Source organism: uncultured Chitinophaga sp., assembly GCF_902168175.1.
In the GTDB taxonomy this organism is placed as follows: Bacteria; Bacteroidota; Bacteroidia; order Chitinophagales; family Chitinophagaceae; genus Chitinophaga.
Window position 1 is genome coordinate 1 of the sequence record NZ_CABHOU010000042.1, and the last position, 172,414, is coordinate 172,414.

The window sequence follows — 172,414 nt, forward strand, 5'->3', positions numbered from 1 at the left end:
TAAACAATAACGCTTGAACAGGGAAATTATCGAAAGAGCAGATCAATTGCTGGAACTGGTACGGACCAAAAAAGCCGCAGCTGGTGATTATGACGAACTGCTGCAACTTATGGACGCGCATACAGAGTCCTGGTTCACCGCGTATATACAAAGTTATTTCAGCACAAATAGTGTGAATGTGCCGCAACAGTCGCCTTCGTCGCATAGTTCGGCCTGGCAGGCCATGTTGCGCGATGTGATGGATACAGATAAAACCGTTTCTGTAGAAACAAAAAAACGTTCTATACGTCCGATGCGTACCTGGTATTTCGCGGCAGCCGCCGTAGCAGTACTGGTGGCGGTAGGGTTAATGGTCTGGAATCGGGATGGCAATGAAATGGCTGTGCCCCCTGCCGGGCAGCTGGCAGGTGTTAATATAGAACCGGGCAAAGATGGCGCGGTACTGACGTTAGAAGATGGCAGTACAGTAGTGCTGGATAGTTTGGGTAACGGACTGGTATCGTCGCAGTCAGGCGCGCGGGTGATGTTGCAAAACGGGCAGCTGGCTTACGAAGCATCCTCTCACGAAAGCGGTAAGGTAGCCTGGAATAACATTGCTACGCCAAAGGCCCGCCAATTCAGGCTTACGCTGGAGGATGGCACCAGGGTATGGCTGAACGCCGCGTCCAGCTTACGTTACCCTACCACCTTTAAAGGACCGGAAAGAAAAGTACAGCTCACCGGCGAGGCTTATTTCGAAGTGGCTAAGACCGCAAAACAGCCTTTCCGCGTAGTGATCGGAGATTCTGCTACCGTGGAAGTATTGGGTACCAGCTTCAATATCAATGCTTATGCAGATGAGCCGGTAGTGCGCACCACGCTGCTGGATGGCAGTGTACGGGTAACTAAAAGAGAGGAATTTCTACAGTTACAGCCTGGTCAGCAGGCAGTCATGCAGCAGCATATTACGATCGAGCGATCTGTAAATATACAGGGCGCAGTATCCTGGAAAGATGGGAAGTTCAATTTCGAGGGTGCTTCGCTGGAAGAGTTTATGAGGCAATTATCCCGTTGGTACGATATAGAAGTAGAATACAAAGGGCGTACGCCAAAAATGAGGATCAGGGGTAAAGCCGATCGCGACCTGCCATTGCAGGAGCTGCTGGGTGGCCTGGGCGACCTCGGCGTACGTTACCAGTTTGATGGCAGGAGACTAATTATTCAATGATAACAATGCCAACTTTAAAATCAAGCAAAATCTCAGACATGAAAAAGAAGTAACGTGAAGAGCGGCCATAAAAAAAGCCGGAGGTACTTGGAACTACCGCCGGCCAGGTTAGGCTGATCTCGAACAAATGCATCTCGCGAAAGAATTATCTGTTTATCATTTCAACCAAACTGTTGCAAAAGTATGAAATTAATCACTTTTTGTAACGGAGGGGCATTTATTGTCAAGCCCTTCCCGATATCAACCAAATCTGGGATCGCAGCCATCTTCAAGTGTGATCCGGCAATTAAAAGGAAAGTTCTAATGCAGGTTAAACTAATTGCCATCCTGTTAACTGGTTTTATGTGCCATGTGTCTGCAAAAACACATTCACAAACCGTTACCATTTCCGGCACCAATTTAAAATTGGAGAATGTGCTGGCTGCCATAGAAAAGCAGACCGGCTATACTGCGCTTTACAATGAAGCTGATCTGAAAAATGCAGGAACATTCAACCTTTCTGTGAGAGATTTGCCTTTAAAGTCGTTACTGGATTATGTGTTTACGGAGCAGCCGCTGGATTACACCATCAGGCGGACAACGATCTTTATCCGTAATAAACCGGTGATGCCTGGTAAAAAAGAGGAAGAGGCAGCTGCATTGCCACCTGTAAAGGGGCGCGTAACGGATTCTACCGGCAGGGTGCTGGCAGGTGTGAGTATTACCGTAACCAGGGGTAACTCGCCGATCGGGGTAGCACTTACAGACGCCAAAGGCGAATTCTCCATTGCCGTGGAAATGCAGAAAGGCGACCGGTTATTCTTTTCGTCTGTAGGTTTCGAAAGCCAGATGCTGACACTGGATAACCTGAACGCTACGGTAAACGTAACGTTGCGGCAGGCGGTAAAGGCACTCACGGCCTACGAGGTAACCGTTAATACCGGCTACCAGCGCATCCGTCCGGAGCAAAGCACCGGCGCGGTTTCGCAGATCGGTACTAAGGAATATGAATCCAGGATCAGCACTAATTTCCTCGACGGCCTGGTGAACAGGTTACCAGGTTTGATGATCAACAATAATGTAAACTTTACCAGCGATGGAAATAGTCGCCCATTGTTCAATATCCGTGGTATCTCCACTATGTCGGCGAATGAAAGTCCGCTGATCGTAATTGATGGTTATCCTACAGAGCTGACGCTGAACATGCTGGACCCGAATGAGATAGAGTCTGTAACGATCCTGAAAGATGCAGCTGCAGCTACCGTGTATGGCGTAAGAGCCTCTAACGGTGTTATTGTGATTGTAAGGAAACAGGCTGCTGCTGGTAGACCAAAGTTTACTTTCAGGTCTACGGTAGGTGTTACACCCAAAGAGAATTACAACCGTTACAGGTGGGAAGATAATGCATCGTCAGTGGTGGCGGGTTACCAGAAAAACCTGTATTCGCAAAGCATTAACGCCGGTACCTGGAACCAGTTAGGTACGGGTGTAAGCAATGGCGGCACGGTGTCGCGTTCGCCCGTATATCTGATACTGGCGCAACAGGCAGCTAACATGATCACTGCAGAACAGGCATCCACTGCATTGGCAAATCTTGAAAGCTACGATAACCTGGATGATTACAGCAGGTTATTCGAACGTCCTGAAATAGCGCATAGCTACAACTTTAATGTTTCGGGGGGTAATGCTAATGCGTTGTACTACATTACGGCTAACTATACAGGCAATCGTTTGGCAAAAATAAAGAACGATAACAGCCGGTTCCTGCTTTCTGCCCGGTCTACTTTAAAATTCACGCAACGCCTTTCCCTGGAATTGACTACGGACTACCAGGAATGGTTCGCGAAGTCGGCTCCCACACCAGTTGCTGCTACGTATAGCCCGTTCGAGCGTTTCCAGGATGTAAACGGCAAGCCTAATGCCGTTACCTATTCAGGAAGTTTAACACCCACTTACAACGATGTGCTGGTGTCGCAGGGGCTTTATAATTTGCTTTATTACCCTTTGATAGAGGCGAACGAAGTGAGCGATAAAACGCATACGGTTAACAATCGTATCACTGCTAATTTTGTTTACGGACTTGGCGGTGGCTTTGATTTGCAATTCGGTGGTATCTATGAAACTTCCCGTTCTGACATAGACCACCTGGCATCCGAATTGTCTTTTGATGCAAGGAGATACGTGAATGCTTACGTGGCGAGAAATACAGACGGCAGCCTGAAGTACAATGTTCCGAGAGGCGGCTATCTAAGGCAGCGTGATGCCAATACTTCTGGTTATACTGTGCGTGCGCAGTTAAATTATAATAAGAAGATCGGTGTACATTCCTTCAATGGTATAGTGGGAGCGGAAGTGCGCAACCTGATCCAGGAAAGCAATATGTCTTCCTACTTCGGTTATAACGATGGCACACTGTTGCACCAGCCGATCGATTTTGCCGGTATTAACAACGGTACTGTCAGGGGTACATTTAACATGGGTGCCTCGTTGCAGAACATGTATACCAGTTTCTTTGATCAGCAATATGTAGAAGACCGCTTCCTATCGGCCTACGCCAATATGGTGTACGCTTACAAAAATACATACTCCCTGACAGGAAGTATCCGTATAGACCAGTCGAACCTTTTCGGTACCAACCCGAAATACAAGTATAAACCGCTTTGGTCTGGTGGCGCCGCATGGAACATCCATAACGAGGCATTTATGCAGGATGTGGTGTGGATCAGGCAGATGAAACTGCGCGCAGCTTACGGCTTCAATGGTAACGTAGCTAAAATGTCGCTTCCGCAGGTGATTGCACAGGCATATATCAATCCTTATACAAATCCAGCCAGCGCTTCACTCAGGAAAATATCTTACGCCAACAGCAGCCTGCGTTGGGAGCAAACCAGCAACTTCAACGTAGGTGTGGATTATAGCTTTTTCAGAAATGTGTCGGGTAGCGTGGACTACTACCGTAAGAACAGTACCGACCTGTTAGGCAACTCGCTGATCGATCCTACGATTGGCGCCAGTCCTTCCCTGATTAACAAGGCAAACATCCGCAACAATGGGGTAGAGGTAGCACTTCGCGCCGACTGGATCGCTAAACCAAATTTTAACTGGAATACCGGCCTTGTATTGGCCCGCAACACCAGCAAGGTGATGGAAGTGTACCAGAGGGGCGATTTTAATCCACAAACATTAAACGCGCTTGGCTTCGTGAAAGGATATCCCGTAGGTGCATTGTTTGCCTATCGCTGGGCGGGACTTGATACCGCCGGTTATCCGCTGGTATCGGATGGCAAGGGAACGAACTATCGTAGCAACATTAATACGACAGGTAACGCCATGACCAAACTGATGGCCAGCGATACTTCCGGGTTTACGCATTATATGGGTTCTTCTATTCCTACTATCAATGCGGGTTTAAGCAACCGTGTGGATTTTGGGAAGTTTTACGTGTTCTGCATGATCAATTACTATGGTGGATTTAAAGTTCGCGTACCAAGGGCCAATCCGTCGCTGGCAAGGCCGCTGGAAGGCGCCGGTACTTACTGGAAAACGAAGGGGGATGAACTGACTACTGAGGTGCAGGGGCTTGCCGCTTACAATAGTGCGAACTCTAATAACGCTTACAATTATGCGGATAAATACGTGGTAAATGGTGATTACATCACACTGGGCGACCTTACGGTTTCTTACAGTTTAGATGACATCCCTGCTATCAAACGCGCGGGTTTCAGTCATTTCGAAGTGAAATGCCAGGCCTCTAATATTTACACGGTGGGCTTCAATAAGTATAACTACAGCATGGCTACCGGTGGCTTTCAGAAATCGTATGTAACGCCTACATACACGATTGCCTTATTCACCAACTTCTAAATTGTAACAACGTGAAACTGTATCAATATAAAATAATTACGCTCCTGCTTTGTTGCCTGGTTTTTACCGGGTGCGACAAATACCTGGATATTACGCCGAAGGGCAAAAGATTGCTGTCTACCGTAGCGGATTACGACCAGTGGTTAAATGATGAAACACTCATTTACGGGGCAGGAACGGGACAGGGCGTTACCAATTATTTAGGTGATAACATCGACATAGTAGGTATTACGAATCCGCCCACCACTGCCGCCGAATTGGTGTATACCTGGGCCCCGCAGTTTTCTACAGACGTTAACGCGGTACCTTACTTCTGGGGCGAGCATTACGGTAAGATCAACCTGTACAACACCGTGTTGCTCGGCATCGACGATGCCACCGGCGGCACCGGCAGCCAGAAAAGAAGCCTGAAAGCCGAAGCTTTACTGGGCCGGGCGTTGGAGTACTTTTACCTCGTAAACTTGTACGGCAAACAATACGATTCAGCCACAGTGGCCCAGGATCTTGCAGTACCTTTTGTTACCTCCAATGATGTTTCGCAGTCTGTGCCAAACAGAAGTACGATCGCGGTGATGTATAAACATATGATCGATGATCTGAATGCTGCCATCCCCGACCTGCCGGATGATAACAGCGCTAACCGTTTCCGCGCCTCGAAAGCAGGTGCATACAGCGTACTGTCAAGAGTATATTTCTACGCACGTAATTATACAGATGCCAGGAGATATGCCGAAATGGCCCTGGGTGCTACCAAAGCGGTGATGTTCGACCTTAACGGCACACTGCCTTTAACCGATATGTTAAGTGTTCGTTCAGACGCTATTTACGCCAGGATGATATTAGGCAACTTTAATGTAACGCTGGATTACATGCGCACTTTTGCCACCAACGACCAGCGTGTAAGAAAAATGTTCTACAATGTGGACGGGTATACTTTTGTCACAAGGGGAGCAACTTTATTTATCCCTAATTACCTCACCCCGGTGCTGACTTATGTAAACACGGGTACCTCCGTACAGGAAATGAAACTGATCATCGCCGAATGTGCTGCCCGCAGCAATGACCTTACGCTGGCACTGCAGCACCTAGATGAGGTACGTAAAAACCGTTTTACAACAGCCACTTATGTACCTTTTCAGTCGGGCGACCAGGAAACGGTATTACAGGAAGTGCTGAAGGAAAGATACCACGAGCTGGGCTTCAACTCCCTCCGCTGGTTCGATATGCGCCGCCTGGATAAAGAGAACAGGATGCCTGCGGTAAACAGGTATAATGCACAGGGTGCTGTGGTAGCTACATTGCCGCCGCATAGCGACCGGTACACCCTGCAGATTCCTTTGCAGGCGATCTCCTTTAATCCGGGTATGGAACAGAATCCTTAAACAACAAAAAGTAAAATCATGCGTAGAATATATATAGCCATCATTTTGCCGCTCCTCGTATTAGTGGCGGCATGCAGCAAAGATGATAGCCCGGCGATGCTTCCGGAAGGCAGCGTGGCTTTCAGTCAGGCTGCCGGCCAGGATACGATCGTAATGCCGCTTTCTATCCTGAAAGACTCAGCGATCGTACTTGGTTTAAAAGCGGTGTTAACCGAAACCGCTTCAGGGGGTAAACACTGGGTAAAGTTTGCAGTAGATACCAACAAAATAGCCGATTATCGTGCGCGGTTTGGTAGTGCCCTGTTACTTCCCACCACCAGTTATCTCTTTTTTAAGGCAGATGCGCAAATTGCAGAAGATACTTCTCTTTCTGAAGAAGGGCAGCTCAATATCGGGCAGCAAACGAAGCTGATCGAGTATAGTACCTACGTATTGCCGGTAGTCATTCAATCGGTAGATGGTAATGTAGACGGGATAGCCACGAACCGCGTATTGTACTTCGTGTTTAAAACCGGTAAACCCGCCGTGATCAATAAATTGGGCTGGACGATTGCCGCTTTCTCTTCTCAGAACGGTACATTCGCGCCTACTACACTGCTGGATGATAATAACTTAACAACTTATTGGGCCAGTAATATCCAGCAAACGATGCCTCAGTGGGTGAATATCAGCTTTAACAAGGAGCTTACTTTCACTGCGTTGAATTATTATTTGCCTACTGCCTTACGGTACCCTACCCTGGGAGGTTATCCAACATCGATACAGATTGAAACCAGCATGGATGGCACTACCTGGACCAGCAAAGGTGTCTTTGCCGGCAATGTGGTAAACAATATGCAAACGATCCAGTTGGGCGAAACTAAGGCCAGGTACCTGCGTTTTACCGCACTGGCCTGTGTGAAGTATAACAATGCCTACGATGCCGTGTTTATCAGCGGCATTGGACTGGTTCCTTAATTATTAAATAAAAAACAACCATAGATGAAAACGAAATTGATTCTTGCACTGGCCTGCAGCCTGCCTTTAGGCGCAATGGCACAGAAAGACTTTACACTTCGGGGTAAGGTAGGTAAAAAGAGCGCGCCCGCCATGATGTATCTTAGTTACAGCAAGGGCAGCGAAAAAGTATCCGACTCAGTATTATTGAAGAACGGAAGTTTCTCTTTTACCGGTAAACTGGATAACCCGGTAATGGCTACACTTGTCCTTAAACACGATACGGCTAAGATCAAAAAATACGCCGACATCGATCATTTGATGTTCTATATAGAGAACTCGGCCATCACCGTTACTTCACCAGACTCTGTTCACCGCGCCACGGTGAAAGGCTCTCTTACCAATGATGAAAGTAAGCTATTGGCTAACTTGAGGAAGCCTTATAAGAAAAGTGCCGATTCACTCACGAAGGTATATTACGGCCTAACGGCCGAACAGCGTAAGGATTCTTCATGGTTGGTACCTGCGGGGAAGGTCATGCGCGAAACGCAGAGGGGCTACGACAGCGTTTCAAGGGCATTCATCGCTTCTCATCCCAATTCTCACATCGCGCTTAATGCTTTTAACGAGATAGAGCTGGCCTACAACTTCAATGCGGATACAGCTTCAGCCAGGTTTATGAAGTTGTCGCCTGCCCTGAGGGCCACTGCTACCGGTAAAAGCGTGGCCGAAAGGATAGAAACGGGTAAAAAAGCCAGCATAGGCAAAATGGCCATGGATTTTTCGGAGAAAGATACCACCGGCGCCATCGTTAAACTATCGGACTACCGCGGCCGATACGTATTGGTAGATTTCTGGGCGTCGTGGTGCAGTCCCTGCCGTGCAGAAAACCCTAACCTGCTGGTAGCGTACAATAAGTATAAAGATAAAAACTTCACCATCCTGGGTGTTTCGCTGGATGATGAAAAAGCGAGAAGAGCCTGGCTGGGTGCCGTGCAGCAGGATGGTTTGCCCTGGACGCAGGTTTCTGAGCTGAAGGGCTTTAGTGCCGCATCGGCTAAGTTGTATGATGTAAAGGCTATTCCTACTAACTACCTGATCGATCCCAGTGGTAAGATCATTGGTAAGAATTTGCGTGGAGAGGAATTACATGCGGAGCTGGCAAAGTTGCTCAAATAGTATTGCATCTATATCATCGTATAGAAAAGGGCGCCTCGTGATGAAGCGCCCTTTTCTAATCACCTATCCTACCATCCCTTTTTTACCCTGAACTTACCCTCTATCTTCGCCTGTTGCATCAGCGCATCGCCATAACCGGCAGGGTCCATTAAAAAAGTGCCTTCAATAAATCCATCTTTTTCTCCCATAGTGGTAATGGTAACACCACCACCACTTACGTACATACCGGTTTCGGTTACATAATAGGGCACATAATTGTTTCCGTCATCAATCAGGTAATGTGCATGCGTGCCCTCGGCAGCGCCGATAGCCTTGTAAGCGTGTGTGCCAATACCGCCCATCCAACGGATAAGGATCGAGCTGCCCACTTCGTCGCTGTCGAGATCGGCGATAGCATAGTAACCTTCCCTGAACTTTACCGCGGGGCCGGCCACGCGTTTTTGCCAGGCGCCGCCATCTACGCGGATCTGTATTTCGCCTTTAATGGGGCCGTTTTCTTCTCTCGGTTTTGAATCGCTCTCTTTTGAGCAGGACAATAAGAATACAGCCAGCAAAGATGCCAGCAGCAAATTGGGGTTAAGTTTCATTTTAATCTTTTTAGGTGTTAACTGTTTCTGTAAATAATGTGCGCAAGTTAGGCACGGCTATCAGTGCTGCAATGGCTGATGTGGTTGAACCGGGATAAATAGCGTATCAATTGAAAAGTGACCTGGATCACATTATAACCCGCCCATTTCAAATGTGATCTGCATCACGCAACCACCTCGCGATTACTTGCGAATTTTGAGTTATCAAAAACAAACAACATGAAAAATCAAACATTCCAAATCGTAAGTACCCAGAGCAATATTGACTGGGTTGGTAAAAAAGTAACCGGCGCACATAATGGCACCATCAACATTAAAGAAGGCGAAATTATTTTAAATGACGGGCAGATAACCGGCGGTAAATTTATTATCGACGTAGCCTCCATCAGCATCCTGGATGTTACCGATCCGGCTACGAATGCGCAGTTCGCAGGTCACCTCGCCTCCGACGATTTTTTTTCTACAGAAAAGTATCCGGAAGCAACGCTGGAAATCACGGCAGTATCGGGTAACCATATTACGGGCGACCTTACGATTAAAGGGATCACCCATCCGGTTGCATTTGATGCGATTGCGCAGGTAAGTGGCGATTTATTGACGGCCGCAGGCAAAGTGTTGGTAGACCGTACTAAATACGGTATAAAATTCCGCTCGGGCAATTTCTTCAAAGATTTGGGCGATACCCTTATCTACAATGATTTTGAACTAAACGTTACTATCACCGCCAAAGCCGCATAACGGGCTTTGGCACAAAACGAAAGCTATGCCTTACGTTAAAATAGAAGTCACCCGCGAAGGGGTTACCAGGGAGCAAAAACAGGCACTGATCAAAGGTGTTACCGATGTGATCACCGATGTGCTGAACAAAGATCCGCATCTAACCCATGTGGTAATCCAGGAAATAGAATTGGATGACTGGGGATATGCAGGCGAACAGGTGTCGGTGTTGAGGGAAAAAGGTATTACGGCAGATAAAAAATAAGAACATGAAAAAGCAAACGATCATCGTAACCGGCGCCTCATCGGGCATCGGTAAAGAAGTAGCCCGCCACTTCCTGGCACTGGGTGATAATGTAGTGATCAACTCCGCTACTGCCGGAAAGCTGGAATTAGTGTACCGGGAACTGGGGGCAGGCGATAACCTGGCCATGGTGGCCGGGGATGTAAGTCAGAAAAGTACGGGCGAACGGCTACTGGCAGTAGCGCTGGAGAAATTCGGGTCGGCCGATGTGCTGGTGAACAATGCCGGTATCTACGAAACAAAACCTTTCCTGGAAGTGGACGAGGCCTACCTCGACCGCTTCCTGAAAACAAACCTGAAGGGTACGTTTTTCACTACACAGGCAATTCTTCCGCAAATGCTCAAACAGCAGCAGGGAGTAGTGATCAATATCGGTACACCACTGGTACACCATGCGCTGGGCGGCGCACCTTCATCTGCCCCCATCGCCTCTAAGGGCGCTATACATGCCCTCACCCTGCAACTGGCCGCCGAATTCGGGAAATATAACATCCGGGTTAATACCGTAGCGCCAGGGATAATACGTACGCCCATGCATGGCGAAGAGGCCGATCAGAGCGCGGGTTTACACCTGCTTAATCGTGTGGGAGAAGTAGCGGATGTGGCAGAGATGGTATACACCATTGCTAAAAGTAATTTCATCAGCGGCGCGATCATCGGCGTAGACGGTGGTATGGGCGCGGGGCATCATCTGAATTAGGATGAGAAGGATAGGGCTTTTCATTTTATCATTAACGGCTTTGCTTACAGCGAAAGCACAAAACAGATTAACCATGAACACGCATAACCAGGATTCATCAGCCATTACCCGGGTGTTGGAGCACGGCTATTTCAGGGGTATTTATGAAGGTGATATCAGCGTATTGGGCGCTGCATTCCATCCCGATGCACTGTTGTTCGGCGACATAAAAGGGAAGCCTTATGCCAAAACGCTGGAACAGTACCTCGATGGCGTGGCAAACCGCCAAAGCCCCAGGGATTCGGGGAGATCTTTTAAAGGAACGATCATATCTGTTGATGTGATTAATTCGATAGCAGTGGCCAAAGTGAACCTGAAGATGTACGAATTCAATTATTATGATTTACTGTCGTTCCATAACATCGACGGGCGCTGGGTGATCGTTAACAAGATGCTCACAGACGTGGAGGAGTAGGACAAGTGATGCTGCTGCGTTATTGCCGGAAATCTTTAACTTTAAGGAAACTCCGGAAATACAGCTCATATGGGATCAACAGCCAAAGAGGTTTTAAAAGCACATATCGCCAAAACGGTTACACTTACCGATGAACAGTTTGATTATGTATTTTCCTTTTTCAAACCGCAAAGCTTTAAGAAAGGGCAGGCGATTATTTCAGAGGGGGATGCGGTAACAACGGAGTACTTCGTATTATCCGGCTGTTTAAAATCGTTCTTTATCAACGATGACCTGAAGATGTTTATCCTGCAGTTTGCGATGCCTACCTGGTGGGTGTCTGACTACAGCGCCTTGTACAACCAGACAAAAGCGACCGTGAACGTGGATTGTATTACCGATGCGGAAGTGCTGTTGCTGAGTAATGCCGACCGGGAGAAGCTGTGTAGTGAATTGCACGCGGTAGAACATTTTTTCCGCTGGCGTACGAACCGGGGATATGTAGCGGCGCAGAAACGGCTGTTATCTTTTATGAATAATGATGTGAAACACCGCTACGAAGAACTGCTGAACCAGTACCCGGAATTGTATAACATGGTGCCCAAAAAGCTAATAGCCGCTTACCTGGGTGTATCCCGCGAAACACTGAGCAGGTTGTAAAATGTGAGGCATATCACACAGTGAACCGGTTTTTCCTTCCGACCTTTAATCTATAAATCAAAAAAATTAAATACTATGTGGCACCGTACAAGCGTATCGGAAATGCTGGGTATTGATTATCCTGTTATGCAGGGCCCCTTCGGAGGCAACCTGTCTTCTGTTCAGCTGGTGTCTGCGGTATCTGACGCAGGCGGAGTGGGTGGTTATGGGGCGTATACACTGGAACCGCAGGAGATCATAAATATAGACAATCAGATCAAAGCGGCTACCAATAAGCCGTATAATATTAACCTGTGGGTGTCGGATACGGATACACCTGATGGTACTGTGTCTGACGAGCAGTTCAGGCGGGCAGGCGCTTTGTTTAAACCTTATTTTGATGAACTGGGTATAGCATTGCCACAGAAGCCCGGCCCGTTTACATCCCGTTTCGAAAACCAGGTAGAAGCACTGCTGCACCAGCGGCCACCGGTATTCAGTTTTGTATTTGGTATTCCTTCGGCCGATATACTGGAACAGTTCCGTAAACTGGGCACTGCTACGGTGGGTGCTGCTACTACACTGGATGAAGCGATTGCGCTGGAAGCGGCGGGTGTAGATATGATCGTTGCTTCTGGTTTTGAGGCGGGTGGGCACAGGCCATCTTTCCTGAAGAAAGAAGAATCGTCGTTAACCGGTACGTTCGTTTTACTGCAATTGATCAAAGAAAAGGTAAAACTGCCGGTGATTGCAGCAGGTGGCATTGCGAACGCTAAAGGTGTTGCGGCTGCGCTGGCACTGGGCGCTGATGGAGTGCAAATAGGCACGGCTTTCCTGGCTACAGAGGAATCGAATGCTACAGCTATTCACCGTCAAATGTTATTCTCCGATGCCGCCAGGCATACCACTTTGTCGAGGGCGTTTACCGGAAGGCTCGGACGAGTACTGGCCAATCGCCTTACGGACGACCTGTTAACCCAGGAGCGGGAATTCCTGCCATTTCCGCTACAATCGCAGTTCATGTCACATTTAAGGAAAGGAGTGCTGGAACAGGAGAAATGGGATATGACGCAGTTTTGGAGCGGGCAGATAGCACCGGTGTTGAAACATAAAAAGGCGACAGAACTGATGAAAGATATCGTGGATGGAACAACGTCGTATTTCGATCGTTTAAGAAAGTAGAGAGGTGTGTTTTAGGGACAGGCACGCTCGCAGGAGCAGGCCTTCCGGTTATATTCGTCGGTGCATTATCTGGGTATAAGACGATATGGAGATAACGTATTAAATCGGTAAGTTGATGCGGCACAGCCAGAGGGGAGGAGCCCTGCTTAAAAAGGCGGTGGGCTGACCGGGTGCAGCGCTTCGGGGAACTTCGCGCGCTGAACGGGATGTCAGTCGGTAGCACGCAACATTGGGGTGTTGGCATTACTTTCAATAAATACCTTACGGTATTCCCTGGGCGATATTCCCTGGTGAATTTTAAATTGCCTGTTAAAGTAGGAAACGTTATCAAAACCACAGGCGTAACAGATGTCGGTAATGTTACTTTCCTTTCCTATTAGTAGTTTCCTGGCATGACTGATCCTTATCTCATTTACAAACTGTGAGAATGTTTTGTGGGTGCTTCTTTTAAAGTAACGGCAAAACGCTGCTTCACTCATGCAGGCCAGGGAAGCCGCCGATCGGATGTCTACATCCTGATGATAATTTTCAAATACATAGTTGAAAATGGAAGCCAGTTTTTCAGCATCACTTTCCCTGTACCGTGTTTTCCTGATGTCGCCGGTCAGTAATAAAGTGCCCTCCTTACTACGCAGGCACAGTTCTTCCAGTATCTGTAGCAATAGTATGAAGTTCTTCATTTGCTGGTTCGGCTGGAACTGGAAGAACGGGGTGCTGAGGGCTGACCCGGCATTGCTGAATTTCAGGCCATATACTGATTGTTGCAGCAGTTCCTTCACTTTTCTCAGCTCCAGGGTCTCAAAGAAATCCTTCCCCATGAAATCTGCGGTGAATTGTACCACGATAGCATGTGCTACTTCTCCCTGGCTGGTGGACAGGTTGTCGCTGGAAAAACAATGCACCAGCCCCGGCCCGAACATGAAAATCTCACCTTCGTTATAATTCATCACCTTGTTGCCCACGTACACCTGGCCCGAACTTTTTACGATCAGGATCACTTCATACCCGTGGTGGAAATGGAAGGTGTTCGTAAACTGTGGCTGACAGTATTCCTTGATGGCAAAACTGGCATCCTCGGACGTCGATATATGTCGGTAAGAAACTTTCATTTGACCGTTTTTTGGTACAATACTTATTTTTAAGGGCTGAAAAAAAGCATTACGGTAAATATAGTATCGAAAACTGGCAAATGAAGTACTTTTATTTAAACGTAAGTCTGAATAAGTTTGTTAAACTAAACCACCTCTTATATAATACGTTATGGAACTCGCGATACACAATTGGATGCGTGCTGAAACTATAGCAACAACGATACGAAGAGTTGCAGCGATCGGGTATACCAGGCTCGAAGTGGCCGGAAGTCCGGAACAGTACAACACAAAAGACGTAAGAAAACTGATGAAGGAGCATGGCCTCACCTGCTGGGGTGCTGTAACCCTGATGCTCGGTGATCGTAACCTGGTATCCAGGAACGAAGCGCAACGCGCGGCTTCTGTGGAGTATGTGAAGGATGTAGTGAAGATGGTGAAGGAGCTGGATGGTCATATGGTGTCTGTAGTGCCAGGCACGGTTGGAAAGGTAGCGCCCGACGGAAGGCCGGATGAAGAATGGGAGTGGGCGGTTAATTCCATGAAGGAAATATATGAATATAGTGAGGCGGCAGGTGTAGTACTGGGTATAGAGCCCATCAACAGGTTTGAGACCTATTTCATTAATCGCGCAGAGCAGGCCTTGGCCCTGGCCGCGGAAGTGGGCCCAAACTGCGGCGTATGCCTGGATACCTTTCACATGAATATCGAAGAAGCGGATATGTTTGAAGCCATAAGAAAGGCAAAGGGGAAACTGGTAGGTTTTCATGTAGCCGATAATAACCGGATGGCACCGGGAATGGGGCACCTCAACTGGCAAAGGATCGTAGACACGCTGCGGGAAGTAAATTATAACAACGTACTTTCTGTGGAGTTCTGTCCGCCGCTGGACCGTACACCCGCCAATCCTTACCCGGGTTCCATTGACGAAATGCCCGAAAACCTTACACCGGAGCAGGAGAAATTCCTGGTAGATCACGGCAGTTCTTCCGTTACAGACGCGTTTTATACAATGCTCACCAAAGAGTCATATAACACCTTATCAAAACTTATCTAAAGCGTGAAAATAACTAACGTAGAAGCATTTTGGTTACGTTGCCCAATTCCGGAGGGAAAACAACATACGTCAGACTATGGGCTGCTCACCAATTTTGATATGACCCTTGTCGTAATAACAACGGATACAGGATTGCAGGGTTTTGGAGAGGCCAAAGCAGCAGTAGGTTCATCCGGCGTGTGTGCTTCCATTGTAAATTGTATCGAAAATGAGCTGAAGCCCATACTGCTGGGTAAGTCTTTTAAAGACATCACCCGCCTCTGGGAAGAAATGTATAACGGTACACGCGGTCACTACGCATTATCCAGGGGAAGGAAGTTTCCGGTCCTTGGCAGGCGGGGACTTACCGTGTCGGCAATGAGTGGTATTGATACTGCGTTATGGGACTTGAAAGGCAAGCTGTTGAACGTTCCCGTACTGGAATTGCTCGGAGGCGCCTGCAGGGATAAAATGCCGGCTTATGCAAGCGGAGGATGGGCAGATGTGCACAATATCGGCGAACAATTGAACGGATATGTAAGTAAGGGATTTCAGGGCGTGAAAATGCGGGTAGGGGTGATGGATGATACCGTGCAGAAAAGTATAGACAGGGTGAAGGCTGCAAGGGCTGCACTTGGGCCGGATATCAAATTGATGGTAGATGCGCATGGAACTTTCAGCGTACCGGAGGCGAAGCAATTTTGCAGAGGTGTGGAAGACTGTAATATATATTGGTTTGAAGAGCCGATTAGTCCGGACAATAGGAAAGGAACGGCGGAGGTAAGGGCTTCTACCCACATACCAATTGCTGCAGGCGAAAGTGAATTTACCTGTTTCGACATCCATGATCTTTTACAAATAAGGGCTATAGATGTTATACAGCCGGATGCTGCCATTATTGGCGGTATTTCAGAAGCCATGCGCGCGGGTCACCTGGCCAGCGTACACCAGGTAGAGCTGGCGCCACACTGCTGGGGCTCTGCCTTCTCTTTCATGGCGGGGCTCACGGTAGCCTTTGCCTCACCTGCTGCAACGATCATAGAGTTTTCTCTTGGAGGAAACCCCATGATGTACGACCTGGTAAACGAACAGATTGTTGTTACAGATGGCGAGATTGCCGCTCCCTCGGCTCCTGGATTAGGCGTAACCCCCAACTGGGATTTTGTAAAACAGTTTAAGCAGCCGGTTTAAATCATTACTTATGGCAAAAGCACTTAAAATTAATCACGTTACACTCATTGTAGACAATCTTGAGAAAGCTGGTGAGTTCTACGGGCAGGAACTCGGCCTGGAACCGCTTCCCGCGTTCCGGTTCGATTATCCTGTGATGTTTTTCAAATTTAACGATGAGCAGCAATTGCATATTTCGGAATGGGACGACCGTACTTCCTTTCGCGGGCATATCTGCGTACAGGTAGACGATTTCAGCAGCATCTTTTTTCGCATGAAAGAATTGAATGCTATTGATGTAAGTCCCTGGGGAAAGGTGAGGAAACTGCCCGATGGCGCCATGCAGATGTTTGTTCGTGATCCTGCCGGTAACCTGGTGGAAATTTCTTCTGTACCCGGCGCTGAAGTGGATGCCAGGATATTCACGGATGAACTTTACGAAGAAGGCTTGTATGTTTCAAACAGGAACGACTTCAGAGGATATAAATCGGATGATGCTACTTTATATCATAATAAACCATGATAAAAAACGTATTGCTACTTGAAACCATTGCACCAGAAGCATTAGCCGTATTGCAGGAAAGTGTGAATGTGTTCACAGGGTATGATGAAGCCAGCTTAAAGGAGGTTTTGAAGCAGGTGGAAGTACACGCTGTTATTACGAGGGGAAAAATGCAGATAGACAGGGCGTTGATGGAAGCCTGCCCTCATTTGCAGGTGGCTGCCAGGTGTGGTGTTGGACTGGATAATGTAGATGTGGCCGAAGCAACGGCCCGAAAGGTGCTGGTGATCAATGCCCCGGGCAGCAATGCCGCCACCATTGCAGAACATACACTTGCCCTGATGCTGATGTTAATGCGCGACTTGTATACATCGGCAGAACGGGTGAAGCAGAACGATTGGAACTGGCGGAATCAATATGCAGGCGATGAGCTGAATGGCAAAACCCTGGGCATACTGGGAATGGGAAACATTGGGAAACGTGTAGCCCGGCTGGCAGAGGCCTTTGATATGAAGGTGAAATATTGGAGCAGGTCGGCACAGGAGTGTTCTATGGAGGAAGTACTAAGCCAATCAGATATAGTAAGCCTGCACCTTCCATTAAATAAAGAAACAGATCAGATAATAGGAGTACAGCAACTGGCATATATGAAACCGGGTGCATTTCTGATCAATACGGCAAGAGGGGCGTTGATAGACCATGCAGCACTGCTGGAAGCTTTGAACACGCATGCCATAGCAGGTTTTGCTGCAGATGTACTGCCGGATGAACCACCCGTTCAAAACCTTTCGCTTGCGCAGCATCCGCGTACCATCATTACACCACATGCCGCCAGCCTTACGGCATCCACCTACCGGCGTATGTGCCTGCTTACGGTGAACAATGTGGTGGCAGTGCTTACTGGTCGCGAACCGGACTTAAACAGCGTTTATAATCGTAACTCAATTGTATGATAATTACTTTCCCTGTTAAGATGAAATTTTTCTGTATTGGTTTATTATTATCGCTAAGTACAGGTTTGTTGGGGGCACCATCTCCACCAAAGGCTAAAAAGCCCCTGGTTGTTTTTGTGTGCGGAGATCATGAATACAGTGGTGAAGAAACCCTCCCCATTATTGCGGCGGAGCTGGAAAGGCACTACGGTATGAGAACGATCGTACTGAAAGCCTCACCGGACCATAACAGCGAAGAGAATATACCCGGGCTGGAAGCATTAAAGGATGCCGATCTGGCCGTTTTCTTTTTGCGTTGGCGCAGGCTTCCGCCTGAACAACTGGCGCATATTGAAACTTACCTTAAAAGTGGAAAGCCGGTGATGGGTTTCCGCACCACCACACATGCATTCAATTTTCCCAAAGGGCATCCCAGCGAAAAATGGAACGCCTTCGGAGAGTTTGCCTTAAATGCACCTCCGGGCTGGGGTGGAAAAGCCAAACATACGCATTATGGGCACAATAGTAGTACCGACGTAAGTATCGTATCCAAAGAGGCCGGTAATCCTATCCTCACCGGTGTGGCAAAAGATTTTCATGTACGGTCATGGCTGTATCATGTTGTACCGGACTATCCCGTGAAAGGCTCCGTTCCGTTACTCACCGGTAAAGCCGTGAACCCGGAAGGAACAGCCGTCGAAAACCCCGTTGCCTGGACAGGCAAAAACGCTTTTGGCGGAAAGGTATTTATGACTACGATGGGCCACCCGGAAGACTTCAGGGTAGAAGCTTTTCAGCGGCTCGTCATAAATGCCGTTCATGATGAACTGGGCCTGAAAGTGCCAAAGAAATGGAAGGGTAAAATGGATATCCAGGTGCCTTATCGTGTTGCCAAATAAATACGCAGAGAGATCATGAAACTAACTAAGGTCAGCATGCTGTTGCTCATTGCAATTATACCTGCAATGATGATGATCAACGCTTTTAAATTTAAAGGTACGCCGCTTGATATGGCGAAGGGAACGCGTATTGCGCTCATTGGCAATAACCTCGGATCGAGGATGATCAACTATGATAATTTTGAAACAGAACTACAACTTCGTTATCCGACGTATGAACTGTTCATCCGTAATATGTGTGATGGGGGAGAAACGCCCGGTTTTCGCCCGCATGCAAGCAGGAATTCTCCCTGGGCCTTCCCGGGTGCGGAAAAATTCCAGGTGGAGCGGGCCAACCTGGTAAAACGAAAAGATGCCGGTGGTACACTCGAAATGGATGATCCCGGTGAAGGTTTCTTTGAAACACCTGATCAATGGCTCACCCGGTTAAAAACAGATGTGATCATATCCTTCTTTGGATTTAATGAATCATTTGCCGGGAAGGCGGGCCTCGCCAACTACAAAGCAGAACTCGACGCTTTCATTAAATGGACGCTGAAACAGAAATATAACGGAACCTCGGCGCCGAAGCTTGTAATTGTTTCTCCCATTGCTTTTGAGGACCTTACCGGTAAAAGCAGGTATGATCTGCCAGATGGCCGTAAGGAAAATGAAAATCTTCAACTCTATACCGAAGCCATGAGGGAGGTAGCTGCGCAGCATAAAGTGCTGTTTGTAGATGTATTCACCCCTTCACTGAAATGGTATAAGGAAGCTACAGGTCCATTGACCATCGATGGTTCTCAACTGAATGAGGAAGGATATAAAAAGGTCGGGGTATTGCTGGCAGACCAGATCTTTGGAGAAAGGTCTTCCGCGGTAGAAAGTAACAGGAAGCTTGTGCACGATGCCGTCATGGAAAAGAACTGGATGTGGCTGAACGATTTTAAAATTCCTAACGGGGTGCATGTATATGGCCGCAGGTATAAACCTTATGGGCCAGATAATTTTCCCGCCGAAATAAAGAAGATCCGCGAAATGACGGCTGTCAGAGACACTGCTGTTTGGCTTGCGGCGGCTAAAGGAGAGAAAATGGATATCGAAGCGGCTGATAAAAATACAAGTGTTTTGCCGGAGGTTAAAACAAACTATACGCCCAGTAATAAAAACGGTAACCTTAAATACCTGTACGGGCAGGATGCTGTAAACAGTTTAAAAGTGCCGCCGGGCTTCAAAGTCGAACTATTTGCCTCAGAAACGGAATTTAGCTTCCTCGCCAAACCCGTGCAGTTATCATTCGACAACAAAGGTCGGCTGTGGGTAGCGGTCATGCCAACCTATCCGCAATATAAAGTGGGCGACGCAAAACCTGACGATAAGATCATCATTCTTGAAGATACCAACAACGATGGCAAGGCGGATAAACAAACCGTTTTCGCAGACGGGCTCCATTTACCGCTCGGTTTCGAGATCGCAGCAGAAGGTGTATACGTAGCACAGGGAACTAATTTTATCCTGTTAACAGATACTGATGGTGATGATAAGGCCGATAAGAAAGAGATCTTGTTAAGTGGTTTTGATGACCATGATTCACATCATAGCAGCCATGCTTTCACAACAGATCCTTCCGGAGCCATTTATTCGGGGGAAGGCGTGTTCCTCCGTACCAATGTAGAAACATCTTACGGGCCGGTTTATGCGACTAATGGTGGTTTTTACAGGTATACACCGCAGCGCAGGAAACTGGAACGTACGGCGCAAATGTCTGTTCCAAATCCATGGGGCATTATGTTCGATGACTGGGGACAGCCTTTCTATGCGGAAACATCCAGTCCGGACGTTCGTTGGATGCTGCCCGGAACCATATTACCGAGGTATGGGCAGGCTACGCATAAATCAAAACAACTGATAGAAGAGAAACACCTGGTACGTCCAACATCAGGTATTGAAATAATATCAAGCCGCCATTTTCCGGATGATATCCAGGGGGACTTCCTGATCAATAATACCATTGGCTTCCTGGGAACGAAAGAACATACGCTGGAGGATGACGGAACAGGGTACAAAAGCCGTTTTCGTACCGACCTGCTGGTGAGTGATGACCCTAATTTTCGCCCGGTGGACCTGGAGTTTGCACCCGATGGTTCATTATTTGTGATCGACTGGCATAACATCCTCATCGGGCACATGCAGCATAATGCACGCGACCCACTACGCGATCATTCGCACGGCCGGATTTACCGTATTACGTATCCTTCAAGACCATTGGTAAAACCAGCAAAAATAGCGGAGGCCAGCATCGAAGAACTCCTGGATAATCTCAAATTACCGGAATACAGAACCCGTTACAGGACTCGCCGGGAACTAAGGGGCCGTGATGTTGATCAGGTACTGGCCAAGCTCACCACCTGGGTGGCAAAACTGGATACCAGTGACGCGCGATATGAACATCATTTACTGGAAGGTCTTTGGGTAAGCTGGGGAATGAATAAAGTGGATCAGCGGCTTTTAAAACAGGTGCTGAAAGCGAAAGATTATCGTGCAAGAGCTGCAGCAGTACAGGTGGTACGTTATTCAGAACACCAGTTGCCAGACCAGGCTAATTTACTCATGGAGGCCGCCAGGGATAAAAATAGCCGTGTAAGACTGATGGCCATCGTTGCTGCTTCATGGATCGGTAAGGAAAAAGGGCTTCCTGTTTTAGCGGCTGCCAATAAATTGCCGCTCGATAGCTGGATGGTGCATGCATACGAAACCGCTGTAGCCCATTTAAACGGGAGAAATGTAGGAGAAGAAAAGGAGAAAAAGGAGAAAACAGAACTCAAAGGCGCATCACTCGCATTATTTAACCAGGGGAAAATTATCTATAATAAAGAAGGATACTGTAAAACCTGCCATCAGCCGGATGGTAAAGGATTGACGGCCTCCGGATTTCCACCCCTCGCAGTCAATAACTGGGTAAATGGAAGTGACGAAAGACTGATTAAGCTGGTATTGAAAGGTGTAATGGGACCTATAGAGGTAAATGGCAAAAAGTATCCCGGCCAGGTCCCTATGACGCCTTTCGGCGGATTACTAAAAGATGATGAAGTAGCGGCAGTATTAACGTATGTCCGCAACTCATTTGGAAACAAGGGTGGTGTTATTTTTCCGGAGAAAGTGAAAGCGATAAGAAAGGCTACCCAGGGTAAAAAGGATTTTTATACGACAGAGCAATTATTGAAAGAGCATCCAATGGAAAGGACGACGCGATAATGGAACAGGCTTACTGTTTTCTTCAAAGGCTCTCATCAACTTTCAATTGTTTAATGATCAGCATTTCACGTAAATCGATTAATAAAAGAGGCTGCAACCGTATAGTTGCAGCCTCTTTCGCCTATAAATGCCATCGAACGGGTACTTATTCTTTTCTCAGGCTCCTGACAGGGTTGGCCAGTGCGGCTTTGATAGCCTGGTAACTTACGGTCAGAATGGCGATGGTTACAGACAGTATGCAGGCTACTGCAAATACCCACCACTGAATACTTACGCGGTACTCATAGTACTGGAGCCAGTTGTGCATGATCCACCACGAAAACGGTGCGGCGATACAGAAGGAAACGAGTACAAGTTTCACAAAATCTTTAGATAACAGGGTGGTAATACTGGTGATGGATGCGCCCAGTACTTTACGTATCCCTATCTCCCTTACCCTGTTTTCGGCCATATAGGTAGCCAGGCCAAACAGGCCCAGGCAGGAAATGAAAATGGTGAGCTGTGCGAATAAGGCCGCGAGTGTGCCCTGCAACTGCTCGTTCTCGAACTTCTTCGCGTAAGCCTGGTCTACAAACTCATATTCAAACGGATAATCGGGATTGTGTTTCCTGAAAATCGCTTCTGCTTTTTCCAGGTTTTGAGCGGTTGAGTTATTACCGTTCAGTTTTACCTGCATTACCTGGAAGGTCATAAAAGTACTTTTGCCACCGCAAATCAGTATGGGTCTTGTAGGTTCGTAGGGGCTGGTAAGAATGAAATCTTTCACCACGCCCACGATATGCCACTTCAGGCCGAGATCTTCTACTACCTGTCCTATAGGGTTTTTAAACTTCATCAGCTTCAGCGATGATTCATTAATGATCAGCGCACTTGAGTCAGTAGGGTATTTCTTCAGGTCGAAATCGCGGCCTTGTACAAACTGGAGTCCTGCTGTAGTGCCGAGTCCTTCATCGGCCATGTAGCGGTCGAACGAAGTTTTGTCGTCCGGGTTTTTGCCTTCCCAGTTTTGTCCCCAGCCATTACTCCACCTTTCAGTAAGCGGCGAATTGGTTTTGGTAATGGATTTGGCTACTCCGGCTTCGAGTAGTTCGGCTTTAATCAGCTCGTAATTTTTGGGGATATCGCCGGTCAGGAAGTGATATACGAGGTTGTCTTTATTATAACCTGTTTCGCGCTGCCGGGCATAATCGATCTGCTGCCTGATAATGATGGTACAAACGATCAATATGATAGCGGAGGTGAACTGTAATACGACTAAAGCTTTACGCGGCGTTAGTAACGCATCTGCCTTTTTAAAAGTACCTTTTAATACCTTAACGGGTTGAAAGGACGAAAGGAAGAACGCAGGATAACTGCCGGCCAGCAAACCTGTAAACAGGATGAAGCCAATAAACGCGAACCAGGTATAAATATTGGTAAAGTCGAGGAACAATTGTTTGTTGGTAAGCTGGTTGTAAGCAGGCAGGCATAATATCACTATAACTATAGCAACTATACCGGCAAGCAGGGCTATCAACACCGACTCGGCTATGAATTGAAGAATCAGCGCACTTTTAGGGGCGCCCACTACTTTTCGTATACCCACTTCCTTCGCCCGTTTCTCACTGCGTGCAGTACTCAGGTTCATGAAATTGATACAGGCGATGAGCAGTATTAAACCGGCAATGATGCCGAATATCTTTACGAACGAACTGCGTCCTGCATTATCTTCCGCACCATTGGTAAAGCTTGAATACAGGCGCCAGCGCTCGAGTGGGTAGATGAACAGTTCCCATTTCATGTTTTTGGCCTCATCGCTGTAAGCCTGTTTTAATCCTTTTATTTTGGAGGCAACAGCCGCTAAACTTGTATGGGGGCGTAGCAGTACATACGTGGGAGTGCTATTGTCTGACCAGCCCCAGTCTTGTCGCTGACTAAGTCCGGTAACAGCCCATGGCAGCAGGTATTCGAATTGGAACCTTGTATTGTCGGGCAAATCTTTTACAATCCCGGTTACAATGAAATCATCCCTGTCGCCGATCTTGATCGTTTTGCCCAGTGCTTCTTCATCACCAAACATGCTTTTGGCCGATTTTTCGGTGAGCACTACCGAACGCATTTCCTTCAATGCGGTAGCCGGGTCGCCTTTCAGCATCGGGAAAGTAAATATATCGAGGAAGCCTGTATCTACTATCAGGCCCGACTTCATCAGTTTTTTATCGCCGGATGAAAATAGTTGCTGGTTATCGTATTTTATTCTTGCCACACGTTCTACTTCCGGCAGATCTTTTTCTAAAGCAGGGCCGGTGAGGGCTGATACAGAGTTCCAGGACTGTATTTTGCCTTCCATTGGAACCTTGTTCCATACTTCATAGATACGGTCTTTGTTTACATGAAACTCGTCGTAACTCCTTTCGCTTTGTATCCATAGCAGAATGAGTATCGCGGCAGCCATGCCTATGGCGAGACCTGTTATATTGATAGCCGAAAACCCTTTATTACGAAGGAGGTTACGGAAGGCAGTTTTAAAGAAGTTCCTGATCATATAGCAAATGGGCACTAGTTACTCACAACGGGCCCCAAGATAATGCCGTATAATTAGCGTGTTGATTTGCAATGGTTTATTCGTTGGGTTTTGTTCGTTTTCGGCACAAAACCTGTCCGCTTTTGAACAGTGGCTGCTTTTGCAGCACCGGCAAAGCTTTTAACCCACCCCGAATCAGAAAGCGTTTTGTGAATATTAACTCATTGTGTACGTAAATTAACCCGATCCCGATAAGTTTGAATTTTGGACGCGCCTGTTAGGATAATATAACCGGGATAACTATATTCGTTCGTCTACGGGAACTATTGCACCACTTTGTAATGTATTATTTTTTGGGGTTTAGCCAATGAAGCTAATTCTTGAGGATCTTTCGGATCAGGAACTTTTGGATTTGATGAAGCTGGATAATCAGCCGGCGTTCGTTTGTATTTATAAACGATACTGGTCTGAATTATACCGTTGCGCATTCAAAATTTTCCCGAACCAGGAAACCTGCGAGGAACTGATTCACGATGTATTCCTTTATTTATGGGATAAAGGCCGCAATGTACAGATCAACTCCCTGAAAGATTACCTCTACATCGCCGTAAAGAACCGCGCCCTGAACAGGATACGCGCCGAAAATAACCTGCTGCGAATGCTGAATGCCCGTGCCGGTGTTGCGGAGTCGGTGATGCCTGCCGAGGAACGCCTGCACTGTATGGAGATTAATCGGATTTACGATGAGGCCCTCGCCGAACTGCCTGAACGCTGCCGGACAATCATGATCATGAGCCGTAAAGATCATCTCTCTAATAAGGAAATAGCCCTTAAACTGGACATTACCCCCAAAACGGTGGAGAACCAGATCACGATAGCCTTACGCCATATACGTACGCGGCTGGGCGAATACCTGGTGACCCTGCTTTGTTTTTGTTTGTTGATTTAACTGGTTGTTAATTAATCTCTTAATTCCTCCCGGAAATTATTTTTATAGAAAACTGCCCATCTTTTGGGGGATAGGGTTTTTTGCGGTGTCTTTATTATTAAAGCAACGGAATGAACTTTTCCTTTTTCTCAAAATTCAGGAACAAACATGCGGACGAAGAGGCCCTTCGCGGTATATCGGAAGCGGTAGATCAATTCCAGTCGGCGCCACCCGCCTGGGATACATCAAAAATGGGAGAGGAACAGCAGGTGGAGGAAAGAATACTTGGCCGATTGATGCTAAGTGTAAACGAAAGACCGAAACAGCACCGCCTGCATGTACGCAAGATCGCTACCTGGTCGGCCGCAGCGGCAGTGCTGACGTTTTGTGTGGTGGCCGCTTTGTATAAAGACACCTGGCGTACAGGAGGCGCATCTCCATTAATAGTAGCCGAAGCCAAAGCTGCCCATCATGAAAAACTGACACTGCCTGATGGTTCTACGGTTGTGCTGAACGCCGGCAGCCGTTTATCTTATCCAAAGAAATTCGGTAACCAGCGCGAAGTAACGCTGCTGGAAGGTGAGGCTTACTTCGATGTGAAACAGGATGCGAAGAAGCCATTCATCGTAAAAGCAGATAAGATCAGTACTACCGTATTAGGCACCAGCTTCAATATCCGCGCTTATCATTTTATCCCGGATGTAACTGTAACGGTTTCTGGCGGTAAGGTGTCTGTTAATAATGCCTATATCTTAACGCCCGACCAGCAGGTTAGTTACGCAAAATCTACCGGTGTAATACAGCAAAAGGCGGTTAAAGCCGCAGAAGTACTGGGCTGGATGGATGGCAAACTGTTGTTTACCAACGAAACCTTCCGGCAGGTAGCGGGTTTGCTGGAGAATAAATACAATGTGGACATCATTATCGACGATGAAACGATTTCCAGTTACCACTTCACCGGCGCATTCGAAGCTTCGGAAACATTAAACGATGTACTGGACGCACTTACACTTACGAAAGGACTACAGTATTCTATAAAAGATACCACTATTCATATTTCTCAAACTAAAAAATAAGATCAGTTTTTTATCAACCGGATTATCAGAATTTAATCAAACAGCATTGCAGTAGATCAGCCAACTTTTAACGAACAGTATTTATCAACCGAAAATCAAACTCCCGGAACTATGACGTTCAACTACTACCTAAGCTAAAAGCGGGGAAGTATAACTTCCCGGCATGTAACAGATTCAGTGCATAATGCCAACTGACCGCTATGTTTTATCAACCTTTTTAAACGATTTAAAAACACTTCCGAATATGGAAAATTATGCTCGCAGCTTACTGCTTGTCCCTAACAGTCAGAGCATCATTCAACGAACGTTGATCTGTTTTTTTCTCTCGCTATCGATCCTTTTACCATTTAGCACCAGCGCCCAAAGTCTGGATGGGGTTAAACTAAGCGTTAATTTCAATAACACGCCATTGAAACAGGCGCTGAAAGAAATTGAAAGTACGGGTAAACTGAAGTTCGTATTCAATGATGAATCGGTAACGCCTTATAAGGTAACGCTGAAAGCGCAGAATGAACCGCTGAAACAGGTGCTTGCCAACCTGCTTAAAAACACGAAACTCGATTTCCAGCTGCGCGATAACAAGTGTATTATCATGGAGCGTAAAAGAGTTAGTTCGGTAAAGATGGGCATGACCCCCGCCACACCAACGCAGGTGCCTGCCACGGCGCTCTCATCACGCAGGATAAGGGGTAAAGTACTGTCCTCTGAAAATAACACGCCGCTGGCCAACGCTACCATCACTGTTCGTGAAATGGGGACCACCAACAGTATGTCTGACGAACGAGGCGAATTCGTACTCGAACTGCCTCCCCAGGGCCGTATGCTGGTGGTAACGCACGTGGGTTATGCTACCAAAGAAGTACACGTAGGTCCTTCGCAGGAATATATAGTGAGCATGGAAGTATCGCAGGAAAAACTGAATGAGGTAGTGGTGATGGGACCGTTTAACCGTAAGGCGGAAAGCTTTACCGGTTCGTCGGCCACCTTTACACAGGAGCAGTTACGTTCAATGGGCAACCAGAATATCATTCAGAGCCTGAAAATATTAGATCCCTCCTTTGTACAGATCGAAAACAATATTGCAGGGTCGGATCCCAACACGCTGCCTAATTTGCAAATACGCGGCGGTAGCAGCTTACCGGGTTTGCAGGGTGAATACGCCAGCTCGGCCAACATGCCGCTTTTTATACTGGACGGTTTTGAAACTACATTGGAAAGGATTTACGACCTGGACATGAACCGCGTGGCCTCTGTTACTTTGCTGAAAGATGCTACTGCCAAAGCCATTTATGGTTCCAAGGCGGCAAACGGGGTTGTGGTAGTGGAAACTAAACGTCCACAGGCAGGTAAACTGCGTGTGAGTTATACGGGCGATCTTAAATTGACGGTGCCTGATTTAACCAGTTATCATTTAACCAACGCTACCGAAAAACTGCAGGCGGAAGTGAACGCCGGCCGTTACAACGCATCTTACTACCATTCTGCACAGGCACTGGCCGAACAGTATAATTTAATATATGGCGAGGTAGCACGGGGTGTTAATACCGATTGGCTTGCGCAGCCTATTCAAACGGGGGTAGGACAAAAGCATACGATATCGCTGGAAGGGGGCGATGAGTTTTTTCGTTACGGCGCCGACCTTACCTACAATGATATCAAAGGCGCCATGAAGGAGTCGGACCGTAAAACCACTTCGGCCAATATCTTTCTTTCGTACCGTGTAAAAAAACTGCTGTTCCGCAATAACCTTACCGTAGGTTTTAACCGCAGCGACGATTCGCCTTACGGCTCCTTTGCACAGTACTCCCGCCTTAACCCTTACTGGACGCCTTATGACGACAATGGCAACCTGAAGCGGTTACTGGGTACGTTTAGCACAGGCAGCGGCACGCCCATGAATTACTTCAACCCGATGTACGATGCCTCTATCGGTACCAAGAACTTTTCCCGTTACGTCGATATCACTAACAACTTCCAGGCAGAATGGACGCTGGCCAGTTCGCTGAAACTCATCGGCCGTTTCGCGTACAACCTGCATCAGTCCTCCCGCGAAGACTTTTACCCTGCCAACAGCACGCGGTACATCAACTATCCCGACTCCATGTTTTTCATGCGCGGCGATTACACGATTACCGATGGCAGGGATGTATCCCTACGCTCTGACCTTACCCTTAACTACTCCAGGCAATTTGGTAAACACCTGTTTTTCCTGAACGTAGGCTGGAATATAGCCGATGCAGCCAGCGAAACACACGGTTTGCAGGCGCAGGGTTTCCTGAACGACCGGGTAGATAATATCAGCTTTGCCAAACAATACCTCGATAATGGCCGTCCGTTGGGCAGCGATGCTAAAACCAGGGAAACGGGTGTACTGTCTGCCTTAAACTACTCGTACGACGATCGTTTCCTGGCCGACTTAACCTATCGCCGCCAGGGCTCCAGCATATTCGGGGCCGATAATAAATGGGGCAGCTTCTGGTCGGCCGGTGCGGGCTGGAATTTGCACAACGAAAACTTCCTCAGGAACGTAAGCTGGATCGACCAGTTGAAACTGCGCTCTTCCACGGGGTATACGGGTAGCCAGAACTTCAATCCCTACCAGGCCATGTCTACCTACACCTACTACACCGACACGTATTACGATAACGTAGTAGGCGCAAAACTGATGGCCCTGGCCAATAACGAACTGAAATGGCAGGAAACACAGGACTATAATGTGGGTATCGACCTGAAAGCGTTTAACCGGCTGGGTTTACGTTTCGATTATTATATCAGTAACACAGATAACCTTTTAACGGATTTGCCTTTGCCGGGTTCTACGGGCTTTAGTACCATTAAAGAAAACCTGGGCGGTGTACAGAATAAGGGCATAGATGCGACTGTGAGTTACAAAGTATTCGCGAGTCCACGCAACGGTGCATTCTTAAACCTGTTCGTAAGTTTTGCCGGTTATAAAAACCGGCTGGTACGCATTTCCGACGCGCTTAAATCACTGAACGATCAGCGTGAGGCGGCCAGGGCAGCTTCCGGGTCCACTGCGCCATTTATCAGGTATAAAGAAGGGGAGTCTACGACTGCCATATATGCTGTGCAGTCGCTCGGTATCGATCCTTCCACCGGGCGCGAGATTTATTTAAAAGCGAACGGTGAAAGAACATTCGTATGGAATGCAGACGACCAGGTGCGCCTCGGCGACTCTAATCCTAAACTGAACGGCAGCTTTGGTTTTAACTCTCAGTATAAAGGCTGGGGGCTCAACTGCGCATTTACTTACAGAGTAGGCGGGCAGTATTATAATCAAACACTGGTAGACAGGGTAGAGAATGTGGACATCCAGTATAACGTGGACACCCGCGTGTTTACCGGCTCCTGGAAACAACCGGGTGATGTTACTTTCTTCAAAGCCATTACTGCATTACCTAATAAAACCTTCCCGACTTCAAGGTTTGTACAGGACCTGAACGAGCTCGTGATGTCGTCGCTGAACGCCACGTACGATTTTAAAGATGCGGCATTCCTGAAAAGAAGCACACTGCAAAGGCTGCGGGTAACCTTGTTTACCAACGACCTGTTTGTGTTATCGTCCGTAAAAGCCGAACGCGGACTTAGTTATCCGTTTGCGCGTACGCTTTCTCTTTCAGTTCAGGCCACCTTTTAAACTTGTAAACATGAAAATCAGAATATTAATACTGCTCTTATCCACATCCTTCGTATCCTGCAATAAATGGTTGGATGTAAAGCCCGATTCGCAGGTGAAGGATACCGAACTGTTTTCATCCGAAACAGGTTTTAAAGAAGCCCTGTCCGGCGTGTACTCCGCCCTTACTTACGAACCACTGTATGGCAGGGAATTAACTTTTGGGTTGATGGGTGCGCTGGGCTGTGAATGGGATTACCAGAATAACTCCTACGCGGCCGACAAAGCCTACGCCTACAAAACCAGCTCTGTTTCGCTCGACAGGATCGATGCGATCTGGGAGGGGTTGTATAACGCTGTGGCAAACGACAATAAGATCATCGAAAACATAGATGCGAAGAAAGCTATTTTCGGTGGCGAAAACTTTAATGTGATTAAAGGAGAAGCCCTGGCGCTTCGTGCATTTATTCACTTCGACCTGCTGCGCACCTTCGGCGCCAGTTATGCCGAGGATCCGAATAAAATGACGATCCCTTACGTAACGGCCAGTTCCAAACAGATCTTCCCGCAACTCACCGTTACACAGGTAATTGATAAAGTGCTGGTAGACCTCCTCGCCGCCGAGGAACTGCTGAAGGCCGACCCGATACTGACCGGCAAAACCATCACCATTGCCGACGATAACGGTTACCTGATGAACAGGCAGGTACATCTGAACTACTACGCCGTTAAAGGCCTGCTGGCAAGGGTGTATTTGTATAAGTCCGACCTGGTGAACGCTTTGGCCAATGCACAGGTAGTAATGGACGCCACGAAGTTTACCTGGATCAGCCCGGCCGCTTTGAGCAACCGGGCGATCGCCGATCTGACGTTCAGCTCTGAGCATTTGTTTGCGTTGAATAACATCCGCCTGAACGCCATTTCCAACAATGCTTTTTCATCAACGGGCAGCAGTGTTTTTTATATCTCCAAAGCCAGTCTGCAGGATTACTACAACAGTGCGGCAGAAGATTACCGCTACCTGCACTGGTTTAAAGTAAACGATGCCGGTGATTACTATTTGAACATGTATACCCAGCTTACGGATAGTCAATGGCCCATTGCTTACCGGAATAAAATGCCACTCATCAAACTGGCCGAGATCTATTTCATTGCTGCCGAGTGTTTGCAGAAAACAGATTACGCAACAGCGGTGGACTATATCAATAAAGTAAGGGTGGCCAGAGGACTCATCTCATCCCCCATAAACGCAGCCGATTTCGAGACCATACTGGCGCAGGAATACAGGAAGGAGTTAGTAGGCGAGGGACAGCTTTTCTTTTATCACAAAAGGAAAAACAATGCGGCTATCCCGAAGGCTACCGGTCTTAACCTGGTACAGTTAAAAGGCTACAAGCTCCCCATTCCGGTGGCTGAATACGAAAACGGTGTTAACCGGGTTGATAATCAATAAACGCTGACACACATGAAAAGGAATATATATTTTCTGACGATCGTTGCCGCTGCGCTGCTATCGTCCTGTAACAAATCGCCGGAGCTGCTGTACGCAGAAGATACAGACGCGATCAACATATGGCTGGGTACCTCTTTAGCCGCCAAACCCGATAGTATGGAATACAATTTCGCTTTTAAACCGGCAGTGCCCGTCGATTCGGTGATATTTACAGGCATGCTGCTGGGCAAACCTGCCGCTAACGACCGCAGTTTCTTTTTGAAAGCAGTTGGAGGGGATACGAACAGGGTGAAGAAGGGCATTCATTACGAACTGGGCGACTACCAGATCAAAGCGAATGGCTACACGGCCAAATTCCCTATCTATATAAAAAGAACTGATGATTTTAAGACCGGTCCCGCACGTATCGTGTTCAGTATTACGGAAGAGGGCGACCTTAAAAAAGGACTGGTAGAGTCATCCCGCATCACCCTTATTTTTAATGATGTATTTGCGAAGCCGGCCCACTGGGACGTGGATCCGTATCCTTATACAAAACTGTCGACCTACTTCGGTGTGTACAGTAATACGAAGTTCCAGTTTATTACCACCACTATCGGCCAGCCGCCGATATTCAGGGTGTTAAGCGCAGGTACACCAGTGGCCGGGGAAGTAGACTTTACAACGGTTACTTATTACAAGAACAGCTGTATCAAACGTTTGGCCACTTACAACGCCGCCAATCCGGGTAACCCGCTGAGAGATGAAAACAATAATCTTATCACTATTCCCTAACAGATCATGAGAATAACTTATTATATCGTTTTTTGCTTTACCGCGCTTGCCATGTTCGGCGGCTGTGCGAAAGACAAGGGCAATTATGATTACATCGCGCTCGATAGTGTGTCTATCGACGTAACGGGACTGGCCACCTCTTATTCTATGCTGCGTTTTGATACGCTTACATTGAACCCGGTGGTAAAGTATAAAGGAGAAACCGTGAACCCCGCCGCTCCACAATTCAGTGAGCTTTCGTTCGCATGGGAAATGTATCCCAGCTCCATCAACCCATCTATCCAGGAAAAGTATACGCTCGATAGCAGTATCGCGCTCAAGACTATCATGGATAAAAAGGAAGCGGTATGGGTAGTGCTGTTTACGGTAACCAATACTAAAACAGGCGTTAAGTCTTTTTCCAAGTTTACCGTAGCCCTTACGCCTTCGCTGGCAGAAGGCTGGATGGTGTTGTATGAAAGAGATGGGAATACAGATGTAGGCCTCATCGTCAACAATGAGATCACGAAAACGAATACTGTGCAGGAACGTGTGCTGTTGGATATCTATTCCGCATCTAACGGTGAGCCGCTGCAGGGCGCGCCAGGTTCTCTCAGTTACTCGCTGGTAAATTTTCCTTCTTCTTACAAGATTTATATCCAGAGCGAAGGTGATGTGGTGTCGGTAAACCCTTCTACGTTTCAGCGTATCGATAATTTTGAATCGATCTTCTGGACAAAACCAGCCGTGGAAGCACCGCAACTGGTAAAGATCACCGAGCAGCGAAAGGAGTTCATGCTGAATAACAATAAACTGCATGTGATCGATTATACCATTATCGGCACGGGCAGACGTGCATTTGAAGATGCGCTGGCCGGCACTTACGGTCAGCTGGCACCATGGATATCTACCACCACCGGCGCCGCTTTCGACGCCATCGTGTACGATCAGACGAATAAAAGGTTTATGAAAGTAGCAACACGTGGTGCGGAAGTAGTACAGTTTACCACCACGCAAAGTCCTACAGCGGCTTACGATGTAAAGAATGTAGGCCTCACCTTCCTGGCGGCCGACCTTGGCTGGAACTTTTGGGAACATATAGTGATGAAGGACGACGCCGGCAAATATTACCTGCTTACTGCCGACTTCAGAACGGGCGAAATAGCCACCATCGGTAAAGGAAAGTACGACATGACCGCCTGCCCGGAAATAGCCGATATGAACTCGGTAACAGCTGGTTTCTATGGCGAAGTGTTCTACTATAGCTCACCGAAAAACCTTTACCAGTTTAAATACACACCCGGCACTACCGATAAATTGTGGACAGCGCCCGGTAATGAAAAGATCACCAACATTTCCTTACAGAAGTATTATAATACACAGGCCGCGCGAGGCCGTTGGTACGATCCGAAAAACATCTGTAAGATACTGTACATCTCTACTTACGACGAAGCTACTAAAATGGGTAATGTATACCAGATGGAAGTAAACCAGTCGAGCGGCGCTATCATTGCCGGTACAGAGAAAAAGTACACAGGTTTCGGAAAAGTGAAGGCCATGGCCTGGAAAGCTTTTGTGATCCTGTAACCCAATAAACTAACATCATAACATACAAAATGAAACCAGCATTATTTACAGTTTTAGCAGTGTGCGCGGGGATATTATCGTCGTCGGCACAGGAAACCTTCCGTATTACGGGCAGCCTGAAAAACCAGGGCAATGAAAAGATTATCCTTACCTATTTTGATGGTACCAAAAATATCACCAATGCAGTAGATGCGGTGGATGGTAAATTTACGCTTACTGGCACTGCACCTGCACAACCCGTAATGGCAAAACTGAATACGGGCATCGACAGGAATACTTATCTGGGCGAAAGGGCCAACTCTATGGCCATTCCTGCCATGCCACTGGATGTTGTGATCAGCAAAGATTGCAAGCTTACTATTTCAGGCGTTGCGGAAGATATTAACCTGGCTACAGTACAGGGGGATGCTTATAATGAAAGCTTCAATGACCTGCGTAAAGCAGAAGGCAAGAACTTAAAGGAGAAGGCGGAATTGCAAAAGAACCTGATGCAGTTAAGGAAGATGGGCGTTACCGACGGCCTGGATGATGTAGGTAAAAAAATGTTGGCCAATTATAAAGAACTGAATGCTATTCACAAGCAATTCATCAAAGATCATCCTGGGGGATATTCTTCTGTATGGTTGTTGGCACGTACCGCTAAAGAGTATGAACTGGCAGAGTTAAAAGCTGCTTACGAGGGACTGGATGCCAGTCTCCGGAACAATGAACTGGGTAAAAACGTAGCAGCAAGAATTGAGATCGTGGCAGCTACGGCGAAGTCGGGCCCGGCGCCTGATTTTTCGAAACCTTCACCTGATGGCTCTTACCTTACGCTGTCGCAGTTCAAAGGTAAGTATGTACTGATCGATTTCTGGGGCAGCTGGTGTGCGCCGTGCAGGCAGGCTAATCCTCATTTAAAAGAACTGTACGCCATGTACAAGGATAAAGGTTTTGAAATACTCGGTGTTGCCAGCGAAAAAACAGCCGATGCAGCATCTGCACAGGTGGTTTGGAAAGGCGCTATTGAAAAGGATGGACTCACCTGGCCGCAGGTGCTGAACAACGAGCAGAATATGAAAACGGATGTAGTGAAGCTTTACGGTGTAGATGCTTATCCTACTAAATTGCTGATCGACCGGAACGGTAATATCATCGCCAGGTGGCAGGGTAGCGAAAGCAGGGAACTCGACGAGAAACTGAAATCAATCTTCAAATAAGTACAGACATGACGAAGAATGTGTTTAAAATAGGTGCAGCGGTATGGCTGGCTTCCTGCACGCTTCCAGTAATGGCGCAGGTGAAAAAGACGGTGCTGGTTACCGGTAAAGTGCATATACAAAACCCGGAGGTGCTGAAAAAGTACAACATGGTTTGGCTGAAGAAGGGTGCAGGTGCCAATGCAAAAACGGTGGATTCGGTAGCGGTAAAAGCAGATGGTACGTTCAGTTTTAAACTGCCGGTCGCCAAACCTGGCATTTACCAGTTGGATATCCTCAAATGGCAAACGGCCGCCTTCTGGTCGGACCAGGACATAGAAGTACTGGCCCGCGGGTACGATACGGCGAAGTATCAGCGTAAGAACTCGGGCTTCGTACAGGTGAAAAGCAAATCGGCCGGTACGCAGCTGATTAATATGGCGATGTACAATCGTTACTTAGATGAAATACTGCTGGGTGACTTACTGGACGAAGGTTTCGCTGCCCAGAAACGCCGCAGTACGGATTCGGTCTGGTACGTTTACTACCGCCAGCAAATGTTGTATCGTAAGGTAGAAGACCAGGCGGTGGCCCGTGAAAAGATGCTGATACAAAGCTCGGGCGGTAACCCGGCATCGGTATACCTGCTGGCGACCATGAGCAAAAGAGACCCGAAATTTATATTGGCGGAGCTGGATAACCTGCTGGCTGTAAACCCGGCTTTCGAAGAAGCCATCAGTGTGAAGAAAGACCTGACGCGCCAGATGGATAAGGAAAGGATGTTGGCGAAAGGCAGTGTAGCGCCCGAAATAGCCTATGCCAGCCCGGACGGCAAAATTACCAGCCTTGCATCGTTTAAAGGTAAATACGTGATCGTAGACTTCTGGGCCAGCTGGTGCGGGCCTTGCCGTAAATCTATTCCTAAACTGAAGGAGCTTTATTCCATGTACCAGGCAAAAGGGTTTGAAATACTGAGTATTTCTGTGGATAAGGATAACGAGGCCTGGAGAAGAGCCATGTCGGAAGAGCAGATGCCCTGGTCGCAGGTGATTACGCCTAATTACAATAAAACCATGTCCGATTTCATGATACAAGGTATTCCTACTATGTTTTTACTGGATAGGGAAGGACGTATCGTGGAGAAATTTACAGGCTACAGCTCTAGGCTGGATGAGTTGCTGAAAGAGAAGATGGGGGCTTAGAAGTTCCTGGCCAATTAATAACGGGAGGCTGCGTCTTACGATGCAGCCTCTTTCTTATGATACGATATTCTCTTTCTGAAGGGCTGATGCCGCTTTCATTACAATTGGATAAAAAAGTATGTATTTTAAGCCGGACTGCCATAACAGTCCGGCCTTTTACATCACTATTGATTAAGCGGGAAGTTGAACATCCACTGTACGCCGTATTTGTCGGTGCAACTGCCGTAAAAAGCGCCCCAGAACATCACGTCCAGCGGCATTGTAACCTTACCGCCTTCGGATAAAGCATCAAACAGGCGTTGTGTTTCTTCTTTTGTATCGGGCTCCAGGCTCAGGTGGGTGTTGTTACCGATGTTCACTTTAAAACCCATCGATTCCGGCGCATCGGTGCCCATTAATACGTGGCCGCCAACAATGGGAAGCTCTATGTGCATGATCAGGTTTTTATCCTGCTCGGCCAGTGGTGGCATGCCGTCTTGCGGGGGGATGTCGCCGAAACGGGCAATGTCGCAGGAATATTCGGTGCCGAAAACTGATTTGTAGAACCCGAAAACTTCTTCGGTACTGCGGGCGAAATTGAGGTATGTGTTTGTCCTTGCCATAACGTATATTTTTTTGGTTTGTTTGTCTGAAACAAAGGTAGGGGCTTTGTCGTGGCCACCTGATGGTGCATTGCGTCATATTAAGGGGTTACATACGACATGTTAATATCTGCATACTCCAACCATCTTCCCCTAAAATTCTTTTGAAATGTGCTTCACAGCCGTTAAGTTTGTCTTGTACGAAGAAATGAACAAAAAAAAGACCAGTAATGACTACTAACAGGAGAACATTTTTGACACAGGCAGGCCTCATTGGAGCAGGTCTGGTACTCGCACCAGGATTACTTTCCGCAAAGAGCGCTAAAAAAGCAGGCCTTCAGTTATACAGTTTGCGCGATGAATTACCCAAAGACGTTAAAGGCGTAATTGCCAAAGTAGCAGCAGCAGGATATAAAGAGGTAGAAACTTACGGCTATTCGAAAGATGGCGGTTTCTGGGGACTGAGCCCTGTGGAGTTCAAAGCCCTGCTGGACAAGCACGGTTTAACCAGCCCAAGCGGTCACTATAACATGGACGCGCTGATCAAAGAAGGTAACTTCGACGAGGTAGACCATGCAATTGAAGCAGCGAAGATCCTGAAACAGGAATATGTAACCTGCCCGTATATTGGCGGCGACGACCGTAAATCGGCAGCAGATCTTAAAAATATCGTGGAAAAAGTGAAGCTGGGCGCACAACGTGTAAAACAGGCAGGTTTGAAGATGGCCTACCATAACCACGACTTCGAATTCGAGACCATCGAAGGAGTGAGGCTATACGACCTGCTGCTGGATGGTACCAAACCGGGTGAACTCTGGTTCGAACTTGATCTGTATTGGGTAGTACGTGCCAAAGAATCGGCACCGGCATTGTTTAAAAGAGGGCCTGGCCGCTTTAAACTGGTGCATGTGAAAGATATGGACAAACAGGACCCGGGCATCAATACCGAAGTAGGTTCCGGCAGCATCGACTTTAAAGCCATTTTCGCCGCCGCTAAAAAGGGTGGTGTAAATCACTTCATCGTAGAGCAGGAAAACTTTTCTATCGATCCTTATAAAAGCATCACACAAAGCAGCACTTACCTGCGTACCGTGTTGTTTAAATAAGTTGAGATGGATGAACATAAAAAAGCCAGGCTGCATCGTATAGCCTGGCTTTTTCTATTGAATGGCTGGATCAACCTGGATTAATAACACGCCTCATATACCTGATCGATATCACCTGCGTAATGCCCTTGTCTGGATACAAAGCCTGGTACTTAGCCGTTTCGTCCAGCATGAATTTAATGCGGTAGTAGTTGAGTGGTTCTACTGTTTGCAGTACCGTTTTACCATTAAACAGCAGTGTAAGTACCATCCCTGCATAAGTGTACGTGCCTTCACCAGTTTCGGTCGCAGTTTGCGTACGTTCCTGGTACCGCATTCTCGTATCATCAGTAAATTCTATCCGGTAAACAGGTTTTATGGCTGCGATGGCCTCCGCCTTCAGCGTAGCGCTGAACGCAGCATCGCTGGTGGCTACAATGGCATCCGCCGGTGTGTCGTTTAACGTATAGGCCCAAATGGTGGCACCAAGGCCAAGTCCCTCGAACGGCAGGCTGATGGTAGCGCCGGCGGCATCGGTAATAGTGATGGTGGTCCTGCCATTTTTCAAAGCCTTTAACGTAAGCTTATCGTTTTCCAGGTTCACTTCTGCAATGCCTGGTGTGGAGGCGGTAGCGGTAAAAGGTGCCGATCTGCCGGTAATCGTGATCGTGGAGTCCTGGCCAGGCCATACAGCTGCGCCTTTGGCACTTAATTTAATGGGAGGCGTTTCGTTGTCCTTGCTACAGGACGCGAGTAACACTACGCACAGTAGTGGTAATAGGTAGAAGGTCCGCATGGGTTAAATCCGTTTAAGTTTCCGTTATCGTAAGTTGAGGTACAAATATATGTTTCAGGCTTAAGTTGTTTTAGTCCTTTTTTAGGTAGATAAGAATAAGCGAAGCGCAGCTATTTCGTATATTCGGCTAAATAACCGTCATCCATATATGAAACAGTTCATCCTCTCCATTTCCTTTCTACTGGCCTGTTATGCAGGATTTTCGCAGTCGGTGCAGGTGCAGTTCATTACCAGTAAAGGCAACTTCACCGTTATGCTGTACGACCAAATACCCAAACACCGCGACATGTTCCTCGAACAGGTTAAAAAAGGGACTTATAACGATGCACTGTTCAACCGCGTTATTAAAGACTTTGTGAGTCAGGCCGGGGAGCTGGACGATAGCATCCTGAACCGCGAGAAACGGCATCCTGAGCTGGGCGCCAAACGTTTCCCTGCAGAATTCGCACCCAATGCCTTCCATAAAAAGGGCGCTTTAGGGGCAGGCCGTGACGATAACCCGGAAAAGGCGTCTTACTTTAACCAGATTTACCTGGTAGCAGGCAAAAAACATACAGACGCCAGTCTTGACGCCGCTGAAAAGCGGACCGGCAAAACTATACCGCCAGCGCGCAGGATCGTTTACAAGACCATTGGCGGCACGCCGCACCTCGACGGGGATTATACCATTTTTGGAGAGATAGTGCAGGGAATGGACGTGGCAGACGCCATTAACACCGTGCCCACCGATAAAAACGATGTGCCGGTTACGCCCGTTGTATTTAGTGTAAAAGTAATTACCCGCCCTTAACAGCTACCCGGCAGCGGAATATCATTCACTGCTACCAGTGTATCCAGTCTTATCACCAGCCCGTTATTCATCTTCATATATTCCACCTTGTTGGTAGCATATACATCTTCGATTTTAGCCGTTACTTCCGTCAGTTGTTCCTGTTCGTTGCGGTACACGATTTTGCACTCGGTACGTAAAGTAGCCCAGGCTTCCAGGCGGTCGTAATAATCGCAGTCGATGGGTTGGTACGGTTTGTTTTCAGGTGTGTTCATGTGTCAAAAGTAGGAGATTGCTCAGTATCTCCGTGATCCGGAAAGGAATAAAACAAGTAAAACCGCGATATGTACAAGCCAGGATGCTTTAATTGTAAATAATACTACTTTAGCAGTATCATAAGATGAGTACTAGCAGTGTGGATATAAAAATTGCAAATTATGCCTTTGAACCTGATGAGGCTACTGGCAATCCCATGTTCCGCATTAATCGTAACGATGGCGTAACTAACTACAAAAAGGCCGATTTCCTGGTACCGCATCGTAAAGAATACTACTTTTTCGCTTTTGTAAGAGAGGGGAGCAGCCGCCATTGGATAGATATGAAACAATACGTGCTGAAGCCGGATACTTTTTACTTCACCGTGCCGCACCAGGTGCATCTGAAAGAAGAAACCAGGCCGTTAACAGGAATGTCCATGAGTTTTTCAGAGGACTTCCTTTCCCTCGATGCCACGCTAAAAAGCCTGCCGTTGATCCGTAACCCACATAATGGTCACGAGTTGCAACTGACGGCTGCCGATGTAGCTTTTGTAGATGATGTGCTGAATAAGATATACGACGAATGTCATGGTAAAGCCAACTGGCAGCAGGGTATGTTGCTGGCGCTGGTGAAAGTATTGCTTATTTACCTGAGCCGCCTTTACAACGGTCAGTTCAGCGAACCGGCGTTGTTTAAAAACAGGGCGTTGCTGGATAAATACCTACAGTATATCGAAACTTCTTATACAGAATTACACGAAGTAGCCGGGTATGCAGAACTGATGAACGTATCGCCCGGCCATTTGGGCGACCTTGTGAAAGAGCAAAGCGGCAAACCCGCTATCACACATATTCACGATCGCCTTGCGCTGGAAGCCCGCCGCCTGTTGTTTCATACCGATAAACCCGTGAAGGAAATAGCGTACGAGCTGGGTTTCGAAGACGTATCCTACTTCATTCGCTTCTTTAAACGCCTTGCAGGCGATACTCCCGCGAAGTTCCGCGACGATATCCGGAAAATGTACCATTGATTCCATTCAGAGTGCCGTTGTTTCAATACCGCTGCAAATACCTTTGTGCGGTAATTGATAAACATATGAAAACAGTACTCATCACAGGCGCCAATAAAAGTATTGGCTATGAAACAGCGAAAGTTTTATTAAAACAGGGCTACTTTGTGTACATCGGCAGCAGAGATGCGGGTAAGGGCGAAGAGGCGGTGTTGCAGTTAAAGGCCGAAGGGTTAACCGAAGCCAAAGCGATACAACTAAACGTAACAGATCCCGAATCGGTAGCAGCGGCTGCACGGCAGGTGGACCAACTGGATATCCTTATTAACAATGCCGGTATCAGCGGCGCATTTCCGCAGCCCGCCGCCACTGTAGATGTAGGCGTGCTGCGCGAGGTGTTCGATACCAATTTTTTCGGGACCATCCAGGTAACGCAAGCCTTCCTTCCCCTCCTTAAACAATCGTCGGCCCCGGTGATTGTGAATGTAACCTCGGGGCTCGGTTCGCTCACCTTACACAGCGACCCTTCATGGCGGTTTTACCCGTATAAGAGCGCGGGTTATGGGCCTTCTAAATCGGCATTGAACGCTTATACAATTTCACTTGCGTACGAGTTACGGGAGGCTGGTTTTAAAGTGAATGCAGTGGACCCTGGTTTTACCTCCACCGATTTTAACCATCACACCGGTACAGGTACCGTTGAAAGTGCGGCGTTGTTTGTTGCTAAATACGCCACGCTTCAGGCGGATGGACCATCAGGTAAGTTTTTCAGTAATGATTATGAAGACATGGGGAATGAAAGCCCCTGGTAAGTAAGAAAAGGCCTGAAGCGAAAACTTCAGGCCTTTTTGATCATATGAATTAATGCCCCCGGTGTTAGAGATCGCGAGGGTGTTGCCTGTAGCGGTATAAGTGCCGTTTCATCCCCCTGAAAGTGCGTGTGTAATTAAACAGAAAGGACGTAAAAGTCAGGCAACCGCATCCACAGAAATATTACGCTGTTAAAAATAAAAAGCCCCGCATTACTGCGAGGCTTCTGTCAACTTAGTTATTTGCCTGTTTCTTTCTGGCGTTGTTTCCCTGCCACTGGCGATTGTTGTCGCGGTGTTTTTTCCTCGCCGCTACCTGCTGTGCGGATGTTTGGCGGAGCTGTACACCAGGTGTTGGCCGGGGAGCCATAGGTATACCGCTTGGTAAAAACGGGTGTTGTTCAACTACGGGTATCTGCTGGGCTATTACTTTCGTAATATCCTTTACATAAGCCCTTTCTTCATCGTCGCAAAACGATAAAGCAACACCACTGGCGCCTGCGCGACCGGTACGGCCAATACGGTGTACGTATGTTTCAGGAACGTTGGGTATTTCGTAGTTAATTACATGCGAAAGGTTATCCACGTCAATGCCACGGGCAGCAATATCGGTAGCCACCAGCACACGGATGTTGCCTTCTTTAAAATCGGAGAGGGCACGCTGGCGTGAGTTCTGTGATTTGTCGCCATGGATGGCGTTGGCAGATATCTGTGCTCTGTTCAGTTCTTTCGCTACGCGGTCGGCCCCGTGTTTGGTGCGGGTAAATACCAGCGCGCTGGCAATGGATGCATCGCTTAATACATGCACCAGTAAAGAACGTTTGGCGTTTTTATCAACATAATACAAACGCTGCTCTACCTTTTGTGCGGTAGAAGAAACCGGTGTAACGGCTACTTTTTCCGGGTTGGTAAGGATAGAGTTGGCAAGATGTGCGATTTCGCCAGGCATAGTAGCCGAGAAGAAAAGCGTTTGCCTTTTTTCAGGCAGTTTGATAATTACCCGCTTCACGTCATGAATAAAACCCATGTCGAGCATACGATCGGCCTCGTCCAGCACAAACTGCTGAATAAAGCTAAGGTTGATGTGGCCCTGCTGCCAGAGGTCCAGCAAACGGCCGGGCGTAGCGATCAGGATCTCGGGGTTTTGGCGTAAAGCCTGTATTTGCGAGTGCGCGGATACACCACCGAAAATAACCACGTGTTTAATGCCTGTATGGGCACCGTAATCGCGGAAGTTTTCAGCGATCTGTATAGCCAGTTCGCGGGTTGGGGTAAGAATAAGCGTTTTAATGCGGCGGTTGGGGCCCTGTTCCTTACTGTTGTGCAGCAACTGGAGAATAGGGATAGCAAATGCAGCGGTTTTACCCGTGCCTGTTTGCGAGCATGCAAGCAGGTCTTTTTTACCCAATACTATCGGAATGGCCTGGGCCTGGATAGGTGTAGGATTGGCGTAGCCCTGTGTTACAAGCGCACGCAAGATTGGCTCTATTAGGCCTAATTGTTCAAATGACAAAATGTTAAAGATTTAGTTTAAAACGATGCTAACAATCCAAAGCTTATAAAAAGAGAAGGTTGCTAGATTGTATATCCACACATCATTTTAAGTGAAACTTCTATCCGGCAAGCGGAGAAGGGATATAGAATAATGATGCAAAGGTAGGGTATTCTATTGAAATACGAACATCCGGCCTGTTTTCATTGCGCCTTCCCCCAATTCTCCCTATATTACCCGGTAATTAAAAGGACCTATATGCAGAGCAACATTGTAAAATTCCGCTTCCTCAGCCAGCCCTCCGACGTCAACTTCGGCGGTAAAGTACATGGTGGTGCGGTAATGAAATGGATCGATCAGGCCGGATATACCTGCGCCGTAAACTGGAGCAGCCAGTATTGCGTAACCGTGTACGTTGGCGGTATCCGGTTCATTAACCCGATATTGATCGGGGAAATAGTGGAGGTGCAGGCCAGGATCATTTATACCGGTCGTAGCAGCATGCATATTGCAGTAGACATACAGGCCATCGACCCAAAAACAAAAGTGGAAACTAAAACCACGCATTGCGTAATTGTTTTTGCAGCGGTAGACGATAACAATAAAACAGTGCAGGTGCCGGAGTGGGTACCTGTTACCGACGAGGACAAAAAGATGCAGCAGTACGCCATCCGCCTGTCGGAATTACGAAAAGAAATTAATGAGGCCACCCTTGCACAATTAGAAAAAGGAAAAGACTAAAAAACAGACTTTATAATAGGAAAAGGCGCGCCCGGACAAAAAAATCTTGTTTCCGGGCCGCCTTTTTCTCATTTTATACGTATATGCTTATACGGCGGCTTCCGGTTTGCATTGCTTATTTGAGTAGTCGCCGGAAAATGCCTTGGGTAGCTATTTGTAGCATTATCGTATTTATTTCATTTTATACAAATTACTATTTGGATTTTCTCCCAAGATGATGTAGTTTTAATATAACGCCATTTTAAAATGTTTATGAGAGAGTTTATCACGTTATGATTTCCTAAAAACTAAACAACTTAATATTTGCTTTCCCATTAAAAGATGTTTAATACCAAAATCTGATCGTAAAGAGCATGCTTTGCTATGGGTTGTCCTTTGTAATCCCTGAGTAACCTAACTACTCGCGCCATTCTTCAACGTATTTTTTAAATCAAGGCTTTCACGCCTCTTGCCGCCTTTGCTAAAGGGGGGAGGTGATTTTTTACCACGTTAATGACATAATCATGAAAACATCCAAACTAAATCGAAGACGGTGACGCCGTCCGCGCTTGTAAAAAAGTACATGTTATGTTAAGAATGTATTATCTGCAGTGCTCCAACAATTCATTACTGCATAAAAAGTACACATCAGGATAATAATGTACCAGGTGCCATTTTCACAAACAAAAAATCCGCAGAAAAAGTACATGTATGCACCCATGCAGCATGTACCGCATTGTTGAAATCTTAATTCTGCAATAATGAAAAAACGAACAAAATTTGCTTTGCCCGAAGCAATACGGGCTTCCTTTGCCTTCACCCTGGCATTCCTCATCATGTTTTCCGCACAGGCAGCGCCAGCTGTGCTTTTCCAGGAAAGCGTAATTAAAGGACGTATCATTAATGAGTCTGACCAAACACCGGTACCAGGCGTGGCCTTACAAATAAAAGGCACTACCCGGGGCACGGTAACTAACGCCAACGGCGATTTCCAGTTTAATGCAAAACCCGGTGATGTAATTGTTGTTAGCTCAATCGGTTTTACACAGAAGGAGTTTACAGTAGAAGCTGGTAAAAGTACTTATGACCAGTCGCTCGCTACTTCTAACAGCACATTAAATGAAGTAGTAGTAACCGGTTATTCATCTCAAAAAGTAAAAGACCTTACCGGCGCCGTAGCGGTGGTGAATGTAAACCAGATGAAGCAACAACCTGCCGCCAGCCCCGTAGAGGCATTGCAGGGTAAAGCTACCGGCGTACAGGTAATCAGCGATGGCGCTCCCGGTGCTACCCCCCAGATAAGAATAAGGGGCTTTAGTACTATTAATAATAACGATCCGCTGTATGTGGTAGATGGTGTGCCGTACGAAGGTAAACTGAGCTGGCTGAGTTCATCGGATATAGAAAGTCTGCAGGTGTTGAAAGATGCCTCTTCTGCTTCTATATATGGTGCGCGTGCGAACAACGGCGTAGTGATCATCACTACTAAAAAAGGGATTAAAGGTCCGCCCCGGGTTACGCTGGATGCCTACTACGGTGTGCAGGTGCCACAACGCAACCGCTTCCCCGAGTTTATGAACCCTACACAGTACGCCAACTACCTGTTCCAGGGTTTCAGTAATGCAGGTGTTACACCCGGTACTTCTGAAACTACCGGTAGTAACTATGGTACAGGTACCACGCCTACTTTACCCGACTACCTGGTAGCAGGTAAAGCAACGGGCCAAAACGTTACGGCTGCCGATGCTGATCCTTCCAAATACCTTTACAGCCGCGACGCGGGTACTTTCTACCAGATTACCCGGGCAAATAAAGAAGGTACGGACTGGTTCCGCGAAATTACCCAGAACGCGCCTATTCAGAACTATAACCTGAGCGTGAACGGTGGTGGCGAAAATGCTAATTACGCTATTTCCGGCGGTTATATGGGGCAGGAAGGTATCGTGAAACACACTGGTTACGAACGTTACAATGTACGCTCCAATACTACCTTTAATATCTTTGACGGTAAGTTCCGCTTCGGAGAAAATATGCAGTACAGCTACGAAGAGTTTTACGGTGTGGGTGTAAACCCTAACGTATCGGGCGAGTACCAGGGCGAGGGTAGTGCATTAGGTTTTGCCTATCGTATTCCTACCATCATTCCTGTATACGACATCAATGGAAACTTTGCAGGCAGCCGCGGCGATAAACTGGGTAATGCTCAAAACCCGCTGTCATTGCTGTACCGCGCAAAGGACAACGTGCAGAAACGTAACTTCTTTTTCGGAAACGTTTTCGCCGAAGTGGACCTCGTTCCAGGCCTCACCGCCAAAACCAGCTTTGGTGTGCGTTATGAAAACTATAGCGGCCTGTCCATCGGGTATCCCAACCTCGAGTTTTCTGAAGGCAGCAATGCCAACAGTCTGAGCGAAAACTCCGGTTATAATAAGGACTGGACGTGGACCAATACGCTTACTTACAAACTGACCAAAGCCAAACACGTATTAACCGTGCTGGCCGGTACAGAAGCGTATAATTACCGCGGCCGTTCACTTACCGGTGGCAGAAATGAGTTTTTCCTGCTCGGTAATCTCGACTACTATTATCTTTCACGGGGCTCGGCCAATATCAGCAACACCAGTACTGGTGGCATTAACTCGCTGTTCTCTGTTTTCGGTCGTGCGGATTATACGTTTAACGACAAATACCTTTTCAGCGCTACCGTACGCCGCGATGGTTCGTCTAACTTCGGACCTAACAACAAGTACGGTACATTCCCCGCAGGTAGTGTTGCCTGGCGTTTGTCTGAAGAACCCTTTATGGCCGATGCAGACTGGCTTACCGACATGAAACTGAGGGTGGGTTATGGTATTACCGGTAACCAGCGTATACCTGGCTTCCAATACCTGCAGCGTTTCGAAAGTGCGCTTAACAACTCTGCTTACCCTATTGCCGGTGGCAACAGCGTGGTAACAGGTGTTTGGCAAAATGCGTACGCTAACCCCGAAGTGAAGTGGGAAGAACTGAAGTCGCTGAACGTAGGTCTTGACTTCACCATATTCGACGGTGTATTCGATGGTGCCATTGACTGGTACACCCGTAAAACATCAGACATGCTGTACCCTGTTCCACTGCCATCACAGGCAAGCGGCGAAGGCTCTGCACCATTCGTGAACATTGGTGATATGAAGAACAGCGGTCTCGAAATCGGTTTAACTTACCATTACGGTTCCGACAGCAAACGTGACTTTGGCCTGGACGCGGGCGTTAACTTTTCGCGCAACGTGAACGAAGTGGTAAACCTGGCGCCTTCTGTATCACAGCAGGTGTATGGTAACTTCAGAAGTCTATCCACTACTATTCTTAAACCCGGCGAACCATTTGGTGCATTCTACGGGTACCAGGTAACCGGTATTTACCAGAACGCAGGCGAAGTAACCACTGGCCCGTCTTACGCCGGCGCCAGGGTAGGTGGTTTAAAATACCAGGACATATCTGGTCCGGGTGGCAAACCAGATGGTATTATCGATCCTAACGATCGTACCGTAATTGGCAGTCCGCATCCCGATTTCCTGTATTCCTTAAGCCTGAACATGCGCTACCGCAACTTCGATATCGCTATGTTCTTCAACGGTTCGCAGGGTAACGATCTGTACGAAGCTACCCGGTACTTCACCGACTTCAGTACCTTCGACGGTACCGCCAGCACCCGTATGCTTGACGCCTGGAGCCCGACCAATACCGGCAGCAAAACACCTTCTCCGTTCAGGGGCGCTTCCGACTTCGAATACGCTTCTTCCAGCTATTATGTGCAGGACGGCAGCTATTTCAGGATGAAGAACCTGCAGATAGGCTATACGTTGCCTACCGAAAAAATACTCAAAGGCAGGGTGCGTAACTTCAGGATTTACGGCAGTGCTACTAACCTGTTCACCATTACCAACTACACCGGGTTAGATCCGGAAGTAAGCCAGACCAACAGTACGTTCTCCGCACTGGGTGTCGATTTCGGTATTTATCCGGTGGGCAGGCAATATATCTTAGGCATTTCCGCAGGTTTCTAACTCAAAAGCATCAAATCATGAAAACGACAAAGCATCTTATATACATCACACTGGCATTTGTTCTTTCTGCCTGTAGCGGCGACTTCCTTGACCGTGTGCCGCAGGGCGAACTGGTGACCAGCCAGCTGCAAACACCTGCAGGCGTTGAAGGTTTGCTCATTAGTGCCTATGGTCTTATGAACGGCAACATCAGCGGTACCTGGGGTAACTACGCCTCCGCACCCAGCCAGTGGCTGATTGGCGAAGTAGCGGCCGACAATGCGCACAAAGGCAGTAACAACGGCGACCAGCCCAATATGAACCAGATAGAGTTGTACCAGGTAACCAGTACCAACGATAACCTTGAAGTAATGTGGAACCGTTATTACGAAGGTATTGCCCGTTGCAATAACGTACTGCGCATGGTGGCCTTGGTACAGGCAGGCAGTGGCGATAAACTCACAGATGCCCGTGCCCTGGAAGTACAGGCCGAAGCCCGCATGCTCCGCGCCCACTACTACTTTTTCCTGCGCAGGGTGTTCGTAAACATTCCTTATGTAGACGAAAGCATGACTACCGCCCAGGCAGCCATGGTGAAAAATGATACAGACGTATTTCCAAAAATTGAGGACGATCTCAAATTTGCGATTGCGAACCTCGGTCCCACTAAACCTAAAGGTGAAGTGGGTCGTGTAGATCAACTGGCTGCACAGGCATACCTCGGTAAAGTGTACCTCTACCAGAACAAACCTGCCGAAGCGTTACCATTGTTCACAACAGTGATCAACGCTAAACCAGTGATCACTACATTGCCGTTTACCGACAACTTTGATGTAACAAAAGAAAACGGTCCCGAATCTATTTTCGCCGCGCAGAACGCCATTAACCCCGATGGTAGTGGAGATAATGCGAACGTAGGCGATATGCTCGGTGGTTTTTACGGTAATGCGCCGGTTAACTGCTGCGGTTTCTTTCAGCCTACTTTCGACCTGGTAAATGCATTTAAGGTAGATGCAAACGGTTTACCTTTCCTTGATAATTCGTACCGTACCAATCCCATTAAATCCGACTTCGGTTTAAGTGGCGATGCGAAAACCAATTATAAGGTAGATAAAACAATCACCGTAGATCCACGTATGGATTATACTGTAGGCAGGAGAGGCGTTCCGTACCGCGACTGGGGCCTGATGGAAGGTGATGCGTGGATACGTGATCCAGCATATGCCGGCCCGTTCGTAGGTTTGAAACACATGATAGAACAAGGCCAGTTTGCCGGGCAGGCGGTGAAAGGCGCACTGCAGATTACCGGTCTTAATATCAATATTATCCGCCTGGCCGACGTATACCTGATGGCGGCTGAATGTAATGTGCCGGGCAATTTACCAGAAGCCATGCGGCTGGTAAACCTGGTGCGTGCACGTGCAGCGTTGCTGCCTGGTAAACAGGTAGATGGCGGGTTGGCAGCAATTTACAAAGTAGGCCAGTATACAACTTTCCCCACAGCGGATTATGCGCGTAACGCTATCCAATTTGAGCGAAGATTAGAGTTGGCGCTGGAAGGCCATCGCTTCTACGATCTTGTTCGCTGGGGTGTTGCCAAAACAGTACTGGAAAGTTATTCAACATTTGAAGGCAATCTGTTATCTTCCTATAAAGGATTGGTGTTTGATGCAAAAGATGCATACTTCCCCATTCCGCAACAGCAGATTGACCGTAGTCAGGGAGCACTATCGCAGAATAACTAGAGTGGTGTAGTTGATTATGGGGTATTGATGGAGAAAGCCCATCAGTACCCCATTGTGTTATGCTAAAGTTAAAATGGTATGGCGTTTGCAATTAGCTGTGTAAACAAAGCAGCTTTTTATGAAAAGGATCATCATTTTATTAACAGTAGTATTGGCATCGGGCAGGCTGTTTGCCCAGGAAGCAACGGAGATCACCAAAAAGAATTCATGGTTGAAAGTTGGTATTAGTGCGGGAGTTCCCGTAGGCGAAATAGCGCCTGTAAGCGGCTTTATGTTGGGCGGCGAAATAAAAGGGCAGCTGATGACCACACCACATTGGGGCATAGGCCTTACTTCCGGATATAATCACTTTTTCCCGAAAGATGGCTTCGATCACTTCGGTACGGTTCCATTGGGTGCATTTGCGCGGTATTACCCCAAAAGCAGTGGCTTCTTCGTAGGCACAGATGTGGGTTACAGCCTGGTAACAGGCCCTGTTCCCAACGATGGCGGTTTTTATGTTAAACCACAGCTGGGTTATCATAACTATGACTGGAATTTCTTCGCCTTTTACAATGGCGTATTCAGGAATGGCGATAACGGCGGCAACATTCAGGCAGTGGGTATAGGTACTACTTACAATATCCGGTTTAAGTAACTGGTTAAAAAGTGAAGTTGAAATAAAGGCGATGTGTGTAATGCACATCGCCTTTATTATCTATACAAATCTCTTCTTCCCTTTCAGATACATGCGATACCCTTGTTTTTTCACCGATATGATGCGTTGCAGGTTTTCACTGTCGCCCCGGCGTAAATTATATGCGCGTAATAAACCGTTGGTATCTATAATACCTATTGCCTGCTGTCGATCTGTTCTTTCTACCACCGGTAAAGCTGTTACACCATAACGGTGCATTAGTGCGGCGGCGAAACTTACTTTACTGTCGGGGTAAATATACACGCGTGTGGCGGGTAGTATTGAGGAAATAGTGGTATGATCTGCTGCCTGCAATATCATATCGGCAGTAATGGCATAGGGCGCCGGAGTATTTACCAGTATGGCTTTTGATGTGTGTAGCTGTGCTTTTACAGCTGCTATGGTGGCCGATGTATTGGCGGTTACAGGTGTTTTGTCCATCACCTCCTGTACTGGTATATGTTGCAGCACATCCGGCTCATACGCTTCAGGTGTAGTTACACCACGCCTGCGTATTTTCTCGGTCATAATACTGCCCTTCATCATAAAGAAGGAGATGAAATAACTGGTGGTACACGCGGCCAGTAGTGGTAATAATCCGTGGGGCTGCATGGTAGTTTCGAGGGCAAATACGATGGAGGTTAACAGGGCCCGCGCGGCTCCGGCAAACATAGCGGCCATGCCAATAAGTGTACAGGTTGGCAGGTTGATGGGAACAGCCGGCGCAAAGTGTTGTATCAGCATACCCAGCCCCAGACCTGTAGCGCCACCAATGGTAAGCAGCGGCGCTAACGTACCGCCCGACGTACCGCTGCCGAGTGATACAGACCAGGAGATGAATTTTAAGAAACATAATCCTAATACCAATTGCACCGGTAATGAGCCGGTGAGTAATTCGCTGATGTTGTTATAACCCACCCCTAACGTGTAGGGCGCAAAATATCCCACCACTCCGATAGCAATGGCCCCGATAGCCGGCCACCACATCCAGTGGATGGGCAGCTTTTCGAACATATCTTCAATAAAGTAGATGCTTTTGGAAATAATGGCGGCAATAATGCCAATCACTATCCCCATAATGCTGTACACCATCAGCGCTTCGCCGCCCGGGGCGGGTATGGCCGGCATGGCAAACACGGCCTCGCCACCAAACAGTAATAAGTGCATGGCAGCGCCGGTAGCGCAAGCCAGTGAAACGGGGATGAGTGTACGGGGCGAAAACTCGAACAGCAACAGTTCAATAGCAAGTAGTACGGCGGCTACTGGTGTGCCGAATATAGCGGCCATACCGGCGGTAGCCCCTGCTGTAAGCATGATCTTACGTTCTACGGGCGTTATCCGCATAATCTGGCCTGTAAAAGAGCCAAATGCGCCCCCGGTTGATATAATTGGCCCCTCCGCCCCGAAAGGGCCGCCTGTGCCTATAGAAATAGCAGCGGAAAGAGGTTTGAGTAAAGTGATGATGGGTTTGATCCGGCTTTCATTGGTCAGCACCTGCTCCATCGCCTCGGGAATACCATGGCCACGTATGGCTGCCGAACCAAGCCTGGCCATCACCCCTATGATCAGCGCGCCTATAATTGGGACCAGGATCACTAACAAACCCAGCTGGTTGCCGGCAGGACCCCGCTCTTCCAGCGAAAACTGCCCGTAAAACGACAGGTTGGTAATTAAATTGATCAACAGCACCAGGCCTTTGGCAATGATGCCGATAATCACTGCGTTGATCACCACCTGGATACTCAGCAGTAATACCCTCACCGAAACCGCGCGCTGCCCGTCCTCCATTTTTATATCTGCTTCCGTGTCCAAAGATGGCGCAACGGGTATTTTTACTTCCATTTTTAGTAATTTTACATGCAAAAATATTGCAAAGGCAATGTTTTGACAACTTTATTTGGTTTTACGGATTCAAAAACATTGCTCAAATCATATTATGGCGCATATCAACTGTTTTCTTTGTACGCATACTTTCCCCGAATGGTATCATGCTGTGGAGGCAAATGCCCAACTGCTCAGGTTCGCTAAAGGCGAGGTTATTTTCCGCCAGGGTGAGCAGATCAGGGGTTTTTATTTCCTGCATTCGGGCAGTGTGAAGGTGCATAAACACTGGGTAGACGACCGTGAACTGATCATCAAATTTGCCGGGGAAGGGGAGTTGCTGGGGCACAGGGCCATAGGGCAGGACCAGCTTTACCCTGTTTCGGCTACGGCAGTGGAACCGGTAACGGCCTGTTTTATCACCCCCGCATTTTTCCGTACCACGTTGATGGCTAACCATGAATTTGCCTACCAGGTGATCCTGTTCTTCGCTAATGAACTGCAAAAAGCGGAAGAGGGTATGAGGAAATTGGTGCAGATGGATGTAAAGAGCCGCATCGCTGAAAACTTACTGAAATTGCAAAGCTTCTTCGGCCGCGATGACGAGGGTTTTATCCGCAGCACGCTTACCCGGCAGGACATCGCCTCTTACGCAGGTACTACTTATGAAACGTTGTTTAAAACAATTAATGAATGGGAACAGGAGGGGTGGATCACCACCTCCGGTAAAAAGATCGCCATTATTCATCCAACCTCTCTTGAAGGCGTAATCCGCTAAAACATACGCCAATCTTTAAAATCTGTTAACAATCAGAATCGAATAATCCATCAAAATCGATGAATTAGTCATTGTAGCCCCATGTAAGGAAAAGTACTTTTGAGATAATCTCAGGTTTGAAGGAAATCCCCTGTAACGGAGGAAAATTATTACTACGAACAACCAAAAACTGCTATGGATCGTCCCGCTACTTATTGGGCAAGACGCCTGTTTCACCAGGCCGGCCGGCATCGCCTATTATTACTATTATTTCTTGTTCTTTCTTCTTTTGCCCATGCACAACAGGGGGCGAAGATTAAGATTACAGGTATTGTGAAAGATACTACGGGCACGGGTATTCCCGGTGTAAGTGTATTTCTCGCCAGCAACCGGAGCGTCGGAACGGCTACCGATGTGGAAGGTAAATTTGCATTGGAAGTAACCGACGGTGCAAAGGTTATGCTTAGTTCTATCGGTTTTGCTGAACAGAGTTTTATTGCAAGTGCCGATAACAGGCAGGTAATTATTATGATGCGCCCTAACGATGGGCAAATTTCGGAAGTAGTAATTACAGCTTTCGGTAAAAAGGAACGCCGCGAAGCGGTGGTGGGTTCTGTAACGTCTATTAGTCCGGGCAAATTGAAAATTCCTGCCAGTAACCTTACAAATGCACTGGCAGGGCAGATTGCAGGCGTTGTAGCTTATCAGCGCAGCGGTCAGCCGGGGCTGGATAATTCTACGTTCTTTATCAGGGGGGTAACCACTTTCGGTTATAAACAAGACCCGCTGATATTGATCGATAACGTGGAAGTAACCACCAACGATCTGGCACGTATTCAGCCAGATGATATTTCCAGCTTTTCCGTACTCAAAGATGCCAGCGCCACCGCATTATACGGCGCACGCGGCGCCAATGGCGTAATCCTCGTTGCTACTAAAGAAGGTGTGGAAGGTAAAGCTGTGGTAAACCTGCGTTTCGAGAACTCTATCTCTAAACCTACTGAAAGCATTAAGATCGCCGATCCGGTTGCTTACATGAAACTCTATAACGAAGCGGTAGCCACGCGCGATGCAAGAGGCACACCTTCGTTTACGGCCAACGATATTTATAACCGCGAACAAACAATGGCCAACGCACCGGGCAGCAATAAATATGTATACCCCGCGGTAAACTGGCTTGATCAGATGTTTAAAGACCAGACGAATAACCAGCGCATGAACGGTAGCGTTAGCGGCGGTGGTAAAATTGCCAGGTATTATATCGGTGGTTCTTATAACGTGGATAATGGTATCCTGAAAGTAAGTCCTGTCAACGATTTTAATAACAACGTACGACTGGAGAACTACCAGCTGCGTTCGAACATCAATATTAATATTACACCTACTACCGAAGCGGTGTTAAGGTTGTCGGGTACGTTCGATGAGTACAACGGTCCTATTACGCAGGATGGTTCTTTTTCTTCGGACCTTTACTATTATGCGCTGCATACCAGCCCTGTAAAGTTCCCGGCGTACTATCCTGCCGATCCGTCTACGGGTATTAACACGCATATCATGTTCGGTAACGATACCCGCGAAGATGGTGATGCGAACGAGGTGGCTTACATCAATCCTTATGCGGAAATGATGAGGGGGTACAAATCTTTCTCCAGGTCGCGTATGAGCGCACAGCTCGAACTGAACCAGCAGTTGGATTTCCTGATGAAGGGACTGAGCTTTAAGGGTCTCTTTAACACCAACCGTTATTCTTATTTCGACCTTACCCGTAAGTATGATCCGTTTTATTACAAAGTATCTTCTTACGACCGTATAGCGAATGATTATTCGTTGCGCTGGATCAACAACAAATCGGGCCAGGCTACGGAGTACCTGAGTTTTGAAGATGGGTTAAAAGATATCAATACCCTCATTTACTTCCAGGGTGTGCTGGATTACGCTAAACAAACGGGTAAACACTATGTAGGAGCTACACTCGTAGGCACCAGGCAGCAGCGTTTGTACGCCAACGCTATCGATCCTGCTACTAACCAGCCAAGCCTGCAGTATTCACTGCCTTACCGTAACCTTGGCGTATCGGGCCGTGCATCGTACAACTACGATTCGCGTTATTTCCTGGAGTTTAACTTTGGTTACAATGGTTCTGAACGTTTTGCAGAGAAGAACCGTTTTGGTTTCTTCCCCACTATCGGCGGTTCCTGGCTGGTATCGAAAGAGGCTTTCTGGAACGATAACCTGAATAACGTTATCAGTAAACTGAAAGTGCGTGGTAGTTACGGCCTGGTTGGTAACGATGCTATCGGTTCCACCCGTTTCTTCTACCTGTCCAATGTGAATCTTGCAGGTGGTAACCCGGCGTTTTTTGGTCAGAACAATTCAATTACCCGTCCCGGTGTAAGTATTACCAACTATCCCAACGAGGACGTAACCTGGGAAACTTCGCGCCAAACGAACGTGGCGCTGGAAATGAGCCTGTTCAAAAGTATCAATATCATCGCTGAATTCTACCAGCAGCATCGCTACAATATCCTGCAGGGCCGTGCATCGATCCCTTCGTCTTCGGGTCTGGAAGCAGGCATCAGCTCTAACTTAGGTTCGGCCGATTCAAGAGGCATCGACCTGTCTGCCGATTACAGCAAGTCATTTAAAAATGGTCTTTGGGTGAGCGGTCGCGCTAACTTCACTTTCTCTCAGAATACGTATGATGTGTACGAGCAACCTGCTTACAAGGAGCCATGGCGCATACTCTCTGGTCAGAAAATGAACGTACGCTGGGGATATATAGCCGAGCGATTATTTGTGGATGATAAAGAAGCTGCAGCTTCGCCCACCCAGATATTCGGTCAGGGTACGGATGCCCCGCGCGGCGGCGACATCAAGTATCGCGATGTGAACCAGGATGGTAAAATTACAGAAGCCGACCAGGTGTTCCTTGGTTTGCCAACAGTGCCTGAAATCGTGTACGGTGCAGGCTTCTCTATGGGGTATAAAAGTTTCGACTTAAGTGCCTTCTTCCAGGGTGTAGCGCGTACCTCTTTCTTTATCAATCCGGGAGATGTGAGCCCTTTCATCAACAACCGCCAGGTATTGCAGGTGTTTGCCGACAGTCACTGGTCTGAAGAAAACCAGGACCTGTATGCCAAATATCCTCGTCTGGGTGTAACCAACAGGCAGATTAACAACAACCTGCAAACCAGTTCATGGTGGATGCGTAATGGCGCGTTCTGCAGACTGAAGTCGCTGGAAATCGGTTATACCTTATCGCCCCGACTGGCGAAGAAGGCGTACCTCAGTAACGCCAGGATTTACTTCAATGGGTTAAACCTGCTAACGTTCAGCCGCTTTAAAGACTGGGACCCCGAGCTATCGTCCAATGCGTTTAGCTACCCGCTGCAAAAAGTGTTTAACGTGGGCATTAATGTTAACCTGTAAAACGACAAGGCATGAAACTATCAAAGAAACTACTTATATGCGTGTTGATAGCCTTTACCGGCAGTGCGTGCAAAGATTACCTGGATGTAACGCCGGATAACGTAGCTACCATCGATTACGCCTTCAGGAACAGGAACGAGGCAGAGAACTACCTGTTTACCTGTTACTCGACACTGCAGGCATTAAGTTCCAGCATTGACGATCCTGCATTTACTACTTCAGGAGAAATATTTTTTCCCAGCACGCTTACAGAACCCACGCTGGGCAGCGAAGCCGCCGAAGCTGGCTTTCACCTTATACAGGGCCGCCAAACCACCGATCATCCCACACTTAATTACTGGGATGGCGAAGAAAGAGGGCAACCATTGTACAAGGCCATCAGGCGTTGTAATATCTTCCTGGAAAACATCAATAAACCAAAGGACCTTTCTACCAGCGAAAAGAAACGTTGGATAGCAGAAGTGAAGTTCCTGAAAGCATATTTCCACTATTACCTGTTGCGCATGTACGGTCCAATTCCCGTAATTCGTGTAAACCAGCCTATCACGGCTGGTACCGACGAGGTAAGGTTGAAAAGAGAACCTGTAGATTCTGTGTTTGGTTATGTAGTAAAACTGCTCGACGAAGCCACGCCTGATTTGCCGGTTACCATCCAGGACCCGGCACAGAGCCTGGGCCGCATTACACAGTTGATCGCATTGTCGGTAAAGGCAGAAGTGGTTACTACACAGGCAAGTCCTTTCTTTAACGGCAATCCCGATTATGCCAGCTTCCGTTATCCCGGTGAACAACCCTTGTTCCCGCAGACGTACGAAACTAAAAAATGGGATAGTGCAGTAGCAGCTTGTCGTACTGCGGTATTAGCCTGCGAAGGCGCAGGTATGAAACTGTATAAGTTCGTATCGCCCGGTAACCTGCCCACACTGCCTGCCGAACTTAAAACAGTGATGGACATCAGGCATACGATCGGCGAAAAATGGGAACAGAACCCTGAACTGGTTTGGGCGTTGAATCCCACTTTCGACCAGCAGCGTATGTGTATGCCCAGGGTAACGGACGAAATGGTAGGTAACCTGAGCGGCGCTCCCGGCAACTTCGCTGTACCTATGGTGGTGGCGGAAATGTTCTATACTAAGAACGGTGTGCCGATGAATGAAGATAAGACCTACGACTATCGTGGCCGCTACGCCCTGGAAACAGTTGGCGCGGGCGATAAATACTACATGCGTGAAAACTACCAGACGGTTAAAATGCACATGGGCCGCGAACCGCGCTTTTATGCCGACCTGGCATTCGATGGTAGCAATTACTTCGGTAATGGTCTTACGGCTGATGTAAACAACATGGCATACGTAGAGGCCAGGGGCAGTGGAACGAAAGCAGGCCCTAAAGATAACATCCGTGTGAACGTAACGGGTTACTGGCCGCAGAAGCTGGTGAACTACCAGTCTACCTTTGGTCGCGAAGTATCTACAGTAGATGTACATATGCCGTTGATCCGCCTCGCAGGCCTATATCTTTTATACGCCGAAGCGCTTAACGAACAGGCCGGGCCTGGTGCTGATGTTTACAAACACATCGACCTGGTACGTGAAAGAGCTGGTTTGAAAGGCGTATTGGAGTCATGGACGGGCTTTTCTACCAATGCAGCCAAAGCATCTACCAAAGATGGTTTACGCCAGATTATACAACAGGAACGTAGGATAGAGTTGTGTTTCGAAGGCCGTATCGGGTGGGACCTCCGCCGCTGGAAGATTATGCAGCAGGCACTCAGCAGTCCTATTCAGGGCTGGGATATACAGCAGTCGGACCCTGTAGGTTATTACAGGCCGCGTACGCTGGTGGTGCCGGTATTTGGTCTTAAAGATTACCTCTGGCCTGTGAAATACGACGCACTGATCATCAATCCAAACCTGGTGCAAAACCCTTATTGGTAATAAATAAAGACATTCAGTTATGCAGATAATGAAACATAAATTATGGGCCTTACTGGCTTCGCTGCTGCTGGTATTTGCAGCCTGCGGGGAAAAGGAAAGTTATAATGATATTGCTACCGCCGACAAAACAAAACCTACACAGGTTACAAATGTAAAGGTGAGTGATTATAACGGCGGCTCCATCATCACCTACACCCTGCCTAAAACGCCTAACCTGTTATACGTGCTGGCGGAGTATAAGATTAACGATAAGGTGAAAAGGCAAACCAAATCATCTTATTACTCTGATACTATTATGGTAGACGGGTTTGAGAAAGAAGGTGAATATGACGTGACGCTTTATGCCGTTACAAGGGCTGAAATAAAATCAGATCCGATAGTGGTAAAGGTACATCCTGATACCCCGCCTTACCTGCTGGCCGCGGCTACTGTTGATATTCAGCGCGACTTTGGCGGGATAAATGTGACGGTAAACAACCCCACCAAACAGGTAATAGGTGTGATCGTGATCGCGGAAGACAGTACTACCGGTAAAATGCTGCCGGTGGAACAGAACCGTACGGAGATAGAGAACATCAATTTCAGCGTGAGGGGGTATGATACCCTGGAACACGAGTTTGGTGTATACATCACCGACCGTTGGGGTAACATCTCCGATACACAGTTCGTAAAAATTAAACCTATTTACGAAACATTGGTGCCTAAGAACAGGTTTAGTGAATACCGCCTGCCATCTGATGCTCCACTGGGCGCTACGGGCCTGGGTTGGAACACCACCCGCCTGTGGGATAATATAACTACCGATCCGGGATGGCATACAGAAGCGGGTTCGGGTAAGATCGTGCAAAGTTGCACCATCAACATGGGCACTTCTGTAAAACTAAGCCGCTATAAGATCTGGGAACGTGGTGAGGCTTATGGTAATGATTATTCCTACGGCCATGGTAACCCCAAAACCTGGACGCTCTGGGGCTCTAACGTTGATGCTCCACAGGATGCGAATCTGCCCTTAAACTCTAACCTGGGTGATGTGGTAGGCGACTGGACTAACCTCGGTAACTATGAATGTCCTCCGCCGCCTTCGGGCAATCCGCCGGGACAAACTACCGCAGTAGACCTGGAAGCCGTGAAGGCCGGTTTTGAATTTAACGTACCGCTTTCTGCACCTAAAGTGAAGTTCATCCGCCTGGCGGTAAGAAGCACCTGGGGTGGTGGCGACATCGCTCACGTAATGGAGTTATCGTTCTGGGGCGATACCAAATAAATCAACCAAAATAATTATCACATGAAATCTAAAATATTCCTGGCGGTTGTTTTGATGTTGACGGGCATGCTCGTGAATTCATGCGACAAGGACGCCGACAAGTTCCGCGACTACCTGGGCGGTAAGGAGATCATTTATCCTGGTTTGCCTACCAACCTGAGTTCTGCCCCTGGTAATTACCGCGTAAAGCTCTCCTGGAAACCAGGTCCCGATCCATCGATCGCGAAGTACAGGGTGTTCTGGAACAACGGCGCCGATTCTGTAGAAGTGACCGCAAATACGCACAACACCGCCGATACGATCACCGTGATCGTGCCGGGCCTTACGGAATACACGTATTCGTTTACACTTTATTCCTACGACGATAAGGGCAACCGTTCTATCCCGAAAGAGGTGAATAACATCAAGGTATTCGGTGACAGCTATAAACAAAGTCTGACCAACCGTTTCCTGGTTTCATCGTCACCTTATGAACTGGTAGCTGAGGGCATCCGGTTGTTCTTTGAAGTGCCCGACACCATTAACGTGGGTACAGAGCTGCGTTATACCTTTACAGATGGTACCAGCCGTACAGTTACCCTGCAGCCGGAAGATAACAGCATTTTGCTGCCAGGTTATAAATCGGGTACCAAAGTGTTTTATCAGTCTAAATACATTCCCGTAAACGGTGCTATCGATACCTTTTATACGAAGGCAGAAGATTCGCTCAGTAATGTAATTATACCGTTGGATAAATCGCTGTTCGCAGGACTGAAGCTGACGAATGATGTGGGCACCTATAGCGGTGAAACAAGCCTTTCCAAACTCTGGAACGGTAATACAACACCTACCGGTTATCCCAACATCTTCCATAGTGATGATGGTACCCAACTGCCGCATCACTTTACTTTCGATTTGGGTCAGCAGTACAGCGGGCTTACGCAGTTTGAGATCATTGGCCGCGATTGTTGTAACAACCCGGTGAAGTTCGAGATCTGGGGTATCAGCGATCTGACCAATGCGGTAACTGTGTCGCCGTCAAACAGTGCAGGCTGGAAGGCAGAGTCGCTGGGTAGAGGATGGAAACTGCTAAAAGAGGTAACGCGTTCAGACAATGGACAGGCTCCCTACAAAGTAACGCTGGATGAAACAGACGGCACTATTCGTTATATCCGCATCAGGGTGTTAAATGTGGATAGTGGGGATGAGTATTACAGCAATATCAGTGAAGTGTCGTTCTGGCGTAAATAAGCAGGGGGTTATTCGCCCTGCTGCCGCTGAAGGCGGTATTGCTCAGGCGATATATCCATCAGCTTTTTGAACAGACGTGAAAAATAATAGGGATCATCGTATCCCAATGCAATAGAAACATCTTTGATCTTCATCGACGGATCGTACAGTAACTGGCATGCCTTCTGGATTTTCAGCTGAATGAAATAATCTATGACAGACATGCCAGTTGCTTTTTTAAACAGGCTGGAGAAGTACGAAGGCGATAACTGGTGACGTTGCGCCAGGTCTTCTACCGTTAGTTTATCCGCAATGTGGCTGCGCATGAACATGATTGTTTCCGTTACCGCATTGGCTTCTTCCGAAGTGTCTTCTGTTGATGGGAACAGGAACGTAGCAATAAAGTGAGGCAGCAGCAGGTTGGCTTTGATCAGGTTATCCATGCTATATCCCATTTCCAGGCTCTGGTACATGTCGTTCCAGATGTTGATGGCCTTTTCGTTAAAATGAATGTTCTGCGTGCCGTGCCGTTCGGTGATTTTGAGCGAGGCATTAAACGCATGCATAGAAGGCCCGCTGTAATGTACCCAGTAAATCGTCCAGGGATCTTCCTCTTCCGCCCCATACCGCAGTGAGTGCCCGGTGGCCGGCACATGAATGAACTGGTTAGGCCCCACGTAAAAAGTTTTCTCTCCCAACGTAAACCAGCCTTTCCCCCGCAGGCAGTAAATCAGTATGTTATCTTCACAACCCTTCTCCCGCTCACGATAGTGATGTGCAGCTTTTGGAAAATAGCCCAGGTGTTTAATAAAGATGCGGCTGAGGTGTGCATTTTCATGATGCAGTTTATCATAGACAGATGTTGGGATGCTGATCATCTTCTGGCCTTCAAAGCCGTCTATCCGCTTACGGTTGGTCATTTTTAACGATGGTTGTTTCCGGCCTTTAAGTTAATAAATTATTGCCTGAATCTGATGTAATACCTCGCTGTTCCCGTTCGCACGGAATTTCTTAATTTGCACTCCAGATTGAATAATTATGCACGGACGATACAGAAAAGATATATACCCGGGTTTGGAAGTCGCTATCATCCTTAAAAAGGACCAGCGGACGGGGAAGCTTACTTACGGAGTGGTGAAGGATTTGCTTACTTCTGCACCTTATCATTCGCGGGGTATTAAAGTGAGGTTGGAAGATGGACAGGTAGGGAGAGTGGCGGAAGTTGGCGTGGGGGAGGATGAGGAGTGAGCTGTTGGCAGCGTTAACGATAGCACCGGCTGCTATTTTGGTAATATCGCCTTGGATTAGTTCGATCATAATTTAAGTTACTAAAAGCGGTGTTAATGTTTCCCGGTTTCCCGCTGTAATCCCGTATTTTCGGCGAAACAAATAACCATGCGCACAGAAAAGGAAAAGATGTTAGCCGGTGAACTCTACAACGCAGGTTCTCCCGAATTACAGGCGGATAATACAGCCATCAACCGCTGGATGAATAAATACAACTCCTCGCTGGCCAATACGAACGAAGAGCGGCATGCGCTGTTGAAAGTGGCTTTTGCAGCCGTCGGAGAAAACGTAGTGATACGTCCTCCTTTCTTCTGTGATTATGGGTATAACATTACCGTGGGTAACGGGGTATTCCTCAACTACAATTGTATCATCCTCGACGTGGTAGCCGTACATATCGGCGATGGCACCCAGATCGGGCCTGGTGTGCAAATACTTACCGCCGATCATCCCCGTGATCCGGAACAGCGTAAGGCGGGGCTGGAGTCGGGCAAACCTATCCGCATAGGCCGTAACGTATGGATTGGTGGCGGCGCGTTAATTATGCCCGGTGTCACTATTGGCGACGATGTAATTATCGGCGCGGGTAGTGTGGTAACGAAAGATGTGCCTGCAGGGGCTACAGTTGTGGGCAATCCGGCGAGGGTAAGGGGATGAGTGTTATTTAACTTTTAGTTCCTTGCCCTGGTAGTCCGGGTATAGCAACTGCACCACATCCGTTTGCAGTACTTCCTTCGTATCCAGATCGATGGCCGATAAGCTGCCGTAGAAAGCAGCACCCGTATCCACATTGTAGATATTGCAGGCTTTCATTGGCACCGTTACATCATAGTTCAACGTTGGGGTGTGCCCGATATAGATCTCATCGAATAACTGCATCTTTTTCGGGAATAACGCCGGGTTGTCTTTTACCCGTTTGTCCATGGTGAGCGCCATTTCCCATAGCGTTCTGTCTTTAGTGAGATTGTTGATGACCGGTTCTGCCGAAGGGCCTTCCGCTGCGGTAAATCCTCCGTGAACAAATAATCGCTGATGTTTATCGATATAAAAATACTTCATCCTGGAAAAGAATTCCAGGTGCGTGCGTAGTTGTCTTTTGCTGTATCCTTCATAACTCTTTACCGTTAACCTGCCTGCCTTTAACAGCCACTCCGGCTTTTGCAGGTTGCCGGCTAACCAGGTTTCGCAGGTTACATCATGGTTACCTTTAATGAAGATGCAGTGACACTGTTTTTCGAGTTGGACCAGGTAATCTATTACCTGTGCCGATTCGGGCCACCCGTCCACATAATCGCCGAGGAATATCAGCGTATCGTGCGACTGTGGCTTTATCAGTGAAACAATTTGTTGCAGTGCTTTTAATGCGCCATGTACATCGCCTATGGCGAAAGTTCTTTTATTCTTCTCCGTCCAGCTCATGTTTCGTATCCATATACAAATTGTACGACTCTTCAATCGGCACCAGTTTCCTCGACAGGGTATTGATATCTTCCTGCCCTTCTTTTGTCCATAAAAAAGGGAAAAAGTTGAATACCTGGTTGCCGTCGAGGGCCGCTACCTCTTCTTCCCATCCATCCCAGCGGAAAGCCTCGTAAAAGCCTTCGGTGTCGCCACTGAAGCAGAAGTGCAGGAACTCGCTGTAGTTGAGGTCTGTTTCTTCCCATTCCAGCGCATCCGGAGACAGGTAATAAAGATTGCCGGTGTCGTTGCCCAGTGCGCCGCCGTTAATGGCCCAGAGGCCGCCAATCACATCGTCGGCTACCAGCAGGTACGGAGGGGCTTCGCCAAACTGGCTGAATGTTTTACCCATGTTCCAGCCTGGCAGTGTCCTGTTCAGGCGGTCGCTGCCCGATCCGAGGATGCGTATCCAGCCATGATCTACCAGTAAGCCGCCGGTAGCATGTATAATGGCGCCCATGGGAGAGCGGGTGGTTACCTGTGTCTGGTAAAGCGCTTCGCTGGCGCGACCTTCGTCGGCGGGCAGTATTTCCACGGTGTTGGTGGCCTCGTCTATCCATTGCTGAACTAAGGTCCAGCCGGGTTCAACGTTGTTAATCAGTTCTGCTACAGGTTTCATGTTTTCAGCTATATGAGGCTGTAAAATAAGCACAATTCGCAAAACCGGAGCATCTGCCTTATCCGGTGGCCAGTATTTTGGCCGCGGCGTGGTTTTTAAAGGGCTGTACGAAATGGTCGCTGATCGGTGTGCCCATTTCTATACCGATCGACAGTATCATGGTCATATCGCTCCCGAAACGGCCTTTTCTCGCATAATCGAGTGACAGTGTTGTACGCTCAAAAGGTTGATGCGATGGATGCCAGTCGGTAGCTGCAGACACCGCATGCCCCTCTGCGGTGGCGTCATCGTCGCACATAAAACCAAAGGCGGCCACAATGCGGTAAACGGGCTGCTGCCAGGGCAGGAAGATATTCATGCCAGGTACCAGTTGCGGGATGTTTACCGTGGCTGCTACCCCGGTCCTGTCTATCGAACACGCCAGCGGATGGCGTAGTACACTGTTGAACTGGTTGATCTTGTTAAGATTAAAACCTTCCAGCAGGTGCCTGTGCTGCGAAAAAAGCACTTTCCGCTTTCCGCGTTCGCTGGTGGTGTCCAGCTGTTGAACGTGTTTGGCCATAGCTATCAGTGTGGGGGTGAAATTGTAACCAGCCATGTGTTTTAACGGCCATAAAGCGGCGCGTATACCGCTTGCTATCTGCGCGCATAATCCAAACTCCACATTGTTTTCCCTGGTCTTCGCAAAATTCGGGGCTTTCTTTATTTTCTCTTTGGAGGGGCCGCTTTTCCTGCGCACTACTATCTTATCGGTGCCCTTCATCGTATAGGCGGTGAGGTGCCCCACGCTGCCTGTAAACTGTAAACCATCTTTTAGGATTGCCATAAACAAAGTAGTTAAAGGGTTATAGGATCTTATATACGTATTACATATCAAATTCAGATTTAAATGATATTTAAGCCATATATAAGCCATCTCTTTTAAGATATGGGACATCTATGGCTTAGATATGGCTCATATATGACTCATATATGGGACATCTATAAAGGATCTTTAAAGAATCCCAGAAAGATGCACCCACAGAAAGGCAATAAAAAACAGCCACATGGAGGGGTTGCGTAAGACTTTTAGCTATCTCTGCCATTTACATGCATTTCTTCTATCTCATCTTTTTACACCCGGTAATTTTGTGGATGTGATTGAAAAAGTAAACCCGGTACTAGCGAAACAATTTACGGGCGAACATCGACGAAGAACTGGCACAGAACCTCCGCAAACTGATCACCGAGTGGGATATTGCAGCTACAGTAAACGCACTTTAAATCCACAACGCGTTTAAGTCCCAAGCCTGCCAGCAAATCATCCGTTCCTGTCGCCTGTACCATCATATTACAAAGGCAGGCAACGGCCCGGTAAAATGGGCCGGACTCAGTTTACCCACTGGGTTAATGCCGACCAGGCACACCTGGTGCGGGAATGTAAGAAGTTCAGCAACTTTACGCCAAAGGCCATCTGCAAAACCAACGATAGCCGTAGCCGTTAATACGCACTTTGCCGTTTAGTTGTTCGTACGCCTGGTCGGCCAGTATTTCTGTAAAAAGGGCACGTTCTTCTTCGGGTAATGAAAGCGATACGTCTACTGTGTCGCCCGTGAAATTATGGATAGCTACGGCCACATTAGAATCGCGGCGGCACACATGTATCAGCACGCCGGGATGCTCGCAGTCGATGATCTCATATTGTCCCCAGCCGAAGGCCGAGTAAGCTTTTCGTAAACTGATCATGCGGGACAGGGTGTTTAACAAAGAGTTTCGGTCCTGCGCCTGTGCTGCTACATTGATATGTTTAAAGCTGTAGGGCCCTTTGCTGATAGTGGGCCATGAAGAGCTGTTATTGGAAAAGCCGCCGTTTTTGCCATCGGTCCACTGCATAGCCGTGCGAACACTGTTTCGTTCGGATAGGGCAAGTGCATCTCCCATTCCTATTTCTTCGCCATACCGCAGCACGGGTGTTCCGGGGAGGGAGAATAACAGGCTGTAAGTAAGTTTAATGCAGCGCGGATTGTTATTGAGCATCGTTGGCAGGCGCCGGCGGATACCGGTTTCGTAAATGCGCATATTGTTGTCGGGTGCAAATGCGTTTAATACGGTTTTTTGCTGTGTGGAATTCAGTTGCCCGATGTTCAGTTCATCATGATTTCGTACGAAATTGGCGAACTGGTTACAGTCGGCTGAGTTAGGCAGCAGTTCGTTCAGCGACTCCGTAAGCGGCCGTGCTTTCTTTTGTGCCAGTGCCAGGAACAGGTGGTTGTTAAGGTGGAAGTTCAGCAACATATGTAACTGATCGCGTTCGCCGAAGAAGTCGCTGTAGCTTTCGTGTTGCGTATCTGCTTCGCCCATCAGTACTATATCTTCGCCCTGCTCGTCCACAAACGTGCGCAGTTTGCGCAGCAGGTCGTGTGCATCGCCTGGCAGTTGTTCCTTTCCTTTCTTTCGCAGCATATGCGGCACGGCATCTATCCTAAAGCCGCTTACACCCAATTTTATCCAGAAGCGGAGAATGTTTTTTATTTCGTCCTGTACTTTGGGATGGGAAATATTGAGGTCGGGTTGAAAAGGGTAGAAGGTGTGATAATACCAGGCTTTCGCCATTTTATCGTACGCCCAGTTGCTATCCTGTTTACCGGTAAAAATGATATTGGGGCGATGGTACCTTGGGCGTTCAGTTTCCCACACGTAATAATCGCGGTAAGCACTGTTTTTATGTTTTCGGGCATCTTTGAACCAGGGGTGCTGGTCAGAGGTATGATTAGCGACCAGGTCCATCATGATACGGATACCCCTTTCGCGCGCCAGCTCCGTCATCTTTATAAATTCGGGTAATGAACCCAGTCGTTCATCGATCGCGTAGTGGTCCGCAACATCATATCCCCCGTCTTTCCATGGCGATGGATGCAGGGGTTGTAGCCATATACAATTGATGCCCAGGCAGGCGAGGTAGTCCAGTTTTTGCATGAGTCCTGCCAGGTCTCCGATGCCATCGCCATTGCCATCGGCAAAGCTTTTAATATCCAGTGAATAGATCACCGCGTTTTTATACCAGTAGTTCACCATTTCTCCGTTTTTTATCAGCCACGTTGTAAAGCAGGCAATACTTCCTTTCCAAAAATAGCTATGAATGTTTCCTGATCGGTATTTACATTATGCAGTATCAGTTCGTCAAATCCCAATTCCGCGTACTGCATCAGCCAGTCGATGTGTTGTTGCGCAGCGGCGGATATGTGTACATGCCCGTCGAGATCTTCCGGTTTTACGAATGCAGCCGCCTGTTCGAACTGGGCCGGGTTACGCAGTTCGGTGAGCATTGCATTGCCGAAAATATTGGAGCGCCATTGTTCAAATGCATCCTGCCGCGCGAATTGTACATTAGGGTGATACGATAACTGCACCTTCAGTTTCATTGGCTTGTTGCCGCCCCCGTTGTTGCGAAAAGCATCGATGACGCGTTTCAGTTTGGGCAGCGGTTGCGCTACCGTAATCAAAGCGTCGGCCCAGCTGCCCGTCCAGGCAGCCGTTTCTTCAGTGATAGCGGCGCCTACGAGCATGGGTGGCGTGGCGGGCAACGTGTATAATCTTGCTTCTTCCACTTCTACGAGTCCTTTGTGTGTAACAGTTTCCCCATTCCATAATGCACGGATGATGGTTACACATTCTTTAAGGCGCTGGTTACGGTCGGCCTTGCATGGCCATTTTTGCCCTGTTATCGCCTCATTCAGCGCCTGTCCGCTTCCCAATGCTACCCAGAGTCGCTCCGGGAACATTTCTGCCAGTGTAGCGGCAGCCTGGGCTATAATGGCAGGGTGGTAGCGCTGTCCGGGGGCGTTTACAATACCGTAAACAAATGATGTGGCCTGCATAGCAGCTCCGAGCCACGACCAGGCAAAGCCCGACTGCCCCTGTTCCCCGTTCCATGGGTGGAAGTGGTCGGATGACTGCGCGCCATTGAAACCGGCTTTTTCGGCTAATTGCACATAACGCAGCAAGTCGCTGGGCTTGTGTTGTTCGTGAGAGGTGTGATAACTGATCCGCGTCATAGGATGTAGGTATACAAAATTTCGACCAGTGTATAAGGCTTAGAGGATTTTGCACTATTGATGGTTAAAATGGAAAGGAAATGGCTTGCCGGATGTATCGGTAAGCTGATATTACTAACAGTTTGGCTGCTGTTATTACCTGCCATTGGCCCCACGTTTGCATACTGTTAGTTAAATGCATCCTCACCACAGTTTGTGGCGGAAATAATGTGTAGACCTAACTAACAGGAGAGAATTATGAAGGGAAATGACATCAGTATAAGCAAATCCACGAGCTTATATCCATACCAGGAACGCGACCTCAATATATTGTTCGGGAAATTAAAGTATGCATCCAAAGGGAGCAGGATACTTTACCAATTGCCCACCGGCGGCGGAAAGACCCGTATCTTCTCAGAAATAGCCAAACGTTTTGTAACCGACTTTCATAGTAAGGTGATGGTACTTACGCATCGCACAGAGCTATGTAGCCAAACGGCCGCCGCAATAAAACGGCTGGAGGTTAAAACCAAAGTGATCAATAGTGCGGTGAAGCAGCTGAGCAAAAAGGACGACCACCATTGTTACGTAGCAATGGTGGAAACGTTACGCAACCGCCTCAAACAAGGTATGCTTAATCCCGCTTCGATAGGACTGGTGATTATAGATGAAGCGCATCACAATGCTTTTCAGAAATTGTTAAGTAAATTCCCCGATGCGATTGTTGTAGGTGTTACGGCGACGCCGCTTAGTTCGAACGCAGATTTGACGATGAACAAAACGTACCGGGAATTGATCATTGGAGAAAGTATTGCCAGCCTGGTTAAACAGGGATACCTCGCCAAACCGGTAAGCTGGCGGTATGATGTGGAACTTAATTCTTTAAAGACGGGCATTTACGGCGACTTTACCATCAGTACTTCCGATGAATTGTATTCGTCGAAAGCGATGCTTGACCTGCTGATGTATTCCTATGAAAAGCATTCAAAGGGAAAGAAAACACTCATCTTCAATAATGGGATATTTACTTCACGGAATGTGTGCAAACTATTTGAAGATGCCGGTTACCCGGTAAAACACCTCGATAACCGTCATTCTGCTACAGAGCGGCAGGATATATTGAAATGGTTTAAGAAAACAAAAGGGGCGATCCTTACTTCTGTATCTATTCTTACCACAGGTTTTGATGAGCCAAGTATACAAACCGTGATCCTGAACCGCGCTACCACTTCTCTCACGCTTTATCACCAGATGATTGGCAGGGGATCGAGAAGTTTACCGAAGAAAAAAACATTTACGATCATTGATCTTGGCAATAATATCGAACGTTTCGGTGAATGGAAAGCTCCTATGGACTGGCAACTGGTATTTGACAGACCGGAAGCTTATATCGAAAGCCTTCATATTCACTCCGCCAGTGCCGAAGCCCGCGTAATACCTTCCGACCTGCGGGCAAAGTTCCCGAATACATTACAGCTTTCTTTCGATGTGCAGGAGGCATATCAGCAGGCGATGGACGCAGGGCAGAAGTCGATGAACGTGATCAGGAACGCGATCAGGCAGCATGTGGTGATGTGTGTGGAAAATAGTGAATCCATTGCACAGGCGCTGGAACTGGCTGATGAACTGGACCAGGAAATCCAATGGAGAGTGAAGCAGTATGGCAAGTGCCTGGGCAAAGTGACGAAGAACTATACAGACTGGCTGGTGTCGGATTATAAATCGAGACTTAAAACCCTGATCCAGAAATGGATGCAAAAGAGTTTACTGAAGACAAAAAGGAAACTGAAAGCTGCATAGATTTATGTAAAAACAGCTTTTCTGCATCTGTTTATAAACTGTATCATGCATCTGCTGTTTTTCCTGCTTTCGGCCTTTGGGAATTACACCCCGCCTGTCACCATACATGTACTGGTAGCGCTTTGTGATAACAAATACCAGGGCATAGTACCTGTACCCGCTGCAATCGGCAATGGGCAGGACCCGGCTAATAATCTTTACTGGGGATGCGGTTACGGGGTTAAAACATTTTTAAAGAAACAACCCGACTGGCAGTTGGTGAAACAACTGAAGCAGCCCGCCCCTTATATTCATGAACGCCTGATATTTAAGCACCGCACACAAAACGTTCACCTGGTGGCCGATGCCTACGACGGCGCGCGTATGCCGGAAACCATCACCCGCTTCCTGCAGTATGCCGCAGGGCAGGAGCCTGTCTACATTCCGCTTGATAAAGATACCATACGCGCCGGCGGTAATGCCCGCTTAATCTGTTTCGTTGGTCACAATGGACTGATGGATGCAGCGCTGCCGGCCTATCCCGCCAAAGCCAACGACCGCCCCCGTGATGTAGCGATCTTTGCCTGTGCCAGCAAACAGTATTTCACAGCACCCATCCGCAAAACAGGGGCTAACCCGCTTATGTGGACTACCCACTTAATGTCGCCCGAAGCCTATACGCTGGATGCGATGATAGACAGTTGGCTGTTAAAGGAGCAACCGGCGGTTACCCATCGGAAGGTGGCAGCAGCTTACGATAAGTATCAGCATTGTGGATTGAAAGGGGCGGGGAGGTTGTTTGTTACCGGGTGGTAATTGGTGGCAGACTGGCGGCCCAATTAAATTTCGCGCAAACGGTGTATATTTGCTCGCTATCCCATACGGCCCCATTTAGTCAGCATCATTTAATTATAAAGTTCCCCAATGAATAATTTGTATGAGTTTAACCTCAAAACCAATTATACTAAACTTGAATGCGATGGTCTCCTGTTGGTAGAGTACCAGTGTGTACCGGGCGATGTCCGGAGCGGAATCTGGTCGCAGCACAGCTACATCGCTTTTATTCAAAGCGGGCTGAAAACATGGATTACACCTGAAGGCGAGTTTCCTGTTACGGTGGGCGATGCTATATTTTGCAGGAAAGGCGCGCACCTGGTTAAAAATTACTACGATGAAAAATTCTGTGCACTGGTGTTTTTTATACCCGACGACTTTATTCGGCAGGTGGTGAAAGAGTCCGAACTGCTGCGGCAGGGAGGTGTAAACTCCTCTACGGTATTGAGATTGGAGGTTGATCTTACTTTAAAACTGTATTTCGAATCGATGCTGAGTTTTTTCCTGCAACAGCACAATCCATCCGGCGCTTTGCTGAAACTTAAGTTTAAAGAGTTGTTGCTACAGTTGATCACCCGTAACATCAACCCCGAATTAACGGCCTATTTTTTCTCACTGGCTAAAGAAGAGAAGGCAAACCTGAAACAGATAATGATGGACAATTACCTGTATAATCTGAACCAGGAAGACTTTTCGAAGCTGACACACCGCAGTCTTTCCACTTTTAAAAGGGACTTCCAGGATACTTTCGGTACCTCTCTGAACAAATGGCTGATAGACATGCGGCTGAAATACGCCAGAATGCGTTTGCTTACTTCGGACGAAAGTGTGAGCGAGATCGCCTACACATCCGGGTTTGAAACAGCTTCTCATTTTATCCGCTGCTTTAAGAAACATTACAACTTGCCCCCACAGCAGTTCCGGCACCAGTATTTTTTATCCGCTGAGCCAAATGGACAATTATCCGGGCCAATCTAACAATTCGCTGGCGGAGCATCGTGCTACTTTTGTATCGGCCATCAGGAAGATGGTCAATATCAATCACCCAAAAAGTAGCATTACAATGTCAGTTTTAACAGCAGAACAACCGGTTGTCGACTTCAAAAAGGCAGAACAATTCCTCGGCCAGTTTATACTGGACCTCTCCGCCAATTACTCCGGCGTTATGGCCTTACTTGGCCAGGAACTTGGTTTATACACAGCTATGCGCGGCGCAGGACCGTTAACACCCCATGAGCTGGCCGCCAAAACAAACACTTTTGAACGGTACATTCGCGAATGGCTTAACAACCAGGCAGCGGGCGGATATATTGTGTATGATAAAGTAAACAAGACTTATGAATTACCGGAGGAGCATGCCCTGGTACTGGTAGAAAAAGACAGTCCTTTCCTCCTTGGTCCCGCCTATTATGTAGTAAACAGTTTATGGAAAGACAAAGACAAATTGTTGAACGCTTTTACTACCGGTAGCGGCATTGGCTGGCACGAACATCATCATGACCTGTTTCATGGTGTAGAAAGTGTTTACCGTACAGGTTATCTCGCTAACCTGAACTCGGTATGGATTCCTTCTTTACCAGGAATGGAAACCAAACTGCGCAACGGTGGTCGTGTGGCCGATATCGGCTGTGGTCATGGCGCTTCTACGATCCTGATGGCCGAAGCCTTTCCTAATAGCGAATTTTATGGTTTCGACTATCATACAGCCTCCATTGCGGTAGCGAAACAACGGGCAGCGGAAAAAGGGCTCACTAACGTGTTTTTCATCGAGGCTGGCGCAGAAGCATATACACAGGGCAATTTCGATATGATCTGCTTTTTCGATTGTCTGCATGATCTCGGTAACCCGTTGAAGGCACTGCAGTACGCCCGTACTAAATTAGCAACGGATGGGTCACTGCTGTTCGTGGAACCTAATGCCGGCGATAATCCCGAAGATAATTTCAATCCCATTGGAAGAATGTTTTATGCCGCGTCTACTGCACTATGTGTACCACATTCTCATTCGGAGGACGGCGATTATTGTCTGGGCGCACAGGCCGGTCCTGCTGCCGTTAAACAGATTGTGAAAGAGGCAGGGTATTCCAGGTTCAGGATTGCCCAGCAAAATCCAATTAACCTGATCTTCGAAGTAAAACACTGATTTGTTTATGCAGGGGCGGGCCTTCCTGTCCCTGCTTTTATCCCCCAAAAACAACCCGATGAAATTCATTCTTAAACATCATCTTTCGCGGCTGGCAGATTATTCTGGTTTAACTGTTTCCTTCCTCTGTTTTGTACATTGCTGGAGCATGCCATTATTACTGCTCTTTATGCCTGCGCTGCTGGCAGATCACGAACTGGTGCACCCGGTACTGTGTAGTGCCGCGATCATTAGTACATTGCCAATGGTGCTTTCAGGTAAAATCCGGTACCAGACAGTGTTTTTCAAGTTTGCTTTGGTGCTGGGAAATGTAATAATGCTGGTGATCCTTTTGGCACATGCGTATTTCCCGCCGTTGATGGAGGTGTTGTTGAATACTGCGGGCGGGGGATGTTTGATGTATGTGCATTATGTACGTATAAAGGGCGAAAGGAGAGAAAGGCGGCCTGACAGCATAAAACGAGGTCCTTCAAAACTTGAAGAGGCTAAATAAGTCTATTAAGTGAAATTAATTGCTTAACCGGGCTTTAGGTAAAAAGGGATGTTTTTTTATGAAATGCAGTAGTAAAAAACGAGGCCGGCTTCATCAGCCGGCCTCGTTGTATTCTTTGTTAAGGAGTTACCTTTATCAGGAATGTCCTGCTTGTTGGTTTGCCATCAAGGTCGGTGGCATTGATACGTACCGTTGTTTCTGCGGTAATGTCCTTCAATACATAATTCAGGTTATATACTGTTGGCCTTAGGCTGAAGTCCGTATACGATTCCAGTAGCTCTTCTGTTCCACCGTTCACTGTTTTATAAAGTTTGATCTCTTTTAGTTTTACGGGGGCGCTTACGCGGGCCTTTACGGTCCATTCGGTGACGCCGGCAGGTAGAGTAGTGGTCACGAAATCGGGATTCTCCACTGCGTTGCCTGGATAGAAAAGTACTTCGGGTACGAATTTGTCGAAGAGGTCTTCTTTTTTGCAACTGCTGAAAGCCAGCAGCATTACGCTAAATATTAAAAGGATTCTTTTCATTGTTGATCAGTTTTACCAGCCTGGGTTTTGCTGCATGTTTTTATTGTTGTTCACTTCAGACTGCGGTATGGGCAGCAGGTTATGCCTTGGCTGGAACACCCTTCTTTCCCAAACCCTGATGCTGTATACGAATGAGCCATCGGGCTTTTTAAGTACATCGTGCTCGTACACGGTTTTCTGCGTTTGTTCGCCGACAACCCAGCGGCGGATATCGAAGAAGCGATGATCTTCGAAGGCCAGTTCTATCCTGCGTTCGTTGCGGATGAATTTGCGCATATCCTGCTGGCTGTTCTCATTCCAGCCATTGCGTGTAAAAGTGGTGGCAATATCGGGCATGTCTGCGCGTGTCCTGATCTGGTTCAGTGCCTGGATTACTTCTGTGCGGGCACTCCCGTCCGGCAAAAACTCATTCATCGCTTCCGCGTAATTAAGCAGCATTTCTACATAACGATATACCGGGAACGTATGGTTAGTTTGACCCTGGGTACCGCTGTTGTTAATGGTGATGTTCTTGGGGTCCATGAACTTACGCAGGAACAAACCTGTATGGGCGTAACCGTTCAGGAACTCCTGCCCGAACGAACCATCTTCGGCCCGCCAGGTATTAAACGTAATGCCGCTAAACATAGAACCGTTGTACCAGAGTGAATGGTAGAAGCGTGAATCTCTGTTGTCGTAGGGTTTCTGCGGATCAAACCCGGAAGCTGTATTTACTACGAACTGGCCGTTACCGTCGAGCAGGGGCACACCGTATTCGTCGGTCTGGTAAACTGGGTAGCCGTCTTTAGTTTCAAAGCAGGCGGCGTAGTTATACGTAGGCAAAGTGTAGGATGCATCGCCCGCCCGTTGCATGGCACCGGGAAGCTGCCACTTGTCGAGTTCATTGGTAAGCCCTTTTCTGCCGTAGCCGAGTATGTATTCGGTGTTTACGCGGGTAATGAATACGTTGAACCAGCCCATGGCCTTCATCGATCCTGGGTAGGTTACCCGGGTGCCGAAGTAGTTGGCCGGTTCTGTTCTTACTACCAGGCTGTATACCTGCGCACCATTTTCATCTTTATGGTCCATTACCGCTTTAGCTGCATCTGCTGCTGCCTTCCAGCGGTTAGCATCGTAGTTGCCCCATGACCATGGACTGGCTTCGCCGGATGTGCTGTTGTTAAACAGCGGGCTGGCCAGGTGAAGCAATACTCTTGCTTTAACGGCCTTTGCCAAACCGCTGGTTACACGCATAAAGTCGATGCCTGTTTGTTTGGCAGGCAAGTGTGCTGCTGCCGTGTCACATTGGTCGCTGATGAACTTTTGCACTTCTTCGAGATTGGCGCGGGCAGTGAATAGTTCGGGAGAATCGCGGTCGAGTACTTTGGTGATAACAGGTACACCTCCGTACCAGCGCACGAGTTCTGCGTAGAAAAACGCGCGCAGTGCTACTGCCTCATATTTCATGCGGTCGCGCACTTGTTCTGTGTTCATGTACTGCTCGGGATCGATGGGTGCCCCGTCTATTTTACTGAGAAACAGGTTACAGGCGCGGATAGCGGCGTAATAATCGGCCCAGCGCTTAAATTTATCAGGTAAACTGGTAGGATTATAGGCGCCTACGTGTACGTTGTTCACCCATCCCCACCAGGGTCGTGCCTCACCATCGTCTGTAGCGGCGTCCAGGTATACGTTGTTGTCCCAACTGTATGGAATACGACGGTAAATGTCGGTCAGGAACTCTTTCGTGTACTTGGCGTTTGTAAATACCCTTTCTTCATTCAGATCGCCTGATTCAGCTTTGTCCAGCAGGCCCGCACCGTCTTTTGAACAGGAGGCGAGCGTGATCAGCAGGAGAAAATATGTGAGCTTTTTTATGCTTGATTTCATGTTGTTCTGTTTTACAAGGTTACTTTAACGCCCAGGTTCCATGTTCTTAACTGAGGATAAGAAGCACCGATCTCGCTGGAGGATTCGGGGTCCCAGTTCATCATTTTATCCCAGGTGATGAGGTTGTTGCCATTGGCGAAGAAACGGGCGCTCGTAATCTTTATCTGCGACAGCAAAGATTTAGGAAGGTTATAGCCTATTTCTACGTTTTTCAGGCGCACATAGTTCCGTGCATACAGCCAGTAGGTTGATTTGCGGTGGTTGTTTGTATTTTCTGTAGGATGCAGACGGGGATAGGTCGCCTTGTCCCAGGATGATGGATCGTCTGGATTGTAACGGCCCAGGTGATGTTCCATTACCTTACCCAATTGGCTGAATTCCCATACAGCATCCTGCTGGAAGTACATATCTGCACCACCTGCGCCCTGTATCAGAAAGTTCATGTCGAACCCTTTATAACTGCCACCTACGGTGATGCCGTAAATATATTCCGGTACGGAGCCTTTTCCGATGGCACCTTCGTCGTAGCTATCGACCAATCCGTCTTTATTGCGGTCTGCATAACGGATATCGCCGGGATATACCACACCGTAAGTCGGAATAGGGATGTCTTTTTTTAACACAGGGAAACCACCTTCGAGTACCAGCCCGCCATTACCATCCAGTTCAAAATCATTTAAGCCATACAGCCCAACATCGGTAAGGCCGAAGTGCTGGCCAATACGTTTGCCTTCGCGTTTCTGCCAGTCATAACGTTTACCTTCTTCGTCTATGCGCTCTATCACGTTACGGGCATAGGTGAAGTTACCTTTGATGAAGTAACCGAAAGGACCTTTCTTGTCGGTAAAGCCTAACTCCATATCAAAGCCCTGGTTGTGTACCCGGCCGATGTTTTCGGGCGGTAAACCTTGTCCATCTGTCCTGGTGGACCCCTGTGGGTTGTTCATGCCAAATACGAGCGGCAGGGAATAGGGGATAGCCAGGATGTCGCGGCGATTTTCAGCGAACACGTCGGCCGTGAGGTTAATGCGGTCGTCCCACATACGCGCATCAAAACCAATGTTGCTCTTTTTTGCTCTTTCCCAGGTTACATAGGCGTTACCAGGCTGACCTTCGATAATACCTCTTTCCGAGGTAGGTTGCTCGCCAAAGTAAAACCTCCAGCCATCTTCGTTGGGTGCGTAGTTATAACGTTGCTCATACAGGTAGTTGAAGTTGCCGATCCGGTCGTTCCCTATCTCTCCATAAGACCCCCTGATTTTGAGGTAACTTAAGAAAGCGTTGTTAGCCCAGAACCCTTCTTCCGAAGGCACCCATCCCAGCGAAACGGCTGGGAAGAAACCGTAACGGCGGCTGGGGTCAAATTGCATGGAGCCATTGTAACCGGCGTTCACTTCGAAGAGATATTTGTTCTTGTAGCCATAAGTAGCACGTCCTACCCAACCGAGGTACCCGGTAGGGATTCTGGCTTCCACAAAGTCCTGTATCTGCTGGTATAAGATCATACCGGTAACGGCATGATCGCCAAATGAACGGGTGTAGTTCAGCGCTCCTTCAAAGTGCTGCCTTCTGCTGCCGGCGCCTTTACCTGTTGAAATAGATAGTTCGGTCGCGGGTTTGTTAAGAGCATACTGGCCGAAACGTGTGTATTCATACAAAAGTGGTTTTTCCACGATGTCGCGGCGCGATTCGTAAGTGCTCACAAAGCCAACCAGTGCGCGGAAAGACAGGCCTTTGGTGATCTTGTTCAACTCCTGGCGCAATGTGAAGGCACCTTCAATTACGTTCTTGTTGCGGTTGCGGTTACCAAACTGTGAAAGAAGGGCATACGGGGAAAGACGGCTTTCGTCCGAGCGGCCGCCAATGCTGCCGTCGGGATTTATATACGACTGGAAGTTTGGGGGCAGCCTTCTTAGTTTATCGAAAAGATCTTCATCGAAGTTCGGCTGTTTCCTTTCTTCAAATCTGCCGGTAAGGTCCACGCCTATTTTGGTGGTAGGACTAACGGTGAAGTCGAGGTTGGAGCGGAAGCTCATACGATCGTAAGCCGTGTTGGTGGCGTAATTTGAATTTGCGAACTCTTTGTACAAACCTTCCTGATGCAGATGGTTGGCAGAAATGAAATACTGCAGCACTTCGTTACCGCCTCTCACGCTCACATTCGACAGTTGTTGCCAGGAAGCCTTACGCATAAAGTCTTCATAATAATCATTATCCGGATGGGTATAGGGCGAGTTGCCTAACCTGTAATGTTCAAGGTCGCTGGCAGTGTATTCCGCAGGCTTGCCTTCGTTTTTCAGTGCTTCGTTGGTAAGCATGGCAAAGTCGTAAGAGCCGAGGTAATTGGGCTTACGAATGGGTTGCTGTACCGCGGCCTGTGTAGAAATAGAAAGAACTGGCCTGCCCACCGTACCACGTTTGGTGGTAATAAGGATTACACCGTTCGCACCACGTACACCATAAACGGCCGTGGCAGAGGCATCTTTCAGTACGGAGAAGGTTTCGATATCTACAGGATCTATCTGCTGCCATTCTCTTTCCACCCCGTCTACCAGCACCAGTGGTGCGGTGGTATTGGTAGTAGCCATACCACGGATCAGGATCTGTGCATTGTCTGCACCCGGTTTACCGGAGCCCATGATGCTTACCACACCCGAAACGCGGCCTGCGATGGCATTGGAGAGGTTAGGAGTAGAAGCGCGCTGTAGTTCTTCCGATTTTACCTGGGAGATAGCGCCTACTACGCTGGCCTTTTTCTGCGTACCATAACCAACTACTACATAGTCGCCAAGTTTGGTGGCGTCAGCTTCAAGGCTGATGTGCAGCGAGGCCTGGTTGCGGATCGCCACGTCCTGTGAAACGTACCCGATGTAAGTGATTTGCAAAACACCGGTGTTACCCGATAGCGTGAGTTTGAACTCACCTTTGGGATCGGTCACCGTACGATTGGAGGTGCCTTTCTCGGTGATGCCGGCGCCTATCAATAATTCGCCGGATGCGTTCACCACCTTTCCGGTGATGACCTTACCCTGCGCCATCACATCGGGCAGGCAGCAGCAGAGTAATATGAGGAATGATAATAATTTTTTCATCTGTTACAGTTATTTTATTACCAATGCGGGTTTTGGGCGAGGTTGGGATTACGGTTTCTTTCAACTTGCGGGATAGGGAAGAAGTAGTGTTTTTGTTCAAACAACTTGCTCTCTACCTGCACATTCGGGTTATAGGTGAAAGTACCGTCCCCGTTCCTGGTGATAACCATACCGCGTATGAACGCTGGCAATGATTCTATGATCATCCACCTGCGCACATCGAAGTAACGATGGTCCTCAAACGACAGTTCTATCCGGCGTTCGTTTTGGATGAACGTACGGAGAGTTTCCTGCGTAAGGGGCGTTCCACGGCGTGTGAAAGTGGTTTGAACATCGGGCATGCCCGCACGTGCCCTTACCAGGTCCAGCGCCTGTACCGGCGTAAGCGCTCTGGTAGCGCCCGGAGCTATATAAGAAGGGCCGCCTGTTTCGTTACCCGCTTCTGCCAGGTTAAGCAGTACTTCGGCATAACGGAAGTACACCCAGTTATGATAGGTAGTACCCGTATTTTGTGCCGGGTTGGCATTGGCATAATCCATGAACTTGTTGAGATAGTACCCGGTTTCGGTTTTAGCGTTACCATTAGCGTTTACACCGCCGGTATATATCTGGAAAGTGTAGTTGTTCTGTCCGGCAAAACGGGCGTATTTAGCACCATTGTAAATGATACTGGCGTAAAAGCGGGGGTCCCGGTTTACATAAGGAGCCGCCGCGTGTGCGGGTGTGTTCCAGTTAAATAATGTTCCATCGGCCATTTCGTAAGCGTCTACGAGGTCCTGCGAAGGGCAGGTGCCGCCTCTGGCGTTAGTGAATCCTGCAGGGAAGTTATCGTTCTCTGTATCACGGTTAGGGGTACGAAGGCGTGCGAATATAAGTTCGCGGTTGGTAGTACCTGCGCCCCAGGCGTTGAAGAAACTGGAGTAGTTGGTTTGGCCGTTGGTGCCCGGGCGGTAAAGCTCGTACCAGTTGAGGTCTACTAAATCCTGAGCAGCCTTTGCAGCCTGTGCCCAGCGGGCAGGGTCAGCATTACCCATAGCGGTAAGTGTATCTTCTCCGGCACGGTTGTATAAGGGGCTGGCAGCGTATAACAGCGCTTTGGCTTTGAGGGCCAGGCAACTGCCTCGGTCGGCACGGCCCACTTCATTTGGCTCGAAATAAGGTTCTGCAGGCAGTAACGCATATGCTTCGTCGCAACTGCGAACAATGAACTCGATCACCGATTTAGCGGAGTTACGGGGAATCAGTACGTCATCTGATGCTTCAAAAGATTTGTCTACGATAGGAATACCTCCCCAGCGCTGGAACAAAAACCAGTGATGCAGGGCACGCAGAAAAACAACTTCACCCATCATACGGTTGCGGAAACGCGTGGTAACTGTAGAAGGTAACAGGTGCATATTTTTGATACCCGTATTTGCTTTACGGTTGCCATGATACCCGCCGAATTTCATCCATGACCCAATTTCGCCGGCTCCATCGCTGGCTCGCCAATAGCGCATATTGGAGGGGTTCCAGTTAGCAGCGCTCATACGTTGAGCGGCGGATGGAACGGTTTTGTTGGTAGATACGTGCATGGCCTCGTCACTTGCAGATGCCAGCATAGCGTTGCCATCCAGCCAATTGAAAGAGGTGGATACGTCTGCCGGTAAATCGGTATAGGCATTGTTTACGAATAGTTCCGCACGTCCCGAGTCGCTGAATACGAACTCGGCAGATTTAAATTCCACCGGCACCGTTTCCAGTTTGCGCATGCAGGAAACTGCCGCGGTACATAGTGCGATGGATAATATGCTGTATGTGATTTTTTTCATGATCAAACTTTTAGAAGGTTACACTAATACCGGCATTGATGATGCGCTGAATAGGATACAATACGTAGTGGCCGGAGCGGGCTTCTGTATCCACCAAACCGGTAGACGACCAGGTAAGCAGGTTGTAACCGCTTCCGTAAACACGCAAGTTGTCGAGCCTGATTTTTTTAGATATTCTTTCAGGCAAAGTGTAACCGATTTCCATGGTTTTAAGCCTAACCGTTTTGCCGTCGCGCTGCCAGTAGGTGGAAGTGCGTTGGTTATTGGCTTTATTACTGAGAGAAAGCCGGGGATAGCTGGCAGTTGCCCAGCTGGACTGATCTTCCGGGTTGAAGCGGCCCAGATGATGATCACGCACGGTACCGTTATCGTGGAATTCCCAGGTAGATTCGCCGGTGAGGCCGAGTTGCTGACCGTCCTGGCCACTGAACAATACGTTAAAATCGATGCCTTTAAATTTGGCACCCAGGCCTACTCCATATTGCAGGGTAGGGAAGTTGCCCTGGCCAAGGTATACCTCATCATACGCATCGATTACGTTATCGTTGTTCTGGTCTTTATACTTTATGTCGCCGGGTTTCACCTGGCCGAATGTTTGTTTCGGGCTGGCATCTATTTCGGCCTGGTCCTGGAAGAGGCCCATTGCCTGAAGTCCGTAAATACCATCCAGCGGCCTGTTGGTACGAGCCTGGTAAGCAAAGCGCGGCGTTTCTTCGCCACGGTTTATTACCTTGTTTTTGGCCTGTGTTACGGTACCCATCAGCGACAGTTCTACATCACCAAATTGCTGTGTATAACGCATAGATGCATCAAAGCCCTTGTTCTCAATAATACCGATCGGGAAGTCCGGGAAGCGGATACCCATCAGGTAAGGGAGTGCTGGCTGGATCATGATGTCCTTATTCTTTTCGTAGAAGTAATCGAACGTCAGGTTCAACCTGTTCTTAAAAAAGGTGGCATCAATGCCCACATTGGTTTTATGTACTTTTTCCCAGGTTACGTTGTTAAGTGCGAAAGCAGTTTCGTTCCAGCCGGTATAACCTACAGAGGTGTATCCGAAGTTTACGCCACCGGCGGTAGCATATTTCTGGAACCACAGGAAGTAACCGCCAACATCGTCGTTGCCGGCAATACCATAAGAGCCACGAAGTTTCAGGAAGTCGATCCATTGGGCATCCTGCATGAAACTTTCTTCAGACACCACCCATCCCAGGGAGCCGGCAGGGAAAAAGCCGAACTTATTGCCAGGCAGGAATTGTTCAGACCCCTGGAAGCCATAGTTGAACTCTGCGAGGTAACGTTTGTTAAACGCATAAGATACACGGCCGTTTGAGCCAAGGTAGGCGCGGGGGATGTTGGCATCGTTCTCTGAGGAAATAACACGCTGGTTCACCGCTACAACGGCAGTTACAGCGTGTTTGCCGAAGAAGGTACGCTGATAGTTAAGCGCGCCCTCTGTATTGAGGATACGGCGGGTAGAAGGGTATTCAACACCAGAAGACATCTGGCTGTCGGTACCGGTTTCCACATACTTGATGCCGCCATTTGCATTGTATTCCACACTGCCGTTGGGCTGGCGCAGGTCGTACACCTTGAAGCTTTTGCTACGGTTGGTCACCATATCGTACCAACTGTCGAACGCCACGGTGCCTTGTACAGAGAGGCCCGGAGTAATAAAGTCCAGGTCGTGTTTGGCACGGAGGGTAGCGAACATGCTGCGTACGTAATAAAGAGAGTACCCCTGATCATTCAGCAGTCCGTATGGGTTACCTGTGAAATCTTTGGTGCCGCCCAGTTTACCGTCTGGTGTAAATACCGGGAACGCGTTGGGCGGTGTTTTATAAAGAGAGCGGAACACACGTAATGCCGCATCACCGCGGGCGCCGGGATAGGTGCGTTGCTCCTGCCGGCCGGCAATGTCGAGTGTGATGTTAAACCGTTTGTTCACATTTACATCAATGTTCGACCGCAGGGTGATCATATTAAAATCCGCGTTGGTATTATAGGTATTTGCCGCCTTATCTACCTTATAAAGGCCGCTGTTGCCCGTGTAACCACCGGAAATGAAGTAACGGGCGTTTTTATTGCCGCCCTGCACATTTACGCTGTAGCGCTGTTGCCAGGTGGTTTTATTAACATACTCATCATACCAGTTGATGTTCGGGTAGAGATACTTATCGAGGTCCGATTCGTAAATACCCTGGGAGGCGTTACGGTATTTCTCCAGTTCGGCTGCTGAATAACGTGGGGCGCTGCCGTCGTTGGTAAGCGCCTCGTTGTACAGGGTGGCGTATTGGTAGGAGTTGAGCAATTTAGGCGTTGTGGTGGGCGCTTTTATGCCACCACGCGCATTGAAATTAACCTTGATTTTGCCTTCCTGGCCGCGCTTGGTAGTTACCAGCACAATGCCGTTACCACCACGGAGGCCGTACTGCGCGGTGGCAGCAGCATCCTTCAATACCGTGATGCTTTCGATCTCGTTTGGATCGAGGAAGTCCATACTCCTCTCAAATCCATCTACTAATACCATGGGGGCATTATTCCTGAAAGTACGTTTGCCCCGCATCTGGAGGGTGGCCGATTCATCTCCCGGTTCTCCATTGTCCTGCATGATAAACAGGCCTGGTAACATGCCCGTCATGCGGTTAAGATTGTTAATAATAGGTACATTCTCAACGGTTGTGCCTTTGATCTGCGAGAAGGCGCCAGTGACCTCCTGTTGCAGTTGTTTCCCGTTAAAGGTGTTGATGAGCGTGGAACTGTCGGGCTTTTGCGCAGTGGCGGCAAGCGAAAGGCACAGGCAGATAATGACCCCGATAGATGCTCTGAGGTACAGATGGTACCTGAGCAAGGCCATGCTTAATGCTGATCTTTTCATACGTGACGATTCAAAATGATTAAGGAAATTATTGACGTGGTGGATTTAATTAATTAATTAAGGCAGGGATGTTCCTTCGCGCCCGTGGAATAAAATTGGTTGTTTATAGACTCAAAATAAGCTGTTCTGCTCTATGGCATGTTCACACAAGATGCCCTGTGGCATTGTTCCTAAACCGATACAGCAGTAACAGAGCGAATACGTTTAGTTGGTTGTTAAAAGCTAATTTTCATGTTGATAAATCTATTTTCTGACGTGGTTTACTGTCGTGGAATTCCTAAACAGGCGGTTAACTTAGGAAAAAGTACGGTGCTTTTGTCCTTTTTTTACGGAAACGTTTCCGTGAATCTTCGGTTTTTTTAGTTGGATTATCAAAGGAATAGCTTTATTTTATAATAGGCTGGGAGCAGATTCATGAACAAGATAAATATAAAATACCTGGCAAGGGAGTTGAATCTTGCCATTTCTACGGTTTCGCGCGCATTGAGGGATAGTCATGAGATTAGCCCCGAAACGAAGGCAAAAGTGTTTGCACTGGCAAAAAGGCTGAATTATCAGCCCAATGCAAGTGCCAGCGGGTTACGTGCGCAGCAGACCAAAATGATCGCAGTGGTAATACCTGACATGGTGAACGACTTCTTCTCCCTTGTGATAAGCGGTATCGAAAAGGTGACGCAGGAGCAGGATTATCATATCCTGTTGTATTTTACCCACGGCGATCATGCCCTGGAAGTATCTTTTATTAATACACTGGTAAATGGCAGGGTAGATGGGGTATTGTTATCTATAACAGATGAGAACGCCAATAACGAACACCTCGAACAACTCAACATCAAAGGTATCCCGTTGGTGCTGTTCGACCGCGTAAACGAACGGATGGACAATGTTAAAGTAACTTCAGATAACTATGAGAGCGCCGCTACGGCCACCAAACATCTGATAGATACTGGCTGTGAAAAGATCGCTTACCTCAAGGTTGACAGGAACATTCCTGTAGGCACCATCCGCATGAACGGTTACCTGGAGGCGCTGGAGAAGCATTCGAAACAAAAGTCCCCGCTTATACTGGAATGCCCGAACGACAATGACGAAGCATTTACCGTCATCCACAAAATGCTGCAATCAGAGAAGCCGGATGGTATTTTCGCATCTGTAGAAAAGCTCGCGGTGATCTGTTACCGGGTGTGCGAACAGATACAGCTCAGGATACCCGAAGATATCAAGATCATCAGTTTTTCGAACCTGCAGACGGCTGCTTTGCTCAATCCCTCATTGACTACCATTACACAGCCTGCGTTTGATATTGGCGAAACAGCGGCTAAGGAACTATTACGCATCATCAAGAAAAAGGGGAGTGCCAAAGGAGATGTGGTGCTTAAGTCGCGGCTGATCGAGCGAAGGTCCACATCAAAATGAAAAGAGAAACTGTTATAGTGCTCATCCGGGCATATTGCTGAGGGGGCCGATTTTAGAATAAAAAGTAAGTTAATACGGCAGGGCCGGCGTGATTCACGCCGGCTCTTTTTATAGATCGATGTGCCGGCTATCTGCATTCGATGATATTGTATACATTTGGCTCCATATTGTCGACTGTCCTTCGTTTTCAGGGGAATATCTTTACAGTCAATTGTCTTCTCTTATGAGGTTATTGGTCGCTATCGGAATCCTGTGTTGCTTTTTAATGCCTGTGTTTGCCCAGCAAGAGCGGCCAGGGTTAGGTGTTGCAGATCATGGCGGTGCAGACACAACCGGTATTAATTTACTGCTAAGCAAAGCGGGAGATCTGATATTTAAGGCAGGCGAGCTGCCTGCCGATCTCGCTATAGCACAACCGCTGCTGGACAGTGCTACAGCGCGTAGTGAGCGCCTCAAATTCCTTTCCGGGCAGGAAAGAGCATTTAAATTGCAGGTGCAGTATTCGGTGGAGGCGCTGGACGGTCGGCGGATGAGACGCCTGCTGCCTAAACTTTCACCAGCAGTGCGGTGTGATCTGTTGAGAAGATTCACCTTACAATCGCGTATCACCTGGCAGATCGACAGTGCACTTACTTATGCCCGGATGATGAAAGAGGAGGCCCTGCGAAATAATATGGCCGACGTAGCCAACGATGCAGAATACTATTTATCGGTTTGTTACGACGCTATGGGGCAAACCCAAAAGCAGAAGGAGTGTTACATGAACATGGTACGGTATCACCAAAAAACGGGTAATCAGAATAATGAACTGATGGCCTGGGATTTTATGAATTTGTACCTGAACGACCTGGATACCACTTTTCCTACAAAAGCATATGTACAGGAACAACTGTCGTTGCTGAGCCAGCGGCTGAACAACAAGCTGGTATATGCAAGAACACTGGGCGATATTGGGAAATCACATCTGGCATTTGGGCGATGGAAAGAGGCGGAGCATACGCTGCTGATGGCGGACGATTTGCTTAAAAAACTGGGGGTAAAAGAACGTTATGGTATATACGACGCACTCAGCTACCTATACACCGTAAAATTAAACCTGGAAAAAGCCATATTCTACGCCAACGCTATCCGTGACAACCGGCCCGAATCGGCCAGCAGCGATTATAAGTATACCTACCACCTTGCAATGGCGAATGTGTATGTTAACTTTGGCCGGAACCAGGATTTTTATAATGAAACATTCAAGTTGCTGGAAAACCGCGATGCCGCTACGGAACGAAGCCTCGATTATATTGTTTTGTTTGCCCGGCGAATCGATCGTGATAAAGGGCCAAAGGCGGCCTTAGCGTACCTGCTGCCAAGGATGTCGGATAAAAATACTTTTTCAACTCCCGGGCAACACATTTTTGCGAATATGATGCTGGGTGATTTCTATATCCGGACCCATCAACCGGAAATGGGAATACAGCACTACCGCACCGCGGAAAGTTTAATGGATCCTGGTCAGATAGGGCGAAGCAATACAGCCGGTGACCTATACATCCGTTTGGCGAAAGAATGGTTTAACCTTCGGAAGTATGATTCATCGCTCAAATATCTTCAGCGTATGGAGGTGCTTCCAAAAGGACTGGTAACAATAAGGGTGCAGGAGGAAATGCATAACCTGTTTTGCCGAATCGATTCTATTCAGGGGCGTTATAGATCTGCACTTCAGCATTTTAAACAGGAGAAGGCGCTCAGCGACTCTGTATTCAATATTAACAAGTGGGGGCAGATGGCGGAACTGCAGCTGAAGTACGAAACCGCCCGTAAGGACCAGGAGTTAAAACAAAGCGCGCAGGAGATTTCATGGCTCACCTCCCAGGCTGCTTTGCGGGAAGCGCTGTTTAAGCAAACCGGCCTGGCAAACCGGCAACGGGAATTACTGAAGGATAAGGACGTGGCCCAGGCACAACGTGAGGTCCGGCAACGGGAAGACTCGCTCAAAAACAAGGAAGAACGTATCCTGCTCCTCAATAACGAATCGCAGTTACAGCAAGGATTATTGCAACAAACCCGAACAACACGTAATGTGATCATCCTGGCCGCTGTGCTGTTGCTCGGCCTCCTGCTGGTGATCTACAACCGCTACTTACTGAAACAGCGCAATAACCGGGAATTGGAAAAACAAAAGGCCCTCATCAGCCATAAAAATGAATCGCTGGGTAAATTACTAAGGGAGAAAGAATGGCTGCTGAAAGAAGTGCATCACCGGGTGAAGAACAACCTGCAGGTGGTGATGAGCCTGTTGAACATACAATCATTCTACTTGCAGGACGATAATGCCATATCAGCCATCCGCGACAGCCAGCGCCGCGTAAACGCCATTTCACTGATCCACAAAAAATTATACCAGTCCGACAACCCGGCGTTGGTAGATATGCCCCTGTATATCTGCGAGCTGGCAGATTACCTGCGGGAATATGCAGACGGACGAGGTAATATTAAGATCGAACTGGATATTGCAGCGATATCACTGGACGTGCGTAAAGCACTCCCCATTGGCCTGATATTGAATGAGTCGATCACCAATGCGTTTAAATATGCCTTTCCGGGCGATGGTGCCGGTGTCATCAGTGTGTCGCTCATCTTAGCAGAAAAAGAGCAGCTGGTGCTGCAAATTGCTGACAATGGAGTAGGGCTAAGGCAGTCGGAAGAAGGCGCAGTTCAATCCCTGGGTATGAGCCTTATGAATGGCCTCGCTAAAGACATGGACGGGGAGCTGATCGTTGAATGTAAGCAGGGAACGGTCATCAGGGTGTTATTTCCGTTGGCGATGCCCGAAAACGTAGAAGAAAGCGTTTCCGCACATGGATAAAACTGCCTGTTATTTTTGTTATATTGTCTGCTAGCCACGTTTTGGCCGGCAATATATTTACGCTCAACTGTTTTCATTTATGAGGTGCCTGGTTACCGCTATCGCAATAATGTGCTGTTGTCAGTTATCTGCTTTTGCACAGAACCAATCGGTTATGAAACCGGCTGGCGATACCATGGAGGTGAAATCACTGCTGGACGAGGCGCAGTTATTGATTTATAAACCTGGTGAACTGCCTGCAGACCTGAACACCGCACAGCGATTACTGGACCGGGCATCTGCACTTTTTCCCAGGCTATCGTACCTGGCTGGCGAAACAAGAGCGATGACCCTTCAATTCCAGTTACTGGCAGAAGCGCTCGATCACCCAAAGATACAAGCACTGTTACCCAAACTTACACCTGCACAGCGTTGTGCCTTTTTGAAGCGGGTGACCAGCAGTACTACATCCCATGGCCGTTATGACGAAACGTTGATGTATGCCGGCATTATGAAAGATGAAGCCCTGCGTGCCAATCTGCCTGCTATGGCCAACGAAGCCGAGTACTATATTTCGCGCGCTTACACGCACAAGCGGGAATGGCGGAAGATGAAAGAATCTTATATGCTGCAGATCGCGTATCATCGTAGCGTCAATAATCCAAAAAACGAACTGCGGGCTTGGGATATGCTCAATTATAGTCTGGCTGATACGGATACCTTGTTTCCCTCAAAGACATATGTACAGGAGCAGATACTGTCGCTTAGTACACGGCTGGGAGATAAAGTTACATATGCCAAAGGGCTGATGGATGTGGGTGTTACGCATTTTGTTTTGGGCCGGTTGCAAAAGGCGGAAGAAACGTTGCTTGCTGCCGACGATTTGATGAAAAAGGCTGGTTACAAAGAACGATATGAGGTGTACGAATGGCTCAGTTATCTTTCTACCGTAAAGGCGGATGCAGCAAAAGCTGTTTATTACGCCGAGGCATCACGCGATAACCGGCGTGAAACGGGAAAAGATGATGGCGAATTTAGCTACCACTGCATGCTTGCGAATATGTACACAACGTTCGGACAGGAAGACCGTTTTTACGAGGAGATGTCTAAAATGACAGTGGGCGTTTATCCGGAAACGGTACCATGGGCATCAGACATTGTAGCGTTTGCCAGGAAATTTAACTTTGAGCAAAATGCAAGGGTCGCTATTGAATACCTTACCCGGCGTATGTCGGATGGCCGTGTACACTTCACTGATCATGACCTTATGTACGCCCACTCAGTGCTGGGGAAATTCTATGTATCCCTTAACCAGCCGCAAACTGCGCTTAAACACATGTTGATTGCCGAAAGCCGGATCGATATGAACGCGAAATACCGCTTTTCCACAGTGGCCGAACTTTTCCTGGACATCGCCGAAGAATATTACAAGCTTCGCAGCTACGATTCTGCTGCCAAATACCTTCGGCGGATTGAAGGTTTGCCGAAAGGTCAGGTGGCGGTGAGGGCGAGGCGGGAAATGCACAAATTATCTTATCGGATCGATTCTATCCAGGGGCGTTACCAGTCTGCATTATGGCATTCTGCCCAGCAAAAGATACTGAGTGATTCGGTGTTTAGTATTGAGAAATGGGGGCAGATGCAGGACTTCGAGATGAAGTATCAAACCGCCCGGAAAGACCAGGAGCTGAATCAACGCAGCCAGCAAATTTCATGGCTTACATCACAGTCTGAATTGAGAGAGGCGCTCTTTAAGCAAACCGACCTGGCCGCCCGGCAGCGCGATATGCTCAAAGACCGTGACGTACAGCAGGCAAAAAACGAGATACAACAACGGGAAGACTCGCTTAAAAATAAAGAGGAGCGTATCAGGTTCCTCAATAACGAAGCGCGGTTGCAACAGGGGTTATTGGCACAAACGCGTACCACCCGTAACGTGATCATCCTGGCCGCCATACTTTTATTCGTTCTTCTCCTGCTGATCTGTAACCGGTATTTGCTGAAGCAACGGAACAACAGGGAACTGGAAAAACAAAAAGCGCTCATCAGCCATAAAAATGAATCGCTGGGTAAATTGCTCAGTGAAAAAGAATGGTTGCTGAAAGAAGTGCATCACCGTGTAAAGAATAACCTGCAGGTGGTGATGAGCCTGTTAAACATACAATCATTCTACTTACAGGACGATAATGCCATATCAGCCATCCGCGACAGCCAGCGCCGTGTAAACGCTATTTCACTCATCCACAAAAAGCTATATCAGTCCGACAACCCGGCGTTGGTAGATATGCCGCTGTATATCTGCGAGCTGGTTGATTACCTGCGTGATTATGCAGATGGACGTGGTAACATTAAGATCGAACTGGATATTGCACCGGTATCGCTGGATGTACGAAAAGCCCTTCCGATCGGGCTTATTTTAAATGAATCAATTACCAATGCATTCAAATACGCCTTTCCTGACAATGCCGATGGTGTTGTGCTTGTGTCGCTTAAAGGCACTGGTAAAGGGCTGATGGAGTTACAGATAGCGGACGATGGGATAGGTTTACGGCAACATGTTAATGATACATCCAAATCGCTCGGCATGAGCCTGATGGAAGGGCTGGCCAAAGATATGGACGGTGAACTGACCATTGAAAGTGAGCATGGCGCCACTTTTCGCGTCGTGTTTCCGGCAGCCTTACAAGACAATGGTGTGGAGTAATGTTAGCGTTTATAGGGCAAATACCTATGCCATTGCCAGGGCGTGTACCTGTCGCCGATAGCCGTTTCCAGTAATTGTTTATAAATGCTTTCGCCATTGTCACTATTGGTCATAATGAGTACACCAGCCTTCATTGCCGGGAAAAGAATACAATAATGCTGAAATCCATCGCCATGCCCTTCTTTAAATGCGCCCCATCCATAGGGTGTTTTAAGCAGTCCCCAGCCCAGGCCATAACTAAGGCTGATGGATTGATGATATTGGCCGGAAGTGTCTTTCCAGGCTTCGGGCCCGAACTGGTATTGGCTGCGCAAGGGTACCTGCGGGGTAAACATCGTATGGGTAGATGTTGCACTCAGGATTTTCTGCTGCAGCACACCTTTGAAAAATAGGGTGAGATCGTCGAAGCTGGTTTCGAGCGTGCTGGGGGCGCGAGGTTCATTGTCTTTATCCTTTTCGTATAATTTATCGTCGGGCTGGTGGCCGTAGGCAAAATCGCTTTCGTAAGCAGGCAGCCACTGGTAGGCAGAGTGCTGCATATGCAGCGGTGTGAAAATAATTTCATCGGCCATTTCCTGCAAAGTCCTTCCAGTCATTCGCTCCAAAACAGTTTGGAGATATACCATGCCCTCGCCTGAATAGGCATAACGCGAACCGGGTGTGAACCGGATATGCGGTTGCTGGTCGGGCATGTCCCAACGCCAGTTAGGTAAGCCGCTGGTATGCGAAAGGCACATGCGTGCGGTGATCTGGCGATAAGCGGTATCTGTTTTGAAATGCTCGTAATGGTCTTGCCACTTTGTTCGGGTCGGGTATTCATAAATGGGCTTATCGAGATAATCCTGCAATGGTTTGTCGAGGTCCAGGCGGCCTTGTTCCACCAGCTTCATCACCAATACAGCGAAAACCGCTTTGCTTAACGAGGCGCCGTAGATATTGGTTTGGCCGGTTAGCGGTGCTTTGGTGTCGGCCCGTTTATAGCCAAATGTTTGCTGGTATACAACTTCGTTATTATTGAAAACACTGACGCCGATTCCCTGTACATGTGCGGCCCCCACCAGGTATTTAATTTCTTCGGTGAGTTCATCGGCTGATATCCGTGAACCGTCGATCCTTTTGATTTGTTGGGCGGAGGCAGTTAAACTAATACAAAGAAATAGAAGCAGGGTTTGGGTTGGGCGCATATGCTGGGATGTTTTAAGATAGTTTAAGATAAGGAATTTTTGACAGTAGGCGTAATGGAGGTATTGGCCTGGTCAGCGGTTTGGGGCTGAAGGGAGTGACACAACGGCGGCCTGGTCAGCGGTTTGCGGCTGGAAACAAGCTTTTATACTTTCCGATAGTTGTGATCCCGGGAAATAGCATACAGGAAATTAGTTTTCGGTGCTTCACCAAAATAAGCCACCGTTTCTTCCCCTACTTTCGTTGCTCCCACCCGTTCTATCGCAATCTGAGAACGGAGGTTGGTTGCGCCGATATGAAAATATACGGTGGATACAGACTTGAACGCGTAATCCAGCATCATCTCCTTAACGGCCCGGTTAATACCTTTGCCCCAGTAATTTGTCGTGTAAAAAGTATACCCGATAAATATAGAATCGTTTACACTGTTATAGTCGTAAAAGCGGGTACTTCCAATTACTTTACCGATGGATTTATCAGTGATCGTAAACGCTCCGTTACTTTCCAGCGCCCCTTTGAAAAAGCTGCGAAATACCTCTTCCTGCCAACGGTCTTTGTTTGGATGCTGCTCCCATATCTTTGGGTCAGCTGCGGCTGCGTACAACGCTTCAAAGTCGTTTTCCTGCAGCGGACGGAGTATGATATTCCCGGTTTCCAGTGTCGGTTTGGTATTAAATCCTGCGTTCATCCTGATGATATTAGGTTGTAAAGTTACAGAATGGATGGATGATGTGTGTAGTCCATTCCCAAGATCGAGGATTAGTCCCTGGCGTAGTGATTTATTACAGAATAGCTCAAAATCCAAGAAATGTAAGTTTTACGAGATTTTTATGTATTTGTATATCAATTTGTTCGCTCCGGGTCCGGGATGTGCCAATAGCAGCATGCGTAAGAGAACGGCATTAAGGTCATTTAGCAATAGTTTTATACCTTTGCAACCCAATTGAAGGTTATGCTCGAAAATTTGAAAATAGGAATATTAGGAGGCGGTCAGCTGGGGAGTATGCTTATAAGGCATGCGGTGGATTTCGGCCTCAGCATTTCAGTACTGGATAAGGACACAAATGCGCCTTGTGTACGTTATACTTCTTCTTTTTTCCCTGGCGACCCCAAATCGTATGAGGCGGTGTTGGAATTTGGTAAGGGACTTGATGTAATTACGATAGAAATGGAGGCGGTAAATATTGACGCCTTACAACAACTCGCAAAGCAAGGAGTGAAGGTGTTTCCTGCTCCCGATACAATTAAAATAATCCAGGATAAGTATACTCAAAAACAATTCCTGCTGTCGCACAATATACCGGTAGTGCCGGGTGTGGCTGTTGACGGTAAAAGTGATTTGCACAACTACGAAAATAAATTGCCGGGCTGCCTTAAAAAGCGCCGCGATGGTTATGACGGCTACGGGGTGATGGTGTTGAAAACGAGCGCAGATATTGCTACTGCTTTTGATGCGCCGTCTGTGCTGGAAGAGCTGGTAGATATCAAACACGAAATTGCTGTCATCGTAGCAAGAAACGAACATGGTGCTGTAAAATGCTATGATCCCGTGATGATGGAGTTTTCTGAAGAGAAGTTCGTACTGGAGTCACAGATTGCGCCGGCACTGATAGATGAAGCGATCGTGAAAGAAGCCACCTCGCTTGCTGAGAAAATTGCGGATGCGTTGCAGCTCGTTGGTATTTTGGCAGTCGAAATGTTTATCACGAAAGATAATAGAATCCTGGTGAATGAACTCGCGCCAAGACCACACAACAGCGGTCATCACACGATAGAAGCCAGTACTACCTCTCAGTACGAGCAACTGCTCCGCGCTATATTAGGTTTGCCCCTGGGCGACACCAGCCTTCATCTTCCCTCTTTAATGATGAACATCCTGGAAACCGAAGCACTGAATTCGAACAGGCAGGAAAAGTTACAGCGCCTGCTCGATTTGCCGGGAGTACATCTTCACTGGTATGGTAAAAAGGGAGGCCGGCCAGGCCGGAAAGTAGGGCATATCACCATCACAGGCAATACGATGGAAAACATTGTATCAAAAGCTGAAACAGTTCGGGAAATTCTAAATTAAAAAATATGAAACAGGTAGAAGTAGGCATTATTATGGGCAGTAGTTCCGATGCGCCTATTATGCGTCAGGCTATAGAGGTGTTAAAGAAATTCGACATCGGTTACGAGTTTAACGTAGTGTCGGCCCACCGTAGCCCCCAGAGAATGTTTGAGTATGCAGCTACCGCGGAAGAACGTGGTTTGAAGATCATCATCGCAGGTGCCGGTGGTGCGGCGCATCTTCCAGGGATGGTTGCCGCCATTACCACTTTACCTGTAGTAGGTGTACCCATTAAATCTTCCAACTCTCTCGATGGCTGGGATTCCCTGTTGTCTATCGTGCAAATGCCCGCCGACATTCCTGTAGCCACAGTAGGTGTAAATGGCGCGCGTAATGCGGGGTTACTGGCCGTGCAGATACTGGGAACCAGTAACAGTGAGCTGAGGCAGCAGCTGGCAGCCATGAAGAAAGAGAATAATGACAAGGTGGCCAAGCAGAATGAGACCTTAGGTCAGTTTGAATAGGAGGTAAAGGTCATGAAATTTTCACGCCATTATATTTGACCTTACGTAGTTACTATTGTCAGGGCATTATGTAGCCGTGGCTAACTTGGCCGTAATAGTTATAAAGTATTTTGAGAAACCCGCAGACTTGATGTGTGCGGGTTTTCTTTTGCATTTGATCAAAGCCAATGGCTGATCAAGCTTGCTGATCTAGAAAGGAAACGTAATTGTATCCCTGGCGAAATATTACTTCGATGATACGCCTAGCGATAAAAGATCAGATCTTCATGATGAGGTATTCCTGAAGTTTGCATGCCTGCCGTAACTGCTCGCTGCGGTAACCTTTCGTTTGCATATGTTTTTTTTAAACTGCAATATTGATGATAAGGTCTTTGCTGAAGGTGAGGGGCTCGGACGGACAATTGGCCTGCAGATTAAAAAGTTCAGGATAATTTCAGCGAGATTATTTAACTTGAAAGCAAGATTATCAAAACAGTAAACTAAATATCAAACCCACTCACCCCTATGGCACAGGATATCTTTAATGGAATCCAGGTGGAACATGTCGTTGCTGCAATTTTGGAAATAGACAGAAATGGCGTTCGCAAAGGGCGACGTGATACCCCATATGATCTCGTTTACAACAATAAGCTTTATTCTCCCACATATGTGCTGTCTTTGGCCGCGAGGCATGCTACCGGTGAAGAATTAGATTCAGATGGGTTTGATGAGGGAGTGAAAGCCAATGCAGTTCAATTACTAAAAGATTTAAATTTCCAACTAGATATTGCCACTAAGATTGGTGCGCCATTATCTTTTTGGTGGGTTAATCACAAGCAAACAGGTAAAATAGAAGTAGATGAAGGTTATATTTGGTCACCTAAGAGAAAGAATAATGGATCCGATAATCAAACCTACATCAATTTGACAAAGACAACCTTGGGAGATATTATCTTTTCTTATGTTGGGGGTGAAATTATTGCTGTCGGTAAGGTAATTGCTATGGTTCAAGATGCGGAACGCCCAGCGGATTTTGGTAAAGTTGGGCATCAATGGGATGAAAAGGGCTGGTTAGTAGGAGTGGAATGGCAAAGGCTATTGAATCCATTGGTTCCAAAAAAACATCTAATTGAGATTGTTCAATTACTTCCAACTAAACATTCCCCTATACAAGCAAATGGCAATGGAAATCAAGGTGTTTATCTTGCTGAAATAGGGATTGATCTAGGAAGTAAATTGTTGTCGTTAATAGAAATCGACAATTATGGTATTGGCGAAGTGATTCACGATATTGATACGCGGCTTAAGGAAAGGTTGCAAGAAAGAGATATTGAGAATGCGCCAATCCCAGTGACTCAGAAGCGACAGTTAGTTCTCTCCCGGGTAGGGCAGGGGTTGTTTCGCATGAATGTTCAAAAAATAGAATCAAAGTGCCGTGTTACTGGCTTGTCAGATAAAAGATTGTTGATTGCTAGTCACATAAAGCCATGGAGGGTTTCTTCCAATAAAGAACGGCTCGATGGGAATAATGGCCTATTATTATCTCCTCACATTGACAAATTATTTGACAAAGGTTGGATTTCATTTTCTGAAGAAGGAGGCCTTCTTGTTTGCAAGAATAAAATCCGGCCTATCTTAAACACTTGGTCGATAGATGCTAATATGTTTGTCGGTACTTTTACGTATCAACAAAAAGCTTACTTGGAATATCACCGAGCTGAAATTTTCAAAGGATGAATCCAATAAATGTTACTTGCGCGATTGTTCTAAAAGAAGGCAGAGTTCTGGCAGCCCAGCGCAGCGAAAATATGTCGGTGCCTTTAAAATGGGAGTTTCCAGGGGGTAAAATTATTGAGGGAGAGTCCGAAGAGGAATGTATAATGCGAGAGGTATATGAGGAACTAAACCTTAAAATTGTTATTAGGGATAAGTTAGGTAATAGTTTGTTCAATTACGGGAATTTTACTGTAATACTCACGCCATTTGTTGTTGATTATGTAGAAAGTGAAATCATTTTGTATGAACATCGTCAGATCGGATGGTTCACACGTAATGAGTTAAAAGAATTAGACTGGGCTCCTGCTGACATAGCGATTCTAGATGAATTTTTGAATAGTTCATTTATCGTGCATTAAAATAGGTATTCTAACAGCCTTAAGACCGATTTTACTTCCAGACAACCGAAATGTCTTTGAATTGGAGTTCCCCGTTTTTGTAATTCGCTGAAGGAAGATAGTATTTAACGGAGATAAGTTTAAAGACCGCAACAGAAGGTTCAACATCCTTAAACTGGAAAACAAACTTTAATGGTACATCTTTATTGATGGTACTAGCATATACATCCGTTCCAATCTTGCTTCCGGAGGGCTTATAAGCATTACCTTGCAAGTCAACACCTCTTGCATAACTATCGGGCGAAAAGTTGATGCTTTTATCTGTTTCTTTGTTGGTTATCAGAAATTCAAGCTTTACATTTTTTTCCACTTTACTACCAATGCAACTTAGTAATTGAAAATCCATACTGTCGATCGATTCAGTCTTAAGACTTGACTGAAAAATGGCTAATGTTTTTCGAAAATAATCATTATCATGTTTCAATGTTTCTATCTCTTGTTGCAATTTTTTATTTTGTTCTGCCAATGTCTGTCCAAATACGTGGTGGTATTGGGTGAAGGCAAGAATAAACAAGGGCACGATAATGAGATGTTTTTTCATTTGGATTTTTTTCGGGTAACTCAAAATATTAAAAGAAGTAGTGTTCCAAATTTATATAAAAAAATCGGAAAGTCATTATTTAGTAAAGACAATCTAAGAATGTAGCTCCAATGATTATCCTGAATTTTTTGCCTGCAGCAATGAACGGTTTGGTGGATATATCTCCGTGACTGTATATTGGGCGTTTATCTGGTCGATCATATACACCTTAATATGGGTTCAATTATTGATGATCCTTACAGTATTTCTCCGCTTTATGCTAAAGTAGCGCTATCTGAAGTAGAAGGAATGATATAATATCTATCTTTATAAAGACTATTTTACAACCGAAAAGAGACGTATGAAGAAAATAGGATTTTTATCGTTCGGGCATTGGTCTGCTCATCCGGCTTATAAAGCACGTACGGCGGGCGACACGTTACTTCAATCTATTGACCTGGCGGTAGCGGCCGAGGAAATTGGCTTAGATGGCGCGTATTTCCGGGTACATCATTTCGCAGCTCAGCTAGCCTCTCCGTTTCCTTTGCTGTCTGCTATCGGCGCCAAAACGCGTAACATTGAGATTGGAACGGGGGTGATTGATATGCGTTATGAAAATCCCCTGTATATGGTGGAAGACGCCGGCGCGGCCGACCTGATTTCGGGCGGACGATTGCAACTGGGCATCAGTAGAGGGTCGCCGGAGCAGGTGATTGATGGCTGGCGTCATTTCGGGTATGAACCGGCGGAAGGTGAAACCGATGCAGATATGGGCCGCCGCAAAGCATTACAGTTTTTGGAGCAACTCGAAGGGGTTGGATTTGCAGAACCTAATCCATACCCTATGTTCCCTAATCCACCGGGTTTACTTCGATTAGAGCCCCACTCCGCGGGATTGCGGGAACGTATCTGGTGGGGGGCAGCCTCTAATGCCACCGCTATTTGGGCAGCCGAAAACGGAATGCACCTGCAAAGTTCTACCCTGAAGTTCGATGAAAGCGGTAAACCATTCCATATACAGCAGGCAGAACAGATCAGGTTGTACAAAGAAGCATGGAAAAAAGCGGGGCATCAGCGCGAGCCCAGGGTTTCGGTGAGCAGGTCTATTTTTGCACTGATGAATGATCAGGACAGACTTTACTTTGGCCAGGACACCAATAAATCTGACAAAATCGGTTATATAGAAAGTGACAAACGCGCCATTTTTGGAAAAGGCTACGCCGGCGAGCCGGATAAACTCATTAAAGAACTGGCCCAGGACGAAGCCATCCAGGAAGCCGATACACTTCTTTTGACGATACCCAATACGTTAGGCGTTGAATACAATGTACACATCCTGTCGTCTATTCTGCAGCATGTGGCGCCTGGCTTAGGCTGGCGTTAATACCTTCGGGAATACTGATATTAAAAAACCGCGCTTAGCGCGGTTTTTTACGTTATATAGCTAGTCTGTTTTTAAACTTCGTACAGGATTGATCATAGCGGCCTTTACTGCCTGGAAACTCACCGTTAGCACCGTGACGCCAACTGTGAGCAGGGCCGTCAGGATGAAAACTGTCGGGCCAATGTTGATGCGATAGACATATTTCTCCAGCCAGTTGTTTAAAAAATAGAAAGCCAGCGGAGAGGCGATCAAACAACTGATCATTACAAGTACGATAAATTCCCGCGACAACAAGGCCCATAACTGCATGACAGACGCGCCCAGTATTTTCCGGATGCCGATCTCCTTGGTGCGTTGTTCTGCCATATAAGAAGCCAGTCCGAACAAACCAAGGCAGGAAATGAAAATCGCCAGCAGCGAGAATAAACCAGTTAACTTTCCGATCAGCATTTCCAGTTCAAATTTCTTGGCATAAGCCTCATCAACAAAATTGTAAATGTAGGGATAGGCTGTATTGTACCGCCCAAAGATCCCCGCCATCCTGTCTACCGCTGCTGTTGTACTCACAGTGGGCGATAACCGGTAGGTGATAAACCTTGCACCGCTGGGCCTGTACATGAATACGGTAGGGGTGGGCGATGAAAAAGGAGATTCCATGATCGCGTCCTTCGCTACGCCTATGATCGTTAGGTCATGCGTGCCATTATAGGAAATCACCTTGCCTATCGGGTCTTCCAGACGCATCTTTTTAATAGCAGCTTCATTCAATATTACATTCAGTGAATCGGCGCTTTTAATACCGGTAAAGTTCCTGCCTGCCGCCAGTGCTATGTCCATTGTTTTGAAGTAATGGTTATCCGCCACAAACACAACAGCGGCGCCCACTTCCTCCTGCGGCGTTTTTCCGGGCCACTTTTCTATACTGCTGAAGTTCCTGAGTGCAGTAACCGTTTCCGACGACATCGTTACATCCGTGACCATACCACTTTGCAGCAGGTCGTTTTTTAATGCCGTGTAATTCTTTTTCAGGTCACTGCTCGCGTCTGTCATCATTAACCGCTGCTGATCGTAACCGGCAGGACGTTCCTGTGCATATTTTATCTGCTGATAAATAATAATGGTACTGATGATAAGGGTGATGGAACAGGTGAATTGTACTAATACCAGCATTTTCCTGGAACGCACCGCTCCATGATCCGCCTTTAAAATTTTCATCGGTCTGAAAGAAGAAAGATAAAAGGCCGGGCGGCTGCCAGCCAGCAAACCGGTGAGCAGTAAATAACCGATCATGATCATCCAGAAAAATACATTTGTATAAGGGAGCTGGATCGTTGTTTTTGTAAGCGTGTTAAATGCGGGTAAAGCGAGTTTTACCAACAATAACGACACGATAAATGCGGCAAAAGTAACAACAAGCGATTCTGTCAGGAACTGTAGAATCAGTTCATATCGCTGGGAGCCTACGACTTTTCTCACGCCCACTTCCTTGGCTCTCTTTTCTGATCGTGCAGTTGAAAGATTCATGAAGTTGATACACGCGATCAGCAGTACTAGTATGCCGATCACCATAAATACCCTTACATAACTGATCAGTCCACCAGTCGCCACCCCATTTTTAAATTCGCTATACAGATGCCAGTCTTTCAACGGCTGCATGATTACTTCCGTATGCGAACGCCTGTAATCATCAGGGTTATATCTGGCTATCATCTTCTTCAGCAACGGTTCCACCTGCGCGTAGGAAACGCCGGGCTGTAATGACACATACACATTGGAGGTGATCTGCCCCCACATGTTCAGGTAATCCTTTGTATCGCTGTTCTGAATGAGATATTCGTAAGGGATTACATAGTTAAATTTCAACGTAGTATTATCCGGGATATCCTTTAACACCCCCGTCACTTTCAGATCATGCTGATTATCAAAACGAACGATCTTATTCAGCGGATCTTCCGCTCCAAATAACGATTTCGCGGTCGACTCCGTCAGTACGATCGAATAGGGGTCATTTAATACCTGTTCCTTACGGCCCTTTAGTAAGGGGTATTGAAATATTTTAAGGAAATCATTTTCGGCGATGATACCTGGCAGGTATATCTTGTTCTCGCCTGCTACCAGTCCGTGAGGTTTGTTCCAGTCCGTCATGGCTACGTGTTTAATACCCGGAACGTCCCTTCTCAGTGCATCGGCCAGCGGCATAGGCGAAACGAGGTAAGCATATGTATCCCCGTTACTCCCGGTACCCCTTAACCCGGCCTTATATACCTGCCGGCTATCAGGCAGGAACCTGTCGTACGAATACTGGTACCAGATCCACAAACCAATGATCAATGCTACCGCCATCCCGGTAGCGAGCCCCAATATATTCAGCAGACTATATAGTTTGTTGTGGATAAGGCTTCGCCAGGCGAGCTTGAAGTAATTTTTAAACATGGAGAAGGGTTTGAATACGCGATGCCAGTAAAATGCCAGCTTTTATTATTATAAAAACCAATGTATTAAAGTTGTTGTTATTTTTCAACCTGTCCGGTTTTGTACAATGGATGTCCGGTTTGGGGGGAGGAGGGGCCGGCTAATGTTTCCTAGTGTGTTAAGAAGGGTATAAAGTCAGCCGGCATCCCTGTCATGAGTTAGAGAATTAAATTTTAACCAGTACATTGATAGCGGAATACCACGATCTTTTATCTTAGTACATAGTTATGATACCCGTTATTAAAAGAGTTATTGTTATCATCGTATTGGTTTCTTTTCGTACAAATGCAGGAGCCCAGGTCGTTTTAATTCAGAACGTCATCGACAAAATGGAACGCCATCAGAATTTCAGTTACCAGTTTATCAATAAGCGAAAGGATTTCAGCACCGATACCTCCATTCAACATAAAAAAGAAGTATATATGAAAGCCGCTCATGACAGCGCTTTCGGTTACCTGTTTAAACTGGAAACAGCTTATAAGACAGAAAAGTTCGTGCGGACGGATGTTTATAATGGCAGCAACCTGATTTATCTATTCCCCGAAGATAACTCTTACGAAGTCCAAAACGTGCGGCCCAGCGCCTTGTTTGGTACGTTGCTTCAAAACCTTTACTGGATAAAAGGTTTCGTTGAAAAAAGCCCGTCTAAGCTCGTCGAGGCCGGCGATACTACTATTGATGGTATCAGCAATATGCATCTTGTAGTAACCACATTCGATACCGTGATTGGTAATGAGCATTTATATACGCTAAAACACCTGTTTATTGAAAGGCAATCGGGGCTACCCAGCTTATTAATCACTAAGTCAAGGAATAAAAATTTCGGCGATGCAGTCAGTGAATATTATGACGAGAACCGTTACACAGATTATCAGTTCGATCAGGCGAATGTAAACGCATCCACCTTTGCCAAGCCCGCCGCGTATCGCCTGCGTTCCGAAAAGTCTGCACCGGCGGCATTGTTAAAGCCAGGAACAGTGGCGCCAGATTGGACATTAACTACGGCTGACGGGAAAAAGCTTTCATTGGCCCAGTTGAAGGGGAAAGTTGTATTACTTGACTTTTACTTTATAGGATGCCTTCCCTGTATGAATACGATCGCGCCGCTCAATAACCTTTATAAAAAGTATAAGAACGAAAATATTCTGATAGCAAGTGTTACGGGGAGAGATGGGAAAAAGGCTGTTTCCGCATTTAAAAAGCAGTACAGTATAAAGTATACGGGCTTTGTTGATGCAGTTGAAGTGATCAAGTCCTATCATGTAAATGACTTTCCCACTTTTTATTTTATCGATAAAGAAGGAAAGATAGCAGAGGTGTTCACAGGCTACGGCGACGGTTTTGAAGGCAAAGTAGCGGGCATTATTGATAGGTTGATCAACAAATAGCTACTGTACAACAAAGATCAGATCTTCATAATCATGTGCGCCGACAAATACCGGAACATCCGCCCATGCAGCCTTCCCTTTATTGGCGTTAACGGTTTGCTTTACCAGTTCGTGTACCCGCAGTATGATCAGGTATTCCTGGAGTTCGCATGCCTGCCGCAATTGATCATCGCGGTAACCTTCCGTTTGCATGTATTTTTTGTTCGTTTCCTGCAATGCTTCAAAGCCCGTAATGGTAAGCGTCTTTTCCGATTCTCCGCTGAAATCCGTGAGCCAGTCGAGGGTATCGCGGTTCATAATGGATTCGTAAGCCAGTAAATGCAGGAACCACCGGTCGTAGTGTGTGGTAAAACTATTCATTTCGAGGTACATCGCCTTGATGTCCAGTTCCTCTTCTTCCGTCATAACGGTATGGAAATAGTTGAAATATGCCGTCAGTGGCCCCTGTAGGTGCAGCAGGTCCTTGCCGATAATGTTATGAAAGTCGGATGGTGATAGCTGGGCGAGCGACGTTTCCGTTTCGCGTATGGCAGTTTCAATTTGTCCGGCCTGGATGAGGTCTTGAATTTGTAACATGCTGCAAAGAAAGGGGATATTGGGTAAATGAGCGGGGTTTTTCTGGGTTGGGGTTAGTAATAACTTATCCGGGAAGTAAAAAAGGGCTTTTAGTATATCTTTCATCAGCCCGCGGATGAAAGAATCGTTTTTATTTCCTCGAAGTGAGCGGGTGTGAGGCCTACATAGGAGCTGGTCAGTACAAAGTGCTTCTTCAGCTTAGCAGGAAGGGCATTGAGTGACGTGTCGTCATCAATAATCACAAAATTACTATCTGCCTGGTTACGGCTAAACCAGTTCAGTATTTCATCCTTTCTCGATAAAAACTGTGTATTAGCCGGTAACGATGCAATTAGTCGTGTATCCACACCTCTGGCGTTAAAAATAGCCTTCCACTCTGCCAGGTTGTAATTTGATTTATGCGAAGTGGTTAAGATGATCGTGGCGTTATATTCCTTAATCAGCCGGTCAAGCGTTTGAGCCGCCTGGGAGCTGAACGCGGCAAAGCCGTCCTTCAAAAAGTCGGGAGCCTTGTGCCCTTTGGCGGGTACCATTACGCCATCTATGTCAAGAAATATTAACATTTTCACGAATTTACGGTTTATTCATTAGTTCGGTTATTCCGCGTCCTTTTGATGGTGCTTCAATTTGCGCAGGACTATCCCATTTAATTTCATCCAGGCAGAGGGGATAGTAAAAAATTTCGGTATAACCCGTACAATAAGCGGATAAAAAAGTATTTAAGCCGCTCAACGCTAATGTCTACCTTCGAATTGAATAGTGATCCTTGGCCACGTGTTGCCTTCAAATTCGTTAATCCTTACTCTCTGCCGGAGAAAGCCCAAATACATTTTCTCACACGTTAAAACAAATCGAAATGATAAAAAAAATGATCACCCTGCCAGTATTGGTACTGTTTTGCTGTATAAGCATGGCCGTAAATGCAGCCACTATTACGTTAGGCCCCTTCAGTACCGGGTTGCCTTATACCTCTGCTTCTATCGATGAGAACAACTATATTCATCTTGAAGCCGGTGGTAATTACTATATCGACCATGTTATCCTGTTTTCCAACGTACCCACTTCGCGATACTGGTCTGAAACTGTCGGCAGTGTCACTTATAGTACTGCTTCACAATCGGCATACCGGATCATTGTCTATTATCGCGACTACAGCAACTTCTCACTGGTATCTGTACCATATGATATCACTTATTAAGAAATCGGGCGAGGATTAATTAAACGCTGGCTTTCTCCGGTATTATTGTTTGCGCCAGGCGCAGGTGTGCGTTCCCTTGAGAGATGCGAGGCTGTAATACTATAATAACGTCACCTGCTTTTCCTTGCGGTATGGAAGTTCGCCATCTTTTAATCTGTATAGATGGGTAATAACAAAACGGCCGGACAACTTGCCCGGCCGTTTCATTTTAGTCTTTTAAACCGAGATACGCTTTTACCGCGGCATAATCAGACCAGTCTACCGGAGCGGCCGATCTGGCCGTGGTATTGCCGGGTACGATCATGTACCGGTATTGGTAGTAAATTATACCATTGTACATTACAGTACCCATGTCCACATTAGAGTACAGTTCTATCTTCTGCGCATAAGCAGTGAAATCGACGTAAATACCACTCATGCCGCTTATATAAGGCATGGGTTTAATGACAGGGTCATTTGCATGGTTGCTGTTAAAGTACATTTTTACATCTGCAGTGCTCACGAGCGACAGGGTGAGTTTGGGTACGTCAATCAACGAGTAGTATCCCACCGTGTCAATCCTACCATTTGCCATGTGTATGGTGTCGGGCTTATACGCCACACTAAACCACGGGGAATATATTACACTGCCCGAGCCTGAGCCACCTTCGGGGCCTGCTGGGCCAGCTGGACCAGCAGGGCCTTCTTTACCACAGGATATTATAAGCATACCCAAAAAGAGCCCTGAAAGCAGGACTAACGGAGAAATAAGATTACGTCTTTTCATATTGAAGTTCGTGTTAACGGCGTGAAGGGTTAGGGGGTTCACACCTGATTTTAGGGAGCCCAAAGTACGAATTTTTCCAAGGATCTTTAATTACTCAATACTTCATTCGCCGTATGATAACCACAAAGCTTAGCGGACGTAACATGGAAGAGGAACAGATATATAAAACTTTGATTGGCATATTGTACGGCAAAATGCGTATATCCGGCTACGTATTAAAACTATCGGTATCAATAGAATGATATCCGTTAGTATTGCCGGTGGTATATTTTCGAACCAATTTATGCACGTAATCAATAAATTAACTAATCTCCCCTCAATTATTTTGAGTTTGTAAAGCCCGTAAGATATCCGTTGAGTTCTTAAATTGACATTCAGTCCCTCATTTATTTGGATATTTTTCGCATTTTGTAGGCTAGTTCGAAAATTAAATCCACGTTATGAAGAATACATTGAGGCTGGCCGTCACCAGCATGGCTACCCTGTTTGGTTATCTGCTCGTTCCGGCAAGTAACTTATATGCACAAACGGAGAAACCGAACATTGTCATATTTATTGCAGACGATGTATCATACAATGATCTTGGCTGCATGGGACATCCCGTTTTGAAAACACCGGCGATTGACAAACTGGCCCAATATGGTATCAGGTTTTCCAATGCCTATCTCACGACAAGTTCCTGCAGTCCCAGTAGAGTAAGCATATTGACTGGCAGATATCCGCATAATACTGGTGCTGCCGAATTACACAGTCCCATTCCAGACGGGCAGGTAGCGTTTCCAAAGCTGCTGAAAGATAACGGGTATTATACCGCACAGGCGGGTAAATGGCATTTGGGCTCATCTGGAATAAAACCTGAAGGTGTATTTTTAGATGCTTTTGACAGAGTTGGCGGCTCACATGCAGATGGCGGCGGGCCGGGCGGCGAGGGTTTATGGGTCGAATATTTACAGCAACGCCCCAGGAATAAGCCGTTTTTTATGTGGTTTGCTGCCCAGGATGCACACCGCGGCTGGGATAGCGCCTCCAAACCCCGCCAGTATTCGGAACGCGACGTGATAGTGCCCGATAACCTGGCAGACACAAAAGCTACACGCAACGATCTGGCCCGGTATTACGAGGAGGTAAGCCGTTTTGACCATTATGTTGGTAAAGTTGTTGATGAACTAAAGGCCCAGGGGATCCTTGATAATACATTGATCATTGTTATGGCTGATAATGGCCGGCCATTTCCAAGGAATAAAACCCGTATGTATGATGAGGGAATTAAAACCCCACTGATCATTCATTGGCCCGCCGGTATAAAATTACATAATGAAGCCTCGTCCAGTTTGCTAAGTGTAATTGATATCGCCCCCACTATACTGGAAATTGCAGGCATATCTAAATATGCCTCCATTCAGGGGAAAAGCTTCAAAAAATTGTTAGCCACCCCCACAGCTAAATTCCGGAATTATGTATTTGCAGAACACAATTGGCATAGCTTCCGGGCTTATGAGCGAATGGTTCGGACCGACCAGTATGTGTATATCGAAAATGGTTTGCCCGAACAGAGTAATGTAGGAGCAACAGACATTATGGGTGGAGCAGCTGGGATGGAATTGAAGAAACATTACCTGGCCGGTAAAGCCACATCTTTGCAAGCCGCTATATTCGTCACCCCCCAACCGCAATATGAGTTTTACGACTATTCAAAAGATAAAGACCAAATAGTAAACTTATATGGGCGGAAGGAATACAAGGCACAGCAACAAAGCCTTGCGAATGTATTGGAGATCTGGAAAAAGCAAACAGGCGATGATCAACCGCGCGATCTTACACCCGATTGGTATGACAGATGGAATAATAAGGCAGTGAAAGAAAAGGATAAACGGGGCACAATGCCCGGAAGCCATCAGCAAGCAATTTCAATCCAAAATCCCGGTCCGTTCTAGGTTCAAATGTAAATTCTGCTGTGGTTAGTTTGCCGGGATATATGGTAAGAAAAGCCGCAATGAGGTTAGTGTTAACCGGGAGTGCAAATAGCGGGGGAAATCGAGCTGGTAGTGCTGTGAAAACGTATTAACTGAAGAGTTATTAAACATGTTTCAAAAAGAAAAACCCGCTCGTGAGAGCGGGTTTCACCATCAAGTGCCCAGTAGCAGAATGTTTTCGAACCAATTCATTATGATAATCAATTATTTATCCAATAAATGATGCTAAAAATGGGTAATTATTTGTTACTATCCTGTTTCTTCGTATTAAAGAATAGCCCCTTACTATCAAGTACGAAATAGTGCATGCCTATAACTGTTAATAGGTATAAAAGCCACTCTTCGAAGTCATAAGAGTGACGAATGAAGATTTGCCGGTAGAGCCAATACCAAGCATATCCATTAAAAACAACAACATAAATCCGTCGCGCCCATATGTTGAAGCTGTTCATTCTCGTATCAAACTCTTTTTTGAATCTTGATTGCATAAATTATATAATTGATAGGTTCCAAGTACATCGATAATCCAGTTGTTCATCTGCAATACCCAGTACATCACTAATATTTCTGAAAAAGTCAGACTGTTGGCGAATTCGGATTAGCTAACACTTCTTGGCAGGCTTTTTCAACCGCTACCAACCAAGCGTTTTCATGCGAAACTTTAATAGTAGCCCGCAATTGGTGCCATTTTAATTATTACACTTTTCGTGTATCATTTCAAGTTCGTAGCATACCAATTCCAGCTAATTATTGGACCATCTTGAAGATATTGCATATATTTATAATTATAAAATACGTACAGATGGAGTATATAAGCTTGTTGTTGTCAGTACTGGCAGTGGCTATTTCCATATCAACTTTCTTGCTTACACGAATTTATCGAGGAACTATAAAAATGACGAGGCCAAGTATAATTTTCTTTGGGCCCGATGGTAGAGGAACAGAGCAGAAGAAGGTTTTTATTAGAACTTTATTATACAGTACTGCAGACCGGGGTATTTATGTTCAGAACATGTTCATACGATTACAAAGGGGGGAATCGCAACAGAACTTTAATGTTTGGGTATATGGCAACAACAATAGCGATCTTGTTCGAGGAAGCGGCCTTTTTATAAATAAAACCGGTATAAGCTTTAATCATCATTTTTTACTACCCAAAGATGGCATTCATTATAACTTTTTGTCTGGTGAATACAGGCTAGAAGTGTTCGTGGAAACCACTAAAAATATGCCGATAAAAATCTTCGATCAGCTACTGTCCATTGACAAGTACCAAGCGGACTCAATGAATGATCAAAAATGTGGTGTTTATTTTGACTGGGCGCCTAATTCGCAAACATACTACTCCCATATTGATAAATTAAACATGGGATCTACAGAGTTAACAAGTTTTATCTCCAAATCAACCGAAAAACCTTGATGACTACGGGAAATATCGAACTTTCTAGTAGCTAATGTGATTTGAGATGTGTGTAAGATTTTTATATGGGCTTGTATTCTGACGTAAATTTATTTAATGTCTGTTTGCAAATACCGACAAGTGCCTGTTTTAAGTTATCCATATTATCCACCGTTTGCAAGACATTATTCGTCTCATTTCTAACACTTTGCTCCAGTTCTATATACTTTGCATGAAAGCTTGTTAGGTATGACTGCATGCTAGAAATTGTTCCCGGTGGAAGTGATTGATCAGCTTGTGGCTTCAGTCTGCTCACTTCAGAATCGCAAAATTGAGTAAAGTCAGAAAGTACTTTATTAGTCATGATTTCGAGATTTTATAGTATATGAAATGTAGCAGCGAAGCTATCGATAAACATCAATAATAAAAAAATCCGCTGTCTACCAATCCGCTAACAAATATTCCATCTTTACCTCCAACAACTGGGCAATAGCAAACAACGTATCCAAACAGGGCTGCTGCTCATCTGAGGTCTGTTGTTTTTCAAATATACTTATTCGGATGATATGGATTAAGGGAGACTGAGTTCTGCCACCGCTTAATTGAGTCGTTTTGGGATTAACGGAAATGGAATAGAACCTGTAATTAATTGAAAACAAAGTGGTAGTAATGTAGGCATGAATCGTGTGAAATAAGAAAACCCGCTCTTAGAGCGGGTTTCACTTTTTACGTGCCCAGAACTGGATTCGAACCAGCACACCCTTGCGAGCGCTGCGACCTGAACACAGTGCGTCTACCAATTTCGCCATCTGGGCAGTAACTGATTTTGTGTCAGGGAGTGCAAATGTAAGAAGTTCGAAATAAATTCCAAATTTTTTTTCAAAACGCATAAAAAAAGCGGCCTCATAAGAGGCCGCTGAGAAAATATTAAACCGCTACGTTAAACTCGCGAAGCGTATCGTTCAGGCTTGTTTTCAGATCGGTGGAAGCTTTACGCTGACCGATGATCAGGGCACAAGGCACCTGGTATTCGCCTGCAGGGAATTTCTTGGTGTAAGAACCTGGAATTACCACGCTGCGTGCCGGTACACGGCCTTTGTACTCTACAGGTTCTGCGCCGGTTACGTCGATGATTTTGGTGGATTTGGTCAGTACCACGTTAGCGCCCAGTACGGCTTCTTTTTCTACGTGTACACCTTCTACCACAATACAGCGGGAACCTACGAAGCAACCGTCTTCGATGATTACAGGGCTGGCCTGCAGGGGTTCCAGTACACCACCGATCCCTACGCCACCGCTGAGGTGTACGTTTTTACCGATCTGTGCGCAGGAGCCTACTGTAGCCCAGGTATCCACCATGGTCCCTTCGTCTACAAAAGCGCCGATGTTTACATAAGATGGCATCAGGATGGCGCCTTTAGCGATGTATGCACCGTAACGGGCTACAGCATGGGGTACTACACGAACACCGAGTTCTGCGTAATTAGTTTTCAATTTCATTTTGTCGTGGAACTCAAAAGGAGGCAGGCTCATTGTTTCCATCGGCTGTATAGTGAAGTACATCAGGATGGCCTGTTTTACCCATTCGTTCACCTGCCAGCCGTTTTCGGTTGGCTCTGCTACTCTCAGTTTTCCTTTATCCACACTCTCAATCACGCACCTTACGGCATCGGAATATTCGGTTTGCTGTAAGAGGGCGCGGTCGTTCCAGGCCGCTAATATCTGTTGCTGTAATTCCATCTTGCTTAGTTTAATTTTACGCAAATTTAAAAGAAGAAAGCGAAAAACACAGGGGAGAGAAGGATTGCCGATTTTTCCACTATTTTTGACGATTCATTAAAGATGCTACGCTTGAATATAGGTTTCGATGCCAAAAGGGCTTACCAGAACAAAACAGGGCTCGGCAATTACAGCCGTTCCCTTATCCATTCGCTTGCTACAAATTACCCGGAGCACCAGTATTTTCTTTATGCTCCTAAAATTACCGGCCTGTTTGCCGCGGGAACTTACCCGAACATACATCCTGTGCTGCCCGAAAAGGGGCTGCACAAACTTTTTCGCTCCGCCTGGCGCAGCCGCTTCGTTACCGGCGATCTGGCCAAACATAACATCGATATCTACCATGGGCTTAGCCATGAAATTCCTTTTGGGATCCACCGTACGGGTGTAAAAAGCCTGGTCACCATGCACGATCTTATTTTCGAGCGGTACCCTGAACAATACAATCCCATCGATGTATATACCTACCGCAAAAAGGCTAAATACGCCTGTGACAAGGCAGACAGGATCATTGCGATCAGCATCCAGACGAAGGAGGATATCGTATACTATTATAAAACACCGCCTGAAAAAATATCGGTGGCCTACCAGAGTTGCGATCCGGCTTTTGAGATCGAACATCCTAGGGAGCATATTAAAGCAATGCTGGAGAAATACAGGCTGCCACAGGAATATTTCCTGTATGTAGGCTCTATCATCGAACGTAAGAACCTATTGGGTATCCTGAAGGCCATGACAATGCTGAACGGAGCCTCGCTGCCCTTAGTAGTACTGGGCGATGGCTCGGGCTACAAAACCAGGGTAAAAGCCTACGTTAAGGAACAGGGCCTGGAACAAAAGGTGTTTTTCCTTAATGAGATGGCCAGCTTCGCTTATCACGATCTGCCCGCACTTTACCAGGGCGCCGCTGCCCTTATTTATCCCTCATTATTCGAAGGTTTCGGTATTCCCATCCTGGAAGCTTTATGGAGCAAAACGCCGGTGATCACTTCCCAGGGTTCCTGTTTTCATGAAACGGGAGGGGAGGCTGCCCTGTACATCGATCCGCTTCGCCCGGAAAGCATTGCGCACGCTATGGAACGGGTGATGGAAGATACGAACCTCGTAAAAGGGATGATATTGAAAGGTCTGGATCATGCCCAACAGTTTACGGCCGCTAAAACGGCGGAAGTAGTCATGGAAATTTATAAAAATGAACTTCGAACAGGACATCGTTAATAGTCTGGCCGCCCTCCGCACCGGCGGCACCATTTTATACCCTACAGATACGATCTGGGGCATTGGCTGCGATGCTACGGATGAAGCGGCAGTAGCCAAAGTATTTAAATTAAAGAACAGGGATGAGAAGAAAAGCCTGGTAATTCTGCTGGCTGATGTGCGCGACTTGCTTAAATACGTGGCGCATACGCCGCCTGATATAGCGGATATACTGGCAGGCTTCGACCGCCCCACTACGGTTATTTACCAGGGTGCGCTGGACCTGGCTTCCAATGTAATTAATGAGGATGGCAGTGTGGCCATCCGTATTGTGAAAGAGGATTTTTGCCGTCACCTGGTCAAACGCTTCCGTAAACCATTGGTTTCCACCTCCGCCAACATCAGCGGCGCGCTTTCGCCGGCTAATTTCGGGCAGGTAGCGCCGGAAATTGTAAATGGCGTGGATTATGCGGTGCAATTCCGCCGGGAAGAGCGGGTACCCACGCAGGCATCGCGTATCGTGCGCCTGCTACCCTCTGGCGAAATGGAGGTAATAAGGCCTTAGGCATTCCTTTTCTTAACTTAATTCATTTACATTTGCGCCTTGGAAATGAAATTCAGGCATATGGATATTCCCTTTACATCCCTTGAGGGTCAACTGTTTGAGCGCATAGCGCAGGCAGCGGGTTCGCTTGGCGTGCCCTGCTATCTTATTGGTGGCTTTGTAAGGGATAAATTGTTAGATCGTAAGACGAAAGACGTAGATATTGTGTGTGTAGGGGATGGTATCGCATTAGCCCATCGTACGGCTGCTCTGCTGGACCCGGGCATACAGGTAAATTTTTTTAAGAACTTCGGTACCGCGCAAATCAGGTGGAAAGATGTGGAGGTGGAATTTGTAGGCGCACGCCGCGAAAGCTACCGGCAGCACTCCCGCAAGCCGGAAGTCGAAATAGGTACGTTGGAAGATGACCAGGACCGTCGTGATTTTACCATTAACGCATTGGCTATCAGCTTAAATGAAGCTGATTTTGGTACACTCATTGATCCTTTTGGCGGACAGGAAGACCTGGCTAAAAAGCTGATCCGTACTCCCCTGGAGCCGGCCCGCACCTTTAGCGACGACCCATTAAGGATGATGAGGGCGATCCGTTTCGCTTCGCAACTGCACTTTACTATCCTGCCCGAAACCTTTGAGGCCATCCGCGAGAATGCGGAGCGCATCAGAATAGTTTCCCAGGAAAGGATCTCCGACGAATTGAATAAAATCATGTTATCTCCCAAGCCTTCTGTTGGTTTGGACCTCCTGTATAAATCCGGCCTCCTTAAAATCATCTTCCCGCAAATGACCGACCTGGTTGGGGTGGAAACGATGGACGGAAAGGGACATAAGGATAATTTTTACCACACGTTACAGGTAATCGACAACATCTGTAAAAACACCGGCGACCTCTGGCTGCGTTGGGCGGCTTTGCTGCACGATATTGGCAAACCAGCTACTAAGCGCTTCGAAGAGGGCCATGGGTGGACGTTTCACGGTCATGATGCGGTAGGTGGTAAAATGGTGCCCCGCATTTTTGCCCGCCTTAAACTGCCGCAGAACGAAAAGATGAAGCTGGTACGGAAGTTGGTAGAACTTCATCTCCGTCCTATATCGCTCACCAAAGAGAATATAACAGATTCGGCTATACGCCGCCTGCTGTTCGATGCGGGAGATGATATAGAAGCCCTGATGATGTTGTGCGAGGCTGATATTACCTCTAAGAACAAGGCGAAAGTGAAGCGTTATCTTGAGAATTTCGAGCTGGTAAGGGAAAGGTTAAAAGAAGTGGAGGAGAAAGACCGTATCCGCAACTGGCAGCCGCCTGTAACCGGCGAAATGATCATGGAAACCTTCGCCCTGCCACCGAGCAAGGTGGTTGGCGACCTCAAAAGTGCCATCCGCGAGGCTATCCTGGACGGGGAAATTGAGAATAACTATGAAGCGGCCTACCAGTTCATGCTCCAAAAGGCTAAAGAACTGAACTTGACCCCTGTCAAATAATGTGTTATTTTTGATGTTTGGAAGAAAGATCAACGGTTTCGATTTTCAGGTTAGAACAAAATCTTTTAAATTCAGTGCTGGTAACCGACCAACACCATATTTTTTGCAAACCTTAACTGTTATATATGCCGGTTTTGAAATTCAGAGTTTACTGGGAAGAAGATGAAAGTGTGTATAGGGATATTGCTATCAAACCTAATCAGTCTTTCCTTTCTTTTCATGAGGCTATACTGAAGTCGTACGAGTTTGATGCAAAGCATAAAGCCACCTTTTACCGCAGTAACGACAACTGGCAGCGCGGTCGCGAAATCATCCTCGAAAAGGACGATCAGCCCCGTAAAGCAGATCCCTTACTGATGGTAGATACGGTGATTGCAGCTGCCGTAAAGGACCCTAATCAGAAATTCATTTATGTGTACGATTTTGCCAAAAACTGGACGTTCATGGTAGAACTGATAGGTGTTTCAAAGGATGAAAGCATCAAAATCCAGTATCCTGCCTGCGTTCGTAAGGAGGGGCTGGCCCCCAGCCAGTACGGCACTAAAGGTCTTATCGGCGATAAGCTGGTGGAGATGGAAGAGAAGTACGACCTCAACCGCGAAGGTTTGAGTGGCGAAGACGGTTTTGGGGAAGAAGGAGAGGAAAGCACCGAAAGCAGCGAGGACGAAGGCGGCACCGAAGAAGCGGGCAGCGAAGAGAACTATTTCTAGCAGATGAAGAAAACCGTCGTTATTATAACAGGCCCCACGGCCGCCGGTAAAACGGCACTGGCTATAAAACTGGCGCAACATTTTAGTACAGCGGTAATATCTGCCGATTCCCGGCAGTGTTACCGCGAAATATCCATCGGCACGGCCAAACCCTCAGCGGTTGAACTCTCCGCCGTGCCTCACTACTTTATCAATTCCCACTCCATCCGCGAAGAAGTAAATGCCGCTATGTTCGAAAAACTGGCGCTTCAATATGCAGCGGACATTTTTTCCAGTAACGATGTAGCTATTATGTGCGGGGGGACTGGCCTCTACGTACGCGCTTTCTGCGAAGGTATGGATGATATGCCGCCTGTTCCCGCTGAAGTGCGCGAAGCGGTAAGGGCTGGTTATGAGCAGCATGGCCTGGAATGGCTACAGCAAACGCTCCTGGAAAGGGATCCTGGTTTTTATACCACCGCCGAAACCCAAAACCCCGCACGCCTGATGCGTGCCCTGGAGATACTGGAAACCACCGGTAAGTCTATCTCCACCTTCCGCACCGCTACAAAGCAGGCCCGCGATTTTAATATTATTAAGATAGGTGTAACGCTACCTAAAGACCTGCTGCTGGCAAATATCAATACCAGGGTAGATAAAATGGCGGCTGAAGGTTTGCTGGAAGAAGTGCTGCGGGTGCAGGAATACCGTAAACATAACGCCCTGCAAACCGTTGGTTATACCGAAATGTTCGAATACCTCGATGGTGCTGTAGCCTGGCCACAGGCGCTTGAAAACATAAAAGTGCATACCCGCCAGTATGCCAAACGCCAGCTCACCTGGTTCCGGAAAGATGCTGAAATTACCTGGTTCGATCCCCGCGAACAGCAACAGGTGCAGGATTGGGTACTAAGCCGGTTATAAAACAAAAAAAAGACCGGTCTGTGCGACCGGCCTTCTGCTCTATACTAAAGTAATCTTTTAAAACTTAAAGCCTACCGACATCAGGATATTACCACCGCTCAGGTCTCCTTTAGCTGCCGTAACCGGCATGCCCAGGTCGTCCTGCAGTTTGAAAGGGTAGTAGGTGTCTTTGGCCAGGGTGTGTACATAAGTAAGGTCGATAAAGAAACCTTTGTTTCTGTAACCCAAGCCACCACTGAATTTCATGTTAGAGCCATCCATATCCGCATCCTCATAAGGACTGCCGGAGTAAGCATAGCCCAGTCTTGCCGCAAAAGTATTAAACTTCATTTCACCACCCAGGCGGAGGTTAAATGCACCTTTATACATCTCGCTCATTGAATTGTTAAGCGCTTCTGCATAATCGCGGTCGGCCCCTGAACCCTTATTGAACTTGTAACGTTGCGCGGAGTAGTTTACATACTCCAGATCGGCCGTAATAAAGCCCAACTGTTTTTTTACATCCGCTGAATTAGCGCCGATGATATAGGATGCACTTACGAGGCCCTTCCAGGGTGTACGTAAGCTGTACTCATATTCAACAGGATAACCATCGGTAATGTCCAGTGTGGATTGTATCCTGTCTGGTCCCTGCCCGTCCGGATCATAATCATCCATATGATGGCGAATTTCGGCAGTGGAAACGTCTTTAAGGCTATACCATGTAGGCGTGTGGAAAGCAGCGCCCAGTCTTAATGCGCCATTGGGCGTATAGGTAAGGCCCAGTTTGGCGTTAAACCCAACCGCATCTGTCTTCAACCGCTCATCCAGCGTCCAGAAGCGGAACCCGGGATCGTCGTCAGGAGTACCTTCGGAGTTATCGCTTTCTTCGTAAAACCGGTTACGTTCGTAGTGAATGCTCGGGATGTTCAAACTCAAGCCCCAATATAACTTGTCCGCGAAGTTGGCGCCGAAACCTATCGCAAATTCATCGATGCCGCCTTTTTCTTCTATACGGTCCAGTTGCCGTAAGCCAAACTCAGGGAAAACATTGCTGCGGAAGCCGGTGATGCCTCCGGAGGCATTGGCGATAGTGTCAATCAGGTAGGTTTCGTACGCCAGGCTGGCGCCAAGCGGGAAGTTATTCCTAACACCTTCAACGCTGGTAACGTTGTTGTTGATCAGGTCTTCCAGGTATTTTTCAGAAAGAGAGTGCTGATTGTTGTCGCCATCAATTAACCGTTTATTGTTAAAGTCGGCCACCCTGTTAAAACCAAGCGATAACGTTACATTACGCCACATGGAATTCTGGTTATTTACGGGCATGCCGAATATCAGGCCTGCATTCGGAAGTGTGATGCCCGATTTAGAGTCGTTTGAATTAATACCACGGTAATTGTAGTCATTGCTGCGGAAGTAAAACCCGGGCGTGATCACAAACTCATTGGTTTTGAAAAATCCAAGACCCGCAGGGTTTACGTGAGCTGCGGAATAGTCACCGCCAAGGGAGCCTGCAGCTCCGCCGATGGCCTGGGTGCGCGCAGTTCCACCAGGAGTGGTGCGGCTGTAGCGTAACGCATCTGCTTCGTCCTGCGCCATTAGCTGGCCACCGGATACACAAAGGGCTACTAAAAGACCTGTGATTCTTTTATTCATCTTCTATACAATATTTAAAATGGAGGGTAACGGGCTGGAATAAAATACCCCGGGTTTTTTAACGGCCCGGGGTATTTGAATATTGTGCTTAACCTCTGCGTCCAGACCTTACAGGAGCGCTGCTACCTGAGGATGAACCGCTGCTGCTTGGAGGAGATACAGACGGTGTGCTGCTAGACCTGCTTGGAGGTGTGTATGAAGGTTGATTGCTCTGAGAGCTGCTTCTGTCGTATGACCTTACTGGTGCATCATTCGACCTGGTTGGCCTTGAAGGGCTGGTAACCGGGCGTTCTGAAGAAGACCTGTCGAAAGTCCTGCGTGGCGCGCCACTTGCAGGTGTATAGCTACCACTGCCGCTGGTCCTGTCGTAAGTTCTCACAGGAGCATTGCCCCTTGGTGTTACGCTTCCGCTATTGGTACGGCCACTGTTGTTACCGTAAATCACAGAAGAACTGGAACCCCTTGGTCCCCATGAGTTAGCAGGGCGTGGTTTATAGTTGCCGCCGCCGTGGTAACCACCACCAGGGTAGTAACCGCCGCCGGGGTAGTAACCACCCCATCCGCCACCGTATCCACCCCAATAGCTATATGCGGGCATGCCGTACCAGCCACCGTAAGGGTTGCCAAAGCCATAACCCATGCCGAAGGAGCTATATGGATAGTATGATCCCCAGCCCATGCCGAAGCCCATTCCCATTCCCATACCCATGCCGAAAGAAGACCTCCAGGGGCTTCCCCATGAATAGGGGCTGTACATAGAGCTATACATGGCTGGTGCGCCATAATAAAAATCGTCGTAGTAGTAATTATCCCAGTAGCTACCGGAATAAGGCCTGTTAAAGCGGTCGAGACGGCGGGCGTAGTCATATTTTTCCTCATCCCCGTCCTCGTAAGTTACATACGTGTCGGTAGTGCGGCCATTATCGTCGTAGGTAACATACCTTTCTGAGTCCTGGTCAACTTCCTGCCTGGCTTGCTGCCGTTGCGTATTAGCGGCATAAACAGGCTTGGATGGAGAATAATACACATCATCCGGCGTCTGAGCTGTTTTGTACGCGGAAGAGCAACTGCTTAAAACCAGCATCGCAACAACCGCACTGTATATCATAGGTTTCATCTTGCGTGTATTTTAATTTATACCAAATTTAATCCTTTTTAACCGAAAATTATCGTTGAAACATGCAATTTTATCGGCCAGACATGCTAACGCGCCATCCTGATTTATTATCTTCGCACACCAATTGAGCATTTGCCGATTTCGTACTATGTTTGCGCTTGTTTCATATTAAAAAGGAACAAAAAGTAAGCCAATAACCAATACAGGTAACCTGCCTGCCTTAGTTAAGCTAAAAAAAAGGATGAATGGTGTAGTGAATAGTCAATAGTTTGTTATTCACTGACTTATGCTTTTAAAAACATGATTTAAGGTTAAAAGAAAAAATTATATGAGTAAAGAGATCACAGCCCGCTCACAGGATTATTCGCAATGGTATAACGATCTTGTATTAAAAGGACAACTGGCAGACTACTCTGCCGTGAGGGGTTGTATGGTTATTAAACCCTATGGTTTCGCCTTGTGGGAGAATATGAGAGATGTGCTGGACCGTATGTTCAAAGATACCGGCCACCAAAACGCCTATTTCCCCCTGTTTGTTCCCAAAAGCCTTTTTGAGGCCGAGGAGCAAAACGCCGAAGGTTTTGCCAAAGAGTGCGCAGTAGTTACTCACTATCGTTTGAAAAGCAACCCTGATAAAAAGGGCGCCCTGATGGTAGACCCCGAAGCCAAACTGGAAGAAGAACTGATCGTTCGTCCTACCAGCGAGGCCATTATCTGGAATACATATAAAGGCTGGATCCAGTCTTACCGCGATCTGCCGATCCTGATTAACCAGTGGGCCAACGTAGTGCGTTGGGAAATGCGTACGCGCCTGTTCCTCCGCACCGCCGAATTCCTCTGGCAGGAAGGTCATACCGCCCACGCCACCGCTGCGGAAGCAATTGCGGAAACGAAGCAGATGCTGGACGTTTATGCCGATTTCGTGGAAAACTACATGGCCCTGCCAGTGGTAAAAGGCGTTAAATCACCCGCCGAACGTTTTGCCGGAGCTGTTGATACTTACTGTATTGAGGCATTAATGCAGGACGGTAAGGCTTTGCAGGCAGGCACCTCACACTTTCTTGGCCAGAATTTTGCTAAAGCATTCGACGTTAAATTCTCCAACAAGGAAAATAAGCTGGATTATGTTTGGGCTACCTCCTGGGGCGTATCAACCCGTCTCATAGGAGCGCTCGTAATGGCTCATAGCGACGACGACGGCCTCATTTTGCCTCCGAAAATCGCGCCGCTGCAGGTGGTAATCGTGCCTATTTACAAGGGAGCCGATCAAAAAGCGTTGCTCGACGAAAAGATCGCTGTAATTGTAGGTGAGCTGAAAAAAGCTGGCATCCGCGTTAAGTACGACGATAATGACAATAACCGTCCCGGATGGAAATTCGCCGAATATGAGATGAAAGGAGTACCGGTGCGCGTTGCTCTTGGTGCAAGAGACCTGGAAAACAACGTAGCAGAAGTGGCCCGCCGCGATACGAAGGAGAAAGCAAGCCTTTCCCTCGACGGACTGGCTGGTGCAATTGTAAATATGCTCGATGATATTCAGCAAAGCATGTTTAACAAAGCCAAAACTTTCCGCGACGAAAACATCACCGAAGCCAATAGCTTCGAGGAGTTTGAAAGGCTGCTGGACGAAAAGGCCGGTTTTATTTCCGCACACTGGGACGGTACCGCCGAAACCGAAGCTGCCATCAAAGAGCGTACTAAAGCGACCATCCGCTGTATTCCTTTAGATAATCCACAGGAAGAGGGCGTTTGTATTCTTACAGGCAAACCTTCCAGGGAAAGAGTGCTTTTCGCAAGGGCATACTAATATGCACTGCTAAAAACCTTATTGACCGATACACCTCGTTGGAGAATAGTTAAAAAGATATAAGTAGCTAACTTAATATCAGTTTAAAGAATTAAATTTAGCTGATGCCATCTATTAGTTATATCGCGAGGTGGATGCCTGTGTACCTGCTACTGGCACTATCCTCGCATGCACAGGGCCTGTTTATCCGTAATTACAATGTAAAAGACGGACTGGCAAATGCAACCGTATATGCGGCCGTTCAGGACAGGGACGGCTTCATCTGGTTTGCTACACCCACAGGAGTCAGTAAGTTCGATGGCAAACGCTTCCGGAACTATACTAAAAGAGACGGGCTTACCGATAACGACGTTATTAAACTGGCGGCCGATTCGCGTAACCGTGTCTGGTTTTTCAATTATAATGGTAAACTGTCGTTTTTCGGCAACCACTTCGTTCACAACCGCGAAAACGATTCGTCGCTTCGTTTCGACTCTGGCGGATTGTACGAACTGGAAAATGTGTTCGAAGACCGGGCACGCGGGCTCTCGTTCCTGAACTCGGTGGGCCGCGTGGTTTTCTACAATGGTCGCAGCACTTTGTCTGATAAATGGAAAGGCGGTCCGGCCGATAAGTTCTTTTTCCTTAGAAACGACAGCATTTACCGTCCTTTGCAGCCTTTCTTCCGCCTCAGCTCTTTGTCGGAACTGGATAAGCGCACAGAAAAGGTATACACCACCATGCCTTACCCCTTGCAGGACATAGGTTTTATAGAAAGGATCCGGCGGAATGCGGTGCTAACACATAAAAACGTAGCATATTCCTATACTTATAAGGATGTAGTGCCTTTCTTCAATGGCCGCGATTTTGGTATTCAGGAGGAAATAAGCAGCATTTGCCTGGACAGGGACAATTTATGGATAGGCACGCCAAGAGCGCTTTACTTCATTAAAGATTACTTCAGAGGCGCAAAGAAAGCCAGTAAACTACTCAATAACCACTTCATTACCTCTATCCTAAACGACCGCGATGGGAATGTTTGGATAACTACCTATGGCGATGGAGTATATTATATTCCCTACAAAAACTTCTATTTCAGCTACCTGGATAACACCAACGGACTCATGTCGCATTCGGTGTTCAGTGTCCGGAAAGATAAGGTGGACGGAAGCCTGTATGTGGGCCAAAACGGCGGTATGCTCAGCCGGATCGATACTTTTGGCAGGGCAAGGCAGTTTAACCTGGATTCTACCGGCGGCCGTAACAGTGTTCTATCCATTTCCCCTTTTAAGAAGGATATCATGGTGGGCACTGATAATAACATTTTCCTGATAGATCGTATTACGCAAAGGGTAAAGCTGTTACAGTCTATTCACATGGTGAAAGACATTAAGGTAACGCCCTCCGGGCGGATAAGAGTGGCGGCCGATAAAAAACTGATCACGATAGAAGATGGCAGTTCTAAAACCATAGCACTGGGCGAAATGGCCATGGCAGTGGTTTGCCTGGGCGATTCGGCGTTCTATATCGGCACTAATAACGGGTTATATTACGGCACTGATAAAAAGACGCCCGAGCTGGCTAATACTACAGACGTCCGGTTAAAACAGAGCATTAAGGACCTGGAAATGATAGACGGCTACCTTTGGGTGGGTACCAGCGACCAGGGGATTTACCTCGTGAAAAATAACCAGGTACTCAAACAGTTCACTTCACAGGAAAACCTGGCCAGCGATATTTGTCAACAGCTTTATTATGATGGCAACGGCCGCTTATATGTGGCCACCAACCGCGGCGTTTCTGTGATCGATACCAAAGCGCAGGCACTCGTTCGCAACATTACCTCTACAGATGGTCTGATGTCGGACGATATCAGGGATATACATGCCGATGGCGATACTCTGTTAATAGCAACCTCTAACGGGCTTTGTTATTTCAATGCGGACAATATCCCCATGGATACCATTCCACCAACCATTTACCTGAACGCGATCCGGTATGGCGACAGTGCGTATCTGCCTAAAGCTAACTTTACCCATTTATATGAAAGTAAAGGATCGTTTGAAGTAGAGTTCGGAGCAATTGCTTACGATTTGCCCGACCTGGTGGATTATCAGTATAATTTATCGGGAGATACGCTCAGTTGGGTAACCACTAAGTCAAACATTATTCCCTTCCCTGACCTGCAACCCGGTAATTATCAACTATATATCCGTGCAAGAAAGTTCCGGAGCGACTGGGGGCCTGCGGTTACTTTAAATATTAATATACTGCCACGCTGGTACCAGGAATGGTGGGCGAGAGGCATACTGGTGCTACTCGGAGTGTTGGGAATTTTAGTTATATTGCGCTTCATTGTGAGGCGGATCAAAGCTGCTGAGAAACGAAAAACTGAGTATAACCGGCGGATTGCCGAACTGGAGGCGAAAGCCCTGACCAACCAAATGAATCCGCATTTTATCTTCAACTCGTTGAATTCTGTTCAGCACCTCATCCTGGAGAGAGAAGAAAAACAAGCGCTCAATTTCCTGGCAGATTTTGCCACACTGATGCGCCAGATGTTAAACAATTCACGCAAATCGTTTATTTCGCTGGAAGATGAAATCGCTTTTTTAACAAGGTATCTGGAATTGGAGAAAATCAGGTTTGCCAGTTCATTTGTATATCAGTTTGAAATAGAAGAAGAGCTAAAGGAGTATACCGTATATATACCGCCAATGCTAATTCAACCAATACTCGAAAACGCCATTAAACATGGCCTTGCGCCTAAAAACGGTAGCGGACGGTTAATCGTAAAAATGCAGCTGCAAAACGACCTGCTATATTGCGCCGTAGATGATGACGGAATAGGATGGGAGCAATCTAATGCGTTAAAAAGCAATAAGTTAGTAAAGCACGAATCAACAGCCATAAGTGTTATCAAAGAAAGATTGCAGATTATTAAATCTTTTAATGGAAGCATTGGAAAATTAGAAATTATTGATAAATTTAAGTCGGGATCAGGCTCCAAGGAAGGTACCCTGGTAGTGGTCCGGATTCCCATTGTAAAGATGTTATGAGTATTATAAAAGCTGCCATTGTCGACGATGAGGTCCGCAACATACATATCCTCCGGAACATTCTGGAGAATTACTGCAAGGACGTAAAGGTTATCGGCGAAGCGCAAAATATACATGATGCAGCAGAAATGATCAAGGAAAATCCTATCGATGTGCTGTTCCTTGATATCGAGATGCCTCCTCATAATGGTTTTCAACTGCTGGAAATGTTTCCGGTACTTAACTTCGAAGTAATTTTCATCACCGCATTCCAGGAATATGCCCTGCAGGCGATTAAGTTTGCCGCGCTCGACTATTTACTGAAACCTATCAAGGTGAGCGAGGTAGAAGATGCTTTGGAGAAAGTGAAGAAAAGCAAAAAAGGACGGTTGAACGAACTGGCGTCTATCCTTAAAGATTACGTAAAGAATAATGATAACGCTTTCTCGAAGATCGTAATACCCGTAAACGACGGCTATAACGTTATCGACCTGAAGGATATCATCTATTGCGAAGCATTTGACAGTTACACTAAAATACAGCTGATCAACAACGCTTCGCACCTCATCTCCAAATCACTGAAAGAGTATGAGGAAATGTTGTCCGATAAAGGCTTTTACCGTGTACATAAATCCTTCCTGATCAATATTCACCATATCGTGAAAATTATCAAAGGCCTGGGTACCGCGGTTATTATGAGCGATCAGAAAAACATCCCTATTTCTTCCCGTAAGAAAGATGAATTCTTTACCCAGTTGAAAGGTGTAATTAATTTGTAAATAGAATAAAATATTAGGAAGCCCTGGCAATACGCCAGGGCTTTTTGTTTTCCGTTAGTTAGTATTCATCAGCATCAATTAAAAGAGGGAATGCCGTACCATGGCATTCCCTCTTTTAATAAGAGAACCCCGGCAAATACCGGGGTCCTCATCCTAACCTATAAACCTATATGAAAACTTACTAAAACTCTTCTGACATCTTGATGTTGTAGTACACCAATCCACCGCCCATTTGAGGATAGAAGCCTACCAGTTGGGTATTGCTGTCTTTTTCAAGGGCACGTTTCAGGTCTGCTACGGTGTTTACTTTCGTGTCGCCTGCTTTCAGGATAACGAAGTAAGGCTTCATCGTCGTTTGCTTTTTGATAGCGCCTGTAGTGATGCCCATTACTTTTAATCCTCCAGGTATCCTCCATTCGTTAATTTCCCGCTCGGTCAACGGCTCAAGGTCAGCACCCAGACGGTCGATAATGCTCGTTTTTACAATATCTGTATTACCGTCGGCATTTCTGAGCGTTGTGTTAACCGTATAAGTTTTTTCAGCACGCAGGTAGCTGATGGTGATTTTGTCGCCTGGTTTGTAACGGGCTACCTGTTCTACCATTTCAGAAACAGTAGGTGTAGCTACACCGTTAATGGCAGTGATAATGTCGCCACGTTTAATGCCTGCCTGGAAGGCTGCGCCGGATTCAGGTACCCGGCTTACGGCTACGCCGTTAAAGTCGCGGTCCAGACCCAGTTCCTGCCTTTCCTGTTCGTTACGTGTAGAAGGATCGAGGTACTGGATACCCAGGTAAGCCCGCTGCACATTACCATATTTCAACAGGTCGTTTACGATTTTCTTCACCAGGTTTACCGGGATGGCGTAGGAGTAACCTGCATACGCGCCGGTAGGCGAGGCGATGGCCGAGTTGATACCTACCAGTTCACCGGCAGTATTGATCAGCGCACCACCACTGTTACCCTGGTTCACCGCCGCATCCGTTTGGATAAACGATTCGATCGCTTTACGGTTGTTAGCGGTATTGATACCAATGCTGCGGGCTTTGGCGCTCACGATACCAGCGGTAACGGTAGCATCCAGGTTAAGCGGGTAACCAATAGCCAGTACCCACTGACCTACGTTCACCTCGTCGGAGTTGCCGTACAGCAGGTAAGGTAATCCGGTGGCATCTATCTTAATCACTGCCAGGTCCGTATTGGGATCGATGCCCACGATCTTGGCAGCGTAAGTTTTGTTATTGGCAAGGGTTACGCTCACTTCGTCGGCACCATCCACTACGTGATTGTTGGTTACAATATATCCATCGTCGGAAATCAATACGCCGGAACCTGAAGCCATTTGGCCGGGAATATAATACTGGCGTCCTCCGCGGTTGCCCAGGAATTCATCCCAGAAATCATCTTCACCACCGAACATATCCTGCAGCGGGCTCTTTCGCCTCTCCAGGTTGTTACTTACTTTACGAGGGTTTATTTTTGTTTTGATGTGTACTACTCCAGGTGTAGCAATTTTGGCGGCCTGCTGGAAGTCCGTAGGCGCTGCGTTGGCAGTAGCGCCATTCGGCATGCTCGTATACTTCGCATAGTTCACAGGGATATTATCAGAACCGTTCTGGTACATTCCAGGCTTATCCTGCAAATACTTGTTGTAAACAAATATGCTGGCAAATGCCGTAGCTGAACTAAGTAAAATCGTTGCCGCAATTTGTCGAAATTTCATATTCTTAAAGGGTTTAAAAATTGTGATCGAATTTTCGTTGTTGCTTTCGCGGTTGATAGATCAATTTGTATGCCTTGGATACAAATTTAGGGGTCGGGTTTAATCAAAAAAACAGTATACAAAACACTTTAACACATTTTTATATCAATAGTTAAAGCCACCTTAATAAAACGAAGCAGGCACTGACAAAATTTTGTACAGTGCCTGCCATTATAACAATAAAACTGAAATTTTGTTACTACAACGTCGTAAGAAACGCCATTGTGTCAACCCCATCGGCATAATCAGACAGCGAAGGCTGTTGTGCCTCCCCGAACGCGATACCACCGCGCCCCACCAGCGCCTGTAATTCGTCGTTCGCCCTCAGTTCTGCATGCAGTGCCAATACATCGGTATAAAAGCCATAATGCAGCACGCTGAGGGGCGAGAACAGTGACGGGTTTTCTACCAGCAGCAGGGCAGCACTGCTCATGTAATAATTGTTGTTCAACAGCAACAATGCCAGGTTATAGTCGTAGTTGTTCTTGTACTTATTGTGGTCGCCCAGGTAGTCGTATTTCCTTAAAGCCCTTACCAATGGCTCGAAATCGTAGTTCTCCGGCACATAAACCTTGGTTACGTTCCGGCAACCCAGCCCGAAATAATGCATCACGTCGCCGGCCAGTGCTTCCAGTTCTTCCTCCGTTTCACTACCGGTAAGTACGGCGGCAGAGGTACGGTTCTTACGGATAATATTGGGGTATTTAGAGAAGTAATAGGCGAAGTAACGGGCGGAGTTATTGCTGCCGGTCGCAATATAAGCGCCGCAATCCTTCAGCATTTCCTCCACGCTGGTAATGGCGCCGGCTTCGGGGTACCATTCCGCCAGTTTGGCCAGGATGTGTTTCATCAGCACCTCGTCTTTCGACGACAGCTTCAGCCTCACCTTATGTCCGCTCAGGAAACCGCACAGCCAGTCGTGGAAGCCTACCAGCGGAATATTGCCGGCGGCTACGATGCCTACTTCTTTAACAGTAACCGGCGACCCTGCTCCCGGGTATTGTTCCAGCCAGGCTTTCAACGCCGTTTCATCGAGATAGTAACGGGAGATGTTTCCCAATGCCATGTCAATAAACTCCGGCGTAAACCAGCCGTTTAACTCAAACGCCCGTTGCTTAACGGCTTCCAGCTCTTCTTTACCGGTTTTGTCAGCCGGATTTAAATACTGTCCCAAACGCACCAGCGCAGCTACTTTTTGCGATATATCCATGAAAGGGTAGAAATAAATTGAATTTTTAAAATCTAGATGTTCTATTTTTGTTGCAAAATTAATGGCTTACTACTTAAACAAAAAGTTTATAACATGGCAATTAAGATAACAGATGAATGTATAAATTGTGGAGCCTGCGAACCCGAGTGCCCCAATAATGCCATCTATGAAGGAGGGGTAGAATGGGCCCTGGCCGACGGAACTACTGTAAAAGGAAGCTACCAGATGATGGATGGCTCTAATATGGATGCAGACACGCGTAATGCTCCAATCAGCGTTGATACTTATTATATCGTTCCTAATAAATGTACTGAGTGCCAGGGTTTTCACGAAGAACCACAGTGTGCGGCCGTTTGCCCGGTTGACTGCTGCGTTCCGGATGAAATGTACCAGGAAACAGTAGACGAACTGATGGCAAAGAAAGACAAACTTCACGTCTAATCCCGTCTTTTTTTAAGGTATTGAAGGATCCGGCCTATGCGCCGGATCTTTTTTTATACGCCAAACCAGCCATCATGGCTCAAATTATCATTTTTTTTATTTTTAACGTTTTTACTTTTAACTTTTAAAGGCGATAATTTTATTTTTGCTGCTTTACTGCTCATCATATGAAGAAAAATATAGCCCTGGTGGCCGGAGGTTATTCCGGAGAATATGTAATATCCGTGCAGAGCGCGGCGGTGATTGAAAAACACATCGATGCGGCCCTGTACAATGTGTACAAGATCGTTATTACCCGCGAAGCCTGGGCCTACACCGGTCAGGACGGCAAAGTGGTGCCGGTAGATAAAAACGATTTCTCCCTTACGGTTGACGGCAAAAAGGTGCGCTTCGACGCAGTTTTCATCGGTATCCACGGTACCCCGGGCGAAGATGGCCGCTTACAGGGCTATTTTGAAATGCTGGGCATACCTTACACCAGCTGCGGTATGGTTACTTCGGCTATTACCTTTAACAAAAGCTATTGTAACAAGGTGGTGGCTGCCTATAACCTGGTAAATGTGTCTAAGTCTGAACATATCTTCCGCGACCAGCCATACGATGCCAAAGCCATCCTGTCGAGACTGCGTTTGCCCGTGTTCGTAAAACCGGCCGAAGGTGGTTCCAGCATCGGTATGTCTAAAGTGAATAAGGCGGAGGAACTGGAAGAAGCCATTACCAAAGCCTTTAAGGAAGATAGCCAGGTGCTGATCGAAGAGTTTATTAAAGGCCGTGAGGTGACTTGTGGCCTGTTCCGTATCAATGGCCAGCTAACGGTGCTGCCGCTTACCGAGATCCGCAGCAGTAAAGAGTTCTTCGATTATGAGGCCAAGTATACACCTGGCGTTTCCCAGGAAATTACCCCGGCTGAAATCTCCGGAGAAGCTGCCGCCAAAATAAGGAGTACGGCTTCGGCGTTGTACGACAGGCTTAACTGCCGTGGTATTGTGCGGGTCGACTTTATCCTGGAAGATAACACGGATAACCTTTATTTCCTGGAAGTAAACACCATGCCGGGCCAGTCGGAAAACAGCCTGGTGCCGCAACAGGTAAGGGCTGCCGGTAAAACCCTGCAAGAGTTTTACGGCATGTTAATTGAAGAATGTCTGCGTGAAAAATAAAGGAGTGTTTTCCTTTTGGTGCTGATTGCCAACTATTTAAACGTACGGTGCAGATTGCGCCGGGCGCCTAAAAAACATAAACGTGTTCGAAAAAATTACGAAAAAGCCTTTCTGGATCAATCTGCTGGTGGCCATAGGCCTGGTGATAGTGCTTGCGGTACTCTTCTTTTTATCGCTGGGTATTATTACACGGCATAATAAGGTGCTTTCTGTTCCCGATGTAAGGGGCAAAAGTATTGCCGAAGCCACTGCTACGCTGGAAGATGCGGGTTTTGACGTGGATGTGCGCGATTCCATTTATATAGATACTATTCCCCCGCTTACCGTTTGGGAACAAACACCCGAAAGGGGCGATGTGGTAAAAGTAGGCCGCACCATCTATCTCACGGTAAATAAAGTAATTCCACCCATGGTGGCTATGCCCGAACTGGAAGGCCTTACTTTCAGGAGTGCTGAAATGAACCTTAAAAGCCGCAGGCTGAATGTAGGCGATACGATCTACCGCCCCGACTTTGCTGCCAATACTGTATTGGAACAGCTTTTAAATGGTAAACCTGTAAAGGCGGGCACGATGGTAGCCGAGGGCAGTAACATCAGCCTGGTGCTGAGCAGTGGCACGGGTAACGTCGAAAACCCGGTGCCTGAACTGGTAGGTCTTACTTTCATAGAAGCCAAAGCTGTACTTTCCGGTAGCAACCTGGTATTAGGTACTATGTTTATGGACGGCCCGGTGTCGGATACGGCCAACGCTTACGTAATTAAACAAACACCGGCACCCCGCAACGATTTCAACGATCGTAACCTGATAAGGGCAGGAGAGGTGATCGACCTGGTGCTGAGTGCTACACCGCCCGTCCGTAACGAACCACCTCCGCCCCCGGTAGAGGAATAATGTAACGGGATTGTTTTAACTTTGATCACGAATTCATAAAATCATACATCATGGAAAATATTACTGCCGAAGAACTGAAAAGCAGGTTAGATAAAGGGGAGAATGTAAATCTCGTAGACGTGCGCGAGCCAAACGAACGCGCCGAATTCAACATCGGTGGCACTCACTTACCCCTGGGTGATATCCGTGCTATGCAAACCGATTCGATCGACGACCTGAAAGACCAGGAAGTGATCGTTTACTGCAGAAGCGGTAACCGCAGCGGCCAGGCGGCTATGGTACTCGAAACAATGGGCTTCAGCAATATAAAAAACCTGCAGGGCGGCATGCTCTACTGGCAGGAGAAGATCAGCCAGTAATTAAACATACTTCGCAGCCCCGGCGTATACCGGGGCTGTTCTTTTATCCAACGTTCCTTCAATTGTTTCCTGTGAAATACGCATTCTGCCTGCTTGTAGCGGCTTCTTTCCTCTCACAGTCCTGTAATACGAATACGCCCGCCGTGCAACAAACGGCTGCTGCGCCCAGTACTGCGCCTGTTATGGCGGCGGTAAACAAGGTGTTAGGCACTTACCGCGCCGATTTTGGCGGCAGCCCGATTTACATTACGATCAACTATACGAATGGTTTACAGGTAGCCGGCTTCAACGTCCATAAAGGCCTGCGCCGCAACCTGAAAGGCGAATTAAAGGAAAAGGGCGAAGATTGGGAACTGCAACTGAAAGAACCCGGTGATCATGAATTTGATGGGGCTTTCACCCTGGTATTCGACCACGATTTTACCAAAGCTAAAGGCACCTGGGAACCACAGAACACCAAATCACTTTCTAAAAAGAGCCTGGCGCTGGAGAAAATAGGACAGCAGGAAAGAACGATAGCTGATGGCATTGTTTACGAAATTTATGCGGGCGATAAATGTGATATCTCGTTTGAAGGCGATGGTAGCTGCGAATTCAATTTCTACCGCATGTTGCCTGATTCTACTTTCGAATCGCAAATGACCACTGCCCGGGGCACCTGGAAACAACAGGGCGAAAAGGTGTTCGTTACCTGGCAGAACGACCAGGCTTTCGGTAAACGTGACAGCCAGTTCGATATCAAGTTTTACTCCGATACGGCCGAAGATGGTACGATCAGCAAGGCGGCAAACGAGGTGGAAGGTGAAGGTTATCTAATGGGAATAGTGTTTTAAGTTGAAGAAGATCGTTTATTATATGATAAGAATAGCCGCAGTTGCGGCTATTTTATATGGTGCATGGCTCATGATCTTACTGAGCCTGCCGTACGGCACATTCGACCGTTACACGGATTTTCTACTGACCAAACAACTCGTTTACCACATCAAATCGTGGCGCTTCAGTTTCTATATTCATGTTTTTGTAAGTACGATCGTACTGCTGGCCGGTTTACTCCAGTTCAGCCGCTTTTTGTTATACCGTAAACCGCAGGTACATCGCTGGACGGGTAAAACGTATGCGGCGGTAGTACTGTTCCTGAGCGGGCCGAGCGGAATGGTCATGAGCTTCTACGCGAACGGGCGGTGGCCCGCCCGTACAAGTTTTATCATCTTATCTTTTCTGTGGTTATTGTTCACTGCCTTAGGCTGGCAGTTGGCCATGAAACGCCGCTGGTCGGCACACAGCCATATGATGCTGCGCAGTTATGCGCTCACTTTATCAGCCATCACCCTACGTTTTTACGCTTACCTGTTAGGTTACTTCAATATAGCCCTGCACCCTGTAACCGCTTATGTGCTAATATCCTGGCTCAGCTGGACGTTGAACCTGCTGCTGGCCGAATGGATGATCAGGAGCGGTGCGCTGGACAGGTGGATGGGTAAACCTTCTACTATTTCGTAAGCATACCCAGTTCTGTAGAGCGTTTTACGAAGTGACCGTCGCTGGCGATTGTATACAATTCTTTGTTCAGTTCTTTTTGCTCCAGTACCTTGTTGTCGGTATAGCCGTTCTCCGCCGGATCTTTTTCGTACACCAGTTCAAAGTATTTGATGGCGAAGTCGCCACTTTCCTGGATGGTGGCAATGGCGAAAGGGGATTCCAGTTTCTGATGCCCGGCCACCAATATCTTATCGATCAGCTTACCGGTATTGGAATAGCTGGCCATAAAGTAATAGGGAGGTGTGTCTTCGTTCATCATCACGTCCTGTACGGCATACACCAGTGTTTTTACAGAATCGGTATTGCGCACAATGCCTACACGGTAAAACATACTGCCTGTTTCGCGGGAAAACTTCTCGTCGCGCATTTCTGCTACAAACCTTTCGAAGTCGTAACCCAGTTCGTTGTTCCTGATGTTTTGCGCGTAAGGAATGTCGAGTTGCACCGGGAACTTCAGGGCGGCAAATTCATGATAGTACAGGTTCCACTGCAGTTTATCGGGATCGCTGGCGCCTTCGAGGGCTTTGGTGATCCTGGAATCTATGCCCCACCTGCGCAGGTTGGCAAGGTCTTTATCTTTGTAGATGTTATTGATATTGTCGTAGCCCAGTTCAATGGCTGCTACCAGGGCGGGAATGGCTTCCTCTGTGTCGTCCATGCGTGCGTAAATGCAGGCTTTGTTGAACAGTAGTTTCGAAAGTGGCTTGTAGTTCAGGGCTTCCGCTATGCGATAGGCATCCAGTGCGTAGTTGAGCCAGGCGGTGCGCTCTCCGTCGTCGGACTGGGCCGAGGCTACATCACTTAGGGCATTACCCATTTCATAGTATGTTTTGGCCTGTGGTTGTGCAAAAATGGCGGCTTTGAACAGGGCCAGGCTGCCCTGCGCGTCTTTCTTATTGCGGTACAGCTCTATCGCCTTCAAAAACTGCTTGTCCGCTAACTGGCTTTTTACATCACGATTGGCATCGTACACGTATAACACAGAGTCGCGGTTATATAAAGTGCTTTCGTTCAGTTTGGGTAAACTGGCAATGTCGGTCGGTTGCTTTTGTGGGCCACCGCAGGAAGCCAGTATCATACAAACAGCAGGCAGGGATATGTAACGCATGGTTATAAACTTTGATCCGTAAAGATAATGAAAATGTTTAATGAGCGGGGGCTATCACCGCAGTAGCTTCTATTTCTATCAGCAACCGGGGATCTATCAGTTTGCTGATCTCTACCATGGTGGTTACCGGACGAATACCGCCGAAAAACTCTTCATGAGCGCGACCAATTTCCTCCCATTGCGATATATCGGTAACGAACATACGGGTACGCACCACATCCTGCAGGGTGGCGCCGGCTTTTATCAGTGCTGCTTCGATCTTCGCCAAAGCATGTTTGGTTTGTTCGTACGGGTCGCCTTCGCCAATAATCTTATCACCGTCGGACGATACGGTGCCTGATACTTCTACCAGGTTGCCGATGCGTACGGCGCGGGAGTAACCTACTTTGTTTTCCCATACTGCGCCGGTGCTGATGTTTGTTCTTTGCATATGTTAAGATGGTTTACTTTTCGAAGAAAGCGCAACTTCCGCCTACCCAGGTTTGCCCGGAATTAAAGCCTACACCGATCATCTTCCCCTTACTGAGCCGCGCGAGGTTGTGCATTAGTACGGGCCTTGCCGCCCCATCGGGCCAGCCATACATCAGCCTTATTTCGCAAATAGCATTGCCGTTGGGTGTTTCTATAACCGGGGCATAATGCACCTTTTGCTGTAATATCCAGTGCTGCGGATCTTTTATCTTTTCAATATCCTCCTGGGTTACATCAATTTTCACGCCTTGCCCTGCAAATGAGAACAATGGCTTCAATACGTATTGGTCAAGGTCCTTTGGCAGTACGGGCAGTTCATGTAAAAACCAGGTTTTAGGTGCATACTCACTGTGTATCAACGGCAGCGTGTACTTGCTGATGCGGTAGAACCAGTTGGGGTGTGGTATCCACTCCACATCCATTTCATGGAACAGGTTGGCAACAGGGCCCAGTTGTTCCTTATGCGTATCGAGGTCTTCGAATATAACGCGGTTGTATATACGTTTGATGGGTGTTTTAACGCCGTCTGAAAGGTAGTACAACTTTTTACCTTCCTGTATCAGTTCCGATACGCAAACGGTGTTAATGCCCAGCTTTTCTTCTGTGTAATAAAAGTCTACCCTTGTTTTCTGTTGATGCGGTAACACTTCCAGCAGGACCACTTCTTTCGGATCGTGTTTGCCGATGATGATCTCTTTCAGGAAATCGAAGTACGTATCGCTGGTAAAACCGTTAAAGAAGTTGTCGTAATTGGCCGGTATCTCAAACTGGTTGCGGTAGGCAAGGGCCATTAGTTCCTGGAAGGCGAACATGCTGGGGAAACCCTGCAGCTCAATCAGTTTGGGTGTAAGCTCGCCCTGCTCATCGAGGCAAATGCCGAAATCCACGATCAGGAAGTGGGCGTGATTGTTTTCGCCATGTACGGCCAGGTGTTTGGGGATCGACTTATCCGTTAAAGACTTGAACTTTGGCTGAAGGATGGCGTCGATTACCTCTTCACCTGCCTGCACCAGCTTGTCCCTCAGCCCGGTAGGCACAAAAACAGGTGTTTCTGCCACGCGGAAAGACGGTGCTACTGTACCTTTTTTTACCACCAGTTGTTGCAGGAACAGCTGGTATTTACTGTCGCTAAAGGCCTGGTTATATTTTTTTCTGATCGCAGGGTCCATAAAAATATCGTGATAGGTGAGCTTAACTTTCCACCAGGGCAAGTGCCTGGTTAAAGAATGCGGGCAACAGGTTGTCGTGCGTCAGCATGATCTTATCCGGATCGTTTAAGTGTTCCAGCATACTGTGGTACTTTTCTTCACCATGGGCGGCTATCACCTGGTTCTTTTTTTGATCTTTTTTGAGATACTTCAGCATACCCAGTGCATCTGCCTCGGGGTGAAACTGGGTGCCTATGCAGTATTCATTAAACCGTATGGCCATGGTGGCACGCTCCAGCGGAACGTGCGGCCGTTCTTTTTCAATGGCCAGTACCCGCGCACCCATGGCGGCTATTTTAGCATGGTCGAGGCCTATCACCTGCCAATTACGGCTGTCTACAATATAAAACGGATCGGGCAGTTGCGCGAACACGGCTTCGCCTTCTGTGGTAATGTGTACGGGAAATACGCCAAAGGCTGGCGATTTACGCAGGCATACCTCTCCTAACTCCAGGTGGCGGCAATACAACTGGTACGAGTGGCAGATCAGGAACACATGTTTCTTCTGCTCCTGCGTTTTATTCCAGTGTTCAAGGTCGCTCATCAACTTAAAAAACTTCGTTTCCCAGTTGCTGCCTTTACTGTCTACCGGACTCCCCGGCCCGCCGGTGCTGATATACAGGTCGTACGAAAGGTCGGCCATTTGTTCTTCCATCCTTACCTCAAACTCATCTAACTGCAATTGTAGCTGGTGTGTGCCGGCATGCTGACGCACAATGTCGCGTATACAGCGCATGCCCTCGTTGGGTACGCCTTCATACATGTCCAGGATCGCTACTCTCCATTGTTTTTGCATGGTACAAAATTACGAAATATTACGCGGCTGTCTTAACAACCGGCCAGGAACTGCGACTGGATATAGTCTACCACACTGGGTAAACTGCCTGTACGCTCAAATACTTCCAGCTGTTTATCGGCGCCGGTCCCGTTTGTAAGAATATTAGCGGTGTTCTCTACCACACTGCGGGTGCCCAGGTCATCCAGCACATCGTCCACAAAGTCGAGCAGCTCATAGATCAGTGCGCGGGCATTCACTTCCATCTCTTTACCAAAATCGATAAGGTTGCCGTCAAGCCCGTAACGCGATGCCCGCCACTTGTTTTCGTTAACGAGTGCGCGGTTGTAAATGATGAAGTTGAGGTTCTGGTTGCGCAGCTTGTATATTTTGGCGCACACGGCCTGGAACAGTGCGGCCAGTGTAATGGTTTCCTTTACGGTGAGCGGTATGTCACAGATCCGGAACTCTACGGTGTCGAAGAAGGGGTGTACGCGAAGGTCCCACCATACTTTCTTCGCATTATCTATACAATTGGTTTTTACCAGTAGTTTAATGTAGTTGTCGTATTCCTCGATGCTCGCAAAGTAGTCGGGAATACCAGTTCTCGGGAATTTGTCGAACACCTTTGTACGGAACGATTTAAAGCCGGTATTACGCCCTTCCCAGAAAGGAGAGTTCGTACTCAGCGCAAAGATGTGAGGGAGGAAGTAACGAACAGAATTGGCAATGTGTAAGGCCATTTCCCTATTCTGCATACCCACATGTACGTGTAAGCCAAATATGAGGTTACTACGGGCAGCGTCCTGCATTTCGTTTACCAGTTCGAAGTAACGCGGATGATCGGTAATCAGTTGCGCTTCCCATTTGGAGAAGGGGTGTGTGCCGGATGCTCCGATCGTAAATCCAAGGTCGCCTGCAATTTGTGTGATGGTTTTGCGCAACAGCACCACATCTTCATGCGCCTCCTGTATGTTTTTGCAGATGCGGGTACCCACTTCCACAACGGCCTGGTGCATTTCTGCTTTCACCTGATCTTTGATCACTTTGTGGGCCTGCTCTACTATCTTTTGTTCATGGCTTTTAAGTTCCCTCGTTTGAGGGTCCATTACCATGTACTCTTCTTCTATTCCCAGCGTGAGGTCTTTAAAGTCCATATGGATGCAATTTATAGCTATAAAATGGAATTTTGTTTTACAGCGAGGTTTCGTCCAGTTGCGTTTTGGCTACGGCATGTTGAATAAACTGGCCCCAGGTAAGATTGTCTAGTTTGGGTTTGGCGGCTTTGGCACGTTCAATGGCATACCTGGCCATCGTAGCCACTACCCATTCGAAGTTGGCTTCACCCACAGAGGGCAGGTCGGCATCGGGTGCAGGGTTACAGAAATCGATAGCGTAAGGTATACCATCTTTAACGGCCATTTCAACGGTATTAAAATCGTAACCGAGGTATCGGTTCAGTTTTAACACATAACCTTCAATGGTTTTAAGCAGTTTGGGTTTATCGGCAAAGTTGGCCTGATAGCGGGCATGGTGGGGGTTACGGGGATCGTAAGGCATAATGCGCACGTATTTGCCGCCAATACAATAACAGCGGTAGTACGACTCAAAAGTAATTTCTTCCTGTAACAGCATTACAAGCTGGCCGGTTTCTTTATGTTTTTCGTAGAATTCATTCTTGTCTTCTAACCGGTACACGTTTTTCCATCCTCCGCCTGCAAAGGGTTTCATATAGGCGGGGAAACCCACGTAGTTAAATATCGCGTCCCAGTCGAGGGGATAGGCAAGGTTACGGAAAGAGGTATTGCTGGTATCGGCCGGCAGTTCATGGGAGGGGAGTATCACCGTTTTGGGCACGGGTACGCCCAGCTTTACTGCCAGTGCATTGTTAAAGAACTTTTCATCCGCGCTCCACCAAAATGGGTTGTTGATCACGGCCGTTCCACTGATAGCAGCATTTTTCAGAAAGGCACGGTAGAAAGGCACATCCTGCGAAATACGGTCTACTATCACGGTGTAATCCGACGCTGCGCCCTGCATCACTTTATCGATCTGCACAAATTCGGCGCCGATGCCCGTAGGCGCGGTCTTATTAACTCTTTCTACAAAGGCCTGTGGAAAGGTGTTTTCCTGGCCGAATAAGATCCCTATTTTTTTCATGGAAGCATTTTTCAAAGGATGAATAAACAGGTTTATTTCATGAGTGAAAGATAGCAGGGGAACATCTCTTTCCATACCGGCCAGTCATGTACCGCATTGGGCCTTATGTCCAGCCAGTGTGATATGTTCTTTGCTGCCAGTATGCCCGACATATGTTCGTTCTGCGACCTGGTAATATCCCGGTCGGCGGTGCCCAGCACAATGCCCATCCGCCAGAGGTCGGGATGTTGGTTGTCGCGGAGATAATCAACCGGGTTATGATAATATACGTTGTCGTCGTAATAGTTTTCCATCCGGAAACGGATGTCGAAAATGCCGCTGATGGAGAACAGGTAAGATACGCTCTCCGGGTAACGGAACGCGAAGTTGGCGGCATGGTAACCACCGAAACTGCAGCCTGCTACCGCTATGCGCGAAAAACCCGTTTCTTCAATGGCCCTGGGCATAATTTCGTCGTGCAGCAGTTTGTCGTACCCCTGATGATGTAACGCTCTTTCATGCGGACGAACATGCTTGTTGTACCAGCTCCATTCGTCTACACTGTCTACACAGTAAATCTTTACCAGCCCATTGTCCACGAACCACGAAGCGGCATCTATCAATCCCCTATCTTTACTCTCATAATAACGGCCCATTGAGGTGGGAAAGAATATCAACGGAAATCCCCTGTCGCCGAATACGAGCATTTCAAATTCTCTTCCGATGTTGGGTGAATGCCATTTGTAGTAGTTTTCTATCACTTGGGTACGTTTGGGTGAAAAATCAGGACAGCACTATAAATTTATCTGTTAGCGTTAACAAAGTCAAATTATTTAGGACAGATGCAAACCTTTGAACATTATGTTTTGTTTAATTAGTCCACCGCTGTATTTGTAAGGCACAAAGATTGCCGATATTTACCTGGTTCACTACGGGAACGCTACCACACGTTATGAAAATCAATTATTGCATGGTGAATAATTATATGTTTACTTTTTTACAAATTATCACCTGTTTTTCATGTATCTAAACCGTATTCGTTAAACTTTTTTCGTTAAATTTAGGTATGGGCAGTAAAGCAAGTACAAAAAAGGTCAGAATTGACCACTTCCTACAATTCTCTTCCTTTCTACAAAGGGAAGTTGTGTTCGACTGCTATGTTCCGGCCACCCCGCCTCCCGATGGTCCTGCAAGACTCTTAATATTGAACGATGGTCAGGATATGCAGGCACTGGGGCTGGAGCAGATACTGGAAACCCTGTTCCGCAACAAAGCCATCCGCCTCTATGTAGTAGCTATTCATGCCGGCCCGCAGCGCAGGCAGGAGTATGGTACAGCGGGTTACGTCGATGCGCAGGGCCGTGGCTGTAAGGCCGACCTGTACACCCGTTTCATGATGAAGGAACTCGTGCCTTTCGTTCAGCAACAATATCATCTTCATTTTGATAAAAAAGCCATAGCAGGTTTCTCTTTAGGTGGTTTATCCGCGCTGGATATCGCCTGGAACCATCCGCAGGATTTCCAGTCGGTGGGTATCTTTTCGGGCTCTCTCTGGTGGCGTAGCCGCGATGTTGGTAATGGGTATAAAGAGGAAAGCGACCGCATTATGCACCGCCAGATCCGTGAAGGCAACTTCGATCCCTCTCTGAAGTTCTTCCTGCAGTGCGGCACTAATGACGAGGAAGCCGACCGCAACGCCAATGGCGTTATCGATTCGGTAGACGATACCGAGGCGCTGATAGAGGCATTGGAAAAGAAAGGTTACGTGAAAGGGCAACAGATAGAATACTCTTTGGTGAAGGGTGGTAAACACGACCTGGCTACCTGGGCCGGCGTAATGCCGAAATTCCTGGAGTGGATGTCGGCCGATGCTTAATTAATTATCCAGACTCTTAATAAAGAAGGCAGCCACCCGGCTGCCTTTCGTTTTATCAGGCTATTCGCTTTCCTACAATGATCAAACTTCTTTCTACGCCGTCCAGCACTGCAATGTTGGGCAGGTTGGCCCAATCTGTAAAACCGAAATGGTAGAACAATTTAAGGCTTGGTCCGTTGTGGGCGAATATAAAACCAAGCACCGTACGCACTTTGTACTTCGGTGCCTCGTCCAGCACATGCTGCAGCACCTTCTTCCCCAAACCTTTACCACGCTGGCGCTCGTCCAGGTAAATGCTTACTTCCACCGTGCCATCATAGGCCGGGCGACCGTAAAATGATGAGAAGCTTACCCATCCAACGGTTGTTCCCTGTTCATCTTCCACCATCCATAAAGGGCGCTTAGTAGTATCGTGTTTTTTGAACCAGTCGTGCCGGCTTTCCACCGTTATAGGTTCGGTATCGGCCGTCACCATACGGCCGGGGATGGTAGAATTGTAAATCTCAACGATCTGCGGGAGGTCGTTTATGGTTGCATTTCTGAATTGAATATCTGCCATGTTGTCGTTGTCTGCGGCAAATATAAGTCATCATATATTTCCTTTTTTCTCCCAATCGAACAAACCAATAACTAACATATTTACGAAATATTCATATTGGTAAGAGGTATAATGTTTGCTGCATTGATGCACACACTAAAACAATCTTAAACATGGGTATTCAAACAGGGATTTTCCCTTTCACAGGTAAATTAGGTACCGCCATCGGCTACCTCTATCGGGGCAAATATTGCTTCCGGTCAATGCCTTCGTCGGTAAAACAAACGGAGGCCACACGTAAAGCAGCCAGCGATTTCGGAACGGCCTCCCGTTCGGCCCGCCTGCTGCGGCAGGCACTCGATTCAGTTTGCGATCTTAGTTATGATACTACTTTCGGGAACCGCCTTAACCGCGCCATGGGCAGCGTATTACGTGCCGATATGGAACATAAGCGCGGCCGCCGCCGTATCAGCAACGGCGACTTAACGCGCCTTAGCGGCTTCCGTGTAAACAGCAACACCTTCGTACACGACGAAACCGGGATCGTACGCCACTTCGGCGGGCACATCTCCGTCACCATCACTAATCCCGGCCGCAATATCCCGCCTAAAGCCAACGCCATGCAGTACCGCGCCATCGCCCTGCTGCCCGACTTCGCCCTCGGCACCTGTCAAACGGTAGTATCGGAGGCTGTGGTGTTCAACCCTCAGACAGATCAGGGAGAAGTAGAGCTGATGTTGCCCGTACCGGCCAGCAGCCAGGCCATCATCGTGGTAGAAGTGACCTGCTGTAACGACCGTGGTACCATGCGCATGAAGTTCTTCAACGCGCTTGATATCATCGGTGTAATGCCACCTATGAAAGCAGAGCGTCCTGCTAAAGCCAAACCGGTATCGAAGAAAGAGAAGGGGAGTGCGTTGCCATTAGTAGCGGTGCATTATCCGGCAGGTAATCAATATTCTCCAGGTTAGATAATAAGTTGTTTGTTTGTCCGGCGGCGGTGCGTAGCCGGCGCATCGTCATGTCTATACCTGTCAAAACACTGTTTGGTCGCGGTTTTTAGCCCCTTTGTACCCCCATTATCTCATCAATTTTACTTGTTTTCATGGCCCAAATCGGTATTTTATGCCTTCAGGCAGTCTCCGTTGCAAGTCCAACTCACTTTCAGATCAAGTCCACGTTTTCTCCATGTCAACTCGCTTTATCCTGGTTCTATCTCGGTTCTATCCTGGTTCTATCTACGTACTATCGGCCTGTTGTCTTATGGTATCAACCATGTGTCACTTGTGTTATCCATCTTTATCTAAATAGTTTTGCCGGTGCAGGTAACTGTTCTGTTATCTATCTGCCCCATGATTGTTCCCGATAACCGTGCTTGTATCAACTCATCTCTCTAAAAAAAGAAAGGGCTGCCTGCCCGGCAACCCTTCTGATATGCTAAAAAGAAGAGGGCCGGCCACCGGCCAGCCCCCAATATTAATTGGCAACTTATCGCTCGTTAGAAGCTATATCTCGCACCCAGCTGCATTCTCCAGCGGGAGGTGAACTGGTTTGTATAGTACTCTTCAGGAGGACCATCGTTACCGTTCAGGCGGCGGCGGTCATACTGGAATACAGCTTCTTTGGTAACAGCATCTCTTGACGAGAAGGTAACCGGTGTGGATACGTAGTTACCGATGAAGTGTGTTCTGCCCCATTTATTGTTCAGCAGGTTCGTTAAGTTCAGCACGTCCATTGACAGTTGGATCTTATGTGTTTTGTAGATCACGAAATCCTGTGTGAGCTTGAAGTCAACTACATGCTCAAAAGGCGTTCTTGAACCGTATTTCTCTACGTTTTTACCTCTTCTGCTGCTCAGGTATTTATCGCTTTTGATCAGGTCGTTGAAGTCTTCGCGCTGCTGTGCTTCAGAACGAACGTAGCTACCGGTAAATGGTGCGAAACGCATCGTGCTGATCTCTGCTTCTGTAGGCACATACAACAGGTCGTTGTTGCCGCCACTGCCGATATCGTCACCGGTAGGATCGGAAGAAGAGTTAAAGTATACCCATGAGTAAGGGGTACCGCTCTGGCCATTATAGAAGAAGCTTACGTTAGTGGCAAACATCTTTTTAGGACCGTATTTAAATGACTGGCTTACTACAGCTAATACCCTGTGACCCAGGTCATAACGGGAAATGCCGTAAGCCGGGTTGTTCAAACCTTCTGTGTTTGGAGAGAAACGGTAGTTAGAGTTGGCAGTTGAGTTGGTACCATCATTCAGTGAATAAGAACGGCCGAATGAGTAACCTACTTTCGCATACATGCCGGTAGTGGTAGTCTTCTGGAAATCTGCTGTCAGGTTGTAAGAATAACCTTTGCTGGTGTTTTTCAGCAGGATGATCTGATCACCCCAGGTAGTAGCATTCTTCTTCCAGGTTGGGCGCCATTCGTTACCGCCGAAACGGGTAGAGTCGCCGGAAAGGCTGAAGTTGATGTTTTCCCAGGTAGCGTTATTGATGGTCCTGGCGAAGTTAAATTCTGCTGTGGCCACAACACCCCATGGTAATTGCTGATCTACTGCCAGGTTGGTTTTAAACACCTGTGGGAATTTAAAGTCACGGTCGGTAATGTTTACGTTAGCAGGGCGCGAGCTGATGGACGCTCCGAGCGACTGGAGTTCGGCAGCGCTATACTGGCCAAGGAACGGTGCATCTGCATCGTAGCGGAAACGTAAGGCTGCAGGCACTGCTGCGTTGCTTAAGTTAACGGTGGTATACAGGTTACCGGTATTGTTGTACTGGTTAGATATCCATACAAATGGTACCCTGCCCGTAAACAAACCTACACCACCTCTGATCTGCGTTTGCGCATTGTCGAACACATCCCAGTTGAAACCGATACGGGGAGCGATCAACAAACGTTGTTTGGGCAGCTCTGAAGTGGAATAGCCGTTAAACGCAGGCTCTTTAGAAAACGCATCGTTAGCCGGAGGATTTGTTGGGAAGATAGGAAGGTCAACCCTTACACCGTAAATGATCCGCAGGTTCTTACGTACAGCCCATTCGTCCTGTGCATACAGGCCAAGCTGCATGGCTTTAAAACCTACACCACTTTTATCGGTAGAGTCAGCAGTGTTATAGGTGATCTGGTATTGGTTAGGCCTGGCGTTGTTAGCCAAAAAGCCCGCCAGGGTGCCGTAAGAGTACCAGCCATTTGTATTTTGGATAAAGGTATTCTCCAGGTTGTAAAACTCGTTGCTGGTACCTACGGTGATAGTATGTTTACCGCGGTAAAGGGTCAAATTGTCGGTGAAGGTAAAGATGTTCTGGTCCAGCGCGTTAGACATAGAGCTGGCATCGTTACCAAAGTAAAAACGGCGTGATGGCTCAATGATCTGTACAAACGGGAACGGATCGCCGAGGAACTTCCTGCGGTCGCGCACCATATTGTAACCGATCCTGAGTTCGTTACTCATGCGGTTGGAGAACGCTGAATTCAGCTCCAGTACGGAAGTATGTGTTTTAGAAGGAAACGAATAAGAGTTGTTAAAGTAGTATACGTTTTCCTTGGTACGGTTACCAGGATTGATATCATTACCATCTACATAGCTATGACGCAGGGTAAGCCTGTGAATATTGTTGATGTTCCAGTCGATACGGCCAAAAAGTGAAGTAGATGAACGTTCTCTCGCCTGTACGCCATAACCACCCGGATCGTAACCGTAAGTGCTTTTCAGGAAGTCGGAGAGGCCCGTTAATTCTGTTTCGGTAAAGGTTTCGAAGTCGAGCGGGTTGAAGTCAACCGGGCTTTCCCTGGTAGTGCGTTCTGCACTGGCGAAAATAAACAGTTTATTTTTGATGATCGGGCCACCAATCGTAGCACCAAATATCTTGCTTTCGAAGTTACCATACCTGGCGCGGAGGGTATCCGGAGACTTACCTACCAGGTTATCATTCATCATATAATAGTAAGCCGAACCATGGATGTCGTTTGTACCACTCTTGGTGATGGCGTTAATACCACCGCCGGTAAAACCGCTTTGTTTTACATCGTAAGGGTTCAATACCACCTGTATTTGCTCGATGGTTTCGATGGAGATAGGGTTAGCACCAGCCTGTCCGCCATTGGTACCGGAAGCCGATAAGCCAAATACGTCGTTGGCAGTAGCACCGTCAATAGCGAACTGATTGTAACGGTTGTTCTGACCACCAAACGACACACCCAGCGATGCGCCATCGCTACCATTGGAATAGGTGCCAGCCTGTGTACTCAAACGGATGTAATCGTTCACGCTCCTGCTAACAGTAGGAAGGGTTTCTAACTGTCCACGGGAAATGGTAGTGGACGTACCGGTGTTGCCTGGATTGATGATCGCCGAACGCCTTGATATGATATTTACTTCTCCCAGTGTCTGTGAATTGTCCGACAGGGTTACGTCCAGCTTTAATGGCTGGCCCAGTTTAAGGGAAATATCATTGAAAGTCTGGGTGGCATAACCAACAAAGGTTACCTCTACTCTATAAGGCCCGCCCACACGCATGTTTGGGATGGTATAGTTTCCTGAGGTCTGGCTGGTGGTGCCGTAAACAGTACCTGTAGGCAGGTGGGTAGCTTTAACAGTGGCCCCGAGTAAAGGCTCATTCTTGTCTTTAACCGTGCCTGTAAGGCTCGAAGTGGTTACCTGCGCAAATGCGCCAGTTCCACTCAGTACTAATAAAATAGAAGCGAGTAGCTTTTTAAATCCCATAACAACAGTTTTGATTCAGTGCTGCAAAGATGCCGAATATTCCCCAGTCAATTTTAACTAGAAATTAACAAATTGTTACTTGTTAGAGCGCCGCGAAAAAAGAGAGGTTTAATTAAAAAATCTCTTTTCTTAGCGTCCTACGTTCACAATTGTTCATATTCTGCCTGAAGAAATTACAAAACGTCGAATGCGAATTATCTTAATGTGATACAAAAGTGGGGATAAGTACAACGCTGTGGCTGCTTTTCGATAAGTTTAGCGTTTGCCGAGCCACCAGCCAGGGTTATCGGCTATGTCTTTAGGCAGGTCGAAATGTACGTAAATGCCTGTATCTGTTTTTTTTATATAATAGATGTACTGGTCATTACTGCTGAAAGTGACTTTTGAATAACCATTAATGCCAGGCTTAACGGTATATGTACCGCTCTGCAGCAAGCGGTTTTCACGCACTACCTCGTAACGCCTGTTGTCGCTGAACTTTAGTACATCGGTTTTGGCAATGCTGCCGGAAGCGAAGCCTATTTCAATTGCATACCCAAAGTACCATTCGCCGGTTAAGCTTTCCGGCTGATTATCATCTTCTTTGTTGCAGGAGCAGAAAACCAGTAAGGCGGTGATAAGAGTAAATAGTACGCGCATATAGTATAGATTTTGATTGGATGGACGAGGTAACCAAAAGTATAGCGTAACACCCGCCTGCAATGTTACACCACCCCTGCGTCATTTTCCCTGCAGGCGGTATGCGCGTCGTTCAAACACCAACTTAATAACCTAACTTTGCGAATTAATTTAACGGACGATTTTATGTTGGATACCATTGAATCAGCGATTGAGGATATAAAGAAAGGTAAACTGGTAATCGTAGTGGATGATGAGGACCGTGAAAATGAAGGCGACTTTGTAACGGCAGCCAGAAATGTGACGCCGGAAATCATAAACTTTATGTCAACTCACGGCCGCGGTCTTATCTGCGCCCCGCTGGTAGAAGAACGTTGCGACGAACTGGGCCTTGAACTGATGGTGCGCGATAACACTGCTGTTCACCAGACTCCCTTTACGATCTCCATAGACCTGCTTGGTCACGGATGCACCACGGGCATTTCGGCGCACGACCGCGCCAAAACGATACAGGCACTCATTAACCCGGATACCAAACCGGAAGAACTGGGTAAACCAGGTCATATTTTCCCGCTCAGGGCGAAGAAGAATGGCGTACTGCGCCGCACCGGGCATACCGAAGCTACTATCGACCTGGCCCGGCTGGCTGGTTTCGAAGAAGCTGGGGTACTGGTGGAGATCATGAACGAAGACGGCTCTATGGCCCGCCTGCCGCAACTGAAGGAAATTGCGATCAGGTTCGATCTCAAGCTTATCTCTATAAAAGACCTTATCGAGTACCGCCTCCGCACCGAATCGCTCATCGAAGAGCAGGTAAAGGTGCAGATGCCTACCAAGTACGGTAACTTTGAACTCATTGCCTTTAAACAATTAAGCTCCGGCGAAACGCACATGGCGCTTAAGAAAGGGGATTGGGAGAAAGATGAACCGGTACTGGTACGTGTACACTCTTCCTGCTTTACCGGCGATATCCTGCATTCACTCCGCTGCGATTGCGGCGAACAGTTGCAGGCTGCTATGCAGTTGGTGGAACAGGAGGGCAAAGGCCTTATATTATATATGAACCAGGAGGGAAGGGGCATTGGCCTGCTGAACAAACTGAAGGCTTACCGCCTGCAGGAAGAAGGCAGGGATACGGTGGAAGCTAACCTGGAACTCGGTTTCAAAATGGATGAACGCGACTACGGCGTAGGCGCCCAGATCCTCCGCCACCTCAACATCTCTAAAATACGCCTGATCACCAATAACCCACGCAAACGCGCCGGTTTAAGTGGTTACGGACTGGAGATCGTGGAGAACGTAGCGATCGAAATTCACCCGAACCCGCACAACGAAGTTTACCTGAAAACCAAGCGCGATAAGCTTGGCCATGAAATATTGAGGGGCTAATTTATTGTTATAGTCAATTGCAAAAGGGCTTGCCGTACGGCAAGCCCTTTCTTTTTATGTGCAGTAAGTTTAGTTCTGTTTCCTGAGCGAATCTTCCATCTCGCGGCGTATCAGCTCCCGGCGGCGGGTACTGTCGGCCGGGGTACGGCGTTGCCGCTGTACCGGCTGGAACAACTCGCGCACTTTGTTGAAGTCGCGCACGTAGGAAATACCCACGCCACCGCGATTACGGTTGCCGAGGGTGTATACATCGTAGTCGCTGCGGGTAAAGGCGTTCATACGTACCCGCCCGTCTTCGGTAAGCAGGTATTCTACCCGGAAGTCGCCCGCCAGGTGTTCGCTGTAGGCATTGGCCGATTGCCTGCCCCAGTCGTAGTTACCGCCAACGTAAAGGCGTATACGGTTGTTCAGCAGGTTTTTGGTAATGCCGGCGCTCACGAGGTTACGGTCGTACGAACTTTCCTGCAAGCCGAAGTTGTAGGCGGTATAGTTAACGTTAAACCCGATACCACTGTTCTTCAAAAAGGTGCTCGACGCGTTATTCAGGATAGCCGATGCCTGTGCCGATAAGGCCTGGCCAATACTGTTTTTGCCGGTGGTAGATACGGAAGCGCTGCCTCCCAATCCTTCTTCCGACCAAAACTGACCGGCGGCCAGCAGGGCGGTTACCTGCAGCAAAGCCTTGCTCTGGTCCTGGTTAATCTCTTTCAGTTTTGCGGCTACGGCACTGCCATAGGCGAGCGAGCCTGCATCGGGCAGTTCTATGGAGTAATCGATCGTTGGCTGCAGCAGGGCGCCGCGCAGGTTAATGTTGATATCCACCTTTTCCTGCCGGGTGGCCAACTGGTCGGTGGTGGTAGAAGGCTGCGAGCCTGCACCCTGTCCGCCGGTAGTGCCACGATCTACCAGGTTGTATAAGCTTACTTTCGGAAGTGAGTACTTGGCGGTGATGTTCATCTTCGCTTCCGCCGGCTCACCGTTCCAGGTAATGGTACTGTTCTTCTGAATATCAAACTTCCAGCGGGCCAGCCGTTGGAAGATGAAGTTATAGGTACCGTTGTTGATCACGTAGTTGCCAAACATGGTAAAATCACCGTCCAGGTTTACGTTCAGTTGCAGGTTACCGGTACCGTTAGCCGATATCACATCGCCGGTGGTGGCATCCAGTATCACATCGATCTGGGCGTCGGGGGTAGCGGCAATGTCCAGGCGAACGTCAAGTTTTACATTGCTCTTCTTTTTCTTCACTGTTTCTACCTTGCCGTAAGTTTTAAAGGAGATGAAGTCGTATTTACCAATGGTCTTACTATCTGAAATAGGAAGATAAAAATGTGAACCCAGCAAAGGTTTGGCCTGCACCTTCAGTTGCAGGTTATCCAGCGGGCCTTCGAAGTACACCAGGGCTGCGGCCAATATATCTCCATAATACACATCACTGTCGGCCGAAGTGGTATTCAGGAACAGGAACTTGTTCGACCGGATATCGAACTCAAACTTCAGGTTAGAGAAGTTCTCATGGCTGATGAATCCGTTGGCATTGGCTGTATTCCCAAATTTATCGATCAGCCGGAAGCCGTCCATTTCTATAAATGCGTCATCAATGTTCTTGATGTTCAGCATGGGTATCTTGTAATAGGTGCCCAGGTAATTCACCTTCACGCCTATACTGTCTATCCGCATATTACCACTCACCGATGGTTTGTCGGTGGTGCCGGTAATAATCACTTTACCATTTGCAAAGCCGGTGAGGTTACTCACATAATCGTCCAGGTACTGGCTAAGCAGCGATATGGAGGAATTATTGGCGGTGATGGTAACGTTCATCTCTTTATTGCTCTTCGTTAACCCCACATCACCTTCTACCAGGAAGTTGGCCAGCGCGTTCTCCGCTTTGATCTGCAGGCCGCTTATGCCTTTCTTAATATCATAGTCGCCTTTAATGGTGACAATACCCACGGAGTCGTTCGCCACGCGTAACTGGCTGGTGGTAATATCAGTATTGATGGTAAGATGATTGAATGGATCGACCACGGCGATGCTGCCGTTTGCCAGGCCTTCTATACGGGTAGTCGTTAGCTGCTGGGGAATTACATCCGCCAGGTTCAGGTCTTTCAGTTTAATATCGAAGCGGCTGTCGTCCGGATTAAACTCGTTGGTTTGAACGGTGATGCTTTGGTTATTACGGCTGATGCGCAGGTTATTAACCGTGAGGAAGTCTTTACTCCAATACACCTCGTTGCCCTGCTCCATTTGCCATTGTTTATTATTTACGGTGAAGGTGCTGTTCAGGAAACTCACTTTAACACCATCCGCCACGGTAATAACGCGGGCGTAGAAGCCATCCAGCAAAGTGGTGTCTTCCGCTTTCAGGTCTATCTGTATAAAAGAGGTGTCGCGGCTGGAATTAGCCAGTATTAATGGATTAGCGAATACGGTGCTGTCTTTGTAAAGTACCTGGCCTAACTGGGTGCTCAGGTTAATCTTATTAAAATCGCCATTGCTCTTTAACACCAGGTTGCGGATGCCGAACATATCGTATTTGGCGTAAGGCACATTGGCATTGAACATAAAACTACCGGTGGCGGTATTAAGCGCACCCTCTACGTGGGTTTGATTGAGCCCGGAAATGTTATCATCAAAAGCCCTGATCACCTTATCTACTTCTCCGAAATCAAATGCGAAACTGAAGTTCTGCGTTGTATTAGTAGTGGCTGGTGCTTTAAAATAACTGGGATAATACTTGTTCAGGAATAGCTGGAAGGCGTTGGGCAACTGCATAAAGCTATAGTTCCCGCGCACATATCCATCTACTTCACTTCCTTTGATGCGTAATGTTTTGAGATTATCTTCCACATTGGTTTTAACTACCAGTGAGTCGAACTCCACGCGACTGTTGTTCTTATGCAGGGAGAGGTCGTAGAGGCGGGCCATCCCGTCGAAGTTATCGATGTTGCTACCTGCAAAGTTAAGGTCGGCCTTTGCCTGTAGTGTAATAGAGTCTTTGGTCAGCTTCATGGCCTTCAGGTCGCTCTTCCTGATTTCGGAGGTGAAGTTGAAGATGGGCAGCTCGCTGTTAAAGTCGATCGTACCTGCAAAGTCCATGTCCAGGTTAGGATCGGCCACGGTAAGCGAGCCATTGAAGAACTTTTTGTCCAGCTCTCCTTTGGTTTTAATGTTCACGTACTGGTAGTTGTTCAGCCCTATGCTCTTGATATCTGCGTCCACGGCCGACTTAAGGGTTTTAAAGTTGAAGCCGGCCCCGTTCACCTTGGCTTCCATGGTTACGGTGCCTACAATAGTGTTATCCAGTAACAGTCCTACGTTGAAGTTATCGGTCACCACGTTACCTGAATACACCGGTATATCGCGGCTGGTTTTAAAGTTGATATCCGTATTCAGGTTACCCAGGTTGGTCTGGAACTTGCCATATGCCACAAAGTCGTTGACCAGTCCGCTGAACGAACCCTGGAAACGGAGGTTGGTGATAAGGTCGGTGCGTACGGCGGTAACGTCTTTAAGCAGGGGCAGGAACTGGCGAAGGTCGCTGCCATTGGTCAGTAATTCACTTGCCTCAAAGTCGATAAAGGTTTCGTCGATGTTAGGCAAACCCCGCATCTGGAACGTACCGGTAAGTTTGGTGGCCTTACCTGCCTGGATGCTCATACTGTCGGCCTTTAAGTTACTTACCGGCCCGCGGGCGTTGCCGCTGAAGCGGATTTCTGTATTCCAGTCCTGCAATACCGGGGCGAAGTACGCAATATCATCCGATGATAACTTGCTTTTGGCGAAGTTGGCCCGCATGGTCACCAGGTCTACAAAGTCGCTCATGTCGCTGAGGTCCGTGTATTCCATGCTAAAGTAGTTACCCAGCTGACTTTTGTCGGTGCGGAGGTCGAGGTTGGCGAACTCCATCTGCACAGGACTCATTTTAAAGCGGCAGGTCAGTTGTTTTACATCGAAGCCGCTGCGTTCGCGGGTACTTAACTTCAGGTCTGAATAGAGGCTGTCGTCTTTAAGTTGTGTATTGGTGAGGGAGAGTTCTATTTTCTCGAAGCGGATATGTCCGGGGTCAAAGTAACCTTCGTCGGAGGGTAGCAGTATGCTGTCGCGGCGGTTATCTACACCGAACTTACCGTTTTTGATCGTCAGTGATCGTACCAGCAGGTTCCATTTGTCGGGGTTCCATTGCAGGCCCGGTATGGTGATAGCCGTATCCGTTGGTGCGGCCACTGCATCGGGTAGAGGCATGTTCTTACGCGGCGGCCTGGAGGCGGGATAACTGGAAACAACGAACGAGGGCTCGTCCAGCACCAGCGATTGGATCCATATGTCCTTTTTGTCAAGGTCCAGTTTCTGGGCGTCCAGCAAAATGCTTTTCGCTTCTACGTACATATCTTCTCCTCTCCAGCGGTCGATAAAGTTGAACTTCACCCTTTGCAGGTCTACTTTTTTAAGATCGATAGAGAAACTGGCCTGCTGTTTTTTAGCGGAAGAGGCCGAGGGCCCTGCAAAGGCATCGGCGATAAACTGGTAGTTCCAAACACTGTCGCCCCTGGGGCGTACAAGATTAATGGTCGCATCTTCCAGGCCAATGAACTTCAGCACCGGTGTTTCTTTAAAGAAAAACCAGTCTGTAATCCTTACCTGTAGCGCGCCTGCGTATAACAATGTGTCTTTATGCTGATCTTCGATATAGGTGCCTTCCATGCGCATGCTGTTAAACAGGCGGAGGTTCACACTTTTAATTTCCACCCTGGTGCCCAGTTTGGCGGATAAACGTTTGGTAACCTGGTGAACGAGTAAGTTCTGAATAGCAGGAATGTTAATGAGGATACTTATAAGGAGTATCAAGCCCAGCAAACTTAGCAGGACAATAGATAATATTTTGCGGACTTTTCTCAGTGCTGTTATTTTACCGGGCAAAAATAGCTATAAGCAATTTGTCTGCCAATTGGCAGAGCGTATGTTTCTGCCGAATTCGAAAATAAATCTGCAAATAGCGGTAATTGAGGGTAGTTATGTAACGCCTGACACAAAGGAATATTACTTTTACAGCAAATTCAGGGTATCATGAAACGTTTAGCAGGCAGTCTTTTGTTAATACTTTGTATCCTCTCCGGTGTTCAGGCAACACCAGCCGATTCCCTGCTGGCAGGGCCAAAGTATGTGTTGGTGATCCATGGCGGAGCTGGTACCATCCTTAAATCACAAATGACGCCTGCCAAAGAAAAGGCTTACATCGCCGCGCTGGAACAGGCCCTGAAAGCAGGTTACGCCGTCATTTCCAAAGGCGGCAGCAGCCTTGATGCTGTAGAAGCCGCCGTGCGGGTGATGGAAGATTCGCCACTGTTTAACGCCGGCAAAGGCGCCGTATTCACCAACGAAGGTAAAAACGAGCTGGACGCCGCTATCATGAACGGCAAAACGCTGGAGGCGGGTGCAGTAGCCGGTGTAACCACCATCCGTAACCCCATTACCGCCGCCAGGGCCGTCATGGAGAAGTCGCAGCATGTAATGATGATGGGAGCAGGAGCAGAGAAGTTCGCGAAGGAAGCTGGCCTTGAAATAGTAGATCCGTCGTACTTCTACACAGAAGACCGCTGGCGTGGACTGCAACGCGCCAAAGCCCAGGACTCCGTAAAAGCGCAGTTAGACCATGCCGATACCGCCAAAGTATCGTTGCTGGGTATAGCAAATCACGATTACAAGTTTGGTACCGTTGGCGCGGTAGCGTTAGATAAAGCGGGCAACCTGGCCGCGGCCACCTCTACCGGGGGCATGACCAACAAAAAGTTCGGCCGTGTAGGTGATGCGCCCATCATAGGGGCCGGCACCTACGCAAATAATGCCACCTGCGCCATTTCCTGCACCGGCTGGGGCGAGTACTTCATCCGCCTGAGCGTTGCCAAAACCTCCAGCGACCTGATGGAGTATAAAGGCCTGTCCGTAAAAGACGCCACTTCAGAAATGATCATGAAAAAGGTGCCTGCTCTTGGCGGCGATGGTGGCCTCATTGCACTGGATAAAGACGGGAACATGGCCTGGCCGTTTAATACTGCCGGTATGTACAGGGGGTGTATTACGGCAGATGGGAAAGTAGAAGTGAAGATCTATAAAGAATAAAAGAGGCCGGGTGTGCAAACCTTGCCTTTTCATTGAGCAGCCTGACGGAGGCAGGCTTATATAGTTTATTGTACTGCCGTAACAGTATATCCTTCTTTCCTAAGCAACGTTATCAACCCCTCATCTCCCCAAAATTGCAAAGCTCCTGCACAAACGAACGTAGGCCCTGTGGTAAAAGCCTTTTTAATCACCGGTATCCAGTTCTTATTCCGGTCGCCCAGCAGCTTTTCCTCGTATCCGCCCAGCTCCTTACTGCTTTTATGTAAGGCATACATGCCGGCAATGTCGCGCTTTTCATACAGTGCCATCAGTTGTTTGCGCAACTCCTGCATACGGGCAGTTTCGTATACGTAGTCCATCATCAGGCGGCTGTAAGTCTTACCGGGAATATTGTTCTGCGCAGCAATAGAGGCATCGATGGTTTCCAGTGCAAACACCTCCAGGTCATTATCTTTCGCCAGGTTCTGGATAACACTGGTATAGTTTACATTCGGATCGCAGTAAGAGAGCAGGTTGCGAAGCATGGTGTATAAAAAACCAGGGATCGCATCGCCCAGCGGATCGATGTTAAAGTGTAAACGTCGTTGCGTAAAGGACTTTAACAGCGAATACTCTTCGGCAGAAAAATAGTGGCTGATGGAGTCGCCTTTGGGCAGGCGGGTCAATGAATCAAAATGCGCTTCATCTATCTTGTCGGGCATTTCGAAATACACTTTTTTAGAAGAGGCAAGGGCCTGCTCCACCGCTGCGCCCACTTTTATCTCCTTCTTACATACAATGCCGGTGGCAAACAGGTACGAGGTATGCGTTCCTTTCCCCGTTACCTTCCACAACAACGCCTCCTGGGCAAATACAAACTGCACCTGTATGAACAGGGCGGCTATCAGGCAAATTTTCTTCATGGTTCCTTAAATACTTTATAATACAGGGGTAACGGTGTACCCCGCCTTTTTCAACTGTGTCAGTACGCCCTGCGGACCTGGCAGGTGTAATGCACCTACAGCGAAAAAAGTGCTTTTTTGTGCAATCGCTTTACGGATAACCGGCACCCAGTTGTTGTTCCGTTTTTCCAGCAGCTCTTTTTCAAAGCCTTCCGCTTTCTTAGATGTTTCCATCAGTTTATACAATCCTTCAATGTCCTGTTTCTTGTAAAGCGCCACCATTTTATTGAAGTCGTTTATCTGCTCCTGCGGTTTATACACCGTTTCCATGATCATCTTCGCTTCTTCTTTATCAGGCATGGAGTCAAACACGCCTACCTGGTCTTCCGGCGTTTCCAGTCCTTTTACCTCTTTCTTCTGCTCCTTTGCCATCTGCACAAAATCCATCTCGTACGAGGCAGGTGTTTCGCATTTAAAATATCCTTTGGCTATAAGGGTTTGCAGCAAAAAGGGCTTAAAACCGTTAAATAGTTTCAGGTCCATGTTCAGTTTCTCCTTAAAGTACTTACTGAGGTCCTGGTATTCCTTCTCCGTAAATATCTTCTCCAGCGACTGGCCTTCGGGCAGTTTGGCTAACTGGCCCACTTTGATCATCATCATCGGATCGTCCATATCCATTTCCATATAGATGGAGTCGGAACTTTTGAACGCGCTTTTTACGGAGTTGCTCATGAAATAGTCGGTCGGACAAATCATGTGCATGGTGCCGAAAATGTAAGAGGGTTTATTCAGCCCATTCCCGCTAATCTTCCATAACAGCGACTTTTGCGCCGAAGCGGTATTAAGTATCCCGAAAACGCCCAGTAGCAGAGGAACAATTCTTTTAAGCATAGTTTGTGTCTTTATCAGTTGGAAAGTAGAACTTATGCAGCAGCCCGGCTGCATGTTCCAGGTCTTCCTTCAAATGCAATGCCGACAGCACCATGCGGTTCAGTTTCGGACTTTCTGGCAGCGGGTAACGGAACGAAGAAATCAAAACCTCGTGCTGCAACAGGTAATCATATACTTCCTGCGGGCCTTCCATTAAGAAAACGGGCAGTGGAGCGTGTTGATAAATTTGTGGGATGTGCTGCGTTAATTCACTGAAACACCGGATGTTCTGCTCCAGTGTGAGTTTTGCCTGCCGGTAGTCGTCCATACTATGCAGCAGCGCGTAGGCCAATGCGGGCATTATGGGCGTGCTGGCGGTAAATACCGGCATTCGTTTAATCGCTGCAATATCTGCCGCTTTGCCTGCAACTATGCCGCCCTCTGCGCTAAAAGCCTTTGCAGTAGAGGCGCTTAACAGGTAACACAGGTTTGGATTTTTGGGAAGATGATGAATGCATCCTTCTCCATCGGGGCCGAGCAGGCCAAGTCCGTGCGAATCGTCAATAATAACGAGCGTACGTTTACTGATCGCGGTTAATGCGCTGAAATCGTTGATGGTAGCTGTTAGCGGGTTTACGCCATCGGCAGCTATCACATACGTATGATCGTTATGTTGGTTGATGAGATTGACCGTGCGGGCCATCCATTCCTGCCATTCTGCCTGCGGAACGGTAGCGCCGGGCAGTTGTAAAGCCGGATGCGTGTTAGGCGCATACAATATCTCTCCCTTTGTATACCCGTAACCGATAGCACCCTGCGCTGCGAGGTAACCCGATGAAAAGCAGGCGGCCGATTGCTGATGCAGCAGCGTGCCAATAGCATGTTCTACTTTTTCATACAAACTTAACTGCAGGTTGGATATACGGGAAGATGGGAAAACGCTCCCGTACCTTTCCAGTCCTACCGCCAGCCGTGCATTAAAGTCCGCCGAACGATGCATGCCCAGGTAGGCAAACCCCGAAAAGAACAGGTGTTCCCGGTTGTCGATAATGGCGGTGCGCCCTGGTGTGAGGTCGGTGAGGTGCATGATGTTATTCTTTCCTGGTATGAAGAATGAAGTGAAAATCGCCGCTGGCCACTTTCATATTAAAGTTGTCATCATCCAGTTTCGTGACGTTGATGAGATGCTCTGATTTACGGGAGCCATCCGGCGCAGTAATGGAGATGATCTTTCCGTTACTCAGCAGATTGTACCGCCCCGTGTCCGGCACACCATTAATGGTGGCGATAAACACATTGTCGTCCAGGAACTGGTAGTATACATCCGCATAATATCCATTCTTCAGATCGATGGCCTGCGTTATCTGCGTGTTGTTGTATGGGTCGTTTTTAGGCACCGACACATCGTACACACGCCACTTTTTATGCTTTAACGCTTTGTAGGTTTGCCCGGTGTTGCAGGCAGAAAGGCCGGCTATTAACAGCAGGGCGAACAGGTAGCGGATATTCATTTGCCGAATTTTTCTTTATTGTATTGTTGCGACTGACCAACCGGGATAGAAAGACTTTGCCAGTTGTCCTGTTTCATCAGTTTACCGAGATAAACGATCTGGCCAACATGGTAGGGGTAGTGCCCCAACTGACGGTTGATGGCGTCTATCACCGAATGTGGTTCGTTGCGGATGTATACCGTTTTCACCAGGTCGTCTGCCTGTAAATCTCTCAACGCAGTAAACATGCAGTTCCATCCTTTTTCCCACATGGCCAGTATCTCTTCTTTGCTGGCCGTGCCGGCGCTAAACTCCGCATCACGGTCGCGGCCGGGCTTTTCGCCGTCGCTGGTAAGGAAGTCGGTAAAGCGCGAGCACATGTTGCCGCTCATGTGTTTTACGATTACATGAATACTGTTTGGATTGCCTGCAGGCTGCCAGTTCATTTGTTCCTCATCCAGCTGCGCAAAGGTTTTTTCTGCCAGCGTTTTGTAGGTAAGAAAACGGCTGATCGCACTCTCGAGGAATAGTTGTTCCATCTTCATAATCATCAGTTTAAAATCCGGCTGCACTATCGTCGCCGCGTTTATCGGCTATGGCGGTTATTTTACCGTCTTTGATCGTAATCAGTTCGGTGCGGCCAATACCGCCGCGTGGTGTTATCTTATGTCCCATTTTTTTGAGTGCCTGCAGCGTGCTGTCCGGGAAGTTGTTTTCCACGTACAGCTCGTCGGGCATCCATTGGTGGTGGAATTTAGGTTTGTTTACGGCATCGTCTTCACTAAGACCGAAGTCCAGCACATTCACGATAGTTTGAAATACAGAAGTAATGATGGTGGAGCCTCCGGGTGTACCGGTGACCATGTAAGGTTTGCCGTTACGCAGTACGATGGTGGGCGTCATAGAGCTGAGCATCCGTTTGCCCGGGGCTATCGCATTGGCTTCTGCGCCCAGCAAACCATACATGTTAGGCGCGCCTGGTTTTACGGAAAAATCGTCCATTTCATTATTCAGCAAAAAGCCGGCGCCACCTACCACTACACGACTGCCGTAACTGCCGTTGAGCGTAGTGGTTACAGATACAGCATTACCCTTTGCATCGATCACGCTAAGGTGCGTGGTTTCTTCACTCTCTTTCACGTTGCCGGCTTTGATATTGGTGCTGGCGGTAGCGTGTTGCGGGTCAAAGTCCTTCATCCTGTTTTGCAGGTAGGTTTTACTCGTAATCTGTTGCACCGGTACCTTTACAAAATCAGGATCGCCCAGGAATTCAGCACGATCGGCGAAGGCCCTTCTTTCCGCTTCGGTCATTAACTGCACCGCTGCAGTACTATGAAAGCCCATCGCGGCAAGCGGATAACGCTCCGTCATACCCAGTAACTGCTTCAGCAGCACGCCACCGCTGGAAGGTAAGGGCATGGTGAGGATGGTGGTGTTTTTATAAGGAAATACGAGTGGTGTACGCGGTTGGGCTTTGTAAGCCTTTAAGTCGGCTTTGGTGATAATGCCTTTGCCACGCTGCATTTCGGCTGCTATTTTATCCGCTGTAATACCCTGGTAAAAGCCAGCCGCCCCTTTGTCGCGTATCAGTCGCAGGGTGCCGGCAAGGTCTTTCTGGATAAGGGTATCACCTTCTTTCCAGGGCGTATCTTTCACAAATGCGGTAGGCCTTGTGTTCAAACGGAGGAACTCATCGCGCAGGCGGTTGAGTGCGCGGGCTTCTGCATCGGTAATGGCAAAGCCTTTTTCTGCCAGCGTAATAGCCGGGGTAATGAGCTGCGTTATCTTCAGCCTGGCGTAGGGAAGAGAGGCAAACAATCCGGCCACGGTACCCGGCACTCCCGGTGCGAGGTGGCCATCTAAACTAAGCCGTGTTTGCGGATTACCGTCTTTGTCGAGGTACATCTCGCGGTGTGCGGAAGCGGGTGCCTTTTCGCGGTAGTCGATAGCCAGCTGTTTGCCATTGGCTAAGTGAGCCACCAGGAAACCGCCGCCACCAAGGTTGCCCGCATTGGGATATACCACTGCCAGCGCCAGTTGCGTAGCGATAGCTGCATCCACAGCATTGCCGCCTTTTTTAAGCATTTGTATGCCAGCATCGCTGGCCAGGGGATGGGCACTTACCACCGCGCCGTTTACCGCGGTAACCGATTTACGGGTCTGGTAATGAAATGCATCTTCCTGCGCCTGGGCCCTTGTAATGGCGAAAAGAAGAATTCCTGTAAGGAATAGCCGGTTATGCATGACGTCCTTTTTGCTGGTGATTATTATCCGGATGGTAAATTACGACTATCCGCTACGTTTAGACACTGATTTGCGTTAAAATCTTCCTATTTTCTTTATTTTAGGAAGATTATCAGATGTTATTATGCAAAAGAGTCTTTTCGCTTTCATTTTCCTTTTTACCTGTTTATTCAATGCTGCAACGGCCCAAAACCTACAGTCCCCGGAACAGTTCCTGGGATACAAGCTGGGGGCCCGGTTTACCCCACATTACAGGGTGGTGGAATATTTTAAACAGGTAGCCGCCGCTTCTTCGCAGGTAAAGCTGGAACAGTACGGCAGCACCTATGAAGGCCGCCCCTTGTTGCTGGCCGCTGTAGCCTCACCCGGAAACATGGCCAAACTGGAAGACATCCGCACTAATAACCTACGCCTGGCTGGCCTGCAGGGCGGGGGTGGCAGTATAGACCAGCCCGCAGTAGTGTGGCTCAGCTACAATGTGCATGGAAACGAAGCCGTATCTACCGAGGCAGCCATGCAAACACTGTACGATCTGGTGGAGCCGGGCAATGCCAAATCAAAAGAATGGTTACAGCACGCGGTTGTACTCATCGACCCCTGTTTAAATCCTGATGGGCGCGACCGCTACGTGAACTTTTACAATGCCAATGCCAATAAGAAACCAGATGTGAGCCGCTTTTCCCGCGAACACCGGGAACCATGGCCAGGCGGAAGGGCCAATCACTATTACTTCGATCTTAACCGCGACTGGGCCTGGCAAACGCAGGTTGAAACCCGGCAGCGCGCTGTTAAATACAACCAGTGGCTGCCACAGGTGCATGTCGATTTCCATGAGCAGGGCATCGACGAACCTTATTATTTTGCGCCCGCAGCAGAACCGCTTCACGATATTATTACCAGCTGGCAGCGCGAGTTCCAGGTGTTAATAGGAAAGAATAATGCGAAGTATTTTGATGATAAAGGCTGGCGTTATTTCACCAAAGAACGTTTCGACCTGTTTTATCCCAGTTATGGCGATACCTACCCCATGTACAATGGGGCTATTGGTATGACTTACGAGCAGGGGGGCAGCGGTCGTGCAGGCCTGGCGGTACTGACCGAAACAGGCGACACGCTTACGCTCGCCGACCGTATTGCGCATCATTATACTACAGGCATGTCCACTATAGAAGTGAGCGCCACCAATGCCCGCAAGCTGTTGCAGGAGTATCAGCGCTATTTTACAGATGCGAAAAACAAACCAGCCGGCGACTACAAATCCTACGTGATTAAAAGTGGCGGTAGTTCAGAGAAAATAGCCGCTCTCGCTGAAATGTTGCGCCGCAACGATATCATTTTTGGCTATGGCGCCAATGCTGATAAGGCAAGCGGCTTTAACTACTTCACCAGCAAAACCAGCGAGTTTACGATCGATAAAAACGACCTGGTGATTAATGCCGCCCAGCCTCGTGGTAATTTCATTAAGGTGCTGTTTGAACCAGAGTCGCGTTTAACCGATTCCGTTACTTATGATATCACCGCATGGGCTTTGCCGTATGCTTACGGGCTTACGACTTATGGTGTAAAACAATCGCTTACACCGGCAGCGCAACAGGCACCTGTTGTGGCTACCGCCGCGACCGTAGTGGCAGGCCAGTCGTACGCCTACCTTGCCGCCTGGAACAGTGTGGCCGATGTCAAATTCCTGGCAGCCCTGTTACAGAAAGGTATTAAAGTAAGGTATGCGGAAGAAGCATTTACCGCCAATGCTAAAATCTATCCGGCAGGTACGCTGGTCATTACCCGCTCCGATAATATGGGCTGGGGCAATAACTTCGACGGCAACATTGCTGCTATCGGCAGCAGCAATAAGGTAATACTTGATAAAGTGCCTTCCGGTTTTGTAGATAAAGGGGCCGACCTGGGTTCCGGCAAAATGCGTTTTATCCGTAAACCTAATGTAGCCGTGCTGGCAGGTAGCGAAGTGTCGTCGCTGGGCATGGGAGAGATATGGCACTTTTTTGAGCAGCAGATCGATTACCCAGTAACCGTATTAAACACCGAAGGCTTCAACGTGGCCGATCTTAAAGATATAGACGTACTGATCTTACCCGACGGTTATTACAGCTTTTTCTCCAATAAAGAAGCCGCCGAGCGTTTACGGGGCTGGGTGAGCGCAGGTGGTAAGATCATCGCGCTGGAAGGTGCTGCAGGCCAGGTGGGCGGTGCCGAATGGGGCATCAAACTAAAGAAAGAAGAGGAGAAGAAGGAAGAGGACAAAAAGAAAGACATCTACGAAAATATTAAACGTTACGAAACCCGGGAACGGGATATGGTAAAGAGTTTTATACCAGGCGCTATTTACCGCGTGGAACTCGATAAAACCCATCCGCTGGCATTCGGCTACCCCGATTATTATTACACGCTTAAAATGAATGACAACGTGTTTGAGTTCATCGACAGTGAGGGCTGGAACGTGGGCGTCATCCGCAAGGATAATTACCTCACTGGTTTTGTGGGTACCAACACCAAGGCTAAACTGAAGGATGGTCTGTTACTGGGCGCTAAGGACCTTGGCCGCGGGCAACTGGTGGTAATGACCGATGATCCTTTGTTCCGCAGCTTCTGGGAAAACGGCAAATTGTTGTTCGGTAATGCGGTGTTCCTGGTGGGGCAGTAGCAATCCGCAAGGCGGTGCTGCTGCCAAGGCAGTTAACACACCTACAGAAAAAATGCGGGTGCTTTTAGATAATAGCGATGCATCCACATAAAAAAACTCCCTGTGCATATTACACAGGGAGTTTTTTATTTAAAGAAGTATCATTTACATTTTCCTTTTGATAGCGCAACCCACAGAAGCCGTATTGTTATTCGCTATCGTTTTGCCCGTTAACACCCCATCGATCGCCAGGCGAAGGTATTGGTCCTTCACCTCGGCCGGATTACCCGGGTGGTCGTCGATAGCGCCTTTATACACCAGCTGGTTGTTTTTGGAGAACAGGTAACATTCAGGTGTACGGTCGGCCGCAAATGCGTTGGCTACTTCGGAGTTTTTGTCCAGCACGTAGTACCATTTGTAATGTTGTTTGCCGGCATATTCTTTCATGGCGTCGTAGGAGTCGCCTGCTGTGCGCTGGGCCTCGTTAGAGTTAACGAGAATTACGCCTATGTTGTTTTTAAGTGCATAGGCACATATTTCCTGCGTACGGGCCTGGTTTCTCATCACATAAGGACAGGTGTTACAGGTAAACATTACCAGCAACCCATTAGTGCCTTTTGCGTCGTTCATGGAAACTTCCTTACCGCTGATGTCTTTCATCTTTACATCGCCCTTGGGCAGGGGAGCGCCGATGTCGAGCATATCGGGCGAACGGAAGGCCAACGCCACGGCTGCTAAAAGCGTGAGGAATAGTGTGAACTTTTTCATAGTGTACAGTTTATAGTAGTATGAAAATAACGATTTAAATCGTGAATTGGAACACGTGTTGGTCATGGTTTGTTAAGACAGCCCTTCTATTTTCTCCCTGGTTTCCTCCTCTCTTTCTAATGCCATTTCTTTTAACGTCCGGATGCTCGTATTTAGTTCAAAACCAATCAGGAGGATAAAGGAATTAAGGTACATCCATATCATAATTACCAGAATTGTGCCAATTGACCCGTAAATCTGGTTGTACCGTCCGAAGTTGGTGACAAAGAACGAGAACGCGAGAGTCAGCAAAATCATCACAATAGTGGAAAAGGTAGCGCCCGCGGTCACAAACTTCCATTTTTTAGTGGTAGAGGGCGCAAAACGGTAGATCATGGCGATCATGGAGAAGAATAACAGGATAATCAGCAGCCAGCGGGCCGCATCGATTAATATGCGGGTAAACGTGTCTTTGATGCCGATATATTGCAGTATAAAGTTCATCAGTTTACCCTGGGTGATAATGAGTACCAGGGTAATGAGCAGTAACAGCACCAGCAGCGAGGTCAATTTTATGGCCGTAAGCCGTGCCTGCCACCATTTTCGCTTTTTAAACCCGGGCAACATTTTATCGAACGATCGCATAATCCCCATTATCCCATTGGAAGAAGTATAAAACCCAAAAATAAAGGCGATCGACAATAAGCCCGTACGCTGGGTATAGAGGAAATCGTAGATCAGGTCGTGCACGATCATATAACTCTGGTAATCAGGCGTTACGCTTTGCGCCAGGTCATATAGAGTAGATTCGATGCTGGTTACCGACACCACCGGGAACCGCAGGAAAATGAACGGCACCAGGGAGAACAGGAAAATAAGGAAAGGTGGCAGTGCCAGCAAAAAGCTGAACGAAATGGCCTGCGCCCTGTCGGTAAGACTACTGTTGCGCACTTCCTTCAGGAAAAACACAATGATATCGTAAAGCGGTGCTCCCTCAAACCCCGGTAAAACGAGTGTTTTGCTTCGTTGTATCAGGCTTTTTACAGGTTTTGTTCGATATAACCGCTGCTTTAGATTCACCATATCTGACAAAAATAGCAGATTACGCTTATAATCCCATTTTATCGAGCTTTTTATGATAAGCGCGTGCGTTGATCAAATGCTCTGCATAAGTAGCAGCAAAAGCGTGATAACCTGGTTTGTCGAACCGTACGCAGAAGTACAGGTAATTGGTATTTTCCATATTCAGCACGGCGTCAATAGATTTAACAGAAGGCGTACAGATAGGACCGGGCGGCAGACCTGCGTAACGGTAAGTATTGTACGGAGAGTCGTATTCGGTATGTTTCCCCAGGATCCTTTTCAGCCCGAAGTCCTGCATGGCGAACTTCACCGTAGGGTCGGCCTGTAGCAGCATGCGTTTCTTAATCCTGTTATAGTATACGCTGGCGATGGTCGGTTTTTCCTCTGTGGTATTGGTTTCTTCTTCCACGATGGAGGCGAGAACGATCACTTCGCGGGGGGAGAGGCCAAAGGATTCCGCTTTTTGTTTGCGTTCGGGCGTCCAGAAGTCCGCGTATTCGTCGGCCAGTTTGTCGAATACCTTGCCGGCCGAAGTATTCCAGTAAAATTCGTAGGTGTTTGGCATTACCGCACACATCGCGGTGGCGGGGGTGAGGTTGAACTGTCGAAGGAATACTTCGTCGTTCATGATAGCGCGCAGTGCGGTAGAATCGGCTTCCAGGTTTTTGGATACCAGGCGCACGAAGTCGTTTTGCGTCCGTAGCTTTTTGATTACCAGTTTAACGGGCGTTTGACGGCCAGAGCGTAACATGCGTACCAGTTCGAAGTTGCTCATGCCCCTGTTGATCTGGTAGCGGCCCGGTTTTACCCGTTTATCGTAATCGAGGCGGCGGGCCAGCCAGTCGAAGGCGCTGCGGTTACGAACAATTTCCTGGTCTTCCAGTCCATCTAACACGTCTTTATACGAGCTGCCGGTGCGGATATAAAAGTACTTGTTATCGCCAAAGGCCCTGGTGTTGGGGCCAAATACCCGGTAACCCAGGAATACGAACAGGCCTCCCAGCAGGCAGGCTGCAATAATGATGGCGCGCCTTATCCAGGCCGGACGTTGTTTTTTACCTTGCTTTTTAGCCATAATCGGGGTGAATAGTTACGCAAAAAAAACCTCGCACTTAACGGCGAGGTCTTTTTAAAAAGTATGTTGGATGTAAATCTTATTTAGCTGGAACTGTACCAGGTAACTGCTGTGCAGGAGTAGTTGGCTGCGGAATGCTGCCAGCTGATTTCTGCAATACCGGTGCCTGTTGTTCTGCACTGCCTTTGCCGATGAATACAGAAGAAGTAAGGCAAAGTACCGCGATGATCGTAGCGAGTACCCATGTACCTTTTTCCAGTACGTCGGTAGTCTGGCGTACGCCCATCACCTGGTTGCCGAAGCCGCCGAATGAAGCGGACAATCCACCACCTTTAGGGTTTTGGATCAGTACGAAGAAACCTAACAGCACACAGGCCAGTACGATCAATATACCAAAGAGAATTAACATATTCGTTCCTATTTATTATTGTCTGTTTGTAATTGAAGATCTTTGATCTTTTGCGCAAAATAAGCGCTTTTACCGGGATTAAGCAAACTTAATTTTTCGTAGATCAAAATGGCCTTTTGGTACTGGTGCTGGCGTACCCAAACCTCCGCCAGCGTTTCGGAAACGATGTCGTTATTGAAGGTAATGGATTCGATCGCCATCTTTTCCACGGCTTCTGATACTTCAGGCTCTTCGTCGTCGTAAAGCCTGTGAATTTGTTGCTGGTACCAATCCCTGGGCGATTTACCCGAAAAATTGTCTTTCATCTGGCGCAGCCAGTCTGTAAAACTTCTCATTTCCGCTTCTCCTTTGTCGCTGATTGAATCTGCTCTTTCCGGCTCTTTTATCCTTTTATAGGCGAAGTAGTCCTCGGTATACAGGGGCTGGAAAATAAGCGTTTCTTCCTCCGCCGGCATGGCCAGGGGGAATATTTTAATAGGCCCGTCTTCGGTGTTACCGGCCTTGGTTTCTTCCGGATCGGTCAGTATTTCGAACTGTTCCGCTGTCTGTTCCTCCAGTTCGGCCGCCGCATTGCTCGTATCCTCAATCGTTTCGTCCGGCTGGTCGAGGGTCGTATTGTAGATCTCGTCTTCAGCGGAGAGAGTTGGCACTTCCTCGGCTGCAACCTGTATAGGTGGTTCAGGCTCAGTCGTTTCGCTGTCTGTCAGGTTGTCGAACTGTTCTGCTACCGCTTCTTCCAGAAGGGCTTCTCCATTACTGGTATCTTCAATTGTTTCACCTGGTTGGTCGATGGTGGTATTGTAGACAGAGGCCGCTTCGGTTTCTTCATCAGCTGTTTTCGCCGCTTCTACCAGGGTGTTGTATTTATCTTCTGCCTCTACTTCAATAGCTTCGGCAGCATCTACGATGGCGGCTGCATTTTCTTCCGCTTCTACGAGGGTGTTGTATTTATCTTCTGCCTCTACTTCAATGGCTTCGGCAGCATCCACGATGGCGGTTGCATTTTCTTCCGCTTCTACGAGTATGTTGTATTTATCTTCCGCCTCTACTTCAATGGCTTCGGCAGCATCCACGATGGCGGCTGCATTTTCTTCCGCTTCTACGAGGGTGTTATATTTATCTTCTGCCTCTACTTCAATGGCTTCGGCAGCATCCACGATGGCGGCTGCATTTTCTTCCGCTTCTACGAGGGTGTTGTATTTATCTTCCGCCTCTACTTCAATGGCTTCGGCAGCATCTACGATGGCAGCTGCATTTTCTTCGGCTTCTACGAGCGTGTTGTATTTATCTTCTGCTTCTACTTCAATGGCTTCGGCAGCGTCTACGATGGCAGCGGCATTTTCTTCGGCTTCTACGAGCGTGTTGTATTTATCTTCCGCTTCCAGTTCGATGGCTTCGGCACCTTCAATGATCGCAGCGGCATTGTCTTCCAGTTCTGCGAGATCAGTGATAACGGCTACCGGCTCATCGGATGGTGTTGGATGGAAGGCAGACTGACTGAAGGCTTCATCTACTTTTGCTTCAATATTGTTGCTATCCTCAATATCCGTACGCTCAGAAGTGAGGGCGGTATTATATAACTGCACTTCCGCATCCTGCGTGGCGGCTTCGCTTTCGGCAGGGGAGAGGGGTTGGGTGGATTGAATGAAGTGCCCGAACTGCTCGGCCGCTTCGTTCTCCACATCATTTTCGATATTACTGCTGTCGGCCAGGGTTTCACCTGGCTCGTCGATTACCGTATTGTAGATATTATTTTGTGCCGGTGTATATACCCCCGACGCTTCTTCCTCCGCTTCGTCAAAAGGCTCCGCATCGCCGGTGAGCAGGAAGGTGTCTGTATCCTCTTCCCTGAGGGACTGTTCCAACGGTGCGATCACTTCGGCCGGTAGTTCGTCTTCGCCGGTGATGACAAAGTTTTCGATAGTGCCGGTAGTGGCTGGTATTTCTTCTTCTGCGGGAGCTTCGCCTGTAAACGCATTTACTTCGGCAGGCAGCTCGTCTTCTCTTCCGGCTGCGGTCAGCATCCCTTCCTCCGCCACGGTGGCAGCCGGGGAGCCGTAATATTCATTGTTGAATTGTGCTGTCTGATCTTCCACTTCGCCAGCGCTGTATACTACAGGCTGACTGGCAGTGGTATTACTGTGTTCAGCTGCGTCGGCACCATAGTATTCTTGTGTAAACTGGCTGGTAAGGTCTTCACTGGAAGATGGTGCAGGCTCTTCCTCCGCCTCTTCTTCAGCAGGTGTTTCTACATACCTGCCTTCCAGTATGGCGCGGCGCTTTTCTTCATCCGCTTCTCTTTGTAAAAACGCTTCGAAGCCGGATAATTTTGTTGTTTGTTCCTCCTCTGGTTCCGTTTGTACGGTTACCGGTGGAGCGGTATGAATGGCGGGCGCGTTATAACCTTCTACCGGTTCGTCGCCTTGTAAAAACTGGTGTAAATGATGGGAAGTGCCGCTGTACAACTGGGCATTCTTAAGCGATTCGTCGGCCAGGTTGTGATTGGCGGCGAACTTCTTTTGCGCCAGCAGTAACCTTGCCGCAGCAAAATAAGGATATTGCGCAACCAGCCGCTCCAGTTCTGCCTCATCGACATGCTGAAGATCCGGTTGGTGGAAAATATGGTTAATGATCCTGTTTGCGGTCATAGGTCTAATGTATGAAAATAATGCTTACCAGTTGGCAAATGCCCTGTTGAAAATATCGTCGATCAGCTGTGGGGTAATACTTTCTATCAAACCGCTTTCCACTTCCGGTAAGGTTTGGTTCGCGTTAAAGTCCTGCGAGCGGGAAAAGGACTGTGTATATCCTTTTTTATCGCCCACCCGTTTTACGAAGGTAATATTTACAGTGATGGTGAGGCGCGCGGTGGCGGGCTTGTCTATCTGTGTTACTGCCGCATTGGATACGGAGTAACCTGTAATATTCCCTTTGAACTCGTAATCGGCATTAGCCTCATTCGTTTGTGTAAGCCTCGTTTGTGAAAGTATTTTCATACGCAGCTTGTCTGTTACTTTCTGGCTTAAGGTAGGGTTGTTTTGTGGTGCCCTGTTCTCAATAAAACGTACGTTGACTGTTTTTGCCTCGGGATCGATGCTGGCGCCGCTTGCTGAGTACTTAACGGTGCAGCCTCCGAGCGTTATTACCAGTAACATGCCGCTTATTAATGAAAATATCCTGGCCATAGGTCGTGTAAATATAGTATGAAAAAATTTAAATTGTCAACCGGTTTTTATCAGTCTGTAAGATTGTATTCCTTCAGTTTACGGTAGAGGGTCCGTTCTGAAATACCCAATTCCAGCGCCGCATCTTTTCTTTTCTTTTTGTGCTTACGCAGGGCCTTAATGATCATCTCTTTCTCTTTATCAGCGAGGGCCAGGGTTTCTTCCACCACTTCGTGATGGTCTATTTTATCGTCGTGCAGCAAAATAGGTTGTGGGCCCGATAGGGTAGCGGGCGATTTCTGCTGCTCGGAGGGCATGTATTCATGCAATACCGGCGAATCCTGAAAAGATGAGTTATGGGCCAGATTTGGGTTCTGCAGCATGTCAAAAAACATCTTCTTCAGTTCCGTTACATCCTTTTTCATATCGAAAAACAGCTTGTACAGTATCTCGCGCTCGTTGGCGAAATCGCCGCCAGACGAATTTCCTCCCGAGGAAGATGCGAGTACAGGCAGTCTGTTCACGGTTGGTGGTTCGGGCAGGAACTGGCGCAAACCGGCAGCGTTAATTTGTTTGTCCTGCGAAAGCACCGAAATCTGTTCGGCCATGTTCTTCAGTTCGCGCACGTTACCACGCCATAGATAGTTTACCAGGATGTTACGCGCTTCTTCGTCGAGCTGAACGGAGGTGGTTTTATAACGTTCTGCGAAATCCACGGCGAACTTGCGGAATAATAAAGGAATATCTTCTTTCCTGTCGCGTAGCGCGGGTACGCGTATGGGAACCGTGTTTAAACGGTAGTAAAGGTCTTCGCGGAACTTGCCATTCTGTGTGCCTTCCAGCAAATCGCGATTGGTGGCGGCAATTACACGCACATCTGTTTTCTGTACTTTGGAGGAGCCTACGCGGATAAACTCGCCGGTTTCCAGTACACGAAGCAGCCTGGCCTGTGTGCCCAGTGGCATTTCACCTATTTCATCCAGAAAGATGGTGCCGCCGTTGACGGTTTCGAAATAACCTTTGCGGCTGTCTACAGCACCGGTAAACGACCCTTTTTCGTGTCCGAACAACTCGGAGTCAATGGTGCCTTCGGGTATAGCACCACAGTTTACGGCAATAAATGGGTTATGTTTCCTGGCGCTCAGCGCGTGAATGATCTGGGAAAAAACTTCTTTACCAACACCGCTTTCGCCATTTATCAGTACGGTCAGGTCAGTATTGGCCACCTGCGCTGCTACCTGTAAAGCGTAGTTAAGCGCCTGCGAATTACCAATAATCCCGAACCGGTTTTTAATGCTTTGAATATTATCCATCGTGTTAACAATTCCAGGCTGTTTGCCTGCGGTTATGGTTACCTGTCCACCAATCTATTGTACGGCGGTGCCCAGCAAAGTGCCTGCCGTACAGTCGTGTATTGTAACTGTTACGTAATCTCCTTTCTTATAATGCTCTTTCGGGAATACCACCACTTTATTCTGGTCGGTGCGGCCATACAGCTCGTGTTCCGACTTTTTAGAGGTGCCTTCCACTAATACTACTCTCGTTTTGCCTACTTCTTTCTGCATGCCTTCCAGGCTGTGCTGGCGGTGAACGGCTATGATCTCGGTAAGACGGCGTTTCTTTACATCCTCCGGTATATCATCCTGGTAACGGCGCGCTGCCAGTGTACCAGGGCGTTCGGAATAGGCGAACATATAGGCCAGTTCGTACCTCGCATATTCCATCATCGACAGGCTATCCTGGTGGTCTTCTTCCGTTTCGGTGCAGAAGCCGGTGATCATGTCGGTCGATAATGCGCAGTCGGGTAGTATTTGTTTGATCCTGTCTACCTTTTTCATATACCACTCGCGGGTATAGGTACGGTTCATGAGTTGCAACACGCGTGTGCTGCCACTTTGAACGGGCAGGTGAATGTATTTGCAGATGTTATCGTACTTCGCCATGGTAAACAATACCTCGTCGGTAATGTCTTTAGGATGGGAAGTAGAAAAACGGATGCGCAATGCCGGGTTAATGAGCGCTACTTTTTCCAGCAGTTTGGCAAAGGTCACCGTTTCATCGGCGGCTTCGTTTATCCAATAATAGGAGTCTACGTTTTGTCCTAACAGGGTAACCTCGCGGTAGCCACGTTCAAACAGGTCCGTCGCTTCTGCTAATATGGAATTAGCGTCGCGGCTACGTTCGCGACCCCTGGTAAAGGGCACTACGCAGAAAGAACACATGTTGTTGCAGCCGCGCATAATAGAAACGAAGGCCGTAACACCGTTGCTGTCCAATCTTACCGGACTAATGTCCGCATAAGTTTCTTCCCGGCTCAGCAGCACGTTAATGGCTTTCTGGCCGGTTTCGGCTTCTTCTATTAATGAAGGAAGGGTACGGTAGGCATCGGGGCCTATCACCATATCCACCAGCTTCTCTTCTTCTAAAAACTTTGTTTTAAGCCGCTCCGCCATGCAGCCCAGTACGCCTACCAGCATTCCCGGGTTGTTCTTTTTTAATGTACGGAACTCCGTAAGGCGTTTGCGAACGGTCTGTTCTGCCTTTTCGCGGATAGAGCAGGTATTCAGCAGCACCAGGTCGGCCTCTTCGTAGTTACGGGTAGCGCCAAATCCCTCCTTTTGCAGGATGGAGGCGACGATCTCGCTGTCGTTGAAGTTCATCTGACAGCCATAGCTTTCTATATAGAATTTCTTCGTATGTGTAGTTGTGTCCGTAGCGGCGGGGCTATAAGCCTCGCCCTGGCGGGCTTCATCATGCGTCTTAGGGACCAGTTCCAACATTTCCGATCAAAATTTAAAAAAGCAAAAATAAGCAATAAATCGAGAAATGACAGATTGGCAGGGCCGTAAGTGGATGAACGGCCAGATTTAACGGTTTTTTATAGTATTTTAGGAGAACACGTTACAAGTCATCAGTCCAAATTCCCTTAGTTATGCCCCGGCAAACCACTAAACTTATCCTGAAAGCCGGTATTATAGCCGGCACGCTCGATATCCTGGCTGCTATCGTCGCCTATGGTTTCATCTTATCAAAGGCACCGGTAATTAAGATATTACAATCCATCGCCAGCGGTATTTATGGAGTTAAAGCATTTGCTGGCGGTTGGGGAATGGCCATTCAGGGTTTGATTTTTCATTACCTGATCGCTATCATCTTCGCTTTCCTCTTTTATTTGCTAATAAAGGCCATCCCTCTAATAGTGAAATTCAGCGTGATAACGGGACTACTGTACGGTATCATCATCTGGCTGATCATGAACCTGCTCGTACTTCCCGCCTCCCAGGTGCCGCCGAGGTCTTTCTCCACGAGAGGGATGATAGAGGGTATGCTGATCCTGATGTTTTTTGTAGGGTTGCCTATATCGGTGGTGCTGAGTAAGGGTGTAAGGCGATAGCTATACACACGATGGTGCCTGAGGCCAGCATTTGCCCTGGCCTCTTACTGATTGCTACGGGATAGCGATATACGGCATCCCGGATCATTTATCTAGCTATTTCGGCGCTCACACCGTTATTCCAGCTCGCTGTAATACTCTTTCAGCATCGCCCTGTAGAGGTTTTTACCATAAGGCACCTGCAGGCGTACTCTGGCCGCTTCCCGCTGCGCAAGATCTGCATAACGTTCTTTCACCACCTCATTCGCAATCTTAAACGTATACTCGTTGTCCAACTGCTTATCCGTGCCTTTCTTCTCCCGCTTCCCGATCTTTTTACAAATCACCGCCTTGCCACCATAATTCTTGACTGTCAACTGGTTAGCGATCGTTCCTGATAACGCTAACAACATAACATTGGTAGAAATTGCCATAAATCGAACATTGTTTAAGTAAATATGCTGGGTCCATCGTGGATCCTTCATGTATATAACGTATATCTAAGGTTCATTGTTCGTTGATATTAGGTTCATTCTAGGTTACTAAGCCTATAATGAACCTAGTATGAACCTAGTATGAACCTAGGATAAACCTAGAATGAACCTAGTATGGAGCAGGGATGTAGCAGGGATGTAGCAGGGATGTGACTTGTTTAGCATAAGCATAAGGGCGGGGGAGCTGACCTTATATGCTGCTGCAAAAAAGATGGATGAAGGGGATACAGGTACGTGCAATGCGTAAGACAAACAGAAAAAATACCGGCTATCTAAAAGCCGGGACTTTTTCTATCTTACCAGTAATGGATACGGAATCTGATTTGATCTTCGGCGCCGTTGCGCTTCTGGTAATTATCATTGTAATTGTATGGTTTCATCACCGGCGCCAGCGCCTCCATACAAAGGGCGTGATTACTACCGGTGAGGTGATAAACATAGAACAACGAGTTACCCGCCGTTATGATACCGTGTATCATCCCGTAGTTTGCTTTTTTATGGAAGATGGGCGTGTAGTGGTCACCTGGTCGTGGTTTTCTTCTACGAAGGATGCTGCTGCATTCTCTGTAGGCGATCAGGTTGAAGTCACCTACAACCCCAAAATACCCGACGAATTCATCGCAAAGAAAATCCCTCATCGATAATTTCTCCCTGTTCATCGGTGTAATCCACCTTTGTATTTTCTAAAGCAACGATCTTTGCATTATCCCCGTTAGCATTGTAAATAAAAATTAAGGAGGAAAAGCCGGTCTGTATTACGGACAGGCAGTTCTATGTCCTGATTATAACCATACTAAACTTTTACCGATATGTCTAAGTTGATGAAGGCAGCACTGTTGGTGTTCGCGTGCGGTTACCTTGTAGCCGCCTGTAAGAAAGATAAAAGCGCAGGCAATGAATCGCCCGATGCCACTGCCAATACACCAGGAACAACATTGTCTGATGAGGATTCGCTGAAATACCTCATGTACCGGATTATGCAGGTTACTTATGTAGATGAAGGCCGGAATAAATCTACTTCGCTGCCCACTTACTACTGGTATAACCAGGTACCAACGATCGATTCTTTAAGCAGTACGTATGCAACAGCAGATGATCTCCTGACTAAAATGATTTCCTATCCTGTTAGTAATGGTAAAGCGCTCGACCGCTATAGCTTCCTCGACCGCACTGGTTCTCTGAACAGTGCCCTGCAAGACGGTGTTTCCGAAATCGGCAATAAAATAAGCGCTACTGGCGATTACGGGATGGAAGTGAGTTATGCCTACGATGGTACCAATACTTATTTGTACATTCTTTACGCGGATAAAAATGCGCCGGCATATACACAGGGTGGACTTACCCGCGGTGATGAGATAACGGCCATTAATGGGGATGCGGATATCGATTACGATGGCGGCAGCGGAACAAATACCACCAAAGTAACCAATGCGATCTATAATTCCACTTCGGTGACCTTAAAAGTGACGAAGGCGAACGGCACATCTAAAACGGTAACGCTTAATTCGGCCTCCTACAAAATAAACCCCGTGCTGTTCGATACGGTGTTTACGGTGAATAGCCAGAAAGTAGGCTACTTCGTATTCTACACCTTTCCCAGCACCTACAACTCCAATGGTGAAGCCACTTATACGAAAACGGTGCTGGACGAAACCTTTGCGAAGTTTAAATCGCAGGGTATCTCCAACCTAATCGTAGATCTCCGCTACAACGGCGGCGGTTCTGTAACCACCGCTGAATACCTGGACAGCGCCATAGCTCCGGCATCTGCACAGCGGCAGGTAATGTATTACTATAAATACAACGATAAACTAACCGCTAACCTGGCTACTGCCGGATTGGAATCAAGCGTTAATTATCCCACAAACACCGGCGGACTATTGCTGAACAACGTGTTTTTTATTACGGGTAACGGCACGGCCTCCGCCAGCGAACTTACGCTCAATAACCTGAAGCCTTATATGAGCGTGAAAACCGTAGGCGATACCACTTATGGTAAACCAGTGGGCTTTTTCACGTTCACGATCTCTAAATACGACAGCACCGGCAAGGAAAATTACCTCGCCGATCTTTACGCCATCAACTTTGCTACCGAAAATGCGAACCATGTGGGGGAATATTACTCCGGTATCGCCCCCGATCAGGCCGCATCGGATTACATCAATGTTCCCTGGGGGTATGCAGACTATGACGATCATCTGTCACAAATCTTTTCTTACATAAAGTCGGGCTCGTTTTCCCGTACAGATGCTAATGCGCGCCTGGCGGTAAAGGCCAATAACTTAAGAAGTTCGCTAAAGACCAGCGTAGTATCACCCAAATTCAATGGTATGGTTGATTTCAGGCCTCGGAAGGTATTGAAGTAAGCTTCGTAATATCCTGTAGTGAAACGCCACACCGCTTACGGATGTGGCGTTTTTCTTGGGGTGGATGTTGATGCCCTGCATCTCGGCTACTTCCCCGGGCTAAAAGATTGTGGCTGGCCTGCAGGAAGAGGCCGGCAAGGAGCTTGCTTTTATGGAATACGTAGAAAGTTTGTTATCCCCCAATAGCGATACCCAGCTGAAGAGTGCGACGCAACGGTTGCCCGGTAGTGATTTAATGCTGAT

137 protein-coding genes and 1 tRNA gene are annotated in these 172,414 nt (G+C 47.6%); 79 read left to right on the forward strand and 59 right to left on the reverse strand.

Annotated elements, in window-relative coordinates; all coding sequences use genetic code 11:
• Nucleotides 1-13 precede the first annotated feature (13 nt).
• The 5 genes from QZT80_RS08705 to QZT80_RS08725 all read left to right on the forward strand — a co-directional run bounded on the left by QZT80_RS08705 (nucleotide 14) and on the right by QZT80_RS08725 (nucleotide 8,547).
• Nucleotides 14-1,207 carry a FecR family protein gene (locus QZT80_RS08705; protein WP_295120592.1) on the forward strand — a complete coding sequence of 398 codons (1,194 nt, stop codon included), beginning with the start codon at nucleotides 14-16 and terminating at the stop codon, nucleotides 1,205-1,207.
• 303 nt (nucleotides 1,208-1,510) lie between these two features.
• A complete protein-coding gene (locus tag QZT80_RS08710) occupies nucleotides 1,511-5,050 on the forward strand; it encodes a SusC/RagA family TonB-linked outer membrane protein (protein WP_295120595.1) in 3,540 nt (1,179 codons plus the stop codon).
• An 11-nt stretch (nucleotides 5,051-5,061) separates the two neighbouring features.
• Nucleotides 5,062-6,432, forward strand: a complete 1,371-nt coding sequence (locus tag QZT80_RS08715) for a RagB/SusD family nutrient uptake outer membrane protein (protein ID WP_295120597.1) — start codon at nucleotides 5,062-5,064, stop codon at nucleotides 6,430-6,432.
• Between the two features lie 18 nt (nucleotides 6,433-6,450).
• Complete coding sequence (locus QZT80_RS08720; RefSeq protein WP_295120600.1) at nucleotides 6,451-7,389, forward strand: discoidin domain-containing protein; 939 nt, start codon at nucleotides 6,451-6,453, stop codon at nucleotides 7,387-7,389.
• Between the two features lie 24 nt (nucleotides 7,390-7,413).
• Nucleotides 7,414-8,547, forward strand: coding sequence for a TlpA disulfide reductase family protein (locus QZT80_RS08725; protein WP_295120603.1), 1,134 nt, complete (start codon nucleotides 7,414-7,416; stop codon nucleotides 8,545-8,547).
• Nucleotides 8,548-8,615: 68 nt separating this feature from the next.
• On the opposite strand, the gene QZT80_RS08730 is transcribed toward QZT80_RS08725, so the two are convergent.
• Nucleotides 8,616-9,134 carry a hypothetical protein gene (locus QZT80_RS08730; RefSeq protein WP_295120605.1) on the reverse strand — a complete coding sequence of 173 codons (519 nt, stop codon included), beginning with the start codon at nucleotides 9,132-9,134 and terminating at the stop codon, nucleotides 8,616-8,618.
• Between the two features lie 219 nt (nucleotides 9,135-9,353).
• Here QZT80_RS08730 and QZT80_RS08735 point away from each other — a divergent pair, with 219 nt between their 5' ends.
• The 6 genes from QZT80_RS08735 (at nucleotide 9,354) to QZT80_RS08760 (ending at nucleotide 13,109) form a co-directional block, all read left to right on the forward strand.
• Nucleotides 9,354-9,872 (forward strand): YceI family protein, encoded by a 519-nt coding sequence (locus QZT80_RS08735; RefSeq protein ID WP_295120608.1) that lies wholly within the window; start codon nucleotides 9,354-9,356, stop codon nucleotides 9,870-9,872.
• 25 nt (nucleotides 9,873-9,897) lie between these two features.
• Nucleotides 9,898-10,116 carry a 4-oxalocrotonate tautomerase family protein gene (locus QZT80_RS08740; protein WP_295120611.1) on the forward strand — a complete coding sequence of 73 codons (219 nt, stop codon included), beginning with the start codon at nucleotides 9,898-9,900 and terminating at the stop codon, nucleotides 10,114-10,116.
• Between the two features lie 4 nt (nucleotides 10,117-10,120).
• Complete coding sequence (locus QZT80_RS08745) at nucleotides 10,121-10,855, forward strand: SDR family NAD(P)-dependent oxidoreductase (protein ID WP_295120613.1); 735 nt, start codon at nucleotides 10,121-10,123, stop codon at nucleotides 10,853-10,855.
• Nucleotides 10,856-10,928: 73 nt separating this feature from the next.
• Nucleotides 10,929-11,309: a nuclear transport factor 2 family protein gene (locus QZT80_RS08750; protein ID WP_295120616.1), complete on the forward strand. Its 381-nt coding sequence runs from the start codon at nucleotides 10,929-10,931 to the stop codon at nucleotides 11,307-11,309.
• A gap of 69 nt (nucleotides 11,310-11,378) precedes the next feature.
• Nucleotides 11,379-11,948 (forward strand): Crp/Fnr family transcriptional regulator, encoded by a 570-nt coding sequence (locus QZT80_RS08755; RefSeq protein ID WP_295120618.1) that lies wholly within the window; start codon nucleotides 11,379-11,381, stop codon nucleotides 11,946-11,948.
• A gap of 75 nt (nucleotides 11,949-12,023) precedes the next feature.
• Nucleotides 12,024-13,109, forward strand: coding sequence for a nitronate monooxygenase (locus tag QZT80_RS08760; RefSeq protein WP_295120621.1), 1,086 nt, complete (start codon nucleotides 12,024-12,026; stop codon nucleotides 13,107-13,109).
• Between the two features lie 209 nt (nucleotides 13,110-13,318).
• On the opposite strand, the gene QZT80_RS08765 is transcribed toward QZT80_RS08760, so the two are convergent.
• The gene (locus tag QZT80_RS08765) at nucleotides 13,319-14,218 is read right to left on the reverse strand and encodes an AraC family transcriptional regulator (RefSeq protein ID WP_295120623.1); all 900 of its coding nucleotides are present in this window, start codon (nucleotides 14,216-14,218) and stop codon (nucleotides 13,319-13,321) included.
• Between the two features lie 151 nt (nucleotides 14,219-14,369).
• Here QZT80_RS08765 and QZT80_RS08770 point away from each other — a divergent pair, with 151 nt between their 5' ends.
• From QZT80_RS08770 to QZT80_RS08795, 6 genes are all read left to right on the forward strand, one after another.
• Nucleotides 14,370-15,254, forward strand: coding sequence for a sugar phosphate isomerase/epimerase (locus QZT80_RS08770; RefSeq protein WP_295120626.1), 885 nt, complete (start codon nucleotides 14,370-14,372; stop codon nucleotides 15,252-15,254).
• Nucleotides 15,255-15,353: 99 nt separating this feature from the next.
• Nucleotides 15,354-16,424 (forward strand): mandelate racemase/muconate lactonizing enzyme family protein, encoded by a 1,071-nt coding sequence (locus QZT80_RS08775; RefSeq protein ID WP_295120629.1) that lies wholly within the window; start codon nucleotides 15,354-15,356, stop codon nucleotides 16,422-16,424.
• A 10-nt stretch (nucleotides 16,425-16,434) separates the two neighbouring features.
• Nucleotides 16,435-16,926: a VOC family protein gene (locus QZT80_RS08780; protein ID WP_295120632.1), complete on the forward strand. Its 492-nt coding sequence runs from the start codon at nucleotides 16,435-16,437 to the stop codon at nucleotides 16,924-16,926.
• The gene (locus QZT80_RS08785) at nucleotides 16,923-17,858 is read left to right on the forward strand and encodes a 2-hydroxyacid dehydrogenase (protein WP_295120635.1); all 936 of its coding nucleotides are present in this window, start codon (nucleotides 16,923-16,925) and stop codon (nucleotides 17,856-17,858) included. Before QZT80_RS08780 ends, QZT80_RS08785 begins: the two co-directional genes overlap by 4 nt.
• A complete protein-coding gene (locus tag QZT80_RS08790; RefSeq protein WP_295120638.1) occupies nucleotides 17,855-18,736 on the forward strand; it encodes a ThuA domain-containing protein in 882 nt (293 codons plus the stop codon). The genes QZT80_RS08785 and QZT80_RS08790 overlap by 4 nt, the downstream gene beginning before the upstream one ends.
• A 15-nt stretch (nucleotides 18,737-18,751) precedes the next feature.
• Nucleotides 18,752-21,970, forward strand: a complete 3,219-nt coding sequence (locus QZT80_RS08795) for a PVC-type heme-binding CxxCH protein (RefSeq protein WP_295120641.1) — start codon at nucleotides 18,752-18,754, stop codon at nucleotides 21,968-21,970.
• A gap of 145 nt (nucleotides 21,971-22,115) precedes the next feature.
• On the opposite strand, the gene QZT80_RS08800 is transcribed toward QZT80_RS08795, so the two are convergent.
• Nucleotides 22,116-24,494 (reverse strand): ABC transporter permease, encoded by a 2,379-nt coding sequence (locus QZT80_RS08800; RefSeq protein ID WP_295120644.1) that lies wholly within the window; start codon nucleotides 24,492-24,494, stop codon nucleotides 22,116-22,118.
• Between the two features lie 394 nt (nucleotides 24,495-24,888).
• Here QZT80_RS08800 and QZT80_RS08805 point away from each other — a divergent pair, with 394 nt between their 5' ends.
• The 8 genes from QZT80_RS08805 to QZT80_RS08840 all read left to right on the forward strand — a co-directional run bounded on the left by QZT80_RS08805 (nucleotide 24,889) and on the right by QZT80_RS08840 (nucleotide 36,287).
• Nucleotides 24,889-25,422 (forward strand): RNA polymerase sigma-70 factor, encoded by a 534-nt coding sequence (locus tag QZT80_RS08805; protein WP_295120647.1) that lies wholly within the window; start codon nucleotides 24,889-24,891, stop codon nucleotides 25,420-25,422.
• 110 nt (nucleotides 25,423-25,532) lie between these two features.
• Nucleotides 25,533-26,477 carry a FecR domain-containing protein gene (locus QZT80_RS08810; RefSeq protein WP_295120649.1) on the forward strand — a complete coding sequence of 315 codons (945 nt, stop codon included), beginning with the start codon at nucleotides 25,533-25,535 and terminating at the stop codon, nucleotides 26,475-26,477.
• Nucleotides 26,478-26,721: 244 nt separating this feature from the next.
• The gene (locus QZT80_RS08815; protein WP_295120652.1) at nucleotides 26,722-30,135 is read left to right on the forward strand and encodes a SusC/RagA family TonB-linked outer membrane protein; all 3,414 of its coding nucleotides are present in this window, start codon (nucleotides 26,722-26,724) and stop codon (nucleotides 30,133-30,135) included.
• Nucleotides 30,136-30,145: 10 nt separating this feature from the next.
• Nucleotides 30,146-31,567, forward strand: coding sequence for a RagB/SusD family nutrient uptake outer membrane protein (locus QZT80_RS08820; protein WP_295120655.1), 1,422 nt, complete (start codon nucleotides 30,146-30,148; stop codon nucleotides 31,565-31,567).
• Nucleotides 31,568-31,579: 12 nt separating this feature from the next.
• Nucleotides 31,580-32,341 carry a DUF4843 domain-containing protein gene (locus tag QZT80_RS08825; protein WP_295120658.1) on the forward strand — a complete coding sequence of 254 codons (762 nt, stop codon included), beginning with the start codon at nucleotides 31,580-31,582 and terminating at the stop codon, nucleotides 32,339-32,341.
• A gap of 6 nt (nucleotides 32,342-32,347) precedes the next feature.
• The gene (locus tag QZT80_RS08830; RefSeq protein ID WP_295120661.1) at nucleotides 32,348-33,907 is read left to right on the forward strand and encodes a PKD-like family lipoprotein; all 1,560 of its coding nucleotides are present in this window, start codon (nucleotides 32,348-32,350) and stop codon (nucleotides 33,905-33,907) included.
• Between the two features lie 29 nt (nucleotides 33,908-33,936).
• Nucleotides 33,937-35,106: a TlpA disulfide reductase family protein gene (locus QZT80_RS08835; RefSeq protein ID WP_295120664.1), complete on the forward strand. Its 1,170-nt coding sequence runs from the start codon at nucleotides 33,937-33,939 to the stop codon at nucleotides 35,104-35,106.
• An 8-nt stretch (nucleotides 35,107-35,114) separates the two neighbouring features.
• A complete protein-coding gene (locus QZT80_RS08840; protein WP_295120667.1) occupies nucleotides 35,115-36,287 on the forward strand; it encodes a TlpA disulfide reductase family protein in 1,173 nt (390 codons plus the stop codon).
• A gap of 164 nt (nucleotides 36,288-36,451) precedes the next feature.
• Here QZT80_RS08840 and QZT80_RS08845 read toward each other — a convergent pair whose 3' ends face one another.
• Nucleotides 36,452-36,889 (reverse strand): VOC family protein, encoded by a 438-nt coding sequence (locus tag QZT80_RS08845; RefSeq protein ID WP_295120670.1) that lies wholly within the window; start codon nucleotides 36,887-36,889, stop codon nucleotides 36,452-36,454.
• A gap of 209 nt (nucleotides 36,890-37,098) precedes the next feature.
• Between QZT80_RS08845 and QZT80_RS08850 the strand changes: the two genes are divergently transcribed.
• Entirely contained in the window at nucleotides 37,099-37,974 is an 876-nt protein-coding gene (locus QZT80_RS08850) for a sugar phosphate isomerase/epimerase (RefSeq protein ID WP_295120673.1), read from the forward strand.
• Nucleotides 37,975-38,044: 70 nt separating this feature from the next.
• On the opposite strand, the gene QZT80_RS08855 is transcribed toward QZT80_RS08850, so the two are convergent.
• Nucleotides 38,045-38,749 carry a hypothetical protein gene (locus QZT80_RS08855; protein ID WP_295120676.1) on the reverse strand — a complete coding sequence of 235 codons (705 nt, stop codon included), beginning with the start codon at nucleotides 38,747-38,749 and terminating at the stop codon, nucleotides 38,045-38,047.
• Between the two features lie 148 nt (nucleotides 38,750-38,897).
• Here QZT80_RS08855 and QZT80_RS08860 point away from each other — a divergent pair, with 148 nt between their 5' ends.
• Entirely contained in the window at nucleotides 38,898-39,539 is a 642-nt protein-coding gene (locus QZT80_RS08860; RefSeq protein ID WP_295120679.1) for a peptidylprolyl isomerase, read from the forward strand.
• Here the strand turns inward: QZT80_RS08860 and QZT80_RS08865 are convergent.
• Complete coding sequence (locus QZT80_RS08865) at nucleotides 39,536-39,793, reverse strand: hypothetical protein (RefSeq protein WP_295120681.1); 258 nt, start codon at nucleotides 39,791-39,793, stop codon at nucleotides 39,536-39,538. The two genes, QZT80_RS08860 and QZT80_RS08865, sit on opposite strands and share 4 nt — an antisense overlap.
• A gap of 125 nt (nucleotides 39,794-39,918) precedes the next feature.
• Here QZT80_RS08865 and QZT80_RS08870 point away from each other — a divergent pair, with 125 nt between their 5' ends.
• Nucleotides 39,919-40,806 (forward strand): helix-turn-helix transcriptional regulator, encoded by an 888-nt coding sequence (locus QZT80_RS08870; RefSeq protein WP_295120683.1) that lies wholly within the window; start codon nucleotides 39,919-39,921, stop codon nucleotides 40,804-40,806.
• A 65-nt stretch (nucleotides 40,807-40,871) separates the two neighbouring features.
• The gene (locus QZT80_RS08875) at nucleotides 40,872-41,597 is read left to right on the forward strand and encodes an SDR family oxidoreductase (RefSeq protein ID WP_295120685.1); all 726 of its coding nucleotides are present in this window, start codon (nucleotides 40,872-40,874) and stop codon (nucleotides 41,595-41,597) included.
• Between the two features lie 232 nt (nucleotides 41,598-41,829).
• Here QZT80_RS08875 and QZT80_RS08880 read toward each other — a convergent pair whose 3' ends face one another.
• Nucleotides 41,830-43,071, reverse strand: coding sequence for a DEAD/DEAH box helicase (locus tag QZT80_RS08880; RefSeq protein ID WP_295120708.1), 1,242 nt, complete (start codon nucleotides 43,069-43,071; stop codon nucleotides 41,830-41,832).
• 273 nt (nucleotides 43,072-43,344) lie between these two features.
• Between QZT80_RS08880 and QZT80_RS08885 the strand changes: the two genes are divergently transcribed.
• The 4 genes from QZT80_RS08885 to QZT80_RS08900 all read left to right on the forward strand — a co-directional run bounded on the left by QZT80_RS08885 (nucleotide 43,345) and on the right by QZT80_RS08900 (nucleotide 50,213).
• A complete protein-coding gene (locus QZT80_RS08885; RefSeq protein WP_295120711.1) occupies nucleotides 43,345-43,827 on the forward strand; it encodes an acyl-CoA thioesterase in 483 nt (160 codons plus the stop codon).
• Nucleotides 43,828-44,567: 740 nt separating this feature from the next.
• A complete protein-coding gene (locus tag QZT80_RS08890; protein WP_295120714.1) occupies nucleotides 44,568-47,852 on the forward strand; it encodes a TonB-dependent receptor in 3,285 nt (1,094 codons plus the stop codon).
• A 17-nt stretch (nucleotides 47,853-47,869) separates the two neighbouring features.
• Complete coding sequence (locus QZT80_RS08895) at nucleotides 47,870-49,576, forward strand: RagB/SusD family nutrient uptake outer membrane protein (protein ID WP_295120717.1); 1,707 nt, start codon at nucleotides 47,870-47,872, stop codon at nucleotides 49,574-49,576.
• Between the two features lie 118 nt (nucleotides 49,577-49,694).
• Nucleotides 49,695-50,213 carry a hypothetical protein gene (locus QZT80_RS08900; RefSeq protein WP_295120720.1) on the forward strand — a complete coding sequence of 173 codons (519 nt, stop codon included), beginning with the start codon at nucleotides 49,695-49,697 and terminating at the stop codon, nucleotides 50,211-50,213.
• A gap of 60 nt (nucleotides 50,214-50,273) precedes the next feature.
• Here QZT80_RS08900 and QZT80_RS08905 read toward each other — a convergent pair whose 3' ends face one another.
• Nucleotides 50,274-52,094 carry a chloride channel protein gene (locus QZT80_RS08905; RefSeq protein WP_295120723.1) on the reverse strand — a complete coding sequence of 607 codons (1,821 nt, stop codon included), beginning with the start codon at nucleotides 52,092-52,094 and terminating at the stop codon, nucleotides 50,274-50,276.
• A gap of 94 nt (nucleotides 52,095-52,188) precedes the next feature.
• On the opposite strand from QZT80_RS08905, the gene QZT80_RS08910 reads away from it, so the two are divergent.
• The 5 genes from QZT80_RS08910 to QZT80_RS08930 all read left to right on the forward strand — a co-directional run bounded on the left by QZT80_RS08910 (nucleotide 52,189) and on the right by QZT80_RS08930 (nucleotide 60,690).
• Nucleotides 52,189-52,851: a Crp/Fnr family transcriptional regulator gene (locus tag QZT80_RS08910; protein WP_295120726.1), complete on the forward strand. Its 663-nt coding sequence runs from the start codon at nucleotides 52,189-52,191 to the stop codon at nucleotides 52,849-52,851.
• 174 nt (nucleotides 52,852-53,025) lie between these two features.
• Nucleotides 53,026-56,259, forward strand: a complete 3,234-nt coding sequence (locus QZT80_RS08915) for a TonB-dependent receptor (RefSeq protein ID WP_295120729.1) — start codon at nucleotides 53,026-53,028, stop codon at nucleotides 56,257-56,259.
• Between the two features lie 11 nt (nucleotides 56,260-56,270).
• Nucleotides 56,271-58,196, forward strand: a complete 1,926-nt coding sequence (locus QZT80_RS08920) for a RagB/SusD family nutrient uptake outer membrane protein (RefSeq protein WP_295120732.1) — start codon at nucleotides 56,271-56,273, stop codon at nucleotides 58,194-58,196.
• A gap of 19 nt (nucleotides 58,197-58,215) precedes the next feature.
• Nucleotides 58,216-59,460: a DUF5000 domain-containing lipoprotein gene (locus QZT80_RS08925; RefSeq protein WP_295120735.1), complete on the forward strand. Its 1,245-nt coding sequence runs from the start codon at nucleotides 58,216-58,218 to the stop codon at nucleotides 59,458-59,460.
• A gap of 21 nt (nucleotides 59,461-59,481) precedes the next feature.
• Entirely contained in the window at nucleotides 59,482-60,690 is a 1,209-nt protein-coding gene (locus QZT80_RS08930) for a DUF4998 domain-containing protein (RefSeq protein ID WP_295120738.1), read from the forward strand.
• Nucleotides 60,691-60,698: 8 nt separating this feature from the next.
• Here the strand turns inward: QZT80_RS08930 and QZT80_RS08935 are convergent, their stop codons facing one another.
• Entirely contained in the window at nucleotides 60,699-61,589 is an 891-nt protein-coding gene (locus QZT80_RS08935; RefSeq protein ID WP_295120740.1) for an AraC family transcriptional regulator, read from the reverse strand.
• 118 nt (nucleotides 61,590-61,707) lie between these two features.
• Between QZT80_RS08935 and QZT80_RS08940 the strand changes: the two genes are divergently transcribed.
• Nucleotides 61,708-61,917: a YwbE family protein gene (locus QZT80_RS08940; RefSeq protein WP_295120743.1), complete on the forward strand. Its 210-nt coding sequence runs from the start codon at nucleotides 61,708-61,710 to the stop codon at nucleotides 61,915-61,917.
• Nucleotides 61,918-62,064: 147 nt separating this feature from the next.
• Nucleotides 62,065-62,613, forward strand: a complete 549-nt coding sequence (locus QZT80_RS08945) for a sugar O-acetyltransferase (RefSeq protein WP_295120746.1) — start codon at nucleotides 62,065-62,067, stop codon at nucleotides 62,611-62,613.
• Nucleotides 62,614-62,616: 3 nt separating this feature from the next.
• Here QZT80_RS08945 and QZT80_RS08950 read toward each other — a convergent pair whose 3' ends face one another.
• From QZT80_RS08950 to QZT80_RS08970, 5 genes are all read right to left on the reverse strand, one after another.
• A complete protein-coding gene (locus QZT80_RS08950) occupies nucleotides 62,617-63,375 on the reverse strand; it encodes a metallophosphoesterase family protein (protein ID WP_295120749.1) in 759 nt (252 codons plus the stop codon).
• Nucleotides 63,353-64,033: a DUF2625 domain-containing protein gene (locus QZT80_RS08955; RefSeq protein WP_295120752.1), complete on the reverse strand. Its 681-nt coding sequence runs from the start codon at nucleotides 64,031-64,033 to the stop codon at nucleotides 63,353-63,355. Before QZT80_RS08955 ends, QZT80_RS08950 begins: the two co-directional genes overlap by 23 nt.
• A gap of 58 nt (nucleotides 64,034-64,091) precedes the next feature.
• Complete coding sequence (locus tag QZT80_RS08960) at nucleotides 64,092-64,859, reverse strand: hypothetical protein (RefSeq protein WP_295120755.1); 768 nt, start codon at nucleotides 64,857-64,859, stop codon at nucleotides 64,092-64,094.
• Between the two features lie 611 nt (nucleotides 64,860-65,470).
• Nucleotides 65,471-67,087: an alpha-amylase family protein gene (locus tag QZT80_RS08965; protein WP_295120758.1), complete on the reverse strand. Its 1,617-nt coding sequence runs from the start codon at nucleotides 67,085-67,087 to the stop codon at nucleotides 65,471-65,473.
• Between the two features lie 14 nt (nucleotides 67,088-67,101).
• On the reverse strand, nucleotides 67,102-68,067 hold the full coding sequence (locus QZT80_RS08970) for a TIGR03885 family FMN-dependent LLM class oxidoreductase (protein WP_295120761.1): 966 nt from the start codon (nucleotides 68,065-68,067) through the stop codon (nucleotides 67,102-67,104).
• 237 nt (nucleotides 68,068-68,304) lie between these two features.
• Between QZT80_RS08970 and QZT80_RS08975 the strand changes: the two genes are divergently transcribed.
• From QZT80_RS08975 to QZT80_RS08995, 5 genes are all read left to right on the forward strand, one after another.
• Nucleotides 68,305-69,846 carry a DEAD/DEAH box helicase gene (locus tag QZT80_RS08975; protein WP_295120764.1) on the forward strand — a complete coding sequence of 514 codons (1,542 nt, stop codon included), beginning with the start codon at nucleotides 68,305-68,307 and terminating at the stop codon, nucleotides 69,844-69,846.
• A 45-nt stretch (nucleotides 69,847-69,891) separates the two neighbouring features.
• A complete protein-coding gene (locus QZT80_RS08980) occupies nucleotides 69,892-70,641 on the forward strand; it encodes a hypothetical protein (RefSeq protein WP_295120767.1) in 750 nt (249 codons plus the stop codon).
• A gap of 108 nt (nucleotides 70,642-70,749) precedes the next feature.
• Nucleotides 70,750-71,637 carry an AraC family transcriptional regulator gene (locus QZT80_RS08985; RefSeq protein ID WP_295120769.1) on the forward strand — a complete coding sequence of 296 codons (888 nt, stop codon included), beginning with the start codon at nucleotides 70,750-70,752 and terminating at the stop codon, nucleotides 71,635-71,637.
• Nucleotides 71,638-71,722: 85 nt separating this feature from the next.
• Nucleotides 71,723-72,802 (forward strand): class I SAM-dependent methyltransferase, encoded by a 1,080-nt coding sequence (locus tag QZT80_RS08990; RefSeq protein WP_295120773.1) that lies wholly within the window; start codon nucleotides 71,723-71,725, stop codon nucleotides 72,800-72,802.
• 58 nt (nucleotides 72,803-72,860) lie between these two features.
• On the forward strand, nucleotides 72,861-73,295 hold the full coding sequence (locus tag QZT80_RS08995; RefSeq protein ID WP_295120777.1) for a MerC family mercury resistance protein: 435 nt from the start codon (nucleotides 72,861-72,863) through the stop codon (nucleotides 73,293-73,295).
• 118 nt (nucleotides 73,296-73,413) lie between these two features.
• Here QZT80_RS08995 and QZT80_RS09000 read toward each other — a convergent pair whose 3' ends face one another.
• Genes QZT80_RS09000 through QZT80_RS09020 form a run of 5 tightly spaced genes read right to left on the reverse strand, consistent with a single transcriptional unit; the run spans nucleotide 73,414 to nucleotide 83,471 of the window.
• Nucleotides 73,414-73,821, reverse strand: a complete 408-nt coding sequence (locus QZT80_RS09000; RefSeq protein ID WP_295120780.1) for a hypothetical protein — start codon at nucleotides 73,819-73,821, stop codon at nucleotides 73,414-73,416.
• A 12-nt stretch (nucleotides 73,822-73,833) separates the two neighbouring features.
• Nucleotides 73,834-75,690, reverse strand: a complete 1,857-nt coding sequence (locus QZT80_RS09005; protein ID WP_295120783.1) for a RagB/SusD family nutrient uptake outer membrane protein — start codon at nucleotides 75,688-75,690, stop codon at nucleotides 73,834-73,836.
• A gap of 11 nt (nucleotides 75,691-75,701) precedes the next feature.
• Nucleotides 75,702-78,782: a TonB-dependent receptor gene (locus tag QZT80_RS09010; RefSeq protein WP_295120787.1), complete on the reverse strand. Its 3,081-nt coding sequence runs from the start codon at nucleotides 78,780-78,782 to the stop codon at nucleotides 75,702-75,704.
• A gap of 17 nt (nucleotides 78,783-78,799) precedes the next feature.
• Nucleotides 78,800-80,593 carry a RagB/SusD family nutrient uptake outer membrane protein gene (locus QZT80_RS09015; protein ID WP_295120790.1) on the reverse strand — a complete coding sequence of 598 codons (1,794 nt, stop codon included), beginning with the start codon at nucleotides 80,591-80,593 and terminating at the stop codon, nucleotides 78,800-78,802.
• A 10-nt stretch (nucleotides 80,594-80,603) separates the two neighbouring features.
• Nucleotides 80,604-83,471 carry a TonB-dependent receptor gene (locus QZT80_RS09020; RefSeq protein ID WP_295120793.1) on the reverse strand — a complete coding sequence of 956 codons (2,868 nt, stop codon included), beginning with the start codon at nucleotides 83,469-83,471 and terminating at the stop codon, nucleotides 80,604-80,606.
• Nucleotides 83,472-83,885: 414 nt separating this feature from the next.
• On the opposite strand from QZT80_RS09020, the gene QZT80_RS09025 reads away from it, so the two are divergent.
• The 3 genes from QZT80_RS09025 to QZT80_RS09035 all read left to right on the forward strand — a co-directional run bounded on the left by QZT80_RS09025 (nucleotide 83,886) and on the right by QZT80_RS09035 (nucleotide 90,427).
• Nucleotides 83,886-84,887, forward strand: a complete 1,002-nt coding sequence (locus tag QZT80_RS09025; RefSeq protein WP_295120796.1) for a LacI family DNA-binding transcriptional regulator — start codon at nucleotides 83,886-83,888, stop codon at nucleotides 84,885-84,887.
• 223 nt (nucleotides 84,888-85,110) lie between these two features.
• Entirely contained in the window at nucleotides 85,111-87,744 is a 2,634-nt protein-coding gene (locus QZT80_RS09030; protein WP_295120797.1) for a histidine kinase dimerization/phosphoacceptor domain -containing protein, read from the forward strand.
• A gap of 154 nt (nucleotides 87,745-87,898) precedes the next feature.
• Nucleotides 87,899-90,427 (forward strand): histidine kinase dimerization/phosphoacceptor domain -containing protein, encoded by a 2,529-nt coding sequence (locus QZT80_RS09035; RefSeq protein ID WP_295120800.1) that lies wholly within the window; start codon nucleotides 87,899-87,901, stop codon nucleotides 90,425-90,427.
• A 2-nt stretch (nucleotides 90,428-90,429) separates the two neighbouring features.
• Here the strand turns inward: QZT80_RS09035 and QZT80_RS09040 are convergent, their stop codons facing one another.
• Together QZT80_RS09040 and QZT80_RS09045 are read right to left on the reverse strand one after the other, a co-directional pair.
• Nucleotides 90,430-91,611 carry a serine hydrolase gene (locus tag QZT80_RS09040; RefSeq protein ID WP_295120803.1) on the reverse strand — a complete coding sequence of 394 codons (1,182 nt, stop codon included), beginning with the start codon at nucleotides 91,609-91,611 and terminating at the stop codon, nucleotides 90,430-90,432.
• Nucleotides 91,612-91,754: 143 nt separating this feature from the next.
• Nucleotides 91,755-92,414 carry a GNAT family N-acetyltransferase gene (locus tag QZT80_RS09045; protein WP_295120806.1) on the reverse strand — a complete coding sequence of 220 codons (660 nt, stop codon included), beginning with the start codon at nucleotides 92,412-92,414 and terminating at the stop codon, nucleotides 91,755-91,757.
• A 147-nt stretch (nucleotides 92,415-92,561) separates the two neighbouring features.
• Here QZT80_RS09045 and QZT80_RS09050 point away from each other — a divergent pair, with 147 nt between their 5' ends.
• The 4 genes from QZT80_RS09050 (at nucleotide 92,562) to QZT80_RS09065 (ending at nucleotide 96,297) form a co-directional block, all read left to right on the forward strand.
• Nucleotides 92,562-93,680: a 5-(carboxyamino)imidazole ribonucleotide synthase gene (locus tag QZT80_RS09050; protein WP_295120809.1), complete on the forward strand. Its 1,119-nt coding sequence runs from the start codon at nucleotides 92,562-92,564 to the stop codon at nucleotides 93,678-93,680.
• 5 nt (nucleotides 93,681-93,685) lie between these two features.
• On the forward strand, nucleotides 93,686-94,183 hold the full coding sequence (purE, locus tag QZT80_RS09055; RefSeq protein ID WP_295120813.1) for a 5-(carboxyamino)imidazole ribonucleotide mutase: 498 nt from the start codon (nucleotides 93,686-93,688) through the stop codon (nucleotides 94,181-94,183).
• Nucleotides 94,184-94,687: 504 nt separating this feature from the next.
• Complete coding sequence (locus QZT80_RS09060; protein ID WP_295120816.1) at nucleotides 94,688-95,899, forward strand: HNH endonuclease; 1,212 nt, start codon at nucleotides 94,688-94,690, stop codon at nucleotides 95,897-95,899.
• A complete protein-coding gene (locus QZT80_RS09065; RefSeq protein WP_295120819.1) occupies nucleotides 95,896-96,297 on the forward strand; it encodes a (deoxy)nucleoside triphosphate pyrophosphohydrolase in 402 nt (133 codons plus the stop codon). Before QZT80_RS09060 ends, QZT80_RS09065 begins: the two co-directional genes overlap by 4 nt.
• A 31-nt stretch (nucleotides 96,298-96,328) precedes the next feature.
• Here the strand turns inward: QZT80_RS09065 and QZT80_RS09070 are convergent, their stop codons facing one another.
• A complete protein-coding gene (locus QZT80_RS09070; protein WP_295120821.1) occupies nucleotides 96,329-96,877 on the reverse strand; it encodes a hypothetical protein in 549 nt (182 codons plus the stop codon).
• Nucleotides 96,878-97,217: 340 nt separating this feature from the next.
• Here QZT80_RS09070 and QZT80_RS09075 point away from each other — a divergent pair, with 340 nt between their 5' ends.
• The gene (locus QZT80_RS09075) at nucleotides 97,218-98,240 is read left to right on the forward strand and encodes an LLM class flavin-dependent oxidoreductase (RefSeq protein ID WP_295120823.1); all 1,023 of its coding nucleotides are present in this window, start codon (nucleotides 97,218-97,220) and stop codon (nucleotides 98,238-98,240) included.
• 60 nt (nucleotides 98,241-98,300) lie between these two features.
• On the opposite strand, the gene QZT80_RS09080 is transcribed toward QZT80_RS09075, so the two are convergent.
• Complete coding sequence (locus tag QZT80_RS09080; RefSeq protein ID WP_295120826.1) at nucleotides 98,301-100,673, reverse strand: ABC transporter permease; 2,373 nt, start codon at nucleotides 100,671-100,673, stop codon at nucleotides 98,301-98,303.
• 368 nt (nucleotides 100,674-101,041) lie between these two features.
• Between QZT80_RS09080 and QZT80_RS09085 the strand changes: the two genes are divergently transcribed.
• Nucleotides 101,042-102,100 (forward strand): peroxiredoxin, encoded by a 1,059-nt coding sequence (locus QZT80_RS09085; RefSeq protein WP_295120829.1) that lies wholly within the window; start codon nucleotides 101,042-101,044, stop codon nucleotides 102,098-102,100.
• On the opposite strand, the gene QZT80_RS09090 is transcribed toward QZT80_RS09085, so the two are convergent.
• Both QZT80_RS09090 and QZT80_RS09095 read right to left on the reverse strand, forming a co-directional pair.
• Nucleotides 102,101-102,676 carry a hypothetical protein gene (locus tag QZT80_RS09090; RefSeq protein WP_295120832.1) on the reverse strand — a complete coding sequence of 192 codons (576 nt, stop codon included), beginning with the start codon at nucleotides 102,674-102,676 and terminating at the stop codon, nucleotides 102,101-102,103. It abuts the gene before it with no gap.
• Nucleotides 102,677-102,780: 104 nt separating this feature from the next.
• The gene (locus QZT80_RS09095) at nucleotides 102,781-103,239 is read right to left on the reverse strand and encodes an HAD domain-containing protein (protein ID WP_295120835.1); all 459 of its coding nucleotides are present in this window, start codon (nucleotides 103,237-103,239) and stop codon (nucleotides 102,781-102,783) included.
• Nucleotides 103,240-103,532: 293 nt separating this feature from the next.
• Between QZT80_RS09095 and QZT80_RS09100 the strand changes: the two genes are divergently transcribed.
• Nucleotides 103,533-103,874, forward strand: a complete 342-nt coding sequence (locus QZT80_RS09100; protein WP_295120838.1) for a hypothetical protein — start codon at nucleotides 103,533-103,535, stop codon at nucleotides 103,872-103,874.
• Nucleotides 103,875-104,082: 208 nt separating this feature from the next.
• Here the strand turns inward: QZT80_RS09100 and QZT80_RS09105 are convergent, their stop codons facing one another.
• Nucleotides 104,083-104,448, reverse strand: coding sequence for a hypothetical protein (locus tag QZT80_RS09105; protein WP_295120841.1), 366 nt, complete (start codon nucleotides 104,446-104,448; stop codon nucleotides 104,083-104,085).
• Nucleotides 104,449-105,080: 632 nt separating this feature from the next.
• Between QZT80_RS09105 and QZT80_RS09110 the strand changes: the two genes are divergently transcribed.
• Entirely contained in the window at nucleotides 105,081-106,574 is a 1,494-nt protein-coding gene (locus QZT80_RS09110) for a sulfatase (RefSeq protein WP_295120842.1), read from the forward strand.
• Nucleotides 106,575-107,415: 841 nt separating this feature from the next.
• Nucleotides 107,416-108,033, forward strand: coding sequence for a hypothetical protein (locus tag QZT80_RS09115; RefSeq protein WP_295120845.1), 618 nt, complete (start codon nucleotides 107,416-107,418; stop codon nucleotides 108,031-108,033).
• A gap of 61 nt (nucleotides 108,034-108,094) precedes the next feature.
• Here QZT80_RS09115 and QZT80_RS09120 read toward each other — a convergent pair whose 3' ends face one another.
• The 3 genes from QZT80_RS09120 to QZT80_RS09130 all read right to left on the reverse strand — a co-directional run bounded on the left by QZT80_RS09120 (nucleotide 108,095) and on the right by QZT80_RS09130 (nucleotide 109,752).
• A complete protein-coding gene (locus tag QZT80_RS09120) occupies nucleotides 108,095-108,376 on the reverse strand; it encodes a hypothetical protein (protein ID WP_295120848.1) in 282 nt (93 codons plus the stop codon).
• A 367-nt stretch (nucleotides 108,377-108,743) separates the two neighbouring features.
• Nucleotides 108,744-108,827: transfer RNA gene (locus QZT80_RS09125), tRNA-Leu, on the reverse strand.
• 112 nt (nucleotides 108,828-108,939) lie between these two features.
• Nucleotides 108,940-109,752: a 2,3,4,5-tetrahydropyridine-2,6-dicarboxylate N-succinyltransferase gene (locus tag QZT80_RS09130; protein ID WP_295120851.1), complete on the reverse strand. Its 813-nt coding sequence runs from the start codon at nucleotides 109,750-109,752 to the stop codon at nucleotides 108,940-108,942.
• 102 nt (nucleotides 109,753-109,854) lie between these two features.
• Between QZT80_RS09130 and QZT80_RS09135 the strand changes: the two genes are divergently transcribed.
• The 5 genes from QZT80_RS09135 to miaA all read left to right on the forward strand — a co-directional run bounded on the left by QZT80_RS09135 (nucleotide 109,855) and on the right by miaA (nucleotide 114,645).
• Nucleotides 109,855-111,009 (forward strand): glycosyltransferase family 1 protein, encoded by a 1,155-nt coding sequence (locus tag QZT80_RS09135; protein WP_295120854.1) that lies wholly within the window; start codon nucleotides 109,855-109,857, stop codon nucleotides 111,007-111,009.
• Nucleotides 110,984-111,553 carry an L-threonylcarbamoyladenylate synthase gene (locus tag QZT80_RS09140; RefSeq protein ID WP_295120857.1) on the forward strand — a complete coding sequence of 190 codons (570 nt, stop codon included), beginning with the start codon at nucleotides 110,984-110,986 and terminating at the stop codon, nucleotides 111,551-111,553. Before QZT80_RS09135 ends, QZT80_RS09140 begins: the two co-directional genes overlap by 26 nt.
• A 60-nt stretch (nucleotides 111,554-111,613) precedes the next feature.
• A complete protein-coding gene (locus QZT80_RS09145; RefSeq protein WP_295120860.1) occupies nucleotides 111,614-113,032 on the forward strand; it encodes an HD domain-containing protein in 1,419 nt (472 codons plus the stop codon).
• Between the two features lie 125 nt (nucleotides 113,033-113,157).
• Entirely contained in the window at nucleotides 113,158-113,742 is a 585-nt protein-coding gene (locus QZT80_RS09150; protein WP_295120863.1) for a hypothetical protein, read from the forward strand.
• A gap of 3 nt (nucleotides 113,743-113,745) precedes the next feature.
• The gene (gene miaA, locus QZT80_RS09155) at nucleotides 113,746-114,645 is read left to right on the forward strand and encodes a tRNA (adenosine(37)-N6)-dimethylallyltransferase MiaA (RefSeq protein ID WP_295120866.1); all 900 of its coding nucleotides are present in this window, start codon (nucleotides 113,746-113,748) and stop codon (nucleotides 114,643-114,645) included.
• A gap of 57 nt (nucleotides 114,646-114,702) precedes the next feature.
• Here miaA and QZT80_RS09160 read toward each other — a convergent pair whose 3' ends face one another.
• Together QZT80_RS09160 and QZT80_RS09165 are read right to left on the reverse strand one after the other, a co-directional pair.
• Nucleotides 114,703-116,280 carry a hypothetical protein gene (locus QZT80_RS09160; RefSeq protein WP_295120869.1) on the reverse strand — a complete coding sequence of 526 codons (1,578 nt, stop codon included), beginning with the start codon at nucleotides 116,278-116,280 and terminating at the stop codon, nucleotides 114,703-114,705.
• An 88-nt stretch (nucleotides 116,281-116,368) separates the two neighbouring features.
• Complete coding sequence (locus QZT80_RS09165) at nucleotides 116,369-117,397, reverse strand: hypothetical protein (protein WP_295120871.1); 1,029 nt, start codon at nucleotides 117,395-117,397, stop codon at nucleotides 116,369-116,371.
• A 328-nt stretch (nucleotides 117,398-117,725) separates the two neighbouring features.
• On the opposite strand from QZT80_RS09165, the gene proS reads away from it, so the two are divergent.
• From proS to QZT80_RS09180, 3 genes are all read left to right on the forward strand, one after another.
• Nucleotides 117,726-119,204: a proline--tRNA ligase gene (gene proS / locus QZT80_RS09170; RefSeq protein WP_295120874.1), complete on the forward strand. Its 1,479-nt coding sequence runs from the start codon at nucleotides 117,726-117,728 to the stop codon at nucleotides 119,202-119,204.
• 104 nt (nucleotides 119,205-119,308) lie between these two features.
• On the forward strand, nucleotides 119,309-122,242 hold the full coding sequence (locus tag QZT80_RS09175; RefSeq protein WP_295120877.1) for a histidine kinase: 2,934 nt from the start codon (nucleotides 119,309-119,311) through the stop codon (nucleotides 122,240-122,242).
• Nucleotides 122,239-123,000, forward strand: coding sequence for a LytTR family DNA-binding domain-containing protein (locus QZT80_RS09180; RefSeq protein ID WP_264279590.1), 762 nt, complete (start codon nucleotides 122,239-122,241; stop codon nucleotides 122,998-123,000). The genes QZT80_RS09175 and QZT80_RS09180 overlap by 4 nt, the downstream gene beginning before the upstream one ends.
• A gap of 181 nt (nucleotides 123,001-123,181) precedes the next feature.
• On the opposite strand, the gene QZT80_RS09185 is transcribed toward QZT80_RS09180, so the two are convergent.
• Both QZT80_RS09185 and QZT80_RS09190 read right to left on the reverse strand, forming a co-directional pair.
• Entirely contained in the window at nucleotides 123,182-124,723 is a 1,542-nt protein-coding gene (locus tag QZT80_RS09185) for a trypsin-like peptidase domain-containing protein (RefSeq protein WP_295120882.1), read from the reverse strand.
• 238 nt (nucleotides 124,724-124,961) lie between these two features.
• Nucleotides 124,962-125,972, reverse strand: coding sequence for an acyl-CoA reductase (locus QZT80_RS09190; RefSeq protein WP_295120885.1), 1,011 nt, complete (start codon nucleotides 125,970-125,972; stop codon nucleotides 124,962-124,964).
• A gap of 93 nt (nucleotides 125,973-126,065) precedes the next feature.
• On the opposite strand from QZT80_RS09190, the gene QZT80_RS09195 reads away from it, so the two are divergent.
• The 6 genes from QZT80_RS09195 (at nucleotide 126,066) to QZT80_RS09220 (ending at nucleotide 130,324) form a co-directional block, all read left to right on the forward strand.
• Nucleotides 126,066-126,413 (forward strand): 4Fe-4S dicluster domain-containing protein, encoded by a 348-nt coding sequence (locus QZT80_RS09195; RefSeq protein ID WP_295120886.1) that lies wholly within the window; start codon nucleotides 126,066-126,068, stop codon nucleotides 126,411-126,413.
• Nucleotides 126,414-126,580: 167 nt separating this feature from the next.
• Entirely contained in the window at nucleotides 126,581-127,573 is a 993-nt protein-coding gene (locus tag QZT80_RS09200; RefSeq protein WP_295120889.1) for a D-alanine--D-alanine ligase, read from the forward strand.
• An 82-nt stretch (nucleotides 127,574-127,655) separates the two neighbouring features.
• On the forward strand, nucleotides 127,656-128,465 hold the full coding sequence (locus tag QZT80_RS09205) for a PASTA domain-containing protein (RefSeq protein WP_295120890.1): 810 nt from the start codon (nucleotides 127,656-127,658) through the stop codon (nucleotides 128,463-128,465).
• A 50-nt stretch (nucleotides 128,466-128,515) separates the two neighbouring features.
• Nucleotides 128,516-128,824, forward strand: coding sequence for a rhodanese-like domain-containing protein (locus QZT80_RS09210; RefSeq protein WP_295120893.1), 309 nt, complete (start codon nucleotides 128,516-128,518; stop codon nucleotides 128,822-128,824).
• A 71-nt stretch (nucleotides 128,825-128,895) separates the two neighbouring features.
• A complete protein-coding gene (locus tag QZT80_RS09215) occupies nucleotides 128,896-129,657 on the forward strand; it encodes a hypothetical protein (RefSeq protein WP_295120896.1) in 762 nt (253 codons plus the stop codon).
• A 1-nt stretch (nucleotide 129,658) separates the two neighbouring features.
• The gene (locus QZT80_RS09220) at nucleotides 129,659-130,324 is read left to right on the forward strand and encodes a DUF2306 domain-containing protein (RefSeq protein ID WP_295120898.1); all 666 of its coding nucleotides are present in this window, start codon (nucleotides 129,659-129,661) and stop codon (nucleotides 130,322-130,324) included.
• Here QZT80_RS09220 and QZT80_RS09225 read toward each other — a convergent pair.
• The 7 genes from QZT80_RS09225 to QZT80_RS09255 are packed head-to-tail and all read right to left on the reverse strand — an operon-like array spanning nucleotide 130,314 to nucleotide 136,825.
• Nucleotides 130,314-131,471: a hypothetical protein gene (locus QZT80_RS09225; protein WP_295120902.1), complete on the reverse strand. Its 1,158-nt coding sequence runs from the start codon at nucleotides 131,469-131,471 to the stop codon at nucleotides 130,314-130,316. The genes QZT80_RS09220 and QZT80_RS09225 overlap by 11 nt on opposite strands.
• A gap of 37 nt (nucleotides 131,472-131,508) precedes the next feature.
• Entirely contained in the window at nucleotides 131,509-131,901 is a 393-nt protein-coding gene (locus tag QZT80_RS09230; protein ID WP_295120905.1) for a RidA family protein, read from the reverse strand.
• Between the two features lie 13 nt (nucleotides 131,902-131,914).
• Nucleotides 131,915-133,153: a hypothetical protein gene (locus tag QZT80_RS09235; RefSeq protein WP_295120908.1), complete on the reverse strand. Its 1,239-nt coding sequence runs from the start codon at nucleotides 133,151-133,153 to the stop codon at nucleotides 131,915-131,917.
• Entirely contained in the window at nucleotides 133,134-133,946 is an 813-nt protein-coding gene (locus tag QZT80_RS09240; RefSeq protein WP_295120911.1) for a type 1 glutamine amidotransferase, read from the reverse strand. The genes QZT80_RS09235 and QZT80_RS09240 overlap by 20 nt, the downstream gene beginning before the upstream one ends.
• Before the next feature lie 32 nt (nucleotides 133,947-133,978).
• Nucleotides 133,979-135,082: a carboxylate-amine ligase gene (locus tag QZT80_RS09245; RefSeq protein ID WP_295120914.1), complete on the reverse strand. Its 1,104-nt coding sequence runs from the start codon at nucleotides 135,080-135,082 to the stop codon at nucleotides 133,979-133,981.
• 37 nt (nucleotides 135,083-135,119) lie between these two features.
• Nucleotides 135,120-136,085 (reverse strand): hypothetical protein, encoded by a 966-nt coding sequence (locus tag QZT80_RS09250; RefSeq protein WP_295120917.1) that lies wholly within the window; start codon nucleotides 136,083-136,085, stop codon nucleotides 135,120-135,122.
• A gap of 32 nt (nucleotides 136,086-136,117) precedes the next feature.
• Nucleotides 136,118-136,825, reverse strand: a complete 708-nt coding sequence (locus QZT80_RS09255; RefSeq protein WP_295120920.1) for an alpha/beta hydrolase-fold protein — start codon at nucleotides 136,823-136,825, stop codon at nucleotides 136,118-136,120.
• A 305-nt stretch (nucleotides 136,826-137,130) separates the two neighbouring features.
• Here QZT80_RS09255 and QZT80_RS09260 point away from each other — a divergent pair, with 305 nt between their 5' ends.
• Nucleotides 137,131-137,940 (forward strand): alpha/beta hydrolase-fold protein, encoded by an 810-nt coding sequence (locus tag QZT80_RS09260; protein ID WP_295120923.1) that lies wholly within the window; start codon nucleotides 137,131-137,133, stop codon nucleotides 137,938-137,940.
• Nucleotides 137,941-137,995: 55 nt separating this feature from the next.
• Here QZT80_RS09260 and QZT80_RS09265 read toward each other — a convergent pair whose 3' ends face one another.
• Nucleotides 137,996-138,499, reverse strand: a complete 504-nt coding sequence (locus QZT80_RS09265; RefSeq protein ID WP_295120925.1) for a GNAT family N-acetyltransferase — start codon at nucleotides 138,497-138,499, stop codon at nucleotides 137,996-137,998.
• Nucleotides 138,500-138,651: 152 nt separating this feature from the next.
• On the opposite strand from QZT80_RS09265, the gene QZT80_RS09270 reads away from it, so the two are divergent.
• Nucleotides 138,652-139,449, forward strand: a complete 798-nt coding sequence (locus QZT80_RS09270) for a hypothetical protein (RefSeq protein WP_295120928.1) — start codon at nucleotides 138,652-138,654, stop codon at nucleotides 139,447-139,449.
• A gap of 527 nt (nucleotides 139,450-139,976) precedes the next feature.
• On the opposite strand, the gene QZT80_RS09275 is transcribed toward QZT80_RS09270, so the two are convergent.
• Both QZT80_RS09275 and QZT80_RS09280 read right to left on the reverse strand, forming a co-directional pair.
• Nucleotides 139,977-143,207 (reverse strand): carboxypeptidase regulatory-like domain-containing protein, encoded by a 3,231-nt coding sequence (locus QZT80_RS09275; RefSeq protein ID WP_295120931.1) that lies wholly within the window; start codon nucleotides 143,205-143,207, stop codon nucleotides 139,977-139,979.
• A 255-nt stretch (nucleotides 143,208-143,462) separates the two neighbouring features.
• Complete coding sequence (locus QZT80_RS09280; protein ID WP_295120934.1) at nucleotides 143,463-143,846, reverse strand: hypothetical protein; 384 nt, start codon at nucleotides 143,844-143,846, stop codon at nucleotides 143,463-143,465.
• Nucleotides 143,847-144,011: 165 nt separating this feature from the next.
• Between QZT80_RS09280 and QZT80_RS09285 the strand changes: the two genes are divergently transcribed.
• Complete coding sequence (locus tag QZT80_RS09285) at nucleotides 144,012-145,214, forward strand: bifunctional 3,4-dihydroxy-2-butanone-4-phosphate synthase/GTP cyclohydrolase II (protein ID WP_295120939.1); 1,203 nt, start codon at nucleotides 144,012-144,014, stop codon at nucleotides 145,212-145,214.
• A 69-nt stretch (nucleotides 145,215-145,283) separates the two neighbouring features.
• Here the strand turns inward: QZT80_RS09285 and QZT80_RS09290 are convergent, their stop codons facing one another.
• Nucleotides 145,284-150,065, reverse strand: coding sequence for a translocation/assembly module TamB domain-containing protein (locus QZT80_RS09290; protein ID WP_295120942.1), 4,782 nt, complete (start codon nucleotides 150,063-150,065; stop codon nucleotides 145,284-145,286).
• A gap of 219 nt (nucleotides 150,066-150,284) precedes the next feature.
• Between QZT80_RS09290 and QZT80_RS09295 the strand changes: the two genes are divergently transcribed.
• Nucleotides 150,285-151,337, forward strand: coding sequence for an isoaspartyl peptidase/L-asparaginase family protein (locus QZT80_RS09295; protein WP_295120945.1), 1,053 nt, complete (start codon nucleotides 150,285-150,287; stop codon nucleotides 151,335-151,337).
• A gap of 65 nt (nucleotides 151,338-151,402) precedes the next feature.
• Here the strand turns inward: QZT80_RS09295 and QZT80_RS09300 are convergent, their stop codons facing one another.
• From QZT80_RS09300 to ggt, 6 genes are read right to left on the reverse strand one after another with little or no spacing between them, the layout of a single operon-like run.
• Complete coding sequence (locus tag QZT80_RS09300) at nucleotides 151,403-152,239, reverse strand: TraB/GumN family protein (protein WP_295120948.1); 837 nt, start codon at nucleotides 152,237-152,239, stop codon at nucleotides 151,403-151,405.
• A 15-nt stretch (nucleotides 152,240-152,254) separates the two neighbouring features.
• Nucleotides 152,255-153,109, reverse strand: a complete 855-nt coding sequence (locus QZT80_RS09305) for a TraB/GumN family protein (protein ID WP_295120951.1) — start codon at nucleotides 153,107-153,109, stop codon at nucleotides 152,255-152,257.
• A complete protein-coding gene (locus tag QZT80_RS09310) occupies nucleotides 153,102-154,175 on the reverse strand; it encodes an aminotransferase class I/II-fold pyridoxal phosphate-dependent enzyme (RefSeq protein ID WP_295120954.1) in 1,074 nt (357 codons plus the stop codon). The genes QZT80_RS09305 and QZT80_RS09310 overlap by 8 nt, the downstream gene beginning before the upstream one ends.
• A 4-nt stretch (nucleotides 154,176-154,179) precedes the next feature.
• A complete protein-coding gene (locus QZT80_RS09315; RefSeq protein WP_295120957.1) occupies nucleotides 154,180-154,599 on the reverse strand; it encodes a hypothetical protein in 420 nt (139 codons plus the stop codon).
• On the reverse strand, nucleotides 154,596-155,123 hold the full coding sequence (locus QZT80_RS09320; RefSeq protein WP_295120959.1) for a DUF1572 family protein: 528 nt from the start codon (nucleotides 155,121-155,123) through the stop codon (nucleotides 154,596-154,598). Before QZT80_RS09320 ends, QZT80_RS09315 begins: the two co-directional genes overlap by 4 nt.
• A gap of 10 nt (nucleotides 155,124-155,133) precedes the next feature.
• Nucleotides 155,134-156,822 (reverse strand): gamma-glutamyltransferase, encoded by a 1,689-nt coding sequence (gene ggt, locus QZT80_RS09325; RefSeq protein WP_295120963.1) that lies wholly within the window; start codon nucleotides 156,820-156,822, stop codon nucleotides 155,134-155,136.
• 124 nt (nucleotides 156,823-156,946) lie between these two features.
• On the opposite strand from ggt, the gene QZT80_RS09330 reads away from it, so the two are divergent.
• Nucleotides 156,947-159,481: a M14 family metallopeptidase gene (locus QZT80_RS09330; protein ID WP_295120972.1), complete on the forward strand. Its 2,535-nt coding sequence runs from the start codon at nucleotides 156,947-156,949 to the stop codon at nucleotides 159,479-159,481.
• 144 nt (nucleotides 159,482-159,625) lie between these two features.
• On the opposite strand, the gene QZT80_RS09335 is transcribed toward QZT80_RS09330, so the two are convergent.
• The 8 genes from QZT80_RS09335 to miaB form a co-directional block, all read right to left on the reverse strand.
• Entirely contained in the window at nucleotides 159,626-160,228 is a 603-nt protein-coding gene (locus tag QZT80_RS09335) for a redoxin family protein (RefSeq protein ID WP_295120974.1), read from the reverse strand.
• A 72-nt stretch (nucleotides 160,229-160,300) separates the two neighbouring features.
• The gene (locus QZT80_RS09340) at nucleotides 160,301-161,290 is read right to left on the reverse strand and encodes a YihY/virulence factor BrkB family protein (RefSeq protein ID WP_295120976.1); all 990 of its coding nucleotides are present in this window, start codon (nucleotides 161,288-161,290) and stop codon (nucleotides 160,301-160,303) included.
• Nucleotides 161,291-161,315: 25 nt separating this feature from the next.
• Complete coding sequence (gene mltG, locus QZT80_RS09345) at nucleotides 161,316-162,365, reverse strand: endolytic transglycosylase MltG (RefSeq protein WP_295120978.1); 1,050 nt, start codon at nucleotides 162,363-162,365, stop codon at nucleotides 161,316-161,318.
• Between the two features lie 79 nt (nucleotides 162,366-162,444).
• Nucleotides 162,445-162,774 carry a preprotein translocase subunit SecG gene (secG, locus tag QZT80_RS09350; RefSeq protein WP_295120980.1) on the reverse strand — a complete coding sequence of 110 codons (330 nt, stop codon included), beginning with the start codon at nucleotides 162,772-162,774 and terminating at the stop codon, nucleotides 162,445-162,447.
• A gap of 8 nt (nucleotides 162,775-162,782) precedes the next feature.
• Nucleotides 162,783-165,422: a hypothetical protein gene (locus tag QZT80_RS09355; RefSeq protein ID WP_295120982.1), complete on the reverse strand. Its 2,640-nt coding sequence runs from the start codon at nucleotides 165,420-165,422 to the stop codon at nucleotides 162,783-162,785.
• Nucleotides 165,423-165,446: 24 nt separating this feature from the next.
• Nucleotides 165,447-165,959: an LptE family protein gene (gene lptE / locus QZT80_RS09360; RefSeq protein WP_295120984.1), complete on the reverse strand. Its 513-nt coding sequence runs from the start codon at nucleotides 165,957-165,959 to the stop codon at nucleotides 165,447-165,449.
• Between the two features lie 50 nt (nucleotides 165,960-166,009).
• Entirely contained in the window at nucleotides 166,010-167,251 is a 1,242-nt protein-coding gene (locus QZT80_RS09365; RefSeq protein WP_295120986.1) for a sigma-54-dependent Fis family transcriptional regulator, read from the reverse strand.
• 54 nt (nucleotides 167,252-167,305) lie between these two features.
• Nucleotides 167,306-168,718 (reverse strand): tRNA (N6-isopentenyl adenosine(37)-C2)-methylthiotransferase MiaB, encoded by a 1,413-nt coding sequence (gene miaB, locus QZT80_RS09370; protein WP_295120988.1) that lies wholly within the window; start codon nucleotides 168,716-168,718, stop codon nucleotides 167,306-167,308.
• A 152-nt stretch (nucleotides 168,719-168,870) separates the two neighbouring features.
• Between miaB and QZT80_RS09375 the strand changes: the two genes are divergently transcribed.
• On the forward strand, nucleotides 168,871-169,332 hold the full coding sequence (locus QZT80_RS09375; protein WP_295120990.1) for a hypothetical protein: 462 nt from the start codon (nucleotides 168,871-168,873) through the stop codon (nucleotides 169,330-169,332).
• 116 nt (nucleotides 169,333-169,448) lie between these two features.
• On the opposite strand, the gene QZT80_RS09380 is transcribed toward QZT80_RS09375, so the two are convergent.
• On the reverse strand, nucleotides 169,449-169,745 hold the full coding sequence (locus QZT80_RS09380) for a hypothetical protein (RefSeq protein ID WP_295120992.1): 297 nt from the start codon (nucleotides 169,743-169,745) through the stop codon (nucleotides 169,449-169,451).
• Between the two features lie 365 nt (nucleotides 169,746-170,110).
• On the opposite strand from QZT80_RS09380, the gene QZT80_RS09385 reads away from it, so the two are divergent.
• Together QZT80_RS09385 and QZT80_RS09390 are read left to right on the forward strand one after the other, a co-directional pair.
• A complete protein-coding gene (locus QZT80_RS09385) occupies nucleotides 170,111-170,449 on the forward strand; it encodes a DUF3592 domain-containing protein (protein WP_295120994.1) in 339 nt (112 codons plus the stop codon).
• Nucleotides 170,450-170,614: 165 nt separating this feature from the next.
• Nucleotides 170,615-172,171, forward strand: coding sequence for a S41 family peptidase (locus QZT80_RS09390; RefSeq protein WP_295120997.1), 1,557 nt, complete (start codon nucleotides 170,615-170,617; stop codon nucleotides 172,169-172,171).
• Nucleotides 172,172-172,414 lie beyond the last annotated feature (243 nt).

Coding starts and splice junctions, on each gene's coding strand:
- QZT80_RS08850 (WP_295120673.1), top strand. CDS start 37,099: ATGACTACTAACAGGAGAACATTTTTGACACAGGCAGGCCTCATTGGA.
- QZT80_RS09245 (WP_295120914.1), bottom strand. CDS start 135,082: ATGGACTTTAAAGACCTCACGCTGGGAATAGAAGAAGAGTACATGGTA.
- QZT80_RS09005 (WP_295120783.1), bottom strand. CDS start 75,690: ATGAAATCAAGCATAAAAAAGCTCACATATTTTCTCCTGCTGATCACG.
- QZT80_RS08890 (WP_295120714.1), top strand. CDS start 44,568: ATGAAAAAACGAACAAAATTTGCTTTGCCCGAAGCAATACGGGCTTCC.
- QZT80_RS08860 (WP_295120679.1), top strand. CDS start 38,898: ATGAAACAGTTCATCCTCTCCATTTCCTTTCTACTGGCCTGTTATGCA.
- QZT80_RS09185 (WP_295120882.1), bottom strand. CDS start 124,723: ATGAAATTTCGACAAATTGCGGCAACGATTTTACTTAGTTCAGCTACG.
- QZT80_RS09265 (WP_295120925.1), bottom strand. CDS start 138,499: ATGGCAGATATTCAATTCAGAAATGCAACCATAAACGACCTCCCGCAG.
- QZT80_RS09135 (WP_295120854.1), top strand. CDS start 109,855: ATGCTACGCTTGAATATAGGTTTCGATGCCAAAAGGGCTTACCAGAAC.
- QZT80_RS09260 (WP_295120923.1), top strand. CDS start 137,131: ATGGGCAGTAAAGCAAGTACAAAAAAGGTCAGAATTGACCACTTCCTA.
- QZT80_RS09310 (WP_295120954.1), bottom strand. CDS start 154,175: ATGCACCTCACCGACCTCACACCAGGGCGCACCGCCATTATCGACAAC.
- lptE (WP_295120984.1), bottom strand. CDS start 165,959: ATGGCCAGGATATTTTCATTAATAAGCGGCATGTTACTGGTAATAACG.
- QZT80_RS09010 (WP_295120787.1), bottom strand. CDS start 78,782: ATGAAAAAATTATTATCATTCCTCATATTACTCTGCTGCTGCCTGCCC.
- miaA (WP_295120866.1), top strand. CDS start 113,746: ATGAAGAAAACCGTCGTTATTATAACAGGCCCCACGGCCGCCGGTAAA.
- QZT80_RS08950 (WP_295120749.1), bottom strand. CDS start 63,375: ATGAGCTGGACGGAGAAGAATAAAAGAACTTTCGCCATAGGCGATGTA.
- QZT80_RS09100 (WP_295120838.1), top strand. CDS start 103,533: ATGATAAAAAAAATGATCACCCTGCCAGTATTGGTACTGTTTTGCTGT.
- QZT80_RS08935 (WP_295120740.1), bottom strand. CDS start 61,589: ATGACCAACCGTAAGCGGATAGACGGCTTTGAAGGCCAGAAGATGATC.
- QZT80_RS08865 (WP_295120681.1), bottom strand. CDS start 39,793: ATGAACACACCTGAAAACAAACCGTACCAACCCATCGACTGCGATTAT.
- QZT80_RS08960 (WP_295120755.1), bottom strand. CDS start 64,859: ATGGCAATCCTAAAAGATGGTTTACAGTTTACAGGCAGCGTGGGGCAC.
- QZT80_RS09075 (WP_295120823.1), top strand. CDS start 97,218: ATGAAGAAAATAGGATTTTTATCGTTCGGGCATTGGTCTGCTCATCCG.
- QZT80_RS08835 (WP_295120664.1), top strand. CDS start 33,937: ATGAAACCAGCATTATTTACAGTTTTAGCAGTGTGCGCGGGGATATTA.
- QZT80_RS09270 (WP_295120928.1), top strand. CDS start 138,652: ATGGGTATTCAAACAGGGATTTTCCCTTTCACAGGTAAATTAGGTACC.
- QZT80_RS08845 (WP_295120670.1), bottom strand. CDS start 36,889: ATGGCAAGGACAAACACATACCTCAATTTCGCCCGCAGTACCGAAGAA.
- QZT80_RS09300 (WP_295120948.1), bottom strand. CDS start 152,239: ATGAAGAAAATTTGCCTGATAGCCGCCCTGTTCATACAGGTGCAGTTT.
- QZT80_RS09320 (WP_295120959.1), bottom strand. CDS start 155,123: ATGAAGATGGAACAACTATTCCTCGAGAGTGCGATCAGCCGTTTTCTT.
- QZT80_RS08735 (WP_295120608.1), top strand. CDS start 9,354: ATGAAAAATCAAACATTCCAAATCGTAAGTACCCAGAGCAATATTGAC.
- QZT80_RS08800 (WP_295120644.1), bottom strand. CDS start 24,494: ATGATCAGGAACTTCTTTAAAACTGCCTTCCGTAACCTCCTTCGTAAT.
- QZT80_RS08955 (WP_295120752.1), bottom strand. CDS start 64,033: ATGAAACCTGTAGCAGAACTGATTAACAACGTTGAACCCGGCTGGACC.
- miaB (WP_295120988.1), bottom strand. CDS start 168,718: ATGTTGGAACTGGTCCCTAAGACGCATGATGAAGCCCGCCAGGGCGAG.
- QZT80_RS08720 (WP_295120600.1), top strand. CDS start 6,451: ATGCGTAGAATATATATAGCCATCATTTTGCCGCTCCTCGTATTAGTG.
- QZT80_RS09390 (WP_295120997.1), top strand. CDS start 170,615: ATGTCTAAGTTGATGAAGGCAGCACTGTTGGTGTTCGCGTGCGGTTAC.
- QZT80_RS08795 (WP_295120641.1), top strand. CDS start 18,752: ATGAAACTAACTAAGGTCAGCATGCTGTTGCTCATTGCAATTATACCT.
- QZT80_RS09365 (WP_295120986.1), bottom strand. CDS start 167,251: ATGGATAATATTCAAAGCATTAAAAACCGGTTCGGGATTATTGGTAAT.
- QZT80_RS09340 (WP_295120976.1), bottom strand. CDS start 161,290: ATGGTGAATCTAAAGCAGCGGTTATATCGAACAAAACCTGTAAAAAGC.
- QZT80_RS09225 (WP_295120902.1), bottom strand. CDS start 131,471: ATGCGTTACATATCCCTGCCTGCTGTTTGTATGATACTGGCTTCCTGC.
- QZT80_RS09375 (WP_295120990.1), top strand. CDS start 168,871: ATGCCCCGGCAAACCACTAAACTTATCCTGAAAGCCGGTATTATAGCC.
- QZT80_RS08810 (WP_295120649.1), top strand. CDS start 25,533: ATGAACTTTTCCTTTTTCTCAAAATTCAGGAACAAACATGCGGACGAA.
- QZT80_RS09030 (WP_295120797.1), top strand. CDS start 85,111: ATGAGGTTATTGGTCGCTATCGGAATCCTGTGTTGCTTTTTAATGCCT.
- QZT80_RS08910 (WP_295120726.1), top strand. CDS start 52,189: ATGGCGCATATCAACTGTTTTCTTTGTACGCATACTTTCCCCGAATGG.
- QZT80_RS08815 (WP_295120652.1), top strand. CDS start 26,722: ATGGAAAATTATGCTCGCAGCTTACTGCTTGTCCCTAACAGTCAGAGC.
- QZT80_RS08820 (WP_295120655.1), top strand. CDS start 30,146: ATGAAAATCAGAATATTAATACTGCTCTTATCCACATCCTTCGTATCC.
- QZT80_RS08745 (WP_295120613.1), top strand. CDS start 10,121: ATGAAAAAGCAAACGATCATCGTAACCGGCGCCTCATCGGGCATCGGT.
- QZT80_RS09080 (WP_295120826.1), bottom strand. CDS start 100,673: ATGTTTAAAAATTACTTCAAGCTCGCCTGGCGAAGCCTTATCCACAAC.
- QZT80_RS09200 (WP_295120889.1), top strand. CDS start 126,581: ATGAAGAAAAATATAGCCCTGGTGGCCGGAGGTTATTCCGGAGAATAT.
- QZT80_RS08925 (WP_295120735.1), top strand. CDS start 58,216: ATGCAGATAATGAAACATAAATTATGGGCCTTACTGGCTTCGCTGCTG.
- QZT80_RS08965 (WP_295120758.1), bottom strand. CDS start 67,087: ATGGTGAACTACTGGTATAAAAACGCGGTGATCTATTCACTGGATATT.
- QZT80_RS08980 (WP_295120767.1), top strand. CDS start 69,892: ATGCATCTGCTGTTTTTCCTGCTTTCGGCCTTTGGGAATTACACCCCG.
- QZT80_RS08900 (WP_295120720.1), top strand. CDS start 49,695: ATGAAAAGGATCATCATTTTATTAACAGTAGTATTGGCATCGGGCAGG.
- purE (WP_295120813.1), top strand. CDS start 93,686: ATGAAACAGGTAGAAGTAGGCATTATTATGGGCAGTAGTTCCGATGCG.
- QZT80_RS08805 (WP_295120647.1), top strand. CDS start 24,889: ATGAAGCTGGATAATCAGCCGGCGTTCGTTTGTATTTATAAACGATAC.
- QZT80_RS09105 (WP_295120841.1), bottom strand. CDS start 104,448: ATGGCAAATGGTAGGATTGACACGGTGGGATACTACTCGTTGATTGAC.
- QZT80_RS09090 (WP_295120832.1), bottom strand. CDS start 102,676: ATGTTACAAATTCAAGACCTCATCCAGGCCGGACAAATTGAAACTGCC.
- QZT80_RS09165 (WP_295120871.1), bottom strand. CDS start 117,397: ATGAAACCTATGATATACAGTGCGGTTGTTGCGATGCTGGTTTTAAGC.
- QZT80_RS08855 (WP_295120676.1), bottom strand. CDS start 38,749: ATGCGGACCTTCTACCTATTACCACTACTGTGCGTAGTGTTACTCGCG.
- QZT80_RS09330 (WP_295120972.1), top strand. CDS start 156,947: ATGCAAAAGAGTCTTTTCGCTTTCATTTTCCTTTTTACCTGTTTATTC.
- QZT80_RS09095 (WP_295120835.1), bottom strand. CDS start 103,239: ATGTTAATATTTCTTGACATAGATGGCGTAATGGTACCCGCCAAAGGG.
- QZT80_RS09115 (WP_295120845.1), top strand. CDS start 107,416: ATGGAGTATATAAGCTTGTTGTTGTCAGTACTGGCAGTGGCTATTTCC.
- proS (WP_295120874.1), top strand. CDS start 117,726: ATGAGTAAAGAGATCACAGCCCGCTCACAGGATTATTCGCAATGGTAT.
- QZT80_RS08770 (WP_295120626.1), top strand. CDS start 14,370: ATGGAACTCGCGATACACAATTGGATGCGTGCTGAAACTATAGCAACA.
- QZT80_RS08940 (WP_295120743.1), top strand. CDS start 61,708: ATGCACGGACGATACAGAAAAGATATATACCCGGGTTTGGAAGTCGCT.
- QZT80_RS09145 (WP_295120860.1), top strand. CDS start 111,614: ATGGATATTCCCTTTACATCCCTTGAGGGTCAACTGTTTGAGCGCATA.
- QZT80_RS08730 (WP_295120605.1), bottom strand. CDS start 9,134: ATGAAACTTAACCCCAATTTGCTGCTGGCATCTTTGCTGGCTGTATTC.
- QZT80_RS08740 (WP_295120611.1), top strand. CDS start 9,898: ATGCCTTACGTTAAAATAGAAGTCACCCGCGAAGGGGTTACCAGGGAG.
- QZT80_RS08920 (WP_295120732.1), top strand. CDS start 56,271: ATGAAACTATCAAAGAAACTACTTATATGCGTGTTGATAGCCTTTACC.
- QZT80_RS08750 (WP_295120616.1), top strand. CDS start 10,929: ATGAACACGCATAACCAGGATTCATCAGCCATTACCCGGGTGTTGGAG.
- QZT80_RS09025 (WP_295120796.1), top strand. CDS start 83,886: ATGAACAAGATAAATATAAAATACCTGGCAAGGGAGTTGAATCTTGCC.
- QZT80_RS08885 (WP_295120711.1), top strand. CDS start 43,345: ATGCAGAGCAACATTGTAAAATTCCGCTTCCTCAGCCAGCCCTCCGAC.
- QZT80_RS08825 (WP_295120658.1), top strand. CDS start 31,580: ATGAAAAGGAATATATATTTTCTGACGATCGTTGCCGCTGCGCTGCTA.
- QZT80_RS08775 (WP_295120629.1), top strand. CDS start 15,354: ATGACCCTTGTCGTAATAACAACGGATACAGGATTGCAGGGTTTTGGA.
- QZT80_RS09130 (WP_295120851.1), bottom strand. CDS start 109,752: ATGGAATTACAGCAACAGATATTAGCGGCCTGGAACGACCGCGCCCTC.
- QZT80_RS08785 (WP_295120635.1), top strand. CDS start 16,923: ATGATAAAAAACGTATTGCTACTTGAAACCATTGCACCAGAAGCATTA.
- mltG (WP_295120978.1), bottom strand. CDS start 162,365: ATGGCTAAAAAGCAAGGTAAAAAACAACGTCCGGCCTGGATAAGGCGC.
- QZT80_RS09335 (WP_295120974.1), bottom strand. CDS start 160,228: ATGAAAAAGTTCACACTATTCCTCACGCTTTTAGCAGCCGTGGCGTTG.
- QZT80_RS09285 (WP_295120939.1), top strand. CDS start 144,012: ATGTTGGATACCATTGAATCAGCGATTGAGGATATAAAGAAAGGTAAA.
- QZT80_RS08895 (WP_295120717.1), top strand. CDS start 47,870: ATGAAAACGACAAAGCATCTTATATACATCACACTGGCATTTGTTCTT.
- QZT80_RS08875 (WP_295120685.1), top strand. CDS start 40,872: ATGAAAACAGTACTCATCACAGGCGCCAATAAAAGTATTGGCTATGAA.
- QZT80_RS09015 (WP_295120790.1), bottom strand. CDS start 80,593: ATGAAAAAAATCACATACAGCATATTATCCATCGCACTATGTACCGCG.
- QZT80_RS08755 (WP_295120618.1), top strand. CDS start 11,379: ATGGGATCAACAGCCAAAGAGGTTTTAAAAGCACATATCGCCAAAACG.
- QZT80_RS09050 (WP_295120809.1), top strand. CDS start 92,562: ATGCTCGAAAATTTGAAAATAGGAATATTAGGAGGCGGTCAGCTGGGG.
- QZT80_RS08840 (WP_295120667.1), top strand. CDS start 35,115: ATGACGAAGAATGTGTTTAAAATAGGTGCAGCGGTATGGCTGGCTTCC.
- QZT80_RS08870 (WP_295120683.1), top strand. CDS start 39,919: ATGAGTACTAGCAGTGTGGATATAAAAATTGCAAATTATGCCTTTGAA.
- QZT80_RS09295 (WP_295120945.1), top strand. CDS start 150,285: ATGAAACGTTTAGCAGGCAGTCTTTTGTTAATACTTTGTATCCTCTCC.
- QZT80_RS09120 (WP_295120848.1), bottom strand. CDS start 108,376: ATGACTAATAAAGTACTTTCTGACTTTACTCAATTTTGCGATTCTGAA.
- secG (WP_295120980.1), bottom strand. CDS start 162,774: ATGTTAATTCTCTTTGGTATATTGATCGTACTGGCCTGTGTGCTGTTA.
- QZT80_RS09035 (WP_295120800.1), top strand. CDS start 87,899: ATGAAACCGGCTGGCGATACCATGGAGGTGAAATCACTGCTGGACGAG.
- QZT80_RS09085 (WP_295120829.1), top strand. CDS start 101,042: ATGGAACGCCATCAGAATTTCAGTTACCAGTTTATCAATAAGCGAAAG.
- QZT80_RS09110 (WP_295120842.1), top strand. CDS start 105,081: ATGAAGAATACATTGAGGCTGGCCGTCACCAGCATGGCTACCCTGTTT.
- QZT80_RS08945 (WP_295120746.1), top strand. CDS start 62,065: ATGCGCACAGAAAAGGAAAAGATGTTAGCCGGTGAACTCTACAACGCA.
- QZT80_RS08780 (WP_295120632.1), top strand. CDS start 16,435: ATGGCAAAAGCACTTAAAATTAATCACGTTACACTCATTGTAGACAAT.
- QZT80_RS08725 (WP_295120603.1), top strand. CDS start 7,414: ATGAAAACGAAATTGATTCTTGCACTGGCCTGCAGCCTGCCTTTAGGC.
- QZT80_RS08995 (WP_295120777.1), top strand. CDS start 72,861: ATGAAATTCATTCTTAAACATCATCTTTCGCGGCTGGCAGATTATTCT.
- QZT80_RS09020 (WP_295120793.1), bottom strand. CDS start 83,471: ATGAAAAGATCAGCATTAAGCATGGCCTTGCTCAGGTACCATCTGTAC.
- QZT80_RS08905 (WP_295120723.1), bottom strand. CDS start 52,094: ATGGAAGTAAAAATACCCGTTGCGCCATCTTTGGACACGGAAGCAGAT.
- QZT80_RS09190 (WP_295120885.1), bottom strand. CDS start 125,972: ATGGATATATCGCAAAAAGTAGCTGCGCTGGTGCGTTTGGGACAGTAT.
- QZT80_RS08760 (WP_295120621.1), top strand. CDS start 12,024: ATGTGGCACCGTACAAGCGTATCGGAAATGCTGGGTATTGATTATCCT.
- QZT80_RS09210 (WP_295120893.1), top strand. CDS start 128,516: ATGGAAAATATTACTGCCGAAGAACTGAAAAGCAGGTTAGATAAAGGG.
- QZT80_RS09000 (WP_295120780.1), bottom strand. CDS start 73,821: ATGAAAAGAATCCTTTTAATATTTAGCGTAATGCTGCTGGCTTTCAGC.
- QZT80_RS08790 (WP_295120638.1), top strand. CDS start 17,855: ATGATAATTACTTTCCCTGTTAAGATGAAATTTTTCTGTATTGGTTTA.
- QZT80_RS08970 (WP_295120761.1), bottom strand. CDS start 68,067: ATGACGCGGATCAGTTATCACACCTCTCACGAACAACACAAGCCCAGC.
- QZT80_RS09140 (WP_295120857.1), top strand. CDS start 110,984: ATGAACTTCGAACAGGACATCGTTAATAGTCTGGCCGCCCTCCGCACC.
- QZT80_RS09180 (WP_264279590.1), top strand. CDS start 122,239: ATGAGTATTATAAAAGCTGCCATTGTCGACGATGAGGTCCGCAACATA.
- QZT80_RS09305 (WP_295120951.1), bottom strand. CDS start 153,109: ATGCTTAAAAGAATTGTTCCTCTGCTACTGGGCGTTTTCGGGATACTT.
- QZT80_RS08710 (WP_295120595.1), top strand. CDS start 1,511: ATGCAGGTTAAACTAATTGCCATCCTGTTAACTGGTTTTATGTGCCAT.
- QZT80_RS09275 (WP_295120931.1), bottom strand. CDS start 143,207: ATGGGATTTAAAAAGCTACTCGCTTCTATTTTATTAGTACTGAGTGGA.
- QZT80_RS08985 (WP_295120769.1), top strand. CDS start 70,750: ATGAATAATTTGTATGAGTTTAACCTCAAAACCAATTATACTAAACTT.
- QZT80_RS08830 (WP_295120661.1), top strand. CDS start 32,348: ATGAGAATAACTTATTATATCGTTTTTTGCTTTACCGCGCTTGCCATG.
- QZT80_RS09175 (WP_295120877.1), top strand. CDS start 119,309: ATGCCATCTATTAGTTATATCGCGAGGTGGATGCCTGTGTACCTGCTA.
- QZT80_RS09280 (WP_295120934.1), bottom strand. CDS start 143,846: ATGCGCGTACTATTTACTCTTATCACCGCCTTACTGGTTTTCTGCTCC.
- ggt (WP_295120963.1), bottom strand. CDS start 156,822: ATGCATAACCGGCTATTCCTTACAGGAATTCTTCTTTTCGCCATTACA.
- QZT80_RS09060 (WP_295120816.1), top strand. CDS start 94,688: ATGGCACAGGATATCTTTAATGGAATCCAGGTGGAACATGTCGTTGCT.
- QZT80_RS09195 (WP_295120886.1), top strand. CDS start 126,066: ATGGCAATTAAGATAACAGATGAATGTATAAATTGTGGAGCCTGCGAA.
- QZT80_RS09065 (WP_295120819.1), top strand. CDS start 95,896: ATGAATCCAATAAATGTTACTTGCGCGATTGTTCTAAAAGAAGGCAGA.
- QZT80_RS09230 (WP_295120905.1), bottom strand. CDS start 131,901: ATGCAAAGAACAAACATCAGCACCGGCGCAGTATGGGAAAACAAAGTA.
- QZT80_RS08930 (WP_295120738.1), top strand. CDS start 59,482: ATGAAATCTAAAATATTCCTGGCGGTTGTTTTGATGTTGACGGGCATG.
- QZT80_RS08765 (WP_295120623.1), bottom strand. CDS start 14,218: ATGAAAGTTTCTTACCGACATATATCGACGTCCGAGGATGCCAGTTTT.
- QZT80_RS09380 (WP_295120992.1), bottom strand. CDS start 169,745: ATGGCAATTTCTACCAATGTTATGTTGTTAGCGTTATCAGGAACGATC.
- QZT80_RS08975 (WP_295120764.1), top strand. CDS start 68,305: ATGAAGGGAAATGACATCAGTATAAGCAAATCCACGAGCTTATATCCA.
- QZT80_RS08915 (WP_295120729.1), top strand. CDS start 53,026: ATGGATCGTCCCGCTACTTATTGGGCAAGACGCCTGTTTCACCAGGCC.
- QZT80_RS09385 (WP_295120994.1), top strand. CDS start 170,111: ATGGATACGGAATCTGATTTGATCTTCGGCGCCGTTGCGCTTCTGGTA.
- QZT80_RS09040 (WP_295120803.1), bottom strand. CDS start 91,611: ATGCGCCCAACCCAAACCCTGCTTCTATTTCTTTGTATTAGTTTAACT.
- QZT80_RS09160 (WP_295120869.1), bottom strand. CDS start 116,280: ATGAATAAAAGAATCACAGGTCTTTTAGTAGCCCTTTGTGTATCCGGT.
- QZT80_RS09355 (WP_295120982.1), bottom strand. CDS start 165,422: ATGACCGCAAACAGGATCATTAACCATATTTTCCACCAACCGGATCTT.
- QZT80_RS09150 (WP_295120863.1), top strand. CDS start 113,158: ATGCCGGTTTTGAAATTCAGAGTTTACTGGGAAGAAGATGAAAGTGTG.
- QZT80_RS09240 (WP_295120911.1), bottom strand. CDS start 133,946: ATGCAAAAACAATGGAGAGTAGCGATCCTGGACATGTATGAAGGCGTA.
- QZT80_RS09250 (WP_295120917.1), bottom strand. CDS start 136,085: ATGAAAAAAATAGGGATCTTATTCGGCCAGGAAAACACCTTTCCACAG.
- QZT80_RS08990 (WP_295120773.1), top strand. CDS start 71,723: ATGTCAGTTTTAACAGCAGAACAACCGGTTGTCGACTTCAAAAAGGCA.
- QZT80_RS09315 (WP_295120957.1), bottom strand. CDS start 154,599: ATGAATATCCGCTACCTGTTCGCCCTGCTGTTAATAGCCGGCCTTTCT.
- QZT80_RS09070 (WP_295120821.1), bottom strand. CDS start 96,877: ATGAAAAAACATCTCATTATCGTGCCCTTGTTTATTCTTGCCTTCACC.